The 230,686-nt window shown below is 51.9% G+C and carries 219 protein-coding genes, 1 pseudogene and 1 other annotated feature (1 of these 221 cut by a window edge); of the genes and pseudogenes, 103 read left to right on the top strand and 117 right to left on the bottom strand.

The annotated features are described in order from the left end of the window. Positions 1 to 169, top strand: partial view of a tRNA (adenosine(37)-N6)-threonylcarbamoyltransferase complex transferase subunit TsaD gene (gene tsaD / locus ACTNE6_RS01100; protein WP_442498319.1) — the 3' end only. It extends 842 nt beyond the left edge of the window; 169 of the gene's 1,011 nt are visible here — the last part of the coding sequence; the start codon falls outside the window, past its left edge; it ends in the stop codon at positions 167 to 169. On the opposite strand, the gene plsY is transcribed toward tsaD, so the two are convergent. Then, complete coding sequence (gene plsY / locus ACTNE6_RS01095) at positions 158 to 742, bottom strand: glycerol-3-phosphate 1-O-acyltransferase PlsY (protein ID WP_442499727.1); 585 nt, start codon at positions 740 to 742, stop codon at positions 158 to 160. The genes tsaD and plsY overlap by 12 nt on opposite strands. Before the next feature lie 92 nt (positions 743 to 834). Between plsY and folB the strand changes: the two genes are divergently transcribed. Both folB and folK read left to right on the top strand, forming a co-directional pair. Next, positions 835 to 1,188 carry a dihydroneopterin aldolase gene (folB, locus tag ACTNE6_RS01090; protein ID WP_194969628.1) on the top strand — a complete coding sequence of 118 codons (354 nt, stop codon included), beginning with the start codon at positions 835 to 837 and terminating at the stop codon, positions 1,186 to 1,188. A gap of 3 nt (positions 1,189 to 1,191) precedes the next feature. After that, on the top strand, positions 1,192 to 1,692 hold the full coding sequence (gene folK / locus ACTNE6_RS01085) for a 2-amino-4-hydroxy-6-hydroxymethyldihydropteridine diphosphokinase (protein WP_442498318.1): 501 nt from the start codon (positions 1,192 to 1,194) through the stop codon (positions 1,690 to 1,692). On the opposite strand, the gene ACTNE6_RS01080 is transcribed toward folK, so the two are convergent. Beyond that, the gene (locus ACTNE6_RS01080) at positions 1,681 to 2,412 is read right to left on the bottom strand and encodes a pteridine reductase (protein WP_442498317.1); all 732 of its coding nucleotides are present in this window, start codon (positions 2,410 to 2,412) and stop codon (positions 1,681 to 1,683) included. The genes folK and ACTNE6_RS01080 overlap by 12 nt on opposite strands. A gap of 20 nt (positions 2,413 to 2,432) precedes the next feature. Between ACTNE6_RS01080 and ACTNE6_RS01075 the strand changes: the two genes are divergently transcribed. After that, positions 2,433 to 3,038 (top strand): GDSL-type esterase/lipase family protein, encoded by a 606-nt coding sequence (locus tag ACTNE6_RS01075; RefSeq protein WP_442498316.1) that lies wholly within the window; start codon positions 2,433 to 2,435, stop codon positions 3,036 to 3,038. A 14-nt stretch (positions 3,039 to 3,052) separates the two neighbouring features. On the opposite strand, the gene tatC is transcribed toward ACTNE6_RS01075, so the two are convergent. From tatC to ACTNE6_RS00910, 33 genes are all read right to left on the bottom strand, one after another. Next, positions 3,053 to 3,856 (bottom strand): twin-arginine translocase subunit TatC, encoded by an 804-nt coding sequence (tatC, locus tag ACTNE6_RS01070; RefSeq protein WP_442498315.1) that lies wholly within the window; start codon positions 3,854 to 3,856, stop codon positions 3,053 to 3,055. Then, positions 3,843 to 4,169, bottom strand: coding sequence for a Sec-independent protein translocase protein TatB (gene tatB / locus ACTNE6_RS01065; RefSeq protein ID WP_194969623.1), 327 nt, complete (start codon positions 4,167 to 4,169; stop codon positions 3,843 to 3,845). Before tatB ends, tatC begins: the two co-directional genes overlap by 14 nt. Positions 4,170 to 4,171: 2 nt before the next feature. Beyond that, complete coding sequence (locus tag ACTNE6_RS01060; RefSeq protein WP_194969622.1) at positions 4,172 to 4,387, bottom strand: Sec-independent protein translocase subunit TatA; 216 nt, start codon at positions 4,385 to 4,387, stop codon at positions 4,172 to 4,174. 32 nt (positions 4,388 to 4,419) lie between these two features. After that, a complete protein-coding gene (locus ACTNE6_RS01055) occupies positions 4,420 to 4,746 on the bottom strand; it encodes a phosphoribosyl-ATP diphosphatase (protein ID WP_194969621.1) in 327 nt (108 codons plus the stop codon). Further along, positions 4,743 to 5,135, bottom strand: a complete 393-nt coding sequence (gene hisI, locus ACTNE6_RS01050; protein ID WP_442498314.1) for a phosphoribosyl-AMP cyclohydrolase — start codon at positions 5,133 to 5,135, stop codon at positions 4,743 to 4,745. The genes ACTNE6_RS01055 and hisI overlap by 4 nt, the downstream gene beginning before the upstream one ends. Continuing rightward, positions 5,132 to 5,908, bottom strand: a complete 777-nt coding sequence (gene hisF / locus ACTNE6_RS01045; protein WP_194969619.1) for an imidazole glycerol phosphate synthase subunit HisF — start codon at positions 5,906 to 5,908, stop codon at positions 5,132 to 5,134. Before hisF ends, hisI begins: the two co-directional genes overlap by 4 nt. 8 nt (positions 5,909 to 5,916) lie before the next feature. Beyond that, positions 5,917 to 6,648, bottom strand: a complete 732-nt coding sequence (gene hisA, locus ACTNE6_RS01040) for a 1-(5-phosphoribosyl)-5-[(5-phosphoribosylamino)methylideneamino]imidazole-4-carboxamide isomerase (protein ID WP_194969618.1) — start codon at positions 6,646 to 6,648, stop codon at positions 5,917 to 5,919. A gap of 24 nt (positions 6,649 to 6,672) precedes the next feature. After that, the gene (gene hisH / locus ACTNE6_RS01035; RefSeq protein ID WP_442498313.1) at positions 6,673 to 7,314 is read right to left on the bottom strand and encodes an imidazole glycerol phosphate synthase subunit HisH; all 642 of its coding nucleotides are present in this window, start codon (positions 7,312 to 7,314) and stop codon (positions 6,673 to 6,675) included. 36 nt (positions 7,315 to 7,350) lie between these two features. Next, positions 7,351 to 7,944 (bottom strand): imidazoleglycerol-phosphate dehydratase HisB, encoded by a 594-nt coding sequence (hisB, locus tag ACTNE6_RS01030; protein ID WP_194969616.1) that lies wholly within the window; start codon positions 7,942 to 7,944, stop codon positions 7,351 to 7,353. Positions 7,945 to 8,363: 419 nt separating this feature from the next. Beyond that, the gene (gene typA, locus ACTNE6_RS01025; RefSeq protein ID WP_434483327.1) at positions 8,364 to 10,175 is read right to left on the bottom strand and encodes a translational GTPase TypA; all 1,812 of its coding nucleotides are present in this window, start codon (positions 10,173 to 10,175) and stop codon (positions 8,364 to 8,366) included. Positions 10,176 to 10,335: 160 nt separating this feature from the next. Next, the gene (locus ACTNE6_RS01020; RefSeq protein ID WP_442498312.1) at positions 10,336 to 10,728 is read right to left on the bottom strand and encodes a rhodanese-like domain-containing protein; all 393 of its coding nucleotides are present in this window, start codon (positions 10,726 to 10,728) and stop codon (positions 10,336 to 10,338) included. A gap of 7 nt (positions 10,729 to 10,735) precedes the next feature. Then, entirely contained in the window at positions 10,736 to 11,227 is a 492-nt protein-coding gene (locus ACTNE6_RS01015) for a class I SAM-dependent methyltransferase (RefSeq protein WP_442498311.1), read from the bottom strand. Positions 11,228 to 11,319: 92 nt separating this feature from the next. Further along, positions 11,320 to 12,228: a LysR family transcriptional regulator gene (locus ACTNE6_RS01010; protein WP_194969612.1), complete on the bottom strand. Its 909-nt coding sequence runs from the start codon at positions 12,226 to 12,228 to the stop codon at positions 11,320 to 11,322. Between the two features lie 473 nt (positions 12,229 to 12,701). Further along, positions 12,702 to 14,588, bottom strand: coding sequence for a polysaccharide biosynthesis protein (locus ACTNE6_RS01005; RefSeq protein WP_442498310.1), 1,887 nt, complete (start codon positions 14,586 to 14,588; stop codon positions 12,702 to 12,704). A 72-nt stretch (positions 14,589 to 14,660) separates the two neighbouring features. Beyond that, positions 14,661 to 15,656: an MraY family glycosyltransferase gene (locus ACTNE6_RS01000; RefSeq protein WP_442498309.1), complete on the bottom strand. Its 996-nt coding sequence runs from the start codon at positions 15,654 to 15,656 to the stop codon at positions 14,661 to 14,663. Between the two features lie 8 nt (positions 15,657 to 15,664). Then, entirely contained in the window at positions 15,665 to 16,615 is a 951-nt protein-coding gene (locus tag ACTNE6_RS00995) for a UDP-glucose 4-epimerase family protein (protein WP_442498308.1), read from the bottom strand. Further along, on the bottom strand, positions 16,612 to 17,763 hold the full coding sequence (locus ACTNE6_RS00990; protein ID WP_194969608.1) for a glycosyltransferase family 4 protein: 1,152 nt from the start codon (positions 17,761 to 17,763) through the stop codon (positions 16,612 to 16,614). The genes ACTNE6_RS00995 and ACTNE6_RS00990 overlap by 4 nt, the downstream gene beginning before the upstream one ends. A gap of 634 nt (positions 17,764 to 18,397) precedes the next feature. Beyond that, complete coding sequence (locus tag ACTNE6_RS00985) at positions 18,398 to 19,324, bottom strand: glycosyltransferase family 2 protein (RefSeq protein ID WP_442498307.1); 927 nt, start codon at positions 19,322 to 19,324, stop codon at positions 18,398 to 18,400. Positions 19,325 to 19,402: 78 nt separating this feature from the next. Further along, positions 19,403 to 20,665 carry a lipid II flippase MurJ gene (locus tag ACTNE6_RS00980; RefSeq protein WP_442498306.1) on the bottom strand — a complete coding sequence of 421 codons (1,263 nt, stop codon included), beginning with the start codon at positions 20,663 to 20,665 and terminating at the stop codon, positions 19,403 to 19,405. Between the two features lie 174 nt (positions 20,666 to 20,839). After that, positions 20,840 to 21,730: an NAD-dependent epimerase/dehydratase family protein gene (locus tag ACTNE6_RS00975; protein ID WP_442498305.1), complete on the bottom strand. Its 891-nt coding sequence runs from the start codon at positions 21,728 to 21,730 to the stop codon at positions 20,840 to 20,842. After that, the gene (locus ACTNE6_RS00970; RefSeq protein WP_331816571.1) at positions 21,723 to 22,631 is read right to left on the bottom strand and encodes a glycosyltransferase family 2 protein; all 909 of its coding nucleotides are present in this window, start codon (positions 22,629 to 22,631) and stop codon (positions 21,723 to 21,725) included. The genes ACTNE6_RS00975 and ACTNE6_RS00970 overlap by 8 nt, the downstream gene beginning before the upstream one ends. Before the next feature lie 284 nt (positions 22,632 to 22,915). Beyond that, positions 22,916 to 23,749 carry an ABC transporter permease gene (locus ACTNE6_RS00965; protein WP_194969603.1) on the bottom strand — a complete coding sequence of 278 codons (834 nt, stop codon included), beginning with the start codon at positions 23,747 to 23,749 and terminating at the stop codon, positions 22,916 to 22,918. After that, on the bottom strand, positions 23,746 to 23,877 hold the full coding sequence (locus tag ACTNE6_RS00960) for a hypothetical protein (protein ID WP_255528667.1): 132 nt from the start codon (positions 23,875 to 23,877) through the stop codon (positions 23,746 to 23,748). Before ACTNE6_RS00960 ends, ACTNE6_RS00965 begins: the two co-directional genes overlap by 4 nt. Positions 23,878 to 23,914: 37 nt before the next feature. Beyond that, the gene (locus ACTNE6_RS00955) at positions 23,915 to 25,066 is read right to left on the bottom strand and encodes a glycosyltransferase (RefSeq protein WP_331816576.1); all 1,152 of its coding nucleotides are present in this window, start codon (positions 25,064 to 25,066) and stop codon (positions 23,915 to 23,917) included. 179 nt (positions 25,067 to 25,245) lie between these two features. After that, the gene (locus ACTNE6_RS00950) at positions 25,246 to 26,409 is read right to left on the bottom strand and encodes a glycosyltransferase family 4 protein (protein ID WP_442498304.1); all 1,164 of its coding nucleotides are present in this window, start codon (positions 26,407 to 26,409) and stop codon (positions 25,246 to 25,248) included. Beyond that, a complete protein-coding gene (locus tag ACTNE6_RS00945) occupies positions 26,409 to 27,257 on the bottom strand; it encodes a GDP-mannose 4,6-dehydratase (protein WP_442498303.1) in 849 nt (282 codons plus the stop codon). Before ACTNE6_RS00945 ends, ACTNE6_RS00950 begins: the two co-directional genes overlap by 1 nt. Next, the gene (gene gmd, locus ACTNE6_RS00940; RefSeq protein WP_442498302.1) at positions 27,254 to 28,324 is read right to left on the bottom strand and encodes a GDP-mannose 4,6-dehydratase; all 1,071 of its coding nucleotides are present in this window, start codon (positions 28,322 to 28,324) and stop codon (positions 27,254 to 27,256) included. The genes ACTNE6_RS00945 and gmd overlap by 4 nt, the downstream gene beginning before the upstream one ends. Before the next feature lie 37 nt (positions 28,325 to 28,361). Then, the gene (locus ACTNE6_RS00935; protein WP_442498301.1) at positions 28,362 to 33,863 is read right to left on the bottom strand and encodes a glycosyltransferase; all 5,502 of its coding nucleotides are present in this window, start codon (positions 33,861 to 33,863) and stop codon (positions 28,362 to 28,364) included. After that, a complete protein-coding gene (locus tag ACTNE6_RS00930) occupies positions 33,863 to 35,485 on the bottom strand; it encodes an FkbM family methyltransferase (protein ID WP_442498300.1) in 1,623 nt (540 codons plus the stop codon). The genes ACTNE6_RS00935 and ACTNE6_RS00930 overlap by 1 nt, the downstream gene beginning before the upstream one ends. Next, positions 35,482 to 36,732, bottom strand: coding sequence for an ABC transporter ATP-binding protein (locus tag ACTNE6_RS00925; protein WP_442498299.1), 1,251 nt, complete (start codon positions 36,730 to 36,732; stop codon positions 35,482 to 35,484). Before ACTNE6_RS00925 ends, ACTNE6_RS00930 begins: the two co-directional genes overlap by 4 nt. Continuing rightward, positions 36,729 to 37,514, bottom strand: coding sequence for an ABC transporter permease (locus ACTNE6_RS00920; RefSeq protein ID WP_442499726.1), 786 nt, complete (start codon positions 37,512 to 37,514; stop codon positions 36,729 to 36,731). Before ACTNE6_RS00920 ends, ACTNE6_RS00925 begins: the two co-directional genes overlap by 4 nt. Before the next feature lie 8 nt (positions 37,515 to 37,522). Further along, positions 37,523 to 38,890, bottom strand: coding sequence for a phosphomannomutase CpsG (locus tag ACTNE6_RS00915; RefSeq protein WP_442498298.1), 1,368 nt, complete (start codon positions 38,888 to 38,890; stop codon positions 37,523 to 37,525). After that, positions 38,887 to 40,323 carry a mannose-1-phosphate guanylyltransferase/mannose-6-phosphate isomerase gene (locus ACTNE6_RS00910; RefSeq protein ID WP_442498297.1) on the bottom strand — a complete coding sequence of 479 codons (1,437 nt, stop codon included), beginning with the start codon at positions 40,321 to 40,323 and terminating at the stop codon, positions 38,887 to 38,889. The genes ACTNE6_RS00915 and ACTNE6_RS00910 overlap by 4 nt, the downstream gene beginning before the upstream one ends. A gap of 676 nt (positions 40,324 to 40,999) precedes the next feature. On the opposite strand from ACTNE6_RS00910, the gene ACTNE6_RS00905 reads away from it, so the two are divergent. The 4 genes from ACTNE6_RS00905 to ACTNE6_RS00890 are packed head-to-tail and all read left to right on the top strand — an operon-like array spanning position 41,000 to position 46,009. Continuing rightward, positions 41,000 to 41,986, top strand: coding sequence for a glycosyltransferase family 2 protein (locus tag ACTNE6_RS00905; RefSeq protein ID WP_442498296.1), 987 nt, complete (start codon positions 41,000 to 41,002; stop codon positions 41,984 to 41,986). 1 nt (position 41,987) lies between these two features. Then, a complete protein-coding gene (locus ACTNE6_RS00900; protein WP_442498295.1) occupies positions 41,988 to 42,623 on the top strand; it encodes a class I SAM-dependent methyltransferase in 636 nt (211 codons plus the stop codon). A 10-nt stretch (positions 42,624 to 42,633) separates the two neighbouring features. Beyond that, positions 42,634 to 43,503, top strand: coding sequence for a hypothetical protein (locus ACTNE6_RS00895; protein ID WP_442498294.1), 870 nt, complete (start codon positions 42,634 to 42,636; stop codon positions 43,501 to 43,503). After that, complete coding sequence (locus ACTNE6_RS00890; RefSeq protein ID WP_442498293.1) at positions 43,496 to 46,009, top strand: ArnT family glycosyltransferase; 2,514 nt, start codon at positions 43,496 to 43,498, stop codon at positions 46,007 to 46,009. Before ACTNE6_RS00895 ends, ACTNE6_RS00890 begins: the two co-directional genes overlap by 8 nt. A gap of 138 nt (positions 46,010 to 46,147) precedes the next feature. Here ACTNE6_RS00890 and rfbA read toward each other — a convergent pair whose 3' ends face one another. From rfbA to ACTNE6_RS00850, 8 genes are all read right to left on the bottom strand, one after another. Next, positions 46,148 to 47,014, bottom strand: coding sequence for a glucose-1-phosphate thymidylyltransferase RfbA (rfbA, locus tag ACTNE6_RS00885; protein ID WP_442498292.1), 867 nt, complete (start codon positions 47,012 to 47,014; stop codon positions 46,148 to 46,150). A 44-nt stretch (positions 47,015 to 47,058) separates the two neighbouring features. Then, the gene (gene rfbB, locus ACTNE6_RS00880; RefSeq protein WP_442498291.1) at positions 47,059 to 48,123 is read right to left on the bottom strand and encodes a dTDP-glucose 4,6-dehydratase; all 1,065 of its coding nucleotides are present in this window, start codon (positions 48,121 to 48,123) and stop codon (positions 47,059 to 47,061) included. 337 nt (positions 48,124 to 48,460) lie between these two features. Continuing rightward, entirely contained in the window at positions 48,461 to 49,348 is an 888-nt protein-coding gene (gene rfbD, locus ACTNE6_RS00875) for a dTDP-4-dehydrorhamnose reductase (RefSeq protein WP_442498290.1), read from the bottom strand. Beyond that, positions 49,345 to 49,890 (bottom strand): dTDP-4-dehydrorhamnose 3,5-epimerase, encoded by a 546-nt coding sequence (gene rfbC, locus ACTNE6_RS00870; protein WP_194969584.1) that lies wholly within the window; start codon positions 49,888 to 49,890, stop codon positions 49,345 to 49,347. The genes rfbD and rfbC overlap by 4 nt, the downstream gene beginning before the upstream one ends. 185 nt (positions 49,891 to 50,075) lie before the next feature. Then, positions 50,076 to 51,038 (bottom strand): DHH family phosphoesterase, encoded by a 963-nt coding sequence (locus tag ACTNE6_RS00865; RefSeq protein WP_442498289.1) that lies wholly within the window; start codon positions 51,036 to 51,038, stop codon positions 50,076 to 50,078. Between the two features lie 496 nt (positions 51,039 to 51,534). Continuing rightward, positions 51,535 to 51,699, bottom strand: a complete 165-nt coding sequence (locus tag ACTNE6_RS00860) for a T6SS effector amidase Tae4 family protein (RefSeq protein ID WP_194971632.1) — start codon at positions 51,697 to 51,699, stop codon at positions 51,535 to 51,537. Between the two features lie 513 nt (positions 51,700 to 52,212). Continuing rightward, the gene (locus ACTNE6_RS00855) at positions 52,213 to 52,524 is read right to left on the bottom strand and encodes a ComEA family DNA-binding protein (protein WP_442498288.1); all 312 of its coding nucleotides are present in this window, start codon (positions 52,522 to 52,524) and stop codon (positions 52,213 to 52,215) included. A 146-nt stretch (positions 52,525 to 52,670) separates the two neighbouring features. Then, complete coding sequence (locus ACTNE6_RS00850) at positions 52,671 to 53,990, bottom strand: UDP-glucose dehydrogenase family protein (RefSeq protein ID WP_442498287.1); 1,320 nt, start codon at positions 53,988 to 53,990, stop codon at positions 52,671 to 52,673. A 255-nt stretch (positions 53,991 to 54,245) separates the two neighbouring features. Between ACTNE6_RS00850 and ACTNE6_RS00845 the strand changes: the two genes are divergently transcribed. The 4 genes from ACTNE6_RS00845 to ACTNE6_RS00830 all read left to right on the top strand — a co-directional run bounded on the left by ACTNE6_RS00845 (position 54,246) and on the right by ACTNE6_RS00830 (position 60,647). Further along, positions 54,246 to 56,357: a RelA/SpoT family protein gene (locus tag ACTNE6_RS00845; protein WP_442499725.1), complete on the top strand. Its 2,112-nt coding sequence runs from the start codon at positions 54,246 to 54,248 to the stop codon at positions 56,355 to 56,357. Positions 56,358 to 56,420: 63 nt separating this feature from the next. Beyond that, complete coding sequence (polA, locus tag ACTNE6_RS00840) at positions 56,421 to 59,132, top strand: DNA polymerase I (protein WP_442498286.1); 2,712 nt, start codon at positions 56,421 to 56,423, stop codon at positions 59,130 to 59,132. A gap of 417 nt (positions 59,133 to 59,549) precedes the next feature. Continuing rightward, entirely contained in the window at positions 59,550 to 59,750 is a 201-nt protein-coding gene (locus ACTNE6_RS00835) for a hypothetical protein (RefSeq protein ID WP_194971625.1), read from the top strand. A gap of 15 nt (positions 59,751 to 59,765) precedes the next feature. Then, positions 59,766 to 60,647: an MBL fold metallo-hydrolase gene (locus tag ACTNE6_RS00830; protein ID WP_442498285.1), complete on the top strand. Its 882-nt coding sequence runs from the start codon at positions 59,766 to 59,768 to the stop codon at positions 60,645 to 60,647. Here ACTNE6_RS00830 and yihA read toward each other — a convergent pair. Further along, positions 60,620 to 61,252, bottom strand: coding sequence for a ribosome biogenesis GTP-binding protein YihA/YsxC (gene yihA, locus ACTNE6_RS00825; RefSeq protein ID WP_442498284.1), 633 nt, complete (start codon positions 61,250 to 61,252; stop codon positions 60,620 to 60,622). The two genes, ACTNE6_RS00830 and yihA, sit on opposite strands and share 28 nt — an antisense overlap. Positions 61,253 to 61,361: 109 nt before the next feature. Between yihA and ACTNE6_RS00820 the strand changes: the two genes are divergently transcribed. The 4 genes from ACTNE6_RS00820 to ACTNE6_RS00805 all read left to right on the top strand — a co-directional run bounded on the left by ACTNE6_RS00820 (position 61,362) and on the right by ACTNE6_RS00805 (position 66,061). Then, entirely contained in the window at positions 61,362 to 62,039 is a 678-nt protein-coding gene (locus ACTNE6_RS00820) for a c-type cytochrome (protein WP_442498283.1), read from the top strand. Positions 62,040 to 62,298: 259 nt separating this feature from the next. After that, positions 62,299 to 64,218, top strand: coding sequence for a cytochrome c biogenesis protein ResB (locus tag ACTNE6_RS00815; RefSeq protein ID WP_442498282.1), 1,920 nt, complete (start codon positions 62,299 to 62,301; stop codon positions 64,216 to 64,218). A 40-nt stretch (positions 64,219 to 64,258) separates the two neighbouring features. After that, positions 64,259 to 65,428 carry a c-type cytochrome biogenesis protein CcsB gene (ccsB, locus tag ACTNE6_RS00810; RefSeq protein WP_442498281.1) on the top strand — a complete coding sequence of 390 codons (1,170 nt, stop codon included), beginning with the start codon at positions 64,259 to 64,261 and terminating at the stop codon, positions 65,426 to 65,428. Positions 65,429 to 65,431: 3 nt separating this feature from the next. Beyond that, positions 65,432 to 66,061: a thiol:disulfide interchange protein DsbA/DsbL gene (locus tag ACTNE6_RS00805; protein WP_331816636.1), complete on the top strand. Its 630-nt coding sequence runs from the start codon at positions 65,432 to 65,434 to the stop codon at positions 66,059 to 66,061. A gap of 136 nt (positions 66,062 to 66,197) precedes the next feature. On the opposite strand, the gene ACTNE6_RS00800 is transcribed toward ACTNE6_RS00805, so the two are convergent. After that, positions 66,198 to 66,737 carry a DUF2058 domain-containing protein gene (locus ACTNE6_RS00800; RefSeq protein WP_442498280.1) on the bottom strand — a complete coding sequence of 180 codons (540 nt, stop codon included), beginning with the start codon at positions 66,735 to 66,737 and terminating at the stop codon, positions 66,198 to 66,200. A gap of 775 nt (positions 66,738 to 67,512) precedes the next feature. On the opposite strand from ACTNE6_RS00800, the gene ACTNE6_RS00795 reads away from it, so the two are divergent. From ACTNE6_RS00795 to ACTNE6_RS00755, 9 genes are all read left to right on the top strand, one after another. Beyond that, positions 67,513 to 67,989, top strand: coding sequence for a formate dehydrogenase subunit gamma (locus ACTNE6_RS00795; RefSeq protein WP_194971617.1), 477 nt, complete (start codon positions 67,513 to 67,515; stop codon positions 67,987 to 67,989). Then, positions 67,986 to 69,539: a formate dehydrogenase beta subunit gene (locus tag ACTNE6_RS00790; RefSeq protein WP_442498279.1), complete on the top strand. Its 1,554-nt coding sequence runs from the start codon at positions 67,986 to 67,988 to the stop codon at positions 69,537 to 69,539. The genes ACTNE6_RS00795 and ACTNE6_RS00790 overlap by 4 nt, the downstream gene beginning before the upstream one ends. Positions 69,540 to 69,558: 19 nt before the next feature. Beyond that, entirely contained in the window at positions 69,559 to 72,396 is a 2,838-nt protein-coding gene (gene fdhF, locus ACTNE6_RS00785; protein ID WP_442498278.1) for a formate dehydrogenase subunit alpha, read from the top strand. 14 nt (positions 72,397 to 72,410) lie between these two features. Further along, positions 72,411 to 73,259 (top strand): formate dehydrogenase accessory sulfurtransferase FdhD, encoded by an 849-nt coding sequence (gene fdhD / locus ACTNE6_RS00780; RefSeq protein ID WP_442498277.1) that lies wholly within the window; start codon positions 72,411 to 72,413, stop codon positions 73,257 to 73,259. Between the two features lie 32 nt (positions 73,260 to 73,291). After that, positions 73,292 to 73,489: a formate dehydrogenase subunit delta gene (locus ACTNE6_RS00775; RefSeq protein WP_194971613.1), complete on the top strand. Its 198-nt coding sequence runs from the start codon at positions 73,292 to 73,294 to the stop codon at positions 73,487 to 73,489. Between the two features lie 639 nt (positions 73,490 to 74,128). After that, positions 74,129 to 74,794: a hypothetical protein gene (locus ACTNE6_RS00770; RefSeq protein WP_442498276.1), complete on the top strand. Its 666-nt coding sequence runs from the start codon at positions 74,129 to 74,131 to the stop codon at positions 74,792 to 74,794. A gap of 261 nt (positions 74,795 to 75,055) precedes the next feature. Continuing rightward, positions 75,056 to 75,265: a type II toxin-antitoxin system HicB family antitoxin gene (locus tag ACTNE6_RS00765; RefSeq protein ID WP_194972299.1), complete on the top strand. Its 210-nt coding sequence runs from the start codon at positions 75,056 to 75,058 to the stop codon at positions 75,263 to 75,265. Positions 75,266 to 75,267: 2 nt separating this feature from the next. After that, a complete protein-coding gene (locus tag ACTNE6_RS00760; protein ID WP_194972298.1) occupies positions 75,268 to 75,498 on the top strand; it encodes a type II toxin-antitoxin system HicA family toxin in 231 nt (76 codons plus the stop codon). 252 nt (positions 75,499 to 75,750) lie between these two features. Beyond that, positions 75,751 to 76,497, top strand: coding sequence for an SAM-dependent methyltransferase (locus ACTNE6_RS00755; RefSeq protein ID WP_442498275.1), 747 nt, complete (start codon positions 75,751 to 75,753; stop codon positions 76,495 to 76,497). A gap of 451 nt (positions 76,498 to 76,948) precedes the next feature. On the opposite strand, the gene ACTNE6_RS00750 is transcribed toward ACTNE6_RS00755, so the two are convergent. Beyond that, positions 76,949 to 77,608, bottom strand: a complete 660-nt coding sequence (locus tag ACTNE6_RS00750; protein WP_442498274.1) for a class I SAM-dependent methyltransferase — start codon at positions 77,606 to 77,608, stop codon at positions 76,949 to 76,951. Positions 77,609 to 77,842: 234 nt separating this feature from the next. Between ACTNE6_RS00750 and ACTNE6_RS00745 the strand changes: the two genes are divergently transcribed. The 23 genes from ACTNE6_RS00745 (at position 77,843) to ACTNE6_RS00635 (ending at position 100,059) form a co-directional block, all read left to right on the top strand. Then, positions 77,843 to 78,718 carry an EamA family transporter gene (locus ACTNE6_RS00745; RefSeq protein WP_442498273.1) on the top strand — a complete coding sequence of 292 codons (876 nt, stop codon included), beginning with the start codon at positions 77,843 to 77,845 and terminating at the stop codon, positions 78,716 to 78,718. A 112-nt stretch (positions 78,719 to 78,830) separates the two neighbouring features. Then, the gene (locus tag ACTNE6_RS00740; RefSeq protein WP_442498272.1) at positions 78,831 to 80,054 is read left to right on the top strand and encodes an HD domain-containing phosphohydrolase; all 1,224 of its coding nucleotides are present in this window, start codon (positions 78,831 to 78,833) and stop codon (positions 80,052 to 80,054) included. A gap of 111 nt (positions 80,055 to 80,165) precedes the next feature. Then, positions 80,166 to 81,122, top strand: coding sequence for a magnesium/cobalt transporter CorA (gene corA, locus ACTNE6_RS00735; protein WP_442498271.1), 957 nt, complete (start codon positions 80,166 to 80,168; stop codon positions 81,120 to 81,122). A gap of 153 nt (positions 81,123 to 81,275) precedes the next feature. Continuing rightward, positions 81,276 to 82,241, top strand: coding sequence for a magnesium/cobalt transporter CorA (corA, locus tag ACTNE6_RS00730; protein WP_442499724.1), 966 nt, complete (start codon positions 81,276 to 81,278; stop codon positions 82,239 to 82,241). A gap of 97 nt (positions 82,242 to 82,338) precedes the next feature. After that, positions 82,339 to 83,472 carry a GNAT family N-acetyltransferase gene (locus tag ACTNE6_RS00725; protein WP_442498270.1) on the top strand — a complete coding sequence of 378 codons (1,134 nt, stop codon included), beginning with the start codon at positions 82,339 to 82,341 and terminating at the stop codon, positions 83,470 to 83,472. A 66-nt stretch (positions 83,473 to 83,538) separates the two neighbouring features. Then, the gene (locus ACTNE6_RS00720) at positions 83,539 to 83,709 is read left to right on the top strand and encodes a rubredoxin (RefSeq protein ID WP_194971211.1); all 171 of its coding nucleotides are present in this window, start codon (positions 83,539 to 83,541) and stop codon (positions 83,707 to 83,709) included. Positions 83,710 to 83,713: 4 nt separating this feature from the next. After that, on the top strand, positions 83,714 to 84,727 hold the full coding sequence (locus ACTNE6_RS00715; RefSeq protein ID WP_194971212.1) for an NAD(P)/FAD-dependent oxidoreductase: 1,014 nt from the start codon (positions 83,714 to 83,716) through the stop codon (positions 84,725 to 84,727). A gap of 291 nt (positions 84,728 to 85,018) precedes the next feature. Further along, positions 85,019 to 85,672, top strand: a complete 654-nt coding sequence (bluB, locus tag ACTNE6_RS00710; protein WP_194971214.1) for a 5,6-dimethylbenzimidazole synthase — start codon at positions 85,019 to 85,021, stop codon at positions 85,670 to 85,672. After that, a complete protein-coding gene (cobT, locus tag ACTNE6_RS00705; RefSeq protein ID WP_442498269.1) occupies positions 85,663 to 86,697 on the top strand; it encodes a nicotinate-nucleotide--dimethylbenzimidazole phosphoribosyltransferase in 1,035 nt (344 codons plus the stop codon). Before bluB ends, cobT begins: the two co-directional genes overlap by 10 nt. Positions 86,698 to 86,825: 128 nt before the next feature. After that, entirely contained in the window at positions 86,826 to 87,065 is a 240-nt protein-coding gene (locus tag ACTNE6_RS00700) for a hypothetical protein (protein ID WP_442498268.1), read from the top strand. Next, positions 87,062 to 87,508, top strand: coding sequence for a type II toxin-antitoxin system VapC family toxin (locus ACTNE6_RS00695; protein ID WP_194971217.1), 447 nt, complete (start codon positions 87,062 to 87,064; stop codon positions 87,506 to 87,508). Before ACTNE6_RS00700 ends, ACTNE6_RS00695 begins: the two co-directional genes overlap by 4 nt. 9 nt (positions 87,509 to 87,517) lie before the next feature. Continuing rightward, entirely contained in the window at positions 87,518 to 88,264 is a 747-nt protein-coding gene (cobS, locus tag ACTNE6_RS00690; RefSeq protein WP_442498267.1) for an adenosylcobinamide-GDP ribazoletransferase, read from the top strand. Continuing rightward, the gene (cobC, locus tag ACTNE6_RS00685) at positions 88,249 to 88,812 is read left to right on the top strand and encodes an alpha-ribazole phosphatase (protein ID WP_442498266.1); all 564 of its coding nucleotides are present in this window, start codon (positions 88,249 to 88,251) and stop codon (positions 88,810 to 88,812) included. Before cobS ends, cobC begins: the two co-directional genes overlap by 16 nt. A gap of 345 nt (positions 88,813 to 89,157) precedes the next feature. After that, positions 89,158 to 90,117 carry an IS110 family transposase gene (locus ACTNE6_RS00680; RefSeq protein ID WP_442498265.1) on the top strand — a complete coding sequence of 320 codons (960 nt, stop codon included), beginning with the start codon at positions 89,158 to 89,160 and terminating at the stop codon, positions 90,115 to 90,117. A 76-nt stretch (positions 90,118 to 90,193) separates the two neighbouring features. Continuing rightward, positions 90,194 to 91,216, top strand: a complete 1,023-nt coding sequence (locus ACTNE6_RS00675) for an aminotransferase class I/II-fold pyridoxal phosphate-dependent enzyme (RefSeq protein ID WP_442498264.1) — start codon at positions 90,194 to 90,196, stop codon at positions 91,214 to 91,216. Positions 91,217 to 91,313: 97 nt separating this feature from the next. Continuing rightward, complete coding sequence (locus ACTNE6_RS00670) at positions 91,314 to 92,711, top strand: cobyric acid synthase (protein WP_442498263.1); 1,398 nt, start codon at positions 91,314 to 91,316, stop codon at positions 92,709 to 92,711. A 101-nt stretch (positions 92,712 to 92,812) separates the two neighbouring features. After that, positions 92,813 to 93,709, top strand: a complete 897-nt coding sequence (cbiB, locus tag ACTNE6_RS00665; RefSeq protein ID WP_442498262.1) for an adenosylcobinamide-phosphate synthase CbiB — start codon at positions 92,813 to 92,815, stop codon at positions 93,707 to 93,709. Next, positions 93,706 to 94,203, top strand: coding sequence for a bifunctional adenosylcobinamide kinase/adenosylcobinamide-phosphate guanylyltransferase (locus ACTNE6_RS00660; RefSeq protein ID WP_442498261.1), 498 nt, complete (start codon positions 93,706 to 93,708; stop codon positions 94,201 to 94,203). The genes cbiB and ACTNE6_RS00660 overlap by 4 nt, the downstream gene beginning before the upstream one ends. Before the next feature lie 138 nt (positions 94,204 to 94,341). Further along, entirely contained in the window at positions 94,342 to 95,451 is a 1,110-nt protein-coding gene (locus ACTNE6_RS00655; protein WP_442498260.1) for a lytic murein transglycosylase, read from the top strand. 197 nt (positions 95,452 to 95,648) lie between these two features. Further along, positions 95,649 to 96,560, top strand: coding sequence for a multicopper oxidase domain-containing protein (locus ACTNE6_RS00650; RefSeq protein WP_442498259.1), 912 nt, complete (start codon positions 95,649 to 95,651; stop codon positions 96,558 to 96,560). Between the two features lie 15 nt (positions 96,561 to 96,575). Continuing rightward, complete coding sequence (locus tag ACTNE6_RS00645) at positions 96,576 to 97,571, top strand: multicopper oxidase domain-containing protein (RefSeq protein WP_442498258.1); 996 nt, start codon at positions 96,576 to 96,578, stop codon at positions 97,569 to 97,571. An 80-nt stretch (positions 97,572 to 97,651) separates the two neighbouring features. Continuing rightward, a complete protein-coding gene (locus ACTNE6_RS00640) occupies positions 97,652 to 98,857 on the top strand; it encodes an ABC transporter permease (protein ID WP_442498257.1) in 1,206 nt (401 codons plus the stop codon). A 2-nt stretch (positions 98,858 to 98,859) separates the two neighbouring features. Then, positions 98,860 to 100,059, top strand: coding sequence for an ABC transporter permease (locus ACTNE6_RS00635; protein ID WP_442498256.1), 1,200 nt, complete (start codon positions 98,860 to 98,862; stop codon positions 100,057 to 100,059). Between the two features lie 134 nt (positions 100,060 to 100,193). On the opposite strand, the gene ACTNE6_RS00630 is transcribed toward ACTNE6_RS00635, so the two are convergent. The 3 genes from ACTNE6_RS00630 to ACTNE6_RS00620 form a co-directional block, all read right to left on the bottom strand. Then, complete coding sequence (locus tag ACTNE6_RS00630; protein ID WP_194971228.1) at positions 100,194 to 100,364, bottom strand: hypothetical protein; 171 nt, start codon at positions 100,362 to 100,364, stop codon at positions 100,194 to 100,196. Positions 100,365 to 100,387: 23 nt separating this feature from the next. Beyond that, positions 100,388 to 100,819, bottom strand: coding sequence for a hypothetical protein (locus tag ACTNE6_RS00625; protein ID WP_442498255.1), 432 nt, complete (start codon positions 100,817 to 100,819; stop codon positions 100,388 to 100,390). Positions 100,820 to 100,952: 133 nt separating this feature from the next. Further along, positions 100,953 to 101,570, bottom strand: a complete 618-nt coding sequence (locus tag ACTNE6_RS00620; RefSeq protein WP_442498254.1) for a DUF3455 domain-containing protein — start codon at positions 101,568 to 101,570, stop codon at positions 100,953 to 100,955. A gap of 611 nt (positions 101,571 to 102,181) precedes the next feature. Between ACTNE6_RS00620 and ACTNE6_RS00615 the strand changes: the two genes are divergently transcribed. Continuing rightward, positions 102,182 to 102,808: a glutathione S-transferase family protein gene (locus ACTNE6_RS00615; protein WP_442498253.1), complete on the top strand. Its 627-nt coding sequence runs from the start codon at positions 102,182 to 102,184 to the stop codon at positions 102,806 to 102,808. Between the two features lie 471 nt (positions 102,809 to 103,279). On the opposite strand, the gene ACTNE6_RS00610 is transcribed toward ACTNE6_RS00615, so the two are convergent. The 3 genes from ACTNE6_RS00610 to ACTNE6_RS00600 form a co-directional block, all read right to left on the bottom strand. Then, positions 103,280 to 103,963, bottom strand: a complete 684-nt coding sequence (locus ACTNE6_RS00610; RefSeq protein WP_442498252.1) for a hypothetical protein — start codon at positions 103,961 to 103,963, stop codon at positions 103,280 to 103,282. A gap of 158 nt (positions 103,964 to 104,121) precedes the next feature. After that, positions 104,122 to 104,799 (bottom strand): rhodanese-like domain-containing protein, encoded by a 678-nt coding sequence (locus tag ACTNE6_RS00605; RefSeq protein ID WP_442498251.1) that lies wholly within the window; start codon positions 104,797 to 104,799, stop codon positions 104,122 to 104,124. Between the two features lie 46 nt (positions 104,800 to 104,845). Beyond that, positions 104,846 to 105,232 (bottom strand): hypothetical protein, encoded by a 387-nt coding sequence (locus ACTNE6_RS00600; RefSeq protein WP_442498250.1) that lies wholly within the window; start codon positions 105,230 to 105,232, stop codon positions 104,846 to 104,848. A 460-nt stretch (positions 105,233 to 105,692) separates the two neighbouring features. Between ACTNE6_RS00600 and ACTNE6_RS00595 the strand changes: the two genes are divergently transcribed. The 3 genes from ACTNE6_RS00595 (at position 105,693) to ACTNE6_RS00585 (ending at position 107,285) form a co-directional block, all read left to right on the top strand. Continuing rightward, entirely contained in the window at positions 105,693 to 106,169 is a 477-nt protein-coding gene (locus tag ACTNE6_RS00595; protein ID WP_194971235.1) for a MarR family winged helix-turn-helix transcriptional regulator, read from the top strand. A 315-nt stretch (positions 106,170 to 106,484) separates the two neighbouring features. Next, a complete protein-coding gene (gene lexA, locus ACTNE6_RS00590; RefSeq protein ID WP_442498249.1) occupies positions 106,485 to 107,120 on the top strand; it encodes a transcriptional repressor LexA in 636 nt (211 codons plus the stop codon). Positions 107,121 to 107,135: 15 nt separating this feature from the next. Continuing rightward, positions 107,136 to 107,285, top strand: a complete 150-nt coding sequence (locus tag ACTNE6_RS00585; protein WP_194971237.1) for a hypothetical protein — start codon at positions 107,136 to 107,138, stop codon at positions 107,283 to 107,285. A 184-nt stretch (positions 107,286 to 107,469) separates the two neighbouring features. Here ACTNE6_RS00585 and mmoC read toward each other — a convergent pair whose 3' ends face one another. Then, complete coding sequence (mmoC, locus tag ACTNE6_RS00580) at positions 107,470 to 108,504, bottom strand: aromatic/alkene monooxygenase hydroxylase FAD-binding subunit MmoC (RefSeq protein WP_442498248.1); 1,035 nt, start codon at positions 108,502 to 108,504, stop codon at positions 107,470 to 107,472. A gap of 68 nt (positions 108,505 to 108,572) precedes the next feature. Beyond that, positions 108,573 to 110,243 (bottom strand): hydroxylamine reductase, encoded by a 1,671-nt coding sequence (gene hcp, locus ACTNE6_RS00575; protein WP_442498247.1) that lies wholly within the window; start codon positions 110,241 to 110,243, stop codon positions 108,573 to 108,575. Between the two features lie 181 nt (positions 110,244 to 110,424). On the opposite strand from hcp, the gene norR reads away from it, so the two are divergent. Next, a complete protein-coding gene (norR, locus tag ACTNE6_RS00570; protein WP_442498246.1) occupies positions 110,425 to 111,960 on the top strand; it encodes a nitric oxide reductase transcriptional regulator NorR in 1,536 nt (511 codons plus the stop codon). Between the two features lie 37 nt (positions 111,961 to 111,997). On the opposite strand, the gene ACTNE6_RS00565 is transcribed toward norR, so the two are convergent. Both ACTNE6_RS00565 and ACTNE6_RS00560 read right to left on the bottom strand, forming a co-directional pair. After that, positions 111,998 to 112,432, bottom strand: a complete 435-nt coding sequence (locus ACTNE6_RS00565; protein WP_442498245.1) for a hypothetical protein — start codon at positions 112,430 to 112,432, stop codon at positions 111,998 to 112,000. Between the two features lie 415 nt (positions 112,433 to 112,847). Continuing rightward, positions 112,848 to 113,111, bottom strand: coding sequence for a hypothetical protein (locus tag ACTNE6_RS00560; protein ID WP_442498244.1), 264 nt, complete (start codon positions 113,109 to 113,111; stop codon positions 112,848 to 112,850). A 480-nt stretch (positions 113,112 to 113,591) separates the two neighbouring features. Between ACTNE6_RS00560 and ACTNE6_RS00555 the strand changes: the two genes are divergently transcribed. Next, on the top strand, positions 113,592 to 115,127 hold the full coding sequence (locus ACTNE6_RS00555; RefSeq protein ID WP_442498243.1) for a hypothetical protein: 1,536 nt from the start codon (positions 113,592 to 113,594) through the stop codon (positions 115,125 to 115,127). 189 nt (positions 115,128 to 115,316) lie between these two features. Here the strand turns inward: ACTNE6_RS00555 and ACTNE6_RS00550 are convergent, their stop codons facing one another. Further along, complete coding sequence (locus ACTNE6_RS00550) at positions 115,317 to 116,180, bottom strand: dioxygenase family protein (RefSeq protein ID WP_442498242.1); 864 nt, start codon at positions 116,178 to 116,180, stop codon at positions 115,317 to 115,319. Positions 116,181 to 116,397: 217 nt separating this feature from the next. Between ACTNE6_RS00550 and ACTNE6_RS00545 the strand changes: the two genes are divergently transcribed. Next, positions 116,398 to 117,426, top strand: a complete 1,029-nt coding sequence (locus ACTNE6_RS00545) for an IS110 family transposase (protein WP_442498241.1) — start codon at positions 116,398 to 116,400, stop codon at positions 117,424 to 117,426. 780 nt (positions 117,427 to 118,206) lie between these two features. Further along, a protein-coding gene (locus tag ACTNE6_RS00540; protein ID WP_442498240.1) for an IS5 family transposase occupies positions 118,207 to 119,071 on the top strand; the annotation gives its coding sequence in 2 pieces (ribosomal slippage) (positions 118,207 to 118,619 and positions 118,618 to 119,071; 867 coding nt in all). A gap of 195 nt (positions 119,072 to 119,266) precedes the next feature. On the opposite strand, the gene ACTNE6_RS00535 is transcribed toward ACTNE6_RS00540, so the two are convergent. From ACTNE6_RS00535 to ACTNE6_RS00520, 4 genes are all read right to left on the bottom strand, one after another. Further along, positions 119,267 to 119,668 (bottom strand): hypothetical protein, encoded by a 402-nt coding sequence (locus ACTNE6_RS00535; protein WP_442498239.1) that lies wholly within the window; start codon positions 119,666 to 119,668, stop codon positions 119,267 to 119,269. Between the two features lie 61 nt (positions 119,669 to 119,729). Further along, on the bottom strand, positions 119,730 to 120,299 hold the full coding sequence (locus tag ACTNE6_RS00530) for a hypothetical protein (RefSeq protein WP_442498238.1): 570 nt from the start codon (positions 120,297 to 120,299) through the stop codon (positions 119,730 to 119,732). Beyond that, complete coding sequence (locus ACTNE6_RS00525) at positions 120,289 to 121,152, bottom strand: TIGR04255 family protein (protein WP_442498237.1); 864 nt, start codon at positions 121,150 to 121,152, stop codon at positions 120,289 to 120,291. Before ACTNE6_RS00525 ends, ACTNE6_RS00530 begins: the two co-directional genes overlap by 11 nt. 303 nt (positions 121,153 to 121,455) lie before the next feature. Further along, positions 121,456 to 122,433, bottom strand: a complete 978-nt coding sequence (locus ACTNE6_RS00520) for a Tim44 domain-containing protein (RefSeq protein ID WP_442498236.1) — start codon at positions 122,431 to 122,433, stop codon at positions 121,456 to 121,458. A 111-nt stretch (positions 122,434 to 122,544) separates the two neighbouring features. On the opposite strand from ACTNE6_RS00520, the gene ACTNE6_RS00515 reads away from it, so the two are divergent. The 6 genes from ACTNE6_RS00515 to ACTNE6_RS00490 all read left to right on the top strand — a co-directional run bounded on the left by ACTNE6_RS00515 (position 122,545) and on the right by ACTNE6_RS00490 (position 129,421). Further along, positions 122,545 to 122,952, top strand: coding sequence for a hypothetical protein (locus tag ACTNE6_RS00515; RefSeq protein WP_442498235.1), 408 nt, complete (start codon positions 122,545 to 122,547; stop codon positions 122,950 to 122,952). 118 nt (positions 122,953 to 123,070) lie between these two features. Beyond that, positions 123,071 to 124,297, top strand: a complete 1,227-nt coding sequence (locus ACTNE6_RS00510) for a TolC family protein (protein WP_442498234.1) — start codon at positions 123,071 to 123,073, stop codon at positions 124,295 to 124,297. Further along, on the top strand, positions 124,294 to 125,388 hold the full coding sequence (locus ACTNE6_RS00505; RefSeq protein WP_442498233.1) for an efflux RND transporter periplasmic adaptor subunit: 1,095 nt from the start codon (positions 124,294 to 124,296) through the stop codon (positions 125,386 to 125,388). The genes ACTNE6_RS00510 and ACTNE6_RS00505 overlap by 4 nt, the downstream gene beginning before the upstream one ends. Further along, complete coding sequence (locus ACTNE6_RS00500; RefSeq protein WP_442498232.1) at positions 125,388 to 128,483, top strand: efflux RND transporter permease subunit; 3,096 nt, start codon at positions 125,388 to 125,390, stop codon at positions 128,481 to 128,483. Before ACTNE6_RS00505 ends, ACTNE6_RS00500 begins: the two co-directional genes overlap by 1 nt. Then, positions 128,480 to 128,788: a DUF3240 family protein gene (locus tag ACTNE6_RS00495; protein WP_442498231.1), complete on the top strand. Its 309-nt coding sequence runs from the start codon at positions 128,480 to 128,482 to the stop codon at positions 128,786 to 128,788. Before ACTNE6_RS00500 ends, ACTNE6_RS00495 begins: the two co-directional genes overlap by 4 nt. A gap of 213 nt (positions 128,789 to 129,001) precedes the next feature. Then, positions 129,002 to 129,421: an RNA recognition motif domain-containing protein gene (locus ACTNE6_RS00490; protein ID WP_442498230.1), complete on the top strand. Its 420-nt coding sequence runs from the start codon at positions 129,002 to 129,004 to the stop codon at positions 129,419 to 129,421. Between the two features lie 21 nt (positions 129,422 to 129,442). Here the strand turns inward: ACTNE6_RS00490 and gmk are convergent, their stop codons facing one another. Beyond that, positions 129,443 to 130,060: a guanylate kinase gene (gene gmk, locus ACTNE6_RS00485; RefSeq protein ID WP_442498229.1), complete on the bottom strand. Its 618-nt coding sequence runs from the start codon at positions 130,058 to 130,060 to the stop codon at positions 129,443 to 129,445. Positions 130,061 to 130,112: 52 nt separating this feature from the next. Then, positions 130,113 to 130,979 (bottom strand): YicC/YloC family endoribonuclease, encoded by an 867-nt coding sequence (locus ACTNE6_RS00480; RefSeq protein WP_442498228.1) that lies wholly within the window; start codon positions 130,977 to 130,979, stop codon positions 130,113 to 130,115. 45 nt (positions 130,980 to 131,024) lie between these two features. Between ACTNE6_RS00480 and ACTNE6_RS00475 the strand changes: the two genes are divergently transcribed. The 9 genes from ACTNE6_RS00475 to ACTNE6_RS00435 all read left to right on the top strand — a co-directional run bounded on the left by ACTNE6_RS00475 (position 131,025) and on the right by ACTNE6_RS00435 (position 136,445). Beyond that, the gene (locus tag ACTNE6_RS00475) at positions 131,025 to 131,927 is read left to right on the top strand and encodes a serine/threonine protein kinase (protein ID WP_442498227.1); all 903 of its coding nucleotides are present in this window, start codon (positions 131,025 to 131,027) and stop codon (positions 131,925 to 131,927) included. Between the two features lie 82 nt (positions 131,928 to 132,009). Further along, positions 132,010 to 132,732 carry a ribonuclease PH gene (gene rph, locus ACTNE6_RS00470; protein ID WP_194971597.1) on the top strand — a complete coding sequence of 241 codons (723 nt, stop codon included), beginning with the start codon at positions 132,010 to 132,012 and terminating at the stop codon, positions 132,730 to 132,732. Further along, positions 132,729 to 133,334, top strand: a complete 606-nt coding sequence (rdgB, locus tag ACTNE6_RS00465) for an RdgB/HAM1 family non-canonical purine NTP pyrophosphatase (RefSeq protein ID WP_442498226.1) — start codon at positions 132,729 to 132,731, stop codon at positions 133,332 to 133,334. The genes rph and rdgB overlap by 4 nt, the downstream gene beginning before the upstream one ends. Positions 133,335 to 133,497: 163 nt before the next feature. Then, the gene (locus ACTNE6_RS00460; protein ID WP_442498225.1) at positions 133,498 to 133,893 is read left to right on the top strand and encodes a bacteriohemerythrin; all 396 of its coding nucleotides are present in this window, start codon (positions 133,498 to 133,500) and stop codon (positions 133,891 to 133,893) included. A gap of 16 nt (positions 133,894 to 133,909) precedes the next feature. Beyond that, on the top strand, positions 133,910 to 134,491 hold the full coding sequence (locus tag ACTNE6_RS00455) for an alpha-ketoglutarate-dependent dioxygenase AlkB family protein (RefSeq protein ID WP_442498224.1): 582 nt from the start codon (positions 133,910 to 133,912) through the stop codon (positions 134,489 to 134,491). Between the two features lie 277 nt (positions 134,492 to 134,768). Beyond that, on the top strand, positions 134,769 to 135,125 hold the full coding sequence (locus ACTNE6_RS00450; RefSeq protein ID WP_442498223.1) for a hypothetical protein: 357 nt from the start codon (positions 134,769 to 134,771) through the stop codon (positions 135,123 to 135,125). Positions 135,126 to 135,215: 90 nt separating this feature from the next. Then, positions 135,216 to 135,389 carry a PCP reductase family protein gene (locus ACTNE6_RS00445; protein WP_442498222.1) on the top strand — a complete coding sequence of 58 codons (174 nt, stop codon included), beginning with the start codon at positions 135,216 to 135,218 and terminating at the stop codon, positions 135,387 to 135,389. 5 nt (positions 135,390 to 135,394) lie between these two features. Further along, on the top strand, positions 135,395 to 136,030 hold the full coding sequence (locus ACTNE6_RS00440) for a glutathione S-transferase family protein (RefSeq protein ID WP_442498221.1): 636 nt from the start codon (positions 135,395 to 135,397) through the stop codon (positions 136,028 to 136,030). A 67-nt stretch (positions 136,031 to 136,097) separates the two neighbouring features. Continuing rightward, entirely contained in the window at positions 136,098 to 136,445 is a 348-nt protein-coding gene (locus ACTNE6_RS00435) for a hypothetical protein (protein ID WP_442498220.1), read from the top strand. 126 nt (positions 136,446 to 136,571) lie between these two features. Here the strand turns inward: ACTNE6_RS00435 and ACTNE6_RS00430 are convergent, their stop codons facing one another. Together ACTNE6_RS00430 and ACTNE6_RS00425 are read right to left on the bottom strand one after the other, a co-directional pair. Beyond that, on the bottom strand, positions 136,572 to 137,126 hold the full coding sequence (locus ACTNE6_RS00430; protein ID WP_194971590.1) for a flavodoxin: 555 nt from the start codon (positions 137,124 to 137,126) through the stop codon (positions 136,572 to 136,574). 280 nt (positions 137,127 to 137,406) lie between these two features. Next, positions 137,407 to 137,868, bottom strand: coding sequence for an amine oxidase (locus tag ACTNE6_RS00425; RefSeq protein ID WP_442498219.1), 462 nt, complete (start codon positions 137,866 to 137,868; stop codon positions 137,407 to 137,409). Positions 137,869 to 138,264: 396 nt separating this feature from the next. Between ACTNE6_RS00425 and ACTNE6_RS00420 the strand changes: the two genes are divergently transcribed. Together ACTNE6_RS00420 and ACTNE6_RS00415 are read left to right on the top strand one after the other, a co-directional pair. Next, complete coding sequence (locus ACTNE6_RS00420; protein ID WP_442498218.1) at positions 138,265 to 139,344, top strand: phosphotransferase enzyme family protein; 1,080 nt, start codon at positions 138,265 to 138,267, stop codon at positions 139,342 to 139,344. Beyond that, entirely contained in the window at positions 139,341 to 140,255 is a 915-nt protein-coding gene (locus ACTNE6_RS00415) for a DMT family transporter (protein ID WP_442498217.1), read from the top strand. Before ACTNE6_RS00420 ends, ACTNE6_RS00415 begins: the two co-directional genes overlap by 4 nt. A 1-nt stretch (position 140,256) precedes the next feature. Here the strand turns inward: ACTNE6_RS00415 and amrA are convergent, their stop codons facing one another. Both amrA and amrB read right to left on the bottom strand, forming a co-directional pair. Beyond that, positions 140,257 to 140,814, bottom strand: coding sequence for an AmmeMemoRadiSam system protein A (amrA, locus tag ACTNE6_RS00410; protein ID WP_442498216.1), 558 nt, complete (start codon positions 140,812 to 140,814; stop codon positions 140,257 to 140,259). After that, positions 140,801 to 141,580: an AmmeMemoRadiSam system protein B gene (gene amrB / locus ACTNE6_RS00405; RefSeq protein WP_194971585.1), complete on the bottom strand. Its 780-nt coding sequence runs from the start codon at positions 141,578 to 141,580 to the stop codon at positions 140,801 to 140,803. The genes amrA and amrB overlap by 14 nt, the downstream gene beginning before the upstream one ends. Positions 141,581 to 141,744: 164 nt before the next feature. Here amrB and amrS point away from each other — a divergent pair, with 164 nt between their 5' ends. From amrS to ACTNE6_RS00360, 9 genes are all read left to right on the top strand, one after another. Then, positions 141,745 to 142,848: an AmmeMemoRadiSam system radical SAM enzyme gene (gene amrS / locus ACTNE6_RS00400; RefSeq protein ID WP_442498215.1), complete on the top strand. Its 1,104-nt coding sequence runs from the start codon at positions 141,745 to 141,747 to the stop codon at positions 142,846 to 142,848. A gap of 378 nt (positions 142,849 to 143,226) precedes the next feature. Further along, positions 143,227 to 143,514: a hypothetical protein gene (locus tag ACTNE6_RS00395; protein ID WP_442498214.1), complete on the top strand. Its 288-nt coding sequence runs from the start codon at positions 143,227 to 143,229 to the stop codon at positions 143,512 to 143,514. After that, a complete protein-coding gene (gene hemP, locus ACTNE6_RS00390) occupies positions 143,511 to 143,705 on the top strand; it encodes a hemin uptake protein HemP (RefSeq protein ID WP_434483562.1) in 195 nt (64 codons plus the stop codon). Before ACTNE6_RS00395 ends, hemP begins: the two co-directional genes overlap by 4 nt. Before the next feature lie 91 nt (positions 143,706 to 143,796). Next, entirely contained in the window at positions 143,797 to 144,609 is an 813-nt protein-coding gene (locus tag ACTNE6_RS00385) for a TonB family protein (RefSeq protein ID WP_442498213.1), read from the top strand. A gap of 4 nt (positions 144,610 to 144,613) precedes the next feature. Continuing rightward, positions 144,614 to 145,345, top strand: coding sequence for a MotA/TolQ/ExbB proton channel family protein (locus ACTNE6_RS00380; RefSeq protein WP_442498212.1), 732 nt, complete (start codon positions 144,614 to 144,616; stop codon positions 145,343 to 145,345). After that, a complete protein-coding gene (locus ACTNE6_RS00375) occupies positions 145,345 to 145,773 on the top strand; it encodes an ExbD/TolR family protein (RefSeq protein WP_442498211.1) in 429 nt (142 codons plus the stop codon). Before ACTNE6_RS00380 ends, ACTNE6_RS00375 begins: the two co-directional genes overlap by 1 nt. A 69-nt stretch (positions 145,774 to 145,842) precedes the next feature. Continuing rightward, positions 145,843 to 148,026 (top strand): TonB-dependent receptor, encoded by a 2,184-nt coding sequence (locus ACTNE6_RS00370; RefSeq protein WP_442498210.1) that lies wholly within the window; start codon positions 145,843 to 145,845, stop codon positions 148,024 to 148,026. Between the two features lie 194 nt (positions 148,027 to 148,220). Further along, positions 148,221 to 148,811, top strand: coding sequence for a PepSY-associated TM helix domain-containing protein (locus tag ACTNE6_RS00365; protein ID WP_442498209.1), 591 nt, complete (start codon positions 148,221 to 148,223; stop codon positions 148,809 to 148,811). Positions 148,812 to 148,933: 122 nt separating this feature from the next. Continuing rightward, on the top strand, positions 148,934 to 149,617 hold the full coding sequence (locus ACTNE6_RS00360; protein WP_442498208.1) for a Fe2+-dependent dioxygenase: 684 nt from the start codon (positions 148,934 to 148,936) through the stop codon (positions 149,615 to 149,617). A gap of 287 nt (positions 149,618 to 149,904) precedes the next feature. Here the strand turns inward: ACTNE6_RS00360 and tnpA are convergent. Further along, a pseudogene (tnpA, locus tag ACTNE6_RS00355) lies at positions 149,905 to 150,340 on the bottom strand (IS200/IS605 family transposase). A gap of 391 nt (positions 150,341 to 150,731) precedes the next feature. On the opposite strand from tnpA, the gene ACTNE6_RS00350 reads away from it, so the two are divergent. Then, positions 150,732 to 151,394, top strand: coding sequence for a hypothetical protein (locus tag ACTNE6_RS00350; RefSeq protein WP_331819334.1), 663 nt, complete (start codon positions 150,732 to 150,734; stop codon positions 151,392 to 151,394). A 45-nt stretch (positions 151,395 to 151,439) separates the two neighbouring features. Next, entirely contained in the window at positions 151,440 to 151,910 is a 471-nt protein-coding gene (locus tag ACTNE6_RS00345) for a hypothetical protein (protein WP_442498207.1), read from the top strand. Between the two features lie 232 nt (positions 151,911 to 152,142). On the opposite strand, the gene ACTNE6_RS00340 is transcribed toward ACTNE6_RS00345, so the two are convergent. The 8 genes from ACTNE6_RS00340 to ACTNE6_RS00305 all read right to left on the bottom strand — a co-directional run bounded on the left by ACTNE6_RS00340 (position 152,143) and on the right by ACTNE6_RS00305 (position 164,316). Then, on the bottom strand, positions 152,143 to 152,856 hold the full coding sequence (locus ACTNE6_RS00340; RefSeq protein ID WP_442498206.1) for a M48 family metallopeptidase: 714 nt from the start codon (positions 152,854 to 152,856) through the stop codon (positions 152,143 to 152,145). Then, complete coding sequence (locus ACTNE6_RS00335; protein ID WP_442498205.1) at positions 152,856 to 155,948, bottom strand: type I restriction endonuclease subunit R; 3,093 nt, start codon at positions 155,946 to 155,948, stop codon at positions 152,856 to 152,858. The genes ACTNE6_RS00340 and ACTNE6_RS00335 overlap by 1 nt, the downstream gene beginning before the upstream one ends. Positions 155,949 to 155,961: 13 nt before the next feature. Continuing rightward, positions 155,962 to 157,116 (bottom strand): RNA-binding domain-containing protein, encoded by a 1,155-nt coding sequence (locus tag ACTNE6_RS00330; RefSeq protein WP_442498204.1) that lies wholly within the window; start codon positions 157,114 to 157,116, stop codon positions 155,962 to 155,964. Continuing rightward, the gene (locus tag ACTNE6_RS00325) at positions 157,095 to 159,722 is read right to left on the bottom strand and encodes a TrlF family AAA-like ATPase (RefSeq protein ID WP_442498203.1); all 2,628 of its coding nucleotides are present in this window, start codon (positions 159,720 to 159,722) and stop codon (positions 157,095 to 157,097) included. The genes ACTNE6_RS00330 and ACTNE6_RS00325 overlap by 22 nt, the downstream gene beginning before the upstream one ends. Positions 159,723 to 159,850: 128 nt before the next feature. Beyond that, positions 159,851 to 160,258, bottom strand: coding sequence for a four helix bundle protein (locus ACTNE6_RS00320; RefSeq protein WP_442498202.1), 408 nt, complete (start codon positions 160,256 to 160,258; stop codon positions 159,851 to 159,853). Further along, on the bottom strand, positions 160,255 to 161,661 hold the full coding sequence (locus ACTNE6_RS00315; protein WP_442498201.1) for a restriction endonuclease subunit S: 1,407 nt from the start codon (positions 161,659 to 161,661) through the stop codon (positions 160,255 to 160,257). Before ACTNE6_RS00315 ends, ACTNE6_RS00320 begins: the two co-directional genes overlap by 4 nt. Then, positions 161,658 to 164,078 (bottom strand): type I restriction-modification system subunit M, encoded by a 2,421-nt coding sequence (locus ACTNE6_RS00310; RefSeq protein WP_442498200.1) that lies wholly within the window; start codon positions 164,076 to 164,078, stop codon positions 161,658 to 161,660. The genes ACTNE6_RS00315 and ACTNE6_RS00310 overlap by 4 nt, the downstream gene beginning before the upstream one ends. After that, the gene (locus tag ACTNE6_RS00305; RefSeq protein ID WP_442498199.1) at positions 164,068 to 164,316 is read right to left on the bottom strand and encodes a helix-turn-helix domain-containing protein; all 249 of its coding nucleotides are present in this window, start codon (positions 164,314 to 164,316) and stop codon (positions 164,068 to 164,070) included. The genes ACTNE6_RS00310 and ACTNE6_RS00305 overlap by 11 nt, the downstream gene beginning before the upstream one ends. Positions 164,317 to 165,368: 1,052 nt before the next feature. Here ACTNE6_RS00305 and ACTNE6_RS00300 point away from each other — a divergent pair. After that, positions 165,369 to 165,824 carry a hypothetical protein gene (locus ACTNE6_RS00300; protein ID WP_442498198.1) on the top strand — a complete coding sequence of 152 codons (456 nt, stop codon included), beginning with the start codon at positions 165,369 to 165,371 and terminating at the stop codon, positions 165,822 to 165,824. 58 nt (positions 165,825 to 165,882) lie between these two features. Here ACTNE6_RS00300 and ACTNE6_RS00295 read toward each other — a convergent pair. Then, a protein-coding gene (locus ACTNE6_RS00295; RefSeq protein WP_442497520.1) for an IS3 family transposase occupies positions 165,883 to 167,021 on the bottom strand; the annotation gives its coding sequence in 2 pieces (ribosomal slippage) (positions 165,883 to 166,769 and positions 166,769 to 167,021; 1,140 coding nt in all). 133 nt (positions 167,022 to 167,154) lie between these two features. Between ACTNE6_RS00295 and ACTNE6_RS00290 the strand changes: the two genes are divergently transcribed. Genes ACTNE6_RS00290 through ACTNE6_RS00280 form a run of 3 tightly spaced genes read left to right on the top strand, consistent with a single transcriptional unit; the run spans position 167,155 to position 170,850 of the window. Next, on the top strand, positions 167,155 to 167,679 hold the full coding sequence (locus tag ACTNE6_RS00290) for a hypothetical protein (protein WP_442498197.1): 525 nt from the start codon (positions 167,155 to 167,157) through the stop codon (positions 167,677 to 167,679). Continuing rightward, entirely contained in the window at positions 167,672 to 169,258 is a 1,587-nt protein-coding gene (locus tag ACTNE6_RS00285) for a hypothetical protein (RefSeq protein ID WP_442498196.1), read from the top strand. The genes ACTNE6_RS00290 and ACTNE6_RS00285 overlap by 8 nt, the downstream gene beginning before the upstream one ends. A 29-nt stretch (positions 169,259 to 169,287) precedes the next feature. Then, the gene (locus ACTNE6_RS00280; RefSeq protein WP_442498195.1) at positions 169,288 to 170,850 is read left to right on the top strand and encodes an ATP-binding protein; all 1,563 of its coding nucleotides are present in this window, start codon (positions 169,288 to 169,290) and stop codon (positions 170,848 to 170,850) included. Here the strand turns inward: ACTNE6_RS00280 and ACTNE6_RS00275 are convergent. Then, positions 170,831 to 171,274, bottom strand: coding sequence for a hypothetical protein (locus tag ACTNE6_RS00275; RefSeq protein ID WP_442498194.1), 444 nt, complete (start codon positions 171,272 to 171,274; stop codon positions 170,831 to 170,833). The two genes, ACTNE6_RS00280 and ACTNE6_RS00275, sit on opposite strands and share 20 nt — an antisense overlap. A gap of 368 nt (positions 171,275 to 171,642) precedes the next feature. Between ACTNE6_RS00275 and istA the strand changes: the two genes are divergently transcribed. Both istA and istB read left to right on the top strand, forming a co-directional pair. Then, positions 171,643 to 173,184, top strand: coding sequence for an IS21 family transposase (istA, locus tag ACTNE6_RS00270; RefSeq protein ID WP_442497231.1), 1,542 nt, complete (start codon positions 171,643 to 171,645; stop codon positions 173,182 to 173,184). Between the two features lie 46 nt (positions 173,185 to 173,230). Next, a complete protein-coding gene (gene istB / locus ACTNE6_RS00265; RefSeq protein WP_442497230.1) occupies positions 173,231 to 173,986 on the top strand; it encodes an IS21-like element helper ATPase IstB in 756 nt (251 codons plus the stop codon). Between the two features lie 64 nt (positions 173,987 to 174,050). On the opposite strand, the gene ACTNE6_RS00260 is transcribed toward istB, so the two are convergent. Next, on the bottom strand, positions 174,051 to 174,479 hold the full coding sequence (locus ACTNE6_RS00260; protein ID WP_442498193.1) for a hypothetical protein: 429 nt from the start codon (positions 174,477 to 174,479) through the stop codon (positions 174,051 to 174,053). Next, positions 174,479 to 174,973, bottom strand: a complete 495-nt coding sequence (locus ACTNE6_RS00255; protein ID WP_442499723.1) for a helicase-related protein — start codon at positions 174,971 to 174,973, stop codon at positions 174,479 to 174,481. The genes ACTNE6_RS00260 and ACTNE6_RS00255 overlap by 1 nt, the downstream gene beginning before the upstream one ends. A 14-nt stretch (positions 174,974 to 174,987) precedes the next feature. On the opposite strand from ACTNE6_RS00255, the gene ACTNE6_RS00250 reads away from it, so the two are divergent. Next, positions 174,988 to 176,210 (top strand): IS3 family transposase gene (locus tag ACTNE6_RS00250; protein WP_442497352.1). Its coding sequence is split into 2 segments (ribosomal slippage): positions 174,988 to 175,279 and positions 175,279 to 176,210, totalling 1,224 coding nucleotides; the frame shifts between segments, so codons are not numbered across the junction. Then, positions 175,272 to 175,388 (top strand) — a sequence feature (AL1L pseudoknot). It overlaps the preceding gene by 117 nt. Here ACTNE6_RS00250 and ACTNE6_RS00245 read toward each other — a convergent pair. From ACTNE6_RS00245 to mnmG, 18 genes are all read right to left on the bottom strand, one after another. After that, complete coding sequence (locus ACTNE6_RS00245; protein ID WP_442498192.1) at positions 176,198 to 177,832, bottom strand: transposase; 1,635 nt, start codon at positions 177,830 to 177,832, stop codon at positions 176,198 to 176,200. The two genes, ACTNE6_RS00250 and ACTNE6_RS00245, sit on opposite strands and share 13 nt — an antisense overlap. Then, positions 177,816 to 178,643 carry a TnsA endonuclease C-terminal domain-containing protein gene (locus tag ACTNE6_RS00240; protein WP_442498191.1) on the bottom strand — a complete coding sequence of 276 codons (828 nt, stop codon included), beginning with the start codon at positions 178,641 to 178,643 and terminating at the stop codon, positions 177,816 to 177,818. Before ACTNE6_RS00240 ends, ACTNE6_RS00245 begins: the two co-directional genes overlap by 17 nt. 143 nt (positions 178,644 to 178,786) lie before the next feature. After that, positions 178,787 to 180,616: a glutamine--fructose-6-phosphate transaminase (isomerizing) gene (gene glmS, locus ACTNE6_RS00235; RefSeq protein ID WP_442498190.1), complete on the bottom strand. Its 1,830-nt coding sequence runs from the start codon at positions 180,614 to 180,616 to the stop codon at positions 178,787 to 178,789. Positions 180,617 to 180,667: 51 nt separating this feature from the next. After that, complete coding sequence (gene glmU / locus ACTNE6_RS00230) at positions 180,668 to 182,035, bottom strand: bifunctional UDP-N-acetylglucosamine diphosphorylase/glucosamine-1-phosphate N-acetyltransferase GlmU (RefSeq protein WP_442498189.1); 1,368 nt, start codon at positions 182,033 to 182,035, stop codon at positions 180,668 to 180,670. A gap of 256 nt (positions 182,036 to 182,291) precedes the next feature. Further along, positions 182,292 to 182,714, bottom strand: coding sequence for a F0F1 ATP synthase subunit epsilon (locus tag ACTNE6_RS00225; protein ID WP_194971759.1), 423 nt, complete (start codon positions 182,712 to 182,714; stop codon positions 182,292 to 182,294). A gap of 67 nt (positions 182,715 to 182,781) precedes the next feature. Beyond that, complete coding sequence (gene atpD, locus ACTNE6_RS00220) at positions 182,782 to 184,161, bottom strand: F0F1 ATP synthase subunit beta (protein WP_194971758.1); 1,380 nt, start codon at positions 184,159 to 184,161, stop codon at positions 182,782 to 182,784. Between the two features lie 48 nt (positions 184,162 to 184,209). Continuing rightward, positions 184,210 to 185,073, bottom strand: coding sequence for a F0F1 ATP synthase subunit gamma (gene atpG / locus ACTNE6_RS00215; RefSeq protein WP_442498188.1), 864 nt, complete (start codon positions 185,071 to 185,073; stop codon positions 184,210 to 184,212). A gap of 12 nt (positions 185,074 to 185,085) precedes the next feature. Then, complete coding sequence (atpA, locus tag ACTNE6_RS00210) at positions 185,086 to 186,627, bottom strand: F0F1 ATP synthase subunit alpha (protein ID WP_194971756.1); 1,542 nt, start codon at positions 186,625 to 186,627, stop codon at positions 185,086 to 185,088. A gap of 21 nt (positions 186,628 to 186,648) precedes the next feature. Continuing rightward, positions 186,649 to 187,179: a F0F1 ATP synthase subunit delta gene (locus tag ACTNE6_RS00205; protein ID WP_442498187.1), complete on the bottom strand. Its 531-nt coding sequence runs from the start codon at positions 187,177 to 187,179 to the stop codon at positions 186,649 to 186,651. A 5-nt stretch (positions 187,180 to 187,184) separates the two neighbouring features. After that, positions 187,185 to 187,658 (bottom strand): F0F1 ATP synthase subunit B, encoded by a 474-nt coding sequence (locus ACTNE6_RS00200; protein ID WP_194971754.1) that lies wholly within the window; start codon positions 187,656 to 187,658, stop codon positions 187,185 to 187,187. A gap of 41 nt (positions 187,659 to 187,699) precedes the next feature. Then, positions 187,700 to 187,987 carry a F0F1 ATP synthase subunit C gene (gene atpE / locus ACTNE6_RS00195; RefSeq protein ID WP_020158728.1) on the bottom strand — a complete coding sequence of 96 codons (288 nt, stop codon included), beginning with the start codon at positions 187,985 to 187,987 and terminating at the stop codon, positions 187,700 to 187,702. Between the two features lie 38 nt (positions 187,988 to 188,025). Further along, positions 188,026 to 188,802 (bottom strand): F0F1 ATP synthase subunit A, encoded by a 777-nt coding sequence (gene atpB / locus ACTNE6_RS00190; RefSeq protein WP_194971753.1) that lies wholly within the window; start codon positions 188,800 to 188,802, stop codon positions 188,026 to 188,028. Between the two features lie 28 nt (positions 188,803 to 188,830). Further along, positions 188,831 to 189,190 carry an ATP synthase subunit I gene (locus tag ACTNE6_RS00185; protein WP_442498186.1) on the bottom strand — a complete coding sequence of 120 codons (360 nt, stop codon included), beginning with the start codon at positions 189,188 to 189,190 and terminating at the stop codon, positions 188,831 to 188,833. A gap of 119 nt (positions 189,191 to 189,309) precedes the next feature. Beyond that, positions 189,310 to 190,155, bottom strand: coding sequence for a ParB/RepB/Spo0J family partition protein (locus ACTNE6_RS00180; protein ID WP_442498185.1), 846 nt, complete (start codon positions 190,153 to 190,155; stop codon positions 189,310 to 189,312). Positions 190,156 to 190,276: 121 nt separating this feature from the next. Next, positions 190,277 to 190,711, bottom strand: a complete 435-nt coding sequence (locus tag ACTNE6_RS00175; protein WP_442498184.1) for a hypothetical protein — start codon at positions 190,709 to 190,711, stop codon at positions 190,277 to 190,279. 3 nt (positions 190,712 to 190,714) lie between these two features. Beyond that, positions 190,715 to 191,482: a ParA family protein gene (locus ACTNE6_RS00170; protein WP_194971749.1), complete on the bottom strand. Its 768-nt coding sequence runs from the start codon at positions 191,480 to 191,482 to the stop codon at positions 190,715 to 190,717. Between the two features lie 17 nt (positions 191,483 to 191,499). Next, positions 191,500 to 192,120 carry a 16S rRNA (guanine(527)-N(7))-methyltransferase RsmG gene (rsmG, locus tag ACTNE6_RS00165; RefSeq protein ID WP_442498183.1) on the bottom strand — a complete coding sequence of 207 codons (621 nt, stop codon included), beginning with the start codon at positions 192,118 to 192,120 and terminating at the stop codon, positions 191,500 to 191,502. Further along, positions 192,120 to 193,991, bottom strand: a complete 1,872-nt coding sequence (gene mnmG, locus ACTNE6_RS00160; protein ID WP_194971747.1) for a tRNA uridine-5-carboxymethylaminomethyl(34) synthesis enzyme MnmG — start codon at positions 193,989 to 193,991, stop codon at positions 192,120 to 192,122. The genes rsmG and mnmG overlap by 1 nt, the downstream gene beginning before the upstream one ends. A gap of 81 nt (positions 193,992 to 194,072) precedes the next feature. Between mnmG and ACTNE6_RS00155 the strand changes: the two genes are divergently transcribed. After that, positions 194,073 to 194,324: a DUF7230 family protein gene (locus ACTNE6_RS00155; RefSeq protein WP_442498182.1), complete on the top strand. Its 252-nt coding sequence runs from the start codon at positions 194,073 to 194,075 to the stop codon at positions 194,322 to 194,324. Here the strand turns inward: ACTNE6_RS00155 and ACTNE6_RS00150 are convergent. Continuing rightward, entirely contained in the window at positions 194,281 to 194,634 is a 354-nt protein-coding gene (locus tag ACTNE6_RS00150; protein WP_442498181.1) for a TraR/DksA family transcriptional regulator, read from the bottom strand. The two genes, ACTNE6_RS00155 and ACTNE6_RS00150, sit on opposite strands and share 44 nt — an antisense overlap. Before the next feature lie 123 nt (positions 194,635 to 194,757). Here ACTNE6_RS00150 and ACTNE6_RS00145 point away from each other — a divergent pair, with 123 nt between their 5' ends. From ACTNE6_RS00145 to ACTNE6_RS00135, 3 genes are read left to right on the top strand one after another with little or no spacing between them, the layout of a single operon-like run. After that, positions 194,758 to 195,663, top strand: coding sequence for an AAA family ATPase (locus tag ACTNE6_RS00145; RefSeq protein WP_331817547.1), 906 nt, complete (start codon positions 194,758 to 194,760; stop codon positions 195,661 to 195,663). After that, entirely contained in the window at positions 195,660 to 196,601 is a 942-nt protein-coding gene (locus ACTNE6_RS00140; RefSeq protein WP_442498180.1) for a DUF58 domain-containing protein, read from the top strand. Before ACTNE6_RS00145 ends, ACTNE6_RS00140 begins: the two co-directional genes overlap by 4 nt. Continuing rightward, positions 196,574 to 198,568 (top strand): transglutaminase TgpA family protein, encoded by a 1,995-nt coding sequence (locus ACTNE6_RS00135; protein WP_442498179.1) that lies wholly within the window; start codon positions 196,574 to 196,576, stop codon positions 198,566 to 198,568. Before ACTNE6_RS00140 ends, ACTNE6_RS00135 begins: the two co-directional genes overlap by 28 nt. A gap of 234 nt (positions 198,569 to 198,802) precedes the next feature. On the opposite strand, the gene ACTNE6_RS00130 is transcribed toward ACTNE6_RS00135, so the two are convergent. Then, a complete protein-coding gene (locus ACTNE6_RS00130) occupies positions 198,803 to 199,246 on the bottom strand; it encodes an NfeD family protein (protein WP_194968925.1) in 444 nt (147 codons plus the stop codon). Between the two features lie 10 nt (positions 199,247 to 199,256). Further along, positions 199,257 to 200,177, bottom strand: a complete 921-nt coding sequence (locus ACTNE6_RS00125) for an SPFH domain-containing protein (protein WP_194968926.1) — start codon at positions 200,175 to 200,177, stop codon at positions 199,257 to 199,259. A gap of 249 nt (positions 200,178 to 200,426) precedes the next feature. Between ACTNE6_RS00125 and ACTNE6_RS00120 the strand changes: the two genes are divergently transcribed. Beyond that, complete coding sequence (locus tag ACTNE6_RS00120) at positions 200,427 to 200,699, top strand: hypothetical protein (RefSeq protein WP_228778923.1); 273 nt, start codon at positions 200,427 to 200,429, stop codon at positions 200,697 to 200,699. 103 nt (positions 200,700 to 200,802) lie between these two features. Here ACTNE6_RS00120 and ACTNE6_RS00115 read toward each other — a convergent pair whose 3' ends face one another. Together ACTNE6_RS00115 and ACTNE6_RS00110 are read right to left on the bottom strand one after the other, a co-directional pair. After that, on the bottom strand, positions 200,803 to 201,228 hold the full coding sequence (locus ACTNE6_RS00115) for a GlcG/HbpS family heme-binding protein (protein WP_228778924.1): 426 nt from the start codon (positions 201,226 to 201,228) through the stop codon (positions 200,803 to 200,805). A 191-nt stretch (positions 201,229 to 201,419) separates the two neighbouring features. Beyond that, positions 201,420 to 202,022 (bottom strand): arylesterase, encoded by a 603-nt coding sequence (locus ACTNE6_RS00110; protein ID WP_194968927.1) that lies wholly within the window; start codon positions 202,020 to 202,022, stop codon positions 201,420 to 201,422. 1 nt (position 202,023) lies between these two features. Between ACTNE6_RS00110 and ACTNE6_RS00105 the strand changes: the two genes are divergently transcribed. The 3 genes from ACTNE6_RS00105 to ACTNE6_RS00095 all read left to right on the top strand — a co-directional run bounded on the left by ACTNE6_RS00105 (position 202,024) and on the right by ACTNE6_RS00095 (position 205,713). Then, positions 202,024 to 202,713, top strand: a complete 690-nt coding sequence (locus ACTNE6_RS00105; RefSeq protein WP_442498178.1) for an ABC transporter ATP-binding protein — start codon at positions 202,024 to 202,026, stop codon at positions 202,711 to 202,713. Continuing rightward, positions 202,710 to 205,193 carry an ABC transporter permease gene (locus ACTNE6_RS00100; protein WP_442498177.1) on the top strand — a complete coding sequence of 828 codons (2,484 nt, stop codon included), beginning with the start codon at positions 202,710 to 202,712 and terminating at the stop codon, positions 205,191 to 205,193. Before ACTNE6_RS00105 ends, ACTNE6_RS00100 begins: the two co-directional genes overlap by 4 nt. Before the next feature lie 97 nt (positions 205,194 to 205,290). Next, positions 205,291 to 205,713, top strand: coding sequence for a glycine zipper family protein (locus ACTNE6_RS00095; RefSeq protein ID WP_442498176.1), 423 nt, complete (start codon positions 205,291 to 205,293; stop codon positions 205,711 to 205,713). A gap of 14 nt (positions 205,714 to 205,727) precedes the next feature. Here ACTNE6_RS00095 and ACTNE6_RS00090 read toward each other — a convergent pair whose 3' ends face one another. From ACTNE6_RS00090 to ACTNE6_RS00070, 5 genes are all read right to left on the bottom strand, one after another. Further along, on the bottom strand, positions 205,728 to 206,480 hold the full coding sequence (locus ACTNE6_RS00090) for a tRNA1(Val) (adenine(37)-N6)-methyltransferase (RefSeq protein ID WP_442498175.1): 753 nt from the start codon (positions 206,478 to 206,480) through the stop codon (positions 205,728 to 205,730). Between the two features lie 77 nt (positions 206,481 to 206,557). Then, positions 206,558 to 207,517, bottom strand: a complete 960-nt coding sequence (locus ACTNE6_RS00085) for an IS110 family transposase (RefSeq protein ID WP_194971213.1) — start codon at positions 207,515 to 207,517, stop codon at positions 206,558 to 206,560. 338 nt (positions 207,518 to 207,855) lie between these two features. Next, a complete protein-coding gene (locus ACTNE6_RS00080) occupies positions 207,856 to 211,863 on the bottom strand; it encodes a hypothetical protein (RefSeq protein ID WP_442498174.1) in 4,008 nt (1,335 codons plus the stop codon). Positions 211,864 to 211,951: 88 nt separating this feature from the next. Further along, entirely contained in the window at positions 211,952 to 213,304 is a 1,353-nt protein-coding gene (gene mpl, locus ACTNE6_RS00075; RefSeq protein ID WP_442498173.1) for a UDP-N-acetylmuramate:L-alanyl-gamma-D-glutamyl-meso-diaminopimelate ligase, read from the bottom strand. A gap of 15 nt (positions 213,305 to 213,319) precedes the next feature. Continuing rightward, entirely contained in the window at positions 213,320 to 213,541 is a 222-nt protein-coding gene (locus tag ACTNE6_RS00070) for a hypothetical protein (protein ID WP_194968934.1), read from the bottom strand. A 72-nt stretch (positions 213,542 to 213,613) separates the two neighbouring features. On the opposite strand from ACTNE6_RS00070, the gene apaG reads away from it, so the two are divergent. Beyond that, positions 213,614 to 213,991: a Co2+/Mg2+ efflux protein ApaG gene (apaG, locus tag ACTNE6_RS00065; protein WP_194968935.1), complete on the top strand. Its 378-nt coding sequence runs from the start codon at positions 213,614 to 213,616 to the stop codon at positions 213,989 to 213,991. Positions 213,992 to 213,995: 4 nt separating this feature from the next. Then, positions 213,996 to 214,823, top strand: coding sequence for a symmetrical bis(5'-nucleosyl)-tetraphosphatase (locus ACTNE6_RS00060; RefSeq protein WP_442498172.1), 828 nt, complete (start codon positions 213,996 to 213,998; stop codon positions 214,821 to 214,823). Between the two features lie 144 nt (positions 214,824 to 214,967). Here the strand turns inward: ACTNE6_RS00060 and ACTNE6_RS00055 are convergent, their stop codons facing one another. Together ACTNE6_RS00055 and ACTNE6_RS00050 are read right to left on the bottom strand one after the other, a co-directional pair. Further along, a complete protein-coding gene (locus ACTNE6_RS00055; protein WP_442498171.1) occupies positions 214,968 to 216,692 on the bottom strand; it encodes a multicopper oxidase family protein in 1,725 nt (574 codons plus the stop codon). 82 nt (positions 216,693 to 216,774) lie between these two features. Then, positions 216,775 to 217,269 (bottom strand): dihydrofolate reductase, encoded by a 495-nt coding sequence (locus ACTNE6_RS00050; protein WP_442498170.1) that lies wholly within the window; start codon positions 217,267 to 217,269, stop codon positions 216,775 to 216,777. Positions 217,270 to 217,331: 62 nt separating this feature from the next. On the opposite strand from ACTNE6_RS00050, the gene ACTNE6_RS00045 reads away from it, so the two are divergent. Next, the gene (locus ACTNE6_RS00045; RefSeq protein ID WP_442498169.1) at positions 217,332 to 218,348 is read left to right on the top strand and encodes an asparaginase; all 1,017 of its coding nucleotides are present in this window, start codon (positions 217,332 to 217,334) and stop codon (positions 218,346 to 218,348) included. A gap of 646 nt (positions 218,349 to 218,994) precedes the next feature. Here the strand turns inward: ACTNE6_RS00045 and thyA are convergent. Both thyA and lgt read right to left on the bottom strand, forming a co-directional pair. After that, a complete protein-coding gene (gene thyA, locus ACTNE6_RS00040; protein ID WP_442498168.1) occupies positions 218,995 to 219,828 on the bottom strand; it encodes a thymidylate synthase in 834 nt (277 codons plus the stop codon). Then, positions 219,812 to 220,606 carry a prolipoprotein diacylglyceryl transferase gene (gene lgt / locus ACTNE6_RS00035; protein WP_442498167.1) on the bottom strand — a complete coding sequence of 265 codons (795 nt, stop codon included), beginning with the start codon at positions 220,604 to 220,606 and terminating at the stop codon, positions 219,812 to 219,814. The genes thyA and lgt overlap by 17 nt, the downstream gene beginning before the upstream one ends. A gap of 386 nt (positions 220,607 to 220,992) precedes the next feature. Here lgt and ACTNE6_RS00030 point away from each other — a divergent pair, with 386 nt between their 5' ends. Next, the gene (locus ACTNE6_RS00030; protein ID WP_442498166.1) at positions 220,993 to 221,325 is read left to right on the top strand and encodes a DDE-type integrase/transposase/recombinase; all 333 of its coding nucleotides are present in this window, start codon (positions 220,993 to 220,995) and stop codon (positions 221,323 to 221,325) included. A gap of 85 nt (positions 221,326 to 221,410) precedes the next feature. On the opposite strand, the gene ACTNE6_RS00025 is transcribed toward ACTNE6_RS00030, so the two are convergent. From ACTNE6_RS00025 to dnaA, 5 genes are all read right to left on the bottom strand, one after another. Then, positions 221,411 to 223,945 carry a DUF7948 domain-containing protein gene (locus tag ACTNE6_RS00025; RefSeq protein ID WP_442498165.1) on the bottom strand — a complete coding sequence of 845 codons (2,535 nt, stop codon included), beginning with the start codon at positions 223,943 to 223,945 and terminating at the stop codon, positions 221,411 to 221,413. Positions 223,946 to 224,540: 595 nt separating this feature from the next. Further along, positions 224,541 to 226,955: a DNA topoisomerase (ATP-hydrolyzing) subunit B gene (gene gyrB, locus ACTNE6_RS00020; protein ID WP_442498164.1), complete on the bottom strand. Its 2,415-nt coding sequence runs from the start codon at positions 226,953 to 226,955 to the stop codon at positions 224,541 to 224,543. A 46-nt stretch (positions 226,956 to 227,001) separates the two neighbouring features. Continuing rightward, positions 227,002 to 228,078: a DNA replication/repair protein RecF gene (gene recF, locus ACTNE6_RS00015; protein WP_442498163.1), complete on the bottom strand. Its 1,077-nt coding sequence runs from the start codon at positions 228,076 to 228,078 to the stop codon at positions 227,002 to 227,004. An 8-nt stretch (positions 228,079 to 228,086) separates the two neighbouring features. Beyond that, complete coding sequence (dnaN, locus tag ACTNE6_RS00010; protein ID WP_194968946.1) at positions 228,087 to 229,187, bottom strand: DNA polymerase III subunit beta; 1,101 nt, start codon at positions 229,185 to 229,187, stop codon at positions 228,087 to 228,089. A 182-nt stretch (positions 229,188 to 229,369) separates the two neighbouring features. Beyond that, on the bottom strand, positions 229,370 to 230,686 hold the full coding sequence (gene dnaA / locus ACTNE6_RS00005) for a chromosomal replication initiator protein DnaA (RefSeq protein WP_442498162.1): 1,317 nt from the start codon (positions 230,684 to 230,686) through the stop codon (positions 229,370 to 229,372).

Raw genomic sequence — 230,686 nt, 5'->3', positions numbered from 1 at the left:
GGCCGGCCGTGAAAATGCGGCAATCTACTTTCCTCGGCCGGAATTCTGCACCGACAATGGTGCCATGATCGCTTATGCCGGCTGCCAGCGGCTACTGGCCGGCCAGCAGCAGGAACTTGAAATTTTTGCCCGGCCTCGCTGGCCAATCAGCGAATTGTCAGGTCTTTAATTTGCCTTCTTCGCCGGATAACAAGCGCTGGATATTGCTTTCATGCCGCCACAACAAGAACACCATCATGCCCGCTGAAGCTGCGACTATTGCCGCATCTCCAACAATAAACCAAGCATAAATCGGAGATAAGATTGAGGCTATCAATGCTGATAGGGAAGATATTTTGCCCAGCTTGTAAATCAGGATCCAGGTGCCCATGAATGACAGTCCCAGCCACCAAGAAAACCCGAGCAATACGCCGACTGATGTCGCAACGCCCTTGCCGCCCTTGAAACCGAAAAACACCGGATAAAGATGCCCAAAAAACGCGGCCAAACCTGTAGCAGCCTGCAATTCCGCGGGCACCCCCAATAGTTTAGCTATATAGACTGGGATCAAACCTTTCAGCAAATCGCCCAGCAAGGTAATGCCAGCCGCCTTTTTTCCACCGATGCGCATGACATTAGTAGCGCCTGGATTACCAGACCCTTGCTCGCGGGGATCGGGCAATCCCATCAAGCGGCAAATAATAATTGCACTGGAAATCGAGCCTATCAGATAGGCAGCCGGAACAAACAACCATTCAAACATTCTATACCTTTTGTCATTCAGAACTTGTAAGCCGGGAGCGTTTCCCCGATACTTAGCCGATTTTAAATCGCACATCATAACCGGAAATCACTATGGACATCATATTTTTAGGCGGACTTGAAATTCAGACTGTTATCGGCATTTACGATTGGGAAAGAGAAATCAAACAAGCCGTCGTTCTTGACATTGAAATGGCTTATGACATCAAAAAAGCCGCTGAAACTGATGATATTCAATATGCGCTTGATTACAAAGCTGTTTCGCAACGCATCATTTCCTTTGTCGAACAAAGCAGTTTTTTTCTGGTCGAAAAACTCATTGAAGAAATCGCTGCCATCATCCGCAATGAGTTTAATGTGCCTTGGGTTAAAATTAGGCTGAACAAGAGGGGCGCTATCAGTAGCGCCAGAGATGTAGGCATCATAATCGAGCGAGGCACAAAGTAAGCTATGCCGCGCGGCTATATCAGTATTGGCAGCAATATAGACAGGGATCACAATATTCCTGCCAGCCTACAGGCTCTTGAGCATTGCTTCGGCGAATTGATTGCCTCAAGCATTTATGAAACCGAGCCGGTCGGTTTTTCAGGTGATCCATTCTACAATCTGGTCGTAGGTTTTGATTCTGATCTGAATGCAAAAGAAGTCGCCCGACAACTCAGACAAATTGAACTGGATCATGGTCGTGCCCGTGGTTGTAAAAAATTTACTGCCCGAACACTGGATCTGGACCTGATTCTCTATGGCGATCTCGTGCTCCGAGATGAGCAGTTACAGATACCTCGCGATGAAATTGAGCGTTATGCTTTCGTGCTTGAACCCTTAGCGGAAATTGCACCGACCCTGGAGCATCCTATCAGCCATATAAGTTATGCCGAACTGTGGGATAGATTCGATAAGGCCAACCTCAAGCAAAAGCGCATCACGCCTTCCTGGATGCTAACAAAATAAAGTTCTTCCGCCATCCACAGTCAGAATCTGCCCAGTCATATAATCAGCATCCTTGATTAAAAAAAGCACCGCCTTGGCAATATCGAGCGGCTCCCCGCGCCGCTTTAATATAATCCGCTGCAGAATCTCGGCTTTGTCTTGCTCGGACAACTCGCTCTCAGGCCATAATATGGCGCCAGGCGAAACTGCATTTACCCTAACGTCCGGCCCCAACTCCTTGGCCAAAACGCGAGTCATGGCCGCCAACCCGGCTTTTGCAATGCTATAAACCGGATACCCCTTCAAGCCGCGCTCCGCATGAATATCGACAATATTGACAATACAGCCGTTATGATCGGACAAGGTTTCGGATAAGGCTTTTGCCAGAAAAAAAGGCGCCTTCAAATTACTGCCCAGCAAATCATCCCATTGCTGTTCGGTCACATCTGTAACCGCCGTCGGATAAAACGCCGAGGCATTATTGACTAACACATGTATGCCACCCCAGGCCGAGGCCGCCTCTCTGGCAACCGCTGCCAGTTCATGCATGTTCAGCAAATCGGCCTGGATCGTTTTTGCCGAATCGGGGCGTTTTTGATTTAATTCATCGCAAAGCTGCAGCGCATCTTCTCTTGACGATCTATAATGCAAAACAATATTGCTGCCTTCACTATGCAGTAAACGCGCACAAGCAGCGCCTATGCGCTTTGCTGCACCGGTAATGAGAATATTTTTTTGCATTTCCTTTGTCCTGCTGAATTATGAGAAAGAAATTATTATCTCTGATCTTCCTTTCGCTTACAGCCTGCAATGATTCGCCCAAAAGCCTGGCTAAGCTGCCCGATGACGCCGTCGTTTTAGCCTTTGGTGATAGTCTGACGTATGGTACAGGCGCATCCAAGCTCAAGGATTATCCCAATATTCTTGCTGAATTGACTGCGCTTGAAGTGATCAACGAAGGTGTGCCCGGCGAGATTAGCAGCGAAGGCTTAAAAAGATTGCCAGCCTTGCTTGATGAATACCAGCCGAAACTGTTGATCCTGATACACGGCGGCAATGACATATTAAGAAAAATTCCGCCTGAGCAAACCGCCGATAATCTGAACAGGATGATTGAAGAGGCCGCCAATCGTCATATCGATGTGGTTATGCTTGGCGTACCCCAGCCCAGCTTATGGACATTGACCAGCGCAGATTTTTATCAGCGCATTGCAGAAGACCGGAATATTCCTGTCGATCTCAGCACCTTACCCGACATTCTGGGGGACAATGGTTTAAAATCCGACATGATCCACCCCAATGATGCCGGCTATCGACTGATGGCCGGCAATATCTTCAAATTGCTTCAGAAAGCCGGAGCATTATAAGCCTTCTGTCGCCCCTACTCATCTTCCTGCTTCTCGAGCGCATCCAACCTGACTTCCAATACCATATCATCCGCATCATCCTGCTTGCGCACGAATAAGCGCGAAAACAGCAACCCCACCTCAAACAGCATCCACATAGGAATAGCCAATAACGTTTGCGAGATCGCATCGGGGGGCGTTAATACCATGCCGACAATAAATGCCCCAACAATGACATAAGGCCGCTTTTCAGCCAGACTTTCCGGTGAAGTCAATCCCGTCCAGACCATGACGATCGTAAAGATCGGCACTTCAAAACAAACGCCAAACGCAAAGAAAATCGTCAAGACGAAATCCAGATACTTGGTGATATCAGTCATAACCGCAACGCCAACAGGAGCCGCCGCCGTCAGGAACTGGAACATCAGAGGGAAAACAACAAAATAAGCAAAAGCCACGCCCAAATAAAACAGAAACGTGCTGGCAATCAGCAGCGGCAGGATCATGCGCCGCTCGCGCTTGTATAATCCCGGCGCGACAAAAGCCCAGAATTGATAAAGAATGAATGGGACGGAAATAAATGTGGCCAAAACAAGCGCCAGCTTGAATGGCGTGAAAAAAGGCGAAGCGACATCAATAGCGATCATCGAGCTATTGGCCGGCATGTAGCGCATCAAAGGCCCAGCCAGAATCGTATAGATCTCATTGGCATAGAAAGACAATCCGCCAAAAACGACCAACACAAACAGCACTACGCGCAACAGACGGCTGCGCAGTTCAATCAAATGGCTGATAAAAGGCTGCTCGACCGACTCTTCTTCGAAATTATTCTGACTCATGCGGCTGTTTAACCTGTGTTACATTCACTTGCTGCGGCTGCTCAATAGAAGATTTTATGGCATTGGCCGCATCGGAAGCATCGTCGAGCATGCGCTGAATCTCTTTCAATTCCGACTGCTCTTTAAATACCTGACGCATTTCTTCGGCTTGCAATTCTTCCCTGATCTCTGCCTTAACGGAAGCGATCATATGCCGGGTCTTGCCAATCCAGAATCCCGCAAGCCGCGCAACTTTGGGCAAGCGCTCAGGACCGACGACCAATAAAGTAACCAACCCGACCATACAAAGCTCTGAAAAACCGATATCAAACATAATCAGATCTCTTCAGTTTTCTTGGAAACGACTTCGCCGTCAATGGTTATCCCTTTTTCTTCGACGACGTTTTTTTCGTCTTCTCCGCCTTTAACGGCAGCGCGAAAATTTCTAATGGTTTCGCCCAAATCAGTGCCCAGATTGCGCAGGCGTTTGGTGCCAAAGACAATAATGACAATGGCCAGTACAATTAATAGTTGAGTGACACTTATACCCATTTACAACTCCAAATGCCGACTCAAGATCGGCCTTACTCAATTTGTTGATTACGCCGGGCTTTTTCTTCCAGTCCGGACAAGCCGAAACGCCGCTGCAATTCCTGCAACACATCGTCCGGTCCCAGTCCTTGATCGGCTAATAACACCATGCAATGAAACCAAAGGTCGGCGGTTTCATAAACAATCTGCTTTTTATCGCCGCCTTTAGCCGCAATGACTGTTTCCGTGGCTTCTTCGCCGATTTTCTTCAGTATAGTGTCCAGGCCTTTCGCATAAAGACTGGCCACATAAGACTTATCGGCCGACTCCTGCTTACGCTGCTCCAGAATCTGCGCCAGTTGAGTTAATACGTCGTTCATTGCTTTCCATAGATGGCATCAGGATCTTTCAACACCGGCTCGACAGGCTGCCATTGCCCATCAACCAGACTACGGTAAAAACAGCTTTCGCGGCCGGTATGACAAGCGATACCACCTTCCTGTTCAATTTTAAGGAGGATAACGTCCTCATCGCAGTCCAGAAACATGCCAACGACTTTCTGCCTGTGTCCTGATTCTTCGCCCTTGCGCCATAGTTTATTGCGCGACCTTGACCAGTAAACGGCATAGCCTTCCTGGGCCGTCAAAGCTAACGATTCGCGATTCATCCAGGCAAACATCAGTATTTTTCCGGTATCCGCCTGCTGCGCAACCACCGGCACCAGACCATCTGCGGTCCAGCGAATCTCATCAAGCCAGGAAGAACTCATGTCAGACGCACCTCGATGCCGCGCGATGCCATATGTTTTTTTGCCTGTTGAATACTGTATTCGGCAAAGTGAAAGATACTGGCTGCCAATACTGCGTCGGCTTTGCCTTCAATCACGCCTTCGGCCAAGTGGTCGAGATTGCCGACGCCGCCAGAGGCAATCACCGGCACGGCCACTGCTTCGCTAATAGCGCGCGTTAACGGCAAATCAAAGCCTTCCCGGGTGCCGTCCCGGTCCATGCTGGTCAACAAAATCTCACCCGCGCCATAGGCTACCATTTTCTTAGCCCATTCTACGGCGTTGATGCCCGTGGCTTTACGGCCGCCGTGCGTAAAAATTTCCCAGCGGTTTTCTTCGCCTGGCAGACTGACTTTCTTGGCATCAATGGCGACCACGATGCACTGAGAGCCGAAACGCTCTGCGGCATCACGCACGAATTCGGGATTGAAAACCGCCGCGCTGTTGATACCCACTTTATCGGCACCGGCATTGAGCATGCGCCGAATATCGTCCAGCGTTCTGATACCGCCACCTACGGTCAGCGGGATGAAGACTTCGCTGGCGACCTGCTCGACCACATGTACGATAGTGTCGCGATCATGATGGGTCGCGGTAATATCCAGAAACGTGATTTCGTCGGCACCTTCACGGTCGTAGCGTCTGGCAATTTCAACCGGATCGCCGGCATCGCGGATATCGACAAATTTTACGCCTTTAACGACGCGGCCATTATCAACATCGAGACAGGGAATAATACGTTTAGCTAAGCTCATGATTTTCTTTAGAATGATTCGGCCAGTTTTTCCGCTTCGGCAAAATCCAGCGTACCTTCATAAATAGCCCTGCCGGTAATTGCACCGATAATGCCGTCATCGGCCACAGCACCCAAGGCTCTGATATCGTCCATGTTAGTAATGCCGCCGGAAGCGATGACCGGAATACGGATCGCTCGCGCCAGCTTCGCAGTAGCTTCGACATTGACGCCGGACATCATGCCGTCTCTGGAGATATCGGTATAAATGATCGCTTCGACGCCGTCTTCCTCAAAGTGTTGGGCCAGATCGATCACGTCATGACGCGACAGCTTGGACCAGCCGTCCACGGCGACCTTGCCGTCTTTGGCATCCAGTCCGACAATGATATGGCCTGGAAATTCCAGCGCAACATCTCTGACAAAGTGCGGCTCGCTGACGGCCTTGGTGCCGATAATGACGTATTGAACGCCGGCATCGAGATAGCCTTGAATGGTGTCTTCATCACGAATGCCCCCGCCAATCTGCACGGGCACGTCGGGATACGCATTGACAATGGCATGAATCACAGCCGCATTTTTAGGTTTCCCTGCAAAAGCGCCATCTAAATCGACCAGATGGATTCTTTTGGCGCCGGCCGCTACCCATTTGCCCGCGACGGCGACAGGATCGTCCGAAAACACCGTGTCATCCTCCATACGCCCCTGCCGCAAACGGACGCATTTCCCTTCTTTCAAATCAATTGCTGGTATTAGCAACATACACGTAAAACCTCAATGGTAAATTTAAACTTGTCCATTCCAATGCAAAAAGTTTTTCAGCAGTTGCAAACCGGCTGCCTGACTTTTTTCGGGGTGAAATTGTACGGCAAAAACGTTATCCCTTGCCAAGGCGCAAGCAAATGGGTCGGGGTAATTTGCAGTCGCTGCAGTGACGGAAGCCTCATCGGGGCGTGCGTAATAACTGTGCACAAAATAGAATCGGCTGTCCTGCACAATACCGTCCCATAGCGGATGGGGCGCAAAATGAACCTGATTCCAGCCCATATGAGGAATTTTCAGGCGATTGCCGCTGCTGTCTTGCAATGGCTCACGAAAATGCACGACATGGCCCGGAAAAATATTCAAGCATGGGGTATTGCCGTTTTCCTCGCTATCAGTCAGTAAAGCCTGCATGCCTAGACAAATGCCCAGCAGCGGCTTAGTTGCAGCGACGCTTTTTATCACATCGGACAAACCCGACTGGTTCAGCGCCTGCATACAATCGCGTATGGCGCCGACGCCGGGAAAAACCACCCGGTCAGCGCGCAAAATTGCGTCGGCGTCGGATACTATTCGCACATCCACTTGCGGCGCAGCATGCTGCAGGGCTTTTGCAATCGAATGCAGATTGCCCATTCCATAATCAATAACGGCAACAGAAGACATATAACTCAAGAGTAAAAATTGAAAGCGGATTTGAAACTAAAGACTGCCTTTGGTAGAAGGCATCATGCCTGCCATTCTCGAATCGGCAGCGATGGCCATGCGTATTGCGCGCCCCATGGCTTTGAAGATCGTTTCGGCAATGTGATGAGAATTAGCGCCCTTCAAATTATCAATATGAAGCGTGACGCCGGCATGGTTGACGAAGCCCTGGAAAAACTCGCGGAACAAATCCACATCAAAACTGCCGATCATGGCTTTCGGGAATTTCACCTCGTAAAACAGGCCCGGGCGGCCCGAGAAATCAACCACCACCCTGGACAACGCTTCATCCAGAGGCACATAGGCATGGCCGTAGCGATAAATGCCTTTTTTATCGCCGATGGCTGCAGCAAAAGCCTGACCCAAGGTAATGCCGATGTCTTCCACCGTATGATGATCATCAATTTCCAAGTCGCCTTTGGCATCGATTTCGATGTCGATCAATCCATGTCTGGCGACCTGATCCAGCATATGCTCAAGAAAAGGCACGCCTGTTAGAAACGAGGCTTTTCCTGATCCATCCAGGTTGATTTTGATATTAATTTGAGTTTCAAGCGTATTGCGCTCTACTTCGGCAGTGCGTTGATTCATGATTTCAAGAGCTGAATTAGTGTCTATCGCCATTTTACTATGAATTAACAGATTTCGCAGTGATTGTTAAATCATTGCCGCTTGAATCAGATATACTTTTTTAGTCAAAATACAAACGAAGCCGACCTTAAAAACGGCAATTCTATGCGTAATCTTTAACCTACATGAATTTCCGCCTTAGCCGGCTTTTTTTCTTGGAACTTTTTGAGAGAATATACACATCGCCAAAACAGGATAAGGATTTCAAGGAATTTTCAATAGGATGTTGCCATGGATGGAAATGCCAACCAAGCTGGCGATTTTAGACCCCGGGGTACGTCAGTGCCCCGGGGTTTTTTATTGGATTCAACTCTCTGCCGAACTGCAATTTTGATACAGGCGGACAATACCCGCCCACCTGCACCGCTTATATACGCTGCTTAGCCTTTTGCAGCCCGCTTACGCTCATTCTCAGTCAAATGCTTCTTGCGCAGACGGATTGATTTTGGCGTTACTTCTACCAGCTCATCCTCATCAATAAACTCCAGCGCCTGCTCTAAAGTCATTTTTTGAATCGGTGTTAAAATCAGGTTTTCATCCGTACCGGCGGCGCGAATATTCGTCAGCTGCTTAGCCTTGGTCGGGTTAACAACCAGATCATTAGCGCGCGAATGGATGCCCACCAGCATGCCTTCATACACTTCATCGGCATGGACCAGGAACAGCTCGCCGCGCTCCTGCAAAGCGAACAACCCATAAGCCAATGCCTTGCCCTGTGTCATGGAAACCATCACACCGCGCTTGCGCGTGCCCAGTTCGCCTTTTTTCACTGGACCGTAGTGGTCAAACACGTGGTACAACAAACCTGAACCTGAGGTAGCCGTCATAAACTCGGTTTGGAAACCGATCAGCCCGCGCGACGGTATCATGTATTCCAAACGAATACGGCCTTTACCGTCCGGCACCATGTTCAGCAAGTCGCCTTTACGCTCACCCATTTTTTCCATGATGGAACCCTGATGGATTTCCTCCACCTCAATCGTCACCATTTCAAAAGGTTCGCACAGTTCGCCGTCGATTTCTTTCATAATCACTTCAGGCCGGGAAACACCCAGCTCGAAGCCTTCGCGGCGCATATTTTCAATCAGGACCGATAAATGCAATTCGCCGCGCCCGGATACCTTAAACTTATCAGGATCAGTGGTATCTTCAACTCTCAGCGCCACGTTATGCTGCAATTCTTTTTCCAGGCGATCGCGGATCTGCCTTGAAGTGACGAATTTGCCTTCCTTACCGGCAAAAGGCGAGTTGTTGACCTGAAAAGTCATGGTCACAGTCGGCTCATCGACCGTCAACGGCGGCAATGCTTCTACCGCCTCCGGATGGCAGATCGTGTCGGATATTTCCAGCTTTTCGATGCCGGTAAAGGCAATAATGTCGCCGGCGCGCGCCTCAGATACTTCGACCCGCTCTAATCCGTGAAAACCGAAAACCTGCAGCATGCGGCCTTTACGCTCCACGCCTTCGCGATTAAGGATAGTAACAGGCATATTTGGCTTGATCGTGCCGCGCTGGATACGGCCGATGCCGATGACGCCGACGTAGGTGTTGTAATCGAGCGTCGTGACCTGCATTTGGAAAGGCCCGTCCAGATCAACGGCCGGCGGACTGACTTTTTCAACAATCGTCTCGAACAACGGCGTCATATCGCCGCCTGAAACCGATACATCAAGGCCGGCATAGCCGTTCAATGCCGAAGCATAAACAATCGGAAAATCCAGTTGCTCATCCGTTGCGCCCAAGCGGTCAAACAAATCAAATGTCTGGTCAACCACCCAATCCGGACGCGCGCCCGGGCGGTCAATCTTGTTGATGACCACAATCGGCTTTAGACCTAAGGCAAAAGCCTTTTGAGTAACGAATCGCGTCTGCGGCATCGGTCCGTCGACAGCATCAACCAGCAATAATACCGAATCAACCATGGACAAGACGCGCTCGACTTCGCCGCCAAAATCGGCGTGGCCCGGCGTATCAACGATGTTGATGTGATAATCGTTCCAGTCCAGCGCTGTGTTCTTGGCCAAAATCGTGATGCCACGCTCTTTTTCAAGATCATTAGAGTCCATAATCCGCTCTGAAACCTTGGCATGCGCGGCGAAAGTTCCTGATTGTTGTAACAGTTTGTCAACCAGCGTCGTTTTACCGTGGTCTACGTGGGCAATAATGGCAATGTTTCTTAATTTCTGGATCACTTTTAAATATACTCTAATGTTTAAATGAACAGGCGCGCGGAATCGAGCACGCTCCGGTTAAAAAATCGGGCAGGGAAAAGATGGCGGAGCGCCATCATAACGGCAGTTTAAGAGGATGTCGGACACGCCCGGCTAGCCCAACCTAGACAAGGAAAGGAGATTAACTTTGCTCCCAAGGCAGCCCATGGAAGCGCCAACCGCCCAGGTTACCGCGATGCTTGTCCTCATCCAAAGCACCCTCGAAACCGTCGACAATATTGATTAGATGCTGATAACCCGCCTCTTCCAGCGCTTTGGCCGCATCCAGCGAGCGCTGGCCGCTGCGGCAAAGCAGTAAAACCGGCGCCTGTCTGTCAGGCACAGCCTTTTCGACCTCGGCAACGAATTGTGGATTAACTTGCCAATCAGGCGCCTCTTTCCAGGGAATATGCACGGCACCTGGCGGATGACCAACAAATGTATGTTCCATTTTGGTTCTTACATCCACTAATACTGCATGAGCATTCTTTTGCAAGAAATCCCAGCATTGTCTGGGATCTAAATTTTCTATCATCGTTTAACTAAATCTCTATGTATTTCTGGCCGATAAACTGAGCCTCGCCCCTTAATCCCAGATTTTTATTGCCAATTCGACCATTGTCTCTGTAAAAAATTACACGCAACGGTGAAAATAAGTCCAGCAGCTCGTTTTCTTCCAACAGATAATCAGGATTATTGGGGCCGTGCCGGCCAGCTTTTTCTCGCGTATACGTCTGATAAAAAAGCAATCCGGCCGGGTTAAGTGCATCTATTATCGCATCACTCAAAGCGCGGTCAAGAAATCGGCTCACGACGATAACATCAAATTTCAGATCTGCCAAGCTGTAATGATCGATTTTTTGCTGGCGGGCTTCGATATTTAGCCCCTGCTGAGCGGCGTATGCTGTTAGTTTTTCAATCGCAACAGAAGAAATATCCAATGCCGACACGGTCAACCCTTGTTGCGCTAAGAAAACAGCATTGGCGCCCAATCCGCAAGCTAAATCCAGAGCAGTTCCGGCTTCAGGCAGCAAAAATTCATTGTCGGTCAGGACCTGAGCCGGCACATAGGATTCATGCTCCGACTGACTATAAATACGATTCCATTTACTGACTAACGTATCCATTATTCCGTTCCAGGCATACTGACTCTGTGCTCCAGCCACTCCTGCAGGAAATCCATAAAACTTCTGACCTTGGCCGACAAATATTTTCTATGGGGATAGACCGCATGGATATCCAACGGCGGCAATACGTAATTCTCCAGCACCAGTTTAAGCTTACCTTTTTCTAAATCACTCCCTACGATATAAGTGGGCAGCATAACCAAACCCAGTCCATTAATGGCAGCGATACGAATCGGATGCGCGGCATTGGCTTGCATTCGCCCGGACACATGTATGGTCTTATAGCCGCCTTCATCCTTAAATTCCCATTTATCTCTTGGCGGGATTGCCCAGTTGACCAGACAGCTGTGATGCGCCAAATCTTCCGGCGTCTGCGGGATGCCGTACTGTTCCAAGTATTCGGGCGAACCGCAAACCACTAAGGACGAACTGGCCAGCTTCCGGGCCACCATGCTGGTATCCTCCAAGTCGCCAAGATGGACAGCAAGATCAATCCCTTCGTCGATTAAATCACCCGGACTGCCTTGCAAAATCATGTCGACGTTTAATTCCGGATGTATTTTAAGAAACTCAGCCAAGGCGCGGGAAATATGTGTTGCGCCAATCACTGGCGGCGCACTGATTTTTAAGACACCTCGCGGCTCAGTCTGTAGATGCGTTACAGCCGCTTCCATCTCTTCAACATCACCGAGCACCTGCTGGCATCGTTCCAGATATTGAGCCCCCACCTCAGTCAGGCTCAAACTGCGCGTAGTCCGGTTGAATAAGCGCGTGCCCAGATTACTCTCCAGCTGCATGATGTGTTTGGTTGCCATCGCCCGAGAAATTCCCAGATCACGCGCACCGCCAGCGAAACTTCCTGCCTTTGCCACGCGAACAAAGACATTCATGCTGGTTAATTTATCCACTGCATCTCCTCTTCATCTTAAAAAATAGCCAATTTCAGGTTCTGTTTTTACTATTGAAATACGCTGTCACTTTTCCTGAATATTAATGGTTGACAATAATTCAAAAAATAAGATGTCATAATTGTTTCTTATTATAAAACAATAAATTTATTATTTGTCATATTGTATCCAATAAATATCCTCTGTATAGTGCGCATCAACTGACAGATAGATAAATCGGTCATGCTCAAGCTCACTATTTTGGCTTTCAATAAAAAGCCTGAGCTGTAAAGCTGCCGACCCCGGTCATCCTTCTTATCTTTTTGTAATTGCTGCAACTTGCAGAAATATTGCAATAAGAGTCAAACTGAACAGTTAAGCTCGGCAGGATTAACTACACACTCCTAGTGTTATACCTACAAGCAGATCCTCCTCATAACACTCTGCTTGATTTTTTGCCTCCCTTCGTTAACGCGAAGGGAGGTTTTTTTTGCCTATGGATTAGCCGGCATCAAATCATGCAGCACAATATCTTCCCTGGCTTGATAATCCGGAGCCTCGGCTTGGTATTCGGGCACAAGGCTTCGCAAAACCCTTAAAATCTCAGTTTCATTATCCTGCTGACAGGCCTGAACCAGCTTTTCAATATGCGTTGTCCACAAGGTTTCGTCATATAGCCGCGCATTAGCCAATAATAGTTTTTCATAACCCGTTGATCTGAGCCGCTCGTGCTCATGAAATAATTCCTCGTGCAATTTCTCACCGGGTCTTAAACCGACATATTTAATTGCTATATCCTCTCCGACCCGCTTGCCGCTCAAGCGAATCATTTGCTCGGCCAGATAGGCAATCTTTATAGGCTCGCCCATATCCAGGACAAAAACCTCGCCGCCTTTGCCGGCGACTTCAGCCTGCATAATCAACTGGCAGGCTTCCGGAATCGTCATGAAATAACGCGTAATATCAGGATGAGTGACCGTGACCGGCCCGCCGGCTTTGATTTGCGCCCTGAACAAGGGCACGACACTGCCGGCGGAATCCAGTACGTTGCCGAAGCGCACAGTCATGAAGCGCGTGCCGCCGCGGCTGTTCAGATTCTGGCAGAGTATCTCAGCCGCCCTTTTGGTCGCGCCCATGACATTGGTCGGATTCACGGCCTTGTCGGTGGAGATCAGAACAAAGCGCTCGATACCGGCCGCGATCGCCTCTTCGGCAACCGTCTTGGTGCCGATGACGTTATTATGCACAGCCTCTCGCACCTGATTTTCCAGCAGCGGCACATGCTTATAAGCGGCGGCATGGAAAATAACATCGGGCTTTAATTTCTGAATAATGCGGCGCACCGCCAACCTGTCGGTAACATCCCCTAAAACAGCTTTAAGCCTTATTTCAGGGTGGGACGCCCTTAAGTCAGCGTCTATTTTGTACAAATTAAATTCCGACTGATCGAAAACAATAAGTCTGGCCGGATTGACTCTGGCCAGCTGCTTGCAAAGTTCCGAGCCGATCGATCCGCCGCCGCCGGTCACCATGATGCTTTTACCGCAAAGATTGTCGGCAATCAACTGCCAATCCAGATGAATCGGATCGCGGCCTAAAATATCCTCAATCGAAACATCGCGCAGGCTGTCACGCGAAATCCTGCCTGACAACAAATCCTTAACCGACGGCAAGGTTTGAAAAGGCAGCTCGCACAGTTCGCATGTCTCGATAATGCGCCGCATTTGACTGTCTGTTGCGGAAGGAATGGCGATCAGTACCGTCTCAATATCCAGTTTCTTGACAAATAACGGCAATTGTTCGATATCGCCGACAACCCGGATGCCCCTAATTTCCCTTTTCCACTTATGACGGTCATCATCGACAAAGGCGACCGGTACATAGCCGGAATTGGTTTCACCCAATAAATCCCTGACCAGCATTTCTCCTGCCGCGCCGGCGCCGACAATCAAGGCCCTCTTGCCTGAGCGCTCCATCAGGATATTCTCTTTCCAGAATCGATAGCAGAAGCGGGGCACGCTCAACAGCAGCAACAATAAAAACAAATACAGCGGCAGTACGGCGCGCGGCACGCCTTCGACGCGATTGTACAAAAAGAAACTCAAGGCAATCAGGCCTATGCCAATCATGACTGCTTTCGTGATCCGGATTAAATCCGGCATGGAGGCAAAACGCCAAACGCCACGATACAAGCCTAGAAACCAGAAGACAACGCCCTGGATGGCAATAATGTAAGGCAAATCCTGCTTGATATCCTGCCAGTACCTATCGGGAATGACATCCAGGTTAAAACGCAGCCAGTACGCGCCAAACCAGGCCAAGGCCACCATGGCCAGATCATGGATGAAAATAGTCGTGCGGGAGCGGAATTTAAATTTCACGAATTGGAATAGGCCTGTCATGAAGAAAAGAAACATCATGCAAACGTTGCAGTATACCCAAATAACGTTGGTTCATGCGTTGCCTGCTTCAAACTTAACAGTAACATAAATCAGCGGCAAATAGGCCATTATTAGTCCTGGCAATGCATAGGCCGGATATCTGAACACGACTGACGCAACCGGCAACAGCCAGCATAAATTAATGCCCCATACAGCCAGAATCACTTTCAAATGGCCGTAGCGTTTTGCAGCATGCTGATAGGCATGAGAGCAATGCGCCTCATACCATTTCTGCCCACTGATATAACGGCGCACCAGGGTAACGGTGGCATCCGTTATAAACACCGCGAACAGAATCAGCCCGACATAAACATAGATGGGCTCCTGGTGTCCGGCCATTAAAGTCAACAACCCCAATACAAACCCCAGAAAACCGCTGCCGACATCGCCCATGAAAATTTTCGCCCGCGGCCAGTTCCACAACAAGAAACCCAGAGAAGCGAAACACAACGAAAGGGCAATAAGCGCAAGCTCATTATCGATAAAGCCCAGAAAGCCGGCCAGAGCCCCTGATATAAATACGGCTTCAGAAGCGGCGATCCCGTCAATGCCATCCATAAAATTGAACAGATTAAGCAGCCAGACCAGATAAGCCATGCCCAACGCATAACCGATAACACCCAGTTCGATGCGCCAGTCGCCCATGACTAATAGCGGAAATCCCTGTACCAAACCAAGCGCGATTACCGCCGTGGCCAGATGGACCAGGAAGCGCCAGCGGGCCGGTATGTGCCGGTGATCGTCCCAGAAGCCGATGCCGGCCACCAACAGAGCCGCCGTTAAAGCCAGAAAACCAGCCAGATCAAGACTGCCGTCAAGAAACAACATCAAGGAAGCCGCGGTAAAGGCCACAACGATGCCTAAACCGCCGCCTCTGGGAGTAGGCATCTGGTGAGAACTGCGCTGGTTCGGAATATCCAGAAGATTCTTCAACGCATAAGCTTTAATGAAATAAACGCTCAGCCACGACAGCGATAATACGCCAATTGACAGTAAGATAGTAAGCATGCAGTGTTTTATTGCTTTTGCGCCATGAACCAGGCTACCGTTTTTCTGACTTCTTCATCCACTGAATACGGCGGCATCCATTGCAATTTATTACAGGTTTGCTGAATATCAACTTGCAACGAATCGCAGAGCCGATCTATCTCAGGCTTTTTACCGACTATCTTGCCTAATCCGTATAACCAGCCTAGCGGCAGCGAGAACAATCGCGCCGACTGCCGCATATGAGCCGCCATCATTCTGATCAGATCAAGCGTAGACAGATCATGACCATCGGAGACCAGGAAGACCTGGCCATCAGCGCCGGGATGATCAATACAAGTCTTTATCAAATCACACAGATTATCGACGCTGACCATGCTGCGCTTGTTGCTGACTTTGCCCAGTGGTAAAGGACATCCTGAATTGACCAGTTTCAATAAACGCAAAAAATTGCCTTTAACGCCAGGCCCATAGGCCAAAGGCGGGCGGATAATAACGATTTCCAAACCGGTCTCCTCACTGACTTTTCTTAACACCTGCTCGGCTTCCCATTTGGACAAGCCGTAGGAGTCCCGAGGAATCGCATTATCATCGGCAGAAAAGGCCCTGTCAGTCTGATCGCCGTTTACTTTAATCGAACTCAAATAAATGAAGCGCCTGACGCCATGCGCCGCAGCCTGCCGGGCAAGGTTTTCGGTGCCCGCCACATTGACTTCGCGAAAAGCCCTTAGTGAATCAAGCACCGTTTCCTTCATGACATGCACGCGCGCGGCCAGATGCACTACGACATCAACGCCCTGCAGAGCATCCTGCCATGATGTTCCGGCATTGATATCGCCGACCGCAATGGCGGCCGACTGGCCGGAGATGGATGCGGATGAGCGAACTGCGCCTTTCGCGTCAAAGCCGGCGGCAATAAGCTCCGCCAACAGGATCTTGCCTATGAAGCCATTGGCGCCTGTAACTAACACTTTGTTCATGACAATAATTCTTTATATAAAGACAGTGTTTCAGAAATCACTTGTTGCTCGGAAAAGTCGCGCTCGACAATTTTTCGGCCTTGTTTTCCCATTCTTTTTCTGATCTCCGGATTTTGGATTAATCGCGCAAGCGCCTCTGCCAGCGCTTCTATGTCGCGGGCCGGCACCAGCAATCCGTTAATGCCGTGTTTTACTATTTCGCGGCACCCGGGCATATCAGTCGCCACAATCGCTCTTTCGCAGGAAGCGGCTTCGATCAAAATGCGCGGCACACCTTCACCGTAAAAAGTCGGCAGCACCACAATATTGGCTTGCGCAAGCAGATTGGGCATATTTTTTTCCGTGCCCAACCATTGTATTGCCCCTTCCCGGTTCCAGGCTTTCAAAGTCTGCTCATCAATAGCATTGACCGTTGAATTATCAATAATGCCGGCGACCTGTATCACAAAATTCAAGCCCTGACTGCGCAAGCGTCTTGCCGCCTCAACCAAATCGCCCAGCCCTTTATCCCATAATAGCCGGGCTGCGAACAAAATAACGGGCGCGTCGGTTTCACGTTCAGCGACCGGCTCATAAATATCCGGATCCACTCCGGCCCCGAGAATGGTTACGGCTTCGTGACTGTCGCATAGCCCGGTATTGATGAAATAGGCCCTGTCCTCACTGTTTTCAAATACTATCCTGCGATTGACGTCTTTTCTTTTTGACACTTTATAAAGCAGCCTGATAATAGGCTTTATCAATTTGGTCGATAAGGATTTGCCTGAAAAAATAATGCCGGTTCCGGTAATGCTTAACAGATAAGGAACTTTTAATAGATAAAAAATCAAGCCGACATAAATATTGGGCTTGATGGTAATGGCATGAATGACGTCAGGGGAAATGGATTTAAGTAGCCGGTAAAGCTCGATCAGCCCTTGTAAATTAAAAAAAGGATTCAATGACTTACGGTCGATATTCCATTGATGGCAAGTAAATCCGTATTGGCTGAAGCTGTCAATCAACCGAGGGTCCGTCATGCCCATCACTAGATGCACCTCAGCCCCGGCGTTTAAAGTCGCAAGCGCGCGCTGGAGCCAGTGCAGCTCAAAATACCAGTCTACGTTAATAACGTAGACGAAGACGGGGGCTTTCTTAAGACTATGCAAGACAGATCTCAGTTATAGGCGCATGCCTGATAAAACCGCAGGTTTTCAGCATTCATGCGTACTGCAGCGCTCGCGGATAAAAACAATAACATGATCAACCCCCATCATCAGCAATAAACTGATAGAGAAAAAATCCCTCGGGCGCCGACTGCAAATCGATTCATTTAAAAATAGCATTTTAATTCTTGCCATTAGAGTTGCCGTTATCAGAAACATGGGTTATTAACTTATTTTAGCTGTATCATTCAATAAGCCGCCAGAAGCCTTCAACAAGTTTAACACCTGTCTTTTTTGCACTTTATGCCGGATTATTTCCGGCTAAAAACGTTTTTACTGGCCTTTCCAGCGCTCCAAGCTGCTAATAAAATTCCATACAGCGGCTGTCAAAAAGACCTCTGTCGAAAAATAACTCCGTACTGCATACTGAATAATAAAATTCAGCCGTCACAGTCAGGCATCAGAATATTATCAAGGATAGGCAGTCGTTTAATCAACAAATTACAGGCTTTTTGAATGACAGCAATCAAAACCCTGACGCTATATTTTTTGCCAAAGAATGGCCAGGCAGAGCTGGCTGGTCAGGAAACCAGGCCGGTACCAGGATTTTCACCTGACCATAACGATGCCACAGATGTCAGTACACGCTGTTTAAGATCAATTGCAATTTTAGAATGAGGTTGTCAGATTTTTTTTGCATGTATAAGGGCATTTCAATCGCGTAACGTATTCTCTTCAATAATCCGGCCTGCCGATAAGCTAGAAACGCCGAAATCAAATGCGAGTCTTCAGTGCTTAAGTCGCTTTTATAGCGTTCAAGAAATTCCCTGGCCTGGGCAATTCTGGAATTTTTCTTCCGATACAAAAAAAACCGTTTAATTCTACCCAGCCACAAAGCGAAGCCGTTTTTTGCGCCGACCACATTGCCGCCATGCTGCCTGTACAGCATAGAGGGTTCCCGGTCATAAATAACTTGCCCGAAGCAGACGGCCACCAGATAGACCCACCAGTCATGCATGATCAAATTTTTTGTATTGACCTGGTGTATTTTTAGGGCGGTCAATAGGCTCCCGTTCATAACTACAGTGCAGCCAGTCGTGATATTTTGCACAATAGCGTTTTTGAAGCTTATCTCTTTTTCAGGCGGCAAAGATTGCCAAAGAAAATCTCCATTTTCATCAACGGCCTTATAACAGGAACAGTACATGACCGGTTTTGATGCGCCCTTTAGCCGGTCAACTGCCCGTATAAGCTTGTCCGGCAGCCAGATGTCGTCCTGGTCGGCGAAAGCGACAAACTCGGCATCCGGCGGAATTTTCCTGAGCAAGGCAAAAAAACTGTTGATGACGCCGATGTTGTCACCATACTCAACTTCGATATGAGCATGGCTTTGGGCAAAGGATGCCAATATGGCCCTGGTTCCATCGCTTGATCCGTCATCGCGTATATAGAGTTTGATTGATACTGACTGTTGCGCAAGAATGGATTCAAGCTGTTCGGATAGAAATCGCTCGCCATTATAGGTCGAGAGAATAACATAGACTTCGTTCATAGTCGTATTCACGGTTTTTTTCCTGTTCGAGTCGTGATAAGGCATGGCTATCACCGTTATTGTGCGTTATTGGCGTTTTTTTGCGCTCTTTCAGTCAACCTGTTTCAATGCGCGCAGCAGCGCAATATGCAATCCAACAGCGTTCAATAATTGATAAGCGACGATTCCGATTGCAATGCCGACAATACCGATTGCATTGAACGCCAGCACTTTTATGCCTGCACAAATGAAAAAATTGACCATCGCAAGCCTGACTACCACGCTCGTCCGGCCCAATGCGTAAAGGCAACTGACCGCCATTTGGCCGGCTACGCCTGCGACCAGCATGCCGCCCATCACCATCATAAGCTGCCACAGCACATCGATTTGCCCGGCGCCGAATTTCCCATAGCCGACCAGCAAAGTCAGCGCCCATTTCCCGCACAAGGCGAAAATACCCCATACAGCCAGCGCCATTGTTCCGGTCAGCAGCAGCTTCTGTCGATAATTTTGCCTAAGCCGGGACGTATCGTTTGACTTCATGCTCCTTGCCGCAAATGCCAGCAAAGGCATGGCGAATACTGTATTGGTAAGCGCCAAAAATATCCCGTAGAGCTGGTTGCCGAAGGTCAGCAAGCTGATACTGCCTGCGGAGCCGAATGAGGCCAAGTAACGGTCAACGACCGGACCGCTTTTGTTGATTAATTCGCCATACAGCAAAGCGCGCATGCGTTGCCAGACCATTTTGGTCAGTGTCCGGTCGTACCTCGAGTGAGTGCGCCAATCGACCCATTGGAACAACATAACAGCCCATAATCCCCAACGTATGACAGCGCCCCAAGCGACCGATACGATGCCATAAACGGGCATTGCATAAAATACGCCGGCCAGCACGACCATACCGGCAATAAATTGTGACAACTCCGGATAAATAAACCGCTGCTCGGCATGATAAGCCGATGTCAACACCGTCGTCAGTCCGCCAAAAACCAGAGTAGCTGACATCACCTCAGCCATTTCAATCGCCAGATCGAGCGCTTGCTTCGAAAGCCCCGGCGACAATAGCGGAACCCACAGATAAGCCGACAAGCTCAACATGGCAGCGATAACCGCAAAGGCAAAAAATGACTGCAGCAGCAAAGATTTTACGTTTGCAGTCAAATTTTCCCCGGCTAACCCTATCAACAAAGGCACCAATACTCTGATCAGGATATCACTGAAAATTGTCAGAGGAATTAAGGTCAGCATCTGCGCCGAAAAATAAGCATCGGTATCGGCGCCTGGGCCGATATAGACCAAAACCAGCCACTGGATGGCCATGGCAATAGCCAAATTCAGAGCGGTCAATCCACCCAGCGAAAAGACAAATTTCATTGCTATTTAAGATGTTATATCAAGAATTGGACTATTTTCAGGCTGAATGGACAACATCCATTCGTTTGATGACTGCCATGCCTGGCCCGAATAGCGGCTATGGGTACGCCGAAGTTTGGCAAAGCCAAGGATCCAGAGCAAGCGCAACGCTTGGGTTGATAACCCGTTGAGCCGTCAGCCTTTGCTGTCTAAAAAACCTCTAGGCTTAAACCCCAGATCCTGTGCCGCCTCTTCATGATCGAAAACCATATCCTGATTCATGCGAGACGCCATTTCAACGGTCAGTGACTTGAATCGGGGCAGGACCCGCAAACACATGACGGCATATTGAAACACGCCTAATGGCAGCGACAACAAAACAGGCGGTTTTCCGATTGATAAAAATATGCGCTCAACCATTGCCCGGTAAGTCAGCCGTTCTTTACCCGACACAACATAAGCGCGGTTTAGCGCCCGCTCTGAAAAAAGCGCCGAACAGCAGGCATCAACGACATCCTCAACATGCACCGGCTGCCGCTTGCCTGTAGCTTTGCCAAGCAAGGGAAAAAAGCCGAAGCGCTCGATAAAATGCGCTATCCTGGCAATGTTCCTGTCCTTGCCGTAGCCATAGATCATGGTCGGCTGGATAATGACCCATTCCACGCCTTGTTTTTCAGCCCAAGCTTTCAAGCTTTCTTCACCGCTGATCAGATGCTCGGCCAGCGCCTGCTCCGATGCATCCCTGGAAGTCTTTTTGGTAAAGCGACTGGTTGAACTCAACGCCACGATACGGCGAATGCCATAGGCTTCCAGCATCGGAAACAACGCTGGCAAAACCCAGATAGGTCCCAGGCTGACCCAATTTTCAATTGCTCGCGTTTCAACAGAATAAGGCGTGGCCACCGGATCGGCCGCGTTCTCATCTAAAACACGCCAACTTAGTTTTGATGCATGACGATCAGGGGTGATTTTCTGAGGTTTGCGCGAAAATGCCGTCATCTCGACATCCAGCCCTGCCAATCTATCCAGGAGACATTCTCCGACAAAGCTGGTCGCACCAATAATCCCTACTTGCCGCTTATCCATTCAACAACCTCAGACGATGCACAATATGACAACTGGTAAAATAAACAACCAGCATGCTGAACCGCAGGCCGATACCCGCGCCGACCAGCCACATTAAAGGCCTTGGATATTGATGGCTGAAAAACTTACGGTAAAAGCGCATCATGCCTTTATGCTTGTGCCATTCCACAAATATGGGACGCGAGCGGCTACACATGCCCTTGTGATGAACCACGTGCGCATCCGGCACAAATAGAATCTTCCATTTTTTCTGACGAAAGCGCATGCACCAGTCCAGATCTTCGCAATGCAGGAAATACGCCTCATCCCACAACCCGACATCTTCAATCGCTTTGCGTTTGACCAGCATGCAGGCCCCGGAGATGGCTTCTATTTCGACAGGATGAACCGGCAACGGCTGCTTATTCAGATGGAAATCAAAAAACAGTTTTGGCCAGCGGTGCTCAAATCGGGATAAACCGAAGGCTCTTACAAAAGAACGCCAAGGTGTGGGAATGGCCCGCCTTCCGCCGCCCTGCTCCCTGCCATCGGGACCAATCAGTAATCCGCCTGCCATGCCGGCCTCGGCGCACTCATGGAACACATCCAACATAGCTTGAATGGCATCGGGATTAAGCTCACAGTCCGGATTAAGAAACAATATGTAGTCGCCTTTGGCAGCCTGCATTCCGATATTGCAAGCTGCGGCAAATCCCAGATTTCGCGAATTCCGGATAATTTTGACGGTTCCCAACAACTCATCCTGGGCGCTCAAGTTCACCAGGCTTTGGTCGGAGGAAGCATTATCCACAACAATGATTTCCCCGACTTGACCTGCCGCGGAACGAATACAGCTCAAAAGCATATCGCCCGCATTATAATTGACAGTCACCAGGGTCACAGCATCAAGTTGTTTACTCATCGACCTCGAACTTCTCTCCGCTGCATTGTCTTGCAGGAATAATTTGATTGTTTAATTAATTGTCAAATCTTGCACACTGATGCAGTGAGCTTCGATTGATTAGAGTGTCACCATTATTCAAATAGTAGCCACTTTACCCACAGAATAACTTTGCCCTATCTGTGCAATTGTGAAGTATATCACTGCCATTAAATTAGAGACTATCAGGACTTATGCATTTTGCCCCGCCGGAATGCCTACCCCTACCGTTGTGTAGGGTCAGTGGATAAACGACTTCCCGCAGATCAAAGCACATCGGCAAAACCCTTTCTGGTCCTTTGAAACCAGATATAACCTGCCCAGGCTATAACACTAGCGACTAACATATACACACCCAAGCTGGTCCAATCAGGCAATCGTCCCCAAATGAGCACATCGCGCGACTGCTCGATAATAAAAGTGAGCGGATTGGCCATGATGACGGGACGGTATTGTTCCGGCAAGGCCGTAACAGGAAAAAACACCGGCGATAAAAACATCATTACCGTGGTAATGATGCCGATGGTTTGCCCGACATCCCGAAGGAATACCCCCAGAGAAGCGAGCATCCAGGCAAGGCCCAGGGCGAGGATAACCAGAGGCAGCAATACGAATGGAATGAAAATTACCGTCCAATGCAGATAGCCGTTAAATATAACAAACGCGGCAAGCAGCACGCTCAAACTGACCAAACTGTGAAACAGCGCCCCTCCCATGCTGACAATAGGCAATATCTCCAGCGGAAACACCACCTTTTTGACATAATTGGCATTGGCCAGAATCAAGCCAGGCGCGCGATTGAGCACTTCGGCAAACAGCCCATGCACAATCATGCCGACAAACAACACCACGGCAAACTGGGTTTTGGTTTCCTCCGCGCCTCCCACGCCCCAACGGGCTTTAAAGACAACCGAGAAAACAAAGGTATATACCACCAGCATGAACACGGGATTGAGAAACGACCAAAACAGTCCCATAACAGAACCTTTATAGCGCCCGACTACTTCGCGCACGGTCATTTGCCTGATAAGCTGCCGGTTACACCATAGGCTTCGTGCCAGCGCCTTGGGTGATGCGGATTGCACGGCATATGGATTCATGGGCATGTTCCGGTTTGTTTCAAAGGTATAGCCTGAATCAAGCAGATGATACCGTTGATTGTAAATTCAATACCCAGATCCGCCGCCTGACTGCCGGTATTGTGGTTGAAACCTTGATAAAATGACATGTAGTTCTCTTGGTGGATGTCTGGACACTTACCCTGCCTAGATTATTTTAGATTGTGCCTCTGGTTTCGCGTAAACCACTTCGGCCAGCAATTTCTTATACAACTGCACATATTGTTCGCCCATTCTTTTCCCGGTAAACAATTTTTCATATCTTTCTCGTGCCGCTTGTCCCATGCGTTTAGCCAGCTGCTCATCCTGATCCAGTTTTTCCATGGCTTCGCGTAACCGTCTTGAATCGGATGGCGGCACTACAAAACCCGTTTCCTTGTCACTATTGACATAGCTGGTGCCTGTGCCGATTTCCGCAGAAATCAAGGGCTTGCCAAACATGGCCCCTTCCAGCAAAGTGACGCCAAAGGCTTCCGAGCGTAGATAAGAAGGAAAAACAATTGCTCTTGATAATCGAATCAGTGCGACTTTTTCTTCATCGCTGACGTAGCCCAGAAACTGGACATTTTCTAAACCCAGTTCACTGGCCTGCTGCCGCAATTCATTCTCTATCGGTCCCGAACCGACGATGACGACCCGCAATGCCGTATTTTTAATGGCTTCAAGCAGAATACGCAGTCCTTTGTAATAACGAAGCACGCCTATAAATAGAAAGAAACCTTCCCCGCATTGCGCCCGAACGGATTCCATCTGTTCGGCATCTACAACCGGATAGCTGGCGTCATCCAATCCGATAGGAATAATCTCCACTTTTTCGGAAAAAGTCCCCAGGACATCGCTCGTTGCAAAGTAATTGGGCGAGGTTGAAACGATACAGTCAACGTGCGTAAGAAAATACTGCTTTAAGGGACGGTATAACGTTAACCAACCCTTCTGCCTGACAATATCGGAATGATAAGTAACAATCGAGGGCTTCTTGACTTGCCCTAACAAATGAAGCAAGTCGGCAAAAGGCCAGGGAAAATGATAATGCACAATATCCGCCCATTCCACCAATTGCTTGAAGCCTGACAATGCACTGATAGACACACTGCATGAAGCAATTTCAAAGGTCCGGTTAAAACGGTAAACATCGGCCTCTTTTCTCGATATGACAGATTGCCCCGATTGCGGACTTAGGGTAAAAACCCTGCTTTCCACATTATGGCATTTGGTATTACGGCAGATCTGCCGAATCACTTCTTCCAGACCGCCCTGGGTATCGGGAAAATAAGTTCTATAAACATGAAGAACTTTCATTAAAACGCCTGTTGCAATCGATTAACTCGCAAAAATAGAAACCGGTGACAGCTATCTATGTAAATGTAGTGCAGATAGCCAATGCTATATAGTCATAGCCTATCACATCCCTGTGCCAGATCAGCAACTGCTTTTTTCATTACGGTATTTCAGCAACTGTTCCTACGTTATTTTAGAAGCTAAGATCTGGCACTGATTGCTTCACGGTAAACTGCAACCGTTTCTTCGGCGCAACGCTGCCAACTGAATCCAGCGGCCCGGGCCAGTCCCTTTTCAATCGCACTGTTACGCCAGATGTCGTCTTCCAGCCCTGCCGCAATCAATCCCGACAGACTATCCACGTCCATTGCCTCGCACATGCCGGCTGCATCGCCCGCGACCTCGGGCAAGGAAGAAGCATTTGAGCAGACCACCGGCACTCCGGAAGCCATCGCCTCCAGTATCGGCAAGCCAAAACCCTCATACAGCGAAGGAAATGCAAACAGACGGGCGCCGGCATAAAGCAAGGGCAAATCCTCGGCAGGCACATAGCCTAAGTAACGTACCCAGCCCTCACGACTGGCCGCCTTGATGCGTTCGTGCAGTTTTTCGCTTTGCCAGCCTTGATAGCCCGTCATGACCAACGGCCATCGCTGCCGCAAGTTCAGAGGCAGTAACCCATAAGCATCGAGCAGGACATCCAGATTCTTACGGGGCTCTATGGTCCCTGCAAAAAGCGTATACCCACCCATGGTTAAACCATAGCGAACGCCTGCTGCAGACCATTCGGCCTGATTGCGAGGATAAAACTCCGGACTGCTGGCCAACGATACGCTACGAATTTTGTCGAGCGGCCAAGAGAAATGCTGCGCGACTTCCTGCCGGGTAAATTCCGAGTCCGTAATCAACATGTCGGCCCTCCGCAATGAAATCGCAATCTGTTTTTGCATGAACCGTACACGCTCCGGCGGATGGCAGTGAGACCAACTATACACCGACAGATCATGAAAAGTGCTGACATTGACGCCGGCAAACCTGGGCAGATAGTAATTAGGCCCATGAAAGACAAAATCCTCAAGCCCAAGCAAAGCGCGCTGCCTTCTCCAGTTCCTGAAACCACTGGCCAGATCCACTACTGTGTGGCTTTTCAGCAGATGTTTTTTTAACTGCCTGACCAGCGACGTTCTGCCATCGTCAACACACGCTGCCGCCGCTGGCAGAGACGGCACAAAACCGGATCCGGACAGCAGCCTCAGATCACCGACATCGTCCAGCTTAGCAAGGTGGCGCACTAATTCAAAAGTATAACGCCCAATGCCTGTCAGAGGGAATCGTACCGGGTCAATCGATACAATAACCTTCATCAACTTTCGACCAACAGCCAGCGCAGCGTATCAACCAAGGCCGGCGACGGAATCTCCCCTACTGTATTAACCAGTTTTGCCGGGCTGCCGCATAAACGGTGAATTTCATTGCTGCGCACAAAGGCCGGGTTTACATTGACCTGCAATTGATGCCCCGTAATCTGGCCCAACAGCTCAATCACGGATTTGAGCGTTACCGGCTTGCCGGAGCAGATGTTATAGACCTCGCCGGGAGTAGCCTTCTGCAGCAATCGCAAATAGGCTTCGCAGACAAAGCGCACATCGTTAAACTCGCGCTCCACATCAAGATTGCCTAGCTCAACCGCCTCTGCCTTCTGCGCAAAATGCGCGACCAGCTTGGGAATGACAAACGACTTGGCCTGCAACGGGCCTGTATAGTTAAAAGGCCGCGCGAAAAACAACGGCAGCCTGTCGAGATAAGTTCTGGCCATATACTCCATGGCCAGCTTGCTCATGGCGTAATGATTGACCGGCGCCGGCGCTTGCTCTTCCGTAATGGGTGACCGCTCGCAGTTACCGTACACATTGGCGCTGCTGGCGATCAAGACACTGCGTGGCGGCTGCGCAAGGGCGGCCAGAGCCTCCAGCAGATTCAGCGTGCCAATCACGTTGACATCGTAAAACGCACTGGCATCGGCGTGCCCGACGAAGCTGATCGCAGCCAGATGAACGACGGCTTCCGGCGCTGCTTCAACTACCTGCTGCCGTACTGCTTCGCGATCTTTGAGATCGGCTTGCAGAGTAATAACCTCGTGCCCACAGGCACGGGCAGCCTTGACAAAGTGCTGCCCGGTAAAACCCTGTCCGCCCGTGACCAGCAGCCTCAAAATGAGAACCCCTGTGTATTGCGGCGCAGATCAGCCTCCACCATCATCTGACACAACTGCTCCAGCGTGGTTTTAGGCGTCCAGTCCAGCTTGGCTTTGGCCTTGGCCGGATTGCCGATCAGCAAGTCCACTTCGGCAGGGCGATAGAATCTAGGGTTAACGCGCACCACCGTTTGTCCTACTTGTAACGCCTTCTCGCCTTGAGCGGAGTCAGAGTTGATAGCTGCAATCATTGCATATTCCTCATCGCCCTGGCCTTTAAACTCAAGCTCTACACCAATCGCCTTGAACGCCATGCGTACAAAATCACGCACGGTTTCCGTGCGATTGGTCGCCAGCACGAATGTATCGGGCTCATTAGCCTGCAATATGCGCCACATGCCTTCCACATATTCCTTTGCGAAACCCCAATCACGCTTGGCATCCATATTGCCGAGTTCCAGAACATCCAGCTTGCCCAGGCTGATCTTGGCTACTGAATCGGTGATCTTGCGCGTAACGAATTCGCGGCCGCGCAAAGGGCTTTCATGGTTGAACAAAATGCCGCTGGAACCAAAAATGTCATAACTTTCGCGGTAATTGACCGTCATCCAGTGCGCATAGAGCTTGGCCACACCATAAGGGCTGCGCGGGTAAAACGGGGTATCTTCCACCTGGGGAATGGCCTGAACCTTACCGAACATCTCGGATGTGGACGCTTGATAAAACCGGATCTTCGGATTAACCAGACGAATGGCTTCCAACAAGTTCAATGCACCAATGCCGGTAATCTGGGCAGTGGCGCTAGGCTGTTCAAAACTCACACCGACAAAGCTTTGCGCTGCCAGGTTGTAAATTTCATCCGGCTGCACCTTCTGCACCAGCGCGATGCTGGAACCCAAATCCGTCAGATCATATTCCACCAGATGCAAATTGGGATGGTTCTGGATACCCAGCTCTTCTATGCGCCAGAAGTTGACGGAACTAGTGCGGCGGTAAGTGCCGTAGACGGTATAGCCTTTGCCGAGCAGAAGCTCTGATAGGTAAGCACCGTCTTGGCCGGTAATGCCTGTAATAATTGCTTTCATATTTATTACTTTTTAATGATTGGTTAGTAGAATCGTTTTACACTTTAGAGCTTAACCATTCATTATCGCTTTGATTGGTTAAAGCTATTAACATATTATTTAGCCGCTTGCCGAGCTTCGAGTATTTATGTGCTTCGCGCCATTTTTCAGCATTCTGTTTGTTTTTTATGGCGGTTTCGTTATTGGCTGTTATATCTTCAATAATATTGGCTATTCCATTCGCCAGGTCTTGAGGCATACAACCTGGCAATTTTAATACTGCCCGACTGACATCGTCGAAAATGGCTAAGGGAGTGACGGCTACAGGTTTACCAGATGCCAATCCATAACGTACAGCAGCACTTGATGATTCGCCAGTTTCCTGATACGGAAAAACAATCAAGTCAGCAGAACTTAAATATAGAAGGCTTTGCTCATCAGGCAAGAAATCTGAAATGATCTCAACATATGACTCCATGCCTAGCTTAGCTACTTTATCCTTAGCTTGCCTAACCATTTCCGCCGACTCCGGAATAGGGTATTCGGCGTTAATCATTTTAAGTTTTACATACCGTCCTGAATCGGCAAGTAACTTCACAGCATCAATCAATTCCAGAAGTCCCTTGTGTGGTAAGAAAAACCCATAAGAGGCAATTGTAAACTGATCGTGTAATTCTTCAGTTGTATTAAAAACCTTATCAAGAACGCCATGCGGAAAAAGAGCTACATTATCGATCAAACCCTGTGCCTTGAGACGATTAAGATCACCAGGCGCATGCACTAGTAGGCGGTGGCATTTCTTTAATGCCGGAACCATTTTTCCTAACCGCTTTTCTGGAATATGCACAGGATCAGTGGTTGAATGTAACATAAGAATGACTGTTCTTCCTTGTCCTATTTGGTCTTCCAAAAATCTCGAAAAATGGTCAAAATTAAAAAAACCATAATTGAATTGAATGACTAAAGTATCTAACGCATTTTTTTCAATAGCCTGCGACAAATCCTCCAGCAAATCAGTTTCACCTGCAAGCCAACAACGTGAAACATTATATGAATCTTGTTGTGTCTGTACATCTGCATGAGCGGCAAGAACAGTTACCCTTTGCGGCATTGCATCAATCAGATGCTTGGAATAAGCTGCTATTCCACATTTTGTATTCCAGGTAGTTATCCACCCTATCTTTGGGTCTCTTAATAACTGTGATTTGGCAAACGATCTTGCCGAATCTACTAAACGTTGTGCTACATCTGTCCACTTAAACTTCTGCAAAAGCAGCTCCCGCCCCCGTTGCGGTTTTTCCGCTCTTGCTTGCGGTGACAATTCGTATACTTTCCGCATAAGCTCGGCGAGATGCGCTTGATTTGGCTCTGCCCATACAGAATTGAATAATTCAAAGTGGGTATCCGCATTGGTAAAAGTGTAATCCACTAGCCATGCAGTTTCAGGCGAACAAAAGTCCAACTGCCCACCCCAACCTGTCGTAATTACCGGCAACCCGGAAAGCATAGCTTCTGCAAACGGCAGTCCAAAACCTTCAGCGCGACTTGGCCCAACTAAAGCATGGCATTGCTCATAAATTGATTTTAGCTGGGAGTCACTCAAATCTTCCTCAATAATGAGGACATCTGGATAATCCGGATATGCTTGCTTTGCATCAGCAAGCCATTTATGCACTTCGTTATGGGGATTAGCAAATGTTTTGATAATTAAAATCACATCATCTTTTTTGCTGAAAGCCTGTCCATAGGCTTTCAGCATGACATCCGCACCTTTTCTGGGAAAACAGGATGATACATGGAGGAAGCGAAATCCCAGCTCTTTTAATTTATAGCTTTTATCGGATTTAATGCGTTCCCAATGATCGACACCGCAGCCAGACGTAGTCATCGGAACAGTCACTCCGTGATCCAGCATTATCTTTTGCACATGTGCAGACAAACAAGTCATCCCTTGTAAGTGCTGACTGAAATTATCTGCCCAGCCTTGTGGATAACCTGATTCTTCCCACGCATAATGATGAAGCAGATTCATGCGGCTTTTCATATCTTCAACCCGAGGTGGGTAGAGATTACGGCTTGTAATATCAGCTTGCTCCTGCGTAATTTCTTGTGATTTGGCATGCAGCTTAGCAATAGCAGGGTTTAACTTTAAAAACTGCGGATTTGGCTCAAAATCACCAGGGCCTTCTGTCGAATGTAGCACCACATTGTGGCCCAAAGCATCCAATGCTAAAGCTGTCTCACGATTTAACAAGGCTAAACTGTAGGAACTATCGAAAGGGCCTTCCAAACGCCAAGTGAGCTTTTCAGGCAGCATCGAACTTCGGCCAAGGCTTTCAAATTGCTTAAAATTTAAAGCCAAAACTTGCGTGATCAATTTCAATTCTGCATCTGGAACTGATTCAGCCCTAATAATTTCTGCAATATTCGCTAATAAATGTTGGCAGCTAATATCAGTACCTAAATGGGACCAATCTATATTGAAAGAACGTCGATAGATCGCTCCATCTACCTTGAATTCTCCCACCATCGCATCAGTTACAGCATTGGATATTCGTATGACGTTGCCGATCTCAGCAAGAGTCTCTAGCCAATTATCGTGCAACTGTTTCACTGTATCGGGAAATGCCTTCGGCAAATCCGTCAATAAAAGATCATAAACTGTGAACCAGATTTGTACTCCATAATTCCGTATGCGCTCCAAATCAGCTCGGCGAGGGATTACTAATTGATGAGATAAACCGAGGCAAAGAAATATGTCACTGGCATGGTACTCAATAACATCATCCTCTAGAGTAAGCTCGGGCAAATTGAGAAAATTAAGCGTAAAGCGGCGCGCATAGCGATAGCCTTGGTGTGGAGTAGCATAGACTGGCTCCACTCGATAACCCTCGGGCGGATTGACAAGCAATTCCTTCAAAGTGCTGAGCGCAACACGCTGATTGCCGCGTTGCATCATTTCCGAAACGTCCACCAGCAGTTGACGGGAGGCAATACGGGGAGGAATAGCAAGAGCCACTGATTCTGCCAGCGAAACCCAAGAATGCGCTTCTTTTGGCATTGGATCAAGATGAGTTACAGCATGAGCTAACGCAGATACGCCCGTATACTCAGCCCTATACACTGTCTCAATTGCCTGAGCATACTGATCAGCGCAACTCCGAGGAGCATGATACTCAAGAATAATTTCCCGCGCCTTTTCCCCTAATTGCTGTCGGTATGAAGGATCACTCCACAGCGTTTCCAGAGCCGCTATTAATTCCGCATCATCAAATTCATCCGGAAGCTTTAGCACTCCATCATCGGGCAAATCTGCCATGCTACCGTTAGCATTAACAATCGTCGGGAGGCTGAAATTCATGCAATCCAGCACAGCTGCCGACGTTTCGCCACGGGACAGCGTGCGCAGTTGCACACCAATATCTGCCGCCGCTAGGTAATGATGAAAAGTATCGGCATCCGCCCAGCCAGTGATGCGTATGCGCTTATCCAAGCCACTGCGGCGGATTGTAGTAATTAGCTCCGCTCCATAGTCACCGCCGTGATTTTCACCAACGAATATCAATACACAATTAGCGCTCTTAGCCAGCTTCGAAGCCAGCCACGCATTGAGCAAACGATGGTTCAGCTTGATCGGCCCCAACAGACCAAAACTGCACACAACAAAATCGTCATGATTCAATTTCAACTGACGACGCGCTTCAGCTCGGTCAATCCCATGCTCTGGTACACGTAGAAGTGGAATAATAGCCCAATCGTCCGCCACACCTTTACCGTACCACTGATCAGCTAATCGTTTGGAGTTTTGAGAATGCACCACCACACCTAATGCACTCCGGAGTACTCCAAGGTTGCACGGATAATGCCAAACTGCTTCCGTATTGTCAGATGCATGAAAATGTTTCTGCACGGCCTCATAGCCATGGCTTTGGTAAAGAACCTTTACCCAAGAGTTAGGCTGATACCCAGCAAAATCCATATTGGCCAGGATGCTAGACAAGAAAAAGTCATGCAGCACAACAACACCCGGCACATCTTCCAATAAGCCAAACATATGCTGATGGAAATGAGAATTGCCAAAATGGTATAGCACACGGTCATAAGTGTCCGCGTGTTCTCTAAACCATGCGACTGTACGTAGCGTGGAATTGGCATTGACCCATATGTCTGACACAGCCTCCTGCGCCACAATTACGTCAATATCGTAATGTCGTGAAAGTTCAGGCAAAAGATCAGCACTATAATCACTAATACCGCTACGCTCTGGCGGCAGAGGTGATATGTAAGCCAGCCTTGGACGACGGCCGGAAATAATATCCGTTAAATTCTGGCTGTTCCTTTTAACATGCAATGCCTCGAAAGCGGTTATTGCCTGTTTTGCACTAGTATCCCAAGAAAAGCATTTAGCCTGCTCCAAACCATGCTGCTCCAGCTCTGCCCGGAAGACATCTTTAGTAAGCACTTCTTCGAGCTTTTCAGCAATGGACTTGTCACTCATCGGGTCAAACAGTGCATCACCTCTGCCAATCACTTCCGGCAGGCTGGATGTGTTGGCACCAATTACAGCGCGACCGCATGACATAGCCTCCAGCGCCGGCAAGCCGAATCCTTCGTGCCACGATGGGAAGACGAAAGCTTTGCACAAATTATAGAGAGCCAACAAATCTTCTTCAGGCACAAACCCGGTCAGCACCAGCTCATCTGATTTCAGTCCCTGTTCCTTAGCCAACTTCTCAAGCGTAGCTCGACTGGCAGGTTGAATGGAACAGACAATGGCCAGTTGATGAGCGTCGCGAATGCGTTTAGGCAAGATCGCATAAGCGCGAATAAGACCTTCTATGTTCTTCCGGTGGTCAATACCACCTGTATACATCACGAATGGCCGATTTAAGCCGTAACGCCGGCGAACCTCCTGCTCTTTCTCGCAATCGATTTGCTGCGGCTGAAAATGCTGGTCGGCCGCCGTCGATATATTGACACACGCCTCATCCGGAAAACCAAGGTATTGAATTCCTTCCTGCCGAGATGATTCAGAAATGGCGAGTAACAGATTCGCTCGGCGCAAATGGTCAAGTTTATTCTCGTACCAGACTTCGACCACTGGATTTTCCAGATAAGGCCGACGCTGAATCAGCGGGATCAAGTCATACAGAATAACAGCTGTTGGTATGGTAAGGCTCAGCATGCCTATGCTGGTGACAGAATCGTCGCTTAAGCCTTCAAATAAACTGCTGACAAGTACAATATCTGGTTTAAGACTAGCCAAAAAAGCTTCGCGAACTAGTTCAGCACTACGGCGACGATAACCATTTTCATTGCTCGCACTAAAAACCGGCCCTGGAACTTGCCAAACACGAATATTTTCTTGCGGCACCAAACCCTTGAATACAGTGCGTATCGTTTCGATCGTATCGGGAAATAAACCGTTGAGAGCGAGAAATACCTCATGTTCTCCACGATTGCGAGCAATCGCTTGTACCAGCGACAGTGTATAGCGACCAATGCCACGATTACGCGAATCCGTAGACTGTGCGCCTTGCATGTCAATCACAATACGCATCAGTTTTTCCTCGTGCCAATAGATTTTTTGAGATCATTGTAAATGCGGGCTGCACGAGGCGAGAGATTATCCATCGACTCCTCTTGCATATTCGATGAATACATGGCCGTAGCAGCGCCTTGAGAGTCAGAGCCACAGGAGTGACTCACTGTTGATGTCATGTCCCCACCAATTATCAAGCCTGATCTCATGGCAAATAAACGTAGATGTTGTTTAAGTTGAGGGTATTTTTCTAGCTGATTTAACACGCGATTTTTTATGCCTGGATTATTGAGGATCTTCCGCATAACCCATACCATGAAAGGCTTGATCATCCGCTTTGGCAAGCGAATGCCCCACCTTATTATGCGCACCGGTGAAGCCAGAAGCCTCTTGGTGACTCGCATCAATTTACGCAAGGGCCAAGTGATACGCCAGAATGTGCTGGCATAAATGCGTTGCTGTTCCTGATTGAGCCGGTCAGCAATTGTCCACCAATGATGAACTGTCTGATTAAGTTCATGAACTTTGGCATTAGACTCGTCTAATTTACCTTGAAGCCATTGGGCATGGGCTTGCAATCGAGCATTAGTTGCATCTAATTCGCTTTGCAGCCATTGAGCATGAGCTTGTAATTGAGCGTTGTGTTCATTGGCGGCAACTAGATCAGAGACAAGATGCTCTTTTTTCTGCTGATCAGATGCAAGCTGTACTTCTAACTGCCCCATGCTTCTGCTTAGTTCTTCGATTCGCTGCCTTGCAGTATCCCATCCATTCTGTAGCCATTGAGCATGGGCTTGCAATCGAGTGTTAGTCGCATCTAATTCACTTTGCAACCATTGGGCATGGGCTTGCAATTGAATGTTGTGTTCATTGGCAGCATTAATTTGAGCCGCTGATGCTTGCTCACTTGCCTGATGTGCTGCTATCAGCCCTTGGCACAATGTTGAGCTTGCCAAGCCGCTTAGTTCTACACGATCAAATACATTAGGTGGAGAGGAAAACGCCTCAGCAAGTTCGGCATGCTCTCTGGCTACATAAAAACGGTTGAGCCCATCAAAATAGACAAACTGATACTCTGCCGCTGTTAAAATGGGTTCCCAGCTTGTATAGCCAGTTTCTGATGAGCTAGGAATGGTAGCTTCTACAACCATAACCCAAGGGCGCAAAACTTGGCTGTCCCAGCCTTTGAGTACTTGTTCTTCAAGCCCTTCAACATCGATTTTTAGCCAATGGACATCTTTACCCACTAACGATTCAGTTGCTGTTTTCAATGTTAAAACAGGCACTTGGATACGTTGAGGCACATAGCCTCTCTCAATCCGATGGAGCTGCGCGTACTCATCCACAGCGGTACTTAAACCCGTATCAGGAATGACATTAAGTTCAAGCATACCTTCGACATCTGCCAATGCCACTTGCAACACCGTTTCATCAGGTCTGTCTTTTCGCAAAAGCTCAGCATAGGCGGGAACTGGCTCAATGTGAACACCGCGCCAACCGTGCTCATAAAAGGCCTTGCTGACAGAATCAACTACAGGATGCTGGGCTCCTACATCAACATAAACACCATTTTTCACATGCTTAAGCGCACGCCAAAGCATCACATCTTCAAAATTTTGGGCATATGAGACAAGACTCATTGAGCATATTCCTCTTGCTGGCGAAAGATGGAAAACTGAGCATCAAGCCAGTTACTACCGATGAAATACTCTTGATTCATATTGATTACATCAAACACAAGAAGGTTATCTACCCATTCATAGTTGTCGGTTAGATGTGTATCAGAGCTAACCAATGCCGGGGATACAGAGTAAGAACCAGGCCCTAAGGTGCAAGTAAAGGGCAATCTGAAGACAACTGTTTCGCCAGATTTGACATCCTTTTGTATTTGGCGAGTGTGCCATGTATTAGTGCCCCATATTACATGGCCTTGTTTATCGCGGATCATATAACCGAGTACCAGACTGGGTATATCCGCGTGAATGGATGCTTCCAACCGCAGTTCCACGGCTTGCCCGACTTGGGCAGCGGCTAACTCGGCGCCTGAAGCGGCATCCAGCAACTGAAGCTTTTTAACGCGCGCCTCGCCGGTACCGCTCTTGGTCAGCAACCAGCCATTTTTTTCACGGCGCTGCTCAACATTCAGTTTCGCGTTTTCTTTTTCGGCGATAAGCGCGTTGTAATAATCGACAACTTCGTCAGGCTGACCGTCTTTGAGCACACGCCCTTTATCCAGCAAAATAGCGCGATCACACAAGGTGCGGATATCCCCCATGCTGTGGGTGACGAGCATTATGGAAACGCCTTCTTCCTTGAATTGACGCATGCGGTCAAAACTTTTATGTTGAAAGTAGCTATCCCCCACTGACAGCGCCTCATCCACAATGAGCAGATCAGGTTTAAAAGCCGTCGCCACACTGAACGCCACACGCATTTGCATACCGCTGGAGTAAGTGCGCACAGGCTGGTCAAAGTACTCCCCGACTTCGGCAAATGCCTCGATTTCGGGCATCGCTCGTTCGATTTCAGCCTGGCTGTATCCCATAAGCCCGGCGGAGTGATAGGCGTTCTGCCGCCCCGTCAGATCGGGGCTGAAGCCCATGCCCAGCTCCAGGATTGCCGCCACGCGCCCACGCAATTGCACTTGACCTTGCGTAGGACTGGTGGTGCCGGTAATGAGCTTGAGCAGAGTACTTTTGCCGGCGCCATTCTGACCGACGACGCCTATAGCTTCGCCGGGGCCGATGGAAAAGCTTACGTCTTTGAGAACCCAGTGCTCTTCACGAGGCGCGATGAATGGAAAAAACCACGAAGCCACTCGCCGCCATTCGCTACCCCACTGGCGGTAGGATTTCCCCAAATTTTGTACATGCAACTCACCGCTCATAATTGGTCCACCATTTCAGAACTGGCTTTACGAAACAAAAACAGAGCAAAAGCGAGCAGAGTCATTGCAATAAGAGCGATTACGCCTAAACCGGCCCAATCGGGCGCATGGTTATATAGCAGTATATTTTGGTATCCAGTAATTATGGGAATCATGGGATTAAATTCAAGCCAGTCTCGATATTCTTCCGGAATAATATTAACCATGTATACAACAGGAGTGAACCAGAACAGAAATTGCATAATGACAGGCACGACTTGTCCGATATCGCGCATAAAGACGTTGAGCACGCCCAAGGCCAGGCCCAACCCAAGCGCCAGTGCGATATTGGCTACCATGAGCACAGGCAGCCAGAAAACCTCTACGCCGGGCATGTGCCCCAGCGCACCGAAAATCGCTAAAATGGCGACAAAGAGTAAAGTATTGTTGACCAAAGCACTGCCGGTAACGATAAGCGGCAAAGCAATCTTCGGGAATACCAGTTTCTTGAGGAGATTGCCGTTATCAATAAACAGCGTCAGACAGCGGTTAACGATTTCAGCAAACAAAGACCAACCCAAAGTGCCCGACATCAGATAGATGGCATAGGCATATTGGTTATCGATGCCGGGCAGCTTGGCCGACAATACGGCCGACAACACAAAGGCAAAAATAAGCACCTGCGAAAGCGGGTGCAGAATCATCCAAAGACCGCCTAATTTACTGCGTATGAATTTAGTCTGTAATTCGGTTTTAATGGATGAAAAAATAAAAAAGCGATAACGCCAAGCGGCAGACAGCATTCCGAACATCAAGCGTTTTTCCGGATAAGTGATTCAACTTCAGCAAGCCGTTCCTGTACGGCTGATGGATTGGATCGGGTTTCAATATTCAAGCGCAGCAGCGGTTCAGTGTTTGAACTGCGCAAATTAAGTCGCCAATCGGCAAATTCCAGACTGAGACCGTCAGTCGTGTCTACACGTGCATGCGAATCAGCATAGTGATCGCGTACTGCCTGCAACGCCGCTTCGGCATTAGCAACTGTGTAATTGATCTCGCCACTGCACGGATAGGCCTGAATGCGTTCGCCCACCAGTTGCGATAAAGGTTTGCCGCTATGACAGATCAATTCGGCTACCAGCAGCCAGGGTATCATACCGCTGTCGCAGTAGGCAAAATCACGAAAATAGTGATGAGCGCTCATTTCACCGCCATAAATGGCATTTTCAGCGCGCATGCGTTCTTTAATAAAGGCATGCCCCGTTTTGGACTGGACGGGAATGCCACCTGCGCACGTCACAACGTCAATCGTATTCCAGGTCAGGCGCGGGTCATGGATGATTTTTTCGCCGGGGTGCTTAGCCAGAAAGGCGGCCGCCAACAGTCCGACGATGTAATAGCCTTCAATAAATTCGCCGTTTTCATCGAATAAGAAGCAGCGGTCGAAATCACCGTCCCAGGCAATGCCCATATCGGCTTGATGGGCTTTGACAGCCTGCGCCGTCGCGGCGCGGTTTTCGGGCAGCAAGGGATTGGGAATGCCGTTCGGGAAAGTGCCGTCGGGCTGATGATTGACTTTGATAAACGTAACCGGCACGCCTTGCTGCTCAAATACCGCCTCTATCGCGTCAATAACATGGCCGGCCGCACCATTGCCGGCATTGACAACCAGCTTAAGAGGCTTCAATGCGGAGGCATCGATATAAGTCAACAAATGCTCAACATAAGGGTCGAGAATGGATTGTCGGGTCAGCGTGCCGCGCGTGACTGCCGGTTCGAACTGATTAGCTTCGGCCAGCGCCTGAATAGCCTTCAACCCTGTATCGCCGCTGATAGGCTGAGCATCGCGGCGCACCAGCTTCATGCCGTTATAATCCATGGGGTTATGGCTGGCAGTCACTTCGATGCCGCCGTCAACATCCAGATGGAACGCGGCAAAGTACACTTCTTCGGTGCCGGTCATGCCGATATCGATCACATCGGCGCCGCCATCCATCAAGCCATTGGCCAGAGCCTGCTTGAGAGGCTCGCTGGTGAGGCGGATATCGCCTCCGACAGCAACCCGCTTGGCGCCTAGATGCTGCGCATAGGCGCGGCCAATGCGGTAGGCAATTTCTTCATTGAGCTCTTCGCCCAAACGCCCGCGAATGTCGTAGGCTTTAAAACAAGGTAACTTCATGATGCAACCCGACCATATTTATCATCGAAACGGACGATATCATCCTCGCCCAGATATTCACCGCTCTGCACTTCAATCATGATCAGATTGACTACCCCCGGATTTTCCAGGCGGTGTTTGTGTCCGGCTGGAACACATATAGACTCGTTAGTATTGACGAATAGCTCTTGATCGCTATTGACCACTTTCGCCATGCCGCTAACCACAATCCAGTGTTCGCTGCGGTGGTGATGCAATTGCAAGCTGAGACTGGCGCCCGGCTTGACTTCGATGCGCTTGATCTTGAAGCGCGGCCCTTCTTCCAGAACGGTGTAAGTCCCCCAGGGACGATAGACGGTCCTGTGAAGTTTATGGGCTTCGTGACCCTGCGTTTTAAGGCCGGCATAAAGATGTTTGACATCCTGGGCACGATCACGGTCCGCAACCAACAGCGCGTCCGGCGTATCGATAACGATCAGATTGTTGACGCCCACGGCGCCGATAATGCGCCCATTGCTTTTAATATAGCAGTTGCTCACATCATGCAGCAGCGCTTCGCCTTCAATGCGGTTGCCTCGCGCATCGGGCTCGGACAGATCGCCCAGTGCGCTCCAGGAACCGATGTCGCTCCAACCGATGCTGCAGGGCACGACCGCGACATTGCCGGATTTTTCCATCACGGCATAATCAATGGAATCGTCGGGCACTGAATCAAAGGCTTCCGGATTGAGCTCGACCTGCGTAAAGCCTTTGCCTTCGGCCCTGCGGGATTGCTCCATGCAGGCGCGGACAGCGGACAATATCGCCGGGCAATGTTGTTCCATTTCATGTATCAGCGTACCGGCGGCAAAGCAGAACATACCCGAATTCCAGAAATAGCGACCTGACTCGACATATTCCCTGGCTTTATCAAGGCTGGGTTTCTCTACGAAACGCAAGACGGCATTGCCTTCGGCTTCAATATAACCGTAGCCGGTTTCAGGTGCTTCGGGCCGAATGCCGAAAGTGACAAGCTTGCCCTGCTGAGCAAGCTGCTGGGCCTGCGCCACAGCCTCGGCAAAAGCCGGCTGATCAACAATCAGATGGTCGGCGGCCAACACCAGCAAAAGAGCATCTTGTCCATGGGTTTTCGCCACTTGCAGCGCGGCTGCGGCGATAGCCGGAGCCGTATTGCGGCCAAAAGGTTCGAGAATGAAACTATTGCCAAGATGTTTATAAGTGCTGCCGGCCACTTGGCGATACTCGTCCTCGGTTTTGAAGAAAAGATCGCGATTGGTAACCGTAAGCACTTCGGCCACTCCCGGCAACGCTGCGCCGCGCAGCCAAGCCTTCTGTAGAAGACTTTGCCCATCGGCCAGACGAATGAAGGGTTTGGGATGCGACTCACGGGAAACAGGCCAAAGACGTGATCCTGCACCGCCACATAGTATCGTTGGTATTATTTTTAAACCCATTTTTTTCTAAATTTTTTAGATGGCTCTGCAATGTCTGTGCCCCACACGGCACATAAAACATGGCGCTTAACTAATTGATTTTCCATCAATACTACAAGTCGAGCATTTCCAACCAAAGTAATGAATTTAACTGTGAAATTCGACTGAGAAATATTGAAACCCAAAAGCAGCGGCAGATAGGACCTTGCATTATACCTTTAGAAGAAGAAAGCGAGCAATAACCCTGAGGCTGTGAAACAGGATTGCCTCAATTAAAAAACGGAGCGGATTATTTGTTAGAAAAACTTTACAATTACAAAGAGACATACGCAATAAATTTCCTCTATGGATTCTCTGTTTGCAATATTTGCAATATCTGCAATTTTTATAATTTTGTTAAATGATCTATGGGATCAATCAAGCTAATAAATGTCACACTGAACAGCTCAGGCATCGGTGCATTCATCATGAACAAACACCAAAAGTCAGGCGACCTTTAACGCCTTACACTCTCACCATAAAAAACGCATCATTCTAAAATACTCATACTTACTGCCTCCAAGGCGCTATTTGCCATCTATTTCGCAAAAGATATCCCTTTTATTAAAATCGTATGAAAAGAATGACGTACATTCTCCCGTATATTATGATTAACGGCTGTATTTGACAAAAGCAATAAAAAGCCAAGGTAGTTCCGTTGAAATTAATCATTCAAATCCCGTGCTTCAATGAGGCGAAAACTCTTTCCATAGCGCTATCGGCATTGCCCCGCACAGTCCCTGGTTTTGATACTGTCGAATGGCTGATTATCGATGACGGCAGCCAGGACGATACCGTCAAAGTCGCGCGTGAGTGCGGCGTGGATCATGTGGTGCGCCATACCCGCAACCAGGGCCTGGCGCGCGGCTTCATGACCGGACTGGACGCCTGCCTGCGCCTGGGCGCGGATGTCATCGTCAATACCGATGCCGACAACCAGTACAACGCCGACGACATTCCGGCACTGGTCGCGCCCATTCTTGAGCACCGGGCCGATATCGTGGTCGGCGCGCGCCCGATTGAAACCATAGAACATTTCTCACCCATCAAGAAGATGTTGCAGAAACTGGGCAGTTGGGTGGTGCGCGTAGCCAGCAATACCGACATTCCCGACGCGCCCAGCGGCTTCCGCGCCATGAGCCGCACCGCCGCACAACGTCTGATGGTGTTCAACAACTATACCTATACATTGGAAACCATCATCCAGGCCGGCCAGAAGAATATGGCCATCACCTCGGTGCCCGTTCGAGTGAATGAGGATCTGCGCCCCTCGCGACTGGTAAAAAGCATTCCCTCGTACATCAAGCGCAGCATTGCCACTATCATTCGTATTTTCATCATATATCGGCCGTTCCGGTTTTTCGGAACGATTGGCGCGTTATTATTTGGCGCAGGCTTTCTGATTGGATTACGGTTCCTGTTGAATTACCTGAGCGGCGAGGGAGGAGGACATATTCAGTCCCTGATTCTGGCCGGTACTTTGCTGGCTATGGGTTTTCAGGCCATATTGGTGGCGTTCCTGGCCGACTTGCTGGCGGCGAACCGCAAACTGCTGGAGGATGTTCGGTTCAGGCTGAAGTCAGGAGGAGAAGCTGACGCGGGACTCGATCGAGCAACAGAACATTATCCTCATAAGGAGCATTAAAATGAAAATTTCCGGCGGACTGCAAGAAGACGGGATCGTGGTAGGCAATGCGTACGATAAATATGGATCAAAAAATCCTGTCGTGCGCTGGCTCATGAAGGGGTTTGCCGACGCGCTCTCCAGCCTGGTTATTAAAGTGAAGCCAGAAACCATCCATGAGATCGGATGCGGTGAAGGTTATTGGGTTTTGGATTGGAACCAGCAAGGCATCAAGGCGCGCGGCAGTGATTTTTCTGAAAAGGTTATAGACCTTGCGCACGAAAATGCAAAAGATCGGGGCATATCGCCCACCATTTTTGCTGCTCGTAGCATTTATGACATAGAGCCGGAGCGCGATAGTGCCGACCTCATTGTGTGCTGCGAAGTACTTGAACATCTTGAGCAACCAGAGGCCGGATTGGCCGCACTTCAGCGAGTCGCAACCGATTATGTCATTTTAAGCGTGCCTCGCGAACCGATCTGGTGTGCCCTCAACTTGGCCAGGGGAAAGTATCTGACGAGCCTGGGCAATACACCGGGCCATATTCAGCACTGGTCTACCAAAACATTCATTGATCTCATAAGCCGCTACTTCGATATCGTCGAAGTCAAAACGCCGCTACCTTGGACCATGTTGCTCTGCCGAGTAAAGCATTAGATTGTCCCGTATGCGCTTTTCCCTGAAACGCTGGCTCCACATTATAGGTGGATCTCTGGGTTTGCTCGGCGTGGTGTTCGTCTTTATGAGGCTGAACACCTATATGGAACAAATTGATCTCACCCGTTTTGACACAACCGCCTGGTCACTGATTGGCCTGCTTGCGCTCGTGTACGGCGCAGCCAATGTATTGCTGGCTCAGGCGTGGTGGCATCTGCTGGCTTTTTTCAATGTGGAAGTTGAGAGAAAATGGGCTGTAAAGACTTATGGCTTGTCGCAGCTTGCCAAGTATGTACCCGGCAACATCTTTCACCTAGCCGGCCGGCAAGCCCTGGGCATGGCAGCCGGTCTGCCGGCCGGCGCGCTGGCCAAGTCGACGCTGTGGGAATTGGGACTGATTGCCGCAGCCGGCGCGCTGTTCGGAGTCCTTGCCACGCCGCTGGTATGGCCGACATTACCCGTGCCCGTCTCGGCAGAGGCGTTTGGCTTGATAACAGTAATGGGCATCATCACGTTGCGCTGGCTGCTATCGCCGGCAGCCAGCGCAACGTTCATCTGGCAAATCTTTTTCCTAACGATATCAGGCACAGTGTTCATGGGAGCTTTATTTCTTGTTGCGCCTGCTGTCGTCACCTTTTCCACTTTTTCCGTTTTATGTGGCTCTTATGTGATTGCCTGGCTTGCAGGACTGGTGACTCCGGGCGCTCCGGCCGGGGTGGGTGTAAGGGAATTCGTACTGCTTTTCCTGCTTGGCGGGCAGATTCCGGCTGCCGACCTGTTGCTTGCTGTTGTGCTGGGGCGAATTATAACGGTAGTAGGTGATTTACTCTTCTTCACAACAGTATATATGTCAAAAACGTTTAAAAAGCATAATGATTAGACAAGAGAAATTAGTAAACAATTGGCCCGGAATAGCTCTGGCTCTACTGGCATCTTTAGTTGTTTATTTGTCTAACCTTTCAATTGCAGGACCAATGATCCAAGCAGATGAAGGAAGTTATTTAGCTAACGCAGCAGCGTTAGCTGGGTTTCCAAACGATCTTGCAGGAAGCTACAACGCAGGGTATTCGCTTCTGCTCGTTCCCGCTTATTGGTTTGCAAGCACACCAGAAGAGGTATGGGCCGGAGTTAAAGTGATTAACGCCCTACTGTTTTTCATCTCCGTAATGTGCTTGTGGATTGCTGCAAAAATATTAAGCCCGAATTCATCAAAGATGCATCTTACAGGTGCTGTAGCTTTGGTTTCGCTTTACCCGATGTGGGTGGTACTTGCGGGTTATTCTTTTGCGCAAATTGCATTTGTTCCATTTTTTCTAACTGTCTTTATTGCTTTGTCAAAAGCAATAGAAAATGGCTGGTTAACATGGCTTTTTCTTGGGATTGTAGCTGGATTCCTCTATTGGATTCATCCAACTGCCATTGCAGTGTTGATCGCTTTAGTGTTTTCCTGCACCTTTATCGCTATAAAACGTCATGCATTCATAGAGTACGTAATTTTACTGGCTACTCTTGCCGCAATGGTCCTATTTTATAAATTTGGGTTTACGCCATGGTTATATGAGCGCATGACAATTAGTGGTGAGCCACCCAACCTTCATTACCCTTCATTTTCAAAAATGATTGCCCCGCTACTATCCTTCAATGGACTTACTGAGGTTGCGGTTCGCTTAAGTGGTCATGTCTTTTACTTGATTTTGGGTACAGTTGGTCTGATTGGCGCAGGATTATTTAACCTGTCATCAAAAATGTTGAAAAGTAGGCATGAAACCTATGAAGAGCGGACCTTGTTTTACAGGGCTGTAGGAATTTTTTTATGGCTCTCAATCTTGGGAATAATAGCGCTCTCAGTTCTGCTCTTTTCAACTACGCCAGAGGCTCAACGGCTTGATCATTGGATGTATGGTCGATATGTTGAGGGAGTTATTGCCCCAGTTCTACTAGCAGGGACTTTATTACCAACATATCGAACTACGCTGTGGGCTCTTCCTGTTTTGCTAGTATGCACTGTTTTGTTCTGGATGGGTCTAGGCGAATATTCGGGTAACGCAAGGTTTAATGTTTCTGCATTCTGGCAGCAATTTTATTTGCAAGAGAAAAGCGTTCTTGCCTGGGCCGCAACTGGTGGCGTAATAATCTTGTTAGTAGGACTTATTCCTCGTCGTATGGGAATGATGCTTATCGCAAGTCTATTTGTTTTTTCGGCTTATTTACAGATTGATTGGCATGATCATGCATCAAATATTGCAACAAGTCGTTGGAAGGCTGCACTAAAGGTTAGAGGAAATTATCCTCTTGCCAAATGCGTGGGATTCGATCATTCCGACATTGACAGTTATGAAAAGCATGTATTTTGGTTCGATGCTGGATTCATACTTTTTGACTATGCCCTGCAGCGAATGTCATTTGACAGGTGGATTTCGACATGTGATGGTCCGCTATTTAGTTACGACAGGTATTTGGATGAGAGAAGTTCAGACATACATATCGAGGCGGTAGCGCCACATGGAGGACCGTATCTCTGGGTCAAAGGTAAGTTGCCTTCAGAGAAACATTATCCTATGAATGTCGAAAATCGCTCCATTTCACCTCTACAAACGTTGGGCGAAGGCTGGTATGATCTGGAGGCTTCGCATGTCTGGTCGTCTAATTTAGCAACGTTAAAACTACCTGTTGTAGATCACTGCCGCAAACGTTCGTGTTTCGTTACATTGAAACTGGCAGCTTATGGAGCTTCTAAAGATAGACCGGTGAAACTTCTGATTAAGAATACAAAAAATGGCGACTGGTCTGAAGAGGTTATTTTCAAAAATTCAAACATTGTTCCGGTGCACCTACCTTTAAATGGACATTATTTAATTAACAGATTTTCTTTGTCAGTACCTGATGCAATTTCACCGAAAGATTTGCAAGGTAGTAATGATCCGCGAATTCTGGGTGTAGCCCTCAGTGAGATTACTCTGGATGGAGAATTATCAGTTAATGGAGCTGAACTTTTGAGGCTTCCTAAAACAGTGGGTAGAATTGAAGGATCAGCAATCATATCTGATGGACGAGAGGGTTTCTTAGCCTTTGGTCCATATCAATCTGCTGCTGTCGGAAAATATAAACTCATTCTTCGTGGTAAGAGTGGAAAATTAGACTCGGCGTTCGTAGATATAGTGTCCAGCCAGGGTACTGTCCAGCATGGGAAATTTATATTGCAACCGACTGTACATGACGGTGGAGTACTGGCAGAGGGACAGGTTCAGCTTGATGCGCCCGTAGAAGACATCGAAATCCGTGTGTATGTTGGCGCAGAAGATGACGTAACTCTTGAAGGTTATGAACTCATGCCCGTGGAAACCGAAGACCATTCAGCTTCACTTGAGCATAATCCTTTGAATTGACGGTTGCGCTAACCGTAGCGTCCAAACCAAATTCTACGAATTTCCGGAAATTCAACTATAAAAGTTTGAACTCCGGACATTTCGCAGGATTAGCAAGCTCAGTGACAGCAACGTCTTTAAACATTGCCATCAACAAACTCACTTCTCAAGCAGCCTCATCAGGTAATTACCATATTCGCTTTTCAGCAACGGCTTGGTCAATTGCCTGAGCTTGTCATCATCAATCCAGCCATTCCGCCAGGCAATTTCTTCAAGGCAGGCTATTTTCAGCCCCTGCCTTTTTTCAATGGTCTGTATGAATTGCGATGCATCCAGCAGGGATTCATGGGTACCGGTATCCAGCCAGGCCATGCCGCGGCCCATCAGCTCCACGGACAAGGTGTTCTGCTCCAGATAGCAGCGGTTGACATCGGTGATTTCCAGCTCGCCGCGGGCCGAAGGTTTTATCGATTTGGCGATCTCCACGACCTGATTGTCATAAAAATAAAGACCGGTCACCGCATAGCGGGATTTGGGCTTAAGCGGCTTCTCCTCCAACGAGACAGCGGTTCCTTCACCGTCAAACTCAACAACGCCATAACGTTCCGGATCCTGTACGGGATAGGCGAAGACGGTTGCGCCCTTTGTCTTTTGCACCGAGCGTTTCAGCAGTTTCTCCAGATCATGCCCATAGAACAGGTTGTCTCCCAGTATTAATGCGCATGGATCATTCCCTATAAATTTCTCGCCGATAATAAAAGCCTGGGCCAAGCCGTCCGGCGAGGGCTGGACAGCATATTCAAGCTGCATGCCCCATTGGCTGCCGTCGCCCAATAGCTGCTCAAACCGGCCGATATCCTGCGGCGTTGAAATGATGAGCACTTGCTGTATGCCCGCCAGCATGAAAATGCTCAGCGGGTAATAAATCATGGGCTTGTCGTAAACCGGCAAGAGTTGCTTTGAGATGCCTAAGGTAACGGGATGCAAGCGCGTTCCTGAACCGCCTGCCAATATTATTCCTTTCATGCTCTATTTTTCCTGTCAGTAGTGATTCAGAGTTGTCTGGCTTTTTACTTTGTGCCCAAGCCTAACCGTTCGCGCCGATAACTGCCGTCCTGCACGCTTTGCCACCAGGCTGGATTATCGATATACCATTGCACGGTTTTCCTGATGCCGGTTTCAAAGGTTTCTTTCGGCGCCCAATTGAGCTCCTTGTTGATTTTACTCGCATCTATGGCATAGCGCTTGTCGTGTCCGGGACGGTCCGTTACATGCGTGATCAATTCTTCATAGCGCGTTATGTTTCCGGGATGATCGGGCATTAAGTCATCCAGAATGCCGCAGATGGTCTTGACGACTTCAAGATTGGTTTTTTCGTTGTGGCCGCCGATATTGTAGGTCTGCCCTACGCTGCCTTCGGTCACGACCTTATAGAGCGCCCGCGCATGATCCTCGACATAAAGCCAGTCGCGTATCTGGTCGCCCTTGCCGTAGACAGGCAGCGGCTTTCCCTCCATGGCATTCAGAATCACCAGCGGGATCAGCTTTTCGGGGAAATGGAAAGGCCCGTAATTGTTTGAGCAGTTGGTGACGATCACCGGCAGACCGTAAGTCCGGTGCCAGGCTCTGACCAAATGGTCCGATGAGGCCTTGCTGGCCGAATAGGGCGAGCTTGGATCATAGGCGGTTTCTTCGGTAAAAAGCCCGGTCTCGCCCAAGGCGCCGTAGACTTCATCGGTCGAGATATGGTGAAAACGAAACGCTTGCCTTTGCGTGTCAGCCATTGCCTGCCAGTATTGGCGTGCGGCTTCCAGCAACGTATAAGTGCCGACGATATTGGCTTGTATGAAGGCGGCGGGACCATCGATGGAGCGGTCCACATGGGATTCGGCTGCCAGATGCATGACCGCATCGGGCTGATAGTGCTGGAATAGCTGCTCCATTTTGGCGGCATCGCAGATATCGGCCTGTTCAAAATGGTAGCGCGCATTGGCTTCTATCGATTTGAGCGATTCGAGATTGCCCGCATAGGTGAGCTTGTCGACATTGATAACGCTGTGTTTGGTGTCATTGATCAGATAACGAACCAGAGCCGAGCCTATAAACCCGGCACCTCCAGTGACTAATATTTTCATATGTTATGTTTAATTGCTCTGTTCCAAAGTCAACTCACGGTAAATATCTCATGGTGAACTTACCGTGATCTTAATTTTTTTACTTAACTGTGTTGCGTTCGGGCCGTATTTTTTCCCGCTTTTTACCGTACTTACTAGCAACACGTTTTAAAGCCGGTCTTCGTTTCACATGAAAGCGATGCCATGCACGCGTAGGTGCGAATTCACTTGTGCCCTATAGGATATTCGCACTTCACCATATTTAAAAATAGCCGCGTTTCGGGTCGAATGAATTCGACCCTACAGCTTAAACTCCACCCTACTACTGACATCAATATTCAAGTTACAGTTTCTGCTTTTAAACCACATCAGCCATGCAAAGCCTCAGCGCATTGTCCCAGGTTGGCATTTTCAAACCGAAGCGCTGCTCCAGGCGGCTTGTTGACAGCCGCGAGTTGAGCGGGCGTTTGGCCGGCACTGGATAATCCGTCGTCGGTATCGGATTGATGATGCGGTTTTTTAATGGCTGCGTTCCTTGCTGACGGGCGATCTCAACGATCGTCTGGGCAAATCCATGCCAGGACGTTTCACCCGCCGAGGTCAGATTGTAAATGCCTGAGCTGAAGCCGCCTTGCTGTCTTTCAAGCAGGGACTGCCTGAGCACATGCGCCGTGGTTTCGGCGATCAGGCGCGCCCAAGTGGGCGAGCCGATCTGATCGGCCACGATATTCAATTCTTCGCGTTCCGCCGCCAGGCGCAAAATGGTTTTCAGGAAATTCTGCCCTCTGGCCGCATAGACCCAGGATGTGCGGAGAATCAGATGATCCGCTCCGGTTGCCTGAATCGCCTGTTCGCCGGCCAGCTTGCTCTGGCCATAGACGTTGACGGGATGAACGGCATCGTCTTCCGTATAAGGCGCATGCTTGGTGCCGTCAAAGACATAGTCGGTGGAATAATGAATCAGCAGCGATGCATTTTTCTCCGCTTCTTCTGCTAACACGCGAGGCGCTTCCGCATTGATCAGGAATGCCAGATCCCGTTCTGATTCCGCTTTATCGACAGCCGTATAAGCGGCCGGGTTGACAATAACATCCGGATTAAGCTTCTGAATAGTGCGGCGCAACCCGTCAGGATCGGAAAGATCGGCTTGTGAGCGATTGACGGCAATGACCTCGCCAAGAGGCAATAAGGCTCTGGCCAGCTCCCAGCCTACCTGACCGTTGCAGCCTGTCAGCAGGATTTTCATGCAAACACCTCGGCTTCACGGAACGAGACGCCTTGCTGATCCTTGGCGGAAAGACTGGGCACACAGTCTTCCGGCCATGCGATGCCGATGTCGGGATCATCCCAGCGGATGCAACGTTCATATTCCGGCGCGTAGTAATCGGTGGTTTTATACAGGAAGTCCGCCTGCTCTGACAACACCAGAAAGCCATGGGCAAAACCTGCGGGCACCCACAATTGCCGGTGATTTTCTTCGCTTAATTCGACGCCGACCCAATGGCCGAATGTCGATGATGATTTTCTCAAATCGACGGCCACGTCAAATACGCTGCCCCGCACCACGCGCACCAGCTTATCCTGCGGGTGCTTTACCTGATAATGCAGCCCTCTTAAGACGTTTTTGCCCGAGCAGGAATGATTATCCTGCACAAAAGCCGCTTTTATGCCGGTTGCATTCTGAAATTTCTGCTGGTTGTAGCTCTCCAGAAAAAAGCCGCGTTGGTCGCCGAATACTTTAGGTTCCAGGATAAATACATCGGGAATTTTTGTTGGGATTATTTTCATTCTTTAAATCTTAAGGTAGAAAATCGCTACGGATAAGCGTTAGTGACTATATTAATGCTCATTTTAACGTCATCACTGCGGAATTGCACTGTTATAACCGCTCTGCCAATGTTGCGGCTCATTGACGCGGCACAGTCCAGGATAAAGCGTTAATTGTCTGTACAGAAAGCTCTATCTGGACATCCCTAAAGCTGGCTATACTTTTCGCTGAATCTTTTTATAAAATCAGGCAATTGCTCTACCGGCAAATGATTGATCCCGGCCGCCCCTTTGCGCCCGCCGCCGCTGGGAAATTCGCTGCACAGTTCATCCGCGCCGGTTTTATTGATCAGCGGCGCGCGAACACTGACTTGGTAACCGCCCCGCTGATTATGCGTCACGATGGCGTGCGCTTTTTCAGGAACCCGATTGGCCAACTCATTGCCATAAACGCCATTAATGCGCCGAGCCCAGATTTTATCCGGCAATATGATCACCGTGACATGATTATTATCATATTCGGGCTTGATACGGTTTGCTTGAACCAGATCGTCATAATAGCCGGCCTGAAGTTCCTTGTAGATTGAGCGTTGATCGCTGATAAAATCGAAAGGCGATTTATAAGCCAGCAAACGCTTATAAAGCTGATCGGGAGGATAATGCAGATCTTCGATGCAGCCGCCGTAACTGTTGTAGTTAATGCAAACGCCCAGCTCCTTTAATTGGCTTATCTCCGGCGCCGACAGCTTCAGCGTGCCTGCCGCCTGTTCCGCACTTTGATTCAGATTGTCGCCGAAAGCCGCAACAACGGCCCAACTGCGGTATTGCCCTCGCAGGTAATGGTCAACCAGAAGACTCGTGCATATGTTCGCATCGGTATCAATCAGCGTTTTAAGCGCGGCATGCTCGGGTATATCGCCGGCCAGATGGTGGTCGACATAAAAAATGCGGGCGCCTTGCCGGAGTATCCTTTCTACATGAGGACGGTTTTTCTGCAGGGAAATATCCAGCACGGTCACCTCATCGCCCGGCTTCACATTAACCCGGTCCAACAGCTCTATATCGCGCTTTATTCCCGTCACCAACACTGACGATTTTGGCTCGGCCAATCGAAGCTGCAGCAAGGCGCATATGCCATCGGCATCGCCATTGAAGACATCATAATTCATTATTTTAAAATCCCTTGTTCAATCAGGTAGCTTTGCATTTGCTCCACATTTTTTTCAGCACTCTCCGTTTATTCATAGACCGAACCAATTCCGGCAAAGTTTTTTAAATCTCGCCCTGACGAGTTTTTTATACAGGCCTTTCACCGTATTGCTTACAGATTGCCAGAATTTACCTGATGTAAACAGATAATGCCTTGCATCACCGGCAAGCAAAAAGCGACGAGGAATAAGGAGTGCCGCTTTTTGCTGCCAAGCGCATGTGATTGTTAGTGATTCGTACCTTTCTTGAAAAAACGCTGCAAAAGAATGAATGTTGCTGCAGCAAAAATTGGAAAGGCTATAATTGTCGATGCTTCAAATACAGTAGATATTTCTGAATCGCTTCTAGCATATGGGATGTAAATACTGCTAGCTAATGTGCCTACGGCCGGGCTTATGATCACACCACAAATTACACTGATCACTAGCTTCCAGAGTTTTGATTTGACCATGCTATTTATCCTATGATCCAGAAGAACCAAACTTCAGCCTTTTGATAGCGACCGCCTCCCATAACAAGAAAATCCCAATAGCTACTAAATCTAGTTAGTCTATTACCATTCCATAAATCGATATGATCACCTTGGTTGCTTGGACCATAATAGTCTTTGAAAAATATTATTCCTTTTTTGCCAGTTTAGGGCTTTTCGGCACACCGCAAGTCCGACAAGGTACGCGATGCGTACCCTACAGTAGATTTTGCCTTGATTTTAGCAGGGCAGCTGGATAGGTCAGGTTGCTAAACCCAGCGTTTCGGCCGCCCATGCCGGGCTTCCGCTAAAGCTCCAGCCCAGCCTACACAGACTGTTAAAAGCAAGGGATTCACCTTCGGGTGCGACAAATCGGCACAGCCGCCTGTCAAGGCGAAAAACAAGGAGGTTTTTCGTGAAAACCCAATTAAATAAAACCGTCGCGTTAGCGGCACTTTGCTAAACTGATCTAACTTCAACTAACTGCGTAACATCAGTTTTTTATATAGACCTTTCGGGCCGCGTTGCCGCTGAAGAAGAACGCTTTAGCTCCGCTTGCGGTAGCTAAGCTCCCAAAAATCACGGAGATTCTATTGAAGTGGCCACCAGTACAGCCATATCCAAAATGATAGCTATCTTATTGCATATACCGGCGGCCTAGAAGATTACTGCTGTTTATCTGTTTTTGCGTCTTTCTTTGGAGCTGCTGCCTCAGGCTTTGGAGCTGCCGCTCCGGAATCACTCAACAAGATGTCGCTTTTGTTTTTTTGCACGGTTTTTTCGCCGATACCGGAAACATTGGCCAGCTCTTCTGCCGTTTTGAACGGACCGACTTCTGTCCTGTATTTAACGATAGCCTCGGCTTTTTTCTGGCCAATGCCAGAGAGGGATTCCGATATCGTTTTGGCGTCAGCGCTATTGATATTGACGGGAGCGGCAACGGCATTGGCGGCGCAGAAGGTGGCAAATAAAATCACTAATAACGTTTTCATGTTTTATCCTTAAAATTGAATGTAAAATTCGAATAGTCTTAACTTATCGCCAACCAAAAATAATTTTAACTATTCACAAGGTAGTTTAGACGTTAGTGTCAAAAATACCAGCCTTCAAGGACAACCAAGCTCTAGCGGCCGATGGCGTAATACTGCAAGCCGCTGCGCCGGACCAGGCGCGGCTCGTACATGTTGCGTCCGTCGAAAATGACTTTATCCTGCAGCTGCTGGCTTAAAAAATCAAAGTCCGGGCTGCGGAACTGCTTCCATTCCGTCACAATCACCAGCGCATCGGCCTGTTTCAGCACATCTTTGGGCGAGTCGCAATAGCACAATCCCTGCCTGTCGCCATAAATGCGCCGCGCTTCGTCCATCGCTTCCGGATCGTACGCCTGAACGCTGGCGCCGGCCTCCAGCAAGGATTCCAGAACGACCCGGCTCGGGGCATCGCGCATGTCGTCGGTATTGGGCTTGAATGACAGGCCCCACAGGGCGAAGGTCTTGCCGCTTAAAGCGCCCTGATAGTGCTGATTGATCTTATCGAACAGCCGGTGCTTCTGGCGGTTGTTGACGTTCTCCACGGCATTGAGCAGCTCTGCCTGATAGCCGCATTCCTTGGCTGTCCGCTCCAGCGCCTTGACGTCTTTCGGGAAACAGGAGCCGCCATAGCCGCAGCCGGGATAAATAAAGCTGTAGCCTATGCGCGTGTCAGAGCCTATCCCCTGCCGGACATGCTCGATATCGGCGCCCAGCTGTTCGGCCAGATTGGCCAGTTCGTTCATGAAGCTGATTTTGGTCGCCAGCATGGCGTTGGCCGCATATTTGGTCAGTTCCGCCGAACGGATGTCCATGGTAATGACGCGCTCGTAGCTGCGGTTGAACGGCGCATACAGGGCCCGAAGCAGTTCGGCGGTCCGGGGATTGTCTGTGCCGATGACGATGCGGTCGGGCTTCATGAAGTCGCTCAAGGCATCGCCTTCTTTCAGAAATTCGGGATTGGACACGACATCGAACTCCAGGTCCAGGCCGCGATTGTCCAGGATTTTCTGCATCGTCGCCTTGACCTTGTCGGCCGTGCCGACCGGTACGGTCGATTTGTCGACGATGACCCGGTAGCCGTCCATATGCTCGGCAATGCTGCGCGCGACCGCCAGCACGTACTGCAGGTCGGCCGAGCCGTCTTCGTCAGGCGGCGTGCCGACCGCGATGAACTGAAACAGGCCGTGTTCCACTGCTTCCTTGACATCGGAGGTAAACCGCAGCCGCCCCTCGGCCTGGTTTTCGCGGACCATGGCTTCCAGCCCGGGCTCATAAATCGGGATGATGCCTTGTTTGAGTTTTTCTATTTTGGTGACATCGACATCCATGCAGACGACGTCATTGCCGACTTCCGCCAGACAGGTTCCGGTCACCAGCCCTACATAACCGCTGCCGAAGATAGTAATTTTCATGGTTTTTGTCCTTGATGATTAAAAACTGATTGATGTGCCGACTTGGAGCCAATGAATTATTGACTGGCTATGGACTCAAAATCGATGAGCACTATTATCGGCATGGGCTATAGTTTAATGGGTTTATGTTTTAATTTTAATCGGTATTCACACCGTCACAAATTCTCAATTTATTAAATGGCTGTCAGCGAACTGACATTGATAGTCTCGGCCTATCATCATTGCCAAGTTCTTCGAATCGTTTACAATCATCAGATGCAAATACACACCCATCCCAACGAAGCGCTGTTTTCCGGCCTTTCTGCTCCGGATAAGGAGCAAATCGATCAGGCGCTGGCTATCGTCGCCCAAATCCCTGACGATCCGCATTATTACCGCCCTAAAGGCATCGATGTGGCCAGCATTTTGATGACGATCAATATCGACCTGAAAACCATCCTCGCGGCAATTTTAAGTGACCCTCGCCTGGCAAATTTAAATCCCCAGCCCGGCATTGCCGAGCAGTTCGGCGAAACGGTCGCAGCGCTGGTCAAGGATGTCAACTGGCTCAATACCTTGACCGTTTACACGCCGGAAATGGCCAGCCAGCCGAATCAGGCCGAAACCCTGCGCCGCATGCTGCTGTCCATGACCCACGACGTGCGCGCCGTGCTGATAAAACTGGCTTACCGCGTGCAGCGCCTGCGCAACCTGCCGCGGGAATCCTACGAAGTGCGCCATTTTATTTCCCAGGAAACGCTGGATATCTACGCACCGATTGCCAACCGGCTCGGCATTCACCAGTTGAAATGGGAACTCGAAGACATGGCGTTCCGTTATCTGGAGCCTCAGGTCTATCGTCGCATCGCCACTTCCCTGGCCGGCAAGCGCGCGCATCGGGAAACCTGCATCAACAGCTTTATTGCCCTGCTACAGAAAACGCTGGCCGAGACGAGCATTGCCGCGGAAATCTATGGCCGCCCCAAACATATTTACAGCATCTGGAAAAAGATGCAGCGCAAGCAGCTGGACATAGAAGAACTGTACGACCTGCTGGCGGTGCGCGTCATTGTCGACAATCTGGCCGATTGCTATACCGTTTTGGGTATTGTCCATGGCCACTGGCAAACGATACCCAAAGAATTTGACGATTATATTACCAATCCCAAGGAGAACGGCTATCAGTCCCTGCACACGGTCATTCTGGATAAGGATGGCAATCGCATCGAAGTCCAGATCCGCACGCGCGAGATGCACAACTTTGCCGAGCTCGGGGTTGCCGCGCACTGGTCCTACAAGGAAGGCGGCAGGCACAATGCCGCCATTGAAAAAAGCATTGCTTCGCTGCGCAAGCTGCTGGAAGAAAAAGACAGCGACGAGGCCCTGGTTGAAAATCTCCGCAATGACCTGTTCGACGATCGCGTCTACGTGCTGACGCCGGCCGGCAAATTAATCGATCTGGTCAAGGGCTCCACGCCGCTGGATTTTGCTTATGCGATCCACAGCGAGATAGGCCATCGCTGCCGCGGCGCGAAAGTCAACGGCCGCATCGTGCCGCTGACTTATACGCTGAAATCGGGCGAGCAGGTGGAAATTCTGACGGCCAAGGAAGGCGGCCCCAACCACAACTGGATAGACCAGAACCTGGGCTATTTAAAATCATCGCGCGCTATCAGCCGCGTCAAAAGCTGGTTTAAAAATCAGCAGCAGGCGCAGAATATCGCGACCGGCAAAGCCATCCTGGACAAAAAATGCCAACAGTTGGGGCTGAAAATGGTTAATCTGGAGGAGCTGGCCAGACATTTCAAACAACCCGATACCGATAAACTGCTCGAGGCGATCGGCCGCAGCGATATCAATGTCCGTCAGCTGGCGGCTTTCTTTAAAATACCCGAACTGGAGGAGGCGCCGCCCGCCAAAGCCAGGCAGCCAAAAGCGCCGGCAAAATCCGCCGTTTCCGTGGCCGGCCTCGATAACGTGCTGACGTCTTTTGCGCAATGCTGCCAGCCGGTTCCCGGCGACGACATTATCGGCTATATCTCGCACAATAAAGGCATCACCGTGCACCGCAAGACCTGCGAAAACATCATGCACTTAGGCCCGGAAAAACGATCCCAGCTGATCGCCGTGAACTGGGGCTCGCAAAAATCCAGCCATGCCGTGCCTATCGTCATCCATGCCTTCAGCGCGCAGAATCTGTTAAATGACGTATCGCAAGTCCTGGCCCAGGCGAAAATTCATATTTCCAATGCGGTATTGAATACACATCCTGATTTTTCAGCAGACCTGAACCTGACGATTCAAATCGAAAACACCGATCAATTGAGCCAGGTGCTGACTAAAATCAATCAATTGCCTAACATAGTCGATGTTAAGCGTAAAACTTAATTAGCCGCTCAGGGCGACTGAAATCGCCCTACGCATTGTATCCCTGACCTTGTAACTGCAACTATGCCCCAAGACACACAAAATCGCCTGGTCCTCGTCGATGGTTCCTCGTTCCTGTTCCGCGCCTACCACGCCCTTCCGCCGCTGACCAGCCCGAAAGGCGAGCCGACCAATGCGATCCTCGGCGTTACCAATATGCTGCGCAAACTGATCGATGATTATCAAAGCGATTACATTACGGTCATTTTCGATGCGCCGGGCAAGACCTTCCGCAATGATCTCTACGATCAATACAAAGCGCACAGGCCGCCCATGCCCGACGATCTGCGCGTACAGATCGAGCCGCTGCATCAGCTGATCCGAGCCATGGGCCTGCCGCTGATCATCGAAAACGGCGTGGAGGCCGACGACATCATGGGCTGCCTCGCGCAGCAGGCCGAGCAAGAAGGATTTCACGTGGTGATCTCGACCGGCGACAAGGACATGGCGCAGCTGGTCAACGAACACATCACGCTGGACAACACCATGTCCAATGTGCGGCTTGACATTCAGGGCGTCATCGACAAATTCGGCGTAAAACCTGAGCAGATCGTCGATTATCTGGCCTTGATCGGCGATACTGTCGACAACATCCCCGGCGTGCCCAAAGTCGGCCCCAAAACGGCGGCCAAATGGCTGGAGGAATATGAAACGCTGGAAAACCTGATCGCCTGCGCCGGCCAGATCAAAGGCAAGATCGGCGAAAACCTGCGCGCCAGCCTGGATCAGCTGCCGCTGTCGAAGCAACTGACGACGATCAAATGCGATCTGGATCTGCCCTACAGCCTGGAAGACCTGAAGCGCCGCCCCGCGGACAACACTGAACTCAGAAACCTGCTGACCAGACTGGGTTTTTCATCGTGGCTGAAGCTGCTCGACAGCCAAGCCGAAACCGCGGCTGTCCCCGAAGAGCAAGCGGCCGTTCCGGAATCGGTTTATGAAACCGTTCTTACCGAGGACCAATTCAACGATTGGTTCAAGCAGCTCGACCAGGCGCCGCTGTTCGCCTTTGATACCGAGACGACCAGCCTGTACTACAGCAAGGCGGAAATCGTCGGCGTGTCCTTTGCCGTCACGCCCGGTCACGCGGCTTATGTGCCGCTAATGCACGATTACCCCGGAGCCCCCGACCAACTGGACAGAACCGAGATTCTGGAACGCCTGCGCCCGCTGCTGGAAGACCCGCATAAAGCCAAGCTGGGCCAGAACCTGAAATATGACATGCATGTGCTGGCCAACCACGGCATCGCGCTGCGCGGCATCGCCCATGACACGATGCTGGAATCGTACGTGCTGAACAGTACGGCCACGAAGCACAACATGGACGACTTGGCCAAAGAATACTTAGGCATCGAGACGATTCATTACGAAGATGTATGCGGCAAGGGCGCCAAACAGATTCCGTTTCAGGAAGCGCCGGTGGAACAGGCTGCGTTCTATGCGGCCGAGGACGCCGACATTACGCTGAAACTGCATCAGGTGCTCATGGCAAAACTGGCCCCGCACAAAGCTTTGATGAATCTGTACTCGCATGTCGAAATCCCGCTGATCAGCGTGCTGGCGCGCATCGAGCGCAATGGCGTGCTGATCGACACGGCCATGCTGGCGCAGCATAGCCTGGAACTGGCCAATCACATAGTCGCGTTGGAGCAGCAGGCGCACGACCTGGCCGGGCAGGCGTTCAATCTGGGCTCACCGCGGCAGATCCAGGAAATCCTCTTTGACCGGCAGAAACTGCCTGTATTGAAGAAAACACCGACAGGCCAGCCGTCCACCGACGAATCGGTGCTGCAGGAACTGGCCATGACTTACCAACTGCCCAAACTGATTCTCGAGCACCGCAGCCTCTGCAAGCTCAAATCGACTTATACCGACAAGCTGCCGCAGCAGGTCGACGACAAGACCGGCCGTATCCATACCTCCTATCACCAGGCCGTGACCGCGACAGGCCGCCTGTCGTCCACTGATCCCAATCTGCAAAACATCCCGATCCGCAGCGACGAAGGCCGCAAGATCCGCCAGGCGTTTATCGCGCCGGAGGGCTATAAAATCGTCGCCGCCGATTACTCGCAGATCGAACTGCGCATCATGGCGCACTTGTCCAATGATGCCGGCCTGCTGCGGGCCTTCAGCGCCGGCGAGGACGTGCATCGCGCGACTGCGGCCGACGTGTTCGGCGTGGCGCCCGATCAGGTCACGTCCGACCTGCGCCGCTCGGCCAAGGCGATCAATTTCGGACTTATTTACGGCATGTCCTCGTTCGGGCTGGCGCAGCAGCTCGGCTTGTCGCGCAACCAGGCGCAGTCCTATATCGACCTGTACTTTGCACGCTATCCGGGCGTCAAGGATTATATGGACAATATCCGCGCGCTGGCCCGCGAGCAGGGTTATGTGGAAACCCTGTTCGGCCGCCGCCTGTATCTGCCCGAAATCAAATCGCGCAACGCGGCGCGCCGCCAGTATGCCGAACGCACGGCCATCAATGCGCCAATGCAGGGCACGGCCGCCGACATCATCAAGCGCGCGATGATCTCCACCGATCAATGGCTGCAACAGAAAAAGCCCGACGCAAAAATGATCATGCAGGTTCATGATGAGCTGGTCTTTGAAATCGCCGAAGACCAGCTGGAGCGCTGCACGGCCAGCATCAGGAAGCTGATGTGCTCGGCCGCCGACCTGAACGTACCGCTGGTCGTCGACATCGGCATAGGCAATAACTGGGACGAGGCGCATTAAGGTTGCGCCGTTGTAAGGTCGAATTCACTTGTACCCATAGCGGGGCGGGGCTTGTAGCCCCGCCCTAACATTTTTACGATATTCGCTAAGCGACTGCAGTTAATCATCGCCAAACATTCCGAACGAGACAACATGTCCCGTCCAGCTATGACGTTTCTATGATACTCGTTAAGTAAAATTTTATGTGTTTATGAGGAACTTTTTATTTACACATTCGTCTTATTGACGTACGCCTTAAAACGGCGTCGAATCAGTCCAATTCCCCCCTTTTATGATTGGCTGATTTTTCTTCTCAAGCCCCAACATGCTTATACGCATTTGGGGCTTTCTTTTTCTCATTATTCCGTAGACTATTTCCTCTGTTATCCTGTTTGAATAGCAGACCGCCATTCTGCGCGCATCTTCAATAATGCCTCCATGACACAACAATCTGATGAAGAATTGCTTTTTGCCGTCAATCAAGTCAGCAAATACGTACAGTCTGATGACGGAGACAATGCTATGATGGTGCTTTTCTCCGTCTTCATGGGAGCATGCTTCGGGTTACCATGCCCCTTACTGATCAATGCATTAGGAGAGATGGAGCTGGTAAAAACAGAAACCCGCTCGCTTAATTGAGTTCTAAGGACAGTAATGAAATTCAAATTCTGGGGTGTTAGAGGGTCCATTCCGACACCGGGACCTGACACCGTTAAATATGGCGGCAATACGACCTGCATAGAGATCAGAACTGACGACAATGAGTTGATCATCCTCGACGCCGGCACCGGCATTCATGCACTGGCCCAAGCGCTGGTCAAGGAAATGCCCATTACTGCGCACATCTTTATTACCCATACCCATTGGGATCACATACAGGGCTTGCCATTCTTCACGCCTCTTTTCATCAAGGATAACCAAGTCAAGATCTACGGCGGCCTTGATCTGGTCACTCATGAAAGCATACATCGCGCCCTTTCCGTGCAGCTGCAGTACAGTTTCTTCCCGATCCGTGAAGCCCAGCTTAATGCGCACATTGAGTACATCACAATCAAGCCCGGCGAAGTGACCCGCATCGGCAATGCCAAAATTACGCCCATTGTGCTTAACCATCCCGTGCTGAATTTCGGCTATCGGATTGATTGCGATGGACAATCGCTGTTTTTTACCGGCGATTATGAGCCCTTGGTCAATATTTATAACCCGGACGATGAAGAATATGCCGTGCTCCAATCGGCCATCGACGCCAAGCACAAGGAGGTCACGCAGGCCATGAAGAATGTGGATGCGCTGATCGTTGACTCATCCTACACCCGTGAAGAATATGCGTCCAAACGAGGATGGGGGCACGGCACCTATGATTCTGCAATAAAACTTGCCGCCGATGCCCATGCAAAAAAGCTGTTCCTTACGCATCATGAACCGGAACGCAGCGATGCTGAACTTGATGCTATTTATAAAGATCTGCTGAAGAAATACCCGTACCTCGGCTTCGAGCTGTTGCTGGCTCAGGAAGGCGCTGAAATCTCGCTTTGATCAGGCTCGGCGCGGCTAAACAGATTGTCCAGCGCCTCATGCACCTCATCGATGCCGGTTTTCTTCAAGGATGAAAACAGCTGTATCGTCAATGGAGAGCTGACATCCTTGAGTTCCTTCCTGACCTGCAGCAGCGTATTTTTGGCCGCCCCGTAAGCCAGTTTGTCGGCTTTGGTCAACAAAATATGCAGCGGCAGATGAGTATGCTGACACCATTCGACCATTTGCCAATCGAATTCGGTCAAGGGATGACGCACGTCCATGACCAGGATGATGCCGCACAATGACTTGCGATGCGTCAAATAGTGCTCCATCATCTCATGCCACTTTTTCTTCACGTCCACCGGCACTTTGGCATAACCGTAACCGGGCAAGTCGACAAAACGCAGTCCGGCGTTGATTTCAAAGAAGTTGAGCATCTGCGTCCTGCCCGGCGTTTTACTAATCCGGGCCAACGCGTTTTGCTGCGTCACGGTATTGATCGCACTGGATTTTCCCGCATTGGAGCGTCCGGCGAAGGCCACTTCCAAGCCCTGATCGGCAGGCGCATTGCGGATGTGCGGCGAACTATTGATAAATTTTGCCTGATGATAAATTGGATTCATCGCTGCCTCGCTTAAGCTTGTTAATTAGAGTAGAATTCGACTGTTAAGTAGCCGTTCAATAACTATAAAGGCTACCATAAATGATGACTTTATTCCGAAGGGGAACCTGATGAAGAAAAAATTGCTGGCATTTTCAATTGCTCTGGCGTTTACCGGCGGCGCTGCACCTATCGTACATGCCGAGGGCTCTGTTAAAGCAGGCCAAGAAAAAGCGGCCGCCTGTGCCAGTTGTCATGGCGAGGACGGCAACAGCATGGTATCAACATTCCCCAAACTTGCCCAGCAGCATGAGTCGTACATTGAAAGACAGTTGAAATCCTTCAAGGACGGCACGCGCAAGGACCCTGTGATGTCGCCGATGGCGATGCCCCTGAGCGATGAAGACATCGCCGACCTTGCCGCCTACTATGCCTCCCGCAAAATTTCAGCAAACCAATTGCCGCTTCCGGACGAAGATGAAGAAGAAAAACCTGCCGCGGAAGCCGAAAAGCAAGAAGATCCTATTCAAACCCTGATCGCTCAGGGCAGCGATCTTTACCGCAACGGCGACCTGAAGCGGAAAGTCTCGGCCTGTATCGCCTGCCACGGTCCTTTCGGCGAAGGCAACAAGCCCGCGGCATTCCCTGCATTGAAGTCCCAGCATGCCGACTACCTGATCAAAGCGCTCAAAGACTTTAAATCCGGTGCCCGCAGCAATAATCCCGAAAACATGATGCACATGATCGCCAAGAAAATGACCGATGACGAAATCAAAGCCGTTTCTTATCGTATTTCCATGATGAAATAACAGCATCACTGCCATTAAGATTTTGGCTGAAAACAGCTTCCCGGTTTGCGGATGAAACCGGCGCAGGCTGGGCTGGCGCTTTGACGTCAACCCGGCACAGAAAGCCTCGAAATGCCGGGTTAACAGCCCGGCCTACCGAACTTCCAGTATTTACCAAACATCCCTTTAAACTGGGATGTGATAGTCAACCTATAAATCCATGTCTTCCGTTAGCGCGTCGCAGTCCCTGTCCCGTACTCTTTTCCGTTTTTTAGGTTCCATGAACCTGGCCATCACGCTGTTGGTCGCCGTAGCCATTGCTGCCATCATCGGTACGGTCCTGAAGCAAAATCAGCCTTATGTCGATTACGTGCTGAAATTCGGCCCCTTCTGGTTTGAAATTTTCAAGGCGCTGGATCTGTATGATGTTTACTCCTCCAGCTGGTTTTTGACGATTCTGACCTTCCTGGTCATTTCGACCAGCGTCTGCGTGTACCGCAACACGCCGCACATGCTCAGAGACATGCGCAATTTTCATGAACATGCGCACCAAGCCGCGCTGCAGCGATTGGTCCATCATGCCCAATGGCAAAGCGGCCAGCCGCTGCAGTACAGTATCGATTATGTTGGCGCCCTGCTCCGGCACAAGCATTACAAGACCAAACAGCTCGATACCAAAGACGGACTGCTGATCGCGGCCAAGAAAGGCGCCGGCAGCCGTCTGGGCTATATCTTCACGCATGTCGCCATCATCGTCATCTGCATCGGCGGGCTCCTGGACGGCAACGTGCCGCTGAAAATCGCGCAGCTGCGCGGCGATATCGCCGTTGAGACGCGCCGGATTCCGGCCAGCGAAGTGCCCGAACAAAGCACGCTGCCGGCCGACAACCTGTCTTTCCGCGCCAACATCGACATTGCCGAAGGCAAGGCCGCCAATATCGCCTTCATCGATTTCAAAGACGGCTATCTGGTACAAAAACTGCCGTTTACGATCCATGTCGACGATTTTCGCATCGAGCATTACGAAAGCGGCCAGCCCAAGTCATTCGAGAGCGACCTGGCGATCATCGACAAGGACTTAGACATACCGATCAGGCGGACCATTTCGGTCAATCATCCATTCAGCTATAAGGGCTACACGATCTACCAGAACAGTTTCGGCGACGGCGGTTCACAACTGAAACTGGCCCTGAACCCGCTGACTGGCGCGGACAGCAAAGTTCAGGACATCGAGGCGACTGTCAAGGGAAGTTATCCAATCAGGACGGCTGCCGGCGAGCAGTCTCTGGAAATCGTCGACTTCCGTCCGTTCAACGTCAATCCGGCCCCGACCGGCGCCAAGAAATTCCGCAATATCGGGCCCAGCTTCCAGTTCAAGCTGCGCAAAGCCGACGGCACGGCGCACGAATACCTGAACTACATGCAGCCCATCGAACAGGACGGCGCTCGCTTCTATCTCAGCGGCATGCGCCGCTCGCCGGCCGAGCCGTTTCAGTACTGGTTCATTCCGGCCGATGCGGAAAAGCGTCCGGACCGCTTTTTGAATTTTCTGGCGGTCCTGAACAATCCGGACCGGCTCAACAAAATCGCCCTAGCCACGGCGCAATCGACCGAGAACAGCAAAAGTCTGCCTGCTGCCGAACAGCAAAAAGTCGCCGAGTTCATGATCGCCATCAGCCGGCAGTTCATCGAGGGCGGCAACGAGCGCATCTCGGCGCAGATTGAAAAATCGGTGCCGGAAGCCCTGCGCCAGCAGGTCGCCGAGCTGTATGCCACGGTATTGCATCAATTCCTGAGAAACATCTACTTGTCGGTGCTGGAACAGGAGGGCATGGACATTACCCAGTCGGTCAGCGATTTCGACATGCATTTCTTTGAGAATGCCGTCAATGCCCTCGACGTCGCCTATCAGTATGACTCGCCGGTTTTGATAACCCTGAACAGCTTCAAGCACATCGAAGCGACCGGCCTGCAGATTACGCGTTCGCCGGGCCAGTGGCTGGTGTTTCCGGGCTGTCTGCTGCTCGCCGTCGGCGTGTTCTTCATGTTCTACCTGCCGCAGCGCCGGCTCTGGGTGATCATCAGGCCCGGCGGCGAAAAAACGTCATTAACCCTGGCCGGCAGCGCCCTGCGCAACCATTATGACTTCGACAGGGAGTTTGAACTTATCAGGCAAGACCTGACCCAAAAGCTAATCTGATCCAGCCGGATCTCATCTGTAACCAACACCTGCAACCGCTATGGAAAATCTTTTAGATCAAGAATTCAGGGCAGACGGCTTTTTAAAGCAGCGCTCGCTCTTTGACTGGACCTGGGCACTGCTGATCATGGCCGGCGCCGTATTCGCCTTCAGCCAGTACCGGCATTTGATGGACGGCTTTGAAATCGCCATTCTGTTCGGCACTGGACTGCTGACGGTCTGGCTGGGCTGGTTCTGGCCTTCGCTGAGAACTTTCACCCTGGCGATCGCCGGCCTCAGCCTGTTCGCCATTTCTCGCTACGGCGCGGATCTGTCGGCTGCCGATGCCAATTTTTTTCTCAAATACCTGCTGTCCAGCCAATCGGCCATCATGTGGATGAGCGCGCTGTACGTGATGGCGACCGTGACTTACTTCGGCCACTTGTTTTCCGGCAACGAATTCACCGGCAAGGTAGCCGCCAGCCTAACCTGGTCGGCCACGGTGCTGGGCATGACCGGCCTGATGGTGCGCTGGCGGGAATCGTATTTAATGGGCGTCGATATCGGCCATATCCCGGTCAGCAACCTGTATGAAGTATTCATTCTGTTCTCGCTCATCACGGCGCTGCTTTATCTGTATTACGAACAGCGCTACAGAACGCGCTCTTTGGGCGGCTTCGTGCTGCTCGTCATCAGCGCCGCGGTAGGCTTTCTGCTGTGGTACACATTCGACAAGCAGGCTCATGAAATCCAGCCGCTGGTGCCCGCGCTGAACAGTTACTGGATGAAAATCCACGTGCCCGCCAACTTCATCGGCTACGGTTCGTTTTCTCTGGCTGCCATGATCGGCGTCGTGTTCATCCTGAAATCCGGGGCCGAAGGCAAAAATCCTGACGGTTTGGCAGCCGCGCGCCTGCCGGCGCTGCCTTTACTGGAAGACGTCATGTACAAAGCCATCGCGCTCGGCTTTGCTTTTTTCACACTGGCCACTATACTCGGTGCCTTATGGGCGGCGGAAGCATGGGGCGGCTATTGGTCATGGGACCCGAAGGAAACCTGGGCCTTGATCGTCTGGCTTAATTATGCGGCCTGGCTGCACATGCGCCTGACCAAAGGCTGGAATGGCAAACCGATGGCCTGGTGGGCTATCATTGGCTTTTTCGTCACGCTTTTCGCGTTCCTTGGCGTCAATATGTTTTTGTCCGGACTACATTCTTATGGAGAACTCTAAATCATGCTAAAAAAAATCATTCCAACCGGCCTGTTAATCCTGCTGTTTTCATGCTCCACGCTGCTAAAAGCCGCCGAGTCGGTCGGCTATGAAACCCTGTCACCGGCACAGCCGACCAACAATCCGGCCAAGGTCGAAGTCATCGAATTCTTCTGGTACGGCTGCCCGCATTGCTATGACTTTGAACCGCTGCTGGCAAAATGGGTAAAAAGCCAACCCGCCAACGTTGAATTCATCCGCCAGCCGGCCGTTTTCAGCAGCCTGTGGGGCAAACACGCCAAGGCCTATTTCACGGCCGAGGCGCTGGGCGTAGTCGACAAAGTGCATAACGACTTTTTTGAAGCCATCCAGGTCAAGAAACAGAAACTTGAAGACGAAGACCAGTTAGCCAAATTCTTTGCCGAGCACGGCGTCAGCGAAGAGCAATTCCGCACGGCCTACAATTCTTTCCTGGTTGATACGAAAATGCGCCAGGCCGGCGCAATCGCGTCCCGTTACGGCATTACCGGCGTACCGGCCATTGTCATCAACGGCAAATATAAAACCAATGGCCCGTTAGCCGGCTCTCATAAAAAGATGATCGAAGTCATGGACCAACTGGTCAAACAGGAAAGCGCCAGCTTAAGCAAGTGATTGGTTAATCATAAAGTAGGGCACGCATTGTGTACCTTTTCAGAGCGACAATGAGTCGACAAACTTTGAAAATGGTATGCGATGCATACCCTACGGCACTGATTTTAAAAGGCACGCGATGCGTGCCCTACGTCTGTCACCAGATCAGATCATCAGGGATTGGGTAAGCCGCATAGGCATCATCGATTTTTTCTTCAGCCTGATCATTCAGCACCAGCACGCAATTCGCATCGCGCGCTTTTATTTTCAGCGCAACATCGGCCGACACAATTTCGTACTGCCGCTCCCATTTCACGATCGCCAGACGGCCTTTGCTGATCTGCTCGCGCATGGCTTCCGATACATATACGGTCTTAATCTTGTTGTTGTCGCTGAATTTGTAAGCGATGCCGTCATCATCAGCCTGATCCTTTCGATTCTGATCGATCAGTTGCTTGATCTGGGCGGAAATCTCTTTTTGCTCCGCCTGCTCTTTTTTCAGCAAGCTGAGTTCGCGATCGCGGGCCGCCTGCTCTTCCCTGGTTTTCTGCGCCAGACGTTTGGCTTCATCTTCGCCGCCGGCGTTGTTTTGCCGTTGTTGTTTGCGCTTTTCCGAGCGAATCTGTCTGGCCTTGGCATCGGTCGTCAGGCCCGATTTTAACAGCTGCTCCTGTAACGATAATTTTCTTTGGCTCATAGTTCGATCCTAATAATTTTAAATTCCAGACGGGCAAAAAGTTGTTCACTATACGCGAATTTATGCCCTATGAATTTGAATCCATCACATATAAAAATAACATTGCCCAGCCCCTTGAATCGTAACCCTTAAACTCATCAGCCTTCCCTGCAAGGGCATCCAGCGCGGATAAGATAAAGCCTGAACGGCGGCTCAAAATAATCGCGCCGGCGCATGATCAAGCCGAAACACTGGGCTCAAGCCAGCGAATAATCAGAAGAACTCGGCTGTAAGCGCCTGCCGGGCATATTGCTTCTTCAAAAATCGATCTAATGTTTTGTATCAGTCAAAAATAAAATGTCTGGAGAACAGCCATTTCCCCGCAATGTGGCGCGATCGCCACTCCGGACAAACGCTTATGCTCCCATTTATTTATTAAATATTGATGAAATGAGATAACGAAGTTGCCTGCGTCCAACTCAACCGATAAAGGTTAAAGCTCGGTTGATTATGCAAAATTATGTTTTATTTTCATAGTTGCTATTCATCCATCTACAGTTGGGGCTGAGCTTGATTGCTAATAATCTTTAGCTTGTTTATAAGAATCTATTACGCTTGTGTAAGGATCTATTGCATAGCAAAAGTATCTATATCTTACAGAATCGTTACGGCAATAAACCTAAAACCACAATGAATTTACATAATTTGTTATTTTTATTTGATTTTTACTAAGAGTCCAAAATATGGTATTCTTGTCATCATTTTCCGAGACGAAAAGCAATACAGCGAGACCAACATGACAGACCTTAACGGTAACCAAGAAGCGGTACGGAACGCTATCGCCTCTTTAAAAGACAAGCCCGGAGCGCTTTTACCGATTTTGCACAGCGTGCAGGACGCGCTAGGTTACATTCCTGCCGACAGCATTCCAGAAATTGCCAAGGCACTGAATCTTTCCCGTGCCGAAGTGCATGGCGTTATCAGTTTTTATCACTATTTCCGCCAGACGCCGCCCGGCAAGCACACCGTGCATGTCTGCCGCGCCGAGTCCTGCCAGGCCATGGGCAGCAAGCAATTGGAGAGCCACGTCAAAAGCAAGCTCGGCATCGACTATCATGAAACCACGGCCGACGGAAAGTTCTCCCTAGAACCTGTGTACTGCCTCGGCCTGTGCGCCCGTTCTCCGTCCATGCAAATCGATGACGCCGTTTACGGCCGCGTCACTGATGACCGCTTTGACGAGATCGTCAACGAATTGGAGTCTTCCTTATGAGCATCACTGTCTACGTTCCGAGCGATTCCTGCGCCGTTGCCATGGGCGCCGACCAGGTCGCTGCCGCTATTTCAAAACAGGCACAAAATCGGGGGCTTGAAGTCAATATCGTGCGCAACGGCTCTCGCGGCATGTACTGGCTGGAACCGATGGTTGAAGTCGCGACGGCAGCAGGCCGCGTAGCTTTCGGCCCGGTTCAGAAAAGCGATGTCGAAGGCCTTTTTGAAGCCGATTTCCTGAACGGCGGCGCACATGCGCTGAATCTCGGCCTCACGGAAGAACTGGACTATTTCAAACGCCAGCAGCGTCTGACGTTTGCGCGCGTCGGCATTACGGACCCCATCAGCCTGGATGACTATATCAAGCACGACGGTTACCGCGGCCTGAAGAACGCGCTGGCCCTGAACAGCGCCGATATCGTCAAGCATGTCACCGATTCCGGCCTGCGCGGCCGCGGCGGTGCAGCGTTCCCTACCGGCATCAAATGGAATACGGTATTGAATACGCCGGCCGAGCAAAAATACATTATCTGCAACGCCGACGAAGGCGACTCAGGCACCTTCTCTGACCGCATGATCATGGAAGGCGACCCGTTCGTGCTGGTCGAAGGCATGACGATTGCCGGTCTCGGCGTCGGCGCAACGCAAGGCTACATCTATTTGCGCGTCGAATATCCGCATGCCGAACAAACCCTGAACGCCGCCATCGCGGCAGCCTATGAAGCCGGTTATCTCGGCGACAACATTCTGGGCAGCGGCCACAGTTTCCACCTGGAAGTCCGCATCGGCGCCGGCGCTTATGTCTGCGGCGAGGAAACGTCATTGATGGAAAGCCTGGAAGGCAAACGCGGTTTAGTCCGCTTCAAGCCGCCACTGCCGGCCATCAGCGGTCTGTTCGGCAAGCCGACGGTCGTCAACAACGTCATTTCCCTGGCTTCCGTGCCCATCATCCTGGACAAGGGCGGCGATTATTACCGCGACTTCGGCATGGGCCGCTCGCGCGGCACGCTGCCGATCCAGCTGTCAGGCAATATCAAACACCCGGGCCTCGTTGAAAGCGCATTCGGCCTGACTTTACGCGAACTGCTGTACGATTTCGGCGGCGGCTCGGCATCAGGCCGTCCGATTCGGGCCGTGCAGGTCGGAGGTCCTTTAGGTTCCTACATGCCTGAATCACAATTCGACACGCCGCTCGATTACGAAGCGTTCTCAGCCATCTGGGCGGTACTGGGCCATGGCGGCATCGTCGTGTTTGACGATACCGTCAACATGGCCGAAATGGCTCGTTACAGCATGGAATTCTGCGCGGCCGAATCCTGCGGCAAATGCACGCCGTGCCGCATCGGCTCCACACGCGGCACAGAAGTCATGGATGAGATCATCAACGGTGACAACCTGAGCAAAAATATTCCGCTGCTGCGCGATCTCTGCGACACGCTGCTGAACGGTTCTCTCTGCGCTTTGGGAGGAATGACACCTTATCCGGTACTGAGCGCGCTGAATCATTTCCCCGAAGATTTCGGCGATCATGATCAGGCGAACGCGGCCTAACCCTTTTAAGGAAAAGATTATGTCTAAATTCGAAAAAGATTTTGGCACTCCAGCCAGTCAGTCAGACCAAATGGTCACACTGGAAATCGACGGTTTCAAGGCCACAGTGCCGGCCGGCACCTCTGTCATGCGTGCGGCGGCCTCTATCGGTATTGAAATTCCTAAACTGTGTGCAACCGACAGCCTGGAGCCGTTCGGTTCCTGCCGTTTGTGCCTGGTCCAGGTGGAAGGCGGCCGCGGCTATCCGGCCTCGTGTACGACGCCCTGCGGCGAAGGCATGAAGGTCACCACACAGAACGACAAGCTGGCCGACCTGCGCCGCGGCGTCATGGAGTTGTATATCTCTGATCACCCGCTGGACTGTCTGACCTGTTCATCGAACGGCGATTGCGAACTGCAGGATATGGCCGGTGCGGTTGGCCTGCGCGAAGTGCGCTACAACCCGGTCAAAACTCACCTGAAGGCCGAAAAAGACAACAGCAACCCTTATTTCAGCTTTGACCCCAGCAAATGTATCGTTTGCTCACGCTGCGTCAGAGCTTGTGAAGAAACCCAAGGCACCTTCGCTCTGACGCTGGACGGACGCGGTTTCGACAGCAAAGTCTCACCGAGCCAGAACCAGCCTTTCATGGATTCCGAGTGCGTCTCCTGCGGCGCCTGCGTACAAGCCTGCCCGACCGCGACATTGATGGAAAAATCCGTCATCGCACAAGGCCAGCCTGAACACGCCATCGTCACAACCTGCGCTTACTGCGGTGTCGGCTGCTCGTTCAGAGCCGAGATGAAGGGCGACAAGGTCATCCGCATGGTTCCCGATAAGGACGGCAAGGCCAACCACGGCCATTCCTGCGTCAAGGGCCGCTTCGCGTTCGGTTATGCAACCCACAAAGACCGCATCACCAAGCCGATGATCCGTAAAAGCATTAAGGATCCATGGCAGGAAGTCAGCTGGGAAGAAGCGATCAGCTATGCTGCATCCGAGCTGAAACGCATCCAGGCCAATTATGGCAAAGATTCGGTCGGCGGCATTACTTCATCCCGCTGCACGAACGAAGAAACTTATTTGGTGCAGAAACTGATCCGTGCCGGCTTCGGCAACAACAACGTCGATACCTGCGCGCGCGTGTGCCACTCCCCGACCGGTTACGGCCTGAAGCAAACCTTTGGTGAGTCATCCGGTACACAGAACTTCGATTCGGTCATGCAAGCTGATGTCATCATGGTGATCGGCGTTAATCCGACCGACGGCCACCCAGTGTTCGGCTCGCAAATGAAAAAACGCCTGCGCCAGGGCGCCAAGCTGATCGTAGCTGATCCGCGTGAGATCGACCTAGTCAAGAGCCCGCATGTCAAAGCCAGCCATCACCTGAAACTGCGCCCCAGCACCAACGTGGCATTGATCAACGCTTTGGGCCATGTCGTGGTCAATGAAGGCCTGGTTGATGAAGCATTCGTTCAAGAGCGCTGCGATATGGTTTCCTTCAACAAATGGAAAAATTTCGTCGCCGAAGAGCGCAACTCGCCTGAAGCATCCGAAGCCATCACCGGCGTACCGGCTGCTGAAGTCCGCGCTGCAGCCAGACTGTATGCAAAGGCCCCTAACGGCGCCATCTATTACGGTCTGGGCGTAACCGAACACAGCCAGGGCTCGACCATGGTTATCGGCATCGCCAACCTGGCCATGGCGACAGGCAACCTGGGACGCGTCGGCGTCGGCGTCAACCCGTTGCGCGGCCAGAACAACGTGCAGGGCTCGTGCGATATGGGTTCATTCCCGCATGAATTCCCCGGCTACCGCCATGTATCCGACACGGCAACGCGGCAGTTATTTGAACAAAACTGGGGCGTTACGCTGGAATCCGAACCGGGCCTGCGTATTCCGAACATGTTCGATGCGGCACTGGACGGCAGCTTCAGAGGCTTGTATGTCGAAGGTGAAGACATCGCGCAATCAGATCCGGACATTAAGCACGTGCATGCAGCCCTGCGCGCAATGGAATGCGTAATCGTACAGGATTTGTTCCTGAACGAAACGGCCAAGTTTGCGCACGTGTTCCTGCCCGGCTCGTCTTTCCTGGAAAAGAACGGTACGTTCACAAATGCCGAACGCCGTATCTCGCCCGTGCGTCAAGTCATGGCGCCATTGGCCGGTTACCAAGACTGGGAAGTCACGCAACTGCTGGCTAACGCCATGGGTTACCCGATGAACTACAGCCATCCGTCCGAAATCATGGATGAAATCGCAAGGCTGACACCCAGCTTCACCGGCGTCAGTTACGAGAAAATTGACCAGATGGGCAGCGTACAATGGCCGTGCAACGACGAAGCGCCGGAAGGCACGCCGACCATGCACGAACATGAATTCCTGCGCGGCAAGGGCCGGTTCATGGTGACTGAATATGTGCAGACTCAGGAACGTACAACCCAGATGTTCCCGCTGATCCTGACCACTGGGCGCATCCTGTCGCAATACAATGTGGGCGCGCAAACCCGCCGTACCGACAACGTCGCCTGGCATGCCGAAGACCGTCTGGAAATCCATCCGCATGACGCCGAAGACCGTGGCATCAACGATGGCGATTGGGTCGGCATCAAGAGCCGTGCGGGCGAGACTGTGCTGCGCGCCTTGATTACGGACCGCGTCCAGCCCGGCGTCGTCTATACGACCTTCCATTTCCCGGAATCAGGCGCCAACGTTATCACGACGGATAACTCGGATTGGGCAACCAACTGCCCTGAGTACAAGGTTACGGCAGTGCAGGTCGCCAAAGTCAGCCAGACTTCGGAATGGCAGCGCAGCTACCAGGACTTTACCGAAGAACAGTTGCAATTGCTGGATAAAGCAGCCCAGCATTAGTAACGGGAAGGACCATGCAAACGTTGCCTTCAAATCTGGAACTCGGATGGCCCAGTTATCAACAGAGTACCGTTGAGCGCTGGAAAGGCAATAGTTGCTCCCGGCAGTTGGATTACATTGCCGAGGAAGCGCCGGTGTCACTGATCTATAACAACATGCCCCATGTCGTGATGTTGGCGACACCGAAAGATCTGGAAGACTTTGCCCTCGGCTTCAGCCTCACCGAGGGCATCGTGCAGCGGGCGGATGAAGTGCTTTCAACGCGCGTGTACCAGCGTTCCAACGGCATTGAAGTGCGTGTCAAGATCACCGAACAGCGCTTTGGCTGCCTGGCCGATAAAGGGCGCAATCTGACCGGTCGCACCGGCTGCGGCTTGTGCGGCTCCAACAATCTGGATCAGGCCATACGCCCGACCAACCCCGTGAACGGCAGACTGGCCGTACCGGCAACGGAGCTTTGCAGCGCACTGGACCAGCTCCGCGAAAGGCAGACGCTGAACCAGCTGACCGGCGCAGTCCATGCCGCTGCCTGGGTTGTGCCGGGACAGGGCATACAGCATGTGCGTGAAGATGTCGGCCGCCATAACGCGCTGGACAAGCTGATCGGACTCCTGCTGCGTTCCGGCAAGAATCCGGCCGACGGTTTTCTGATCATGACCAGCCGCGCCAGCTATGAACTGGTCCAGAAAGCGGCAACGGTCGGCATCACACTGCTGGCAGCCATTTCCGCTCCGACCGGCCTCGCGATCCGCCTGGCCGAAGATACCGGCCTGACGCTGGTAGGTTTCGCGCGTAACGACCAGCATGTCGTCTACACCCATTCCGAACGTTTAACTCACACGACTTACCCTACCTTATTGTAATAACCATGCATCACACAGCAAGACTGATAAAAATGGCCAACGATATTGGCAACTTCTTCAATTCCGATCCCGACAAGGAAGCGGCCGTAGAAGGCGTTTTCGACCACCTGCGGAAATCCTGGGAACCAAGAATGCGCAAGGAAATCATCCAGTACTACCGGGAAGACGGCAGTGAATTGAGCGAATTGGTAAAGCAGGCAATTGCGCGCCTTGCGTCGGAACAGGGCTGATACGGCGTTCAGCAGATTGCTTAAGTAATGGGCATGGAATAAATCAGAAAATAGTAGGTGCGAATTGATTCGCACTGCGTGGATACCAACAGTAGGCGCTTCGCCTAGAGCGCCTACTGTTGGTAGGCGAATCCGCATCCATACCGGAAAATCCTCCGCCTGCTTGAAGAAGTTGTTTTATGCCCATTCCTTAACGCGCACGATATTATCCAGTCAGGGTAAAGTACTTCCGTATATGCTCGTAGACTCGATCAAAGAATTTTGGCGGCGTGTTTTCAGTTTGCATAAAACGGTTGCTATCAATTTAGTGACGACTATAGAATCATGCCTAACGGATTGCGAGAGTGGCGTTATACACCTGCGATTTCAATTTTATATACACCTGAAAAGGTGTCTACTTAATAGTTAGGCCGCAATTCTATGCGAATTCTCGTACAGCATAAGGGGTATCTGAGAAGGTTCTTCGTTCTCAAATCCAGTGATAGAGACGGCTCACTCACCTTAGTAGTGCGGAGGGAAGGTGTAAGCGCTTCACGCGCTTCATGGAGCACAAAGCTGGGAAAGCAAGTACCGCAACAAGTTAACTTTGAGGTGCCGCTCCCCAAGAGCAAGCGGATAACGATTCACCAGTCGGGGCGTGTGAACTACCACGAAAATGGTCGGAAGATCTTCATCGAGCCACTTACTCGTACTACCCGTGCTTCTTGTATCTACGGCTACCGCGTTCCCGCACTTGATAAGTTGGACCTGTACACAGACCAGATAAGCGAAGAAGATGCTGTGCTTGATCTATCCGATTCGGGCGATGGGCCGGTATCTTTTTTAGTATTCATAGGACCAGCAGACTTTGTCCCGCTCGGAAAGGCCATCAAGCTCACCTACGATGCTGAGGGCTATTCAGTAGCTATCTCAGTTGATGGGGCGCCCTTTCAAGTTCCAACGGGCTATGAAACTCACTTCATCACCTTCACTCCTGAGGAAGGCCACTTCCTTAAACAGCAGATGGCGGAAGATCAAGCGATGATTGCATATCATCAGGCCATCATAGGATCGACTGAACCAATTCTTTATCAACCAAATGGTGACGGAGTAATTCGGCTGATTTTCTCCGTGCAGATGAGGATCGCTCCAAAGTTCAAAAGTGAACTCATTGACCCGGAATTGTACGTCTCGGATCAAGACGTGCAGCGGGACGGCAGATCCGAGAAAGTCATGCTGAAATTCAAGGTCCGAAATCGAAACACAGGGCAGATCATCCGACGGCAAGTCGCGGTAAAGTCGATCGAACTCGATGCGAGACTGTGAATGTGGCCTCACCAAGCCTTGTAGGGTACGCACTGCGTACCTTTTTGAGGCTAAGGATTCGGAACACATTGAAAAGGTACTCGATGCGTACCCTACTTTGCTATTGCGCCGCGAGATTTGGAACATTTAATGTCAGATGATTTGAAAACCAGTGATAATGATATAAATTCGGCTGATTACATGACGAAATTCTGTTCATAAAATCCAAGCGAGGGAAATTCGGCTTGGATTCCAATTGACATTCAAAGAGGTTAGATCAATATGAAAATTTACACAGCAATTATTGAAAAATGTCACGATACCGGATTATATGTGGGTTTCATTCCTGGATTTACAGGTGCACATAGCCAAGCGGAATCATTGGATGAGCTTAATCAAAATCTTCGGGAAGTCATTGAAATGCTACTTGAGGATGGTGAGCCAATACTCGAAGCCGAGTTTGTTGGAACCCAAAATGTAGTCGTCGCTTAAGCATGGGAAACGTACCGGTTCTTAAACCTCGCGAAGTTGTCGCTTTGCTCGAAATATTAGGATTTACTGAAATCCGACAACGCGGCTCACATAAACAATTCCGCCATCCAGACGGTAGATGCACAACCGTGCCATTTCATGCAGGACGAGATATTTCACCAATTTTACTGCGGCAAATCGCTAAAGATATTGGCTTGACAGTTGAAGAGTTACTTAAAATTTCAGCCTTGTAGGGTACGCACCGCGTACCTTTTTGAGGCTAGGGATTCGGAACGCATTGAAAAGATACGCGGTGCGTACGAGACTGTGAAAGTATTCGTTTTTTGAAATTTTAACCACAATATATTGTGCATTTTATATTTGTTTATAACAACATATAGACATCAAAGAGAGAAATTCTGAATACTTTCACAGCCTCGTACCCTACTTTGCTTCACATTAGGCCCTGACCGAATCTATTTACGCCCATAAGGAGATTTTCCACAATGGACATCCCACGAATATTCAACATCGCTGAAAGTGCTCACCGCATCCACAACCCGATCACACCCGAAAAGCTCGCCACTCTCGGCGCGGCGTTGCGTCTGGAATCGGGGACCCAAGTGCTCGACCTCGGCAGCGGTTCGGGAGAGATGCTGTGCACCTGGGCACACGATCACGGCATCATCGGCACCGGCATCGACATGAGCCAGTTGTTTACCGAGCAAGCGAAACTCCGTGCTGTAGAACTCGGCGTCGCTGATCAAGTCAAGTTCATCCATGGCGATGCTGCCGGCTATGTCTCTGACGAGAAGGTCGATGTTGCAGCCTGTGTCGGTGCCACTTGGATCGCCGGTGGAGTCGTCGGCACTATCGAGCTTCTGGCGCGGAGCCTGCGCACCGGAGGAATCATCCTCATCGGCGAGCCCTACTGGCGGCAGTTACCGCCGACGGAAGAGGTTGCCAAGGGGTGTCTTGCCAACTCAATCTCCGACTTTCTCATGCTTCCAGAACTTCTCGCGTCTTTCGGCCACTTTGGCTACGACGTCGTTGAAATGGTTCTGGCTGACCAGGACGGCTGGGACAGATACGAGGCGGCCAAATGGCTCACCATGCGCCGATGGCTTGAAGCCAATCCCGACGACGAGCTCGCGAAAGATGTTCGAGCCAAACTGACTTCGGAACCCGAGCGCTACGCCGCTTACACGCGTGAATACCTGGGCTGGGGTGTGTTCGCGCTGATGCCGAGGTGAAACCCGTAAGGTGGATTTGCTTCGGCAAGCCGCCATCATCAGCCTTGTAGGGTACGCACCGCGTACCTTTTTGAGGCTAGGGATTCGGAACACATTGAAAAGGTACGCGGTGCGTACCCTACTTTGCTTTTGATGAGTTGTGTAACAGGTTAAGATGACAGAAAGACCTGTTATGCTTTATTAAAGCTTGCGAAAAAGAGGTATTTAGCGCGACAGGATGCGGTGAGGCACGAACCGCATCTTTCGAGTCAGCCGCCTGCCGCCCCATACAGCAAATCGATGCCGTTACCCCAATTTTCGGCATAAACCTCACGCAATAGGGTGCGTAATCAATAGGATGCTGCCAACGTAAAAAGGCTCATCAATCGCGAGTGATGCGCTTCGCTGCGTCGCTTGGAGCGCCTACTTTGGGTCAGCACGTCCACCGGGTTCGCGGGCAAAATGATGCGAGTCACTGCAGCGCTCCGTCATTGTCCCGGCCAAGTTTCTGCAGCAGAATCACATCGTTTCCAACAAAAGTGGCCTCACAGCCTACCTGATTCGCCCACCAGATAAACGTCTCGCGCGAGAAAAAGCACACATGGGTGGGGTCCTGCTTGTAGTGCCAGTTGCTGAAGGCGGCCTGATCAATGACCATTTTTGTCATCAAGCCCAACCAGCCGCCCGGCCTCAGCAGCGCCAGCAGTATTGCCAATGTCTCGCCGGGCAGGAACAGATGCTCCACCACTTCAGTGGCAGTAATAAAATCGTAACGCTGGCGCAGTACCGCAGTATCGGTAGCATAGTAGGGATCGTAGATGGCCATGTCGTAGCCCGCCTCGTCAAACATCAGCGACAGCGTCGGCCCCGGTCCGCTGCCGAAGTCCAGACCTTTCGCCGGCGCCGGCACCCGCTCGCATAAGGGAATGAAAACCCGCGAAAGGAAGTTGCGGTAACCGGCATCGCGCGGATCGTTGCGGTGCAGATCGTAGTACGCCTTCTCCGCCTCCGGCGACAGGCGATACTGCGGCGGCACGAAAACCAAATGGCAGCGGTTACATTGATGATAGGCGCGGCGCGCATCCCGGTAATAAAAAACGATGCGGTCATGCCGGCACAGCGGACAATGCATTCTTGATGCTCCTCAACAGTGGTCGGGGCGGCATTATGAGCCATTTTGCGCCGCCAGTCTCTTGGTCGATCATATCACGCTCCCGCGAGTGACGCGCCTCGCTGTGTCGCCTAGAGCGCCTACGCTTGGTCAACAAATCCTGCAAAACGCCGGCCAATGCACTTCCATTTAGCGCTAATGCCCATTAGAATGCGCCCCCTCGCCTCATTCAAGATTCATAAAGGAAAACCGCTTTTGGAAATTTTTTTCGTTTTTGGCCGGCTGCTGCTGTCATCGGCGTCCAACGTCTTTCAGAAACAGCTGTCGCATCACGGCCTGCATCCGTTTTACATTGTCGCCGCAACCTATGCCGTGCTGGCCGTGCTCTCCTTGCTGTTCTTTTTCAATACCGCCTTTGCCCATCTGAGCCCGTCATTCTGGATCAATGTGCTGCTGGCCGCCCTGTTCGATGTCGGCGGCTGGATGTTTATGGTCATGTCCTTGTCCAAAACCGATTTGTCGATATTCGGGCCGCTTAATGCCTATAAAGTCATTGTTTCCATGCTGTTTGCACTCGTTTTTCTGGGCGAGGTGCCGACGCTGCAAGGCTTTGCCGGGATCATGATTATCGTCGCCGGCAGTTTTCTGTTGTTGCCGCCTTCAACCGGCACGATGCAGAATCGACTCGCCCAGCTATGGCTTGATCGCGGTGTACAGGCCAGATTTCTTTCCATTCTGCTGTTTTCCATCGGCACGGTTTTCCTGAAAGGCTCGCTCGAGCATTCCGGCCCCTTGGAGACGCTGATCTTCTGGTCTTTGTTCGGGTTGCCTCTGATCCTCTTGGCCAATGCATTCCTGACAACGGAACGGCTGGCGGACAACATTAAAAATTCGCAACCGCATGCCCTGCCCATTGCGGCAGCCGGCCTGACGGTATTCGTTATGCAATACCTGACGCTGGTGCTGCTGTCGCAAATGCTGATCGCCTATGCGTTGGCCTTATTTCAGCTTGGCATGCTGCTGCAGGTCTTCCTTGGTTACCGAATCTTCAATGAACCCCATGTGATCCGCAGGCTGATGGCGAGCCTGGTCATGATAGCGGGAAGTCTGCTGGTATTGCAGGTGAATTGACCGGCGCCGGCTCATGCCTTCAGAAAATTTCAGCTGACAGCCGCTCCATGAATGATTTCGGCTTCCAGCTGTCAAAAAACCGATTAACATATCGACTTGAATGAGTACCGCCATGGAACAACTGAAAATTGATCTACATAACACCGTCACGGCCCTAAGCAGTTCGCTGGATCTGGTCGGCATCGACGAAGTCAAGCACGGCAAGCGCGTTGCGATCATGGCCAAGAATGTGGCCCTGGAACTGGGCTGGAACAAGGCCGACTGCCTGACGCTGCTCCATGCCGGCATGCTGCACGATTGCGGCGTCTCCAGAGCGCAGGAACACCGCAATTTATCCGAAGCCCTGGAGTGGGACGGCGCCGAGGCGCATTGCATCCGCGGCGAAGCCTACCTGCGGGCCTGCCCGCCGCTGGCCCATCTGGCCACCGACATCCGCTATCATCATACGCGCTGGGAGCTATTACAGGACGCGCCTCTGGATCAATCCACGCGCCTGCGCACCAACCTGATCTACCTTGCCGACCGTGCCGACATGCTGCAGTTGCCTTTTATCGGCACCGAGCAGATCCTGCTGGAATGCCCGGCCATCGTCGACTATGCCAGAAAGCAGGCCGGCCGCATGTTTGCGCCCGAACTGGTTGAAGCCTTCGCCCATGCCGCCGCCGAAGAAGCCTTCTGGCTGTCCATGGACCCGGAATATCTGGACGAAGAGCTGGCCGAATTCGGCAGCCATCAGGCTCAGGTTATGCTGAATCTGGATGATGTGCGCGCGCTGGCACTGCTGTTCTCCCGCATCGTCGATGCCAAAAGCCACTACACCGAAGAACACTCCGAACGCGTCGCCAAAATCGCGCGCTACCTGGCCGAGCGCCTGGGCAAAACAGGGACGGAGCTGGACCTGATCGAAATCGCGGGACTGCTGCACGACATCGGCAAGCTGCGCGTCGACGAAGCCATTATCGAAAAGCCGGGCAAGCTGACTGTGCGCGAATACGCCTGTATTCGCCGGCACAGCTACGACAGCTATCGGATACTGCGGCGCGTGTTTGGCCAGACGCCGATACCGGTCTGGGCCGGTTACCATCATGAAAACCTGCTTGGCGAAGGTTACCCGTTCAAGCGCGTGCCCAAAGAGATCGATCTGGAAGCGCGCATCGTCAGCGTGGCCGACATTTTCCAGGCTTTTGCGCAGCACCGTTCGTACCGTGGGAGGCTGCCAGTAGACGAAATCATCAAATACCTGAAGGAGCGTGTGGAGCAAGGCACCCTGGATGCACAGGTTGTCTCGGTGGTTATCGACCAGGCCGACGCCTGCTACCGGCTGGCGACGGAATAAATAGCCAGCCAACAACTATCTCTTTGCTCATCATCAAGAAGCGAACAGGTGAGCCGATAGAGCGCCACAGTGTATACTTTTGCAGAATATAAAAGCTGTAGAGATAAAGTAATGCCGAGATTATATAAAATTAAAAACGGAGTCCTGACCGAGGAATATCAAACCAAGGACACGCCCAACCAAATGATAATCGATGCCGACTGGATCGACGCGCATAATCTCAGCCTGGAGGAGCGCAGTCAATTGCAGACATTGCTGCTGACCGAGTTGCCAAAATCCATCGATGTAGAAGAAATCGAGGCTTCAGCCCGTTATTTTGCCGATCAGAACGGCATCCATGTCCATTCGCTGTTTCTGGCCCAAAGCGAAGGCGACTTTCATACCATCTCTGTCGCGTTCATCCTGCAGCCCGAGCGCCTGATTACATTAAGGGATGGACTTGATCTTGCGGATTTTCGCCTGTTGCGTATGAGAGCGCGGCAAAAACAGGTTGAAGTGGCCACGCCGAAAGCGCTTCTGATAACCATCTTCGAGCAAAAAGTGGAAAATCTGGCCGACGGCATTGAGGATATTTTCGGAGGACTGGAACGGGTCAGCCATCAGATTCTTAAAGAAGACAATGCCGACTACGAAGACGCCATCGACCAGTTGACAAGGCTTGAAGACAGCAATGGCAAAATCCGGTTGTGTCTTATGGACACGCAGCGTTCCATGGCTTTTCTGCAGCGGCATTTGCGCGACGAGCGCGAATTGCATGAAATCACTCATGACATCATGCGCGACATGAATATCCTGTTGTCCCATACCACGTTTCTGTTCGACAAGATTAACTTCCTGATGGATGCGGCCATGGGATTTATCAACATCGAACAGAATAAAATCATCAAAACCTTCTCCATTGCTGCCGTCGTATTCATGCCGCCTACGCTCATCGCCAGCATTTACGGGATGAATTTTAAACATATACCGGAATTGAAGTGGCTATGGGGCTACCCGGGTTCGCTGGCGATAATGGTTCTCTCGGGCATTGCGCCTTATTGGCTGTTTAAACGCAAAGGATGGCTGTAGCTTGGGTTGCCAAAGCCACAGAAACGGCATGACCTGCAGTTTTTACCGTTTTCCCGTCCGGATTCGTGTCAGGATGGCTAATGCAAGGCACGCCAACCCTTACTATTTCTAAAAAGCCAGGAGCCGGTTTTGACCAAGAAAATCGATAACAGCATGATCGTGAACTGCGTGGCCTATCAAAACGGCGTCAGTATCGGCAAGGTAACAATCGAAGCCATCAGCGAAGTGCTGAAACGGGACAATACATTCGTCTGGCTGGGCCTGCATGAGGTGAACAGCGAACTGCTGGCTAAAATCCAGCAGGAATTCAGCCTGCATGAATTGGCCATCGAAGACGCCGATTCGGCGCATCAGCGCCCGAAAATCGAGGAGTACGGCGACTCGCTGTTTATGGTGCTGCATACCGCCCTGCTCCAGGAAGATCAACTCGAATTCGGCGAGACGCATTTTTTCGTGGGACCGCGTTTTTTAGTCACGATCAGGCACGGCGCTTCGCACGGCCTCAGCAAAGTCAGAGAGCGCTGCGAGGCCATGCCGCAGCAATTGGCCAAGGGCCCGGGATTCGCGCTGTATGCGATCATGGATTTCATCGTCGACAACTATTCGCCCGTTATTGACGGTTTGCAGGCGCGATTCGATGTGCTGGAGTCGGCGATTTTTCAAAACCGGCCCAGCCGGCAGACTATGGAAGGCCTGTACGAACTGAAACGCGAACTGTTGCAGCTGGAAGGCGCCATTACGCCGGTCATCGATATCTGCAATGAGCTGATGCACCTTCATGGCCATGTTATTCCCAGAGAGGTGAGCGTTTATTTCCGCGACGTTGCCGATCATATCAAGCGCATCGATCGGGCGATTCACAGCATGCGCGAAATGTTGATCGCAGCGATGCAGGTGCATCTGAACTTTGAAACGGTGCGGCAGAATGAAGTCGTCAAGAAGTTGGCCGGCTGGGGTGCGATCCTGGCGATACCGACCATGGTCTTCAGCTGGTACGGCATGAATTTCAGGCATATGCCGGAACTGGATTGGCCATTCAGTTATCCGATTGTGATCGGCGGCGTGGGTTTTGGCAGCGTGCTGCTGTATATCCGCCTGAAAAAGTCCGGCTGGCTGTAAATTCAAAACCGCTTCTAGCGCGGCAAAATCTTTTGGATACTTGATGCCGGAATTCCTGTCTTTATTTACATTGAGAAACACATCAATTAGCTGACAGATGGATGTAAAACCGATCGCGAGTATGATGCAAGCGGATGCCGGGGCCTGGAACCGGCTGGTCAAGGATGACTACCCGTTCCTGCGCCACGAATTCTTGCTGGCGCTGGAGCAGAGCGGCTGCACGTCAAGCCAGACGGGCTGGACGCCGCAGCATTTGCTGGTCATGCAGAATCAGAAACTGCTGGCCTTCATGCCGCTGTACCTGAAAACGCACTCGCGCGGCGAATATGTGTTCGACCAGCCGTGGGCGCACGCCTATCAGCAGTGCGGCTGCCGCTATTATCCGAAATGGCTGACTGCAATTCCGTTCACACCCTGCCAGGGGCCGCGCATGGTCATCGATGAATCCGCCGATGCGCTGGCCGTCATGCGTCTGCTGACCGGTTTTATCAAGGCGCGTGCGGAACAGGACGCTATCTCCTCGTGGCACTGCCTGTTTCCCGATGCTGTGCAGGCGGAACGGCTGCGCGATCTTGGGCTGAGCCTGCGCGAAAGCGTGCAGTTCCACTGGTTCAACAAAGGTTACCGCGACTTTGACGATTTTCTGCAAACCTTCAGCGCCGGCAAGCGCAAGATGATCAAGCGCGAACGCCGGCGCGTCGGCGAACAGGGCATCGCATTGCAGCGGCTGAACGGCAGGGAAGTCAGCCCGGCGCAGTGGCAGGCGTTTTTTCAGTTCTACACGATGACCTATCTGAAAAACGGCATGCCGCCTTACCTGAACCCGGCCTTTTTCGAGCAGCTGGCGGCCACGATGGGCAAGCGGTTATTGCTGGTGCTGGCGGTCAAAGACGGCCAGTACGTCGGCGCGGCGCTGAGCGTGATCGGCAGCGACACGCTGTACGGCCGTTACTGGGGCTGCTATGAAGAATACAGTGGCCTGCATTTCGAAGCCTGTTACTATCAGGGACTGGAGTATTGCATCGAACACGGCCTGAAACGCTTCGATTCCGGCGCGCAAGGCGAGCACAAGATCGCGCGCGGCTTCGAACCGGTCACGACCTGGTCGGCGCACTGGCTTCAGGATGTCCGCTTTGCCGAGGCCGTGAAACACTTTCTGGCCGAGGAACGGGAATCCGTGGCGCTTTACAAGCAGGATGCGGCGACTTATCTGCCGTTTAAAAAAAGCTAAACTAAAAATGATGTGCTACAGTCAGAGTTGCGAAAAACTTTTTTAACAGATGAATGAGGAATGGCTATGTCTGATTTTAAAAAATACCAGTGCAGCGTTTGCGGCCATATCTATGACGAGGCCGAAGGCGACCCTGATACAGGCGTCCAGCCGGGCACGCGCTTTGAGGACATCCCCGACGACTGGCGCTGCCCCGAATGCGGGGCCGAGAAAAGCGCTTATCAGCTGATGACGTAAGTCAATGCGTATCGTCATCATCGGTTCCGGCGTGGGCGGCGTCAGCTTCGCGGAAAAATACCGGGCGCTGCAGGCCGATGCGCAGATTACGCTGATCACGCGCGAAGACGACGGCTATTATTCGCGGCCGCTGCTGTCGCGCGGCTTCAGCACCGATAACATCGAGCAGTCCATCATCCTGAAGCCTTTCGACAAGCTGCGCGACGAGAATATCGACATTATTAGCGCCGCCGAGGTCACGGCCATCAACCGGGCCGACCGGACCGTCGTCGTCAAGCGGCCGGATCAGGAATCTGTGCTGCCCTACGACAAGCTGATTCTGGCCCAGGGCTCCGCGGCCTTCATCCCGCCGCCATTCAGGCCTTACCGCGACTTGTTTTTCTGTCTGAACAATCTGGTCGATCTGAAAAAACTGCGCCGGTTCCGGCAGGGCTTTCTGGACCGCAATCAGCGGCCGGCCTGGGGCGTGATCGGCGGCGGCCTGATTGGCTGCGAAGTGGCTTCCGATCTGGCCGTCTCGGGCGATCCGGTGACGCTGTACCATGCCGCGGACCGGCTCATGGAGCGCCAGCTGGTCCCGGAAGATTCGGTCACGCTGCTGAACATCATGCAGGATTCGGGCGTAGCGGTGCTGCTCAATCAATCCGTGCAGGGCTTTTCAAAGCAGGGCGATAAAGTCTGCGTCGAAACCGGCGTATCAAGCCCATTCGATGCCGTGCTCGTGGCTACCGGCTTCAAGCCGCGCACGGAACTGGCCGTGCAGGCGGGGCTGGAGATTGGCCGCGGCATCAAAGTCAACCAGCGGCTGCAAACCTCTGACGAGCATATCTACGCGCTCGGCGATGTCGCCGAACTGCCGAACGGCAAGCTATACGCATTCATTCTGCCGATCCGCAACCAGGCCCTGTGGCTGGCCGGGTTCCTGGCCGGTCAGGAAAACAAGGACTGGCAGCCGCCGGTTTTCAATCCGAAAGCCAAAGTGCATGGGTTTCAAGCCGCCCATCCCTATCTTTTTTAGCCTATGTAGGCTGGGCTGGAGCTTTAGCGGAAACCCGGCATCGGCGGCTCCGAAATGCTGGGTTTAGCAACCCAGCCTACCGCCGCTAAAAGCATCGTAGGGTACACATCGCATACCTTTTCAAAGCCGCAATAAATCAATAGTTTGAAAAAGGTACGCGATGCGTACCCTACAAAAACTTTCTAGTTATTTAGACTCATCCATGTATTCTGGGCGATAATAGGCGCCTGCCAACAGTAGGCGCTTCAGGCGAAGCCGCCCCACATCCGGCGCTTAAATTTAATTAGTACCATGACCCGACACCGTTACACCGACGACGAAATCTCCGCCGTCTACCGCGCCATCTACGAGCGCCGCGATATGCGCCACTTCCTGCCCGACCCGGTCGATCCCGAAGTCCTGAAGCGCCTGCTGCAGGCCGCGCATCATGCACCCAGCGTCGGCTTCATGCAGCCTTGGCGATTTGTACGCATCAGCGTTCCCGATCTGCGCCTAGCGCTGCACGCGCTGGTCGAGCAGGAACGCATCAATACGGCCCAAGCTTTGGGCGAGCGCGAAGACGAATTCATGAAGCTGAAAGTGGAAGGCATACGCGAATGCGCGGTCCTGATGGTGGCCGCCTTGTGCGAGCGGCGCGGGCAATACGTTTTCGGCCGGCGCACGCTGCCGGACATGGATCTGGCGTCACTAGCCTGCGCGATACAGAACCTGTGGCTGGCGGCCAGGGCGGAAGGCCTGGGGCTGGGCTGGGTGTCCATGTTCGAGCCCGAGCCTGTAAAGACTCTGCTGAAGATGCCCGAAGACAGCCAGCCCGTAGCGATCCTGTGCCTGGGCCACGTCGCCGAGTTCTACGACAAGCCGATGCTGGAACAGGCGCACTGGGCCGAACGCAAAGACCTGGACACTTTATTGTTTGAAAATACCTGGAATACACCGTGCCGCTAAATTTTTCCATCGCCCCGCTCTCGCCAGCGCTTCGCCCAGCCCTGCTGCATAAAATCGACCAGAAGACCAAGCCGCTGGGCGCGCTGGGCCATCTCGAAACATTGGCGCTGCAGATCGGCCTGATCCAGAACAGCCTGACGCCCCGCCTGAACAAGCCCTGCCTCATCATTTTCGCGGGCGATCATGGCATTGCCGAAGCCGGCGTCAGCGCCTATCCGCAGGCCGTGACCGCGCAAATGGTCGCCAATTTCCTGGCCGGCGGTGCGGCAATCAGCGTGTTCGCGCGCCAGCACGGCATGGCGCTGCTGGTCGTCGATGCCGGCGTCAATGCCGATCTGGACAGCCATCCGTCACTGATTAGCGCTAAAATCGCCAGAGGGACGTGCAATTTTCTGACCGAACCTGCCATGACCGAACAGCAATGCCTGGAAGCGCTGCAAACGGGCGCGGAGATTGTGTCAAGACAGCACAAGCTCGGCTGCAACTGCATCGGCTTTGGCGAAATGGGCATCGGCAACACCTCGTCCGCCGCGGTGCTCATGCATGTTTTGACAGGCGTACCGTTGGCGCAATGCGTAGGCCGCGGCACAGGCCTGAACGATGAGCAGTTGTGCAATAAAGTTTCCGTACTGCAGCAGGCGCTGGAGCGGTATCCGGACATCACCGAACCGTTAGCCGTACTGGCCACATTCGGCGGCTTTGAGATCGCCATGATGTCGGGGGCCTACCTGAAAGCGGCCGAACTGGGCATGCTGATCCCGGTAGACGGCTTTATCGCCAGCAGCGCCCTGCTCGTGGCCAGTCGGCTGCATCCCGAGGTGCTCGATTATTGCGTGTTCAGCCATGTCTCGCGCGAACAGGGCCATCAGGCGCTGCTGAAGCATTTCAATGCCCGGGCGCTCATCAATCTGGATCTGCGGCTCGGCGAAGGTTCCGGCATTGCCCTGGCCTTCCCTCTGCTGCAATCAGCCGTACTGATGCTGAATGAAATGGCTTCATTTGATGAGGCCGGGGTCGATCATTAAAAATAATTAATACGCAACGGAAACTTTAATAAGTTCCATCAATAGGTTAATCTGGCAGTGAATTCCTTTCTGAGTTTCGCATCCTATTGACCATCGACTATACAATTGCGTAACCGGAGCATAAAGCCATGCAGCACATTATCAATTTACCCCATGAAATGGTTGAAGAAATCAACCATTTACCGAATCCTGACCAATTCATTTATGAAGCCATCCGTCGCGCTCTGGAAGCACGGCAAAAACCATCAAAATGGGCCCAACTTGCCGAGCGCATTGCCGAAAACCCTATTGATCTGGAAGAGCATACCGAGCAATTCAAGCAGGATATGGAAGAATTCAAGCAAGATTTTGCCTTTAAGTCCGAATGAATTATTTACTCGACTCCAATACACTTTCAGACCTTTATAACGCCTCGGCCCCGGCGCACCCTAAAATTCTGCAGCGCCTGTCGACGCTCACCGATGCCGACAAAGTCTGTTTTTCGATACTGTCGCTCTATGAATTTGAATATGGTTTCGCCAATGCGCCGGAAAGTAAAAAAGTCCGTATCCGGCAAAAAATCATTCAAGTGCAAAAAGATTTTTGCTGCTTACCCTTAACCCCCCAAGGAGCTGAGCTTTTCGGTCTGTTGAAAAAATCCATCAAGGATTTGCGTAACCTCAATCAAGAGAATCTTAAAAAACACAATATAGACTTGATGATGATCTCGACCGCAATCACGGAAAACTGCATGCTGGTCAGCGCCGACAAAATTTTTACCGATATCCAAACTGTTTTTGCAGATTTATCTACCGAAGACTGGACAGCCTGAAAGACAGTCATGCCCCATCCAAGACTTTTCCTGCTGGCCCTCGGTTTCTACACGCGCCTGCCCGCGCCCCAAGCGCTGGATTACAAACGGCTGCCTGAAGCCGCAGTTTATCTGCCGCTAGTCGGCTGGCTGGTCGGCGGCCTGTCTGCATTGAGTTTTTATCTGGCCGATTGGCTGTGGCCGCAGCAGACAGCAGCCATCGTGGCCCTTGTTGCGGGCATTTTTGTTACGGGCGCCTTCCATGAAGACGGCTTCGCCGATGTCTGCGACGGCTTCGGCGCGGGCTTCGACAAACAGCGTATCCTGGAGATCATGAAAGACCCGAGGACCGGTACCTATGGCGCGCTCGGCCTGTTGCTGCTGCTGTCGCTGAAGATCAGCCTGCTTGGCGCGCTGCCGGCAGCGGCCGTGCCTTGGCTTTTGCTGTCTGGGCACAGCTTCAGTCGGCTGCCGCCCTTGCTGATCATGCGCCGTTACGATTACGCGCGCATCGACGACAGCAAGGCCGGCGCCGCCGTTTTCAGGCTCTCTGGCAGCAATCTGCTGTTTGCCGGGAGCCTGGCTTTATTGCCTTTATTATTGCTGCCGGCCATCTGCTGGCTGGCGATCCTGCCCGTGCTGGCCGCCAACGGGCTGCTGGGCCGTTACTTTTACCGCCGTATCGGCGGCTACACCGGCGATTGCCTCGGCGCCAGCCAGCAGCTCGCTGAAACCATTTTTTATTTAAGTATGAGTACTTTATGGACATTTATCTGATTCGCCACACCAACACCGCCGCGGACCCGGGGCTTTGCTATGGCCACAGCGATGTCGGCCTGGCCGACAGTTTTAACGACGAAGCCCAGGATCTGCATGACAAGCTGCCCGAATTCGATGCCGATTGCAAAGTGTTCAGCAGCCCGCTGACGCGCTGCCTGGAGCTGGCCAAGACTTTCTCGACAACCGTGACCACCGATGCGCGCCTGAAGGAGCTGCATTTCGGCGACTGGGAAGGGCTGCGCTTCGACGATATCGACCCCGATGCCATGCAGAACTGGACCAATGATTTTGTGAAGGCCGCACCGCCCAACGGCGAGAATTTCGAAGACCTGTACGCGCGCGCGGGCAGTTTCTGGCAGGATCTGTCCGTCGTCAAGGCTGAACAGGTGCTGGTCATCACCCATGCGGGCGTGATTCGCGCCTTGCTGGCGCGCGCCCTGAATATACCGCTGGCCAACTCGTTTCAGTTGCGCATCGATGCCGGCTCCGTGCATAAACTGCGGCACAGCGATGAATATACTTATATTGACTACATCAACTTATAAGCAAGCTTTGTAGGGTACGCACCGCGTACCATTCTCAATTTTTTTTTTGACGCACCAGACTCTCAAAAGGTACGCGGTGCGTACCCTTATATCTCGATTTTACCCAATTAGGGATAAAATCCCCGGCTGATCACCGGGCGGGAAGCGGAGAAGCCGGGCGTACCCTGAGGCTTCGAGCCTGCTGCGTAGATTTCGCTCTCCGTTTCCCTCATCCGCCTCATAAGTTCGTACGGTATGCGTAGGCCCCCGTTTCGCCGGGAGAGCCTGTATGATCTAAGGCTGAACCAGGCGTATGCCTTAAAATTGATCTTATTGATTTTATATAGTTTTTTGGAGTGTTTAAAGATGTCCCAAGTGACGGTTGGTGTGGATATTGCCAAGCATAAATTCGATGTTGCCCGCCTGGAGAACGGCAAATACAAGCATAAAAAATTCGACAACACGCCGGAAGGTTTTGCCGCTTTGATCGTCTGGCTGACGACGTTCGGCGGCGTCAAGCCCTCGGTTTGCATGGAAGCGACTGGCGCCTACAGCATCCCTCTGGCCGAATGCCTGGCCCAATCAGGCTATCCGGTGGCTGTCGTCAATCCTGCCAGAATCAAGGGATTCGCCAAGAGCGAATTGAGCCGAATCAAGACCGACAAGGCTGACGCCAAGCTGATCGCCCGGTATGCCCAGGAAAAGAAACCGCCTTTGTGGACGCCGCCACCTGCCAATATCCGCGAACTGCAAGCCTTATTACGCCGGATCGAAGACCTGCTGGAAATGCAGCAAATGGAGAAAAACAGACTGGATACGGCTGACCCCACGATTGCCGAATCCATCAGAGCCGTCTTGGCACATCTGGAGCAGGCGCTTAAAACCACACGCGAACGCGTTCAACGTCTTATCGATCAAGACCCTGATCTCAGGCACCGGCGCGCTTTGCTGGAAACGATTCCTGGCATCGGCGAAGCCTCCTCTGCCCACCTCATGGTCGCTTTGAGCGATCACTACGGCTTCACCACCGCCAAGCAAGCTGTCGCCTTTGCTGGACTCAATCCCGCCTTGAACGAATCCGGCAAGTGGAAAGGCAAAACCCGCATTTCCAAGATGGGTGATCCGATGTTGCGCGCGAAGCTATACATGCCCGCCGTGGTCGCGGGAAGACACAATCCCGTCATCCGCCTTTTCCGCGAACGCTTGGCTGCACGCGGCAAGAATGACATGGCCATCGCCTGTGCTTCAATGCGCAAACTCGTCCATATCGCCTTTGCCATCCTGAAATCGAATAAACCTTTCGACCCCAATTTTGCGCTTGCATAATGGGCAACAAGACGGTATCTACGCTTCATAACCTTCGTGGTAAAATTTTTAACCATTGCATGACATCAGTTTATTAATGAAGCACGGCGGCAATATTTACCAATTTGCCCAAAGTCTGGGCTGCCTGCCTGAGCAGGTGCTGGATTTCTCGGCCAACATCAATCCGCAACAAGCGGTCACGCTGGACTGTCTGCTGCAGGTTCAGCTCGGTCCCTATGCCGATCCGCATTACAGCCAGCTGAAACAAGCACTGAAACAGCGCTATCCTTGTCCGTCCGGCGCTGACATCGAAGTCTTCAACGGCGCCAGCGCGGCCATTTTTGCCTTGCTGCGCTTTCTAAAGCCCGACGATCTGGTGCTGTACGCGCCGCTTTATGGCGAATATGCGCATATCGCCGGCGAACTCGGCTGCCGGCTGCATAGTGTCGATCGACTTGCCAATCCGAATGCCGAGATTCCCAGAGGCAGCACGATCATTTTCGTGAATCCGTCGACGCCGGATGGGCGTCTTTATGATCTGAAGGACTGGCTGGCCAAATGGCAGGCCGCCGACTGTACGGTTATCATCGATGAGTCGTTTCTGGATTTCTGCGAGGCTGAATCAATCGCCGACTATATCGCAGATTACGACAAGCTCTACCTGATCAAGTCGCTGAGCAAGTTTTACGGCTGTGCCGGCATTCGCATCGGCTTTGTCATGGCGGCAAGCCCGGCGATCAAAGCGCTGAAAGGCCTGGAGCCGGCCTGGAAGCTGTCCAGCCTCGATATGGCTTACATGCAGCAGGCGCTGGCCAATACGGCCTTTATCGGACAGACTCGCCGGCAGACCCGCCAACTGCGCGAGCAGTTGCATCAGGCCCTGTCGGATTGCGGCCTGTTCCGGCAGATTTATGACGGACAAGCCAATTTCCTGCTAGCGGAGTTGGCCAGTATGGACGGCTATCAATTACAGGAAAAGCTCGCGCCGTCGCGCCTTTTGATCCGCGTCTGCGATAATTTTGCCGGGCTGACCCGCCGCCATGTGCGCTTTGCCGTCAAGGACGGACAAGCCATTGCCGAGCTTGCGCGCCGTTTGAAGGCGATAAATTCTGATCTTTAACTTTCACCACGAAGATCACGAAGGACACGAAGAAAATATAAACTTCGTGTTCTCTATGTCCTTCGTGGTGAATAAAAACCCTTAGGCGATTATTGAAATGAAACCCTTAGCAGTTTTCGGCACCAGTTCGGATGCCGGCAAGACCACGCTGGTCACGGCCCTGTGCCGCATTTTTGCCGACCGCGGTCTGCGCGTCGCGCCATTCAAGGCGCAGAACGTCTCGAACAATTCGGCCGTCACGCAGGAAGGCGGCGAGATTTCGCGTGCCCAATGCCTGCAGGCCGAGGCCGCGCGCGTCGAGCCCAGCGTGCTGTTCAATCCGGTGCTGCTCAAGTCGCACGGCAACGGCTGCGTGCAGGTCGTCGTCAACGGCCAGGTTTACAAAAACGAGTCGATCGCCGCCTATTACGATGAGATCGACAATCTGAAACAGCAGGTTCGGCAGGCGTTTTCGACTTTGCAGCAGTCCTATGACCTGATTGTCGCCGAAGGCGCGGGCTCGCCCGTGGAGCTGAATCTGCTGCACAAGGATCTGTCGAACACCTTCATCGCCAAGACCTTCAACACCAAAAACATTCTGGTCGCGGACATCGAGCGCGGCGGCGTTTTCGCGTCGATTTATGGCACGCTGGCGCTGATGGACCCGGTCATGCGCGCCAATCTGATCGGCGTCGTTGTCAACAAATTCCGCGGCGACCGGCGCTTTTTTGACGAGGGCGAGAAGATCATCCGCGAGCGTTTCGGCGTGCCCGTGCTGGGCGTACTGCCTTTCCACCCTTTGAATATCGACATGGAAGACTCGCAGTCGCTGCAGAATTACCGGCAGCGACTGAACGATGTCAAAATCCGCGCCGCCGTGATCGCCTATCCGGGCCTGGCAAACTACAACGATCTCGATGCGCTGATGGCCGATGCCGAGGTGCATGTGGAACTGATCCAAGCCTACCGGCCGCTGGCCGAGTTCGACATAGTGCTGCTGCCGGGCAGCAAGACCGTGATCCGCGACCTGCACTGGCTGAAAGCCCAGGGCTTGTTCGATGAGATCCGGCGGCTTAAAAAACCGGTGTTCGGCATCTGCGGCGGCTATCAGATGTTCTGCAAGACATTGCATGATCCCGATGCCCTTGAGCATGAAATTGCCGGCAGCGAAACAGGCCTGGGACTGTTCGATGATACGGTGGTCTATAAAACCCCGAAAATACTGAAGCGCGGGCAATACGATCTGTTTTCATGCCCGGCCATCAAGGGCTATGAGATTCATTGTGGGCGCATGGCCAATTATCCTTTGGCGCATCGGCAGGAAAATGTCGCCGGCACCCATGTGCACGGCATTTTCGATAATGACGACTTTCGCACTGCTTATCTCAAAGCCATCAGTCCGGCCTACCGGGGCTACAACTATGAAGCCTACCGCGAAGCTGAAATACAGGGCTTTGCCGACATGGTCGCGCAGCAACTGGATATAGCGGCGATTCTGGCGGCGTTGCAGGATTGATATGGCTATAAAAATCCGTTGTGTAGGGTACGCACCGCGTACCTTTTGGGACTTTGAAAAGGGTACGCGGTGCGTACCCTACATTTATGCAGGGCTGACCGATGTATTTTGAACTGGCGTTACTGGCCTATCTGCTCGATCTGGCCATCGGCGAGCTGCCCGGCAAGCATCCTGTGATGTGGATGGGCGATTTCATTTCGGCCTTCGAGCGGCGGTTTTACCAAGGCCGCATCATGACCGGCGCCCTGCTCGTGCTCGGCCTGCTGGCGCTGACGCTGTCGATAGCCGTCACGCTGGCTAACCTGGCCGGCGGGCTGCCAGTCTGGCTGTCTTTGCCGATATTGGCCGTGCTGGCCTCGACCGGCCTGGCCATGCACATGCTGCACGCCAGCGTTGCCGGCCTGCTGACGGCCGAGAACCCCAGGCAGGCGTTGAGCTATCTGGTCAGCCGCGATACGCAGGCCATGACCGAAACGGAAGTCCATAAAGCCGCGCTGGAAACCTGGGCCGAAAACCTCAGCGACGGCGTCATCGCGCCGCTGTTTTATCTGGTCCTGTTCGGGCTGCCCGGCATCGCCGTCTATAAAGCCATCAATACGATGGATTCGATGATCGGCTACAAGACCGAGCGCTATTTTTACTTCGGCAAGGTGGCAGCCCGGCTGGACGATATCGCCAATTACCTGCCGGCCCGACTGACGGCGCTGCTGATCATTGCGCTGGCCGATGACAAAAAGCGCGCCTGGCAATGTTGCCGGCGCGACGGCGGCAAGCTCGAAAGCCCCAATGCCGGTTTCCCGATCGCGGCCATGGCCGGCGCATTAGGTGTGGCGCTAGGGGGCGACGCCAGCTATCATGGCCGCATCAAGCACAAGCCGGTATTGGGCTCTGCCATCAACCCGGTCAACCAAACAACACTGAAACAGGCATTAAACATGAAAACGGGCATTAATTTTATCGTGCTGGGAATCCTGATAGCGGGAGCCTTGCTGACATGAAGACGCTGTTCGTAGGCGGAGTCAAAAGCGGCAAATCCCGACTGGCCGAAACCTATATATTGCAGCAGGCCGATGGCCTCAAGCCTTACTATCTGGCCACGACCGAATTTTTCGACGACGAGATGCGAGCACGCATCGCCATTCACCAACAGCGCCGACAGGATTTTTTTGACACGCTGGAAGAACCCGTCAGGCTGTTCGAGATACTGAAGGATTGCCGCAAGCCCGTTCTGATCGAATGCGTATCGATGTGGCTCAACAACATGCTGCATCACGAATACCGCGAGGCCGATATCCTGAACGAACTGGAAGCGGTGCTGAAACTGCCGTGCGATATGGTGCTGGTGCACAATGAAGTCGGGCTCGGCATCATTCCCGACAACCCTTTGGCGCGGCGGTTTGCGGACCTGTCAGGCAAGGCTGCGCAATTAATCGGGCAGCACTGCGAGCGGGTGTTTTTTTGCAGCGCGGGCTTAACAATAACGATGAAATAGCCAATAATTAGCTTAGGGATCAAGCTGCGTTAGCGCAGGCCTATCTCTGTTAATTGGAGCCGGGACGGATTTTCCGTGCCGTATGGATGTAATGGTGCTCTTTTAATGGGGACCGCTAATCAATAAGAAGACAAAATCATGCTAATAACAAATGTAGTTTATAAAAGGGCAGCCAAACTGGCCTTGACCTTGCTGCTCGTCGGCTGTGCCAGTGATACGGAGAATTACCGCTCCGATACGCTGGGCTCTATGAAGCCGCAGAACCGGGTTCCATCCCAGCCTAATACAACGGGAAAAAACACAATCCCGCCGCTTCAACCCTACCGAAAATCCACGTCCTCCCTTGTCCATTCAGCCGATGCATTGACCGGGATTTATGCCTACTCCCAACCCGTGCATACCTTTATCCGGCACATGGTGCAAAAACACGGTTTCTCGGAAAAGTATCTGAACGCCCTGTTCTCGCAGGCCACACGCTTGGATTCCGTGATCCGCCTTGAAAATGCCCAGAAAGGTCCCAGCTCCGGCCCCAGTATCCCGAAACCGGGCAGCTGGTCGCGCTACCGCAGCAAATTTTTGACCAGTGAGCATATCGCCCATGGCGCCGAGTTCTGGGCTGAAAATGCCGACGTGATCCAGAGAGCCAGCGCCACTTATGGCGTCGATCCCGAATATATCGTCGCGATCATCGGCGTCGAGACCTACTTCGGCCGCAACATCGGCAAGACCTGCATTTTCAATGCCCTGGCTACTTTGGCGTTCGATACCGAGAGACGCGCCTCGTTTTTTGCCACGGAACTGGAGAACTTCCTGCTCATGACGCGCGAGGAAGGCTTCGAACCTTTTGAGCCGGTCGGTTCCTGGGCCGGAGCCATGGGCCTTGGACAGTTCATGCCGAGCAGCTTCCGCCGCCTGGCTGTCGATTTCGATAACAACGGCGTGCGCAATCTGTGGAATCAGCATGATGCGATCGGCAGCGTCGCGCACTATTTCTCGCGCAGCGGCTGGCAGCCCAGCAAACCCGTCGCGCATCAGGCTCATGGCCGCAACAGCGCCTCGACCATTGCCCTGAGCACTTATGAAGGCAATGAGTTCTGGCAGGTTTATCCCAATTTCAAGGTGATCAAGCGTTACAACAACAGCGACAAGTATGCCATGGCCGTGCATCAGCTGGCGCAGGCCATCAAGCAGCGTTATGCCGCCACTCAGGGCGGGCCGGCGCTGGTCATGAGACGCGACCGCATGTAATCCTTGCCCTGTTTTTGCAGGTGCATTCATAGTATCGACTGTGTCATATGCCACACTAAAACTGCGGCATATGACACAGTTTTTTTAAGACAGACAATGCTCAATCTCTAATCCATTGTTTTTATTAACATATTCAGCAGGCACGCTTATTGCCCTTAGTTGTAATTTTATAATTACAAAAATAAGGAAGGACAAGCATGCTGAAAAAGCTCGGTTTAACTGTTTTATTGCTGCTCGGGCACAGCGCGGCTGATGCCGCCGAGCGCAACTTTACGCTGCACATCGACGACGGCGATTTGACCATTACCGGCGCGGGCGGCACGACCCTGTCGATATGGGGCTACGGCGAGTCAGCCGGCCTGCCGGCCGTGCCGGCACCGACTTTGACCGTCAATGAAGGCGACACCGTCAACGTGACCGTCTACAACCACCGCAATGCGCCGCACAATTTCGTCGTACAGAACGTCACGACCGATACCAATTCTATCGCCGCCAACGGCAGCAAAATTTATTCGTTTACCGCGCCGACAGCAGGCAGCTACCTCTACAGCGACACGCTGAACAACAATATCAATCGCGAAATGGGCCTGCACGGCGCCCTGATCGTGCGCCCGGCCGACAATAGCAATACCGCCTGGACCGGCGGCCCCGCTTATGACCATGAGCGGATCTGGGTCATCAGCGATATGGACAAGCCGCGCTGGAACGACGTGGCCTCAACCGGCGGCAACGTCGATACGGCCGTCTACAAGCCCAATTACTTCATGCTCAACGGCCTGGGCGGTTTCGATGCCATGATGGACCACAACACCATGATCATGGGCATGATGGATGAAGTAACGCTGGTGCGCATCGTCAACGCCGGCCAGTTCAGCCATTCCCTGCATTTCCACGGCAACCACTTTGAAGTCATCAATGTCAGCGGCGTACGCCAGCCGACGCCGTTTGAACAGTGGGATACGATCAATGTGCCGCCGATGAGCGTGGCCGAAGTGCTCTATACCGTCAACCAGTATGGCGAATACCCGATGCATGTCCATACCGCCCAGGCCGAGACCGCCAACGGCGTGTACCTGAACGGCGGCGCCACCATGATCATGATGCACTAAGCCAGGAGGAAAGCCATGAAAAAAACAGCACCTATTTTATTATTAAGCGCTCTGGGCCTGGCTGCATCCCCTGTATCAGCGGCGACCATCAACAAAAGCCTCTGCGTCGGTTCCTTGAGCAAGACCCTGAGCGGCCAATCGGTCAGGTTCTGGGGCTACTATGACTGCAGCGGCGGCATGGGCGGTGGCGGCATGATGGGCGGCGGCACCGTGCCGGGCCCGGTTATTGAAATCGGCGCCGGCGACACGTTGAACCTGACGCTGAACGTGAACATGATGACGCCGCAAGAAATGTCCCCGTACAATGGTCATACCGTCCATCTGCACGGCGCCGACGTGCAGACCGATGAGGACGGCGTGCCGGAAACCAACGGCAATCGCGTCACCGGCGACACCTATACCTGGGCGCCGTCGGCCGGCCATGAAGGCAGCTATCCGTACCATTGCCACGTGCATACGGTCAAGCATCTGGAAATGGGCATGTACAGCGCCATCATCGTGCGCCCGCGCGACGGGTCCGGCAACTTCATGAATCGGCTGAATCAGGATGCGGCCACAGCCTATGATTACTCGCAGGTTTATGTGTTAAGCACGGTAGACCCGGCTTATCACACCGCCACGGGCGATTCGACCGTGTTCGCCGACTACAACCCTCAGTATTTCCTGCTGTCCGGCAAGGAAGGCAAAACCACTGGCGCGCCGGCCATGACCTTGGCCGCGGCCAAAAACAAGAAAGTGGCGCTGCGCCTGGTCGGCATGCATTCGACCAATTCCACGTTCCAGATCAAGGACACGGGCGGCAACCTGAAGCCGTTCACGGTCTATATCCGCGACGGCCGGGCCTTGCCGACGCCGAAGACCGTGACCAGCCTCGACATCTCGCCGGGCCAGCGCGCCGACCTGATCGTGGCGCTGCCGTCGACCTCAGGCACCTGGTATCCGCAGGTCGTCTACAAAAAACTGCGCGATAACGCCGCCTACGCGACCGTTTACGGCAAAATCACTTTTTAACCGGCCGCAGTTCGGTTAGGCTACTCCTGATTGGCCGTTCATGTCTGTGCGCGGACGGCCAAGGCCACAGGAGTTAGCCCATGTTTTTCAAAGACACCTTAATTCATGCTTTTGGCGCGATCCGAGCGCAACGCCTGCGCGCCATATTGATTATCCTGGCCATGAGCATCGGCGTGGCTTCCGTGACGGTGCTGACGGCCTTGGGCGAAAGCGCCCGCCTTTATATCATCAATGAGTTCGAATCGCTGGGCACGCATCTGGTCATCGTGCTGCCGGGACGCACCGAAACGACGGGCGCTGCGCCGCCGATGTTCGGCGAGACGCCCCGCGACCTGACGCTGGACGATGCCTATGCCCTACTCAGGAGCCCCCATGTGGCCGCCATCGCGCCGGTAACGGTCGGTTCCGCGCCGGTTTCGGCGGAAGGCCTGGAGCGCGAAACCAATATCCTCGGTTCGACGCATGCCCTGATCCGCGTGCGCCATCTGAGCATGGCGCAGGGCCGCTTCCTGCCGGAGGCGGAACCCGACAAAGCCATGTCGGTCTGCGTGATCGGCCAGACCATACGCGAACAACTGTTCCCCAGCAAGCCAGCGGTCGGCGAATGGCTGCGCATCAACGACCGCCGTTTCCGCGTGGTCGGCGTGCTGGCCTCGGAAGGCCAGTCCATCGGCACCGATTTCGATGAAATCGTCATCATTCCGGTCGCCTCGGCGCAGGCGCTGTTCGATACCAGCTCGCTGTTCCGGATTCTGGTCGAGACTAAATCCAAGGAGGCCATGGTTCAGGCCGCCGAGGACATCAGAACCATCATCAAGGCCCGGCACGAAGGCGAGGACGATATCACACTGATCACGCAGGACAGCGTCGTCAGCACGTTCGACAAGATACTGACCGCACTGACCCTGACCGTGGCCAGCATCGCCGGCATCAGCCTGGCCGTGGCCGGCGTGCTGGTCATGAATGTCATGCTGGTCAGCGTCACGCAGCGGACGGCCGAAATCGGTCTGCTGAAAGCGCTAGGCGCCACAAAACGCCAGCTGATCGCGCTGTTTCTGACCGAAGCGGCGCTGCTGTCGCTGGCCGGCGCGGTCCTGGGCGTCGTGCTGGGCCGCGTCACGCTGTGGGTGCTGCAGGCGCTGTATCCCAACTTCCCGTTCATCCTGCCGGTCTGGGCGCTGCTGGCGGCGCTGGGCGTGTCCCTGTTCACGGGACTCGTATTCGGCGTGTTGCCGGCCCGGAAGGCCGCACGCCTCGACCCCGTGGCCGCCCTGGCGAGGAGGTAACGATGCGCACTGTCGACCTGATCGCCTTGTCGTACCGGACCGTCATCAGCCACAAGCTGCGTTCGGGCCTGACTGCCTTAGGGCTGATCATCGGCATCGCTGCGGTCGTGATACTGACCTCGATCGGCCGCGGCATCCATGCCTTCGTGCTGAGCGAATTTACCCAGTTCGGCACGAACCTGATCGCCGTCTTTCCCGGCAGGACCACGACTTTCGGCCTGTCCGGCGCCACGATCAGCACCGTGCGCCCCTTGTCGCTGGCCGATGCCGGCAGCCTGGAGCGGCTGGACGACGTGCTTGCCGTCTCGCCGCTCGTGCAGGGCAACGCCCGCGTCGAAGCCGGCAACAAACAGCGGCGCACGAATGTGCTGGGCGTCGGCTCGGCCGTGCCAATGGTCTGGCGGATCAAGGTCGCCTTGGGCAGTTTCCTGCCTGCCGGCGAGCAGGATAACCCACGCGCACTGGCCGTCCTCGGCCATAAGCTGGCGCGGGAACTGTTCGGCACGGGCAGTCCGCTAGGCCAGCGCATCCGCGTCGGCACCGACCGCTATCTCGTGATCGGCGTCATGGAAAGCAAGGGCCAGCTGCTGGGCTTTGACATGGACGACACGCTTTACATTCCGGCCGCCAAGGCGCTGGCGCTGTTCGATCGCGAAAGCCTCATGGAAATCGACATTCTTTATGAAAGCGATGCCCCGGTCGCGCGTCTGGAAAAAGCCATTAAAAGGCTGCTGATCGCACGGCACGGCCTGGAGGATTTCACGATCGTGACCCAGAACCAGATGCTGGAAAAGATGGATTCGATCCTGAATATCCTGACCCTGGCCGTGGCGGCGCTGGGCAGCATCTCGCTGCTGGTCGGCTCGGTCGGCATCCTGACCATCATGACCATCGCGGTGTCGGAAAGGACTTCGGAAATTGGCCTGCTGCGGGCCATCGGCGCGGAGCGGCGCACGATCTTCCGGCTGTTTCTGGCCGAGGCGCTGGCGTTGAGCGCGACCGGCGGACTGGTCGGCGTGCTGGCCGGCATCGCCGCGGTGCAGCTTATCGCGGCCGCCCTGCCCGCCTTGCCGGTGCAACTGGCCTGGACCTATGCCGCGGCGGCGTTCCTGGTATCCCTGATGATCGGCGTCATCGCCGGCGTGGCCCCGGCCATGAAAGCGGCCCGGCTGGAGCCGCTGGAGGCGCTGCGGACCGAGTGAGGTAAAAGCCTGAAACACCCCTTCCGGATGTTAGCTCGATCCCGGCAGGTGCGACGCAATGCCTCACCTGCTTTTTTTATTTTCATGGCTCATGATGCGCTTCGGGAAGACCGAAAAGGCGCATGATCTTCCGGCTATTTTTGCCAAAGCTTGAAGGCAGTTACAGCCTGAGAAAGTCCATTATCACGCTTGGCCAAAAACCGGCAGTCGCCAACCTCGTGTAAACGGCCATTTAATCCCGGAAGAGGCTCAGCATGAGAAAGCAACGCCAGAAGCATCCGCCCCATGCCGTAGTCAGGCATCATAGTTCTGATTGGCGGGCTCTGCTTTATTCTCCTGCCAGCGTAATATCAACTAGCCACTGATGCGCATCGGTAATATCACCGCGATCGGTTGTGTGCGCTAAAGCCACAGCGGTGGCTGGCCCTTCCTCAAAGACCGCCTGATTTTGGACCGAGGCATGGATTTCCCATTGCTGGGCGTCGCCAGTGCAAGTGATGCGGGTGCTACCCTCAGCCACGGCCCCCGTTTCACGCTGCGTCACCGTTATCCGCAGAAACGCCCGCTCGCTCTCCGCGCATGCAATCGGCCCGGTCACAATGATATGGTGGCCGTTATCGGTCACGATAGCTTGGGAGTCAATGGTGTTGGCAGCAATCCTCGCGAAGGCTGGAGGAGCGGTGAACAAGCCTGCGAGCGTCACGGCAAGAGCGGCTGATACGAAGCATTTCACATATTTTGGGGTTGGTTCAGTTAACATGATTCTTCCTGTTTTTTGTTGATGTTGATGATGAGCGCTGCCTGACGCCTAGCATCGCAGATCAGGTTATCGCGTGCCGGCCGGCGTCAGGCATGACTTGGCCAGGAGAGCCTGGGGTCATGCGAATTTGATCCTAGTCGTCTTGCTTGTAGAAGAAATAGTCAGCCGTGTAACGTACCAGTGCCTTCTTGCCGATGTCCGTCGACAAGTCACAGCCTGCCGATGGCGCGGTCCCTCCGGAAGTGTTCAGCCGCTGGATGAAGGTGGTCTCTGTCAGCTTGCCTCCACCGGTAGGCCCGTCCTGCGCGCCAACCACCTGAACCAGGAGCCAGGGAATGGCGCCCGGCTGGACGAAGTCGGGGTCGGAAGAAGAAGCGATCCCCGCGCCCCATACGGTGCTTGTATCCTGTGACTGCTGCCACGTGACGCGGGACGCATCAGCCTCAAACGGATTCGGACTGAGGAAGTGGGTGATGATTTGCTTATCGTTGTCATTGAACAGGGTGGCCTGCGGCCCGAAGAATGTCCAGGCAAAACCAGAGCCTGAAGGCAGGCAAATGTAATCCTGAGTGCCTTCGGCATGGCCCACCAGAAATGCTTTGTTTCCTGCCGGCACCTGAATATCGGCAGGCACGGGCGGTGGTGTGACAGAGTCGGCGTGGACCGGCTGCGGTAAAAAGACAGTGAAAACCACGGCGAGAGCAGCCGATACGAAGGAATTCTCGTGCTTTTTAGCTCGATGAGTAAACATGGGGGGTCTCCTTTCTGTTAGGGGCGAAGCTGAATGCCGTCAGGCATCTGATTGGCAATCCAGGTCGACGCGATAATTCATTATCGATGTTGTACCAGGTTGGATTTCCTCTGTTTGAGCGGCTATTGTTCCTTTTTTTAACTGAATTTCTATCCGTGCTATTACTATTGGATAATTACTGACGCTGAAGCAATCTTGAGCGAAGTGCTTCCATGTAATTTGACTGGCTGCTTTCTGCCGGCACACTGCTATTCAGAAATGCAAATTGAACGGTGGTTGTCTTGAACCCGGATTTTCGCAAATGATGATAGACCATTAGCGGATCTGACTAGCACTGATCTTGTGCTGATCCATATTGTCTTGAGGTTAACCTCAAATCCTGCGGGGCTCCGTAAGAATATAAACAAGCCGTTTTTCATCGCGTATCAGTATCTGTTGTCGGCATGCCTGATCGTATCTTTTGCTGGATGCGTAGAGTATGGCCCACTGTCTACGTGGAGATTATAATGCTCAAGGCATTGCGGCGGCCTAACTGTTCGTACAGGCGGACCTTGCTCTCTATGCCGCTTAACCTAGGAATTAGAACCATCCATTTAAGGAGAAATCATATAATGAACGATCTGGTGCTTTATACAAATCCACAATCCCGCGGGCGCATTGTCCACTGGCTGCTTGAAGAGGTTGGCCTGCCTTACGAGACGGTCTGGCTAGAGTTCGGGCCAGCCATGAAAAGCGACGAATATCTTGCTGTGAATCCTATGGGCAAGGTTCCCGCCCTTAAGCACGCTAGCGCTTTAGTCACGGAAACTGCGGCCATCTGCGTCTATCTTGCGGATCGTTTCCCGGAGAAAAACCTGATCCCTCCGTCAGATCACCCTGCTCGCGCCAGCTATTTCAGATGGCTGTTTTTCGGAGCGGGCCCGCTGGACCAGGCCGCGGCCACTAAAGCGCTTGGTTGGGAAGTACCCGAGGGCAAGAGCGGTTTTGTCGGGTTCGGCAGCTACAGCGCTACGCTCGATGCCCTTGAGAAGGCGTTAACGCCTGGACCGTACATTTGCGGCGAGCAATTTACTGCCGTGGATGTGTATATTGGCTCGCTGCTTGGCTGGGGTATGATGTTTGGCACTATTGAAAAGCGCCCTCTGTTTGAAGCTTATGTTGAGCGGCTATATGCCCGCCCGGCCGTCCAGCGGGCCACTCGTATTAACGAAGACTATTTGAAAAGCCGCAATCCCTAAACCGCCTGCCGAGAGGGACCGCATGCGCGTCCCTCGCCTCCACGTCATAGATATTTGCAATAATTTTGTGCTATCCCGCGCTGCCTGTTTCCGGCTGATGCTTGCCTGACGCCACAGCTTTTTTGCCTTGAATGAAAAAAACAGAGAAGATGTGTCGAAATTTTTGATGAATAAACAGACCATTCCAAGGAGCGCAGCGCAAATGCGGCACATCATTACTTTCTCGTGTTTTGCGGCGGCAATCGTATTGTATGCTGTCGGGGGCGCCTCGGGCGCTATTGCATTCTTCGTTGCGGGGCTGCTCGCTGAGATAGTGTTCTGGATTCGGCTTTTTCGGAGCGAAGAAAGCGAGTAGCCTGTTTGGGTAGCCAGCGCCACGTTAACTTTAAGTCATCAAAATTGGATCTGATAAACACCGGATTTTTCTGAAAAGATTACGGGGATAGAAAACTATCTATCCCCGTAATCTTTTCAATTGGGCATCCGCCCCCTTGTTTCCAAACCACTCGGCGGCATTTTATCAATCGAAGTCTTCCTGCACGTCATAGCGACAAACTCCATTTTTTGCTGGATCTCATGGGGCGGAGGCGTTCCCGTGCCTTGAATCTTCTCAAGCAACTTAAAATCTTCATAACTCAGGCGGCCAACCATATTCTTGCTGGCACAGCTACAGTAGTCCATGATCAAATTTTCAGGTACGCCGTAGTTTTCGACCGATACGCGCTGACTGCGATAACAGCTGGCATAAATCGATTGCACAAGCTCCCTCTCAAAGTCATTTATACCAACTGGAGGGCGGGCATCGTTCGATGCTGGCGCGCTACCGTACTCCCTGCTGTAACTCCCGCCGTAGTCTCTATCGGAATATGTACGGGGGTCTCTACTGTAACCGTTGCCATACTCTCTGCCATCATACTCTCCATCGTAGCCTCTATAATCCCTGTAGTCTCCGTAATCTCTATCGTAGTCTCCGTAGTATCGGTAATCCCTATCGTACTCTTCCCCTGAGGCGATAAGCGGATAACTTTGAAGACTCACGAAAGCCAAAGCCGATACAATTATGTATTGCCGGACTCCGAATGGCTTCTTATTTTTGCTGGCGAGATATAGGATTCCGGTTAGCGCGCTGAAACACAGTAAATAGACAATCATCATTCCGGGCATGGTTGAAGGTGCGGCAAAAGCTAAAAAACATTCTAATATTGTATATCAGCACAGCTTATAGCCTCGCATGCCAAAAAACTGATAAGCCTTTCTCGAAAGCCACTTTTATCGGCCAGAATCGAACATGAGCCAAACGGCGCATTTGCCGTTTATTGAAAAGCAAAACCCGCTTTTTTCCAGGCCTCTGCGCCGCCCTCAAGATTGAATAGGTTGCGGTAACCCAATTCATGAAGGGATCTTGCCGCCGCATTTCCCATAGGACCGCCTTTGCAATAAAGATAGATGGCTGTATTTTTGTCTTTGGGCAGTCTGTCTTTGTATTTCTCGATTTCGTTGTAAGGAATAAAAAGGTCGGTGCCTTTTATATGCGGCTGTTCGGGTATGTGGACATCCACCAGGAATATATCCTCGCGCTGCATGATCTGGTTTAGTTCAGTCACATTGATCATGTTCAGATAATCCGGCTTTTGAAACGTACAACCAGCCGCGAGCAAGATAAAGGTAATAATGAGATAAAGTTTTTTCATAATTACGGCCCTGGAATTCATAAAGACAGTCAACTCATTCATACTGAGCAGATAGAATATAAGCTGTTGATTTAATTGGCTATCATAAGATATCAAAACAATAGCTATGGTTATTGGACAAGTATATTGACAATAGCTATCACTAACAACTTTATCAAAGCTGGCGACCAGCATCGGGTTTGCTGCACTGCGGTGGGCTTCGGCCGGCGCCCACCCGCGAAAAGCCGGCTTGAGATAATTATGCTGCTTTCTGATGTTTACGGCCTGACAGCAAAAAACCCTTGCCCGGCTTTCGGACAAGGGTTTCAGCTTCACTTCAAACGCCGGCCTGCCGGCGCAGGCACTCTTAGTGAGTGGATACGTAGATCTGCTGGATTTCCTTGTAGCGGTTGGCTGCATCGGCCAATGTTACCTTAGCCGACGCCAGATCGTTGTTCTTGAGCTCGGTACGCGCTTTCTTCAAAACACCGCTGGCCTGGTTGCGCTTTAAGTCCAGCGCATTATTGGAGATGTCTTTCTGCAATTGGCGGGCATCGCCGACCATCTCGACCAGCTTCTCGTTGTCTGCGCCATTGTCCAGAGCCGTAATCGTCTCTTCAACTTTCGCCAGCGTATTGTCGATCGCGGCCTTAACGTCCTCATTCGTTGGATTCGCGGCGGACGCGCTGAATGATGCAGTTGCCAGCGCCGCGGCCATAATGGAAGAAGTCAGAAATTTGTTGAATACGTTCATGGGGTAAACCTCATAGTAAATAAATAATTTGTTTTTCACCTGGCGATTAACAGAAGGCTTAGAGAGCTGAACCGGCTCATGTTGATTACCAAGCATGGCGAAAATTCTAACAGATTTTGTTCTAATTAGAACAAATTTTGTTCTAACTCAGATTATTTATTTGAACATCTCGCTTTTTTCAAGCGCGCCATTCTTGATCATGAAAAAAATTTCCTTTTATTATCATGCGGTTAAATGATTTCTGCAGCATCCGGCATACACATTCGATAATGCTGTGATAAATGCTCAGTTTCAGCCTTATGGCTGGCAAGCCTTGCCGTAAAAATGAATGGATTTGTTTTCGAAGAGAAAAACCACAGTTTTTTTAAGAAAATAACAGCCAAAAACATTAAAAAACTTGAGGTTATTATCAATCAAGGTTACCATTTAGTTCTAACTACAAATATTGTATCTGAACATTATGAATTCGCCATCAACATTTCCAAGCGTACTGCGCGAGTTGGCGCGGACGCATCAGACTTTTTTGGCCTACGCAGCTTGTCATGTGCACACATTGGATCTGACGCTGCCCCAGTTCGATATCATCCTGACCCTGGGCAATACGGCCGGCATGACCTTCAAACAGCTGGGCGAGAAGACCATCATCACCAAAGGCACTTTGACGGGCATCATCAACCGTCTCGAAGATAAAGGACTGGTTGAGCGCATGGCTTCCAAGACGGACGGCCGCAGCCAGATCGTGCGGCTGACGGCGGCTGGCGTGGCCCTGTTCAAGCGGGCTTACCCCGAACATCTGGAATTCATCTACCGGATATTCAATGATTATTCGCCGGAAGACGTCGCGGCGCTTGAATCGGCTCTACTGCGGCTACATAAAGCAGTCACGGCGGCGCGTGACGAGATGAACAATAAACCGGTCGATGAAACCAGCGAATAGGCGATCACAGCGCCATTCCTGCCTGTTTTTTAATAGCCGCACGACTTCATAAAGCGAGCCTTTGCTTATCGGCGCGAGCCTGCGCCAATTAATTCCGCCACTCGGCAGAACATGTCGGGACAGGCGACCGCAATTTATCGCAGAATCAGCACCGGATGCGGACCGAAGCTCACAGCTTCATTGGCAGCGCACCAATAACTGCTTGATCCATAATGCAATCAGTGAGAGGCTCTCACTTTGTTCTCTTTTTGTTCTCTTTTTCTGGCATTTTGGGCCATTTTTGGTAAGCTGACAAAAAACAAAAAAGGAACGACGATGCATCAATTGACCCGGCGACAGCGGCAAATCCTTGATTTCCTGCGCAACAATCCCGACAAATTTCCGTACCCGCCAACACTGGACGAACTTTGCGCGGCGCTGGGCATGGCCTCCCGGGGCTCCCTGCACAAGCATATCTCGGCCTTGATAGAAGCGGGACTGGTGGAACCGCTTTCAGGCCAGAAGCAAGGCGGCATCCGCCTGACCATCAAGGCGAAACGCAACGAGGATGAGGGCGAGCAGCGTCTGCCGTTTGTCGGCAAGATTGCCGCCGGCAAGCCGATCGAAGCCATCGAACATGTCCATTACATGGCCGTGCCCGAAGTCCTGAGAAGCGATAAGCCCTGCTACGTGCTGCAGGTCAAAGGCGATTCGATGATCGAGGCCGGCATTTTCGATGGCGACTGGGTGGTCATCGAGCAGCGCAGCCATGCCCACAACGGCGAAATCGTCGTAGCCTTGGTCGAGAAAACCGAAGTCACCTTGAAATATATTGAACAGGCACCGGACAAGGTGCTGCTGATCCCGGCCAACGCCAGCCTGGCCGCAATGGCTTATCATCCGGAGCAAGTCGAAATTCAGGGCGTACTGGTCGGGCAAATGCGCAGTTACCGTTCATCACTGATTAAATAAAGGGGGAGAACCATCATGACAAGAAGAATTCATATGCAGGATCAGGTCGGCGCCAACAAGATCGAGGAGATCATGCGCCATGACTACGGTCAGTGCGCCATGGAACAATGGGCGCTGAAGTTTGCGCTGATTGGGATGTTTCTGTTGCTGGGCGTATCCTGGTAACTGATATCATGCACGGGCTGCTTTTTTATGCCGCCCGCCGCGCCAGGCAGGAGCGAAATACTGCCCTTGCCTGGCTCAGATGAGTTTCATATCAAAAGTCCGCAAGTCAATTCCGCCAATCCGATCGAATACTTTGCCGATGCGGCTGCCCGAGGCGAGTTACGACAAGCTAAATGCCAGAGCATCAAGCCGGCAGGAATCTTTCGCTGAACACCTGCTCGACCGGCACGCCTTGAGTGCGGGCAGCCGCTTCGGCGGCCTCAATCAGGGCGGGCGGTCCGCAGAGGTAGATATCGGGCCGGGCATTCAGGCCGTCCAGGTCCTGAGCCAGCGCATCCACCGGCGTGCCGCAAAAGCCCTGCCAGTCCTGGTTCGGCTTCCACACGCACAAGATCACCTGGAGCAGAGGCAGCTCCGCCTTTAACGCCTCCAGCTCCGTCAGGCAGAACAGCTCTTCGACCCGGTTGACGCCGAAATAGAGCCGGACCGGATGTGGTTCCTGAAACTCGGCCATACGCCGGAGCATGGACAGCATGGGCGCCAGTCCTGTGCCGCCGGCCACGAACCAGCGCGGCCTCAGGCCGTTTTCGCTCAGGCCGAAGGCGCCTTGGGGGCCGTGCACGATCAGCGTCTGACCGGCATGGGCCTGTTCCCGCAGCCAGGTGGAGAAAAGCCCGCCGGGCTGGAGGCGGATCAGGAATTCCAGCTGCCCTTCCCAATTGCCCGTGTTGGCAAGCGAGTAGGCGCGCCTGATGGCCTGCCCCGGCACTTCCAGTTCCATGAACTGGCCGGGCTCGAATTCGGCCACGCTGCCGCCGTCGTTGTCCGGCGCGAGGCGCAACATCAGGCGCACGGTGTTTTCGCCGACCGGCTCGATGGCGGCAATTTCGGCGTTGCGGCGCCGGATTTCGCCCAGCAGGATGCGGTCATGGTCAAAAGGCAGGGAGACGCTCAGGTCGCTGAGCGGCGAGGTGCGGCAGAGCAGGATGCCGCCGCGCTCCGCCGCGCCGGCCGGCAGTGCGGCGGGATTGTGCTCGCCCAGGCTATAGTCGCCGCGCGTGACGTCGGCATAGCAGGCGCCGCAGCTGCCCTGGCGGCATTGGGAAGGCAGCGCGATGTGCGCGCCGGCGGCGGCCTCCAGCAGGTTCCGATCGTCGTCGCAATCGAAACGGAGCTGCTCTCCGTCGCGGGTCGTGAGTTCAATAGTGTGAGTGCTCATGTTTTCTTAGGCTCCAGATAAGGCTGGTACGGCCGGGAACGCGCAAGCGTCCCGGCCTTTCTGCGCAATCAGGCAGCTTTCGGCGCCAGCGCGGCGTCGATGTCGGCCTGGGCGGTGGTGATGGGCTGGATACCGAACCTGTCCACCAATGCCTGCACGAGGTTCGGCGTCAGAAAAGCCGGCAGAGTGGGGCCGAGGCGAATGTTGCGGATGCCCAGCGCCAGCAGGGTCAGCAGCACGGCGGCGGCTTTCTGCTCAAACCAGGACACCACCAGCGACAAAGGCAGATCGTTCACATCGCAGTCGAAGGCTTCGGCCAGCGCGGCGGCCACCTTGATGGCGGAATAGCTGTCGTTGCACTGCCCCATGTCGAGCAGGCGCGGAATGCCGCCGATAGCGCCGAAGTCATGCTGATTGAAACGGTACTTGTTGCAGCCCAGCGTCAGCAAGACGGTATCACCGGGCGCTTTCTCGGCGAACTCGGTGTAGTAGTTCCGGCCGGGCGCGGCGCCGTCGCAGCCGCCGATCAGGAAGAAGTGCCGGATGGCGCCGGACTTCACCGCATCGATAACCTGGTCCGCGACGCCGAGCACGGCATCACGCCCGAAACCGATGGTGATGGTTTTCTCGGCCTCGGCTGTTTCCTTGAAACCGGGCAATGCTCGCGCGGCCTGGATCAAGGGCGCGAAATTCTTGTCGCTGATATGGCGCACGCCGGGCCAGCCTACCGGGCCGGCGGTAAAGATGCGCTGACGGTACTGGGGCTGCGGCTCGATGATGCAGTTGGAGGTCATCAGAATGGGGCCGGGGAAGTCGGCAAAGTCCTGCTGTTGATCCTGCCAGGCGCCGCCGTAATTGCCCGCCAGGTGCGGATAGGCCTTGAGTCTGGGGTAGGCGTGGGCGGGCAGCATTTCGCCGTGCGTGTAGATGTTGATGCCGGTATCCAGGGTCTGTTCCAGCAGCGCCGCCAGATCGCCCAGGTCGTGGCCGGACACCAGGATGGCTTTGCCCGGGACCGGAGTCACGCGCACCTGGGTCGGCTGTTGCGCGCCGAAGGCGCCGGTATTGGCCGCATCCAGCAATTCCATCACGGACAGGTTCAAAAAGCCCAGGGCTAGAGACTGGTTGAGCAGGGCATCCGCGTCTGTGGGCTCTGAGCTCAGGAAATCCAGCGCATCCTCAACCCCGGCGTAAACGGCATCGCTTTCCTTGCCCAGCACATGAGCATGATGCGCGTAGGCGCAGACGCCCTTCAGGCCATAGAGCACCAATGACCGCAGTCCGATAATGTCGGGCCCCACCTGCTCGAGTCCGGCATTGATGCCCACGCCGGCGGCTTGCCTGAGCAGACCCTCCGTGTCGGCCGCAGGCTGCCAGGCGGCTGGGCCGGTGAGGCTTTCAGGCACTTTGCCCGCCGCCAGCGCAGCGGCTTCGTAACGGGCCTTGACCTGATCGCGTATCGAGGCGGTTTGCTGCAACATCACGGTGAAGCGGGTGGCGTTGAAGTTGACGTTGGTCAGCGTGGTGAACAGCGCATACAGCATGAAGCCGCCGGCTTCGTTATCGGGCGCATTCAGGGTACGCGCGCGTTTGGCGTATTGGGCGATGCCCTTGACGCCGTGGATCAGCAAGTCCTGCAAATCGGAAGTGGTGGCGTCCTTGCCGCACATGCCTTTGGCGGACGCACAGCCGCTGGCGGTTTCTGAGCGGTAGGTCTGTTCGCATTGGTAACAAAACATCGGATGTTCTCCTTAAGCTGGTTGAATGAAAACAATTTCAAACCAACTTCTGCACTAACTGTGCCAAAAACACGCTATTCGCACCGGGCCTTTAAAACCTTACGCTTTGTACATGATTTAAGGTATAGTTGTCTTATTAACATCGCTGCATAGTTGTGTTTTTAACAACCTGGTTATCACTATGACGACAAATACCTTTCTCACTTCGTTGATTTCAGTGGTCGCGGACCTTTCGACGCATATGCCTCCGGAGCAGCGCTATCAGCGCCTGTTGCAGCATTTGCGCCAGACTTTCCCATGCGATGCATCGGCATTGCTGAAACTGGAAGGCCGCCATCTGGCGCCGCTGGCCGTCAGCGGACTGTCGGAAGATACGCTGGGGCGGCGTTTTGTCATTGATGAGCATCCGCGGCTGGCGCGGATTCTGGCTTCGAATCAGGCCGTGCGCTTCGCCGCCGATTCCGATCTGCCCGACCCCTATGACGGGCTGATCGAGGCGGAGGACAGCCGGCTGCTGGTGCATGACTGCATGGGCGTCACCCTGTTCATCGACGGCGAACCCTGGGGCGTCCTGACGCTGGACGCGCTGAGCGCCGGCACGTTTGACGGCATCGACCCTGTGCAATTCAATGCCTTCATCAGCCTGACCGCCGCGTCGGTCAAGGCCGTCGGGCTGATTTCGTCCCTGGAGCAGCGGGTCAGCTATGTCACCCGCACCCTAAACAGACAAAATGCCGGACACAATCTGATCGGCGAAAGCGAAGGCATGCGGGCACTGCGCAATGAAATCTCCATCGTGGCGCCTTCGGAACTGGCGGTATTGATTATGGGCGAGACGGGCGTGGGCAAGGAACTGGTCGCCCAGCGCATTCACCTGGAATCGACGCGCGCCGACCAGGTGATGGTGTACGTCAATTGCGCGGCGCTGCCTGAAAGCATTGCCGAGAGCGAGCTGTTCGGGCACAGCAAAGGCGCATTTTCCGGCGCCGTCAGCGAACGCGCGGGCAAATTCGAACTGGCCGACGGCGGCACGATTTTTCTCGATGAGATCGGCGAACTGCCGCTTTCAATCCAGGCCAAACTGCTGCGCACGTTGCAAAACGGCGATATCCAGCGCGTCGGCAGCGATCGGCAGATCAAAGTCAATGTCCGCGTCATCGCTGCGACCAACCGCGACTTGCAACAGGAAGTCGCCAACGGCCTTTTCCGTTCCGATCTTTATCATCGTCTGGCGGTTTATCCCATGCACGTTCCGCCCCTGCGGGAGCGGGGAAAAGACGTGCTGCTGCTGGCCGGCGCCTTCCTGGAAAAAAACCAGCAGCACCTGGGCGTCAAGAAACTGCGCCTGGACGCGGGCGCGAAAAAAGCGCTGCAGGACTACCGCTGGCCCGGCAATGTCCGCGAGTTGGAACATTTGCTCAGCCGTGCCGCGCTCAAGGCGGCAACCCGGGGAAATCGCCAGTCGGGTATTGTTACTCTATCCGCCACCTATCTGGACATAGCACCGGATTCACCGGAAGGATCAGGCAACGCATTAGCGGATGTCTCGATCACCTCGGCGCCGCCGATGGATTTCAAAGGCGCGGTTGATGAATTTCAGCGCCGGCTTGTCCAGCAACAAATCGACCTGCACCAAGGCAACAGGGCAGCAGCCGCTCGAGCGCTCGGGCTGGATCGAGGCAATTTTCATCGCCTGCTGAAACGTCTGGCCATTTAACGATCGGGCGATAATCAAGCGCGGCTTGCAGGACGGCTTATATATCCATGAACATCATCGGAAGGCCATAAGTCAGAACAAAATAGCTGAATGCGGCAACAATGCTGATACTCATTCTGAACGAAAACATTTGCCGTAAAATGTAACTGATAATGGAGATATACCATACGACCAGGAATGCCGCCAATCCCATGGATACCTCCTCCCGGTGTTCGTAATGCTCCATTACCATTACCAGATCCAGCACTTCAGCGCCGATTGCCAGCGTCATGATAAAGTTTTCGCAAATGAAAATAGCCGTAAATAACTGGCCGAAATAGTGCCATTTTCTCATGAACAGCAATAAGGTGGCGATAGACGTAAAAGCCATGACGGTTCGCAACAACACTTCCAGCGTGCCGTCGGCGGGATCGGCGATCAGGCTTTCGACGATAATCCCCGACACCAGGTAGAAGGCGATGGCTTTCCACATGAATGATTTGTGAGGATATAAGTCAGCGGGATTGTTTGCGAACCAGCAAAGCGCGAGATATTGAAGTAGCAAATTCATGGTAAAAAACTGTCTGGATAGACCTGCTTTGCACAACAGTAACTTCACAGTGACATTGAAGCATCGCAAGTGTGAACAAAATTCAAAACAGGATGATAGTGAATCACAACCACCTTAAATTATAAGCGGGGCACATGATAACAGAAACTCATATATATTGTGTGGGATTGCCCTGTTCGATAAACGTATCTCTGGCAAACAATATAGGGAACATTAGCTGCTGGACTTGATTCAGTTAAGAATAATTTTCCAGTTTATCGATGAAATCAGCGCTTATGTAGAAGCGGCTTAAGTCGCGCCTTCACACAATGTTGCTTCTCTCCTTATCCTTAAAAAATCAGGCCAATTCGACACCGGCAATTTCTCCCTGATCATTCAATATCAACCGCAGACGGCCATAACAGGGTTTCTGATCGCCCTGACAACCGGAGCCTTCCATGATGCTTTCGAGAAAAGTCACATAGATCAACAGACTCTCGGGCTGCCGCTCGATGATCTCGTAATGGATCGACTCGTTTATGATCCCACCGTTCTGGCTGCAAAAGGCGGCTAATTCCTTACAATTTTGCAGCAGATGAGCAATGGCTAAAGCTTCAGACATGGATTTGCACCTCTCTTTTATGTCTCATAGGATCCAGATTGCGGATTTTCCGCATGGCTGGCATTTTGAATTTAAGCGAGCTGCCTAAAAGCGGACTGTACCTTGTAAACGCGGCCTTGAGTAGAAAAATAAGCGCCGTATAGCGGTTACAAAGACCTTGCCTTTTCTGCTAACATCCGCAAAAAAGGCTAGCGTCTTCCCCTTCTATACATGATCCCGATCATCATGAAAATATCACGCAGAATAGCCGCGAATAAATCAGAGAAGCCGGGCATCTTATCGGTTTGAACTGATTTCAAATTCAGCCTGAATATCAAATGCAGGAACGCCCCCCGTTGCGCTTGCATTATGCCAATCCAGATCTTGCCGAACTGGCGTAAAATACGGCCGGGATTGTTAAATAAGCGCGTTTATTAGCAAGCGGGCCTAACATTTTCTAAATTCGAAATTTTATAAAAAGTATGTAGGAACAGACGCACGATGACTGTCGAACACTTGATTTACCTTGCGGTGCAGCTTCTTGGAACCGGAGCCGTATTATTCCTCGCCTATCAGTCCTTCCAAAAACGCCGGATTCAGTTAGGCGCTGAGCCGACGCTTCCCCAATACTTTATCCGCAGAAGCACTTACTGGATAGGGACCGCATCTTACTGCGCCCTCATGGCAGCGCTTTACTGGCTGCTTACCTGGCAGTGGCTGCCTTTGGAACCGCTGGTGACGCTGATCGTGAAAAACCTCCGCTCAGGGGAACTGGTGAATCTCCTGAACGGCCTGGACGGAAACACCATCATCCCTTTAATCGCCGCCGGATTGTTTCTTTTTTTGCTGGCGCGGGAAAGCAAGTTTAATCCTTTGCTTATTTTGAGGGACAGCATCCACGACGCGTTCGCGACGCCGGCAAAAGCGGTTGAGATCTACAACGCGCTGATTAACTCGAGATTGTCAGCCGTCGACGACAGCCTTAAAGCGCAAATCGCCAATCGCCTGCTGGTGTCGAGCTTCGATCCCGGCGATTTCGAAAAATCCAGCGCCACGGTCGAGTATAAATGGGCCCATAATTGCCTGCTTTTCGACCAGATACAGGATTACGCCAACCAATCGTCTTTTCGCCGTCTGTTCACCGAACCGTCTCTGAAATGGGGGGAAATCTGTATCTCCTATAACGCGATGTCGGAAAAAGTGGCGGTCTGGAAGAAAGCGGAACCGCACTATACCAAGACAATCAATCTGATAAAGGAGCTGGACCACCTCACCAGCCTGCTCTGCCGCCTGCTCGCCTCCCTGGTCGTATTCGGGAGCGCAAGCGAGAATGACATGTGGGCAACCGTGAAGCAGCTCGGCGGCAAAGCCCATGAAGCCCGCCTGAAGCACACCTATAAATATGTTCTGCTTTTTACAGCTGCCACCGCTGTCGGAGTCATCCTGGGCCGGGAGATTTCAGTCCTGCTGCATAATGCCTTCCTGTTTCCGGACAAGCCGCTGCCGCACTTCAGTTACACCACCCTCCGGTGGATCGCCTATGCCATTCCGATGTATGTCCTCCCGATAGCGCTCGTCTTCATTTCACGGTCGCTCACCTTCAGGCGCCTGCGGGAGCAGGCCGATCGATACTACGGATTTTATATGGCAATGATGATAATGGGCTTCATTGTCAGCACCATGGTATCGGTGCTTGTTCTCGAGCTGACTTTTTACCGCCGGGAGCATTTCGATTTCCTGGACAGCTTCCTGGATCATATGCGCTGGGGAATTCTGCCGGCGCTCATGTGCGGCTTTGTAGCTTACCGCATGGATACGCCGGCAAGCGAATCGGAAACTTTAAGCGACCTTATTACAGCCGCGGCATTGCGCTTTCTCGGCTGGGGATCAATCGCCGTCATCATCATGCTGTACGCGACCGACGATTTGACCATCCAGGAGTCGAACCTGCGTTTTACCCTTGTCGGCACCGCTTTCTTCGTGATCGGTCTCCTGGGCGCGGCTGCCCGTTTCAAAACGGCGGGGCCGGAGGATTAGCTGTCCATCCAGTGTTTAACCTGAGAGAGTTTGGTAGGATGCGGTGAGGCACGAACCGCATCAATCGAGTTATTCTCCAACCATTGCCGGAAATAACTCGACCGCATCACTCCAACTTTCAGGATAAATTCCATGCGCGACATCTCTGTGAAAACTGGAATAAGGCCATTCTTTAACGCATTTTACGTGTTAAGCAGGAATCGGTGCTTTCGGCATGGTCGAGATACCTCGCTTAAGCGGAAAATCATAGGTGAGACGAAAGGCATCCCCTTCCGGCTTGAAATCGCCGACCATGTTCTGGCTTGCCGTAAAAACGACATCGTCTTCAATGTCCGGATCCCCTTTGACGAAGATTTGCGTGACGAGCGTTTCATAGCCAGGCGCCGACACGATGACATGGATGTGCGCCGGCCTGATGGGCGGCCGTTTGGCGATCTTCAGGAATTCGCCTACCGGGCCATCGTCCGGGATGCGATAAGTGGTCGGCATCAGTGCGATCAGCTCGAAAGTCCCGTTTTTATCCGTTCTGAAACGGCCGCGCAGATGGTAGTCCGGCTGTTGCTCATCCTGGTTCTCATACAGGCCATTGGCCGCGGCTTGCCAGATATCGAGGGTCGCCCCTTCGATGGGCGCGTTATTCTCAAATTCGAATACCCGCCCTGAGATTCGGACGCGAGCGCCTGGCGCATCGTCGCTGGCAATGGAAGCGCCTCGTTCGCGGAAAGGGGCGTCAGCACGAAAGAAAGGCCCCAGCAGCGCAACCCCCACCGGTTGTTCCTGTTCCCCATGATTGAGTATTTCAATCAACTGACTCAGGCCCATGACGTCGGCAAAAAAGAGGAATTCATTTCCGAGAGGGCTGGTTTTCTCGGCCATTCTTTTCATGAAATCCCAGGCAAACTCCCATTCCTGGTCGGTCACCTTCATCTCTTTAACACAGGCGTGCAGGTGTTTGATCAGGATCGAGATGACGGATTTGAGCCTTGGGTTGTCGATATCCGAGTAAGCCTTCAGCACTTTCTCAGTGAATTCTTGATTAGGCGAGGTGCTCATGATTCACTCCCTCTACAGCTAATGCAGTTTTGATTTCAGACAGGGAAGTGACGGTATAATTCCTTGATATTCAAGGCTGGGGGATATGCCGGGACACGAATTGCATCGATCGAGTTCAGTAGGATAATAGTATGGACTCCTCCTCTTCCCTGCGGCATCACGATGTGCCAAAGTGGAAGAGTTAGATAACCACTTAAATGAAGAAGAGGAATCCGCCATGAATATTACGACAATCGGTTTAGACATTGCAAAGAACGTTTTTCAGGTACATGGCGTGGATGCCCATGGAAAAGTCGTGTTACGCAAACAGCTCAGGCGGATTCAGGTACTGGCTTTTTTTGCTAACCTGTCACCTTGCCTGATCGGCTTGGAAGCCTGCGCCGGGGCACACTATTGGGGACGTGAATTGCTCAAATTAGGGCATGATGCGCGTTTAATCAGTCCACAGTTCGTCAAACCGTACGTTAAAGGCAATAAGAACGATGCCAACGACGCGGAAGCGATTTGCGAGGCAGTAAGTCGCCCGAGTATGCATTTCGTACCGCTGAAAAGCATTGAGCAGCAAGATATCCAGATGTTGCACCGGGTGCGCAGCGGCCTGGTCAAGGAACGCACGGCACAAGCCAATCGCTTGCGGGGGCTGTTGAGCGAATATGGGATTATCATTGGCCAAGGCCTGGCACAAGTACGCACGCGCTTGCCGGAGATCCTGGATGATGACAAAAACGGCTTGACGATGGCGGCTCGGCAAATTTTTACTGACCTGCAATACCCGTTAAGAGAACGGGATAAGCAAATAGCCGCTTATGGTGAGAAAATCCTGATGCTGCACCGGTCTAGCCCAGCCAGTCAAACGCTCGGCGCCGTGCCCGGTATCGGGCCGATTACGGCCACCGCGTTATTGGCTGCGCTAGGCGATGGCAAGGCCTTTGATAAGGCGCGGCAAGTGCCGGCTTGGTTAGGTTTGGTCCCTAAGCAAGATTCCAGCGGTGGCAAACCGAAGCTGCTAGGCATTAGCAAGCGCGGTGATGTCTATTTACGCACCTTGCTGATCCACGGAGCCAGGGCGGTGGTTAAGGCGGCGGCAAAGAAAGATGACGCACACAGCCGTTGGATCAACGACTTGGTGCAACGGCGCAATGTCAACATTGCCGCCGTAGCGGTTGCCAACAAGAATGCCCGGATTGCCTGGGCACTGCTGGCTCGGACAGAGGCCTATCGCCCCCCGGTGCCGGCCAGCGTCTAAGCCTAAGTGTGCAACAAACTGTTGTTAACCGTTTAAGAGGTGTTTGATAGTCACTTCTCCAGTTGTGAAGCATTTTTCAACACGATGGCAAACCGGTCGGACCGGTGTTTTCAGGAATCCGTTCAGCGCATGGGCCTCCAAGGCCGTTAGGATGATAGAGATGAAAACACGCGGAAATCCATCGGGGCCAGAGGCAATAAAGACCTCATCGATAGGCCGGATATATGGCAGCAACTGCGTTCACTGATCGTTGCGATCGAAGAGAAAAAGCTTGCAAAACGGAGGAGTCCATATATGCGCTGAGGCACGAAGCGCATCGTTCGCGTTATTCCCCAGCCATTGCCGGAAATAACTCGACTGCATCACCCCAACTTTCAGGGTAAATTCCATGCGCGACATATCTGTGAAAACTGGAATAAGGCCATTCTTTAACGCATTTTACGTGTTAGCTGTCTTCTTCTATAGGGGAGGCCACTGTTCCTTTGAAAAATGTTTTAGCAATAGATCAACGGAGCTGAACGAGTCATCCTGCTGTTTTCTGCTGGAATAAATGTCTGCAACACTCGATATCGCTTCTTGCAGATCGTTCAAGTACAGCCCCATTTCTTCACCCTCTTCGCTCGTTGAAAGCAGTGCCTCAACTTGATTAACCTCATGAGCCAATGCTCGAAGCATAGCTATAAGAACATTTGTGCTTAGAGCTTATCCGTAAATAAGTTGGTCAAAAGAATTTGCGTATGGAAGAATTGCGGATTTTAACTCTTTAAGTACCGTCATAATTTGAACAGATTAGCCAGCTGGAAAGTTTCCGATGATTTTTGGGCACGTGTAGAGCCGTTGATACCTCAACCACAGCGAGATCCCAACAAAATTTACCAACGCCAAGCCGGGGGCGGAAGAAAACCGCTAGCACCTAGGCAAGTATTTGAAGGGATCATGTATGTGCTGCGAACGGGCTGTCAATGGAAGGCGTTGCCGAAAAGTGAATTCGGGAGCAGCAGTTCGGTTCATCAGTATTTTCTGGACTGGGAAGCCGCCGGTTTATTTGAGCAGTTATGGCAAAGCAGCCTGCGGGAATACGATGAAATGGAAGGCATTGCCTGGGAATGGCAAAGTTTGGATGGGGCCATGGTCAAGGCGCCTTTAGCATTGGAGTCTGTGGGCAGAAACCCGACGGATCGGGGAAAAAAAAGGCAGCAAGCGCAGTCTCCTGACGGATCAGAAAGGCGTGCCGCTGTCTATTGTCCTCAGCGGCGCCAACACGCATGATGTCAAGCTGCTGGCGGCCACTTTGGACGCCTTGGTCATCGAGCGTCCAGAAGTCGAAGATAGTAAACAACAACATCTTTGCCTGGATGCGGGCTATGTCGGTGAACAGGCGAGGCAGGATGTATTGGATAGAAACTATGTACCCCATATTCGCCCCCGAGGTGAAGAGGTCGAAGAAAAAGCCAGGAATCCTGAGTTCAAGCCAAAACGCTGGGTGGTAGAAGTCTGCCACTCCTGGTTTAATCGGTTTCGGAAAATACTGGTCCGCTATGAGAAAATGGAGCGGAGTTATCTGGGGCTATTGATGCTGGCTGCCTCTGTAATTGTTTTTCGTAAAATTAAACGACAAAACCAACCCAATATTATTTACGGATAAGCTCTTAGTTCCATAGTTTATGCATCTTTGTTAGGAAAGAAGACTACTTGTCCGCTTTCTTCCTCCTTAAACAATCATCTTAACGCTGTGCTTGTTATACGGTTACTTTTTGCTTGAGCCGGAGCCAGTAGATTGACCGCCCTAACTGCCCGCATCTCGAATAATGCTGTTCGTGCCTCACCACATTCTACCGCGCTACAAATTTTCTTGCAGAAGTGGTAAAAGTTGCGATCTAAGCTTTCTTAATGCACCTCTACCTAAATTTTCTTTTGCGCTATAGAGCGAAGCATGAGCTTTATTATCGTCTTGCGCATCATCAATCACAATGAAAACCCTCTCGTCCATTTCATCTAAAATACTTCTTGCTCTACAACATTGAAATTTTGCAACAATATTAGATTGTCGTTGAGCTGGATTTCTATTAGTTTGCGTGATAATTCGCTGCTGCATAACGGTATCATCCACATATGTTTCCCTATCAAGGCTAAAACCTCTTTGACTTAAATCATCCAAAGCAATGGCCGATTCTATTACAGATCCATTTACTATGTGTTCTGGTGCATAAATGATACGAAGTAAATATTCTTCATTTCTCACTATACCAAACTCGCTATGAGAGATAGTTTCATCTTCCTGTGTATATCGCGACATTGAAACATTAATTAATATTATTATGATTTATGAATGCTAATATTTCATCAGGAAGCTTATCATCTATCATTTTTTCATCCGCTATAAATTCAGCTCCATTAGATGTTTTTCCATAATAAGAATAGCTGCCATCACCATAGATACCTAAATCTAATTTGAAATCAGGAGAATCCCAAAGAAAGTTTATTTCTCCATCAGCAGCTAAGGTAATCATTGGCTCTCTAATATCAGGAGATAATTGCCAAACAAATTTTTCAGCTTCATTGACCGCCTGTCTGCTTGCAGCTTTACCATTGGCTTCGTCCCACCCATCAGTATATGTCCCTATATACCTAATTTTACTAATCATCCTCAAATCTACTCTATCAGTATTTAACCGCTGATCTTTTGCTGCAGCCTTAATATATGATTTTGTTGTTATAGATTCTGAGTCAATTGATTGAGCATGAACACCAGCTATTACAGTTGTTGATAAAATAATAGCTTGCGCTGCTTTTTTTACTTGATCTACATCAATAACATTTAATGGCAGCACAGGGCATTTATAAGTACTTATGTCAATGGCTTTAATAGGCATTATTATCCTCCGAGAGAAATTTTAAATTAATACGATTTAGCATTTCTTTAGAGAGTAAATTAGTTAATATTTCTTTATTTTTTAAATGTAACTTGTAAATTATCTCATTTAATTTAGTAACTTGATTACTGTTTTGTTCAATAATGGAATAAAGATTATTGTCATTATTCATAATAGCAATAGCATTATGGTCTATTGATATGGCAAGTGTTTTTTCGCCTTTAATATTAATATAATTAGAATCAATATTTAACTGGTTAAGACACTGTAAATTATCTAAATCCTCGAACCATCCAGAATGGCAGTGCCACAGGTTATGATCAAAAGCGGTTTTCACAATATGTGGGGTATTTCGGTCAAACAGTTCTGATAAATCATATTTTTCAGCATGACTATCATAAAGGAATCGATCAATATATTTGAGACCTATAGATGAAACAAAACTATTAGAGCCATCAATATGCATAAAAGCTTTTTGAAGGTAAGCTTCTGCTTGTGACCACACATTATCCCACCTTGTATAGTCCAAACAATGAATAGCAATAGCGTCTTCTGTTGTTCTTAGCATCCATTCAATACTTCCATCTTTTTTTATACGTTGTAATTCAATACCAGCTAGCTCATCTAAACCGACTGCTGAAGAATGTTCTGCCTGATTAAATTGAAAAGCTATTTTTTTAAGAGGATTAGCTTTTGGTAAATCTTCTTTTAAATCATGCTCAATCGCTGCAAGTTTTTGTATTGTAGATTTACTGAATTGAGGGCTAAACTGTACAAAAATAATAACTTCAACAATAGCATGAGCATCATTTATTGGAAAACATGATAATTTTCCTAACTTTGAAGTTTGCATTTTGATTTCCTCATATTAAAAATATTTTCTATTTTTATATCATAGCATGTAGTCATACATTTAATATCTACTCCTGATAAACTTCAGGTTATCAAACTATCATGTCTGACAGTCGGATACAAATTAAGCTCGATAGGATGCGGCGAGGCACGAACCGCATCTTATACTTGGATGGAGTGGCAAGACGCAGGGCTGGGGCCAGGCAAAGGCCGCAAAAGAAAGGGAATATGCGACAAGAAGTAATAATATAAAATCGCTCCAGCAGAATGCTGGAGCGACAAAAATGGCTGGCTATGCCGACAATCAATCTTCCAATTGCTGGATGCCGTCCAGATACCAGGTGGGCTGGATGCTGTTTTTGGGTTTAATGAAATGCCAGACTTCGCGGACCTGGTTGGCCTGCGCATCGGCATCTTCGCGCATGATCACGTCGAACAGCACCACCGCTTGCAGTTCCGAGCCGACTTCGCGCACTTCCAGCAGTTCCGCGTCCAGTTTCAGAACATCGGTGCGGTTTTCTTCGCTGGAGGCTTTCAGCTGGTCCTGGATCTCGGCGAATACCTTGTCGGTCGTCAGGCCTCTGATTTCGGCCAAGTCGCGGTCATCCCAGGCTTTTTGCAGCGTCTTGAAGGCTGTTTTGGCGCCGGCCAGAAACGCCTGCATGTCAAAACCGGCCGGGACGGCAATAGCCTGACCAAAGTCGGCATCCTGCTGGAAGCTCTGCACAGCCGGCTCAACGCCTGGCTTGTCTTTTTTAAACAGAATATCGGTATCGAAACCGACCGGGTTCGATGAACTCGATTGCGGCTCCTGATACGGCGTATAGGCCGACGCGCTGTTGTCGTAATGACCGGCGGTCCGGTCGTAAACAGGTTGTTGTTCGCGCGCTTTTTTGGCCGCGAAGAACTTGTACAGCATGAATGCCAGAGCGCCCAGCACCAGGATATCGAGGAAGTTGATGCCCTGGAAGGCGCCGCCGGCCAGCAGTGAGCCCAGCAGGCCGCCCAGCGCCAGACCGCCCAGCATGCCCATCAGCCCGCCGCGGTTAGCCATGCCCGGCCGGGCCGTCTGGTTTTGTTGGGCGGCTTGTTGTTGCTGCTGCTGTTGAGTGGCCGAACGAGCCGGCGCATCAGCAGAACGTTTGTAAGGCTGACTGAATGAGGATCTGCCGCCGAACGAACTGCCGCCGCCGAAACGTTTGGCCTCGGCATCGGAGATACTGCCCAGCGACAGCGACAGGCCGATTAATAAAGTGGCTACTATGCCGGTATATCTGTTCATAATTTTTCGGAAAGTATGTTAAATAACATCAAATTGAGGTTTAACTAATATAAGGTTGAATAACCAAATTACAAGTTGTGAATTCTTTTTTATTAGCATAGCATTATAAGCATGTTCTCAGCACTGCGCGTTTATCTCATTTTCTTTCTGGCCCTGCTGCAATTGATTGCACCGCTGGTGCATGCGCATGCCGGTGAGAACCTGTCGAATAAAGGCCTGCATGTCCCCGGCCTTGAGATGTATACGGCAGAACAGCATGCCTTTCTGTCTCAGCCGACAAACCATATCGCCGGTTCCGAAGCGCTGATCATCAGCGTCGATGCCGGCATCAAGCACAATCAGGCTCAGGCCGATACCGATACGGACGCCGCCGACCACGGCTATTATCTGCACCAGGAGATAGCCATTTCCAATGCGCCGATTTCGGCCTTCGATATCAACTTTTCTCCGCAACCGTCGCCGTTTGTCTGCCGGTTATTCATCCCATCGCTTTCGCCGCGCGCGCCTCCCGTCTCCTGATCTCCATTGTTTTTTAAGTTCTGTCGCAGAACTATTCTTTAAATCTAAAAAACTATAAGCGGTACTCATCCGCTATCGGAGCTTTACTATGTTTGCCCTTCATCTTATTAGAGGGTGTTTGCCTGCGTATCTGCTGGCCACTTCGCTGGTTTTTGCAGATGCACTACCTACTGTTACTGTGGAACATCGCGATCCGATTGAAACCGATGTCAGCATGAGTCTGGCTCAAGTCATCGATTTGACGCTGGAAAAACATCCTGACAACGCCTGGCTCAAAGCGTTGGAAGAAGAATCCGCTGCCCTTGAGCAACGCAGCAAGAGCTGGTTTGCCGGTGCGCCCAGCGTCGGCCTGTTCTTTCAGGAAGCTACCAGCGGTACATTGCATTATGGCGATGCCAGCGTTAAAGCACCGCTGTGGAACTTCGGTCAGCGCGATGCCGAAAAGGCCGTCGCGAAACAAGCTGAAATCAGTGCGCATACCCAATCAGCTGCCGTTAAATTACGCGTGGCGGGACTGGTCAGAATGGCATTGTGGGACATGGAACTGCAACAAATCCGTCTTGATCAGGCACACAACGAGGTCCATGTATTTGAACAATTGCTGGCCAAGGTTGAGCGTCGCGTCGAGCTAGGCGACCTGCCGCGCGCGGATTTATTGCTGGCGCAGACCGAATTGCTGCAAAAACGCGCCGTGCTGACGCTGGCCGAGGCCGAAGTCATGCATGCGCGCAAACGCTACTCCACCATCACGCAAATGACGAAAGTGCCTGGCAATTACCGTGAAACCCTGGCCGATATAGCCGAAGTCCAGCAGAATCATCCAGACTTGGTTGCCATTAATGACCTGATCGCACGTATGCAGGCCGAAGTCGAGGCCATCAGAGCAGTAGGATCGGGCCAACCCGACGTTGCGGTCGGCATCAACACCGATCATGGCCCTGACGAACGCAGTAACAAGACCGAAAGCTTCAACATCAGTGTGACCGTGCCGTTTGGAGGTCAAGCACATCTGGCTCCACGAGTGGCGGCAGCCAATGTCGAACTGAACAGATTGGTGGCCGAACGCGAGCAGCTCCGTAGAGATCTTGATCAGACCCACCATGAAGCCGAGCATAACCTGGAAGTCAATCGGGCCGAGCTGACTATTGCTGAAAATTTAAAGCAGGCGGCCGTAGAGCATTTAAAAATGACGGAGTTGAGCTTTTCGCTGGGTGAAATCAACCTGCTCGATTTGCTGAAGATCCAATCCAGAGCTCAGCAAGCCATCCTGAATGCCAAAGAACGTTCAGTCATACTGGAGCGCGATAAGGCGATGTACAACCAATCCGTCGGAGTTACACCATGAGAGTCATCTTATTATTACTGTTGAGCCTGGTTGGTGTCAGCGTCCAGGCGGCAGACAGTGTCATTCACATAAGCCAGCCCCAGATTGACAGTCTGGGCATCAAATTGGGCAAACCGGAACATGCCAGCCAGGTCCCGGTCCTGTATGCGCCAGCCAAAATAGTGGTCCCGCCTACGAACGAATACGTCGTCAGCACCACGCAGGCCGGTTTGGTCAATAAATTGTATGCAGCGGTCGGCGATAAAGTCCAAAAAGGCCAGGCACTGGCTGAACTTCATAGCCAGGACCTGTTGGCCCTTCAGCAGCAATATCTTAAAGCCGTCAATGAACTGAACTTAGGCCAGGCTGTTTATAACCGGGATAAAAAGCTGCTGGAAGAAGGTGTCATATCAGACAAGCGCTCGCAGGAAACGCGCAGCCAGTATCAGCTTTATCTGACCGAAGCGAACGAAACCCGGCAATTGCTGGAAATGGCCGGCATGTCAAAACCAGAAATCCAGCGCTTGGCAAAAACTCAGCGCTTAAGCAGTCTACTGACGCTGCGCGCGCCCTTGTCAGGCGTCGTGCTTGAGCGTATGGCCTCTGCCGGCCAGCGTATAGACAGTCTGGCGCCGCTGTACCGCATTGCTGATCTGAGCGAGCTCTGGCTGGAAATCAATATCCCTCAGGAGCGTATAGGCGACATTAATGTCGGTGATCAGGTGACGATCGAAAATACCGATGTCACTGCGCACATCAGCCTGCTCGGCCAAAGCGTCAACCCGGAAAACCAGACATTGCTGGCCAGAGCCGTCATCAAAGGCATACCAGCAGCCGTACGCGTCGGGCAAAAAGTCAATACGCGGATTATTCATGGCAGCGACAAGACGGCGGCATTCAAAGTCCCTAACGCGGCCATCGCTCAGTATGAAGGCAAGGCTTATATCTTTATCCGCACGGACCAGGGTTTTCTGGTCAAGCCGATCACCGTTATCGGCAAGCAGGACAGCGATTCGATCATTACCGGCGAACTGACCGGCGCTGAAGATATCGCCGTCACGGGCGCGGTGGCGCTGAAAGCCAACTGGCTGGGGCTTGGGGGCGATGAGTAATGGGTGGTTTGATTCGCTTTGCGCTGAGCCAGCGCCTGTTGATGCTGATTGTCATAGCGCTGCTTGCGGGCGGCGGCTATTATGCCTTTAAAAACATTCCTATCGATGCCTTTCCGGAAGTCTCGCCGACCCAAGTCAAGATTATCGTAAAAGCGGCGGGCATGACGCCGGAAGAGGTCGAGGCTCGCATTACGGCGCCGATAGAGGTCGAATTGCTGGGCATTCCGCATCAAACCATGCTGCGTTCGATTGCCAAATATGCATTGACCGATATCACGGTCGATTTCGAAGAAGGCACCGACATTTATTGGGCGCGCCAGCAGATCGCCGAACGCCTGAACACGATGTGGAGCGACCTGCCGGCCGGCATCGATGGCGGCATTGCGCCGATGACGACGCCGCTCGGCGAGATGTACATGTTTTCGATCGAAGGCGGCGATCTGAGCCTGATGGAGCGTCGCAGCCTGCTGGACTGGGTCATCCGCCCTGCCCTGCGTACCGTGCCCGGCGTGGCTGACGTCAACGCGCTGGGCGGACTGGTCAGAAGCTTTGAAGTGATACCGGACAACGTCCGCATGGCGGCGCGCGGCATCGATATCGACAAGCTGATAACAGCGCTGGAAAGCAACAACCGCAATGACGGCGCCGGGCGTCTGACCGAAGGCGAAGAGGCGCTGATCGTGCGGGCCGAGGGCCGCATCAAGACCCTGGACGATGTCGCCGCCATCGTGGTCGATAACAAAAACGGCGCGCCGATCAAAGTCAGCGATGTCGCCGATATCCAGATCGGGGCTTTAACCCGCTACGGCGCGGTCAGCAAGAACGGCAAAGGGGAATCGATCACCGGCCTGGTGCTCAGTTTGCGCGGCGCCAATGCCCGCCAGACCATCGAGGGCATAGAGAAGAAAATGGACGAGCTTAAAGCCGGCTTTCCGCCCGGCGTCAAGGCCACGGTTTTCTATAACCGCAGCAATCTGGTCAATAAAGCCGTCGATACGGTTCAGCATGCCTTGCTGGAAGCGATTGTGCTGGTCGTGGTCCTGCTGATCCTGTTTCTAGGCAACCTGCGCGCCGCGCTGACCGTTGCCTTGATCCTGCCGCTGGCGGCCCTCGTGACCTTCATCCTGATGCAGCAGATGGACATGTCGGCCAACTTGATGAGCCTCGGCGGCCTGGCCATCGCAATCGGCATGCTCGTCGATGGAGCCGTGGTCGTGGTGGAAAACATCATCACGCACATGGCGCACACGGAAAAGGCCCAGCGCCTGCCGCGTCTGCATGTGATCTACCGCGCCGTGCGTGAAGTATCCGTGCCCGTGACTTCGGGCATCCTGATCATCATCATCGTGTTTCTGCCGCTGCTGACCTTGCAGGGTCTGGAAGGCAAGCTGTTCACGCCGGTGGCCTTAACCATCGTGTTCGCGCTCAGCGGCTCGCTGCTGCTGTCCCTGTCGGTGATCCCGGTGCTGTCTTCGTATCTGCTGAAGAAAGTGTCCCACGAAGAGCCCTGGCTGCCCCGGCAGTTGCTGAGGCTGTACCAGCCGGCCCTGCTGTGGTGCATCGCCAACAGCAAGAAAGTCTTTACCGGCGTCGGCGTCTTGCTGGTCCTGACCGCGGCGGCCTTCACGCAGATCGGCAGCACGTTCATGCCGACCATGGACGAAGGCGACATTATCGTGCAGTTGGAAAAACTACCGTCGATTACGCTGGCGGATTCGGTCGCTCTGGACGTGCAAGTGCAGAAAAACCTGCTCAAGAATATTCCTGAAGTGGTCGATGCCGTCTCGCGCGTCGGTACCGATGAGCTGGGCCTGGACCCTATGGGTTTGAATGATACCGATACCTTCCTGATCCTGAAACCCAAGGAAGAGTGGCGCATGCGCAGCAAGGAAGAGCTGATCGAGCAGATCCGGCAGGTCATGGCCGCCACGCCGGGCATTGCCTTTAAATTCACGCAGCCGATCGAGATGCGTGTCTCGGAAATGCTGACCGGCACGCGCGGCGATGTCGCGGTCAAACTATTTGGCCCGGAGCTGAGTGTACTGAATGAGAAAGCGGCGCAGATCGCCGGAGTCCTGAGAGAGATCAAGGGTTCCAGCGACGTGTTCACGAAGCAGAACGAAGGCATGCAGTTTCTGCAGGTGGCGATCGACAAAACGGCGGCCGGACGCCTGGGCCTGGACAGCGACAGCATCGAGACGATGCTGCGCTCGCAGATCGAGGGGCTGAAGCTGGGCATCGTGCAGGAAGGCATCAAGCGCACGCCGCTGATTATCCGCGGCGGCAGCAATACCACCAACTTTGAAAACCTGCAGGTCACGCTGCCCGATGGCGGCCATGTGCCGATCACGACCGTCGCGCGTTTGGAAAAAGTCGAAGGCGTGGTGTCGGTAGAGCGCGAGCGGGGCCAGCGTTTTGTCGTGATCAGCAGCAACGTGCAGGACCGCGATCTGGTCGGTTTTGTCGATGAAGCGCGTCAGGCCGTCAAGGACAAGGTCGATTTGCCGACCGGCTATTTCGTTGAATTCGGCGGCCAGTTCGAGAATCAGCAGCGTGCGGCCGCGACGCTCTCGGTCGTGATCCCGGTATCGCTGGGCCTGATCTTCCTGCTGCTGTTCTCGACCTTCGGCTCGGTGCGTCAGGCCGCGCTGGTCTTGTCGAATATTCCGCTGGCCATGGTAGGCGGCGTTTTCGCCTTGTGGCTGTCCGGCGAATATCTGTCGGTGCCGGCTTCGGTCGGCTTTATCGCCCTGCTGGGTATCGCGGTGCTGAACGGCGTGGTCATGGTCAGCTATTTCAACCAGCTGCGCGCGACTGGCATGGCCATGGCGCAGGTCGTGGTCGTCGGCTCCATGCGCCGTTTGCGGCCCGTGCTGATGACGGCCAGCATCGCGGCCTTCGGCCTGATTCCGCTGCTGTTTGCGACCGGCCCGGGCTCGGAGATTCAGCGCCCGCTGGCTATCGTTGTGATCGGCGGTCTGGTTTCATCGACGTTCCTGACGCTGTTTCTGCTGCCTATTTTGTTTAAATTGTTCGGTCAAGCGCCTGAGCTGCAAGCCGAGATGAACTCGATGACCGATGGAGTCAAATCATGAACAACGGTAAAGAATACCTGGTTACTTTGAATGTCCCGCCCGGTCTTGAAGAGGCGGTCGTCGACAATCTTTTGGTTCTGGAATCGGAACACGGCTTCAGCAGTTTCATTGTCAACTCGCATGACCATAGAAACGAGGGCCTGTCATTGCTTGAGCAGGTGACGGGCCGGCAGAAAAAAATCCGCTTTCAGATGTATGTGCCGGAGCAGGGGTTGCCGGTACTATTGGCGCAGTTGAGGCAGGAGTTCGAGGGCTCGGGCATTCATTACTGGGTCTTGCCGGTCATTGAAAACGGCTTTATCTAACCGGACGCCTGTGCCGGTCTTTATCCGGCGCAGGCGCTCGCATCATGTTCAATTACATAAAACTTACTGTTTATAATGTAGAAATTATTGCTGATGCGCCGGATAATAACTCTTTAGGCTTTATCAGGGCCAGTTTAAGTCTCGGCAATGGCAAAGCATAGCCGGCGCCAGGCAGTTTTTCCTAGCGGCATCCAAATGAAGAAGTTTACGTAAATGATCATTATCTTAAAAAACATACCGGCCAATACCCAGACTAAAGAAGTAGAAGAGTTTATCTGGCCGGCCGTCAAAGGCGGCTTTCTCAGCAAAAGCGGCGAAATAGAATCCATTCAGATTAAAGGCCAAAGAAACATCCAGTTAAATCTGACTGAATTTCATGCCTTGGTAAGAATAGAACCTGATGCCGTAGCGGTAAGGGTCATCAAAAAGCTCAACAGAAAGCCATTTAAAGGCAAGCATACCGCCATCGATGAATTCCATCACCGGAATTGGCACAATGATCGCAGAACCGATGCCCAGCAAACGGTCAAGGACAGGCGCCATGCGGATCGCAGGCGTTCTCATCTGGAAATGATTGAAAATATTTCACATCTATTCAGCGGCCAAAAAAGCTTTCACAGAAAACTTGACTGAGCCTTATTCCGGCTCCCGGCTTTATTGGGAGAGCAGCGCTTTTAATAACGGCTCCAGATGATGCTGTTGCCGTTGCCTCGTCAACCGGTTGGCGATCAGGATGCTTTTTAATTCCGCCAGCGCCTGCTCAAATACATCATTGACGACCAGATAATCAAACTCATCATAATGGCTTATTTCGGCAACGGCATCACGCATGCGGCGCGCGATGATCTGCTCATCGTCCTGGCCGCGGCTTCGAAGGCGCTGCTGCAGAATATCGGTTGAAGGCGGCAGAATGAAAATGGACAGGCTGTCCGGCAGCAGTTTCTTTATCTGCTGGGCGCCCTGCCAGTCGATTTCCAGAATCACATCCAGGCCCAGGCTCAGGTTTTCCTCCACGGTTTGCCGCGCGGTGCCATAGAAATTATCAAACACCTGGGCATGCTCAAGAAATGCCTGCCGCTCCAGCATGGCCTGAAAATCCGCCACCGAAACAAAGTAGTAGTCCCGGCCATGTTCCTCGCCGGGGCGCATGGGGCGCGTCGTGTGAGAGGTCGATACGGTCAGGCTGTCAAGTTCGGCGATCAGTTGCCTGACCAGGCTGGTTTTGCCGGCTCCGGACGGTGCGGAAATAATATAAAGTTTTCCGTGATTCATGGTATTTTTTATTAATAGGGATATTGGACTGATGCGCAAAACTCAGGGCGTTTTATTCAACATTCTGTATCTGCTCGCGCATCTGCTCAATCAGCACTTTCAACTCGATGGCGATCTGCGTCATTTCCTTGTCGGCCGATTTGGATCCCAGGGTGTTGGCCTCGCGGTTTAATTCCTGCATCAGAAAGTCCAGCCGTCTGCCAACCGGCTCTTTTTGCTTGAGCACCCTCAGCACTTCGGCAATATGGGTTTCCAGCCGGTCCAGTTCTTCGGAGATATCCAGTTTCTGCGCCAGAAACACCAGCTCCTGTTCCAAGCGGTCGAAGTCGGGCTCGGCGACCAGTTCAGCGATCCGGTCTTTCAACTTGTTGCGAAGCTGAGCCAGAACTTCCGGCAGGCGTTTGCCAGCCGCAACGACAAATTCCTGCATTTTCAGGCAGCGCTCCGCGATCAGTTCGCCGAGCTGGGCGCCTTCCCGCTCCCTGACTTCCAGCAATTGGTTCAGTGTCTGATCGACCAGCGACGATACGCCTAGCTTAAGCTGCTCCCTGTCATTGTCGGACTCTTGCTGTACGCCGGGAAAAGCCAGCACATCCAGTGCCGAGAATGACAGCGGGGCCATCATCTGCTGTTCGATTTCATTGGCGGCCGCCAGCAATGCCGCGACAGCATCGCGGTTAATCATGAGAGTTTGACCCTCTTTAGCCTGTTTTTTGCAATTTATGATACATTCCACCTTGCCGCGTTTGATTTTGGCCGCGATGAGGGTGCGCAGATCAGACTCGATAAAACGCAAGCGATCCGGCAATTTGAATGTGATGTCACAGTAACGGTGATTGACCGTGCGCAATTCACAGCTGAGGGTCAGGTTGCCGATTTCTGCTTCATTACCGGCAAAAGCGGTCATACTTCTAATCATTTTTCACCTATACTTGCAGGGTCTTAGCCCGATAGAATTTTTGCAATGGCCGAATACTACGACCCCGACACCTATCCGAAGCAGTGGAACTATCTTCAAACCGGCACTATTATAGACCAGTATATAATCGAGCGGGAATTGGCGCACGGCGGATTCAGCTCGGTCTATCTGGCCAGGCAAATCAGCGATCAGATTCAGGTTGCGATCAAGGAATATCTGCCGCGCAAGCTGGCGCATAGAACCTGGAACAACATGGTCGTCGCCAACAATGAAGAAGCCCAGCCCCTGTTCCGGCGCGGCAGAGCCTTGTTCTTTGAAGAAGCCAAGGTTCTGGCGAAGCTGAAGCATCCCAATATCGTTGAGGTCATCAATTTTTTTGAAGCCAACGCCACGGTTTACATGGTCATGACTTATGACTATGGCCTGACGCTCAATAAGTTCCTGAAACATAAAGCCCAGCCTGTTACCGAAAAATTCCTGCTGGCTTTATTCACTTCACTGCTGAACGGCATCAACCACATGCATGAGCATCATTTGCTCCACCTGGACATCAAGCCCGCCAATATTCTTGTGCGCCCCGGCAATGATGCATTGCTGCTCGATTTCGGCGCCATCCAGAGTTATCCGCTCAAACGATTGAGCAAGCAAGGCAAGGTGCTGACTAAAGGTTTCTCTCCGATAGAACAGCATGATCTGAGCGCGCCTTTAGGCCCCTGGACGGATATTTATGCCGTGGGCGCCAGCATGCGCGCCTGTCTTGAATATAAGCCATTGATTCCCGCAACGGATAGAGTGCATCAGGATGCCCTCGTGCCCGCTGTTAAAGCCTTTAAAAACAAATTTCCGGAACCGCTGTTGAAAGCAATAGACTGGGCCATGGAAGTGTGGCCGGAACAGCGCCCGCAATCGGTTGCCCAGCTGCAGCAGGCGCTTGCCGCGGGAAAATGAACGCGCGCTTCATGCCTATAAATTGGCCCCGTACGTCCTGCATTCGGGTATACTGTGCGGTTTTATTTTAGTGGAACAGATAATGAGACCTAGCGGACGTAACCCGGATCAACTGCGAGACATAAAATTCACCTGCGGCTTTACAAAACATGCGGAAGGATCTGTTCTGGTTGAATTTGGCGACACGCGCGTGCTGTGCACGGCCAGTGTCGAAAACCATGTGCCGCGTTTTCTGAAAGGCAAGGGCGAAGGCTGGGTGACCGCGGAATACGGCATGCTGCCGCGCTCGACGCACAGCCGCATAGGACGGGAAGCCAGCAGCGGCAGACAAGGCGGCCGCACGCTGGAAATCCAGCGCCTGATCGGCCGCTCACTGCGCGCGGCAGTGGATTTGAGAGCCTTGGGCGAAAACACCATCACGATAGACTGCGATGTGCTGCAGGCGGACGGCGGCACGCGCACGGCATCGATCACGGGCGGCTTCGTCGCCTTGTCGCTGGCCGTGCAGAAAATGCTCAAACGCAGGCAAATAAAAGTTAATCCGCTGCACGGGCAGGTCGCTTCCGTCTCTGTCGGCATCTACAATGGCGTGCCGGTGCTGGATCTGGATTATGCCGAGGACAGCAACGCCGAAACCGATATGAATGTCGTCATGAACGATGCCGCCGCTTTTATTGAAGTGCAGGGTACGGCCGAGGGCCATGCTTTCAGGAAGGACGAACTGGACGCGATGCTGGAACTGGCCGGTTACGGCATCAGGCAGTTGATCAAAAAACAGCGCGAAGCAATAGAAGACTTTACATGAGCTTGAACCCATCACGACAAATCGTGCTTGCCAGCAGCAATGCCGGCAAGATCCGGGAAATCCAGGCCCTGCTTGCCGGCCATATGATCGTTCCGCAATCCGCGTTCAATGTTGTCGAATGCGAGGAAACCGGCCTCACCTTTGTGGAAAATGCGATACTGAAAGCCCGCAATGCGGCGCGCCAGAGCCAGCTGCCGGCCATTGCCGACGATTCCGGTCTGGTCGTCGATGCTCTCGACGGTGCGCCCGGCGTTTTCTCGGCCCGATATGCAGGCATCGGCGCCAGCGATCAGGACAACATCGAAAAACTGCTGCGCGAATTGCAGGACGTGCCCGATCAGCAGCGCAACGCGCGCTTTATCTGCGTCATGGTATTCATGGCGCATGCCGATGATCCCTGCCCGATTATCGCTCAGGGCGTCTGGGAAGGCCGCATCTTAACGCATGCCGTCGGTGAAAACGGCTTCGGCTACGATCCGGTATTCTGGGTGCCGGAGCAGAATTGCGCATCGGCCGAACTGGCGCCGAGCGTCAAGAATTCGCTGAGCCACAGGGGCAAGGCGCTGAAGGATTTGATAGCGGGACTTACGCAAGCCGCCTGATTAATGGCAGATTGCTGAGCGGTAGGATCAGGCAGTCATTCAGCAAGCGCCGTTATCTGTTATCGTGCAGATGGCAGTGACAAACCATGCCAACTTAAGCTGGCATAAACCCTGCTTTCCAGAAACAGGAACACACCCTGAATTCTGGAAAGCGAAGGTAAATATGGCCCTCATCGAAAAAAACGGTTTTCTTCTGATTGGACATGCTCTGATTGATGACGATCATGATGAATTCATCACCCTGCTGAATCAACTCGATGCCGCCGATAACGGCGAATTCCCGGCATTGTTTCAGCAATTGCTCGCCCATACTGAACAGCATTTCGATCGGGAAAATCAGCTCATGGAGCAATCGGCTTTTCCGGCGGAGGCCGAGCACAAAGGGGAGCATCAGCGTGTTCTAGGCGAATTCAAGCAATTCAAAAAGCGGGTGGACAAGGGCCTGATCACATTCGGACGCTCGCTGGTCAGAGAACGCCTGCCGCAATGGCTCGAACTGCACGTCAGGACCATGGACAGCGCGCTGGCCGCACACATCAAGGCGCAGTCTCAAGCGTGATCGAGGGTATGGATTGATGCGCCTGTCTTCCTGCGCCGAACTCGAGCTTATTGAAGGGTTTTACACTTTCGCCGAGAGCGAGCGGCTTTATCAGCGTTTACTTAAAGAACAGAATTGGCCTGACAACCGATACACTGTCGCCGGCCGGCAATTTGTCCTGCCCAGATTGCAGACCTGGCATGCCGATCCGGGAATAGTCTACAGCTATAGCAACAACCTGCTGCAAACCCGGCCATGGACGCCTTTGTTATCCGGCATCAGGTCAAAGGTCGAGGCCTTGCTGAATTACCGCTTCAATTCGGTTCTGGTTAATCTGTACCGGACTGGTGAAGATTATGTCGGCTGGCATGCGGATAATGAACCGGAGCTGGGCAGTCAACCCTTCATTGCTTCATTGACTTTCGGTGCAGAACGGCAATTTGCATTCCGACATAAAAAATCATCCGAACAGGGCCGTCTGCTGCTGCGCAGCGGTTCCTTGCTGGTCATGCAGCCTGATTTCCAGCACCATTGGCTGCACAGTGTGCCCATCGAGAAAAGCCTGACTCAAGGGCGAATCAACCTGACCTTCCGTAAAGTCGTTTCATTGGTGAGCTAGGGACTCCACACCCTCACCGGCTCCGTAGCATTTGCGACAATTAAAAGTTGCGTTGGCCGCGGGATGCATGAAACACAACAAATTGCTTTCCGAATCACACGGCCCGATTCAACGGTTATTTGGGCAAAGCGTCTGTCAGGCCGGAGCCGACGGACTTTCGAATCCGGCCGCTTTACGGCTGGCATTCTGTTTGCTTTGCACTAATTACCATGAATGAGAACCGTACTATGAAAACCTGGCCCGGCCGGCTACCCGATCAAGATGCGGAGGAGGCGCCATGACGGCGGATTACGTCGCCCGGTGGCTGGCCGATAACCCGCTGTCCGCCAGCCATGTCGATTGCGCCATCGCGGTAATGCTCAAGATCCTCGACGGCAAATGCAAGATGAAAACGGAGGAAAAAGTCGTCATGACACGGCTCTATGACTTGGTGAAGGCCCATCCCGGCGAACTTATGGGAAATGAAATGCATCGGTTGATCGCCAGCGCCCGCGATAATCCCGATGATGAAATGAGAGATTTTATCTATGAAAAACGCGTGCTGGCGGAGACCATGATTTCCCGTCCCGTTATGAAAGGTTTCAAAGCCATGATCCGGCAACGGGGACTGTTCGAGTATGGAAAAGAAATATAAAGGCGATCACCCTAAAAAATACAAGCGCGTTTTTTACCTGACCGTCCGGCGCCGCATGACAACATTGACCAATCCATCAAGGAGAATCACATGAACAACGAATCACTGCCCTGGGATGAAGAGGCGCTCAAACGCCTGGAAAAAATCCCCGCCTTCGTTCGCAGTATGGCCAAAGGCAAAATCGAACAGGCCGCCAAAGCGGCCGGTGAAAGCAAAGTCACCGTCGAATTCATGGATGCCAATAAAGCTAAATTGATGGGCTAGATGCCATGTCAAACCTGAAGCTCTATATGACCCCCGGTTCCTGCTCCACGGGCATCCATATTCTGATGGAAGAACTGGAGCTCATCTTCGAGGCCTATATTGTCAACCTGCCGGCCGGCGATCAATTCAAACCGGATTACGTGGCCATCAATCCAAAATCCACGATTCCGACTCTGGTCAAGCCCGACGGCACGGCCATCACCGAATTCAGCGCCATCGCCTACTGGCTGGCCCGCAGCTATCCCAGATCCAGGCTCCTGCCCGGCGATGTGGACGGCGATACCCTGGTGCTCGAAACCATGAACTATGTCGTCAGCACCCTTCACATGCAGGGCTTTACCCGTATTTTCACCACCGACCAGTACGCCTTTAACGAGAGCGACAGGGAACGGGTCAAGGCGCAGGGCGAAGCCATCGTCAAAAAGGGCTTTGCCATTCTCAATAAGCAATTGGCGGACAGGACCTATCTGGCCGGCGAATTTTCAATCGCCGATGCCGCGCTCTTTTATTGTGAATTCTGGGCGTCGCGTATCGGCATCAAGCTGCCGGAACACTGCCAGGCCCATTACCAGCGCATGCTAAAGCGGCCGGCGGTCAAGCAGGTATTGATGGAGGAAGGGTATTCGTCCTTGTTTCAATAGCACCCGTTGTGCTCTTAACATTCGTGAAAACTTTTGGGTTGCTCCTGCCCGCTTACGGGAATGAATCATGAAAGAAACGGTAAAAAATATCTGGAGTCTGGATAAAGATCCCTCCATCAAAGCCATCCTCATCATGCTGCAGCATGAAGTCGGCCCGAACGGATTCATGCTGCTGGATGAAAACCTTCTGGATGTAAAGGCGGTACGCATCATATTCCCGCCCACGCAACGGGAGCTGGCCGCCTACGTCTACAGCTATGCCCAGCGCGAAGCGCATTACGGCCTCGACCTGGAATTTCCCTACCTGATCGAAACCCGCGCCGATGATCAGACCATTCGGCTCAACGACCTGACCGCCGAAGAAGTCTTGAGAAAAGTCGTTGAGCACCTGGAGATCAGGCTGCCGGCGGCATAGCCCGTCAGCTACAGAGTAACCGGCGGCACGGGCTTTTTCAGATGTGGGGGCGACTTTAGTCGCCCAGGGCGAATGAATTCGCCCTACATTCATCGACAAATCGGAAAGTTATTTTTAACCGAATCCTTAGGCCGTCTCCTGCAGGGCAGGCAGCAGCTGCGGAGTGATTTGCGCCAGCCAGGTTTTGATCCGCTCCTCGGTCAAGAACGGCTGCGTGCGCTGATCCAGCACCAGGCCGACAAACCGATTGTCGATTATCGCATCGGAGTGCTCGAACTGATAACCCTCGGTGCTCCAGGAGCCGACGATATCCGCGCCGTAGCCGTAAAACACCCGGTAAAGCTGGATCAGCGAACTGGCGAAGCGCGAGGCGTAACGTTCCTGATTGCCCAGCCCGAACAAAGCCACCCGTTTGCCGGACAGATCGGCATCGTCCAGATAAGGCACGAACTCCTGCCAGTTGCGTTCCTGGCAGCCGACGGCCAGCCCCGGCAAATCGCCGACGCCATAACTCGGCGTGCCGAGTATCAATGCCTCGTACTGCAGGAATTCGTCCAGGCTGGTACGGTTGATGTTTTTAGGCTTGTCCGCCAGTTCCTCGCCCAATAAGCTAAAAATCTTTTTAGCTACCAGGCGGGTGCTGCCGGTATCGGTTCCGAAAAAAATGCCTATTTTGCTCATAAATCACCTGTGGTCGAAATTGCGGGACAAGTCGGTATTGCCGTTACCGCAAAACAAGCAAATTCCGCTCCAGATTCAGGCAAGCCATTTTTATCTTGAATATTAGCCAGATAGAGGGCCCGCACCTGTCAACGGCTCCAGGCGCATGCCAACACTGCCACAATGATGGCCTCAACTGTGGGATTTGCGACATAGGCCTGGTGAGCAAGGCACGGCATGGGCGGCTTCGAAATGCCGTGTTTAACAGCCCGGCTGTCGGTGCGAATTCATTCGCACGGCGCTACCGGCCGTCCAGAAAATAGGCGTTGACGCTCAAGGCAAAGTGTCGCCAAAGCCCCGCGATATCCCGTTTCACCTCGTTGACGTAAGTCTTGTCCGGCTTGTGCTCGCCAGGAAAATTGGACAAGGCGCAGGATGTGCGATGTTGATCGATGACAAACTGCAAAAAATCGTCGGTGAATCCATCGAAAGCCGCCAGCGCTTGTCTGGTCAAATCCGACAATCCACGATCGACCGGCGTCTCGCGGCTATCGAACGGCAGTTTCTGTAATTGCACCAGCGCGTCATCGTAAGCCTGTTCCAAAACGGCCAGCACATTGCGCTGAAAACAGCCGTCCCATTGCTGCCGGGAAAGATCCTGGGCGAGAGCTTGCTGGTATTGTTTTTTCAGCACGGCTTTCTGCTCGGCGATATATTGACTGAACAGGGCGAGACTGTCGGCGTTTTTCCGGTTGTTGATCATTATGGGTGTCCTCAATGTTATCGATGGCCTGGAAGTCTGTCCCTGGTTCGGTATTGCTTCAAGCCCAATATGACATTCAATAATGAGGCCAATTTACCGATACGCCCATTTCGATGCGCTATCGCCCGCTTTAAGTTACACGCCAACGCTTCTGCGGCAATTTCGCACAGATGGTCGGGCGCAAAAGCCTGTCCTGAACGGTGTCATAAAGCTGACAAACCGCCGTGTTTCACAACACTTGGTTAAGCCTAGAGGAGATGTCTCCCGTCTTATCCTTGGCGAAGACAGTTGTCTATATCTGAAAAAAGCCGCTTATAATAGCCATAATAAAAACTTGATCATGGCTGACGTGAAAAAACCGGCCATGAGCCGCTTCATCGGATTTAGAAAAACGCCATGCCAGACTTAGAGTCGCTGTTTCCTGTTGCCCGCCAATTCACCGGAAACCAAGCCGTCATTGACATACAACCGCTGGGCAATGGCTTGATCAATGATACGTTTCTGGTCACGACGGAATCATCGCCGTTCGTCTTGCAACGCATCAACACGACGGTTTTCCCGCAGCCGGCGCAAATCATCGGGAACCTGCACACATTAAACGAACATCTCCGGCAGAAAAAGCCGGACTCAGTCAAATTGCAGATCCCGGACATTTTATCGACGGCCGAAGGTGGCTATTGCTATGAAAAAAACGGTGATTACTGGCGGGCACTGAGCCTTATCGATAATACGGAAAGCCTGGAAGTCATCAAGAGTACACATGATGCGGAACAGGCAGGCTTTGCTCTAGGCCATTTCCATCGTCTGCTCAGCGATCTTGACCCCGGCATTCTGCACGATACCCTGCCCGGTTTTCACATTACGCCGGGCTACCTGAGCCGCTATGACCAAGTTTTGGCGGCTACACGGCTTTCAGAACCAGAAAGCCGCTATTGCGCCGATTTCATCGACCGGCTCCGGCATATTGCCGGCGATCTGGAAACGGCAAAGCAACAGGGTTTGCTGCCCCTGCGCGTGATACACGGCGATCCCAAGCTCAATAATTTCCTGTTCGACAAGGACAGCAAAAAGATAGTCAGCCTGATCGACCTGGATACCGTCAAGCCTGGGCTGGTGCATTACGACATCGGCGACTGCCTGCGCTCCTGCTGCCAGACGACGGACCCGGTCGGGTTCGACAGAGATTGCTGCGCCGTTATCCTGGAAAGCTACCTGGCCGAGGCCGGCGCGTTCTTTTCCGAATCCGATTACGATTATCTGTACCCGGCCATACGGTTAATTCCTTTTGAACTGGGCATCCGGTTTTTTACCGATCATCTGGAAGGCGACCGTTATTTCAAGGTGACGGCGCTCGGGCAAAATCTTCGGCGCGCGGTCGAACAGTTTCAGCTCTGCGACAGCATCGTACAGCAGGAGCCGGCCATCAGGCAGCTGATAGCGCACCTGAAAAAACAGACGATGGGAACGCGATCATGAGCGCCGCCTCATCCGGGCAGCGCAATCTGCTCATCGGCTGCGGCCTGGTGCTGCTCGGCGCCCTAGGGTTTTCCGCCAAAGCCATTTTTATCAAACTGGCTTACGCGGCCGGCGGGCAAATCGATGCAATCAGTCTGATGACTTTGCGCATGTTGTTTTCGCTGCCGTTCTTTCTGGCGGTCGTGCTCTGGCATAACAGGAAATCGCCGGCCGAGGCGCTCACTAAAAAACAGTGGGCCGTGATTGCCGTGCTGGGCCTGATGGGTTATTACATCGCCAGCTACCTGGATTTTATCGGCCTGCTGTACATTTCGGCCGGGCTGGAGCGGATCATCCTGTTTTTGTATCCGACCTTCGTCGTGCTGTTTTCAGCGCTGATGCACAAAAAAGGCATTTCATTGCGCGAAATGGTCGCCCTGGCTCTAAGTTATGCCGGCATGATCATGGTTTTCATCGAACAATTGTCTACGGAATCAGCGGGCATCTGGCTGGGATCGTCGCTGGTACTGGCCGGCGCCGTAGTCTTTGCCTGTTTCACCATGGGCAGCGGCGTCATGGGCCGGCGCATAGGCTCCGCGCGTTTCACGGCTTACACGATGACGATCGCCAGCATCGCTACCATCGTGCATTTTTCAGTCGGTCATGGCCTGGCGCTGACCGGCTTTCCTGCCGAAGTTTATAAACAGGCCTTATTGATGGCGGTCTTCTCCACCGTACTGCCGTCGTTTTTCATGAATGCCGGCATCAGGCGAGTCGGCGCTGGCTCGGCGTCCATCATCAGCATGATCGGCCCGATCGCGACGCTGGCGCTGGCATTCTTATTTCTAGGCGAACCCATTACGCTCATGCAGCTGTCCGGCACGGTTTTTGTGCTGGCCGGCGTGTTTGTGATCAGCCGCGCCAAATCCTGACTCAGGCAATCATTTCGGTGCGGTAGCGGTACACTTTGAGCGTATCGGACCAATAGTCGGGCGCGAATCCGGCTTTCTGTTTCAGATGCCGCAGAAACTGTTTAGGTTCCGGCAGTGATTCCCATACCGAAGGCAAAAATGTGCCGCGCCGGAGGCCTTCCATCAGGATCAGCCCGTCCGCCCCTGCCTGCAACTGCTGCAGCAGATCCTGCTCCGAAGTGAACGACATCGGTTCGGCCGGCGTCAGAAGGGAAAGATGGATGTCCAGATCACTCAATTCATGAGCCTCCAGCGGCGGAAACCGGGGATCTCTGAAGGCCGCCGAAAAGGCGTTTTCGGCGATATCGACCGCCAGCGGCCTGATCGCGTCCAGCGTGCCGATGCAGCCGCGCAACAGGTGTTGCCTGTGCAGTGTCACAAACGTGGCGCGCTGTTCTGACAGTTCGGCCGGGTATTCGTTTAAATCGATGATCAACGGCTTGCCTGTTTTTAAGCCATGTTGAATGGAATTGATTGCCAGCTCCATCAGCCAGCGGTGGTGTTCTTTATTCAATGACATAAGCTCCATAACCTACAACTCTGTCTTTATCGCCTGCGGTATCGCCGGAGTTGCGCAAATCAATGGTTTTAATTGAGAGTGAATTATCCCGCGCCAGCTTCAGCAGCCCGCTGACCGGCACTTTGCCGCAAGCAGATCCAGAAACGAGATGCTCATATTGCAGATGCTCTATCGCCTCGCTGGTCGATTTGTCCAACTGTTGAGCGGTCGCGTAATCATGGAAATGGCTCAGATCCGAGCTGACCACAATCAGCGTTTCACTGCCTCCCCACAACATCTGTATAACCTGGCTGACCTGGTCCGGCGTAGCGTCGCCAGCCACAATGGGGATCAGTCTGAAATCGTCGAGCATCTCCTGCAGAAAAGGCAGATGCACCTCCAGACTGTGTTCATAGGTATGCGCCTGTTCAATGTATTCGACAAAAGGCAGCTTGACCAACGCCTGCACCGCCTCCTCGTCAACAGCGATATCGCCCAACGGCGTGGAGAACGTTTGCGCCCGGCTCACGGCCAGTCCTCGAAAGGCAACACGATGGGAGGGGCCGATCAGCACGACCTTCTGGATCTGATGGCGCGCATTTTTCAAGCGCGCATAAGCGGTGGCCGCGACGGGTCCCGAATAGATGTAGCCGGCATGCGGCGCGATGATGGCTTTAGGAACTTTCGCGTCGGATTTAGCCTCATTTAAGTATCGATCTAGCATTTGGCGAAGTTGTTGCGGATTGGCTGGGTAAAAAGTACCCGCCACAGCAGGTTGCCTATTCATGAGATATCCTGTTATTTTCCGGGAGAAGAATGAGTTAGCGTGAAAACTGTTGAAACAGAGCTATTGCGCTGAAAATTAATCAATACAACTGGCGTAAATGTTAGTAACCAATTTTTACCAAAATGTGACCATACGATTTATGACATGGTTCCAGGAGACTATTCATGACTGTCTTCATTACGCCTGATACGGTGAAAACACGGCATTGGCACCGCCTGAAAGATGGCCGTATCCAATGCGATATCTGTCCGCGATTCTGCAAGCTGCACGAGGGGCAGCGCGGCCTCTGCTTTATCAGACAAAATCTGAACGATGAAATTGTCATGACCAGCTACGGCCGCTCCAGCGGTTTTGCCATCGATCCGATTGAAAAAAAACCGCTGAATCACTTCCTGCCCGGCACGCCGATTCTTTCTTTCGGTACGGCCGGCTGCAATCTGGCCTGCAAGTTCTGCCAGAATTGGGATATCAGCAAATCGCGCGAACTGGATACGCTGATGAGCCAGGCCTCGCCGGACGCTATTGCGCAGGCCGCGCTCGAGCATGGCTGTACCAGCGTCGCTTACACCTACAATGATCCGATAATCTTTCACGAGTATGCGATAGATACCGCTCAGGCCTGCCGCGCGCTGGGCATAAAATCGGTGGCGGTGTCGTCCGGCTATGTCTGCGCACAGCCCCGTGCCGAATTTTATCAATGGATGGATGCCGCCAACATCGACCTGAAAGCGTTTACGGAGCATTTTTACCATCAAATTACCGGCGGCCATCTGGAACCGGTACTGGAAACGCTCAAATATATTAAGCACGAAACGTCGGTCTGGCTGGAACTAACGACATTGATCATCCCGTGCGAGAATGACTCGGAAGCCGAGCTGGAAGAGATGGCGCAATGGGTCGTCGAAAACCTGGGGCCTGATGTGCCGATGCATTTCTCGGCCTTCCATCCTGACTGGAAGATGCGCGACAAGCCCCATACGCCATTGACATCATTATTGCTGGCGCGAAACATCGCGCTAAAGAACGGCGTGCGTTATGCCTATGTCGGCAATGTGCACGATAAATCGGCCAGCAGCACCTATTGCCACAATTGCGGATCGCTGCTGATAGGCCGCGACTGGTACGACCTTGACGAATGGAACCTGGATGCATCGGGCAATTGCCGTTTCTGCGGCGAGCGCTGCGCCGGCGTCTTCAGCGAAAACCCCGGCGGCTGGGGCGGCAAGCGCCGGGCCGTCGCCATGCCCCGCGCGGGGCATGGCCTATGACGAACAGGCTCGAATTCGCTTGGCTTCAAACAGCCATATCTCAATCGAATCCGCCGCAATCCACAATGCGCAACATCAGCAGGTCTTTGGTTCATGCGGGGGCGAATTCATTTATGCCCTCTAGGGTATTCGCCCTGGGCGACTGCCAACAGTAGGCGCTTTAGGCGAAGTCGCCTTCACACCTGAAAATTCAGGGAAGTTATTTCTCGCCCTATCCCTAACCCATCAGGCAATAAAAAAGCTTGTCATGCCAAATGATAATCATTATCATTTAAACAAGGCGATAATTTGACCTCTCGCTGCTTTCGTTTAACGCGCCTGCTGCACGACAGCGCGCGTTAAACCCTTTTTTCAATCGACTACAAACCGAGGAGTTTTATGCCTGAACAACCATCTACTCCCGCGCGCATCGAAATATCACAGTTGCACGCAACCACCTGTTTGTCGATGACACAGTTCATCAACGGCCGCCACTGCCCGAAACTGGCTCATTCGATCGTGCATCAGCTGGGCCTTTTACTGGCGCATCCGGATCTAGCCGCGGCCAGCCGCGAGCTGTATCAGCAACTGCTGGAACATTGGCAAAAAGTCGCCGCGCATCTACTGGAGCAAGGCGCCAGACGCGAGCCCCGGCCAGGTTTATCATTAATAACCTGGGTTTTATGAAAGATAAAAATAATAACCGCAACCTCCATCGTCAAAGCGTCGAGATCGTGGAACAGGAAACAGTTCCCGCGCGGCGTCGGGTCAGCAGCAGCGAACTGTTCGGCGCACAAAACGAGATTGTTATCGATCACCATGACGACGAATACCGCCTGCGCATCACCAGCAACGGCAAACTGATTTTGACGAAATAACCATACCCGCTCCAACCAGCGGCATAGCCAGCCATCCTGCCCTGCCGGGCCAGGAAGCCAGCCAGCCTTTTTACCAATCGCGAGGCACGCTATGTCGGCACAGGCTAAAAAAATCATCCATTTCCCGGAATCTCCGGCCAGGGCAGAGACATCGGCTTGCGCCCAGTTGCGCGCCGACAATGAACCCATGCCGTTCAATAATCCATTCAGCCAACGCCTGCCGAAACTGCCGGCATGCCGCCGGAGCGAAGGCGCGATCGGCCTTGGCGCCGCGCTCGCGCTTCACTTGATCTGGCTTGCGGCGGCGCCGGCGTTCGAAAAGCCGGCACCTGTCACGCCGCCAACGCCCATTCAGGTCGCCTGGATTGCATCGCCAAAGCCCCGCGCCGAGCCGCCGAAACCGCAAAAAAAGCCAAAACCGGCCGCCAAACCCAAGGCAAAACCGCGCAAGCCGGCGCCGGCCAAACCGAAACCGCTGATTTCCGCATCCGACAGCGCCTCGGAAATAGCCGTTGCGCAGACGGCGGAAACGCCCAAAACGCCGACGGTGCCGAGTCCGCAACCGGCGCCCGTCGCGACATCGGCGCCCGCCAAGAGCGCGCCGGCGGAAGCGGCGCCGTTGATCCAGCCGCACCTCAACGCCGATTACCTCGACAACCCGCCCCCGGCCTATCCCCGGATCTCGCGCCGGCTGGGCGAACAGGGCAAAGTGCTGCTGCGCGCCATGATCAACACCGACGGCACGGTCGCCCAACTGAGCGTGCAAAAAACCAGCGGCTTCAGCCGCCTGGACCAGGCGGCGCTGGAAACGGTCAAGCACTGGCGCTTCGTGCCCGCGCGCCGCGGCAGCCAGATTGTGCCGGCCTGGGTCGTCGTTCCCATTTCATTTTCTCTTGAAGGATAAACGCATGGATTTCAAAGACAATCTCACTCATTTCCTGGCCCAGAGCGACGGCGTCGGGCAAACGCTTTTTGCCTTGCTGGCCGCGATGTCGGTCGCCAGCTGGTATTTCATCGTCGTCAAAGCCTGGCAAGGCGCCATGATGCGCCGGCGCTCGGCACAATTCCTGAAAGCCTTCTGGGACGCCGCCTCGCTGGATGAGGTCGCTCGTTATCTGAACCGGCACGCGCCGGGCGAGCCGTTCGCCTACCTGGCCTGGCACGCCATCGCCGCGGCACGGCATCACACCGCGCATGGCGCGCATCGCCTGCGCGAAGCCGGCTCCGCCTCGGAATTCCTGACCCGCTCGATGCGCCGCGCGATCGACGAGGAAACCGCGCGCCTGGAATGGGGCCTGACGGCCTTGGCCTCGATCGCCAGCACCGCGCCGTTCGTCGGTCTGTTCGGCACGGTCTGGGGCGTCTACCACGCCCTGCTCGGCATCGGGCAGGGCAGGGCTGCGACGCTCGACCAGATCGCCGGCCCCGTGGGCGAGGCGCTGATCATGACTGGCCTGGGCCTGGCCGTGGCGATTCCGGCCGTTTTGGCCTACAACGCCTGCGCGCGTGCCAACCGCCTGGTGCTGGCCCGGCTCGACGCCTACGCGCATGACCTGTTCGCTTTCCTGACCACCGGCGCGCCCATCGCCGTGCAGCCGGCCGCCAGCCCGACAGCGGCCGTCGTTTTAGGGGGTGCGTGATGGCCTTCGGCAGCTTCGACCAAAACAAAAGCCAGCATCCGGTTGCGGAAATCAACATGGTGCCGCTGATCGACGTGATGCTGGTGCTGCTGATCATCTTCATGATCACGGCGCCCTTGATGACCCACGCGGTCAAGATCGACCTGCCGAAGGCCAGCAGCGAGCCGCAAGCGACGGAAACGGCGCATGTCGCGCTGTCCATCAACGGCGACGGGCAGTTATTCTGGGATGAGGCGGCCGTCTCGCGCGAGCAGCTCAACGAACGGCTGGCGCAGCTCGCGCGACAGTCGCCGCAGCCGGAACTGCACGTGCGCGCCGATCAGGCCGTGCCGTACCGCTTCGTCGCCGAGGCCCTGGCCGACGCGGCCAAGGCCGGCGTCACGCGCATCGGTTTCGTCTCCGAGCCCGAGCCATCCCATCCACATTAATGAACCACAGCCACCCAGCTTTCCCCGCCAGGCAGCCAGACGCTATCAAATAAAAATAAAGGGGAAATCATGTCCTTAAAAAAAACGACAACGTCCGGCGCCAAATGGCGCCTAGGCGCGCTATTGCCGCTGGGGGCGGCGCTGAACGGCATGGCGGTGGCCGCCGAGCCGGCCGTTGAAACGCGCGCCGGCGCGGACAAGGCAATCAAACTGCCGGCCGTCAAGGTCAAGGCGGCCCGCGATCAACAAGACGGCGGCTACAAGGCCGACACCTCGACCACGGGCAGCAAGACCGAGATGGCGATTCGCGACATCCCGCAGTCGGTCAGCGTGGTCAAGAAGGAACTGATCGAATCGCAGAACGCCTTCAACCTGCGCGATGCGCTCAAGAACGTCAGCGGCCTGACCATCGCCGCCGGCGAGGGCGGGCGCACCGGCGACTCGATCACCCTGCGCGGCTTCTCGGCCAACTCCGACACCTACCTCGACGGCGCCAAGGAAAACGGCCAGTATGCGCGCGACACGTTCTTCATCGACCGGGCCGAAGTGCTGAAAGGCGCGTCCTCCATCCTGTTCGGGCGCGGCGCCACCGGCGGCGTGATCAACCAGGTGACCAAGAAGCCGACCGGCGGCACCCATGCTACGGGCGAGTTCACCTACGGCCTGTACGACTTCAAGCGCTCCACGCTCGATGCCGAAACCGCCTATAAGAACCTCTCGGCCCGGCTCAACGTGCTCTACCAGGACGCGGGCTCCTTCCGCAACTACAACTACACCGACCGCTGGAGCATCGCGCCGTCGTTCATGGCCAGGCTCACACCGGACACCGATTTGTCCCTGAATCTGCTGCACCAGGAAGAGAACAGCGTGTTCGACTACGGCGTGCCGATATACCAGGGCAAACCAGCCGGCACGCCCATCGAAACCTTCTACGGCTTCAAGGACGACCGCCTGCAGAAAACCGACGTCAACGTCGGCACGGTCGCGCTGACGCACCGCTTCAACTCGGATTTCTCGGTGAAAAACACCGTGCGCTACGGCGGCTACGAGCGCCAGTACCGCACGCATCTGTTCGGCGCGGTTACCGACAATGGCCTGGACTCCACGGTCGCGCGCACCCAGTCGCTGCGCCGGAACACACAGGAAAACATCTACAACCAGACCGACTTCGTCTACAAAAAACCGCTGTTCGGCTTCAACAACACGCTGATGTTCGGCGCCGAATTCGGCTGGGAGGATTATGACTTCAAGTCGAAAAACTCGAGCGGGGTGGCCCCCGTCTCCCTCTTCAACCCGGTGCTGACGCCGACGGTGGGCGCGGGGCGGGCCAATGATTTCAGCGGCACGCTCGCCACCAACCGCATCACGCAAACCCAGACTTACGCGGGCTACGTGCTGGACCAGTTCGAACTGTCGCCGCAATGGAAGCTGCTGGCCGGCGCGCGCTACGACGTGTTCGAGGCGGAACAGGACGACCTGCTCAACGACGCCAACGACCTCAGCCGCACCGACCGCCAGTGGAGCCCGCGCGGCGGCATTGTCTGGCAGCCGACCGAAAACCAGTCCTATTACTTCAGCTACGGCACGTCCTTCAACCCGTCGGCCGAAAGCTACAGCCTCAGCGCCGCGACGGCCAACCTGCCGCCCGAGAAAAACCGCAATTTCGAGATCGGCGGCAAGTTCGACCTGTTCGATGGCCGCCTGTCCGCGACCGCCGCGCTGTTCCGGCTGGAGAAAACCAATGCCCGCACGGCTGCCCCCAACGATCCCAATCTGACCGTGCTGGCCGGCGAGCAGCGCACCGACGGCTTCGAGCTGGGCCTGGCCGGGGAAATCCTGCCGCGCTGGGACGTGTCCTTGACTTACGCCTATCTCGACGCCGAGGTGACGAAATCCAACAGCACCGCCGTCGGCACGGTCAGCGGCCTGACCAAGTCGCTGCAGGGCATGACGCCGGTCAACGTGCCCGCGCACAGCGGCGTCGCCTGGACCAGCTACCATCTGACCGACAACTGGGAGATCGGCGGCGGCGTGTTTTACGCCACGAAGCGCTACACCGACACCGTCAACGAAGTCGAACTGCCCGGCTACGCGCGACTCGACGCCGTGCTGGCCTACCATCAGAAGCATTACGACGTGCAGCTGAATGTGTTCAACCTGACCGACAAGGTGTACTACGAATCCGGCCAGACGCGCTCGGCCCTGCCCGGCGTGCCGGTCTCGGGGCAGTTGTCGGTGCGGCTCAAATACTAAGGACAAAATGACATCCCAGTGTAATTTTTGAGCCCCCGTGGGAGAAATATCCATTAAACAACTCAACTTAAGGTGAAGAAAAACATGCATGCCTCATCCGATGCCCTGCCGCCGCCCGCCGCCGTCAGAAACCATAAACCCAGCAGCGGCTATCTTTTTTTGCCGCGGCGGCTATCGCGCGGGGCCTTCCTGAAATGGCTGCGCCGCACGCCTGGATCGGCCTGTGGGGCGCGGCGTTGGGCTTATTATTCGGATTGACCGGCATTCTGATGAATCACCGCGAGATCATGAAAATCCCCCTCGGCAAGATGGAGCAAAAAGAAATCCAGCTTCCGTTGCCCGAGCCAAGGCCCGCCAATCCCAAGGCCATGGCAATCTGGCTGGGGCAGACTTTGGCTATCGACACCGGGCACGCCCGAATACGCCGAGAGCCCGGCAAAACCGTCATCTGGAACGGCAATGAAGTGCGGCAGCCGCCGAGCTGGCAGATTGCCGTGCGCAGCCCGCAGCACTCCCTACAGGCCGAGTACTGGGAGGGCAATGCCTTCGTCAGCGTCAAGCAAAGCGAGGCCAATTTGCCGGTGATGCTGAACAACCTACATAAAGGCACCGGCATGGGCGTCGGCTGGGTCTTGCTGGCCGACACCCTGGCCGGCGGACTCATAGTCCTGAGCCTGACCGGCACGCTGCTATGGACCCGCCTGCACGGCCGCCGGCTTGCCGCCGTCGGGCTGGCATTGGGCTCCCTGAGCCTGGCCATAGGATTTGCCTGGCAGGCGCTTTAGCTTGTGTGGGGGCGACTTCGCCTGGAGCGCCTACTGTTGGCAGTCGCCCCCACAAATACATTCCTTAAAAAGGCAAGTTATTCTTTACCGTATCGTTAATAGGAATTCTCTGGAGATTCTTCATGCTGATCCATATACCCGACGTACTGACTGCCGAGGCATTGACGAAATGCCGCACGATTCTGGAGGCCGCGCCCTGGGCCGATGGCCGCATTACGGCCGGCACGCAGTCGGCCCAGGTGAAAAACAACCGGCAACTGCCGGAAGATACGCCTGAGAGCGATGCGCTCCGCGCCATCGTGCTGGAGCACCTGAACAGGAACGCGCTGTTCCTGTCCGCGGCGCTGCCCAGGCGCATCTTCCCGCCGTTGTTTAACCGCTACGAAGGCGCCGTCAACGCCTTCGGCAATCATATCGACAACGCAGTGCGCATCTGCGCCGCGACCGGCGAGCGCGTGCGCACCGATCTGTCGGCAACGTTGTTTCTGAGCGATCCGGATGACTACGACGGCGGCGAACTGGTCATCGAAGACACTTACGGCTCACATGCCGTAAAACTGGCCGCCGGTGATATGGTGCTCTACCCTGGCTCCAGCCTGCACCGCGTCGAGCCGGTCACGCGCGGGGCTCGGCTGGCTTCGTTCTTCTGGATGGAAAGCATGGTGCGCGAAACGGAACGCCGGCGGCTGCTGTTTGAAATGGACATGGCCATACTGGAACTGCGCGAGACGCAAGGCGACAGCGCGCCGACAGTCAACCTGACCGGTTGCTATCATAATCTGTTGCGCATGTGGGCTGAGGTTTGAACGGCAGAGTTAGTATTCTTGTATATGGAAGACAAGAAGAAATCCTGCTCTCACTGACAAATATTTAGTTTTCCCGTATCAGCTGTACACATTAGGATTTCATCAAACAATTAACCTATTCCTTGATTATGTCTATGATTAAACTTCTCCTGTTCCGAGTTAATTCCTGATCATTAAAATCATTGTCTCGATTTACTGTTCCCAAAGTTAAATCACCCCCGGCAAAGCCGGGGGCTTATTATTGTTAGCCCCTCAAAGGGGCGAATTCAGGAATCGCCTAAAGGCGATCAATTTTTCCAAAGACTTAACTGTTCGTAGCGTTCCTCTTCACGCTCTTGCTCCTTGATGTAATTTCGGACCATCTCTTCATCAAGGCCAACCGTTGATACAAAGTAACCTCTCGCCCAGAAGTTCTCATCCGTAAAGTTTTTTTGTTTTCCCTCGAAAATTCCTGGCAATTGAAATCGCACTCTTTCCTTTGATGAACCCTACTACATTGGAAACTGCGTATTTCGGCGGTATGCTAAGGCACATGTGGACGTGGTCAGCCATCAAATGCCCTTCTACTATTTCACACCCCTTCTGCTTCGCCAGCTCATGAAATATTTCACCTAAATGGCGACGTAATTCACCGAATATCTGCTTCCGTCTCCTCTTCGGTATAAACACTACATGATATTTGCAATTCCATTTTGTATGGCTCAGACTTTGATATTCTCTCATTTCGATTCTCTTAACTATTGATCAAGTTTCTGAGAATCGTTGTAACCGCCTTATAGGTCAAACCTCTGAGAGTCCCCCGGCATAGCCGGGGGGTTACCATGTTTAATTAAAGTCGGGCAAGAAAAATTATGAAAAAGTTGTATAAACTACTGAAAAATATTCAGGCTTTTTTAGTTTTCTACAACCTTATTAAACAATCGCAGAGTAGTCGATGATTTCTATTGGTTCGTAGCTACTCGCGTTACTCTGCTTTTGACTTGGTTTCTGGTTGTTTTATCGATTCCCACAAAGCAGCTCGCTTTAATTCCCAAACTGGAGCTTGGGAACGGGAAAACTGGTATAAGCCAAACGCTAGATACGCTTAACTTACACAGAATTATCAGGAGATAACATGACAGGAAATAGTGGTCCTCTGGGTGGATCAACCAATAAGCCAGTAATAGATGAAGGCACTCTCATCCTTCATCAGTCGCCGTCACTTGGTCCGATTGGGCTCACCTCCCAAAATAGTCTGTACATTACCCCGAAAAATGGCTCTCGAGGATTGACCCCGGGAGAAATACAAATGGCGAAAAACATCTTTAAGGATTCGATCAGCTACGCTAAAGTTCGGGTCCATAACGAAGGCTACTTTCCTTTTGGGCTGCAAGATGCCAACACTGCAGTGACGCCTAATGGGGAGATGTATTTTCTCCCCGACGATTTTGAAGAGGACTTCTCAACTTCTGGCGATCGGGGGAAACGCTGGTTTATGCATGAGATGACCCACGTATGGCAGCATCAACTGGGGTATTGGGTTAGGATTAGGGGCGCGTTCCGTCCAGGATTGGACTATAGCTACATTCTTGACGCTCAGATGAAGCTCTGCGACTACAATATGGAAGCTCAAGGTGACATTTTGGCAGACTACTTTGCGTTAAAGTTTCTCAATAATCCAGGTATTGTCAGGAATAAGCTGAGTTCAAATCCTCCGGTTACATACTCGGTCAAAGAGTATGAAAGAACATTGAAGGACTTCCTGATCAATCCATTAAACCGTAAAAATCTACCTTAAGATATGTCAATAGAAAAACTATGTTGCTATCTAATAGTCGTGGCAATGCACTTTACGCAGATCAGTGGATGTACTCCGATTAGAAAGGAAGATGGACCGGCTATTGTTCGACAAATTGGCAATGTTCCTTGCTTTTCCATTGCGAACACTGAAAAAACCCGTGCGGGAGAAGCGAATTTAGAAATGATAGAGGTTATAGATGAGCAGGGCGAAAAAATGTGGCTCGTTGATTTTAAGAAAATGCCTCCATTCACGCCGGACCAATGCATACCCTATGGTCAAACGACCGATGTTTTTCCAGCAAAGGTGCCGGCCGTACCACTAGTTACCGACAAGGTGTATCGGCTAACTATCATTGCGCCGATGGAAAAACATCCATACGAGACTTATGCTTACTCAGCGGATTTTTGCTTACTTAAACGTCCGGGACAAGAGGTTCTCGTGCATCAAGTCCAATTTGACTCAAAAACATCGCGATGGCTGCGCGAAGTCTGCAAAACTGATGCGCCAAATTGATCGTTAGCAGCTGAGCTGACAGGTTATGTCCCCTATGCTCGACAGGCTAACCCGACCTGCAAGTAACTGTTAATTCGGCGCCCTGTTCGCAGGAAGACATGAATGATAGGCTTGCCATTCATGGAAAAAACTTCATCTTCCCCGTATCAGTTACAGGGAAGATGCTTGGGATGTAAATATGGTCAAATAAACGGGCGGCTGTAAACATACAATAGAGTTTGAAACTTTTTATTCAATACGCCCAAGTATTATGCGCTAGCGGCATCCTGTTTAGTAATTCTCGCCGCTCCCTCCAATTCGGCATAAACCTGTCCATGTGGGCCCGAAAACGCTCGTTATGGTTTCGTTCAAGCAAATGAACCAGCTCATGCACCAAAATATACTCCAAACACTCGTGGGGCTTTTTGGCTAATTCAAGATTGAACCAAATTCGCTTCGCCTGGGTGTTGCAGCTACCCCATTTTGTTTTCATCTTCTTAACACTCCAAGCTGTTATGGTGATGCCGATTGTGCTTTGCCAGCCATTGATAAGTTTTTCTACACGGGCTTTCAGAGCAGCACGGTAAAACTCGGTTAACGCTAACGTTCTATTTTCGACCGATGTGCCCGGATTCACATATAGATTAATTTTGCCGCGTGCGACTTTTACCTCATGACACCCAACTCGCTCAACAACATTTAAACGATGGCGTTTCCCCCAAAGGTAATGACATTCTCCACTCACCATCTCGCGATCGGACTGTCTAGGTTGATTGGCAAAATCGCTTTGCTGCTTTTTAATCCAAGGAATACGACTGACAACAGCCATACGTATTGCTGTATCCGTCATAGACTCAGGTGCAGACACACGCACCTTGCCATCTGGCGGCAATACGCTGATATGCAGGTTCTTAATCGCTTTTCGATTAATCTGTATCGTGATTGCGCCAATCTGAAGCGTTGGCATCAACGGTATTCCTTCTGGGCTTTAGCGAGTTCCATAACGCTTTGAATATCTACCTCGTAGCCTTTGGTTTCCTCGCGCACAGCATTAGCGATCTCCCGCTCTTTAAAGCGATCCCCCACCCAGTCGGCTTTTTTAGTATAGCGAATAGCGCTATCGATTTTCACCGCCAACACTTCGTCACTACCAAAGTTGTCGTAAAATGCCCGTTTCGCACCTGTATCCATAGACGGCGGATAATTGGAAGCCGTCTGTTCCGGCCGAATCACCTTCTTGGAAAGTGCACGAATCCGCTCAAGATACTCCTGGTATTCAATGGCTTTTTGCCGACGTAACTCGATTAACTCATCCAACAACACCGACATCTGCTCGTAATACTTGGGGTTGACCGGGTTTTCATCCACTATGGTCTTGCGTACGTTATTTTCGATGGTTTCCGCCATCGCGTCCTGATTCTTGCGGATACCCTCGGGCAGAGATTCTGTCGCCTCAATGCCTTTTTCGACAATGAGCTCGATAAGGCCAAGCTCCTCAAAGTCCATCAGTTGTTCACTGTCGTCGGCACGGATATACATATCCAACAGGTGGCGCATGGCGGGCTCAAAGCGCTTCATATCCACCAAATCCCCGCTGGCCAGTTTTACCTCGTTGCGCACTTTTTCATAATGAGCGACTTCCAATCGAATCTTCTCGGCATCCTCTACAGAAAATCCTGCATCCGGCATTTCGTTAGCGATATTGGCAAAGGCTCGCAGCAGCTTGGCGACGTTCTGATACAGTGATAGACGTAACGCTTCTTTTTCGCTGAGCTCATCCTGATTAGACCCAGATTCACCGCAGAAGTAATGAATATAGTCTTCGGTATTGCGCGGCGCTTTAACCGGCTCACACAGGGCACGCACCATTTCCAACGCATTTTCCAAATCAAGGCGGGCTTGTTCCAGCCGGTTTTTCAGCAATCCGGCAACATCTTCTTTGTCGTACCCATCAAATGCTTCTTGGGTATAGTCGGTAATGGCTTTGTCCAACGAACGGAACAAATCCTTGTAGTCGATGATGTAGCCATACTCTTTATCATCACCGTCCAGGCGATTCACCCGGCAAATAGCCTGAAACAGATTGTGATCGGCCATTTGTCTATCAATATAGAGATAGGTTGCCGAAGGCGCATCGAAGCCGGTCAGCAACTTATCCACCACAATCAGCAGGCGCATCTGTCCCGGTTCTTTGATAAAGCGCTTTTTAACGGCTTTTTCAAACTCCTCAACACGGCGGGCCGCTTCATCTTCCGACTGCTCAAAGTAATCAGCCAGCATCTTGCGGTAAATGTCGTATTTGAATAATTTCTCGGTCAGTCCCTCACCGGTTTCCTCGCCTTTGATGCTGGTCGCGGTTGGCTGAAAACTGGTCACAATGGCGACCTTGCCCGCCAAATCCGTCTGGCTGAACATCTCATAAGCTTTACAAGCTTGGTAAACGCTGGAGCACACTAACATGGCATTGCCATAACCATCCATCAGGCGAGGCTTGATCTCCATGTCTAACAAGATGTCGTTGACGATCTGCTGCAAGCGCGACTTGCTGGAGAGCACTTTCTGCATGGTGCCCCATTTCTGCTTAAGCTGGGTTTTGGCAAGACGCGATAGACCCCGCGTCTTGGCCTCAAACCACTCATCCACCTTTTTCTGTGAAGTGATATGCTGGTCGATATCCCTTGCCTCGTAACGCAAATCCAGCACCACGCCATCGGCCACGGCCTCATCGAATTTATAGGTATGGATATACGGGCCAAACACCTCCACTGACTTTTTCTTGTCCTTTTTCATCAGCGGCGTACCGGTAAAACCGATAAACATCGCCTCGGGCAGAATCGATTTCATCGCCTCATGCAGCTTGCCTGATTGGGTGCGATGGCATTCATCGACAAACACAAATAAATCGCCTTTGACTTTAAAATCCTTGGGTAACGACTTCTTTAACTCGTCAATGAAGGCATCGGTCGCGGCATCGTCATCGCTATCGGATTGTCGTCCGAATTTATGTACCAAGGAACACACCAGCCAAGGATTGGGCTGGTTCAAAGTAGCGACCAGATCGGCGCCGCTTTTAGTGCGGTAGATTTCTTCTTCGACGCCGGTAAAAACTTTTTCGATCTGCTCATCCAGTTCGGTACGGTCGGTAACGATCAGGACCCGGCTATCTTTAACGTTCTCCCGAATCCACTTTGCCAGCCAGACCATGGTCAAGCTTTTGCCGGAGCCCTGAGTGTGCCAGATGATGCCGCCTTCGCGGCGCGCCACGTGTCGCTTGGCAGCTTCAATACCGAAAAACTGGTTATGGCGGCAAGTTTTTTTCATGCCAGCATCAAACACGATAAAGTCGTGAATGATCTGCAAGAATCGATGCTTGTTGCAGAGGCGACTTAAATGGAAATCCAGCCTGTGGTCATGAGAATGACCAACATCTTCCTTCCATTCAAGATAATACTTTTCAGGGGTTTCAATGGTGCCGTAACGTAATCCTTGCGTATCGTTACCGGCCATGACCAGTTGCATCGTGGCGAAGAAGTTACGGATGAAATCTTTCTTCTGGTTATCCAGGTTTTGCCGAATGCCCTCCGATACCGCCACCGAAGAGCGCTTCAGCTCCAGTATGCCCAGCGCGATACCGTTGACGTACAAAACAATATCGGGGCGCTTTTTACTTTCGCCCTTGATGGAAACCTCTTCGGCAATGGCAAAATCGTTGGCTTCAGGGTATTTCCAATCGATCAGCCACACGGTCTGATTCTGCTCTCCGGCGCCTTCCTTGTCTTTCACGCCATAGCGCAACAAACGGTAAACGTCTTTGTTGGCGTAATAAAGTTTCTTGCCTTCGCCAAGCGCGGCCGCCGCATCCAACTGGCGAATGGCGCGGCTGATCAGCGCATCACTGATGCCACGTTTTTTCAGCCAATCAGTCAGCAAACCGGTCTCGATATTTTTGTTGCCTTCGCGATCTTGCCAATCGCCCAGATAGCGGTAGCCCAGCTCTTTCTGAAAAAATTCGACGATACGATTTTGTGTAGCGCGTTCGCGCTGGCCTACCATTGCCATTTATTGACTCCTTTTAGATCACTTTGCGCCGTATTACGGCTTTAAAAACATTACCTTCGCGATCATCGATAAAATCAATATCCGGGTATGCCTTAATAGCGCGCAAAATTCCGCTACCCAGCCCCCGGTACGGCAAAACGCGCGGTGCAAAAGAGGCAAGAATAGGATTCCTTACATTAGAGTTGCCCAGCTTGATATTTTCGATAGTCAAATTATTGGGCAAATGGCCAGGACTCGTAATTTCCACACGATCAGAAAATACCAATACTTTTACTGGCGCTGAGATAAAATAGTCTCTATGGATCAGTGCGTTTGCTATTAGCTCCTCTAGTACAATTCTTGGTATTTCAGGTTCGCCTAACGAATTAACATCCTGTTCATTCTGTAGGTGATGAATATTGCCCAGCACAAAACTCAATGTTTTTTGGAAAACATCAGACAGCTTGCCCTTAATATCTTGGCTATCGATATAAGCAGTGTCTGCGATATCCTGTCCAGGAAATGCCACCGCTTTAACAATAAACACAGGCAAACGAAGCTCCGGTCTTTTAGCAAATAACAGCGTACCACTAAGATTCAACCGACCGGCCTTCATCAAGTTCATGTTTTCCATGAGCTGCGCCAACGAAATCTCTTGTTCTGCTAAAGGTTCACCGACAAATTGTTCAAAAAACGACTCAAAGAACTCCATATCGAGATCCGCTACAGATGTATTTGGGACAGGTATTTCGTCAGCATGCACTAAAGCGGCTTCTTGGTATATGCGCTGCAATTCTTCCCGGGCGGTTACTTTTCTTTTATCAGAACCGCTTTTTACCCAAATAAAGCCCTGATTATCCATGTATGGCTTACTGATGCCCTGGTCAATCGTAACAACCATCACCATACCGCCAGGCAAGGCTATATTTTCAGTAATGGGATTAATGGGAGGACGTACTGACTGGCTTGCCGCATTTGATATCAACTGATTGAGTCTTGCCATATCAGCACTATTCAACCCGGTAACACTCCCATCATCATTAACGCCGATTACTAAAACGCCGCCCTTTGAATTGCTAAAGGCGACCATTTCCGCAGCCACAGCGTTTGCGTTTGTAAAATCAGCCTTAAACTGATGTTTGCTGTCCTCGCCGTTAGCGATGATGCTTAATAATTCTTCGGTTTCCATGCTTCGTATACCTGTTTGCGTCTCTCGAAGGCTTCGGCGCCGCCTTCCATAATGCCGACGATACTCTTTTGAATGTCGGCGCAATCAATACTGCCGCTGACAGTGGAAATCTGCTCATCCAAATACCGGCACGCGATCACCTGTTCGGCATCGCCCAAAACAGGAATATTGGCATTATGGGTAGCGAAGATAAATTGAGCCTCTGGCTTAAGCGCACGAATTAGCTTAATCACATCGTCATAAATAGTTTGGTTATCCAGATCATCTTCAGGCTGATCGATAATGACGACATCATTGTCTCGCTGGCTCAAGACAAACAGCATCAGGGCTGATGCTCGCTGACCTAAAGAATGATGCGCTAAAGCCTTACCGTGATATTCAATGGTAAAAACATTCGGCACCTGCCAAGTTAAAAGCGCTTCAATATTGTCATCAAAGTATTGCGAAAACGTTTCAAAAGAGCCGCCTAGCTGCTGAGCAACATGTGTCCAATCGCGCCACATCGCGCCAAAGTCGCTGTACTGATCGATTAACCCTTGCAAAGTCGCCTCTCTGATACGGCTACCGCGAAACAGGTCCTGCATGTGTTTGCGCATGGCATCCTTATTCGCCTTGAACTGAGGCACAATCTTCAAAGGGGAATCGGCTCGGTTAATGCCCGCCAAGACCCGTTCAATCGTACGATATTCTTCGAGCCAAAGGTCATTTAATTTAGCCAATTCCCCTTCCAGCGATTTTTTTAAATCGGCATATTGCTGTTCGCTCTTATCCAGTACAACCAACATTTGATCGGCTTGGTCCAGCAGCGTTTTTAATTGGCGAAACTCTTGTGGGCTGATTGCCTGCGCGCCGGCTTGTTTCAACTCGCCGGCGAGTTTACGTTCAATTTCCGCAAACTCCTCCTTCAGAGCCTGCTTTTGCTGCTTAAACAGTCCAAGCTTATGTTGCAGTGAAAAGAGTAACGGTTGTCCTTGGGCTGCAACCTGTTTGATAGTGTCAAAACCTTGCAACACTTGTTTAAACGTCGCAAAGAAGTCATCGAAAAAAGCCTGATTATTGGATGACGTATATAAGACTTGATTTTTTAATTCGTCCTCAAAGGTCGCGATAAAACCAACCAGTTGATCCAAGTAATTCTGCGTCTCCTGAATCACTTGGCTGGCTTTACGTTCATCGCGATCAAAATCAATCTGCTTTTGCAGTTTTTCTTCAACACCATTCTGTTGATAAAACTTCAGCTTGAATTCGGCATCCTGCTTTTTCTGCACCCATTCTTGCTTTTGCTCTGATGCGCGTTTGAGGCGCTTGATCTGACCAATGGCATCAAGTACAGCTATACGCCCGGCTTCGATTTTTCGCCTGACAGGAACCAATGCCTCGCCGACCAGTTTTTCGATCAAATCTTTTTCAAATCCGGCTCCGGTGCTGGAAAGGTCTTTCTGCCCGAAATAAATCGGTTTGTGCAAAACCGTTTCGCGAATCGACACGCCCGGCTGAAGCTGCTCATTGACATAAACATCGGGGCGTTCTCCCAAAATCCGGCGTATTTGATAACGCTGGCCGCGCCGGTCAACCGCATCAATGGTGATCTTGCCGCCACTGCGCAGAAGGTGCTTAACCAGGCCTTCTTTGTATTCCACGTCCGACGCTTTATCGCCAAACGGAATATTAAGCGCGTAACGAATACCTTCCAAAACCGATGACTTACCGCTGCCGCGAATGCCAATCAGGGTATTGAGTTCCGGCGATAGGCAAATTTCAGTGCCGCCCAGCGCACCGGCACCTTCAAAACGAATTTTCGTGATATGCGAATGCTTGTAGCTTGGCGGTTCTTTACGGACCCGGTTGTCATAATCGCACAAGGCAAACTTGACCGCCTCAAAACTGAATGCGCCCAGCTTCAGGTAGCAGGCTTCTTTTCTGGCCGCCATATCGGCTAACTGCTTGGCATCGCATCCTTCAACTTCGGCGGGATATCGATCACCCAATGCCTGCTGTATTTTTAGCCGCTCATCATGGGTACGCACTTTTTGAAAACCGATCACCCTGCGCCGTACAGTTTCGTTTTCGAACAACTCCTGAATACGGCCAGGTCCCAAACTGCCCCATAAGCCATTGGGCGCTTCCACATGCGCGAAAATCAAAAAATAGTCTTTGTGAAACTTATCCAATTCTCGAATAGTTTCCAAAATATCGTGATTCGAGCGGGCGTTTTCCTGCTCAAAATTGGCCTGTCCCGCAAACATAACATTTAGAAAACTTTGGATGTAGTTTGTTTGTTCTTTGTTGCAGATCCACTCATCCGAGAACACCACCAAAGTATGCACGCCGGCCTGACCGTCTTTTACCGATAACTCAACGCCGGGCAACAAACCAACACCAGCCTTGTGTGCCTTTCTTCTCAGGCATTTAAATTCTTGCAGATCGAATTTATTGTGATTGCTAATCACGCCCAACTGAATGCCCGCGCCGACCAACGCAGCGACATAATCGTTCACATAACCATTCTCTTCCCCTTGATAGGTAAACTCCTTGTCGGCGCGGGTATGCAGATAAAAATCCGCTTTTAACCAGCGGCTACCGCACGAAAATACCTCATTGCTCATGGACACGCTCCTTCCTATCGTTTGTAGACAAGCTGGGCTTCGATTGTATCAGCCGCGTCTTTCCGGTCAGCAATTCCTGCATCATGCCTTGCAAAGTTAATTGAAAATGGAGAGTTGATAGTGGAGAGTTATGGTCTGTCATTATTCAATCTCTCTTTCGAAGTTTTAACGATGGAAACCAATAACTTAAGTAATTCTTGGGCGTCAGAATGAATTGATTGGTAACTTTCTTCGCTTATCTCGCCTGACTGATGCAATAGCTCAATCCAATAATTGGTTTCGTTCGCTTCTTTTAGGGCGATACTCATTTTGTTAATGAAATCCGCTTTACTTTGCGCATGTTCCGCCTCGCGTACTAATGCACCAATTGCCGTGCCGCTACGAAGCACTTGCTTGCTTAGCACGTACTCTCGCTTTTCATTTTGCAAATGCTTCGACATTTTCACGATGCGCAATGCAAAAGCGAAGCTTTTCTCCCACAAAGGACCTTTGTTGAGTTGAGAGTTGAAAGTGGAGAGTTGAGAGCGATTGGTCACTTTCCACTCTCCACTGTCAACTTTCCACTTATTAACCGGATTCTTCCGGTTAATAGCTCCTGCATCATGCCTTGCTTGATTTGGCAGGTTTTGGCGAGGCGTTTTTGCAGGGTTTGGATTTCTTCGTCCATGTCGGACAGGATGGTGGCGATGGCGGTTTGTTCTCGAATATCTGGAGCTACTAACAAGAACTCTCCAAACAACGCTTTTGAAATTATTGGAGTTGCTGTGATTCCAGCAGAGGCTTTAAGTCGCTCTTTTGATTGTTCAATTGCATAGAAAAGAAAATCTGTATTTACAGTTTTTCTTGGAATTACTGCATTTATCTGTTGATTACATGCTCCAATCTTTCGCAAAACTGCGTTTTTCCCAATGCTTGCAATGCAAGTAACCAATACGGTGTTGGCGGGTAGCTCCCTTAACGATTTCAGCCCTAAAGAGGAGATTGCCCTCTCACCGTTTGAAATATCTTTAGAATCATTGATATCCGAGGGTGTAATCCAAGGTATATCACCATTCCAATATTCGATTACAGATGTTGAAGGTGTTCCACCAGTTACGATATCACCTAGGTCCCTAATAGCAAACACCTCCCAATCTTCTGGAATTTTCCCCAGCTCACTTTGCTTATAGGCTTTCGGTGTACCATCTTCGCGCAGAGCGAATTGGGGCAGGCGGGTGCGGCCAGTGAGGAGTTGTTGCATGGTAGCGGTTTTGATGGCCTGTTTTTTGGCAATCAGTTTTTCCAGCTCGTTAATCAGCGCATCGGCATCGGACAGGGCATTGGCGATGGCGGTTTGTTCTAATTTTGATGGAATTGCAGTTTTTATCTTCCGCACTGCATCGAGATTCATTCCTGCTTTCGCGCCTTGATCAGCCGCTCCTTTAAAGAGCTTTTGAACATTCTCGGAAGATAAAAAGTAAGCTACATATTTTGAATCTATTTCGTTTTTATCAAAACGAACAAGCGCAACGTGCTGATTAATAAAAGCAGGCTTTTCCAATCGGCCATCCACATAACTGCAAATACCAATATCTGCGGTGATGGATACAAGAATATCACCATTCTCAAGTGAAGTTCTTTTACCTTCCGACGATTGATGGGGCAACAAAACAAACTTTGTCTCAGTCATATCTAAATAAATAGACTCGCGCGACATGTTGGTAATCCTAACGAAAATATTTCCATGAGAGGCATAAAATGAAGCCCAGCCTCGTGAACCACTCGTTACAAACGGATTAAAATCTCCTATCGCACAGCAATCCCAATCTATTGGAATCATCCCCACTTCGGTCTGCTTATACTCTGGCGGACATGAGTACCCAGCAGGCACAGTTTGCCCTGTAACATTCACCAGATACTTAACATTCGCCTCAGCTACTTGATTATTGGTTGCTGTCATAGCGCCCACCCCAAGCCCATCGCCTTCAAGTGACCAGCGACTTTATCGCTCAGCACATCAATGGATTGAGTGATGGCGGGCAACGGCTCGGCATAACGCTCCTCCAGTTCTCTGACGCGGTTGGCCAGTTGCTGGGTGACACGCTCGATTTCCGCTTCAATATTGGCCTGTAAGGTGGCCAGCCATTTGTCTTGCACGACCAGGTTTTTGATTTCTTCTTCGCTCAACCGGGCATAGCGCCTGAACACCGCCAAATCAAGCGCCTCCTGGTGTTCCTTCAGGGACTTTTTGCCTTCAGCCTCGGCATCGAACAGTTTTTGCGCCTGTTTAAGCGTAGCTTTTTCGTCCGTCTCGGTGGCCAGTTTTAAACGCGCCTTGACGCTGGCGGCGGTCACCTTGTCTTTGTCGTTCAGCGCTTCGCTCAACAGCCCATCATCGCCGCTGTTTTCCTCGATATAGCTTTCCAGTTCCTGAGTCGCGGCGTCGAGATCGGCTTGAATTTGCTCAATGATGGCTTGTTCGGCTTTGAAATAGCGCGCCACCATCAGCGACGGCGGGATTAGTTCGGCCTTGTATCTGCTTTTGTTAATCACCAGATCGGGCGTTTCCTTGAGCTTTTCGCCTTTCTGGGCAACCAGTTCGCGCAGGGTTTTACCGGCCTGCCAGCCGTCCTGCACCAACACATAGACATCGTCTTGCATGACGTCGGCCCAATAATCCATCAGGATTTGATAGATGTCGTATTTGCTCAGCAAAGGAGTATCGGCGTAGGCTTGCAGCAAGTCTTCGCTGATGCGGTGGATGATCACCTTGGGCTGCTGGCCTATTTGAATGTCATGCAATGCCGCACGTTCGCACCAATCGGTAAACGGCCGAAGGCTTTGCTGGGCAAAGGCGGTAAATTCGGGATGATTCAGAATCGTGGCCTTCACCTGGGAAGCCGCGATCAACGCCTTGCTGTAACCGGAGCGATGTGCGGTAAACAGGGTGCTGCGCAGACTGGGGAACACCCGCCAATAACTCGCCAGCGCGTCGATATCGCGGTTGGGAATGCCGCCTTGCAAGTGGGCGCTGAGATCGTGCAAGTCTTCCGGCTCGCTGCTGTCGATATAGCGCGGGATGTTCAGGTTGTAGTCGTTGGCGGCGATCTCGCTTAAATTGACCATACGGCTGTAGCGCGGCAAGGCCAATTGTTTGGTGAACACATCGACGATTTTGTGTATATCCTGGGCACGCAGCCGGTTTTTATTGCCGTCTTTCATGAAGCCTTTGCTGGCATCGATCATAAAAATACCGCTGCGATGTGCGGCATGTTCTTTATCGATGACGATGATGCAAGCCGGAATGCCGGTGCCATAGAACAGGTTGGCCGGCAGGCCGATAATGCCTTTGATGTAGCCTTGCTTGATCAGGTTTTCACGGATGCGTGCTTCGGCATTGCCGCGAAACAGCACGCCATGCGGCAAGATCACCGCACCCTTGCCGGTGCTTTTCAGGCTTTTGATGATGTGCAGCAAAAAGGTGTAGTCGCCGTTTTTCTCGGGCGGAATGCCCCAGACGAAGCGGTCGAATCCGTCTTCCCGCGGGTTGATGCCGCTGGTCCAGTTTTTGTTGGAAAACGGCGGGTTGGCGACGGCGAAATCGAAAGTTTTCAGCTTGCCGTTGGCGTCTTTCCATTGAGGGTCGGCAATGGTGTTGCCTTTCCAGATTTTGGCGGTGGCGTTGTTGTGCAGGATCATGTTCATGCGTGCCAGCGCGCTGGTGGCGTTGTCCATTTCCTGGCCGAAGATGGTCAGGCCGCGCGGCGCTTCGTCGCTGGCTTTTAATAACAGCGAGCCGGAACCGCAGGTGGGATCGTAGACGGTGGCATCCTGCGGCGTATCTTTGTTAATGCCGATGACTTTGGCGAGAATGCGCGAGACTTCGGCCGGGGTGTAAAACTGGCCTTTGGACTTGCCCGATTCGGTGGCGAAGTGGCGCATCAGGTATTCGTAGGCGTCGCCCAACAGGTCGTCGCCGTCGGCGCGGTTGGCGGATAAGTCGATCCCTTCAAAAATACCGATCAGCTTGGACAGGCGGTCGATCATTTCCTTGCCTTTGCCGAGCTTGTCCTCGTCGTTAAAATCGGCGACATCGATGACGCCTTTGAGATCGTTCTCTTCAGCGAGGGCGCTAATAATCTTGTTGATCTTTTCGCCGATTTCCTTATCGCCCTTTAGAGCCGCCATATCGTCAAAGCTGGCGCCTTGCGGCACCACGATCATGCCGTAGGGGTCGCCCTTGTACTTGTCGGACACATATTTCATAAACAACAAGGTCAGTACATAGTCTTTGTACTGGCTGGCGTCCATGCCGCCGCGCAGTTCGTCGCAGCTTGCCCAGAGAGAGGAATAAAGTTCGGTTTTCTTAATGGCCATGTCGGGCTTCCTTTAATTTGCTTGCCGCATCCTCTTGAGCCGGGACGCGCTCCAGCAATTCACTCAGTTCACAATCAAACAATACGCAAAGCTTATCCAGTGCGTCTAAGTCCACCTTTTGCGCGGTTTCTTTGTAAAGCAAGGTGATTGTGTTGCGTCTGAGGCCGGTTTCCCTGATCACATCGGCAATGCGCATTTTGTGTTCGCCCATTAAGCGGGCAAGGTGGCAGCGGATCATGCCTGTTTTTCTCCATTCGTCTTACTTTATAGATATGCCAAGGTGAATTGGCGTTTTACGGTGAAATGCTTAAATAGGGATACCCTAACAGAATTTTTGTTATTGATAAATAATTCAAGATGAAATGAAATTTTTTAACTTGATTTAACCTGAATTTGGGATAAAAAAGAGAAGGGAGGTGGTTGTTATCACTGATATGGGGCGGCTGTAGGGTCGAATTCATTCGACCCGGAGCGCAGCACAGTGCCAGTGCGAATACCCGCGCAAGGGGCGCAAGTGAATTCGCACCTACGCGCGGGTCGATCGGCTACTCTTTCTTCATGAGGCTTAAACCGAATTGAGGTTAATTTACAGACAATCCTCGCAGTTTGTGTCTCAGTAAAGCAGTATTTAAATTTTTGCCATAAAAAAATCCGGCCAGCATTTAATCATGCATAACCGGACTTAAGAAGTTTTCAACTTTAATGTGTTAATTTCAAGCTGTAATGTAACAGTTTCAATCTTTATTGTTTGGTTTCAAACTTTATTGTTCGTCCACAACAGGTGTAAGAGGGCAATAAAGTATCATACTAAGACACGCTGGAGACCGCATTCTACCGTTGCAAAAATCAATCATAAAAAATTAAAGTATCATACTGACTCAGAACAATCGCTTCTCAACTACAAAAAATTGAGTAATAAAGTATCATACTAAGTATCAGCATTGCCATCTCATTGGATAATGTTGGCTTTGTCCAGTCTTGCCAATAACACATTATTGTCCTTTTATCTATTAATTCGAACGCTTCTTACATTTTATAAAAGCGAGCAATTAGCCCATAATTTTACTGATACCTGCCCTTACAGCCATTCATTTAGTTAGGCATCCTTAGCCCCGCCACCGTGACAGCATTACCATCATTTAGTTAGTAAATCCCACACAAAATTGCAGCTTAATACTGCAGTTTTATTAAATTTTTATCAAAATAATATTTAGATCGACATTCATATTCTTAATTGTTAAAATAATCACATCTCAACAACAAAAATAATCTGCAGCAATATACTGCAAAATGAATAACTCCACAGTACTCGAAATTGAAGGTCAAGTTGGTTTTTGTGGGCACCGCAAGGTATTCACTGGCTTTGCATCGGCCGGCGACCTGGCTCGTGCCAGCTTTGCTGACGTTCTAGATGAATCTACAGGGCATGGCTATCAGCGGCGTATGTCACGCGAACATAGTCTGGAGTTCAAACGCTACATCCAGCAGCCTGGAACAACCTCCATCCCACTAACTTTTAATTTGCGAGAATCTTTAGCCGATCGTTGGTGTCTCGAAGAGGGGTCTAAAGCCCGGCTTCGCTTAGAACTTGCAAAGGGACCTGCCCTAACGCAGGTGGATGGGCAGCACCGGTTGGGATTTCTTCAGGGAAGTCCGATTCAGTTTGCCTTCATGACTTATCTTGGTTTGTCAGAAGATCAGGAGATGGAAGTCTTTCGAACAATCAACGGTAAAGCCAAAGGATAGAAGTGGACCCCACCAATTGGACAGCCATTTATCATTCTTAAGTGATAACCCTGCCAGGTTATGCGGCCTTTTGTTCATCAAAAAGGTCAGCGTCATAGACTTCATCCGGCGTTTTTCCCGCTAAACCCTGATGTCGTCTTTTTTCATTATAGAAGCGAAAATACTTACCAATTTCTGATTCAGCTTGCCGCGGCGTTTCGTATGCCTTCAGGTATATTTCCTCGTATTTGATGCTGCGCCAGAGCCGTTCTACAAAGACATTATCGACCCAGCGGCCCTTGCCGTCCATGCTGATCTTGATGCCATGGGCGTTGAGCATGCCAGTAAATTTGTCACTGGTAAATTGACTGCCCTGGTCGGTATTGAACATTTCCGGTACTCCATAACGCGCAATGGCTTCTTCCAGGGCTTCCAAGCAAAAGCCGGTATCCATCGTATTCGACAGGCGCCAGCTCAGGACCTTACGACTATGCCAGTCCATGACCGCGACCAGATAGAGAAAGCCTTTGGCCATCGGAATATAACAGATATCGGTTGCCCAAACTTGATTGGGACGGTCAATGCGCAAGCCCTTCAGCAAGTAAGGGTAGATTTTATGGCCCTTGCCTGGCAGGCTGGTCTTCTTTTTCGGATAGAGCGCGACCAAGCCCATTTGCCGCATCAGCCGTTGCACTTTCTTGCGGTTGATATAAGCGACAACCTTTTGATCCAGCAGCTCATCTCGAATCCTTCTGCTCCCTCTGAACGGCTGCTCCAGATGAATGGCATCGATGGCTTTCATCAGTCTCAGGTCTTCATCGGACGCCTCGACAGGCCGGTAATAGATACTGGATCGGCTCAACGCCAGCAGTTTGCATTGTCGGGTCACAGATAGCTCCGCCTGGGGATCGATGTTTTCTTTGCGCTGGGCCCGATCTAGCGACCGAGCACTTTGGCTAAAAAATCGTTTTCCACCGTCAGCTGACCGATCTTCGCATGCAGATCCTTGATGGCCTCATCGGAAGCGGATGAATTAGGCTTACCCTTGCTGAACAAGTCACTGGCATTGTCCAGCAATTGCTGCTTCCACTGCGTAATCTGGTTCGGGTGGACATCAAACTCAGACGATAATTCGGCTAAGGTTTTATCGCCTTTAATTGCTGCCAAGGCTACCTTGGCTTTGAACTGCGGAGAGTGATTTCTTCTTTTTTTGCTCATTGTTTTTTCCTCATACGTTGAGATCACAATAGAGCAGTTTTGTCACTTAAGCCACTGTCCAATTTTCTGGGTCCATTTCTGATTGAGTAGTAGTCTCCTAGATTTCACTGCAGCTAAGTCTTTAGGAAATGATTTGGCAAAGGTTGATCCTGCGCTTTTTGTGGCACTTGGACTAAACAGTGATCCTAATTCGCCTTGGTGCGGACGTTTAGATCTTGGTGGTGCACGTACAGTAGGCACTAAACGAATTGCATCGTTACGTACAATGCATCAGGCAACGCAGAGATTTTTCAAAGAGGCAAAGGTGGGTGATTCAATAACTGCCGAAGTAATGCTTAAATACGCAATCTCTTACTGGAAAGCGGTCGTGATTACGCTTCCTGATCAGTGGGAAAATCAGCGATATCATCTACTTACCAAGGGGATTGGTGTATATGCAATGATGAGTTTAGCTGGCTATTTGGTGCGCGAGTCGTGGAATGAAGCAATCACGGTTGATTTTTTCGTCGCGAAGTTATCTGATTTCGTTGACCATATCGATTGGTCAAACCACGGGCCTTTAGAAGGATTTGGTGGGGCCAAAGGGGCGGATATGGCCTTCAAAATGATCCTCGATATTCGAAAGGATGCGTTTCGGCGCATGATTCAATATGGCTAATAAAAACATTCTCTTAATCGAACCTGGCTATAGAAATAAGTATCCTCCTCTAGGGCTAATGAAGCTCGCCGCTTATCATGGGCCATATGGGAAAAAAGATAACGTAAAGTTTATTAAAGGCAATAAGGATCGATCAGTCTTTAATAGCATTTGGGATCGTATATATGTAACGACACTTTTCTCCTTTGAGTGGGTAGAAATTGCGAAGACTATCGACTTCGCGATTACCCTTGCTAAGGGCGATACTACCAAAGTATTCGTTGGAGGGATCGCTGCTTCATTGATGCACGAGCGCTTCCTTGCTGAGCCTCGTTGGCGTGGCGTACGCTTTATTAGCGGCCTACTATCATCATCACCTTCTGAATCACTACAACTCGATGACTTTACCGAGGAGCTATACTCTGATGATTTCAGCAGCACACCTATTGAAGATTTAGTGCCCGATTACTCAATTCTCGACCAAATTCGGGATCAGTATGTCTATCCAGTACACGATGCCTACTTTGCATATGCTTCCCGTGGTTGTGTGCGTAAATGCCACTTTTGTGGAGTACCCAAGCTAGAAGGTGATCAACGTGATGCACAATCGATCACCAGCTTGATCAAAGCGATCGACGAACGTCATGGACCGAAGCGTGACTTAATGCTGATGGATAATAACGTTGTCGCATCGCAGAACTATAAAAACATCATCGCCGAAATTCGAGATAACGGCTTCCAGAAAGGGGCAATGTTCCGTCGCCCAGGCAAACCATCTGTCCAACGGCGTGTTGATTTCAATCAGGGGGTCGACGCACGAATCTTGTGTAAAGATAAGATGTATCTAGAAGAGATGGCTACTATTGCCATTCGTCCGCTACGAATTGCTTTCGATCATCTTGGAGTACGCAAGCCATATGAAACGGCAATCCATATGGCATACGAAGTAGGACTGCATGACTTATCCAATTATATGCTTTATAACTTTAAAGATACTCCAGCAGACCTGTATGAGCGAATGCGACTCAATATCGACCTGAATGAAAAGCTGAACATCCGGATTTTTTCGTTCCCGATGCGGTATCAGCCTACTGATTTACCCGATCGATCTTTTGTTAGTGAAAACTGGAACCGTTACTATCTTCGCTCAATCCAGATTATTTTACAGGCGACACATGGAATCGTCAGTGGCTCACCTGAATTTTTCCGGAAAGCGTTTGGTAAAGATAAAGAAGAATTTGGGAACCTTTTATTACGACCACATCATTACCTGTTTAACCGGTTCTGGTATGAAAAATATGAAGGTCGCCCTGAATTCGACTCTTTCGAAGCAGATTTTAAACGCTTGACGATGGAGGAGCGCTATGAACTGGAAAATCTTCTTTCAGGAACAACAGCTAGTGGATTCATCGGACTGATTGGCAAAGCTAACAGTTCCAAGGTTAATAGCATTCTCAGATACTATGTACCTCTCCCGTCAGACGAGGAGGCTGAAATCTGGAAAGTAATGAGGCAACGCCTAAAAGATAACAAGAATGTTGCTCCATCCATTCCTGAGGACGAATTAGTTGAAGATGCTGGTCTCGCTGAAACAGCATAATTTAAATGAAAAAACTGGTAGTACAATAAATGAATTTTTCTGCAATCAACATTACGAAACAGCCCAAGACTTTGATAGACTCTGATATAGTCATTGGAAAGGATATCTTGGAACTACTGGCCAATGCGATGTACGTTGACCCGTTAACAGTCTATCGTGAATACATTCAGAACGCGGCTGATTCCATCGATGAAGCCAGGATGGCCGGATTGGCATCGGATGATCCGCATATCATGATTACTTTAGACCACGCCGGACGGACAATTCGCATTCGCGACAATGGCGAAGGTATCCCAAATACAGATTTTGTAAAGCGAATTATCTCTATCGGTGCAAGTCATAAACGAGGTACAGACCTTCGAGGTTTTCGTGGGGTTGGAAGACTTGCAGGGCTAGGCTATTGCCAGGAACTGGTATTTCGGGGAAAGGCAGAAGGTGACGCGAAAGTCTTCGAGGTAAGCTGGAGCAGTCGCGCATTGAAGGAGAAAATGCGAGATGTGAACTATACAGGCAACTTGACCGATATCATCCGAGAAGTTGTGTCCTATTCGGATAAGCCTGCAGATGATAAAGCAGAGCGATTTTTTGAGGTAGAAATGCGTAAAGTTACCCGCCTCAAGAACGATCTACTGATGAACGAACAGGCTATTCGTTCCTATCTGTCCCAAGTTGCGCCAGTTCCATTTCATCCTGACTTCAGTTTTGGACCTAGTATTCAAGCATTCCTGACCGAATGTGGCATTCAACCGCCGATTCGTATCGAATTGAATGATAACGTTGGTCCTATTCATCATCGTATCCGTAACACCATCGAATTCAACCCAAATATCAAAGATTCATTGAGTGATATCGAATTTTTGGAAATAATTGGGGATGATGGTGAATTGGCTGCTTTTGGTTGGATCGCGGACCATAACTACATGGGTGCAGTGCCCAAGAGGCTCGGTTTGGGAGGAATTCGCCTGCGCGCAGGTAACATCCAGGTAGGCGATGAGTTACTACTAGCCCCTCTGTATTCGGAGCCGCGATTCGCTAATTGGACTATCGGTGACATTCACGTTTCTTCGAAAAAGATGATTCCGAATGCTCGTCGTGATGATTTCGAACATACGGTTCAGTACTCATGGCTTATGTCAGAGCTAAGTGCACGTGTTGGAGAATTAGCTCACCGTATTCGGACACGATCTCAGCAGCGCCAAAGTTTACGTAATACACAGATTCATTTTAAGGCAGTTAATGATTGGTTCAGCCTTGCACAAAAGAGCGAGACACCATTATTGCTAAAAAAAGCACTTCTTGAACTGACAGATGAACATATTCAAAAAGCAGTAAAAGAGGTTAAAAAGCTTGGGGACAGTCCTGATGACTATCACTTGGCCTCAACCCAGCTCCGTGATTTATCCGATGAAGTCCAAAACTTTGGGATGGAAATTCAAGAATCAGATGGTTCAGAGATAGCCCTATTCTCTGGTGAAACTGAGAAAGCGCTACTTGAAGCCCTGAAAGTTGTATTGTCAAATGCCCGCTCAGCAAAGGTCGGAACCAAGACAGCTCTAGATATTGTAGCTGCCGTTAGTTCTTTACAGCATTAACCTTCTTTGATATCTGCTTAATTCGTGCTTCGATTCTGTCAATGAGATACTTAAGTTGTTTTTTTTCATCGTCAGAAATATTCATGATCTCGAAATCTACGTTTTCATCGGCTAGAAAATTTTTGAAATCCGAAAATCTTTTAGTATAGAAATTGCCTGCACCTCGCTGGTGTGCTTCCTGTAAGGCATCATCATATGAGAATGTGCCATTCATGAATTTTTTTAAGGTATTGCCTCCAGCTTTGACGATCTTTGGAAGACCGTCACGTACATCAACTGCTCGCTCGATTTCTTCGTTCTGAATCATTTCGGTAATTTTTTTATCGAACTGAGGATAAAGTTCTCGAGCGTGGTTGAAACGGCTTTTAAGGAGCTCATCATAATAGCTCCACCGTTCAGGATTGCGGTCATCTACTTCCTGCATGTAATCGTATACTCGAATAAGATGTCGAATTTTTGCAAGGGAAAGTCCTACCTCGGCCCGTAGTTGCTTTTCATCAGCACCATGGGCCTTGAATCTACGATATAGATAGCCAGCCTGCTCAAAAGGCGCCCAGTCCTTTTTACCAACAATTGCATATTCTGGCCCAACCTGAACACCTATTCTGATTCAATCTGAACACTGATTCTGATCGAAGTTGAACATCGATTCTGGTTTCAAGCTGAACACTTTTTGGGGTATTTCCAGAATCGGTGTTCAAGCTGCCGGAATCGCTGTTCAGATGGCCAGAATCCTTCCTAACGCATTGTTTTGTTAAACCTTAGTATCCTGTTCCGATTTTTGGAAAGGATATGTCAGCCCAACGAATTGCAATGCGAAAAATCAGAGAAGTTTTACGACTGCGTCTCAGTGCCGGATTGAGCATCCGGCAAATCAGCGCCGGCACCAAGATCAGTGTCGGCAGTATCCAGACTATCCTCAAGCTGGCCGAACAGCATCAGCTCTGCTGGCCGCTGCCGGATGAACTGGATGACCAGGCCCTGGCGTTGACGCTGTACCCCAGCTCCGATGCCCGGCCTGCGGCCAAATTTCAGCAGCCAGTGTGGTCGGAGATTCATCAGGAACTGAGGAAAAAAGGTGTGACCAAGCAGTTGCTGTGGGAAGAATACACCCGCCAGTATCCGAACCGCTGTTACAGTTACTCGCAGTTCTGCGCCCGCTATGCCGACTGGTTGAAGGCGCAAAAGCGCTCCATGCGGCAAACGCATCGGGCCGGCGACAAGCTGTTCATCGACTATGCCGGTCCGACCGTCCCCATCATCTGCACTGGCGGCGAAATCCGTCCGGCCAGCATCTTTGTCGCGGTGCTGGGCGCTTCCAGTTACACCTATGCCGAAGCCACCTGGAGCCAGAGCCTGCCGGACTGGCTGGGCAGCCATGTGCGGGCCTTCGAGTTTTTTGACGGCTGTCCGGCGCTGCTGGTACCCGATAATCTGAGAAGCGGGGTCAGCAAGGCTTGCCGTTATGAGCCGGAGCTCAATCCGGCCTATCAGCAACTGGCCGCCCATTACGAAGTGGCGGTGCTGCCGGCCCGGCCTTACAAGCCCAAAGACAAGGCTAAGGCCGAAGTCGGCGTGCAATTGGTCGAGCGCTGGATCCTGGCCAGGCTGCGCCATCAGACGTTTTTCTCACTGGCCGAGCTGAATCAGTGCATTCAAGCTTTGTTGATCGAACTGAACGATAAGCCGTTCAAGCAGTGGCCGGGCAATCGCCGGCAGTGGTTCGAGCAACTGGATCGGCCAGCGCTGGCACCGCTGCCGAAACACGCCTATCGCTATATCGCGATCAAGACGGTCCGAGTCCCTCTCGACTACCACGTCCCGTACGAGCAGCATTGGTATTCGGTCCCGCATCACTGCGTCGGCGAGCCGGTGGAGATTCATGCCGGCGAGCGCTTGATCGAGGTTTATTTTCACAACCGTTGCCTCGCCACCCATGTCCGCCAGTTTCATCCCGGCACCACAACAGAACCAACGCATAGACCGGAAAAACACGCCCAGCATCAGCAATGGACGCCGGGGCGGCTGATGAACTGGGCGCAGACCCTGGGGCCTGAGGTGTTGCGCTGGGTGAAAACTCAGTTAAACCGTCAACAGCATCCGGAGCAGGCCTATCGCGTCTGTCTGGGCTTGCTTAATCTGCAGCGCAGCTACCCACCTGAACGCCTGAACCGGGCCTGCGCCCTCGCCAACCAGGCGGGCTTGTACCGCTTGAAAAACATCAAAGCCATTCTGCACAGCAACCGTGATCAACTGCCGGAAACGCTGCTCGTCCAGCCGTCTTTATTACCTCAGGATCATGAAAATATTCGCGGACCAAAAAGCTTTCACTGAAGCCTCACCGCATGATTACCCCTTAATAAAACAGGATAACGCCAAGATGATTGCACAAACCCTCAGCCAACTACGGCAACTGAAACTGACCGGCATGGCCTCGGCCCTGCAAACCCAGCAGGAGCAACCGGGCGCCTATGAAGGCCTATCTTTTGCCGAGCGCTTGCAGCTGCTGGTCGGCCAGGAAACCCAGGAGCGCCAACAGCGCAAACAGGAGCGATTGATCCGCACGGCCCAGTTTAAACTCAAAGCCCACGCCCAAGACATCGATTACCAGCATCCCCGAGGTCTGCAGCCAAGCCAGATGGCGGCGCTACTGCAGTGCGACTGGATCCGCAAAGCGCAGAACCTGTTGCTGACCGGCCCCTGCGGCAGCGGCAAGACCTACCTCGCCTGTGCGCTGGGACACCAGGCCTGCCTGAAAGAGTACAGCGTGCGCTATGTCCGGCTTTCCCGCCTCATCCTGGCGCTAACCCAGGCCAAGGCCGACGGCAGTTATGGCAAGCTGCTGAAGAACCTGGCCAGCTTCGATTTGCTGATCATCGACGACTGGGGGCTGGAGCCGTTAAAAGCCGCCACCCGCAATGACCTGATGGAAATCATGGATGACCGGCATGACCGGTCCGCCACCGCTATCCTCAGTCAGTTACCCACCGACCAATGGTATCAGTCGATCGGCGACAACACGCTGGCCGATGCTATTTTAGACCGGCTCATGCACAACGCTCACCGGATCAATCTGAAAGGTGAATCGATGCGCAAAAAGTTGAATTCCTTGACCCAAGTTGAACACTTGGGATAAAAATTCACTGCCATGGATGCGTTAGGATTTTGACTGTTCAAATTGACCAGAATCGGTGTTCAAATTAATCAGAATACGCAACAATATGGAACTCACCAAGTAGCGTGAAAATCTCACTGTCCGTAACCGACTCGGGAAGAATGCGTACACGAATGTTCTCCCAAGTTTTGGGGTCGTTTTGGGCAAGTATTCGATAGGCAGCTAAACGACTGTTGCCTTCAAGAACAACATTGTTGCGAATTAGAACAGGCTCTATCAGACCTCCATTACTCTTGATGCTCGGAACTAGCGTTTCGCGTACATGATCAGACTTTGATAATGCGCTGAAAATCTCTTCCTGTGTAGGCTCCGTTCCATTATCCTTCCACACCATTGAGTAGATACGAGGATTCTCTGCATAAAACAACAGTTTGGAATGAGGAACAAGTCCAGTTTTTACCTTGATCTCACGTTTACGTAGTATGATTGAGTCTTCCTGAAACAACGAAACCATTAGTCTTGATTCCCCCCAAGAATCTTTTGCAATATTTCAAAGAAACCGAGCGTGGCTCTCTCAGAATAGGCCTTAGCGTCAATATCTCCTTGTGTTAATTGTGCCGCGAGTCGTTTTTCCTCAAGCAAGCAGTCTACCCATTCATCGACCGAGTCGACCATTAGCATGTTATAGACGTAACATGTTCGAGTTTGCGAAACACGATGTATACGATCTTGTGCCTGCAAATAGTCATCTAGGCTATAGGTACGGTCATAGAAGATAACGTGATTTGCTACGGTCAGTGTCAATCCTTCTTTGGCTGCTCCAGGTGTTGCAACCAATACTTGATCTTCCGGATTTTCCAAGAACCACTTCACGACAGCGTTACGACGCTCCATTGGCATTTTTCCATTAAGAGGATGCGCTCCAAATGATTTTAATTTCTTGACCAGCCATTCGCAGTTGTCATTGAAGTTTGAACCGCCCCGATTTTCTCGGAGGCTCCAACTTATGAGAAAATGGAGCTATGACCAAGAAAACCAACACCAACTTTTCACCGGAAGTCCGTGAGCGCGCAGTTCAAATGCTGCATGAACATCAAAGCGAATATGCCTCACAATGGGCCGCCATTCAATCAATTGCCGCTAAAATCGGCTGTACCGCTGAAACCCTGCGTCGCTGGGTACGTGAAACCGAAAAAACGAGTGGTGCACAAGAACAGCTGACAACGTCAGAGCGAGAGCGGTTGAAAGCCTTGGAACGCGAAGTACGTGAGCTCCGGCAAGCCAATGAAATTCTGCGTAAGGCGTCCGCTTATTTTGCCCAGGCGGAGCTCGACCGCCCATTCAAACGATGAAAGCCTTTATTGACGATCACCGTGATGTCTATGGGGTCGAGCCGATCTGCAAAGTATTGCCGATTGCCCCGTCGACGTATTATCGGCATGCGGTGTGTCAGGCCAATCCTAATCTGCGATCAGCCCGTGCTAAACAGGATGAGAGTTTAGGCCATCAGATCCGCCGGATTTGGGAGGACAATTTCCAAGCGTACGGTGCGCGTAAGGTCTGGCGACAATTGCAGCGTGAAGGGAAAAACGTGGCTCGTTGTACAGTGGAACGTTTGATGCGCCAGCTAGGGTTACAAGGCGTGGTGCGCGGCAAAACAGTCAAGACAACGATCAGCCGCCCTGATGAGGCTTATCCATTGGACCGCGTCAATCGGCAATTTAAGGCAGAGCGTCCGGATGCGTTGTGGGTAGCCGATTTTACCTATGTTTCCACTTGGCAAGGTTTTGTCTATGTCGCCTTCGTGATCGACGTCTTTTCCAGGTTTATTGTCGGCTGGAAGGTTTCCGCTTCCGCTCGCACTGATTTCGTCTTGGATGCACTCGAACAAGCGGTCTATGCCAGGAGACCGGCAGGTGGTTTAATTCACCATAGCGACAGAGGCGTGCAGTACGTGTCGATCCGCTATACCGAGCGTTTGGCCGAAGCCGGTATCGAAGCCTCAGTAGGGAGCGTAGGCGATTCCTATGACAATGCGCTAGCCGAAACCATTAATGGCTTGTATAAAGCCGAGGTGATTTATCGACAGGCCTGGAAAAACCGGGAAGCCGTGGAGCTGGCGACACTGGCCTGGGTTGATTGGTTTAACCATCGACGCTTGCTGGAACCAATCGGTAACATTCCACCGGCAGAGGCTGAAGAAAAGTATTATCAACGACTGACTGAGTCTGCTCAGGCGGCATGACTCACAACCATCGGCCTCCGAAAAATCCGGGGCGGTTCACATCCTTGCTTGATTATTTCCTGGGAGGTGTAAAAAATGCCGAAGACACAAAGCCCCAATTCTGAAATATTCCCTTTCACACAGGGAAATAAACTCACCCTCAAAGCATCTTCCGAAGCCATCCGCAGTCGCCCGGTCCGATGCTGCAACCCCCAATTCCATAGTGCTAAAGGGGTCATATTTAAATCTGGAGGCATATCGATACTGCGATCGTATTTGTTCATTATATGGAAACGGTTATGATGCAGAATGGAAGCGAGAATAATTTCCGTAAACTCATGAACCGTCAGAACAGCATCTAATCTATAATCACTCCCCCCACGTTTTTTTACTGTATTTCCAGTCACCACTCCGGGAGCAAAAGGCTTAAAATCAGCTTGGATAGTTTTGAAATATCGCTCGACTGTCCCTTTAGCATCCCCTCGGAAAGGTGGTGTGTTTTCAATTCTAACGGAAAAATTTCGTTCTAATGATTCGATTTGATGCCCTAGTAATTCTCCACGATCTGCAAGAATGGCATCTGGTAAACCAATAACAGGCCAATCCGTGTCTTCTATATCGATATCATATTGCTTGCAATAAGCGACCTTATCTGTCATAGCCATAGTCAATGCTTGCATAGCAGCAACATACGAGGGATTTTCGAAGCCTATATACAAGCCCGCGATCATCCGGCTGAACACATCGATAACGATATAAACGATGGGCCTACCGACAATATTTTTGCGATCACTATCTGAGACTAAATAAATATCAGCAATCGTAGCATCAATCTCATATCTGGAACCGGGACCCATTGCCTGGGTATTCGCTGTTCCATTTAATGGCTGAATATCCTTTTTGTATTCAATTTTATTACTACGTTTCTGGATTTTCTCTACCTGGCTATATTCACGCCTGTAGAAATGGCGCATTTGCCAAATAGTTGGAATTTCTGATTCAGGTATATCTGGATAATTGCTTTCATATAAAGACTGAAACTTCCGATGTGCATATGGGAGTGAATGTTTATCATCTGTGAGTAAATAACGATCAATCGTTATCCTGAACATTTTTTTCACACGCTCATCAACGATAGCTCCAACTCCCGGTGTATAAACTCTTGGCCGCCCCAACTTCTTATCTTTTGCAGCGCGTTTTTTTCCTTTGCCACCCGAGTTTATATAGTCGGGTAGTAGCGCATTTGGTGTTTGCCCTCGTTGCCAATAGCGGCGAAGGAGCCGATAAAGCGTTTGTTTTGTTGATCTCTGTTCAGCAATAATCTGACTGATAATAGAAAATCTTACTTTGGGCTTGTAAAATTGCGGATCTAAAATGACAGGCTTAATCAGATCATAGTTTTTATCCCTTTTTACTCTGGCAGATGAATCCTCTTCTAATAGAACAAAAGATAGTTTTTCGAAAGGGTCTCCAGCCCTTCTCAATATCTCTGTATCGATAGCATTAATTAATTCCTTTTTCGATACCACAGATGGAAGTGCTGCTTCGTCCTCCATGGAAATCCAGACCAGTTCTTCCGATACATCCGCCAGAATGCGATAAAGCTTGTTTTCAAAGCTAAGCACTTCATTGATTCGAAACACGAAGCGCCTCCGATATAGTATTCATATTTTCAGCCCTCAACTCACCCGCTTTCAATGCAGTTAAAGGCTTAAAGATATCGAACAAGAAACATCGGCTTGCCAAGAGCAGCCTTATTTCTAATAAAGAATGTCCTGCCGGCAAATTGTAGGCCACGTCCAATTGCTTCGCGACATCAATCAGTGTTTTGTTAGGAGCTCGCTGAAAATGTTGCTTGTATATTGCAACACGTTCGAGCATCGTCTCTTCATCCAACTGATCTCGCTGAGCTGGATAAAGCCAACCGATATTCTGAAATAAAACTTTCGGAATATCCTGCTCAGTTACTAACATCCATGGTACTGATTTCCTAAACCAATATCGACGCTCAAGCTCCAGTTTTTCAATCGTTCTAGAATCTTGCAATGTCTCAGAATACTTGGCTTGTAAGGCAAATTTTGGCCTTCGAGGGTCTTCAGTGTTGACCAAAAAGTCAGAAGTCATAATTTGCAATACTCCCTGATATGCTGGATGCTGAATCCCTGCCTCATCAGCCAGTACTTTGGTTTCCTCTAATCGCAATGGAAATTGCTCTCGGATGTCTACAGTATCCTTGTGCCACTCAAGAGCAAAAAATACGGCTAGCTCAAGATCAGAAAGAAGATGATGAATACGCTTGGACTTGTGGCCAAAAATGCGGTGAGAACGTCCCTCTGATGGCACATCTCTAACAGTCAACCAAGGTTTATATTCACTGCCATGCCCGGAACCACGCCCTTCTTTTATCCACTTTTGGCTCTTTATTTCTGTATTAGAGTAATTTTTTTGCGCCATAAAAAAGCCGTCCAATCATTTCTCAAGCTGAGTCTAGAACGGATGGCTTTAGTATGCAACTTTATTGCCTAGTATGATATTTTATTGCCTGGTATGAAACTTTATTGCCCTCTCACAACAGGCGATTTAAGCCGCCCAAAACCCTATTCCACTGTCACCGATTTTGCCAGATTCCTAGGCTGATCGACATCGGTGCCTTTCAACACGGCGACATGATAGGCCAGCAGCTGCAGCGGTACGGCATAAACAATAGGCGCCGTTTCATTCTCGACTTGCGGCACTTTGATGATCTGGACATTCTCGCTGCTTTCGGACGCCAGCGTCTCATCCATGAAAACGATCAGCTGGCCGCCGCGCGCACTGACTTCCTGCATGTTGGATTTCAGCTTTTCCAACAGGCTGTTGTTCGGTGCTACGGTAATGACTGGCATGTCCGCGTCTATCAGCGCCAAAGGCCCATGCTTCAGTTCGCCTGCCGGATAAGCTTCGGCATGGATATAGGAAATTTCCTTGAGTTTTAGTGAGCCTTCCATCGCTATCGGGTAATGCGTGCCTCTGCCGAGGAACAGCGCATGCTGTTTTTCCGCAAACTGCTCCGATAATGCCTTGATTTGCTCATTCAACTGCAAGACCTGTCCAATTTTTTCAGGCAGGTTGAATAATTCGGACGTTATCTTCTGCTCAAGTTTCTCCGTCAGTCCAAATCGCCTGCCGACAGCAATAACCAACAGCATCAGCGCCACCAGCTGGGTGGTAAAGGCTTTTGTCGAGGCCACGCCGATCTCCGCGCCGGCCCGTGTCATTAACACCAGGTCGGATTCCCTGATCAGCGAGCTTTCCGGCACGTTGCAAACGGCTAATGAATACTTCGCGCCCAACTTTTTCGCCTCCTGCAGCGCGGCCAGCGTATCGGCCGTTTCACCGGATTGCGAAATCGTGACAATCAGGGTGTCTTCCGACAATACTGGTTGCCTGTAGCGGAATTCACTGGCGACTTCAATATTGCAAGGCACGCGGGCCAGTTTTTCAAACCAGTAGCGCGCCACCAGTCCAGCGTGGTAACTGGTTCCGCAAGCCAGGATTTGCACGGATTTCACCTTATCGAAAATGTCGCCGGCATTATGTCCGATTGAACTCTCTTCCAGGCGGTTGTTGATGAACCGGCCTTCCAGCGTTTCCGAGACGGCCCAGGGCTGCTCATAAACCTCCTTCAGCATGTAATGGCGATATTCGCCTTTATCGACAGAATCGATTTTCAGCTGGCTGGTTTTGATAGGGCGATTGACGATGTTGTCATTGGCATCGTAGATAACGACCTTGCCTATCGTTATCTCGGCTATATCGCCGTCTTCCAGAAAAATAAACCGTTGCGTGACCGGCAGCAGGGCGGCAACATCCGATGCGATGAAATATTCGCCAATGCCGACGCCGATCACCAGAGGACTGCCTTTTCGGCAAGCAATCAGCGTATCGGGATAATCGATACTCATGATGCCCAAGGCATAGGCGCCTTCGAATTTTTTCACGGTCTTCTGGACGGCATTTAATAGGCCAGTCGAGGTCTCCAGAGCATCGTATATTTCATGGACGACGACTTCGGTATCGGTTTCCGACGTGAACTTGTAGCCTTTCTCCAGTTGAAGACCGCGTAATCGCTCGTGGTTTTCGATAATGCCGTTATGAACCACGGCCACTTTGTTGCCGCTGATATGCGGATGCGCATTGGCCGTGCTCGGTTTGCCGTGAGTTGCCCATCGGGTATGGGCTATGCCGATGTTGCCGGCGATAGGATCGGCCTGGAGCAAGGCTTCCAGGCCTTTCACCTTCCCCAGTTCCCGTTTCCGGTATATTTCCCGCCCGCTTATGACCGCCAGCCCTGCCGAGTCGTATCCGCGGTATTCCAACCGCTTCAATCCCTCTAGCAAGATAGGAACTACACTCCGCTGCGCTACACCACCTACAATTCCACACATATTATTTTTCCTCGACAATTATTCCTGACATTGTACAAACTCCTGCAACCATCAGTCGCGTTTAACGGGGCGTTGCCATCCTTCTATAGTCGTTTGTCTTGCCCTGCCCAAGGTCAATTGATTCTCAGGGGCATCTCTAGTGATCGTGGAGCCGGCGCCTATGGTAGCGTTTTTGCCGACCGTTACCGGGGCGACCAGTTGGGTATTGGAGCCGATAAAAGCGCCGTCTCCAATGGTTGTTCGAAACTTGTTCACGCCGTCATAATTGCAGGTAATGGTTCCGGCGCCGATATTTACCTTGCTGCCTACGGCCGTATCGCCGATATAGCTTAAGTGATTGATCTTGCTGCCGGCCGCGACCGATGATTTTTTGATTTCCACGAAATTACCGATATGCACATCTTCGGCCAGAACACTTTCCGGTCTCAATCTGGCATAAGGACCGATTCTGCTGCCGTTCCCTATGACGGCGTTCTCTATGACGCATAAATCGAGAATCTCAACATTATCGCCAATAATGGAGTTTTTTATATGCGTATTAGCACCTATTTTGACATGGCTGCCGATGCTGTTTTTGCCTTCCAGAATCACATTGACATCAATTTCAATATCCTGGCCTAGCGTTTCTATCGAGCCGCGCAGATCGAACCGGGCTGGGTCTCTTAATGTAACGCCCCGTTCCATGAGTTTATTGGCCTGCTCCTGTTGATAAACGCGCTCCAGGTGGCTGAGCTGTATGCGGTTGTTTACGCCCAGCACTTCATCGACTGTTTCGGGCTGACTCGTGACGATAGCAACACCATCGGCGACGGCCATTTCAATGATATCCGTTAAATAATATTCGCCTTGCGCATTGCTGTTATTCAACTGATTCAGCCATTTTTTCAGTTTATTGCCGGGCATCGCCATGATGCCGGTGTTGACTTCATTGATCAGTTTCTCTTGAGCGTCGGCGTCTTTTTCTTCGACAATCCTGTTGACTTGACCCGCTGCATTCCTGACTATCCGGCCGTAACCGGTTGGGTTTTCGAGATTGACGGTCAGCAAGGCGAGCGCTTGCTCATTGACGCTGGAAATCAGCTGTTTGACTGATGACAGTTTCAGCAAAGGCACATCGCCATAAAGAATCAGCACCTTGTCCGTGTCCGATATCAGATCACTGACTTGCTGCACAGCATGACCCGTGCCCAGCTGTTCCTTTTGTTCTATCCAGACGGCGTCCAGATCGCTGAGCGTTTCTCTTACCAGTTCGGCGCCATGGCCGTAGACAATTTTGATGCTGTTGTTTTCCAGCTGCCTGCTCATGTCGTAAACATGTTTCAGCAAAGGTTTATCGGCAATTTTATGCAGTATTTTGGGCAGCTCTGAACGCATACGCGTCCCTTTGCCGGCTGCCAGAATGATAGTCTTAATTTTCATGTTTATATTCCTTTAGATAAAAAACCGGATAACGCGGCTTAAGCTACTTAAGCTTTCAGATCGTCCAAGCCCTGTTTTCTTTTATGTGTCGCGCTTTTTTAAGCCTATCCAATGCTCTTAATTTGATTCCAGCCTCGAACAATTGCGCCTGAGATTATGGCTTACGAAATTATAATCGTAAAAATTTCTTAAAATAAAAAAAAACCCGATAACGTGAACACGTTAACGGGTTTTTCTAGGCCTAAGCCAGTTATTTTTATCCGCCGCGCTTTCTCAGCCTGTCCAGTGTTCTCAGCTGCATCATCGCTTCAAGCAATTGCGCCTGGGCTGTTGCATAATCAATCTTGCTGGATTTGTCAGCCAGAGCTTCTTCAGCTCTATGTTTGGCTTCCAGGGCGGCCGCTTCATCAATATCTTTCGCTCTAATTGCCGTATCAGCCAGAATGGTAACCACATGAGGCTGCACTTCCAGAATGCCGCCTGATACATAGAACGGATAACTTTCTTTATCGCTCACTTTAACCCGCACTTCGCCGGGCTTCAGTCTTGATATTAATGGAGCATGACGTGGGGTAATACCCACTTCGCCAAGTTCAGCCGGAGCAAATACCATTTCCGCTAATCCGGAAAATATCTCCTTTTCTGCACTTACGATGTCTACATGTACGGTCATGGTCATTATCGGTTACCTGTTTCAATCTCTCCCGGCCATTGAACCGGGAGATACATCTATAAAGTATGGAGGCTTACTTCATGCCTTTCGCTTTTTCAAGCGCTTCGTCAATGGTGCCGACCATGTAGAAAGCTTGTTCAGGGATATTGTCGTATTCGCCGTCAATAATGCCTTTGAAGCCTGCGATTGTATCTTTCAGTGAAACATATTTGCCCGGTGAGCCGGTGAATACTTCGGCAACGAAGAAAGGCTGAGACAGGAAACGCTGGATTTTACGCGCTCTGGCCACCGTCAGCTTGTCTTCTTCCGACAACTCGTCCATACCCAGGATCGCGATAATGTCTCTCAGCTCTTTATAGCGTTGCAGTGTACCTTGAACTTTACGCGCCACGTCATAGTGCTCCTGGCCGATAACCAGCGGATCGAGCTGGCGGCTGGTTGAATCCAGAGGATCGATCGCAGGATAAATACCCAGCTCGGCAATCTGACGAGACAGTACGACGGTCGCATCCAAATGCGCGAACGTGGTTGCAGGCGACGGGTCGGTCAAGTCGTCCGCAGGTACGTAAACGGCCTGGATAGAGGTAATAGAGCCGGTTTTCGTTGAGGTAATACGTTCCTGCAACACGCCCATCTCTTCCGCCAGCGTCGGCTGATAACCTACCGCAGAAGGCATACGGCCTAACAATGCCGATACCTCGGTACCCGCCAGGGTGTAACGGTAAATGTTGTCGACGAAGAACAGCACGTCGCGGCCTTCGTCACGGAAATATTCCGCCATGGTCAAACCGGTCAGCGCCACGCGTAATCTGTTTCCTGGCGGCTCGTTCATCTGGCCGTAAACCAGCGATACTTTGTCGATAACGTTTGAATCGGTCATTTCGTGATAGAAGTCGTTTCCTTCACGCGTACGCTCGCCTACGCCGGCAAACACGGAATAACCGCTGTGCTCGATCGCGATGTTACGGATCAATTCCATCATGTTAACGGTCTTGCCTACACCCGCACCGCCGAACAGTCCGACTTTACCGCCTTTACTGAATGGGCAGACCAGGTCGATAACCTTGATGCCGGTTTCCAGCAATTCGTTGGCAGCCGCCTGTTGGTCATAAGAAGGTGCGCTGCGATGGATGCCCCATTTTTGTTTTTCGCCGATAGGGCCTTTTTCATCGATAGGCTGACCTAAGACGTTCATAATACGGCCTAAGGTTTCCTGTCCGACCGGCACTGAAATGGGGGCATCGGTGTTGCTAACGGTCAAGCCTCTGCTTAAGCCATCGGTGCTACCCATCGCAATCGATCTGACTACACCGTCACCCAATTGCTGTTGCACTTCCAATACCAGGTCTTTTCCTTCTACATTTAATGCATCATATACTTTGGGCAGTGCTTCACGCGGGAATTCCACGTCAACAACCGCACCAATAATCTGAACGATTTTACCCGAACTCATTGAGTTGTCCTCTTATAATTTGTGTCGTTTTTGCTTGGGCTTAAAGGCTTAAACAGCTGCGGCACCGGCAACAATTTCTGAAATTTCCTGCGTGATAGCGGCTTGTCTGGCTTTGTTGTAAACCAGCTGCAGCTCACCGATAAGACTGCCGGCATTATCCGAAGCGCTCTTCATGGCGACCATTCTGGCAGCCTGCTCACAGGCATTGTTTTCAACCAGGCCTTGGTAGACGATCGACTCGATATAACGGGTCAGCAAGTGATCCAGAACTTCCTTGGCATCGGGCTCATAAATATAATCCCAATGACTGCTCAGTTTTTCTTCGATCTCTTCCGCTACTACAGGCAGCAACTTTTCAACAGTTGGTCTTTGAGTCATGGTGTTCACGAATTCATTGTATACGACATACAATTCATCGATAGTGCCCTGCTCATAAGCGTCCAACATGATTTTAATGATGCCGACGATATCCTGCAGGTGCGGAGTGTCACCTAGTTTGGAAACCTGTCCGACCATGTTCGTTTTCAGATTGCCAAAAAAGCCGGCAGCCTTTGTGCCAATCGTACAAACATCTACATCAATGTTTGCTTTGTCCCATTGCGATAACTGTGTCAGCGTTTTTCTGAACAAGTTTGAATTCAGACCGCCGCACAACCCCCTGTCAGAGCTTATTACAATGATCCCAACCCGCTTAACCTCACGCTTAATGAGAAAAGAGTGTTTATATTCCGGATTGGCATGGGCCAGATGTTTAATGATCCGGCCGATTTTTTGGGAATATGGACGTGTTGCCTGCATTCTGTCTTTTGTTTTACGCATTTTACTCGCCGCAACCATCTCCATTGCCCGAGTGATCTTTTGAGTATTCTTGATACTCGCAATCTTTGTGCGTATTTCTTTACCAACAGCCATTTGAAGACCCTTTTACCAACTATGAGTTTTGATGAAAGTTTGAATAGCAGTCAGCATACCCTGCCTGATTTCATCGTTAAAATCGCCAGTTGCATTAATGGTACTCATTAATTCTGCATGTTCTGACTTCATGTACGACTGTAAAGCAGCTTCAAAATCAAGGACTTTGTTAACTTCTACGTTATCCAGGAAACCTTCGTTGGCAGCAAACAGTGAAACCGCCATTTGTGCGACTGACATTGGTGAATACTGGTTTTGCTTCATCAATTCAGTCACGCGTTGGCCGCGCTCGATCTGCTTACGGGTGCTTTCATCCAGATCCGATGCAAACTGAGCGAAAGCTGCCAGCTCACGGTATTGAGCCAAGTCAAGACGGATACCGCCGCCCAATTTCTTGATGATCTTGGTCTGTGCCGCACCACCTACACGCGATACCGATAAACCGGCGTTAACCGCAGGACGGATACCGGAGTTGAACAAGTCGGTTTCAAGGAAAATCTGACCGTCCGTAATGGAAATTACGTTGGTCGGTACGAAAGCCGATACGTCGCCGCCTTGGGTTTCGATGATAGGCAAGGCTGTCAATGAGCCGGTTTTACCTTTCACTTTGCCGCCAGTCAGTTTTTCAACTTCATCAGCGTTGATACGTGCCGCTCTTTCCAGCAAACGAGAGTGCAAGTAGAACACGTCGCCAGGATACGCTTCACGTCCCGGTGGACGACGCAGCAACAAAGACACCTGACGATAAGCCCAGGCTTGTTTGGTCAAGTCGTCATAAATGATCAGCGCATCTTCTCCGCGGTCTCTGAAGTATTCCCCCATTGAGCAACCGGTGTAAGGCGCAATGAATTGTAAAGCGGCTGATTCAGAAGCAGATGCGGCAACGATAATAGTGTGTTCCATCGCACCATGCTCTTCCAGTTTGCGCACAACGTTGGCAATGGATGAACGTTTTTGGCCGATAGCGACATAAATACATTTGATGCCGGTGCCTTTTTGGTTGATGATCGCATCAACCGCGATGGCGGTTTTACCGGTTTGTCTGTCGCCGATGATTAACTCACGCTGGCCGCGGCCGACAGGAATCATCGCATCGATGGATTTCAAACCTATTTGGACAGGTTGATCAACTGATTGACGTGCAATAACGCCGGGAGCGATTTTTTCAATTGGCGAGCTTTCTTGGGTTTCAATGGCGCCTTTGCCATCGATAGGATTGCCAAGCGCATCAACAACGCGGCCCAGAAGCGCTTCACCGACCGGTACTTCCAGAATTCTACCGGTGCATTTTACGGTATCGCCTTCAGAGATGTGCTGGTATGAACCTAATACCACCGCACCGACTGAATCTCTTTCAAGGTTAAGCGCCATCCCGTAGGTATTGCCAGGGAACTCCAACATCTCGCCCTGCATAGCTTCAGAAAGACCATGTATTCTTACAATACCGTCAGTCACACTGACTACAGTACCTTCTGTATGGGCTTCGGCGCTCAGGTCGAAGTTTTCGATCTTCTTTTTAATCAGATCACTTATTTCAGATGGGTTTAATTGCATGTTCTGTTTCTCACTCTAGATTTAGAGCCTTTTTGCTAATTGTTGAAGCTGGCCTTTGATGGATCCGTCAATTACTCTGTCGCCTGCCCGCACCAGAACGCCGCCGATCAAGGATTTATCTACGGTTGCGTTCATATGAACTTTTTTGCTCAGTGTCTTTTCCAGTTTTGAAGCGAACTTCTGCTTTTCTTCTTTGGAGAATGGATAAGCAGTCACTACTTCAACATCGATATAACCTTCATCGTCCGCTTTATATGCTTCAAAAATTTCCGCAATGTAAGGCAGTAAAGTCAATCGATTGTTTTGAACAAGCAATTTCAGAAAATTCGCACTCTCTCCATCAACTTGTCCCTGGCAGATATCAAGCATCAGTGCTGATAACCTTTCTTTAGTTACTTTGGGGTTATCCACTACAACAGAAATTTCTTTATCACTCAGGACAGCCGACATAAATGCCAAACTTTGCGACCATTTAGCCGTCGTATCGGTTTCTTTGGCTCTTTTGAATACTGCCGCTGCGTAAGGCCTTGCCAATGTTGCCAGTTCGCTCATTATGCTTAACCTAGTTGATTAGAGACTTTGCTGATGATGTCTTGGTGTTTGGCTTTATCGATTTCCGCATTCAGAATCTGTTCTGCTACGCTCACCGCCAAAGCCGCCACTTCTTGACGCAAACCTTCTTTAGCCTGTTGCATTTCTTGCTCAATTTGCGCTTGAGCTGCCAAAATCATACGTTCGCCTTCTTTTTTAGCGATTTCTTTTGATTCCTCGACAATTTCATTAGCGCGTTTCTGAGCCAGATTAACAATCTCAGAGGATTGTTCTTTAGCTTCTTTTAAAACGTTCTTGGCTTTTTTCTCAGCCAGTTGCATTTCTTCCTGACCTTTTTCAGCCGCAGCCAAACCGTCAGCGATTTTCTTCTTGCGTTCTTCTAAAGAGTCAAATAAAGGTGGCCATACGTACTTCATGGTAAACCATACCAGAAGTGCAAATGTAATCATTTGCCCAATCAGAGTAGCATTGATACTCACGATGCGTTCCTCTTGTTGCGATTAAATTTAGACAGCTTCAATTAACCAGCTGCGGCGGCTTGTACAGCAGACAGGAATGGGTTAGCGAATGTGAAGAACAGCGCCAAACCAACACCGATCATGGTTACCGCGTCCAACAGACCCGCAACAATGAACATTTTAACTTGCAGCATAGGAACCATTTCTGGTTGACGAGCCGCACCTTCCAGGAATTTTCCACCCAGCAGACCGAAACCGATAGCGGTTCCCAAAGCACCCAGACCTAGAACCAGACCAACTGCAACAGCAGTCATACCTTGTACATCAGCAATTAAAGATGCAATTTCCATGATACCTCCAAACGTAGTATTGATATAAAGTTGAAAAATTAGTGGTCTTCGTGCGCCATACTCAGGTAAACAATCGTCAATACCATGAATATGAATGCCTGAAGCGTGATAATCAGAATATGGAACACCGCCCATGGGAAACTCAATAAGGGTTGAATATACCAAGGCAGCAAGGCAATCAAAATAAAGATCAATTCGCCGGCATACAGGTTACCGAACAAACGAAGTGCCAGAGAGATAGGTTTTGCTATTTCTTCGACGACTTTCAACAGCAGGTTAAACGGCAGCATCCATGGCCCGAAAGGTTGAAACATCAATTCCTTGGCAAAGCCCCAAGGGCCTTTTATTTTGATACTGTAGAAAATAATTAAGCAGAAAACTGAGATCGACATGGCGAATGTCGCATTCAGATCCGTACTGGGAACGACGCGCAGGTATTCGATGCCCATCAACGAACCGATCAACGGCAGAATATCAACCGGGAACAAGTCCATGAAGTTCCACAGGAATACCCAGCAGAATATCGTCAATGCCAGCGGCGCAATCAGTTTGCTATGACCGTGGAAGCTGTCTTTAACCTGGGTGTCTACAAATTCAACCAGCATTTCTGCAAAATTTTGCACCAGCCCCGGCACACCGGCTGTCGCTCTCTCGGCGGCCATCTTAAAAAACCAGATGAACAAACCGCCTAACACTGCAGAGAAAAATAAGGTATCAAGATGTAATGTCCAAAATCCCTCGCCCACTTTTAGCGAAGTCAAATGGTGAATAATATATCCGGTTGCACCTTCGGCGGCATGAGCTTCGGTAGCCATCGTTCCTCTCTAATTAAAAAATGATTGTTCAGCGCATGATGAGCGCAAACCAAAAAGCTGATAATGCTGACACATAGCCAGCTAACAGCGGTAATATTTCTATATCGGGGATTTGAAAAATCATGATGAACAGCGCAGCTGTTAACAATAACTTTCCCGATTCTCCAGCATAAAAAGACCGTACGATCTTTTTAGGCTCCTGCCCTGCGGCTCTTTGAGTCCGCAAAGCAAAATAAAGGTTAGGAATAAAAGCTGCTGCTCCGCCCAAGGCAGGCGATAAGGCTTTTTGCCATCCCCCAAAAACTGCAAATCCGGCTGTTGTTATTATTATTATAAGTATCTGATAACTTAAGATCTTACCGACAGTCTTTTCATTTTTCGCTGTCATGCTCAAGCTCCAAACACAATAGCCGCACGATTATAGCTATGGGTCTTCATTAAATCAAGGAAGTTCGAAAAACCTTTTTAAAATTATGGTTATTGTTTTTCGTCTTTTTGCTTGTCGAGTTATCTGATCTGCTCGAGAATTCCATCCAGTTCTTCAAGGCTGGAGTAAGCAATGACCAGCTTGCCGGTGCCGTTTTCCTTATGATTGATAAATACCTTGGCGCCCAATTTTGCCGTCAAGTCTTCCTGTAGGCGCAGTGTATCTTTATCGATAATCTTGACCTTCTGTATTTTCGGCTCAGCGTGAGCATCTTTAACCAGGCGCTCCGCCGCTCTTACCGTCAAACCTTCATTGGCAATCTTATGGGCTGCAGCGACCTGCTTGACGCCATCCAATGACAGCAGAGCTCTTGCATGACCCATTTCCAGTTGCCCGTTGGCTAACAATTTTTTTACCTCAGGCTGCAGTTCCATCAATCTCAACAGATTGGTGATGGTAGTCCGCGATTTGCCGACAGCATCGGCGATTTGCTGATGCGTCATGGCAAATTCATCCAGTAGCCTTTTTAACGCGTCCGCTTCTTCCAGAGGATTCAGGTCCTCTCTCTGAATATTTTCAATCAGTGCAATCGCCATGGCCGCTCGGTCATCTATTTCCTTGATAACCACGGGCACCTGCTGCAAGCCTGCCAACTGTGCCGCGCGCCAGCGGCGCTCGCCGGCAATGATTTCGTATTTTTCCTGGGCAATTTTTCGCACAACAACAGGCTGTATTATCCCCTGTGCCTTGATAGAGTCGGCCAATTCCTGTAGTTTTTCAGGATTGATATCTTTTCTCGGCTGATACTTGCCGCGCTGCATATATTCTATTGGCAGCGTCTGAATCTGTTGCTTTTCCTCTTTAGCGGAAACATCGCCTAACAAGGCATCCAGACCCCGACCTAATCCACGTTTTTTTAAAGTCATGCGTTCTTCTTTATTAATCGTTTTTGGCCGCCTGCGCGATGCTCGACCTGGCCACTCGCAATATTACCCATATAGCTGGCTGAACAATCCTGGCCAGCTGCTGCTTTTTGGCCTTGCCTAATCAGTCTATTTCCAAACGACGGACCATTAGCTCAAACTCATCGAGCAAGCTTATTAAAGATTCAGCCTCTTCCAGAAGATGGCTGTTTTCCCGTTGAATATTTTTAATCAGGGCTGCCGCTATGACCGCCTGACTGTCAATTTCGTCAGCAGTCTCAGGCGCCTGCTGTCTTTCAGCGGCGGCAGGCGTTTGTTTGGCTCTCGGCAACTGCTCCCTGCGTTGCTCTAACTCCTGCTTCCCTGCAGTCGTCGGCAACTGCTCCCTGCGTTGCTCTACCCCTTGCTTCCCTACTGTTGCTGACAACTGCGCCTTGAGCCGTTCTACCTCCTGCATACTTGCGGAGATATCCGCTGCATTCTCACGATCGTCCTTGGCAGGCACATCAACCAGCAAGGCTTCCAATCCTCTACCCAGTCCACGTTTTTTTGAAGTCATGACTTATTTTTTTTCTTTTTTGATCATTTCATTTGCCAATGCCATATAGGATTTGGCGCCCCGCGATGTTTTATCATAAGTCAATACCGGCACGCCATGGCTTGGCGCTTCGGCCAAACGAATATTCCTTGGTATGCAGGTCCGGAATACCTGATCGCCGAAATACCGAATCAACTGCTCTGAAACATCCTTGGTCAGACGGTTTCTGTCGTCAAACATCGTGCGCACTATGCCTTCCAGATGCAATTCCGGATTGACGGTTTCCTGAATATTTTTCAGCGTACTCATCAATGCGGATAAGCCTTCCAGGGCATAATATTCACATTGCATCGGAATCAACAGACTATCTGCCGCCACCATCGCATTCAACGTCAGCATATTCAAGGACGGCGGACAATCGATCAGAATATAATCATATTGCCCTTTAATCTGTATTAGCGCATCGGCAAGACGCTGCTCCTTGCGCTCCGCCTTCATCAGCTGCACTTCGGCGGCGGTCAAATCGGCATTGCCCGGGATAATCGAAAAACCGATAGTCGGCATATTAATCACCGTTTCCGCTACCGGCACATCTTCCATCAATAAATCGTAACTGGAATAGCTGACGTCCTGCTTGTCGACGCCGCAACCCATGGCTGCATTGCCCTGCGGATCAAGATCCACCAACAGCACACGCCGCTTTAAGGCCGCCAATGATGCCGCCAGATTGACGCTGCTGGTTGTTTTACCGACGCCGCCTTTTTGATTGGTTACGGCTATTACTTTTGCCACTACTTCTTTACCTCAGTCTATTCTAGTGATTCTATTCGAACCAGACATCTTTCAGCTTCTATTCCCGGAACTTGTACAGGTATCACCGTTGTTTTTTGCGGCATGTGCTCCAATTCCGCATCCGGGCTTTGACCTTTCATCGCCAGCACCACGCCGCCCTTGCCGAGCAGATGTCCCGTCAATTCAACAATGGCCGGCAGACTGGCAAACGCGCGCGTGATCACGGTATTGAATCTGTTCTCAGGACGATACTGTTCCACGCGGTTGTGGCAAACGGTTACGTTTTTAAGCTTTAATTCCAAAACCGCCTGCTGCACGAACCGGGTTTTTTTCGCATTGCTGTCCAGCAGGACAAACTCGATTTCAGGCAGGCAGATTGCCAATGGAATACCGGGCAATCCGGCGCCTGTCCCTATATCGATCACGCGTTGGCCTTCGACGAACTCAAGAACAGCCAGGCTATCGAGCAAATGCAGCCGAACCATCTCTTCCCGGTTGCGTATCGCGGTCAGATTATAGGCTTTATTCCATTTTTCGATCAGTTTTATAAAGCCGAGCAGTCGCTCGATCTTATCCTCATCAATGGATAGGCGCAAAGATTCGATCCCGGCAGTCAGGATTTCACGGCAGGCATCCATCAGGCGCTTTTCTTCTTCAGGTAAACCAGCAACAGCGAAATGGCAGCCGGCGTAATACCGGGAATACGCGACGCCTGGCCTAAAGTCTCAGGCCGGTGATTCTTAAGCTTTTCGCTGACTTCATTGGAAAGGCCCGGCACGCCTTTATAGTCGATTGCCTCGGGCAGCCGCAGATGATCATAACGCAACGCTTTGTCTATCTCCGTTTGCTGCCTGTCTATGTAACCGGCATATTTGGCCTGAATTTCAACCTGCTCGGCAACCTGCTCAGGAATGGCCTCATCAATGCCTAAAAACGACAGCAGCCGGTTGATGTCGACTTCCGGCCGGCGCAGTAAATCCATCAAATTGCTTTCGCGCACCAAAGGCTTGCCCCAGTATTCGGCGACCTGTCCGGCTTCCTCGGTTTCAGCTCTGACCCATCGCTTTTTCAGGTCGCCCTGCAGCTTGGCGATGGCTTCGCGCTTGGTTTCGAAAGCCTGCCAGCGCTCATCGTCGACCAGACCGAGTTCACGGCCTTTCTCCGTCAAGCGCAGATCGGCATTGTCTTCCCGCAACAACAGCCTATATTCGGCACGGCTGGTGAACATGCGGTACGGCTCCTGCGTGCCGCGTGTGATCAGATCGTCGATCATGACGCCGATATAAGCCTCATCGCGCCCTGGGCACCAGCTATCCAGCCCCTGCACCAGGCGCGCCGCATTCAGGCCGGCGATCAGCCCCTGCGCAGCCGCTTCTTCATAACCGGTCGTGCCGTTGATCTGTCCTGCGAAAAACAGCGCCTGCATGTGCTTGGTTTCCAGCGAGAATTTCAGATCTCGCGGGTCAAAGAAGTCATATTCAATGGCGTAGCCGGGACGCAGAATTTCCGCATTCTCAAAGCCCAGCATCGAACGCACGAGTTCATACTGGACATCGAAAGGCAGGCTGGTGGAGATGCCGTTCGGATAGATCTCATGCGTGTCCAAGCCTTCCGGCTCGACAAAAATCTGATGCGAATCCCGGTCGGCAAAACGCACGATTTTGTCTTCAATGGACGGACAATAACGCGGGCCGATGCCTTCTATGATGCCGGAATACAGCGGCGAGCGATCCAGGCCGGAGCGGATGATGTCGTGGGTCTTGCCGTTAGTGCGCGTTATGTGACAGGGCACTTGCCGCGGGTGCTGTTCGCGCTTGCCGAGAAAGGAGAACACCGGCACCGGATCATCGCCGTGCTGCACTTCCAATTTGCTGAAATCGATCGTGCGGCCGTCGATGCGCGGCGGCGTGCCGGTCTTCAAGCGGTCGATGCGGAAAGGCAATTCGCGCAGACGCTCGGCCAAGGCAATCGAAGCCGCATCGCCGGCACGGCCGCCGCTGTAATTTTCCAGACCGATGTGGATTTTGCCGGCCAAAAAAGTCCCGGCCGTCAAGACCACGGCTCTGGCTGCAAAGCTCAAGCCCATTTGGGTTTTAACGCCGACCACTCTGTCGCCTTCCACCATCAGATCGGATACGGTCTGCTGAAAGATGGACAGGTTGGGCTGATTTTCCAGCGCACTTCTGACCGCCTGCTTATAGAGCTTACGGTCAGCCTGAGCGCGCGTGGCTCTGACCGCAGGGCCTTTGCTGGCGTTCAGGGTACGGAACTGAATGCCGCCGAGGTCAATGGCCTGCGCCATAATCCCGCCCAGCGCATCCACTTCTTTAACCAGATGGCCTTTGCCGATGCCGCCGATGGCGGGGTTGCAGCTCATCTGCCCGAGGGTGTCGATATTTTGCGTCAACAACAGTGTTTTCACGCCGCACCGGGCTGCCGCCAGCGCAGCTTCGGTACCCGCATGACCACCGCCGACTACAATGACATCAAAATCTTTTTTGAATTTCACAAGCGTTATGTACTCTAATAAAAGCTATAATAATGCGTTGTATATATTATACAAACTCTACTCTATTATAAGGGGAAAATCATGAAAAAACGTAAAAATCGAAGCGAACTTGAAGCGCTTCCAATGCAAAACCCTGTCGCGAAGTTCGCGCATCAATTCAACAAGGCGCAAACCTTTCGCGATAAAAGCAAATACAGCCGTAAAGCCAAGCATGCAAAACAGGAGGTTTTTCCGATAACATGGTTCAGTGCTATCGGAAAAACCTCCTGTTTCAATCCATCAACCGCTCTTAGCGCCTTCTGGACTGATCCGCTTTTTGGCTGGCGCATTTGATGCACATAGTGGAATAAGGCAAGGCTTTCAGCCGCTCCTTATTGATCGGTTCTCCGCAAACAACACAGATGCCGTATTCGCCGCTGTCTATTCTGGCAATGGCCTGCTTGACCTTTTCTATTTCCGCCCGGGTCACGTTGCCCAGATAATCCTGGACTTCATCATCTTCCTGCTGCGTCACCTGTTCGGCAAAATCCTTTTCCAAAGGCTCATCCGCATGTTTGACATGGTCGGTAATTTTGGCCAGACGCGCATCCAGATCTTCCAGCATTTCTATCAGATTTTTGCGTATTTCTTCGTACTCTTTCATATAAATCCTTGCTTCTTCGCTTTGAATCCTGCTTAAATCAGAAGCTTGCTCTATACTACAAAACAGGCTTTACCCTAATGGAGTCATATAAGACCTCATTCAACCCAGCATGTATCACCACTTATGCAAAATGCAATCAATCAGCTACTGGATGCAGCCAATCAAATTATTCTCGGCAAGCAACGCCAAATCCGCCTTGCCTTGTGTTGTCTGCTAGCGCGCGGCCATCTGTTGATCGAAGATATGCCCGGCGTCGGCAAGACCACGCTGGCGCATACGATGGCGACACTGCTCGGGCTGAATTATCAACGCATACAATTTACCAGCGATATATTGCCGGCCGACATTCTCGGCAGCTCAATCTTTGATACCCAAAACCACGCGTTTAAGTTTCATGCCGGCCCGATTTTTAATCAAATGATATTGGCCGATGAAATTAACCGCTCTACGCCCAAAGCGCAAAGCGCGCTGTTGGAGGCGATGGAAGAGCGCCAGGTTACGATTGAAGGCAAGACCTATGAATTGCCGCAACCTTTTTTCGTCATTGCCACACAAAACCCGTCGCACCAGATCGGCACGTTTCCTCTGCCCGAGTCGCAACTGGACCGGTTCCTGATGCGTATAGAGCTCGGTTACCCTGATCCTGACGCCGAAAGAGCCCTGCTGACCGGCAAAAGCCGGCACAGCCTGATCGAGTCGCTCGAAGTGCGCTTGCCGCCCGAACAACTGTCGCAAGTGCAGCAGGCTGTCACGCAAGTTTATGCCTCTCCCGCCTTATTGGATTATTTACAAGCCATTATTGCCTATACGCGCGAATCGCCGGACTATCATTGCGGCTTATCCCCACGCGCCGGGTTAGCGCTGCTTACCGCCGCAAAAGCCTGGGCTTTTATGGACAGCCGTGATGCGGTTATTCCGGAAGATATCCAGGCCGTACTGGCCGCCGTGGCCGGCCATCGCTTGAGATCCGGCCATAGCCATTCGGAAACCATCGTTGCGCCTTTGTTAGAAAAAGTGGCAATCCATTGAGTTCAATATCATTCAATGAACGTTGGCGCCGCAGCCGATTTATCGCTGGTGAAAAAGCCACCGACGAATCTGTGGCGCTGAATCACCGGCGCATCTTCATTCTGCCCACGCAACGCGGACTGGGCTTCCTCGCATTAAACCTGTTGTTATTGCTTGTCGCCTTTATCTATAACAACAACTTGGCCTATCTGCTGACTTTTTTGCTGGCCAGCGTCTTCTTTGTGACCATCCTGCACAGCTTTAATTCACTGTCCGGCCTGGTTCTGCAGAAAGGCCACAGCAAACCCGTGTTTGCGGAAGAGCCTGCTGGGTTCGACATTCACATCAATAATCCAACCTCGATCGAGCGTCACAACCTGCAACTGACGCTGAAAAAAACCGCAGCCCTGACACTGGCGGCGCACAACAAAGGCTTGGTTACGCTATATTCGACGACAGAAAAGAGAGGCTGGCATGAAGCCGGCGCCGTCACGATAGCGAGCACTTATCCCTTGGGGCTGTTTCGCGCCTGGTCGCCGGTCCGGCTGAATCTCAAGGTACTGGTTTATCCAAAGCCCGCCGGCGCTGATCGCCCGTTACCGGAGTCATCCTCGCTGCAATCCGGGCAAGGATTCAATAAAAACGGCGCGGATGATTTTTACGGCATACACGAATATCAGGCCGGCGATCCGATCAAGCACATACACTGGAAAGCCTTTGCCAAAGGGCAGGGCCTGTTCAGCAAGCAATACGGCGGAGAAGAACCGACCGAAATCTGGCTCGCATACGATGCGGCGGCGGGTCATGTCGAAGAGCGCTTGAGCCAGCTGTGCCGCTGGGTGATCGATGCCGACAGAGCCGGCATCGATTATGGCTTATCGCTTCCCGGCCATAAAGTGACGCCCGGCCAGGGTCCCGTTCATAGCCAAAAATGCCTGGAAGCACTGGCGCTGTTTTGAACATCATGCGCAGCAAATTCAATAAAAGCGTTCTGATTTTCTTGCTTTCGTCCATCGGACTGATCGTTTTTCCGCATGTTTATCACCTGCCGGCTGCCGTCCTGAGCTTTTTCTTCCTGATTTTGGGCTGGCGCTTTGCCGGCATCTGGAAGCCCGGCTGGCTGCCTAATAGCTGGTTTGTTCTGCTGCTGACCCTCCTCGGCGTAGGGCTGCTGTACAGTCAGCATCACAGCCTGCTCGGACGCGATCCGGGCACCGGCCTGTTCGTTATCGGCCTGGCGCTCAAATTACTGGAAATCAAGACCGAACGCGACATCTATCTGATTACTTATCTGGCTTTCATCGTCGCCGCCTCGCAGTTCTTGTATGAGCAAAACATCCTGGTGGGCGTTTATATTGTGGCCGTCTGCTGCGTGCTGTTTGCGACGCTGGTCAGTATTAACAGCCTGCGGCCGCGGACACTGCCGGCCTTGAAAGCGGCGGCCGTGATCATGGCGCAGGCCCTGCCGATTGCAGGCGTGCTGTTCATTCTGTTTCCGCGCATTGAAGCGCCGCGCTTGCTGCTGCTTAACGAAGATCATCAAACCAAATCCGGCTTGAGCGACAGTATCGAGCCGGGCTCCATCAGCAATCTCGGTTTATCGGACGAGCTGGTATTCCGGGTTAAATTCAAAGGCGCCTTGCCGCCGCCGGCGCAACGCTACTGGCGCGGGCCGGTCATGACCCATACGGATGGCCGGCTTTGGACCCAGTCAGTGCACAAGGATTTTAAAAGATTTCTCGATAAGCCTAAGTTTACCGGCGCCGCCTATCAGTACACCCTGCTGATGGAGCCGCAAGACAAGCCCTGGGTTTTTGCGCTGGATATAGCGGCCGAATACCAGTCGCCCGCAAGCCTGAACGCCAACTATCAACTCGTCAGCGAAGAAGCGCTTGGTAAACGCGCCGAGTATAAAGTGACGTCATATACGCAATACAACACCGGCTATATCACGAAAACCGAATATCAAGACGCAACGCAGCTGCCCGACGAACCGTCCGAGAGAATCAATCAACTGGTCCGGCAACTGCACGGCTTTGACAGCCCGCCCGAAACCTATATTCAGCAATTGTTGAATCATTTCAAAAAAGAAGACTTTCATTACACGTTGACGCCGCCGCTAATGGAGGAAAATCCGATTGAAACGTTCCTGTTTGAAACGCGCTACGGCTTTTGCAGCCATTATGCGGCGGCATTCGTTTATTTAATCCGTATCGCGGATATCCCGGCGCGCATTGTCACCGGCTATCAGGGCGGCGAACTGAACAAGATCGGCAATTTTTTGGAAATAAGGCAAGCCCATGCCCACGCCTGGACTGAAGTCTGGCTGCAGGACAAAGGCTGGGTCCGGATTGATCCGACGGCGGCCATTGCGCCGGAAAGAATCGAGCAGGATGTCAATGTCGATCAACAGGTCGCCAGCGGCATTGTCACGTTTGTCAGTCCCAATAGCCAAAAATTGGTGGCGTTCGATTGGCTGAAGCAGACGCATCAGCTTTGGAATAGCGCCGATTACAGCTGGCAGCGCTGGGTCATCAACTATAACAGCATGAGTCAACTGCAGCTCTTATCGTGGTGGGGCATACAGAACGCCAAAACCATGCTGTACAGCATGCTCGGGCTGATCGCCTTAATGACAGCGGTACTGGGCTGGTTTCTGCTGCACCGGAAACCCAAAAAGACCGACAGCGCTTTGCGCCTCTATAACCGGTTCTGTAAAAAGCTTGTCCACCAGGGTTTCATCAGAAGCGAGAGCGAGGGCGCAAGGGATTTTGCCGAACGGGTAAAATCAAAACTGCCCGAAAAGTCGGCGCAGATCGATCAGATCACAGATGTGTTCATCAAGCTGCGCTACGGCCAGGGTTCGGGCCCGGAAGATCTGAAACGGCTGCATAAACTGGTCATGCAGTTCAAAGCCGCAGATTAGCTTCATGATCGGATTTTAAAGCAATACCGTTAAGTTAAGGCTTGTTCCGTTCGTCCTGCTCCTTCGGCTACGCTCAGAACTAAAGGCTTTGTCGAAGGGTGAGCGGAACAAGTCGTTAAGCCATTCATGGTTCGACAAGCTCACCACGAACGGCTTAACTTAGCGACGTTGGGCTTTAATTAAAGGCGACTACCCAAAATAGACGTAAGCAAAGTTGCCCTTATAACTCAACGGCTATTCGACTTTTTCAACATCGAAGACAATACCGCGAATAGCCGTGATTCTTACCTTGGTATTGATATCGCAGTCTTCGCCATGCACCTTCCAGATCGAATCATCGACTTTTATCTTGCCCTGCCCATTCACGATCGGCTCATACAGGCTGAATACCCTGCCGATATACTGGGCGCCTCGCCTGTTCAACAAGGGCTGATCCGATACGATAGGATGCTTTTTTGCATAATACTGACCGGCAACGATGGCCAATACCGACAATACCGAGAATACGCCCAGCTGAATGTCCAGGCTGATGGACGGCATCAACAACAGCAGACAGCCCGTTATGAACCCGGCAGCCGCCATCCAAAGAAAGAAAAAGCCGGGCGCCAGCACTTCGATGATTAGCAGTATCAGCGCCGCCACCCACCAATACCAAAAAACAATTTCCAGTTCCGCCATGCTGCAACCTCTAAGCCGGAGGATTGGCTTTCGCCATCGCTTCTTTCGCCAGTTCCGAAATGCCGCCGATAGCGCCGATCACGTTCGATGACTCCAGCGGCATGAAAATCAGCTTGCTGTTGCCGGCCGCGGCGATATGCTGCAAGGATTCGATGTATTTTTGCGCGACGAAATAATTAACGGCCTGGATATCGCCCTGGCTGATCGCTTCCGACACCATCAAGGTCGCTTTGGCTTCTGCTTGAGCCAGACGCTCCCTGGCCTCGGCCTCGCGGAATGCAGCTTCCTTCCGGCCCTCGGCTTCCAGAATGGCGGCCTGCTTCTCGCCTTCTGCGCGCAGGATTTCTGACTGCCGCGCGCCTTCAGCCTCAAGGATGGACGCGCGTTTCAGGCGCTCGGCTTTCATCTGCCGGCCCATCGCCTCAACCAGATCCTTGGGCGGCGCGATGTCCTTGATTTCAATGCGAGTGACCTTGATGCCCCAAGGTGTCGTGGCATCGTCGACCACAGTCAATAATCGCGCATTGATATCATCGCGGCGCGACAGCAATTCATCCAGGTCCATCGATCCCATCACGGTACGGATATTGGTCATAACCAGATTCAAGATGGCCCAGTCCAGCTTGCTGACTTCATAAGCGGCCTTCGCCGCGTCCATGACCTGATAAAAAACCACGCCGTCGACCGTGACCATGGCGTTATCCTTGGTAATGACTTCCTGCGAAGGCACGTCCATGACCTGTTCCATCATGATCATCTTATTGCCGATACGATCTATGACCGGCATGATGATATTCAACCCCGGCGTCAACGTGTTGGTGTATCTGCCGAAGCGCTCGACCGTATATTCCATGCCCTGAGGCACGGATTTAACGCTCATGAACACCAGCACCACGGCAAAAACCAGTAACGCTAAGAAAAACCCACTCATACACCCCCCTTATTTTTTATTTGCGAAAAAACTTGCCCGGCGCTCTGTTTGACATCTCTGTGCCATTTCATGAACACTTGCCGGCAAAGCCGAATACCGGGTTTTGAAATGCGGCCGTTCTGAATGAAGCCACAGTAAATTTTCGGAATCAAATCGATGAAACCTTTAAAATAACCGGCTGTGGTGAAATAACCGCTTGATTAATAATAATGCAACTTCATCCAAATGTAAGTTAACGGGTAAACAGCAATGATGATATACGCCGCTTTTAATATCGGAATCCTGACGATACTCTTTTTCGTTATCGGCATGATTAAGCCGCAATGGCCTTTATTCTTTCTGAAGAAACCGGATCGTTTCTGGATTCTCGCAATCTCGACCGTTTTGTTCATGATAACCATGACGCTTTACGGGGAAGGCAACCGGCGGGCAAAACTGGAACAAGCCCCCAAACATTCCCTGTCTCAAGACGCCGCACCGGTGCCGGTGCCTGAATCGGCGCCAGCCAAACCGGCCGAATAAAACTAAAATAAATTGGCCAATCTTTAAGAAGAACACAGGGTCTGGCTCTATGTTCTTCTTAGACAGACACATTCTTTATATGGCGCCGCAGTGCCTGAACAGCCTAAATGCCGGCGATAAATCCCGCCGCCTCTATCCCGGCAATTGCGCAACGCTCGTCCTGATCGGACACATCGCCGCTGATGCCGACCGCGCCTATCAAGTTATTGCTCTCATCGCGGATCAGAACGCCGCCCGGAACCGGCATGATTCTGCCGTCGGTCATGCCGACCAAGGCACTCATAAAATCCGGCCGCTGTTCCGCCACGGCTTCCAGGCTGCGTGATGAAATACCCATGTTGACCGCGCCCCAGGCTTTGGCTGTGGCAATCTGCTGCCTGATCACGGTGGCGCCGTCTTCTCTCTGCATGGCTTTTAAATGACCGGCCTCATCCAGAACGACTACGGTCAGCGGCGCCAGCTTTAATTGCCGGGCTTTACGGGTGGCTCCTTGTATGATTTGGTTGGCTTTTTCCAGTGTCAGTTTCATAGGCAAATCTCTCATTGAATACCTGTTGTTGTTATAGAAAAACACCTTGATGCCGGCTACGCTATCGGTAAACCGGATTAGCTGTAATATAACGCGATTATTCCGTCTCGGCCAATGATTGGAGTCAGTACCAAGGCAGGGTTGGTCATTATCAATATTAGCAAAGGCTGCAATTTGCGCGTTATCCTGGGCTACTTTAACAACGGCTGCAAATGCTCCCAGACTTTATCCGCAATCATCGGCTGCGCCTTGGCATTGGGATGCAGGCCGTCCGGCTGCATCAATTCCTTCACCAGCGCGACATCCTCGAGAATAAAAGGCATATACGGCACGCCCAGTTCCTTCGACAATTGCGGATAAACATCATAAAACATCTCGGTATAGCGCTTGCCGTAATTCGGCGGGATTCGCATGCTCAATAACAGGACTTTTGCGCCAGCTTTCCGGGCGCGCTGCGTGATTTCAGCCAGATTGTCTTTCATCAGCTTGGGCGGCAGGCCCCGCAAGCCGTCATTGGCGCCCAACTCCACGAGCACAACATCGGGTTTATGCGCAGCCAGAATCTTGTCTATGCGCGCCAGACCGCCGGCCGTCGTATCGCCGCTGATGCTGGCATTGACGACCTTGTAAGGGCTGTTCGCCTGAGCCAGCCTGTCCTGCAGCAAAGCCACCCAGCCTTGTTTGACTTCAATTCCGTAGCCGGCGCTGATACTATCTCCGAGTACGACAATCGATTCGGCCAAGGCCGTCATGGGCATTAGCGAAACTATCAAGGCAAATAAAAACCTAATCATTATGCATCCTCAAGCTGATAAAACATCCACGCATCTTATAGTAACGAAAAAGCTCGGTAAATCGGTCCAGACTTCCGACGGCCCGTTACAGATCCTGTCCTCGATCGATTTGGCCATCAGCGCTGGCGAAAGCATCGCCATTATCGGCGAATCCGGCTCGGGCAAATCTACCTTGATCAGCCTGCTGGCCGGCCTGGACACGCCCAGCGAAGGTTCCATTACGCTGAACGGCAAAATCATCACGGTCATGAACGAAGACGGCAGGGCGGCCCTGCGCAACGAACTTATCGGCTTCGTCTTCCAATCCTTTCAATTGCTGCCCGGCCTGACGGCGCTGGAAAACGTCATGCTGCCACTGGAGCTCAGCGGCGACAAGAACGCCAAAACCTCGGCCACGGCCCTGCTCGACAGGGTCGGCCTGTCGCACCGGTTGTCGCACACCCCAAAACAATTGTCAGGCGGCGAACAGCAGCGCGTGGCCCTGGCCCGGGCGTTCGTCACGGAACCGGCCATTCTGTTCGCCGACGAACCAACCGGCAATCTGGACAGCAAAACCGGCGAGCACATCATCGATTTGCTGTTCGAGCTGAATCAGGAAAACCGGACCACGCTGATCCTGGTCACGCATGACCCGGCGCTGGCAGCACGCTGCCAGCGCACCATCAAGCTGGAAGCAGGACGTATTGTATGAACCGTTTTACTTTGGCATTGCGATTGTTATGGCGGGACAGCCGCTCCGGCGAACTGACCATACTGGTATTGGCCCTGATCATTGCGGTCACGAGTTCGACAGCCATCTCGCTGTTCGCCGACCGTCTGCAGCGCACGATGACCGTCCAGGCGGCCGATTTTCTGGCGGCCGATCTGGTCATCTCAAGCACGGCCCCGATTCCCGAGCCCTGGCTCGCCAAAGCCAGCCAGCTCAAGCTGACCCAGGCTCAGACAGTCGAATTTTCCAGCGTACTGATAGAAAACGACGAATTGCTGTTGGCCGGCGTCAAGTCCGTCAGCGCCTTATATCCATTGCGAGGCCATCTGAAAACCACGACTTCGGATTACTCGGCCGAAACGAGCGTCGATAAAGGCCCGGACCCCGGCACGGCCTGGATCGACAAACGCGTTCTGTCTGCGCTGAAGCTCAAACTGGGCGATCCCTTGACCGTCGGCGAAAAAAAACTGACCGTCAGCCGCATCATTACCTATGAACCCGATAAGCGCGGCGATTTTTACAGCTTCTCTCCGCGCGTCATGATCAACCAGCAGGACCTCGAAGCCTCCGGCGTCATACAGCCCGGCAGTCATGTGCATTATTTCTTTCAGTTCAGCGGCGACAGCAAGTCCCTGGCCGCCTTCAACCGCTGGGTCAAACCACAGCTGAATCCGTCGCAACGGCTGATGGACATCCATGAAGACCGCCCGGAGCTGGGCTCGGCACTGGAGCGCGCCGAGCGTTATCTGGGCCTGTCGAGCATCGTCGTGATTCTGATCGCGGGCGTCGCCATCGCCATGGCGACGCGCCGCTATACGGAACGGCACTTCAATACCACGGCCATACTGCGCTGCCTGGGCTGCAGGCAGCGCGAAATTCTCTGGCTGTACAGTTGCCAGTTCATCGTGTTGGGCATGCTGGCCAGCGCCACAGGTTGCCTGTTGGGCTGGTTTGCCCAGGAAGCGCTGTTCCATCTGTTAAGAAACCTGCTGCCCGCGCAGGTCGCCAGTCCCGGACTGCTGGCAATTTTCTTCGGCTTCATCACCGGCATGGTGATCTTGCTGGGCTTCGCACTGCCGCCCATCCTGCGCCTGAAGCAAGTCTCAGCGCTGCGCGTTTTGCGCCGCGATCTTGAGCCTTTGCCGAGCAGCGCGTGGCTGATCTACGGTCTGGCCGTCGGCCTGATGTCGTTGCTGATCTGGCGTTATACCGACGATATCAAAATGACGGCGACGATTATCGGTGTCGGCTTGCTGGCGCTGCTGCTTCTGGGCCTGCTGGTTTATGGCTTGCTGATATTGTCGCGCCGATTGCTGCCGCATATGAATCTGACCTGGCGCTTCGGCCTGCAGGGCTTATTCAGGAACAGCCGGGGCAGCGTCAGCCAGATACTGGCTTTCAGCATGACGCTGGTAGCCATGGTGCTCAGCTTCACCGTGCGCACCGATTTGCTCGACAACTGGCACAAGCAGCTGCCCGAGCATGCCCCCAATCACTTCGCGCTGAACATTTTTCCGGATCAGCAGCAGGCATTTCAGCAAACGCTCGAGCAGCAGCAAATCGCCGGCAGCCGGTTTTATCCTGTCGTCAGGGGGCGTCTGGTCGAAATCAACCAGACGCCGGTACAGCAAATCGTCAGCAAGGACACGCAGGGCGAAGGCGCCACGCACAGGGAATTAAGCCTGACCTGGTCAAAAGACTTGCCCGAGGACAATAAAATCACGGCCGGCCGCTGGTGGCAGTCGGACCGGGCCGGACTGGTCTCCGTCGAGCAAAAACTGGCCAAGAGCCTGAAAATCAAAGTGGGCGACAAGTTGACCTTTACCGTCGGCAGCGAGCAGTTTGAAGCGACCGTATCCAGCCTGCGCGATCTGCAGTGGGACACAATGAAGCCCAACTTTTACATGATTTTCTCGCCCGGCACGCTGGAGAATTATCCGAGCACCTTCATCACCAGTTTTTATCTGCCCGAAAGCCGGAAAAACTTTTTAAACGATCTGGTCAAAAAATTTCCCAGCACCACCCTGCTGGAAGTCGATCTGATCCTGCAGCAGTTCAAAACCATCCTGACCCAATTGACGGCGGCGATCAATTACCTGCTGTATTTTGCCTTGCTGGCCGGTTTCACTGTATTGTTCGCAGCGGTTTATTCGACGCTGGACGATCGGATTTACGACGGCGCCTTAATGCGCACGCTGGGCGCAAACCGTACGTTTCTCAGGAAAACCCATCTGATCGAGTTTACCTTGCTGGGATTGATATCCGGCTTGCTGGCTGTGTTGATTTCGGAAATTATCCTCTATACTTTATATACGCAGGTCATGCATATGGAATATACGCCCAATATCTACTTGTGGGCTGTCCTGCCGCTGATAGGCGCACTGTTCGTGGGCTTGGCCGGGTACTGGGGGGTGCGGGATGTGGTTAATAAATCGCCGCTGCTGGTTTTAAGAGAACTCTAATAATTATTGTTTAAATTACGCCGCCGCCATTCATGCGCTATTCAGAAAATATTATCTAAACTTCAAGCGAACAATCACTCAATACTAAGGTACTACAATGAAGAAATTAACAACCGTCGGCATCGTTTTCATGGCCAGTACGCTCATCACAGCTTGCGCCAATCAGGGGGGCGTAATGAACAGCTTTGGCGGTGGATGGACACCGACTGTCGATGCATACAATGATCCTAACGCTTACCGTCTCAATCAGGACATGGCTGAATGCGGACAAATCGCGGACCAAAGCTCCGGCGGCATGCTGAAAGAGGGCGCTAAAGGCGCTGCGGTAGGCGGTCTGCTCGGCGGCGCCAGCGGCGCGGCTTTAGGTGCGCTCACAGGTGATGCCGGCAAAGGCGCGGCCATAGGTGCGGCAGCAATGGCCCTCGGCGGCGGCGCCTATCAAGGCTATCAGGCAAGAGATGCTTACAAGAGAGCTTACTCCAGCTGCCTGAGACAACGTGGCCACCGCGTACTCAACTAATCCGGTTACACCTCTCATCGATCAGATGCACAGGGATGTGTGTCGATCGCTTTTCCCGCTTTTAAAAACCGCAGTAGAAAAGCCGACAAATACCGTTCGCTGGCCTGTGTGTAAACGCCTGCCGACTCATAGACAATCAACCTTTCCTTTGCCAAAACAGCGGCTATACGGCTGAAAATCAGCGCGGCAACCCTGGCCTTGCTGTGTGCAAAGCCAGGGTAATCGGTCTGCCTGATCAGGTGGAAACCTGCCGCCGATGCGGCAGCGGCAAACTTCGGCACGGCATGAGCGGGCAGCAACAGATACAGCAGCCCCTGCGGCGACACCAAGCGATCGGCGACTTCGATCAAGTCGGCATAGCCAAGCTGATCAGTATGCCTGGCGGTATGCCTGAGCGAATCTTCGGCCCCGAGGTGGTTTTCGAAAAACGGCGGATTGCTGATGACCAGATCGTAAGGCTGCCCGGCCTTGAAGGCAAAGCTCTGGATGTCCTGATGCACCGCCTCCAGGCGATCCGCCCATGGGCTCGCGCCGAAATTGAAGCGGCATTCCCGATAAGCCTCTTCAGTCAGTTCCACAGCCGTCACGTGCCCGGCGCCCAGCTGTGCCGCCATCAGTGCCAGCAATCCCGTGCCCGCGCCGATATCGAGCGCCCGCTCGCCGCCGTTAACGGGCGTCATGGCGCCAAACAGGATACTATCGGTGCAGACTTTCATGGCCGACTGTTTCTGTTGCACCGAAAACTGCTGGAAATTGAAAACCGACATGATTAATTACTCATCGTCTTGAATAACTCATATTAAGAATGTCGCCGGAAAAATTGTAGATACCGTCTTGTTGCCCATTATGCAAGCGCAAAATTGGGGTCGAAAGGTTTATTCGATTTCAGGATGGCAAAGGCGATATGGACGAGTTTGCGCATTGAAGCACAGGCGATGGCCATGCCATTCTTGCCGCGTGCAGCCAAGCGTTCGCGGAAAAGGCGGATGACGGGATTGTGTCTTCCCGCGACCACGGCGGGCATGTATAGCTTCGCGCGCAACATCGGATCACCCATCTTGGAAATGCGGGTTTTGCCTTTCCACTTGCCGGATTCGTTCAAGGCGGGATTGAGTCCAGCAAAGGCGACAGCTTGCTTGGCGGTGGTGAAGCCGTAGTGATCGCTCAAAGCGACCATGAGGTGGGCAGAGGAGGCTTCGCCGATGCCAGGAATCGTTTCCAGCAAAGCGCGCCGGTGCCTGAGATCAGGGTCTTGATCGATAAGACGTTGAACGCGTTCGCGTGTGGTTTTAAGCGCCTGCTCCAGATGTGCCAAGACGGCTCTGATGGATTCGGCAATCGTGGGGTCAGCCGTATCCAGTCTGTTTTTCTCCATTTGCTGCATTTCCAGCAGGTCTTCGATCCGGCGTAATAAGGCTTGCAGTTCGCGGATATTGGCAGGTGGCGGCGTCCACAAAGGCGGTTTCTTTTCCTGGGCATACCGGGCGATCAGCTTGGCGTCAGCCTTGTCGGTCTTGATTCGGCTCAATTCGCTCTTGGCGAATCCCTTGATTCTGGCAGGATTGACGACAGCCACCGGATAGCCTGATTGGGCCAGGCATTCGGCCAGAGGGATGCTGTAGGCGCCAGTCGCTTCCATGCAAACCGAGGGCTTGACGCCGCCGAACGTCGTCAGCCAGACGATCAAAGCGGCAAAACCTTCCGGCGTGTTGTCGAATTTTTTATGCTTGTATTTGCCGTTCTCCAGGCGGGCAACATCGAATTTATGCTTGGCAATATCCACACCAACCGTCACTTGGGACATCTTTAAACACTCCAAAAAACTATATAAAATCAATAAGATCAATTTTAAGGCATACGCCTGGTTCAGCCTTGGATCATACAGGCTCTCCCGGCGAAACGGGAGCCTACGCATACCGTACGAACTTATGAGGCGGATGAGGGAAACGGAGAGCGAAATCTACGCAGCAGGCTCGAAGCCTCAGGGTACGCCCGGCTTCTCCGCTTCCCGCCCGGTGATCAGCCGGGGATTTTATCCCTAATTGGGTAAAATCGAGATATAAGGGTACGCATCGCGTACCATTTTCAAATTTTTCTGATGAACCAGCTCACAAAATGGTACGCAGTGCGTACCCTACAAAGCTACTTCTTCTGCTCAGCCGCTGCTTCTTCCTGCTTGACCGGCTTTTTTCTCCAGAAACCGCCGCTTGAGTAGCATTTCCAGCCCCATTTAAGCCAATTCAGCAGCGCAAAGGCCAGCCATAACGACCAGGCCAGCATGAGCAGCCGGTACACGAATAACGGCACCGAAATCAGCGTTGCGGTCGGCAGGGTCGATGGGCTTCTGTCCTGATACCAGTTCAGGTTGAACGCCGAAGACTGATTGCCGGTAATCTGCATCTCGGGCGATCCGAGCAGGCCCTGTTGGACGGCATCGAACAACAGGCTCAGCGATATCAACGTCAACAGGCCGATGGTCACCTGCATTATATTGAAATAGTTGGCCTGCGCAATCGGCCTGTCTGAGCGCCAGCCCAGGATCATTAACCAAGCGACCACAATCACGGCCGACTCGATCGGTATCTGGCTGAGCCCGATCAACAACAAAAACCAGTGCCAGCTCTTTAACGGCGTCAAACGGATTTTTCCCAGGCCCAGCGATACGATCACGATGACGGCCAGAACGCCCCAAAATAAAACGGCAGGCCCGAATTCGGGGCCCATCGTAAACAGTACCCAGCGGTCCTGGCCCAAGCCCATACTCAGGCTGGTGTTGACGCTGCCCTGCCCCAGATCCACCTCAGGCGTAGTTATGACGGGTGCCATTTCAAGCGCCTGCTGCCAGTTCAGCAGGATATCCTGCCTGCCGGGATGAATCGGCACGGTCAGCGTACGCCCCTTTTGCCGCAACGGCTGAACCACGCCGTCTACCATCACCGACTGCAGCACGGCGTTTTCGGGCAGGGTCAGCGTATGCTGCGCGCCTTGCGAGCTGCGCAGGCTGATTTTCAGTTCGGCTTCCTGCAGGCGCTTGCTGGGCTTAATCATGAGCCTGCTGTCATCGATAGTCAGCGTTTGGCCTCCCACCGGCTGCGGCCGCGTGATTTTCAGCGTTACTTTCTCGCCAGGCCAGGGCCGCCATTCAGGCAGCCAGCGCCCTTCATGATTCTGATGGATCATGGCAATGCCCGACGCTTCGATATGCCAGATGGGGCTGACATCGGCTGCCCAGATTTCCCGCCAGCGGTCTGTCGGCGCCGCTGTCAATTCGATCTGCCCGGTTTTTTTCAGGACCGATTGCCATTCCATAAAAGTCTGCTGCGGCGGCATATTGACTTCGACTTTGCTGTCCTTTACGCGCACGCCCGCCGTCGTGACCGATTCGTCCGGCAGCAGCGGCACAGCGATGACCACGGCCGAATCGGCCGGTGAAATCCTGCTGATCTGCGTGATGACGCGCCAGTCCAGGCCCAGCTGCAAGGTGCGCTTGATGCTGACAAACGGCGGCAGGACGCCAGGCTCCAGGGCCGGCTTGCCGGCTTCCTGCGCCTGGCTGACGCGGCTGAATTGCAGCTGGCCGTCGACGCGGCCGTCTTCCTGCGTGCCGCTGACCTGCCAGCCAGCCGCTTCAATGGCGACGTGATGCGGCTTCAGCGGCAGCGGCAGCGTGAACCGGTTCAGCAGTGGCGCAGCGCTCAGCTCCACCTGGTGCTCGCCTTCGCTCAGGTTGATCCATAAACTGTTGCCGCTGCGGTAAAGTCCCTGGGCGGCTTTGCCGTCGACCGAGACCTGACTTGGAAACCATTGTTCGTATTCGGCAGGCAACGGCACAGCCACGGCTTGCCGGGCATGAATTTTTAACGTCAGCGTCAACGCCTTGTCCGTGATCGCCAGGTGCATCTGCGGAATCTGCGCGCAATCCGGCAGACAGTCGGGCGCTTCCAGTAGTCTGTTGCGCAATTCATCGAGCATGGCCTGATCGGGGAAATCGGCATGGGCCGGCTGTGGCGACAGCATCGGCAGCACTAGGAACCCCAGCAGTACCGGCATTGCGGCTTTCAGGTTGAATTTGAATTTTTCGGCGACGCCGAACATCAGCAAGGCCAGCACAGCGATCAGCCCTACGCGCAGAAAATTGAGCAGCATGGTCATGACCGGCGGCTGATACCACAAATGCAGTTCCTGCCCGCTGTCCACGGCGCCGTTCCAGGACAGCTGGATCTTGGTCCATTGCCATTGCGGCAGCCCCGGGCCGGTCTGGATCTTGGCGTTGGGATCGATGCGCTCGAAGTTGACGGCTTCGTCCTTTTCAACCGCGGCGCCGGATGCAGCCTGTTCCGGCATCGATTTCCTCATGGCCTGTTCCTCCATGTTCATGGTTTCCGGCGCCATCGCGGCCGTAGCCGGATACTCCGTCGGCAGGATGGTTTGCCAGGGCTGCTCCAGCTGCGGGTAAAGCCCCATGCGTATCTGGTCGACCATGAACGGGATTGCGGCCAGGACCAAAAACAGGCAGGTAACAGCGCGATACCAGTTCATGAAGCTCAAAAACCTGCCCGGCGGCAACACTTTAATCAGCGCCGTCGCAGCCAGGATATTGAGCCAGACAAAATGGGGCGCGTCGGGCTCATGCCAGATAATCACCAAGGTCAGCAGAGCGAACAATCCCCAGGCCGGATTCCACAGATGCCTGATCGCCAGCGCCGCGATCAGCACCAGAAACAAGTCCAGCAGCGTCCAGCGCGCAATCCAACTGTCCGGCACGTTGTCGACGCCGGAGGCCGCCAAAAGACGCCAGCCCGGCGGCAGGTTCAGCTCGGCATTGACGTTATGAAAATTCTGCTCCCAGCCGACCGCGCTGAGAGTGCCGATGCCGTCCGCTAGCCGGCTGTCGGCATCCAGCGTTATGCGGCCCTGCCTGACTTCCACGCCTTGCTTATCGGCATCGCGGGTGATGAGCTGGCTTTGGCCGTCCAGCATGACCTTGCCCAGCTGCGTCCTGGGCAAGGCATTAAGCCGCCAGCCCCGGGTCATGCGACCCGTGATCAGGTCATTGACCGTATAACCGGTTCCGTCAAAATCCAGCCACAATTTCCGCGTCAGGTTGAGCTGGTTCGGCTCGGGTTCCGGATCGCCCCGGCGTATCAGCTTGAAATGCATGGCCTGCCCCTGGCTGATGCGGTAGGCCGGCAGATTTTTCCAGTCCTCGGGCAGATTGGTCTGGCTGGGGTCAAGCGCACTTAAGTCTTCAATTTCAACCACGCGCAGCTGCGGAACCGCATTGAACACCCAGACTTCCTCAGCCGGCCAGTCTTTGCGTACTGCAAACGGTATCGCGTTCAAATCGGCCGTACTTCTGGCCAGCAGCTCGATCTGCCAGCGGCCGGGGCGCACCTGGACCAGCAATTGCCCGTCCGGCTCCAGCCGGGCCGGCAGCGGGCTTTGCAGTTGCAGCGGGATGAAGCCTTCCGGCAGCGGCAGCGCCAGTTTGATTTCCCGTTGCGTGCCGGAGACTTCCAGATCCATGCGCGTTAAAACCTGTAACGGCACGTCATCGATGATTTTACGGAACACCTGCAGATCAAGGCTGTCCCGCTGGTCTTCGAGCTTTTTCCGGCCGCTGTCGCTGTCTTTCAACCACAGCTGCCCATTTTTAATGATGGGCGTCTGTATGGCATTGCCGTTGATACGCAGACTGATCAGTCCGGTGTCTTCAGGAATAGCCAGATTGTCCGGCAGCTTGTCCCAGAGAAATTGGCCCTTGATCTCATAAACGCCGGCTTCGAGCAAAACCTTCGGCCTGCCGTCTTTGTCCATGACCAGCGCCGGTTTGTCGTTAGCCGTTACGTTAAGCGGCCAATAGTTATGGTCGCCCGGCAGGCTGAGCCAGCTTTCCTGATAGACTTTCCAGCTGATTGTGAACGCGCCTTTTTCAGGTGTGATATCGAGGCTTAGCTGAGTCGGCCAACTGCAGCGTTTTTGCTCATAGCTGTTGTATAGGAAAGGACAGATGCGCTCCTGATCATGCTGCAGCACCCAGTTGACCCAGGGCTTGAGCGGCTCCGGCACCTGCTCCGGCGTCAAGGGTTTGGCCGGAGCGATCGAAGAAAAAAACAACATAACTGCTAATAGCCAGATAGTACGACTCATGATGCGCTCCGGGTATCCTTTTTTATTATTCACCACGAACGCCCCCAGGGATGGGGCATTCGTGTCCTTCGTGGTTATCTATCAGTATTCAACTTAATTCATGCTGCAGGCGCTGATAGATGCCGCCAAAGCTGCCATTGCTCATCAGCACGAAATGGCCGCCATGGCGCGCTTCCAATTTAAGTTTAGCGATAATTTCATCCAGCGACTGGCAGATTTCGATATTGCCGGCGTATTTTTTCAGCGCGCTCAAATCCCAGCCCAGACCCGGCGGCTGATAGATCAAAGCCTGATCGGCGCTCCCCAAAGATTGCGCCAGCGTTTGCGTGTGCACGCCCATGCGCATGGTATTGGATCTGGGCTCCACGATGGCAATGATGCGCTCGTCCCCGACCTGTTTGCGCAGGCCGTCCAGCGTCGTCGCGATCGCGGTAGGGTGATGGGCAAAGTCATCATAAATCGTGACATCGTTGATGCGGGCAATGACTTCCATGCGCCGCTTGACGTTCTGGAATTTCGCCAGCGCCGTTATGGCATCGGCGGGCAGAATGCCGACATGCTGGGCCGCCGCGATCGCAGACAGGGCGTTATAGACGTTATGCCGGCCGGTCAGGGTCCAATCGACCGTACCCTGCTCCTGGCCGTTCAGCAGCACCTTGAATTGGCTGCCGTCGGCTTGTATCAGCCGGGCATTCCACGGCGCATCGGCGTCGATCGAGGTGTGCGTGACCGGCGTCCAGCAGCCCATGGCCAGCACGTCGTTGATGTTGGCTTCGCTCTCGGGGCTGATGATCAGGCCCTCGCCCGGCACCGTGCGCACCAGATGGTGAAACTGGCGCTTGATGGCGTCGAGATCGGGGAAGATATCGGCGTGGTCGTATTCCAGATTGTTCAGTATGGCCGTGCGCGGGCGGTAGTGGACGAACTTGGAGCGCTTGTCGAAAAAGGCGCTGTCATATTCATCGGCCTCAATGACAAAAAACGAAGATTCGCCGAGCCTGGCCGAAACACCGAAATTCAGCGGAATGCCGCCGATCAGGAAACCGGGCTTGAAGCCCTGGTGCTCGAGTATCCAGCTCAGCATGCTGGTGGTCGTGGTCTTGCCGTGCGTGCCGGCTACGCCCAGCACCCATCTGTCCTGCAATACATGCTCCGACAGCCACTGCGGGCCCGATACGTATTTAAGCCCCCGGTTCAGTGCCGCTTCGACTTCCGGATTGCCGCGCGACAGGGCATTGCCGATGATAACCAGATCGGGCTTGCCATCGAGGTTTTCGGCGCGATAGCCTTCCATCAGTTGTATGCCCTGCTGTTCGAGCTGGGTGCTCATGGGCGGATACACGTTCTGGTCCGAACCGCTGACCTGATAGCCCAGCTGCCTTGCGATCAACGCGAGGCCGCCCATGAATGTGCCGCAAATGCCTAAGATGTGAATATGCAATGTCTTATCCTATAGCTAGTAATTATTGCTTCTGCTCCGGTTTACCGGCATCCCGATGGACAGGCTATCCTCTTGCAGAAGCTTGAAAATGATTTCGTGGGTAGTTTTCTGGCCGGCCATGACGTTTTGCTTATCGGCCGCAGACATCGCCGCCGCGGACAGTTCTTTGCTATCTTGCGCGTAAGCCATGCCGGACAATGCGAACGATAGAATAAAAAAGCCGGCTTTGCGTTTCATGCGGAACAGGTGCTTGCGTTTGGCGGTAAGTTACGATCAAATAACCCCATTATCAATTTATATCATCTAATAATGAGCGAAAAAAACAAAATATTAGTTGAAGCCAAGCCGCGTTTCGTGGAAGCGCAATCTTCTCCTGATGAGAACCGCTATGTTTTCGCCTACACGATCACCATTACCAATGCCGGCGAAGTCCCTGCCAGGCTGCTGACGCGCCACTGGCTGATTACCGATGCCAACGGCAAGGTCCAGGAAGTCAGGGGCGACGGCGTGGTCGGCGAACAGCCTTACATCAGGCCCGGCGAAACCTACAGCTACACCAGCGGCGCCATGATAGCGACGCCGGTCGGCACGATGCAGGGCAATTACACGATGCATTCCGATGACGGCAATGATTTCAATGCCTATATTCCTCGATTCACACTATCAATCCCCAGGACCCTGCATTAATAAAATGTCTATCTATGCCATCGGCGATATCCAGGGCTGCCATGATGAGCTATTGCGGCTGCTGGATACAATCAATTTCAACGAGAACACGGACCAGCTCTGGTTCGCCGGCGATCTGGTCAACCGCGGACCTAAGTCGCTGGAAACGCTGCGGTTTGTCAAAGCCCTGGGTGATGCCGCCGTGACCGTGCTTGGCAATCATGATCTGCATTTGCTGGCCGCGGCCTGCTTGCCGGAACAGGCCGGCAAGCACGACACGCTGGCGCCGGTTTTGAAGGCGCCGGACCGCGATGAATTGCTCGATTGGCTCAGGCACCGCCCGCTGTTTCATTACAACGACGATTTCTGCCTGCTGCATGCCGGCCTGCCGCCGCAATGGGACTTCAACAAGACCCGGAAAATGGCCTTATTTGCCGAGAGAGCGCTGAGAGGCCCCGATTATCAGCGGCTGCTGACGCACATGTACGGCAACAAGCCCGACATCTGGTCGCCCACGCTGACCGGCATGGCCAAACTGCGGTTTATCCTCAATTGCTTCACGCGCATGCGTTATTGCGATGCTTACGGGCGGCTCGATCTCATCAATAGCGGGCCTTTGGGCTCCCAGCCTGAAAAACTGATGCCCTGGTTCCAGGTGCCCAAACGCAAAAACGCCAACCTGCGCATCATCTTCGGCCACTGGTCCACGTTGGGCTACTATGAAGGCTATAACTGCTATGCCATCGATACCGGCTGTCTTTGGGGCGGTCAGCTGACCGCATTGAAGCTGGGCGAGCAGGTGCAGCGTTTCAGCATTGACTGCCCCGGCGCCAGGAAGCCTGGCAAGGTTTAGGATAGGGCGAGAAATCACTTTCCGAATCTTGACGAGCGACAAGGTGTGGGGGCGAATACCCAAAGGGCACAAGTGAATTCGCCCCTACATAAGCACTGATTTCATCGGCAAGTCTCGCGGAGGGCATCGTTCCCACCGCGGCTGTCAGTACACGTAAAAGTTCCTCATCATGCCCAGATCCTCATGTTCCAGGTTGTGGCAGTGATAAAGATACAAGCCTTTGAAATCCTGAAACGGCTTGATGATTTCGACTTCTTCCCCGGGCATGACCAGCACCGTATCTTTCAAGCCGGAGTCGACAAACCCGTGCCTGACGGTCTCGTAGTCTTCCCTGTCGACATGCCCTTCTTTGCGCGACAGCACCTGGAATTGCTGGCCGTGCAGATGAATCGGATGCGCCATCGCCATCATCATGCCCCCCATCATGCCGCCGCCCATCTCATCCATCATGCCCATGCCTCCACCTCTACCGCCCATGCCGCCGTGGTGCATGCCCCCCATGTCGTGGTTGTTTGCCTGCTCAGCCATCTCATGCGCCTCATGAGGATGAAAAATCTTGATTTTCTTGATCGAGCCCAGCTTGACCTTCTCAATCTCCATGACCTCGTCCAGCGAGAAAGGCCGCCCGTTCACCAGCGGCCTCATATGCCTCTCGGTAATCGCAATCGGCAGCGGGTTATCGGCGTTATCGACATCTTTTTCGGTCAGCCGCTGACGGCGCACTAATTGCACCGGCAGTTTGGGAGAGTCGCCGACTTTTTCGGTGACATGGAATATCGCAATCGGAAATTTCTCACCTTGCCCTAAGCCGCCCGACATCATGCCCATGCCGCCCATCATGCCCCTGCCGCCTTGACCGCCTCCGCGCATACGTTGCATGCGCTCAAACATGGGCGGCATAGTACCGCTGAAAGGCAGGCTGTACATGGCGAGTTTCGAGCCAACCGGACGGCCGCTGAAATCCAGCCATAAATCGATCCGGTCGCCCGGGGCGAGCATGACATAGGGTTTGGTTTCCGGCTTTTCCAGCAGACTGACATCGGTCCCGATCGCCGTCAGCGGCGTACCGTCGTCCCAGCCCAGCTTGTAGATGCGCGATGTCGAACCATTCAGCGCCCGGAACCTATAAGCGCGCGACTTGACGGCAAACTCGGCATTGGGCTTGCCGTTGACCAGAATCGTATCGCCCAAAAAGCCCATCATGCGGTCGTGCATGCCGCGCACGTACTGCAGCTGGCCGTTTCTATTGAATTGCTTGTCCTGGATGACCAGCGGCAGATCATATTCGCCGGTCGGCAGGCCCAGCTTTTTTTCCTCCTCATCGGTCACTTTCAGCAAACCGGCGAGCCCGAAATAAACCTGCGTGCCTGTCAAATTATGCGCATGCGAATGATAAAAACTGGTGCCGGCGTTGTTCAGGACTTCATATTCATAGACAAAACGTTCACCGGGCTCGATCGAATACATCGGATGGCCGTCGCTTTTCTGCGGCACATGCAGGCCATGCCAGTGCATGATCGAATGCTCGAACAGATTATTGTCGAAGTAAATTCTGACTTTCTGGCCTTTGGCAAAACTGAGAGTCGGTCCCAAATAGTTGTCTTCGAACGACTGCACCGTGTTTTCAGGGCCTTTCAATAATTTTGCGAAGTATTTCTGTACCTTGGTTTTAGAGCCGTTGTTCAGAATAGGCACGAACACTTCGCGCGCCGAGAATTCAATTTCTACATCGGGCTTAAAGCCCGGCGTCGGGCTGCTTCTTGCCGACTTGGGATTGGCCAGCAGCAGTTCGGGAAACATCGCGGCCGCTGCACCGAAAGCGGAATACTGTAAAAACTGACGTCTGCCGTAATTGATTGAGTGAGTCATTTTTACCCTTCCTTATACCTGATAGTATTTGGTTAACAGACCAGCCTATGCCCTTTAATCCCGCCTCGCTATCAGCATTAATTCAAGTTATTGATTTTTCGTATTTTATAAAACTGTAGCTGAACCCGGCATCGGGATCGTTGTCAATATCCTCGCGCGACACCTCAGTCCAATGCCGGGCATCGATTTCCGGGAAAAAAGCATCGCCTGAAAATTCTTTATTGATCAAGGTCACATAAAGCGCATCGGCCCTCGATAGCATCGCTTTATAAAGCTCCGAGCCGCCGATTACAAAAATCTCCTGGAACTTTTGACCGCAACTTTCTATCGCTGTTTCAATATCGTTGAAAACCAGGCAGCCTTCCTGTTTATAGAAGGGGTCCCTGCTGATGATCACGTTCGTGCGGCCGGGCAAGGGTCTGCCTATCGATTCGTAGGTTTTCCTGCCCATCACAATAGGCGACCCCATGGTAATTTGCCTGAAGCGTTTAAGATCGGCCGACAGGTGCCACGGCAGTTGATTATTGATGCCGATGACGCGGTTGCTCGCCATCGCGACGATAAGTGATATTTTCATTTGAATGCGCAAATCGCTTTGATATTCTTTAAGGTATTATTAATAAAACACTGCATCATACTATGAAAAATATTCTGGTTGTATTCACAGGCGGAACCATCGGCTCCACGGCGGTCGGGGGCACCATCAACACCTCCGATGCGGCGCCGTACAAATTGATCCAGTTGTTTCAGCAGCACCACGCCAGCCGTGAACAGATCAGTTTCCACAGCGTCCAGCCCATGCAGATCCTGAGCGAGAACCTAGCGCCGGTGGTCTGGGAAAAGCTGATCGCCGTCATTGAGGCTCAAGATATTGACCGCTACGACGGCGTCATCATCACGCACGGCACCGATACGCTGGCTTTCACGGCATCGGCGCTCGGCTTGTATTTCAATGCGCTGGACATTCCGATTCTGCTCGTTTCCAGCGACAGCCCGCTGGATGACCCTCACGCCAACGGCCTGCCCAATTTCATCTGCGCCGTTGAGTATATCCTGCAAGGACGCGGAGCCGGCGTTTTTGTCCCTTACACCAACCGCAACCAGACCACGCAACTGCACCGGGGCACGCGCCTGGCGTCGTCGCTGCAACTGGGCGGCGATTTCATGAGCGTGCAGGGCAAAAGCCATTGCCGGTTCGTCAACGGCGCTTTCACGCAAAACGGCTTTATCGATACGCAGAAATTACGCCAGCCTGTGCCGTTGAAAGCCGATTTCACCAAGCGTGTCCTGCTGATCAGGCCGTATCCGGGGCTGGATTACCGCTACATCAATCTGGATGCGGTCGATGTGGTGCTGCACGATTTATACCATTCCGGCACGGCCTGTTCCTCGGCGCAATGGGGCGATCAGTTCTCGCTGCTGACCTTCATCAGACAATGCCGGGAGCGCGGCATCAAAGTCTATCTGGCCCCGGCGGTCAAATCCGACAACGCTTACGAAAGCACGCGCGAATTGCTGCAGGAAGGCGCGGAAATGATCTGGAACATGTCGCTGGAAACGGCCTATGTGAAACTGCTGCTGGCCTACGGCAATTTCAGCGACGAACGGCAGATTATGGACTTTATCGATCGCGATGTGGCCTGCGAGCATGTGTAAGGCTGGATTGAAGCTTTAGTAAACTTAACGTTAGGGCTTCAAAAATTCTGGGCTTTAACGTGTACAGAAAAATCTATTGAAAAAAAAATTACTTTAGTGTAGCTTCATGCATTTGTTTGTACCTAAATATTTTTGATATTGAAGGTACACTTCAAAAAACCTCCCTATGCTACTCACACAGGGAGGCAAAGTGTTATAAAAATTTGCTAATTTTTAAACTGAGAACTAAAGCCAAAATTGCGACTAACAGCCCCATCATTGCGATGATGGCCATTTTATCGCTTGGACTAGCAATCAGTATTTTCTTCAAAATACTTAGCACTAAGGAATCTCCTTATTTGCTGGTTAATAATCCGTCATTAACTTCTAATTGACGGGCCCTTTATGAGAGTCGGTTATTGCGAGTAACCGACTTTCTTTTTATAACCCTGTTTATTTGTAAAAATAATCAGAGGACCATTTAATATTACCAGTTGTTTATAAGTTACATTGAAAATTAGTTAAATATTTAAGCTATTTAATATTTATTAATTTTAAAAATAATAACTTAAAGCACAAGCTTCCTAATTTGTAATCCTCAAATTACTTAAACACATTAACTATTAAGCTTCAATCATTGCATCTATAATCATTCACCCTTTCCCAGCTAAACAGAAATCGGCGCTCTGATAGCCTCATGCGCCTGATAATCAGCAATCTCGAAATCATCATACTGATAATCGAATATCGATGCCGGCCTGTGCTTTATTTTCAACGTCGGCAATGCATAGGGCTGACGCGTCAGTTGCAGTTTGGCCTGTTCCTGATGGTTCAGGTACAAATGCACGTCACCACCGGTCCAGATAAAATCGCCGACCGCCAAATCGCTCTGCTGAGCCACCATATGCGTCAATAACGCATAACTGGCGATATTGAAGGGCACTCCCAGGAACGTGTCGCAGCTGCGCTGGTAGAGCTGGCAAGACAGCCTGCCGTCAGCCACATAGAACTGAAAAAACGCATGGCAGGGCGCCAGAGCCATCTTGCCCTGCGCAACATTCTGCTGCGGGCTGATGCGCTCATCGGGCAGTTCGGCCACATTCCAGGCCGAAACGATGATGCGCCGGCTGTTCGGCGTCTCTTTCAGTTGATCTACAACCTGCTGGATCTGGTCTATATGCCGGCCATCAGGCGTCGGCCACGAGCGCCATTGCCGTCCGTACACAGGCCCCAATTCGCCCTGCTCGTCGGCCCATTCATCCCAGATGCTGACTTTATGCTGATGCAGATAAGCCAGATTCGTATCGCCTCTCAGAAACCACAGCAATTCATGGATAATCGATTTCAGATGGACTTTTTTAGTCGTGACCAACGGAAAGCCCTGATCCAGAGCAAAACGCATCTGATGGCCGAAAATCGACAATGTGCCGCTGCCCGTTCTGTCGCCTTTCAGGTTTCCTTCCTTCAGAATTTTATCGAGCAGATCAAGATACTGTTGCATGGACTTTCTTATGGGCAAAATAAAACATCAAGCCGCCGATGATGATCATGGGCGTGGACAGGATCTGCCCCATCGTAACCCAGTCCAGGGCCAGATAGCCGATATGCGCATCAGGCATTCTGAAAAACTCGACAAAAAACCGGAAGCAGCCGTACAGCATGACAGCCAGCCCGGTCGCGGCCATGGTCGGCCGGGGCTTGCTAGTGTAAATCCACAGAATCGCGAATAATACGACGCCTTCCAGAAAGGCTTCGTACAATTGCGAAGGGTGCCGCGGCAGCGGCCCGCCGTTCGGGAACACCATGCCCCAGGGCACATCGGTGGTCCGGCCCCACAGTTCCGAGTTGATGAAGTTGCCGATACGACCGGCGCCCAGGCCGATAGGGGCAAGCGGCGCGATGATATCGGTCAGTTGCAGCATTGTGCAGTGCTGTTTCCTGCCGAACAGCCACATCGCGATAAATACGCCCAGCATGCCGCCGTGGAACGACATGCCGCCCTGCCAAATCTTGAACAGAATCAGCGGGTTATTGAGAAACTCGCCGAAGTTGTAGAATAGGATATAGCCGATTCTGCCGCCCAGAATCACGCCCAGGGCGCCGTAGGTCACCAGGTCTTCTATCGCCTCGGGCCTGATCGGCGACCACGGCTTTTCGGCTCTTTTTTTGCCCAGCACCCAGACGGCGGCAAAGCCTAGCAGATACATCAGGCCGTACCAGTGAACTTTCAAAGGGCCGATACTGATGGCGATCGGATCGATATTCGGATAAGTCAGCATGATTTATTAAATGTCGTAGTTAGTTATAAAAGGAAGCCTTTATTTTAAGTCATCCGTGACTTAGCTAATTTTAAAAATGGCGCAAATAATGACAAATTTCGGAAATCGTGACAAAGCTAATGACAAAATTTTCAGTCAGAAGCGGCTCCAACGGGAAAGGAAAAGGTTCATATCCGAAAATTACAGCCCATAGTCCCATCGACTACATGCTGATCTAATCCAGATTATAACCCGCAGCAACTACCTCCAGCCTATTAAGTTATCAATCTCGCCTTCCGCCTCGAGCAATAACCGGCGCTAGGCAGCGAATGTTACATATTCAGCATAAGCATCCGCTTGCTTCTTGAATAGGATATCAGCATTAGAAAGCACATTTCGATCATTAAATGCCAAGAAACGATTTTGCTGCGTTAGTGGAAGGGACATCGGTTTCGGTAAGCTATGTGCTCATTGTTTATCGCGACAAGCAGGCGCTCCAGGAAGAAACCGGTCAATCCATCGAAATTCATCAGAGCAAATATCTGAACAATTTCGTCGAGCAGGGCCATCGGGCCATCAAGTGCATTATTCGATCAATGCTCGGCTTCAAAGCTTTTCGTCCGGCCGGAATCATTTTGCAAGGCATTAAACTGATGCATAGGGTTAAAAAAGGCCAGCTGGTTTCTGACTATGGGCAAGATCTATCTGTCACAGGACAATTCTATTCATTAGCGGCCTAAAACTCCGCGAAGATAACCGAACCATAGTCAAAGAAAAAATTAACGCAACAGAACCGTCGCTCCTCTCCTGGAGCGTGCTGATCGTCTACATAGTGCTGGGGATCGTGTTGACGACGTTCACGGTCACGCGGGCCGCGTGCGCGACCGAGGTTCCCGGAAACCCGATGATCCACAGCGTGTACGTGCCGGGCGTGACGGTGGACGCGACACCGATGGTAAGCGTGAAAAAGAAGGACCCATTGGGCGGGAGGGAGCCGATGTCCTGGGGAAAACCGGGCGCCGTGAAGCCAGCCGGCAGCGCTCCTCCGGTCGGCTGGGCAAAGATCCCGAGCTTCACGGCCTCTCCCGTGAACCCGTTCAGCGAGTTCACCGTCACCGTCGCCAGGCCCTGTCCGCCCGGGGTGACGTTGATCGTAGGAAGGGGCGAGAAGGAGTAGTCGCTGACGAGGACGAGCTTAGCAACGAACCCATCGCTGGCGCCACCGCCGTGCCTCGGCTGAGCGGCTCCCGGCTGGTCGTTGTTGCTCGGTGGGATCTCGCCCGCCAGATACACGTTGAACCCCGAGATGGACGGCGGAACGGCGAGGGCAGTCGCGACGTCGGACGATCCAAAGGAATAGAAAGCCGAGAGCGTGCGGACCGCCGGGTTCGCGGTTGGAAAGCTTTCAGCGAAGGCCTTCAGGTCGTACCTGAGGACCCACAGAAAGGCATCGGGACCGGCGATCCCGCCCGGGTCCGTATCGAGCGATCCCGCCACGTTGACGACCGGCCCGAAGAACGAGCCGCCGACGCCCAGGGCGAGCACCCGGTCGACGCCGCTGGCGCCCACGTAGCTCGCCTGGATCACGTTCGCCAGGCTGGAGTTGAGACGAGCCACAAAGCCGTCCGCGGCCCCTCCGAACGTCGGTTGGAGCCCTCCCAGCGTTCCGGGGAAGCTCGAGGCAGTGGTCTCTCCGGCGACGAACACGTCCGGCCCTGAAACGGCTATGGCGTGCGCGATGTCCTGGCCAAGCCCCCCGAGGTAGGTGGCCCGCACGTGCGTGGTCAAACTGCTGGTCAGGAGCGCCACAAAGGCGTCGGACTGGCCGTCGGGATAATGGATCTCCTGAGCGCCTCCCGCTGCCTTCGGAAAGTCTGTCGAGACGGTTTCCCCTGTCGCGTAGACAAACCCCGCCGAGACCGCGATGGCGTTGATGGAATCGGAGGAGCGACCTCCCAGGTACGTCGCCTGCGTCAGGCTCTTCAGATCAGCGGAGAACGCGGCGATGAAGCCGTCGTTCGTGTTCTGGCCGACAGGGCGGATGACCGGGTCCCCGTTCAGCGGCTGAGCGCTGTCGAGGGTCCCGACGAGATCGTGCGAGGCCGTCCGGCCCGCCACGAACACGGCATAGGCGCCCCCAAAAAGAGCCACGCTGCTGGCGGCGTCCTCGTCGGTGCCTCCGAAGTAGGTCGCTTGAGTCAACGCCTTCAAGTTCGAGGTAAGGAGCGCAGCAAACGCGTCTTTGCCCCCCGCGTTCTCCGGTCGGGCGCCTCCGGTCGTTCCCGGAAAGTCCGTCGATGTCGTCGAACCTGTGGCGTAGATGCCGGCTTCCGAAACCGCGAGACCGCTCACGGAGTCGTCGCTGGTCCCCCCTAGATACGTCGTCTGGATGATCGTCTTCAAGTCCGAACTGAGGAGAGCGACGAAGCCGTCGCTCGGACCCGCCAGGACAGGCCGAACCCCTCCCGCCGTCCCTGGAAAGTCCGTCGAATCGGTAGTCCCCGCTACAAGCACGCTCGACGCCGAAGCGACTGAGGCGGTGACGCGGTCCCCTCCTGATCCCCCGAGGTAGGTGCGTTGGATCAAGGGGTCGATCACGAGGTCCTTCGTCCGGTCGTACTGCCCCACGTCAAAGCGGTAGTTCGTCCCATCGACCGCATAGGCGACCTCCACAGGGTGTGCGCGGCCCGCGACCGTCTGGTAGGCCTTCGGCCTGCTGAAGACGACCGTGCCAAGCCCCGTACCGACCTCGAGTTCGCCCTTGTCGTTCACCCGGAGGAACGTCGCGCCAGAGATGCTCACTCCGATCTTCTTGGGCCTCGCGCCGGGCTTGACGCGGAAGAGTTTCTCGACGGTTGCGTGCGCCGCTCTCAGCTCGACCTCGATCCCCTCATACACTTCACCGAAGGTCACGCGACCGTAAGTCGGGACGTTCGCTCTCCAGGCGGACTCCTCACTCCCGATCAGATAGTTCACCTCGGTTGGGGCTTTCTCTGCACCTTCCACCAAGGCGGCGGCACCGCCGACGAACGCCTCCTTCAGGAACCAACCCGTCATCCCAGCCTTGCCGGACACCTTCGGGAGGTCGTACACGATCTCGCCGATCCGGGTGACATAAACAGTGCCGCCATCGACCCCCGCATAGAATCTCACCCGCTCGTCGGTCTGCCCCTGGTTCGTGATGAAGGGCACGCTCGGATGAATGAGCTTTCTGCTCACTTGCGGCTCGCCGCCATGCTTGGGCGAAGCAAGCGCGACCGTCCCCTGGAAGGCCAGCAGCCCCAGGAAAAAGTACCATAAACCCAGAAACCGGCCGCGGGAGCCCGGCTTCCTGTCCCTTTGCCGCGTCGAGTACTGCATGATTCCTCCTTCGGGCTTGGACCTGTCCATGGCGCTCATCCTCCGCTTGGGCAGAATCTGAGCCTCGCAGAGTTTAAATTTAGGAAAAATAAACGCTTTTTTCTAATTTCTATGATCGGCTTCGCTGCATCAAGTTCCGATCAGGGGTGTTCAATGCTTGATGCTTTGATAGTTTAAGATGCGCTCCAGGCTAATGGCGTTGTCATAGAAAGCGGTAGCGATATTGGGGTCTGATCACGAAATGGGAAATATGGAGAATTTATCTTGAAAAGATAAATGTTCTGGAAACAGTGGCGTTAGCCAGTCTAGTAGGCCGGAATAAACCGGTTCGAGCGGTAGCAAGAACTGGTGTTTCCGATAGAAAATTATTACACGAATTTTTCCGTGTTTATTAGTAAAACCCGTTTTTCATTACCTATAAATTAACAACTACCCGCTCAAGCGGGTAGTTGTTAAGTCTAATTCAATTTACTTAGTCATTACTCAACGTATGTTAAGTTCAAGCAATAGAACACGGACAAAAACCCGTCTTATCTATGCCATCCATGTTCTATATCTATCACTACTGAGTAGTTATTTCAGAAAAATAATATAACTAAACATCCAGGTTAGTCACATCCAACGCATTCTTCACAATGAAATCTCTGCGCGGCTCGACCACATCGCCCATCAACGTGGTGAAAATCTCATCGGCGGCAATCACATCCTCGATCCTGACCTGCAGCAGCCTGCGGTTATTGGCATCGAGTGTGGTTTCCCAGAGCTGTTCCGGGTTCATTTCGCCCAAGCCTTTGTAGCGTTGAATATGCTGGCCTTTCTTGACTTCCCGCATCATCCATTCGAACGCTTCCTTGAAGCTGCCGACATGCTGCTGCCGTTCGCCCATCTGAATAAAGGAATGCTCGCCGAACATGCCGGCCGTGTCCTGCGCATATTGCGCGATCTGCTTGTAGTCCTTGCCGACAAAGAACGCCGCCTGCACGATAAAGGTTTTAGTGATGCCGTGCTGACGCTTATTGACGATGACTGAGAAATCATTGCCGCTCTTGTAGTCGATCTCAATCGAGAACAGCGCTTCGCCGGCATTTTGATTCAGCCGGCGTTCCATGTCCGCAAACCAGGCCGCAAGCTTTTGCTGGTCTTGTTTGATCTCATCATCCAGAACACCTATAACGGACAGCTGTTCCAGGAAACTGTCGTCGTAACGTCTGAACAGGCGATTGATCGTGCTGACCACGCCGGTAAACTCGCGGGCCAGTTTTTCCAGGCCCTGGCCTTGAATCGGCGGCGCCGAGGCATCGGTAAACAGTTGCGCCTTATCGAGCGCCAGCTGGATCAGGTATTCATTCAATTGCGCATCGTCTTTGACATAATGCTCCTGCTTGCCTTTTTTGACTTTGTACAGCGGCGGCTGGGCGATATAGATATAGCCTTTCTCGACGATTTCAGGCAGTTGCCGATAGAAGAACGTCAGCAGCAGGGTACGGATGTGCGAACCGTCGACGTCGGCATCGGTCATGATGATGATGCGGTGGTAGCGCAGCTTGGCCAGATTGTATTCGTCCTTGCCGATGCCGCAGCCTAGCGCCGTGATCAGCGTGCCGACTTCCTCGGACGAAATCATTTTGTCGAAACGCGCTTTCTCGACATTCAAAATCTTGCCTTTCAGCGGCAGGATGGCCTGAGTCCTGCGGTCCCTGCCCTGTTTGGCCGAACCGCCGGCCGAGTCCCCTTCCACGATGAACAGTTCGGACAGGGCCGGGTCTTTTTCCTGGCAGTCGGCCAGTTTGCCCGGCAGGCCGGCGATGTCCAGCGTGGTTTTGCGCCGCGTCATTTCGCGCGCCTTGCGGGCGGCTTCCCTGGCCCGGGCCGCATCGACGATTTTGCCGGCGATGGCTTTGGCGATTTGCGGCCGCTCCAGCAGGAATTCCTGCAATTTCTCGTTCATGGTCGATTCAACCAGCGGTTTGACTTCCGACGAAACCAGCTTGTCCTTGGTTTGAGATGAAAACTTCGGGTCCGGCACCTTGACGGACAGCACGGCCGTCAAGCCTTCCCGCGCGTCGTCGCCGGTCGTGGCAACTTTCTCTTTTTTCGCCAGACCGCTGGATTCGATGTATTGATTGATCGTGCGCGTCAGCGCGCTTCTGAAACCGGCCAAATGCGTGCCGCCATCGCGTTGCGGGATATTGTTGGTATAGCAGAACACGTTTTCCTGATAGGAATCATTCCACTGCATCGCCACTTCGACGGTGACGCCGTCTTTTTCCGCGACGAAATGAAACACTTCGGGAAACAGCGGCGTTTTGTTCTTGTTCAGATGCTCGACAAAGGCGCTGATGCCGCCTTCAAACTCGAAAACATCGCTCTTGTCGGTACGTTCGTCTTCCAGGCTGATGCGCACGCCTGAATTCAGGAATGACAGCTCCCGGAGTCTTTTCGCCAGAATATCGTAGTGGAACTCCACATCGCTGAACGTCTGGCCGCTGGGTTTGAAGTTGATCAGAGTGCCCGTGCCTTCGGCTGGTCCTACGGCTTCCAGAGGCGCCACCGGCTCGCCCATGATGTATTTTTGTTTATGCAGCAGGCCGTTCTTGCGGATTTCCAGATTCAGCTCCTCCGACAAGGCGTTCACGACCGAGACGCCGACGCCGTGCAGACCGCCCGACACTTTATAGGCATTGTCATCGAACTTGCCGCCCGCATGCAGCACGGTCATGATCACTTCTGCCGCCGACCTGCCCTCTTCCTCGTGGATATCGACTGGAATGCCGCGGCCGTCATCAGCTACCGAAACCGAACCGTTATTATGAATAATTACACGGACTTCCTTGCAGTAACCGGCTAACGCTTCGTCGATGGAGTTGTCGACGACCTCGAAAACCATATGATGCAGGCCGGAGCCGTCATCGGTATCGCCAATATACATGCCCGGCCGTTTTCTGACTGCATCCAGCCCTTTTAAAACTTGAATGTTGGAACTGTCGTATTGATTGTTAGGGTTACTCATGTAGTTGTCCGCTTTCTAGTGTTGCCGTAATGTTCCACGTGAAACATTACAAGGGTTTTATATATCCATGTTCCACGTGGAACATTTTATATTCTTTCAACCGGCTCAATTCGCCAAGGTCAGCCTGTTCGGTGGCTGTGATAAAAACCTGGCATTGCAATTCAGCCAGATAAGCCAGCAGTTTAGCCCGGTTAACCACATCCAGCTCGGCCGCAAAATCATCGATTAAAATGCAGCCGATATTGCCGCGCTCATTGGCCAGCAACTGAACCTGTGCAAGCTTTAAGCTCAGTACCAATAATTTCAACTGCCCACGTGAAACAAAATCTCTCGCCAGCCTGTCATTAACCATCAGCTGAAAATCGGCGCGATGGGGCCCGCTGTGGGTGAAGCCATAACGCAGATCTTTATCCCTATCCTCGGTTAAAACCTGCTGAAACGGCTTGGCGCAATCCCAGCCCGATAAAAGCGTGATGTCTATATGACCAATGTCGAGAAATCGGTTGAGAATTTCAATAAAGACAGGCTTGAACTTCTGTAGGTACTGCTGGCGGCAGTCATTGACTATTGTACCGTAATAAACCACTTCTTTATCCCAAACATTGATTTGTTCGAGATGCTTCGTTTTTAGCAAGTGATTACGTTGAGACAACGCTTTTTTGAATTTGCGCCAGGCTGGTAAAAAATTATTCTGATCATTGAAAACGCCCCAGTCGATAAATTCGCGTCTGACTTGCGGGCCGGCATCGAGCAGTTCATAACTCTTCGGGTGGATCAATTGCAGAGGCAGCGCGTAGGCTAAATCTGATTTCTTTGGCAAAGATTGATGATTGACCCGAATTTCAAAATCTTTTCCGTCCAGCCGAATGCCCAGGTGTCGATGACTGCCATCCGGCTGTAAGGCTTGGGCGGAAACGATTAAATCCTGCTGATTCAAACTGATGACGGGTTTGATCGATACGGAACGAAAAGACCTGGCCCGGCCCAGAATGAAGATAGCTTCTATCAGTGAGCTTTTGCCGCTGGCGTTTTCTCCAACAATAAAGTTGATTGCTGGAGAAGGCCTGATAGATTCCCGTCGGATATTTCTGACATGGTAAATATCCAGTTTCAGCAAGCTCATTCGTAATATTACAGTCTCATCGGCATGACGATGAATTTGTACGACGTATCGTTGGGCTCATCGATGAAGCAGGTGCTGGCATTGCTGGCGATGGTCAGTACCGCCAATTCGGAGTCCAGATTTGAAACGGCGTCCAGTAAATATTGGGCATTGAAAGCGATCGACAAAGGTTCGCCCGTGTATTCAATAAAAAGCTCTTCCTCGGCTTCATCATGCTCGGGATTGTGTGTGCTGATTCTTAAACTGTCCGGCACAATGTCAAGCGTGACGCCTTTGAATTTTTCATTCGACAGAATCGCAACGCGGGTCAAGGCTTCTTTTAATGACTGCTTCTGGATATGGATCTGGTTAAAAAACGACTGCTGGAAAACCTTGCTGAAATCGGGGTACTTTGAATCGACCAATTTGGCTGAAAATACCAGATTCTTGATAAAGATGCGGATATTGTTGCCGGAAAATTCGACTCTCAACTCGGCATCAGGATCATCGAGCAACCGGACTAGTTCCAGAACGCCTTTTCTGGGCAGAATAATCCGCGCTTCATAGCCGGTTGCCTGATCCAGTTGATCTTCATAAATGGACAAACGATGGCCGTCGGAAGCGACCAGCTTCAATTTGCTGTTAGAAATATGCAGCAGCAGGCCGTTCAGGTAATAACGGACATCCTGATTAGCCATGCAGAAGGTCGTTTTCTCCAGCGCTCTTTTAAATTTGCCGGCATTAATAAAAAACTGGTGCTCAAACTCTGATTCGGCAAATTCTGGATAGTTGTCGGCCGGCAGACAGCTCAAGGAAAAGCGGCTGCGGTTAGACAGAATTTTGACTTTATCGTCTTCCTGCTCAAACTTGATCTCAGCACCGCTCGGCAATAACCGGCAGATATCCAGGAACTTTCTGGCCGGAACCGTGATGGCGCCGGATGTTGCAGTGCCGATCTCGATTTTGGCCACAATCTGAATTTCAAGATCGGTACCGGTCAAGATCAGCCGATTATCTTCAATGACCAGCAAGACGTTCGAAAGAATCGGCATGGTTTGCCTTTTCTCGATGACGCTGACTATCTGCTGCAGGGGCGTTAAAAGTGCTTCTCTATTTATAATAAAGTTCATATAAAGAATTTTCTTGTTGTTACTAGCCGGTATAACACTGTTGAAAACTCGTATTTTACCTTAAAAATCAATGAGCTAGATTGTTAAAAACAATGTGGTTAAAGTTGTAACTGCATGTGTTCTGGCTGTAGCTAAATCGGGCCTGTTAATAACGGCTTTTTTTATCCACAACTTTTTCACGCTTAATGCGATAAAGTTCTCAACAGGTTCGAATAGTCTTCAGCAACCTTGCTGTCGGCTTCCTTGAGTTCGCTGATGCGCTTGCAGGCATTCATGACGGTTGTATGGTCGCGGCCGCCGAACGCCTCGCCGATCTCGGGAAAACTGTGCGAGGTCAATTCCCGAGCCAGGCACATGGCCATTTGCCGCGGCCGGGTAATGGATTGCCGCCTGTTTTTGGACGACAGATCGGCTACGCGGATTTTGAAGTATTCGGCCACGGTCTTTTGGATATTGTCTATGTTGACCAGCTTGTCCTGCAGAGAGATCAGGTCATGCAGCGCCTCTTTGGTGAATTCGGTCGTAATCTCGCGGCCCGTGAATTGAGCATTGGCGATCACACGCCTTAACGCGCCTTCCAGGTCACGTACATTGGACGGAATTCTTTTCGCGATAAAAAATGCGACTTCCTGGGGCAGATCCACATTCGCCAGATGGGCTTTCTTCATGAGGATAGCGGCGCGCGTTTCCATGTCCGGCGGTTCGATCGAAACAGGCAGTCCCCAGCCAAACCGCGATTTCAAGCGGTCTTCCAGTCCGATAATCTCTTTCGGATATTTATCGCAGGTCAGCACGACCTGATGTTTCTTTTCCAGCAAGGTATTGAAGGTGTGGAAAAACTCTTCCTGCGAGCGTTCCTTGCCGGCGAAGAATTGAATATCGTCGATCAGCAGCACGTCAACGCCGCGGTAATATTCTTTAAAGGTATTGATGGAATTTTGCTGCAGCGCCTTGACCATGTCCTGCACGAATTTTTCCGAGTGCAGATAAACAATCGTGGCCGACGGATTTTTTTGCAAAACGGCATTGCCGATCGCATGCATCATATGGGTTTTGCCCAACCCCGAACTGCCGTAAATCAGCAACGGGTTATAAGCCTTGCCGATGTTTTCGGACACCTGGATCGATGCGGCCTTGGCCAACTGATTGGATTTGCCTTCGACAAAATTATCAAACGTGAACGCTTTATTAAGAAAGTTGGGGCTGGCTTTTTTGGTCTCGGCCGGTTTGGCAATCGTTGCGGCGGCAGGTGCGGCCGATTTTTTGGAACCGATTTCAAGAATCAGGTTCAATGTACCATTGGAAAACTCATGGATGGTTTCTTCAATTTTGGCAAAATGATGCTGCTTGACCCAATCCAGCACGAACCGGTTAGGCGCCAGCAGTTTGATGTGCCCGTCGCTTTCTATGGCCTGAAGCGGCCGTATCCATGTACTGAAATCGGAGCTGGAGATTTCATTTTCAAGTTTAGAAAGGCAGTTATTCCAAATTGAGCTCAT

Origin of the sequence: Methylobacter sp. sgz302048 (assembly GCF_052162025.1) — a bacterium.
In the GTDB taxonomy this organism is placed as follows: domain Bacteria; phylum Pseudomonadota; class Gammaproteobacteria; order Methylococcales; family Methylomonadaceae; genus Methylobacter.
Note: the sequence above shows the minus strand (reverse complement) of the source record. Positions and strands in the feature narration are given on the sequence as shown.

Bases quoted from the DNA above. Each gene is read 5' to 3' on its own strand.
- plsY (WP_442499727.1), bottom strand. From the start codon at position 742: ATGTTTGAATGGTTGTTTGTTCCGGCTGCCTATCTGATAGGCTCGATT.
- folB (WP_194969628.1), top strand. From the start codon at position 835: ATGGACATCATATTTTTAGGCGGACTTGAAATTCAGACTGTTATCGGC.
- folK (WP_442498318.1), top strand. From the start codon at position 1,192: ATGCCGCGCGGCTATATCAGTATTGGCAGCAATATAGACAGGGATCAC.
- ACTNE6_RS01080 (WP_442498317.1), bottom strand. From the start codon at position 2,412: ATGCAAAAAAATATTCTCATTACCGGTGCAGCAAAGCGCATAGGCGCT.
- ACTNE6_RS01075 (WP_442498316.1), top strand. From the start codon at position 2,433: ATGAGAAAGAAATTATTATCTCTGATCTTCCTTTCGCTTACAGCCTGC.
- tatC (WP_442498315.1), bottom strand. From the start codon at position 3,856: ATGAGTCAGAATAATTTCGAAGAAGAGTCGGTCGAGCAGCCTTTTATC.
- tatB (WP_194969623.1), bottom strand. From the start codon at position 4,169: ATGTTTGATATCGGTTTTTCAGAGCTTTGTATGGTCGGGTTGGTTACT.
- ACTNE6_RS01060 (WP_194969622.1), bottom strand. From the start codon at position 4,387: ATGGGTATAAGTGTCACTCAACTATTAATTGTACTGGCCATTGTCATT.
- ACTNE6_RS01055 (WP_194969621.1), bottom strand. From the start codon at position 4,746: ATGAACGACGTATTAACTCAACTGGCGCAGATTCTGGAGCAGCGTAAG.
- hisI (WP_442498314.1), bottom strand. From the start codon at position 5,135: ATGAGTTCTTCCTGGCTTGATGAGATTCGCTGGACCGCAGATGGTCTG.
- hisF (WP_194969619.1), bottom strand. From the start codon at position 5,908: ATGAGCTTAGCTAAACGTATTATTCCCTGTCTCGATGTTGATAATGGC.
- hisA (WP_194969618.1), bottom strand. From the start codon at position 6,648: ATGTTGCTAATACCAGCAATTGATTTGAAAGAAGGGAAATGCGTCCGT.
- hisH (WP_442498313.1), bottom strand. From the start codon at position 7,314: ATGTCTTCTGTTGCCGTTATTGATTATGGAATGGGCAATCTGCATTCG.
- hisB (WP_194969616.1), bottom strand. From the start codon at position 7,944: ATGAATCAACGCACTGCCGAAGTAGAGCGCAATACGCTTGAAACTCAA.
- ACTNE6_RS01020 (WP_442498312.1), bottom strand. From the start codon at position 10,728: ATGATAGAAAATTTAGATCCCAGACAATGCTGGGATTTCTTGCAAAAG.
- ACTNE6_RS01000 (WP_442498309.1), bottom strand. From the start codon at position 15,656: ATGCTTACTATCTTACTGTCAATTGGCGTATTATCGCTGTCGTGGCTG.
- ACTNE6_RS00995 (WP_442498308.1), bottom strand. From the start codon at position 16,615: ATGAACAAAGTGTTAGTTACAGGCGCCAATGGCTTCATAGGCAAGATC.
- ACTNE6_RS00980 (WP_442498306.1), bottom strand. From the start codon at position 20,665: ATGAAATTTGTCTTTTCGCTGGGTGGATTGACCGCTCTGAATTTGGCT.
- ACTNE6_RS00975 (WP_442498305.1), bottom strand. From the start codon at position 21,730: ATGGATAAGCGGCAAGTAGGGATTATTGGTGCGACCAGCTTTGTCGGA.
- ACTNE6_RS00970 (WP_331816571.1), bottom strand. From the start codon at position 22,631: ATGAGTAAACAACTTGATGCTGTGACCCTGGTGACTGTCAATTATAAT.
- ACTNE6_RS00965 (WP_194969603.1), bottom strand. From the start codon at position 23,749: ATGAATCCATATGCCGTGCAATCCGCATCACCCAAGGCGCTGGCACGA.
- ACTNE6_RS00960 (WP_255528667.1), bottom strand. From the start codon at position 23,877: ATGTCATTTTATCAAGGTTTCAACCACAATACCGGCAGTCAGGCGGCG.
- ACTNE6_RS00955 (WP_331816576.1), bottom strand. From the start codon at position 25,066: ATGAAAGTTCTTCATGTTTATAGAACTTATTTTCCCGATACCCAGGGC.
- ACTNE6_RS00950 (WP_442498304.1), bottom strand. From the start codon at position 26,409: ATGAAGGTTATTGTATCGATTGACCCGGTACGATTCCCTCTGACAGGC.
- gmd (WP_442498302.1), bottom strand. From the start codon at position 28,324: ATGAAAGCAATTATTACAGGCATTACCGGCCAAGACGGTGCTTACCTA.
- ACTNE6_RS00935 (WP_442498301.1), bottom strand. From the start codon at position 33,863: ATGCGTATTGTGATTGACATGCAAGGCGCACAGTCTACGGATTCGCGT.
- ACTNE6_RS00930 (WP_442498300.1), bottom strand. From the start codon at position 35,485: ATGAGTCTTGTCTCATATGCCCAAAATTTTGAAGATGTGATGCTTTGG.
- ACTNE6_RS00925 (WP_442498299.1), bottom strand. From the start codon at position 36,732: ATGAGCGGTGAGTTGCATGTACAAAATTTGGGGAAATCCTACCGCCAG.
- ACTNE6_RS00920 (WP_442499726.1), bottom strand. From the start codon at position 37,514: ATGCTGTCTGCCGCTTGGCGTTATCGCTTTTTTATTTTTTCATCCATT.
- ACTNE6_RS00915 (WP_442498298.1), bottom strand. From the start codon at position 38,890: ATGAAGTTACCTTGTTTTAAAGCCTACGACATTCGCGGGCGTTTGGGC.
- ACTNE6_RS00910 (WP_442498297.1), bottom strand. From the start codon at position 40,323: ATGGGTTTAAAAATAATACCAACGATACTATGTGGCGGTGCAGGATCA.
- ACTNE6_RS00900 (WP_442498295.1), top strand. From the start codon at position 41,988: ATGAAAATTTCCGGCGGACTGCAAGAAGACGGGATCGTGGTAGGCAAT.
- ACTNE6_RS00895 (WP_442498294.1), top strand. From the start codon at position 42,634: ATGCGCTTTTCCCTGAAACGCTGGCTCCACATTATAGGTGGATCTCTG.
- ACTNE6_RS00890 (WP_442498293.1), top strand. From the start codon at position 43,496: ATGATTAGACAAGAGAAATTAGTAAACAATTGGCCCGGAATAGCTCTG.
- rfbA (WP_442498292.1), bottom strand. From the start codon at position 47,014: ATGAAAGGAATAATATTGGCAGGCGGTTCAGGAACGCGCTTGCATCCC.
- rfbB (WP_442498291.1), bottom strand. From the start codon at position 48,123: ATGAAAATATTAGTCACTGGAGGTGCCGGGTTTATAGGCTCGGCTCTG.
- rfbD (WP_442498290.1), bottom strand. From the start codon at position 49,348: ATGAAAATCCTGCTGACAGGCTGCAACGGTCAGGTAGGCTGGGAGCTG.
- rfbC (WP_194969584.1), bottom strand. From the start codon at position 49,890: ATGAAAATAATCCCAACAAAAATTCCCGATGTATTTATCCTGGAACCT.
- ACTNE6_RS00865 (WP_442498289.1), bottom strand. From the start codon at position 51,038: ATGAATTATGATGTCTTCAATGGCGATGCCGATGGCATATGCGCCTTG.
- ACTNE6_RS00850 (WP_442498287.1), bottom strand. From the start codon at position 53,990: ATGAAAATTACTATCTTCGGCAGCGGTTATGTAGGGCTGGTGACCGGA.
- ACTNE6_RS00845 (WP_442499725.1), top strand. From the start codon at position 54,246: ATGCAAATACACACCCATCCCAACGAAGCGCTGTTTTCCGGCCTTTCT.
- polA (WP_442498286.1), top strand. From the start codon at position 56,421: ATGCCCCAAGACACACAAAATCGCCTGGTCCTCGTCGATGGTTCCTCG.
- ACTNE6_RS00835 (WP_194971625.1), top strand. From the start codon at position 59,550: ATGACACAACAATCTGATGAAGAATTGCTTTTTGCCGTCAATCAAGTC.
- ACTNE6_RS00830 (WP_442498285.1), top strand. From the start codon at position 59,766: ATGAAATTCAAATTCTGGGGTGTTAGAGGGTCCATTCCGACACCGGGA.
- yihA (WP_442498284.1), bottom strand. From the start codon at position 61,252: ATGAATCCAATTTATCATCAGGCAAAATTTATCAATAGTTCGCCGCAC.
- ACTNE6_RS00820 (WP_442498283.1), top strand. From the start codon at position 61,362: ATGAAGAAAAAATTGCTGGCATTTTCAATTGCTCTGGCGTTTACCGGC.
- ACTNE6_RS00815 (WP_442498282.1), top strand. From the start codon at position 62,299: ATGAACCTGGCCATCACGCTGTTGGTCGCCGTAGCCATTGCTGCCATC.
- ccsB (WP_442498281.1), top strand. From the start codon at position 64,259: ATGGAAAATCTTTTAGATCAAGAATTCAGGGCAGACGGCTTTTTAAAG.
- ACTNE6_RS00805 (WP_331816636.1), top strand. From the start codon at position 65,432: ATGCTAAAAAAAATCATTCCAACCGGCCTGTTAATCCTGCTGTTTTCA.
- ACTNE6_RS00800 (WP_442498280.1), bottom strand. From the start codon at position 66,737: ATGAGCCAAAGAAAATTATCGTTACAGGAGCAGCTGTTAAAATCGGGC.
- ACTNE6_RS00795 (WP_194971617.1), top strand. From the start codon at position 67,513: ATGACAGACCTTAACGGTAACCAAGAAGCGGTACGGAACGCTATCGCC.
- ACTNE6_RS00790 (WP_442498279.1), top strand. From the start codon at position 67,986: ATGAGCATCACTGTCTACGTTCCGAGCGATTCCTGCGCCGTTGCCATG.
- fdhF (WP_442498278.1), top strand. From the start codon at position 69,559: ATGTCTAAATTCGAAAAAGATTTTGGCACTCCAGCCAGTCAGTCAGAC.
- fdhD (WP_442498277.1), top strand. From the start codon at position 72,411: ATGCAAACGTTGCCTTCAAATCTGGAACTCGGATGGCCCAGTTATCAA.
- ACTNE6_RS00775 (WP_194971613.1), top strand. From the start codon at position 73,292: ATGGCCAACGATATTGGCAACTTCTTCAATTCCGATCCCGACAAGGAA.
- ACTNE6_RS00765 (WP_194972299.1), top strand. From the start codon at position 75,056: ATGAAAATTTACACAGCAATTATTGAAAAATGTCACGATACCGGATTA.
- ACTNE6_RS00760 (WP_194972298.1), top strand. From the start codon at position 75,268: ATGGGAAACGTACCGGTTCTTAAACCTCGCGAAGTTGTCGCTTTGCTC.
- ACTNE6_RS00755 (WP_442498275.1), top strand. From the start codon at position 75,751: ATGGACATCCCACGAATATTCAACATCGCTGAAAGTGCTCACCGCATC.
- ACTNE6_RS00750 (WP_442498274.1), bottom strand. From the start codon at position 77,608: ATGCATTGTCCGCTGTGCCGGCATGACCGCATCGTTTTTTATTACCGG.
- ACTNE6_RS00740 (WP_442498272.1), top strand. From the start codon at position 78,831: ATGGAACAACTGAAAATTGATCTACATAACACCGTCACGGCCCTAAGC.
- corA (WP_442498271.1), top strand. From the start codon at position 80,166: ATGCCGAGATTATATAAAATTAAAAACGGAGTCCTGACCGAGGAATAT.
- corA (WP_442499724.1), top strand. From the start codon at position 81,276: ATGATCGTGAACTGCGTGGCCTATCAAAACGGCGTCAGTATCGGCAAG.
- ACTNE6_RS00725 (WP_442498270.1), top strand. From the start codon at position 82,339: ATGGATGTAAAACCGATCGCGAGTATGATGCAAGCGGATGCCGGGGCC.
- ACTNE6_RS00720 (WP_194971211.1), top strand. From the start codon at position 83,539: ATGTCTGATTTTAAAAAATACCAGTGCAGCGTTTGCGGCCATATCTAT.
- ACTNE6_RS00715 (WP_194971212.1), top strand. From the start codon at position 83,714: ATGCGTATCGTCATCATCGGTTCCGGCGTGGGCGGCGTCAGCTTCGCG.
- bluB (WP_194971214.1), top strand. From the start codon at position 85,019: ATGACCCGACACCGTTACACCGACGACGAAATCTCCGCCGTCTACCGC.
- ACTNE6_RS00700 (WP_442498268.1), top strand. From the start codon at position 86,826: ATGCAGCACATTATCAATTTACCCCATGAAATGGTTGAAGAAATCAAC.
- ACTNE6_RS00695 (WP_194971217.1), top strand. From the start codon at position 87,062: ATGAATTATTTACTCGACTCCAATACACTTTCAGACCTTTATAACGCC.
- cobS (WP_442498267.1), top strand. From the start codon at position 87,518: ATGCCCCATCCAAGACTTTTCCTGCTGGCCCTCGGTTTCTACACGCGC.
- cobC (WP_442498266.1), top strand. From the start codon at position 88,249: ATGGACATTTATCTGATTCGCCACACCAACACCGCCGCGGACCCGGGG.
- ACTNE6_RS00680 (WP_442498265.1), top strand. From the start codon at position 89,158: ATGTCCCAAGTGACGGTTGGTGTGGATATTGCCAAGCATAAATTCGAT.
- ACTNE6_RS00675 (WP_442498264.1), top strand. From the start codon at position 90,194: ATGAAGCACGGCGGCAATATTTACCAATTTGCCCAAAGTCTGGGCTGC.
- ACTNE6_RS00670 (WP_442498263.1), top strand. From the start codon at position 91,314: ATGAAACCCTTAGCAGTTTTCGGCACCAGTTCGGATGCCGGCAAGACC.
- cbiB (WP_442498262.1), top strand. From the start codon at position 92,813: ATGTATTTTGAACTGGCGTTACTGGCCTATCTGCTCGATCTGGCCATC.
- ACTNE6_RS00660 (WP_442498261.1), top strand. From the start codon at position 93,706: ATGAAGACGCTGTTCGTAGGCGGAGTCAAAAGCGGCAAATCCCGACTG.
- ACTNE6_RS00655 (WP_442498260.1), top strand. From the start codon at position 94,342: ATGCTAATAACAAATGTAGTTTATAAAAGGGCAGCCAAACTGGCCTTG.
- ACTNE6_RS00650 (WP_442498259.1), top strand. From the start codon at position 95,649: ATGCTGAAAAAGCTCGGTTTAACTGTTTTATTGCTGCTCGGGCACAGC.
- ACTNE6_RS00645 (WP_442498258.1), top strand. From the start codon at position 96,576: ATGAAAAAAACAGCACCTATTTTATTATTAAGCGCTCTGGGCCTGGCT.
- ACTNE6_RS00640 (WP_442498257.1), top strand. From the start codon at position 97,652: ATGTTTTTCAAAGACACCTTAATTCATGCTTTTGGCGCGATCCGAGCG.
- ACTNE6_RS00635 (WP_442498256.1), top strand. From the start codon at position 98,860: ATGCGCACTGTCGACCTGATCGCCTTGTCGTACCGGACCGTCATCAGC.
- ACTNE6_RS00630 (WP_194971228.1), bottom strand. From the start codon at position 100,364: ATGATGCCTGACTACGGCATGGGGCGGATGCTTCTGGCGTTGCTTTCT.
- ACTNE6_RS00625 (WP_442498255.1), bottom strand. From the start codon at position 100,819: ATGTTAACTGAACCAACCCCAAAATATGTGAAATGCTTCGTATCAGCC.
- ACTNE6_RS00620 (WP_442498254.1), bottom strand. From the start codon at position 101,570: ATGTTTACTCATCGAGCTAAAAAGCACGAGAATTCCTTCGTATCGGCT.
- ACTNE6_RS00615 (WP_442498253.1), top strand. From the start codon at position 102,182: ATGAACGATCTGGTGCTTTATACAAATCCACAATCCCGCGGGCGCATT.
- ACTNE6_RS00610 (WP_442498252.1), bottom strand. From the start codon at position 103,963: ATGATGATTGTCTATTTACTGTGTTTCAGCGCGCTAACCGGAATCCTA.
- ACTNE6_RS00600 (WP_442498250.1), bottom strand. From the start codon at position 105,232: ATGAACGTATTCAACAAATTTCTGACTTCTTCCATTATGGCCGCGGCG.
- ACTNE6_RS00595 (WP_194971235.1), top strand. From the start codon at position 105,693: ATGAATTCGCCATCAACATTTCCAAGCGTACTGCGCGAGTTGGCGCGG.
- lexA (WP_442498249.1), top strand. From the start codon at position 106,485: ATGCATCAATTGACCCGGCGACAGCGGCAAATCCTTGATTTCCTGCGC.
- ACTNE6_RS00585 (WP_194971237.1), top strand. From the start codon at position 107,136: ATGACAAGAAGAATTCATATGCAGGATCAGGTCGGCGCCAACAAGATC.
- mmoC (WP_442498248.1), bottom strand. From the start codon at position 108,504: ATGAGCACTCACACTATTGAACTCACGACCCGCGACGGAGAGCAGCTC.
- hcp (WP_442498247.1), bottom strand. From the start codon at position 110,243: ATGTTTTGTTACCAATGCGAACAGACCTACCGCTCAGAAACCGCCAGC.
- norR (WP_442498246.1), top strand. From the start codon at position 110,425: ATGACGACAAATACCTTTCTCACTTCGTTGATTTCAGTGGTCGCGGAC.
- ACTNE6_RS00565 (WP_442498245.1), bottom strand. From the start codon at position 112,432: ATGTGGAAAGCCATCGCCTTCTACCTGGTGTCGGGGATTATCGTCGAA.
- ACTNE6_RS00560 (WP_442498244.1), bottom strand. From the start codon at position 113,111: ATGTCTGAAGCTTTAGCCATTGCTCATCTGCTGCAAAATTGTAAGGAA.
- ACTNE6_RS00555 (WP_442498243.1), top strand. From the start codon at position 113,592: ATGACTGTCGAACACTTGATTTACCTTGCGGTGCAGCTTCTTGGAACC.
- ACTNE6_RS00550 (WP_442498242.1), bottom strand. From the start codon at position 116,180: ATGAGCACCTCGCCTAATCAAGAATTCACTGAGAAAGTGCTGAAGGCT.
- ACTNE6_RS00545 (WP_442498241.1), top strand. From the start codon at position 116,398: ATGAATATTACGACAATCGGTTTAGACATTGCAAAGAACGTTTTTCAG.
- ACTNE6_RS00530 (WP_442498238.1), bottom strand. From the start codon at position 120,299: ATGCCTATTAAAGCCATTGACATAAGTACTTATAAATGCCCTGTGCTG.
- ACTNE6_RS00525 (WP_442498237.1), bottom strand. From the start codon at position 121,152: ATGCAAACTTCAAAGTTAGGAAAATTATCATGTTTTCCAATAAATGAT.
- ACTNE6_RS00520 (WP_442498236.1), bottom strand. From the start codon at position 122,433: ATGAACAGATATACCGGCATAGTAGCCACTTTATTAATCGGCCTGTCG.
- ACTNE6_RS00515 (WP_442498235.1), top strand. From the start codon at position 122,545: ATGTTCTCAGCACTGCGCGTTTATCTCATTTTCTTTCTGGCCCTGCTG.
- ACTNE6_RS00505 (WP_442498233.1), top strand. From the start codon at position 124,294: ATGAGAGTCATCTTATTATTACTGTTGAGCCTGGTTGGTGTCAGCGTC.
- ACTNE6_RS00500 (WP_442498232.1), top strand. From the start codon at position 125,388: ATGGGTGGTTTGATTCGCTTTGCGCTGAGCCAGCGCCTGTTGATGCTG.
- ACTNE6_RS00495 (WP_442498231.1), top strand. From the start codon at position 128,480: ATGAACAACGGTAAAGAATACCTGGTTACTTTGAATGTCCCGCCCGGT.
- ACTNE6_RS00490 (WP_442498230.1), top strand. From the start codon at position 129,002: ATGATCATTATCTTAAAAAACATACCGGCCAATACCCAGACTAAAGAA.
- gmk (WP_442498229.1), bottom strand. From the start codon at position 130,060: ATGAATCACGGAAAACTTTATATTATTTCCGCACCGTCCGGAGCCGGC.
- ACTNE6_RS00480 (WP_442498228.1), bottom strand. From the start codon at position 130,979: ATGATTAGAAGTATGACCGCTTTTGCCGGTAATGAAGCAGAAATCGGC.
- ACTNE6_RS00475 (WP_442498227.1), top strand. From the start codon at position 131,025: ATGGCCGAATACTACGACCCCGACACCTATCCGAAGCAGTGGAACTAT.
- rph (WP_194971597.1), top strand. From the start codon at position 132,010: ATGAGACCTAGCGGACGTAACCCGGATCAACTGCGAGACATAAAATTC.
- rdgB (WP_442498226.1), top strand. From the start codon at position 132,729: ATGAGCTTGAACCCATCACGACAAATCGTGCTTGCCAGCAGCAATGCC.
- ACTNE6_RS00460 (WP_442498225.1), top strand. From the start codon at position 133,498: ATGGCCCTCATCGAAAAAAACGGTTTTCTTCTGATTGGACATGCTCTG.
- ACTNE6_RS00455 (WP_442498224.1), top strand. From the start codon at position 133,910: ATGCGCCTGTCTTCCTGCGCCGAACTCGAGCTTATTGAAGGGTTTTAC.
- ACTNE6_RS00450 (WP_442498223.1), top strand. From the start codon at position 134,769: ATGACGGCGGATTACGTCGCCCGGTGGCTGGCCGATAACCCGCTGTCC.
- ACTNE6_RS00445 (WP_442498222.1), top strand. From the start codon at position 135,216: ATGAACAACGAATCACTGCCCTGGGATGAAGAGGCGCTCAAACGCCTG.
- ACTNE6_RS00440 (WP_442498221.1), top strand. From the start codon at position 135,395: ATGTCAAACCTGAAGCTCTATATGACCCCCGGTTCCTGCTCCACGGGC.
- ACTNE6_RS00435 (WP_442498220.1), top strand. From the start codon at position 136,098: ATGAAAGAAACGGTAAAAAATATCTGGAGTCTGGATAAAGATCCCTCC.
- ACTNE6_RS00430 (WP_194971590.1), bottom strand. From the start codon at position 137,126: ATGAGCAAAATAGGCATTTTTTTCGGAACCGATACCGGCAGCACCCGC.
- ACTNE6_RS00425 (WP_442498219.1), bottom strand. From the start codon at position 137,868: ATGATCAACAACCGGAAAAACGCCGACAGTCTCGCCCTGTTCAGTCAA.
- ACTNE6_RS00420 (WP_442498218.1), top strand. From the start codon at position 138,265: ATGCCAGACTTAGAGTCGCTGTTTCCTGTTGCCCGCCAATTCACCGGA.
- ACTNE6_RS00415 (WP_442498217.1), top strand. From the start codon at position 139,341: ATGAGCGCCGCCTCATCCGGGCAGCGCAATCTGCTCATCGGCTGCGGC.
- amrA (WP_442498216.1), bottom strand. From the start codon at position 140,814: ATGTCATTGAATAAAGAACACCACCGCTGGCTGATGGAGCTGGCAATC.
- amrB (WP_194971585.1), bottom strand. From the start codon at position 141,580: ATGAATAGGCAACCTGCTGTGGCGGGTACTTTTTACCCAGCCAATCCG.
- amrS (WP_442498215.1), top strand. From the start codon at position 141,745: ATGACTGTCTTCATTACGCCTGATACGGTGAAAACACGGCATTGGCAC.
- ACTNE6_RS00395 (WP_442498214.1), top strand. From the start codon at position 143,227: ATGCCTGAACAACCATCTACTCCCGCGCGCATCGAAATATCACAGTTG.
- hemP (WP_434483562.1), top strand. From the start codon at position 143,511: ATGAAAGATAAAAATAATAACCGCAACCTCCATCGTCAAAGCGTCGAG.
- ACTNE6_RS00385 (WP_442498213.1), top strand. From the start codon at position 143,797: ATGTCGGCACAGGCTAAAAAAATCATCCATTTCCCGGAATCTCCGGCC.
- ACTNE6_RS00380 (WP_442498212.1), top strand. From the start codon at position 144,614: ATGGATTTCAAAGACAATCTCACTCATTTCCTGGCCCAGAGCGACGGC.
- ACTNE6_RS00375 (WP_442498211.1), top strand. From the start codon at position 145,345: ATGGCCTTCGGCAGCTTCGACCAAAACAAAAGCCAGCATCCGGTTGCG.
- ACTNE6_RS00370 (WP_442498210.1), top strand. From the start codon at position 145,843: ATGTCCTTAAAAAAAACGACAACGTCCGGCGCCAAATGGCGCCTAGGC.
- ACTNE6_RS00365 (WP_442498209.1), top strand. From the start codon at position 148,221: ATGGCTGCGCCGCACGCCTGGATCGGCCTGTGGGGCGCGGCGTTGGGC.
- ACTNE6_RS00360 (WP_442498208.1), top strand. From the start codon at position 148,934: ATGCTGATCCATATACCCGACGTACTGACTGCCGAGGCATTGACGAAA.
- ACTNE6_RS00350 (WP_331819334.1), top strand. From the start codon at position 150,732: ATGACAGGAAATAGTGGTCCTCTGGGTGGATCAACCAATAAGCCAGTA.
- ACTNE6_RS00345 (WP_442498207.1), top strand. From the start codon at position 151,440: ATGCACTTTACGCAGATCAGTGGATGTACTCCGATTAGAAAGGAAGAT.
- ACTNE6_RS00340 (WP_442498206.1), bottom strand. From the start codon at position 152,856: ATGCCAACGCTTCAGATTGGCGCAATCACGATACAGATTAATCGAAAA.
- ACTNE6_RS00335 (WP_442498205.1), bottom strand. From the start codon at position 155,948: ATGGCAATGGTAGGCCAGCGCGAACGCGCTACACAAAATCGTATCGTC.
- ACTNE6_RS00330 (WP_442498204.1), bottom strand. From the start codon at position 157,116: ATGGAAACCGAAGAATTATTAAGCATCATCGCTAACGGCGAGGACAGC.
- ACTNE6_RS00325 (WP_442498203.1), bottom strand. From the start codon at position 159,722: ATGAGCAATGAGGTATTTTCGTGCGGTAGCCGCTGGTTAAAAGCGGAT.
- ACTNE6_RS00315 (WP_442498201.1), bottom strand. From the start codon at position 161,661: ATGACAGCAACCAATAATCAAGTAGCTGAGGCGAATGTTAAGTATCTG.
- ACTNE6_RS00310 (WP_442498200.1), bottom strand. From the start codon at position 164,078: ATGGCCATTAAGAAAACCGAACTTTATTCCTCTCTCTGGGCAAGCTGC.
- ACTNE6_RS00305 (WP_442498199.1), bottom strand. From the start codon at position 164,316: ATGATCCGCTGCCACCTTGCCCGCTTAATGGGCGAACACAAAATGCGC.
- ACTNE6_RS00300 (WP_442498198.1), top strand. From the start codon at position 165,369: ATGAATAACTCCACAGTACTCGAAATTGAAGGTCAAGTTGGTTTTTGT.
- ACTNE6_RS00285 (WP_442498196.1), top strand. From the start codon at position 167,672: ATGGCTAATAAAAACATTCTCTTAATCGAACCTGGCTATAGAAATAAG.
- ACTNE6_RS00280 (WP_442498195.1), top strand. From the start codon at position 169,288: ATGAATTTTTCTGCAATCAACATTACGAAACAGCCCAAGACTTTGATA.
- ACTNE6_RS00275 (WP_442498194.1), bottom strand. From the start codon at position 171,274: ATGCAGGAAGTAGATGACCGCAATCCTGAACGGTGGAGCTATTATGAT.
- istA (WP_442497231.1), top strand. From the start codon at position 171,643: ATGTCAGCCCAACGAATTGCAATGCGAAAAATCAGAGAAGTTTTACGA.
- istB (WP_442497230.1), top strand. From the start codon at position 173,231: ATGATTGCACAAACCCTCAGCCAACTACGGCAACTGAAACTGACCGGC.
- ACTNE6_RS00260 (WP_442498193.1), bottom strand. From the start codon at position 174,479: ATGGTTTCGTTGTTTCAGGAAGACTCAATCATACTACGTAAACGTGAG.
- ACTNE6_RS00240 (WP_442498191.1), bottom strand. From the start codon at position 178,643: ATGGCGCAAAAAAATTACTCTAATACAGAAATAAAGAGCCAAAAGTGG.
- glmS (WP_442498190.1), bottom strand. From the start codon at position 180,616: ATGTGTGGAATTGTAGGTGGTGTAGCGCAGCGGAGTGTAGTTCCTATC.
- glmU (WP_442498189.1), bottom strand. From the start codon at position 182,035: ATGAAAATTAAGACTATCATTCTGGCAGCCGGCAAAGGGACGCGTATG.
- ACTNE6_RS00225 (WP_194971759.1), bottom strand. From the start codon at position 182,714: ATGACCATGACCGTACATGTAGACATCGTAAGTGCAGAAAAGGAGATA.
- atpD (WP_194971758.1), bottom strand. From the start codon at position 184,161: ATGAGTTCGGGTAAAATCGTTCAGATTATTGGTGCGGTTGTTGACGTG.
- atpG (WP_442498188.1), bottom strand. From the start codon at position 185,073: ATGGCTGTTGGTAAAGAAATACGCACAAAGATTGCGAGTATCAAGAAT.
- atpA (WP_194971756.1), bottom strand. From the start codon at position 186,627: ATGCAATTAAACCCATCTGAAATAAGTGATCTGATTAAAAAGAAGATC.
- ACTNE6_RS00205 (WP_442498187.1), bottom strand. From the start codon at position 187,179: ATGAGCGAACTGGCAACATTGGCAAGGCCTTACGCAGCGGCAGTATTC.
- atpE (WP_020158728.1), bottom strand. From the start codon at position 187,987: ATGGAAATTGCATCTTTAATTGCTGATGTACAAGGTATGACTGCTGTT.
- atpB (WP_194971753.1), bottom strand. From the start codon at position 188,802: ATGGCTACCGAAGCTCATGCCGCCGAAGGTGCAACCGGATATATTATT.
- ACTNE6_RS00185 (WP_442498186.1), bottom strand. From the start codon at position 189,190: ATGACAGCGAAAAATGAAAAGACTGTCGGTAAGATCTTAAGTTATCAG.
- ACTNE6_RS00180 (WP_442498185.1), bottom strand. From the start codon at position 190,155: ATGACTTTAAAAAAACGTGGATTAGGTCGGGGTCTGGATGCCTTGTTA.
- ACTNE6_RS00175 (WP_442498184.1), bottom strand. From the start codon at position 190,711: ATGACTTCAAAAAAACGTGGACTGGGTAGAGGATTGGAAGCCTTGCTG.
- rsmG (WP_442498183.1), bottom strand. From the start codon at position 192,120: ATGGATGCCTGCCGTGAAATCCTGACTGCCGGGATCGAATCTTTGCGC.
- ACTNE6_RS00155 (WP_442498182.1), top strand. From the start codon at position 194,073: ATGAAAAAACGTAAAAATCGAAGCGAACTTGAAGCGCTTCCAATGCAA.
- ACTNE6_RS00150 (WP_442498181.1), bottom strand. From the start codon at position 194,634: ATGAAAGAGTACGAAGAAATACGCAAAAATCTGATAGAAATGCTGGAA.
- ACTNE6_RS00145 (WP_331817547.1), top strand. From the start codon at position 194,758: ATGCAAAATGCAATCAATCAGCTACTGGATGCAGCCAATCAAATTATT.
- ACTNE6_RS00135 (WP_442498179.1), top strand. From the start codon at position 196,574: ATGCCTGGAAGCACTGGCGCTGTTTTGAACATCATGCGCAGCAAATTC.
- ACTNE6_RS00130 (WP_194968925.1), bottom strand. From the start codon at position 199,246: ATGGCGGAACTGGAAATTGTTTTTTGGTATTGGTGGGTGGCGGCGCTG.
- ACTNE6_RS00125 (WP_194968926.1), bottom strand. From the start codon at position 200,177: ATGAGTGGGTTTTTCTTAGCGTTACTGGTTTTTGCCGTGGTGCTGGTG.
- ACTNE6_RS00120 (WP_228778923.1), top strand. From the start codon at position 200,427: ATGATGATATACGCCGCTTTTAATATCGGAATCCTGACGATACTCTTT.
- ACTNE6_RS00115 (WP_228778924.1), bottom strand. From the start codon at position 201,228: ATGAAACTGACACTGGAAAAAGCCAACCAAATCATACAAGGAGCCACC.
- ACTNE6_RS00110 (WP_194968927.1), bottom strand. From the start codon at position 202,022: ATGATTAGGTTTTTATTTGCCTTGATAGTTTCGCTAATGCCCATGACG.
- ACTNE6_RS00105 (WP_442498178.1), top strand. From the start codon at position 202,024: ATGCATCCTCAAGCTGATAAAACATCCACGCATCTTATAGTAACGAAA.
- ACTNE6_RS00100 (WP_442498177.1), top strand. From the start codon at position 202,710: ATGAACCGTTTTACTTTGGCATTGCGATTGTTATGGCGGGACAGCCGC.
- ACTNE6_RS00095 (WP_442498176.1), top strand. From the start codon at position 205,291: ATGAAGAAATTAACAACCGTCGGCATCGTTTTCATGGCCAGTACGCTC.
- ACTNE6_RS00090 (WP_442498175.1), bottom strand. From the start codon at position 206,480: ATGTCGGTTTTCAATTTCCAGCAGTTTTCGGTGCAACAGAAACAGTCG.
- ACTNE6_RS00085 (WP_194971213.1), bottom strand. From the start codon at position 207,517: ATGTCCCAAGTGACGGTTGGTGTGGATATTGCCAAGCATAAATTCGAT.
- ACTNE6_RS00080 (WP_442498174.1), bottom strand. From the start codon at position 211,863: ATGAGTCGTACTATCTGGCTATTAGCAGTTATGTTGTTTTTTTCTTCG.
- ACTNE6_RS00070 (WP_194968934.1), bottom strand. From the start codon at position 213,541: ATGAAACGCAAAGCCGGCTTTTTTATTCTATCGTTCGCATTGTCCGGC.
- apaG (WP_194968935.1), top strand. From the start codon at position 213,614: ATGAGCGAAAAAAACAAAATATTAGTTGAAGCCAAGCCGCGTTTCGTG.
- ACTNE6_RS00060 (WP_442498172.1), top strand. From the start codon at position 213,996: ATGTCTATCTATGCCATCGGCGATATCCAGGGCTGCCATGATGAGCTA.
- ACTNE6_RS00055 (WP_442498171.1), bottom strand. From the start codon at position 216,692: ATGACTCACTCAATCAATTACGGCAGACGTCAGTTTTTACAGTATTCC.
- ACTNE6_RS00050 (WP_442498170.1), bottom strand. From the start codon at position 217,269: ATGAAAATATCACTTATCGTCGCGATGGCGAGCAACCGCGTCATCGGC.
- ACTNE6_RS00045 (WP_442498169.1), top strand. From the start codon at position 217,332: ATGAAAAATATTCTGGTTGTATTCACAGGCGGAACCATCGGCTCCACG.
- thyA (WP_442498168.1), bottom strand. From the start codon at position 219,828: ATGCAACAGTATCTTGATCTGCTCGATAAAATTCTGAAGGAAGGAAAC.
- lgt (WP_442498167.1), bottom strand. From the start codon at position 220,606: ATGCTGACTTATCCGAATATCGATCCGATCGCCATCAGTATCGGCCCT.
- ACTNE6_RS00030 (WP_442498166.1), top strand. From the start codon at position 220,993: ATGCCAAGAAACGATTTTGCTGCGTTAGTGGAAGGGACATCGGTTTCG.
- ACTNE6_RS00025 (WP_442498165.1), bottom strand. From the start codon at position 223,945: ATGCAGTACTCGACGCGGCAAAGGGACAGGAAGCCGGGCTCCCGCGGC.
- gyrB (WP_442498164.1), bottom strand. From the start codon at position 226,955: ATGAGTAACCCTAACAATCAATACGACAGTTCCAACATTCAAGTTTTA.
- recF (WP_442498163.1), bottom strand. From the start codon at position 228,078: ATGAGCTTGCTGAAACTGGATATTTACCATGTCAGAAATATCCGACGG.
- dnaN (WP_194968946.1), bottom strand. From the start codon at position 229,187: ATGAACTTTATTATAAATAGAGAAGCACTTTTAACGCCCCTGCAGCAG.
- dnaA (WP_442498162.1), bottom strand. From the start codon at position 230,686: ATGAGCTCAATTTGGAATAACTGCCTTTCTAAACTTGAAAATGAAATC.